The organism is Kribbella sp. NPDC051587, assembly GCF_044453945.1.
GTDB lineage: Bacteria > Actinomycetota > Actinomycetes > Propionibacteriales > Kribbellaceae > Kribbella.
This window is the reverse complement of record NZ_JBITDE010000002.1, coordinates 725,628-950,483: the sequence shown is the minus strand read 5'-3', so window position 1 is coordinate 950,483 and position 224,856 is coordinate 725,628. Positions and strand designations below refer to the sequence as shown.

Here is a 224,856-nt window from a genome sequence, read left to right as displayed (position 1 = left end):
CGACCAGACGCGGTTCCAGGCCGGCCAGGCGGGCGGGTCGATGAGGATCATCCGCGCGAGTCCTGGGCGTCGAGCAGGTTGCGCCAGGAACGGACGAAGCGCGAGTTCACGTAGGCCTTGGTCCACGAGCCGTCCTGGCGGACCGACGAGCCGACGTGGAAACGCCGTACGCCGGACTGGTACAGCCACGGCACGTGTTCGGGCTTGAGCGAGCCGCCGGCCATCATGACGCTGGCCACCGCCGGATCGGCCTTGGCCAGCTTGCAGAGGTCGTCCAACCCATGGCTGACGCCGAGCGACGACCCTGCGGTCAGCACACAGTCCAGACCGGACAGGGACCGCAGTGCACGCCACGCAGCCTCCTGCTCCAGTACGGCGTCGATCGCGCGATGGAACGTCCACGGCGTACCGGCGAACGTGCTGACCAGTGCAGCCACCGACTCGACGTCCACGACGTTGTCCGGCGTCAGGAAGCCCAGCACGAACCCGTCAGCACCAGCGGCGAGGTAGGCCTGCGCCTGCGCGGTCATCCGGTTCAGCTCGGCGCCGTTCGTGGTGAACGAGTCCGAGAGCCGCAGCATCACCCGCAACGGCAGGTCGGTCACCCGGCGGATCGCACTGACCGTCGACACCGACGGCGACAGCCCGTCGGCCTCCATCGACGCACACAGCTCCAGCCGGTCCGCCCCGCCCTCCTGCGCCGCCTCCGCATCCGCCGGATGCAGCGCGATCACCTCCAGCAACGAACCCATGCGGACATCATCCCAGCAAACCCCTGTTGCACTCGCACCAAAGCTTCTGTATCGTTTTTCTAGATCGATTTAGAAGAACGATTCAGAAGAGGGGTGCGGAGATGGCCGGGGTGACCTTGAAGACCGTGGCGAAGGCCGTGGGGGTGTCGCCGTCGACGGTGTCCAACGCCTACAACAAGCCCGACCAGCTGTCCGCCGCCCTGCGCGACCGGATCCTGGCCACCGCCCACGAGCTCGGCTACGCCGGACCGGACGCGTCCGCGCGGGCCCTGCGCAGCGGCAAGGCCGGGGCGATCGGAGTGCTCTTCACCGACAAGCTGTCGTACGCGTTCTCCGACCCGTTCGCGGTCGGCTTCCTGGCCGGACTGGCCGAGGTGGCCGAGGAGTTCCGCACCAGCCTGTTGCTCATGCCACTGGGCGCGGAGGACACCGCCGACAACAGCACTGCGGTCACACAGGCGGCGATCGACGCCGCAGCGATCTTCTGTGTACCCCATGGCCATCCAGCACTGGACATCCTGGCCGCACGCGGTCTGCCCGCAGCATCCACCGACCCTGGCACGTTCACTGACAGCTGGGTCGCCATCGACGAGGTGGCGGCGGCTGCGGGACTGGGTGAGCACCTGACCCGACTCGGGCACCGCGACGTCGTCGTACTGGTTGACAATGCTCAGGCCCCAGGCGGCCAGCCAGTGGAGATCGGGTTCGACGAGGTCTCCAGCGGCAACCCCACACTCCGGCTCGAGGGCCTACGGAAGGCGATGCCGGAGGCGCGCATCCGGGTCGTGTCCGGCGGTTACAACGCCTTCGACTCCGGAGTGGCCGGCGCCGGCTGGGTGCTGGACTCGCAGGACCGACCCACCGCGATCGTCGGACTGAGCGACGTACAGGCGCTTGGTGCGATGGAGGCGACACGGGTGCGCGGACTGGTCCCCGGACGGGACGTGACCATCACTGGCTTCGACGACATCCCAGCCGCCGCGCAGGCCGGGCTGACCACGATTCACCAGCCCATCAAGGACAAAGGGCGGATTCTCGGCCGACTGCTGCTCGACCCGGAGCACACCGAGCACCAGCTCCTGCTACCCACCGAACTCGTGGTCCGCGCAAGCAGCGGACCCGCACCGAAGACGAACTGAGAAAGGCGTCATCATGACTTACTTCATCGCCGGAAACACGGCCGTCGAGAACGCCCGCGCACTGTCGCAGTCCGCACTACCGAATGCCCCACAGGAGCCGTACGACGAGCCGCAGCACCGCACCGCGGCCCTCCGCTCTCGCATCGGCGCCGCTCTCCGATCCGTAGCCGCTCGCGAGCTGCGGCTGGCCGAGCGCCTTGACCCCAGTCCCGCTTGCGGCAGCTAGCTGGGGTTTGTCGGTGGCGTCTGGCACTCTGAAGGGCGATGAGTGAGCCAGGGGTACTACTGACGGCACGAGCCATGGTCCTGCACGACCTGGCCGCGCGAGGCTTCAACGACGCCGTCATGGTGACGGTGGTCGAGGACGCGGTGGCCGAGCGGCAGTGGTGGCTCGACCAGTGGCCGGACGGCGCCGAACACATCGCCGGACTGGTGGCGCAAGACGTCCAGGACCGCCTGGTCGACTCACGTATCCGCTGGCCGCGCTGTACCGCCTGCGACGACCTGAACGACCACGAGCTCCGCATCGAACCGGAGCTCGGCCCCGACCCGCACTGGGTCTGTGAGCGCGCCGGCATCACCGTCGCGCCGCTCGGCCACCTCACGTAACAAACTCCCGACCCCGACTTCCCAGGAGAGCTCTGTCCGGGTAATACCTGATTGCTCTACATGTAGCCAGACTACTATTGTCTGTCTACATGAAGTCGCTTGCCCTCCTCCGCCTGGTCGCGGTCCTGCACGCGGTCGCGATCTGCGTGCAGCCGATCGCGATCGGCATCTACCTGAACGGCTCCACCACCGGACTGCAGATCCATGAGCCGATGGGGCTCGCGCTCACGTCACTGGGGCTCACCCAGCTCGTCGTCGCCGTCATCTACTGGCGGTGCGGCGGGCGGGGCGTCGCACCGGTCGTCGCGCTGCTGATCCTGACCGCAGAGGTCGTGCAGGCCGCCATGGGCTACAGCAAGCAGCTGGCGATCCACATCCCGCTCGGCGTCGCTCTGATCGGCAGCACGATCGGCTTCGCCGTCTGGGCCTGCCGGCGGGCGGTGTCGGCATGAGATCCCTGTGGGCACTGCGGATCGTCCTGCTGCTGCACTGCGCCCTCATCTGCGCCCAGCCGATCCTGGCCGGCTACTTCCTGGCCGGTGAGGTCGACGCGATGAACATCCACGGGCCGATCGGCGGCAGCATCTGGATGCTCGGATTCCTCCAGATGTTCATTGCCGCCGTCTACTGGCTCCGCGGCGGTGGCCGCATCCAGCCAGTGCTGTGGTCGCTGGCACTCGTCGCGGCGGAGTTCGTCCAGCTCATCTTCGGCTACCTGCAGAACTTCGCCGTCCATGTCCCACTCGGTACGGCGATCGTCGGCACCGTCATCTGGATGACCGTCTGGTCATTCCGCCAGGAGGTCAAGCGGTGAAACTGTCACGGCGCACTCTGCTCGCAGCCACCGGAGCTGCCGTCACACTGTCGGGCTGCGGCCTGGACGCCTCCCCCGCCCAGTCCGGCGAACTCCTGCGCAGCAAGGCGAAACTCCCCCAGCCCTTCACCGTGCCGCTTCCGATTTCACCGGTGAAGAAACCCACCACCCCGGGCCGCTACCGCGTCGTACAGCGCAAGGCGAGCCTGGAGATCCTGCCCGGCCTCAAGACCGAGGTCCTCGGGTACGACGGCCTGTTCCCCGGCCCGACGTTTGACGTGCGGAGCGGCCAGACCACTGTGGTCGAGCAGGTGAATGAACTCGACGTACCGACTGCTCTACATCTCCACGGCGGTCACACGCCGGCTGCGAGTGACGGTTGGCCACTGGACCTCCTGATGCCAGCAGGGATGCAGCACGACCACTCCGGTCACCACGACATGAACATGCAGGGCGGTGTCATGACGATGGGGAGCCGCACGTACACGTATCCCAACACGCAGCGCGCGGCCACACTCTGGTACCACGACCACCGGATGGACTACACCGCACCACAGGTCTACCGCGGCCTGTTCGGACTGCATCTGATCCGCGACGAGGAAGAGGACCGGCTACCGCTGCCGCATGGTGATCGGGAGATCCCACTGGTGATTGCGGACCGCGCCTTCGCTGAGGACGGCTCGTTCCTCTACCCGGCAGCCAAGGACGGGCCAGGTGTCGAATCGGCTTATATGGAAGGCGTTGTGGCCGACGTGACGCTGGTGAACGGCGCACCGTGGCCAGTGCACGAGGTGGACGCGGCCCGGTACCGCCTGCGGATTCTGAACGCCGCCAACGCGCGACGCTACGAGCTGGCCTTCGACCGCGGTCCGGCGCAGTTCGTGCAGATCGGGAGTGACGGCGGGCTACTGGGTGCACCGGTCGAGCACGAGACGCTGGTGATCGCACCGGCCGAGCGATTCGACGTGATCGTGGACTTCTCACCGTACAAGCCGGGTGACGAAGTCACTGTGGTCAATCGGCTCGACAACAACGCGCCCGTACTGCGCTTCAAGGTCGCACGGCGGGCGAGTGACGACAGCAGCATCCCGGCGAGGCTGTCGACGTACCAGGCCATCGAGGCACCGACCGGTGTCGTCAGACGCCAGTGGCGCTTCCGCCGCGGCGATGCGGGCTCTCACCAGGGCTGGACGATCAACGGCAAGGCCTTCGACCCGGTGAACATGCAGGCGCAGGTGAAGCTCGGCCAGTACGAGATCTGGTCGTTCGTCACCGACGTGCACCACCCCGTGCACGTCCACCTCGCACCGTTCCAGGTCCTCAGCCGGCGCGGCCGCAACCCCGGCCCGTACGACGGTGGCTGGAAGGACACCGTCGACGTGAAGCCCGCCGAGATCGTGGAGGTGCTGGTCAAGTTCACCGCCCACAAAGGTAAGTACCTGATCCATTGCCACAACCTCGAACACGAGGACATGGCCATGATGGCCGCCTTCGAAACCATCTGAACCCTTGACGCGCGGCATCGCCGTTCCCTATATTCAACACATCGGTTGATCAAGGGAATGGTTGATAAAGATGTCGGTTGATGACGGGCAGCTCGACCGGGCCTTCGCCGCGCTCGGCGATCCGGTCCGGCGGGCGATGATCGCGCGGCTGTCGCGCGGTCCGGCCACGGTCAACGAGCTGGCCGAGCCGTTCCCGATCACCACCCAGGCGGTGTCGCGGCACATCCAGGTGCTCGAGGCCGCCGGCCTGATCACCCGGACGCGGGACGGCCAGCGTCGTCCCTGCCACCTGGTGCCGGCCGCCCTCGAGGCGCTGACCAGCTGGATCGACGAGTACCGGCTGGAGACCGAACGCCGCTTCCGCCGGATGGACGCGGTGCTCACCACGATCAAGGAGCAGGAGAAATGACCACCACCATCAACACCCCCGCCGGTACGCCGTTCGTCGAGGTCACTCGTGAGTTCGACGCCACGCCGGCCCAGCTGTTCAAGGTGATGACCGCCAAGGACCTGATCGGCGAATGGCTCGGCCCGCGCGAGCTCGAGGCCGTCATCGAGGAGTACGACGTCCGCGAGGGCGGCAAGTACCGCTACATCCACCGCAACGCCAACGCGGAGTTCGCGTTCCGCGGTGTCTTCCACAGCGTCGTCCAGGACGAGATGGTCATCCAGACCTTCGAGTGGGAAGGCGCACCGGGCCAGGTGTGCATCGAGAAAGTGACACTGGAGCCCACCGCGACCGGAGTGCTGCTCCGCCAGCAGTCCGTGTTCCCGTCCGTCGAGGCCCGTGACCAGTCCATCGAGTACGGCATGGCCAACGGCATCGAGGACTCGATGAACCGCCTCGCCGAGCTCGTCGCCAAGGAGGCCTGACAAATGGGCAAGGTCATCGCAGCCGCAGCAGTGTCGCTGGACGGGTTCGTCGCGGACACCGACGACGCGGTCGGGCCGCTGTTCGACTGGTACAACAACGGGCCGGTCGAGCTCTACGGCACCGACCAGGGCCGCCCCTTCCACCTCACCCAGGCCAGCGCCGACTACCTGTCAGAGAGCTGGTCCGCCATCCGCTCCTGCGTGATCGGCCGCCGCCTCTTCGACCTCACCAACGGCTGGAGCGGAGTCCCCTCCGTCGGCGACCACGTCTTCGTCGTCACCCACAAGCCCCCGACGGACTGGCCCTTCCCCGACGCCCCCTTCACGTTCGTGAACGGCATCGAAGAAACCATCGCCCAGGCCAAAGCCCACGCCGGCGACCACGACGTCGTCCTCCAAGGCAGCAACATCACCGGCGAAGCCCTCGCCGCCAACCTGGTCGACGAGATCGCCTACAGCCTCGTCCCCGTCGTCTTCGGCACCGGCCGCAAGTTCTTCGGCGACTACGTAGGCCCCCAGGTACTCCTCGACAACCCCCGCGTAGTCCAAGGCGACCGAGTAACCCACCTCCACTACAAGGTCATCAAGTCCTGAGCTGAGGGTGTTCGGCGATTACTGTGCGGGAGCCGGGTTCTATTTCGGTGAAGCCGGCGTCCTGGATGACGGGGAAGTCGGTCTGGAGCAGCTGGGCCCAGTGGGCTGGGGTGGCTTTGCGGACGGCTAGGGGGAAGTTGGCGGCGGCCCACTCTTTGCGGTGGGGTGCGGAGAGGGCCAGCCAGGCCAGGTGGGCGCCGTGGCCTACTTGGGCCATCGTCTTGCCGCTGGACATGCCCAGGGTGGGGTTGATCCAGAGGACCGGGGTGTTGGGGTGTGGGACGCGTGGGGGCTCGGGGTCCTCGAAGTCGGTGCCGGTGACCTGGAGTTTGGCGAGGTCCTTGGGTACGTCGTCCAGGGGGACGGGCGGGAAGACTCTGACCTCGGCGGTGCCGTGGGTGACGGTGATGCCGGGGAGAGCTTCGGCACGACGCCACTCGGCGCCACGGGCGCGGCGGACGACCTTGCGGATGCGGTGGTCCTGCCAGGCGGCCATGGCGGTCGCCCACTCGCCTTCGCCGGTGGATCGGTCGTCGGCGAGGATCGCCAGTACGGCGGTCGCTGCGGCCTCCAGAGCGTCGGTCTGGTGCGGACGGGCGTTCTTCTCGACGCGAATGACCAGAGTCAGTACGTGCTCCACAGACGCGAGTCTGTCAGGGGGTAGGTTGGCCGCATGCAGCAGTACCTCGATCTTCTCAAGCATGTGCTGGACAACGGGGCTGAGAAGGGGGACCGCACGGGAACGGGCACGCTGAGCGTGTTCGGGTACCAGTCGCGGTACGACCTCACCGAAGGCTTCCCGGCCGTCACCACCAAGAAGCTGCACCTGCGGTCGGTGTTCGGGGAGCTGATCTGGTTCCTCAGTGGCTCGACGAACATCAAGTGGCTGCACGAGAACAACATCAAGATCTGGGACGAGTGGGCCGACGCGGACGGCGAACTGGGTCCCGTCTACGGCTACCAGTGGCGCTCCTGGCCGACTCCGGACGGCCGGCAGGTCGACCAGATCGCCGGACTGATCGAGGGCATCAAGAAGAACCCGGACTCGCGTCGGCACATCGTCAACGCGTGGAACGTCGCGGACGTCGACGACATGGCGCTGCCGCCCTGTCACACGATGTTCCAGTTCTACGTGGCGGACGGTCGACTGTCCTGCCAGCTGTACCAGCGCTCGGCCGACATCTTCCTCGGGGTGCCGTTCAACATCGCGTCGTACGCGCTGCTCACCCACATGGTCGCCCAGCAGACCGGACTGGAAGTCGGCGACTTCGTCCACACCCTCGGCGACGCGCACCTGTACCTGAACCACCTCGAACAGGCCCGCCTGCAGCTCACCCGAGAGCCCCGCCCGCTCCCGACCCTCCAGCTCGCCCAGCGCGACTCGATCGACTCCTACGAGATCGCCGACATCGAGCTGATCGGCTACGACCCACACCCGGGCATCAAAGCCCCCATTGCCGTATGACGGTCATCCTCATCGCTGCGGTCGGGGCGAATGGTGTTATCGGGCGTGACAACGACCTGCCGTGGCGTATCCGGGAGGACCTGCAGCACTTCAAGCAGCTGACCCTCGGCCACACCCTGGTGATGGGCCGGAAGACCTATGACTCGATCGGCCGCCCACTCCCCGGCCGTCGTACCGTCGTGGTCACCCGCCAGCCGGACTGGTCGGCCGACGGCGTACAGGTCGTGCACACCCTCGAAGAGGCGCTCAAGCAGGACGGTGACGTCTACGTCGCTGGTGGCGGCGAGATCTACCGCCAAGCCCTCCCGTACGCCGATCGCCTCGAACTGACCGAGGTGGACCAGTCCCCCGCCGGTGACGTCACCTTCCCGGCCTTCGACCGCTCGGACTGGACCGAAACCACCCGCGACCCCCGCGACGGTTTCACCTTCGTCAGCTACCAGCGTCGCTGAGCAGGCAACGACTACACAACGACACCACCAAGTCGACCGGGAACCGCGTAGATTGTGTGCGCGTCACGGAGGTGACAGCACGCGAGCGTGGGGGATGCTCGCGCAGGCCACCGGAGGGGAACGACGATGACCGAAGCCGATAACACCGCCGGAGCAGCAGGAACCGGCCAGAGTGCGGCGGCCGCGCAGCCGGCGATGTCGCCGCTGCAGCCGCCGACCGCGACCGCACCGGGACTGATACTGACCGCGCCAGCGCCATCACAGGCAGTAGCGACCACGGCCGCTCCGAGCCTGGCTCCGGCTGTCGACGCGGCCGCACTGCCTGGGTTGGACGCGAAGGTGGACACCTTCCTCACTGCGCTGATGGTGGCTGAGCCCCGGTCGCCGGAGTTCGCGGCCAAGGCCAGTGACGTGCGCAGCATGGGTGACATCGACATCCGCAACGCTGCCGAGAGTTCGAACCGGTTGCTGCAGCAGCCGGTCAAGGCACTGCAGAGCGGTGGCCTGTCCGAGGGGTCGACGGTCGGCAAGACGCTGCTCGACCTGCGCCGTACCGTCGAGGACCTGGACCCGAAGGGCGCCACCGGGACGCGCAAGCTGCTCGGGATGATCCCGTTCGGCGACAAGATCGAGGACTACTTCCGCAAGTACCAGAGCGCGCAGACGCACCTCGAGGGCATCCTGCACTCGCTGCGGAACGGCCAGGACGAACTCGGCAAGGACAACGCCGCGCTGAACCTGGAGAAGCAGAACCTCTGGGACGCCATGACCCGGCTGAACCAGTACGTGTACGTCGCCGAGCGGCTGGACGCACGGCTGTCCGCTGCGATCGCAGAGCTCGAGGCGACCAACCCGGACAAGGCGAAGGCGTTCCGCGAGGACGTGCTGTTCTACGTGCGGCAGAAGCACCAGGACCTGCTCACCCAGCTCGCCGTGTCGATCCAGAACTACCTGGCCATCGACATCGTGATCAAGAACAACATCGAGCTGATCAAGGGTGTCGACCGGGCCTCCACCACCACCGTCTCGGCTCTCCGTACGGCGGTCATCGTGGCGCAGGCGCTGGGCAACCAGAAGCTCGTGCTGGACCAGATCACCGCGCTGAACACCACCACCAGCGGCATGATCGAGCGCACCTCACAGATGCTGCGGGACAACTCGGTCGCGATCCAGCAGCAGGCCGCGTCGGCCACCATCGGGCTGCCGCAGCTGCAGGCCGCGTTCGCGAACATCTACGCGACCATGGACGCGATCGACACGTTCAAGTCCGAGGCACTCGACAACATGGCGGCCACGATCGGCACGCTGGAGTCCGAGGTGACCAAGTCCCGCAGCTATCTGGACCGGGTCGCCGGACAGAACCAGCAGGTCGTCCAGGGCAGCCTCGACATCAACATCGGTCGCTGACCTACACACTGCTAGCGGGGGACTTGCATGGCTCTGGGTGACTTCTTTGCGCGGCTGACCGGCCGGCAGCAAGAGCCCGAGCCTGCCCCGGGACCCCGTGCACCGACGAACGACGACCTGCTCGCAGCGCTCGTCCGGGTCGAGCAGTTGATCGCGGAGGGCGCCGTACCGGCTGTCGTGGCGTCTCGGGTCAACAGAGTGGTGCGGATCGTCCGGGAGACCATCCCGCGGCTCGGCAACCTGGCGGGCAGTGCGCAGGCGTACTCGGTGATGGCGACGGCGACCGACTACCTGCCGGAGGCCATCGGCGGGTACCTGCGGTTGCCACGCCAGTGGGCCGACACCCGGCCGGTGGACCGCGGCAAGACCTCACTGATGATCCTGATCGACCAGCTGGACCTCTTGGGCGCAACGATGGACAAGGTGTTCGACGCGGTGAACCGGGCGGACGCGGCCGCACTGATCGCGCATGGCCGGTTCCTGCAGGAGAAGTTCGGCACTGGTTCCACCGGTGGAGGCTTGGCCCTTGGTCCGACCACATCGACGCCACCACCCGACACGGGACCACTACAACCACCACCAGGACGAGGGGGAGCATGAGCGGCGAGGGGGGATTGTCACTGCAGCAGGCGTTGGCCGCGCTGCTGGAGGTCGCCGTACGTGCCGGTGTCGACGAGAACCGCGCCCGTACCGAGGCGCTGTCACTCGCGGCAGCCCTGGCGGAGTCAGCCCCGGGTGCACCAGCGGACTGGGCCACGGTCTTTCCCGGTGCGACCACACAGGACTTCTTCGACGCCGCAGTCCGCGGACGACGCTGGCGCGGCGCACCAACCGCCGTACTGACTGAACTGGTCACCGCTGGGTCGCCAGAGAAGATCCCGTACGCCGAGGCGCTGGCTGAGCTCGCTTCTGCCTCCTGCACCCTGGGTGAGCCGACTATGCGCGTTGTCGGCAACGCATCGGTGGCCGCTGCGGCACAGCTGCAGGCAGCCGGCGCGCGACCGCTCCAGGTGGTGTCCACACCTCCTCCCGCGGTTGCACCGGTCGGCAAGGACGAGACGGTCGGAGACAAGCCACTCAAGCCAGAGGCGCCGGCCAAGACCGTCGACGAGTTGCTGGCCGAACTGGACGAGCTCACCGGCCTTGAGCGGGTCAAGCGCGAGGTGCACCGACAGGTCGCCGTACTGCGAGTGGAGAAGCTGCGGACCGAGGCAGGGCTGAAGAGCCCGACCATTACGCGGCACCTGGTCTTCGTGGGCAATCCGGGGACCGGCAAGACCACTGTGGCCCGGCTGGTCAGTGGGATCTACAAAGCGCTCGGACTGCTGTCCAAGGGACAGCTGGTCGAGGTCGACCGCTCTGAGCTCGTCGCCGGGTACCTGGGCCAGACCGCGACCAAGACCGCTGAGGTGGTCGCATCCGCGGCCGGCGGAGTGCTGTTCATCGACGAGGCGTACAGCCTGACCGCAGGTGACCTGGGCGCCGACCAGTACGGGCGTGAGGCCGTGGACACGCTGGTCAAGGAGATGGAGGACCGGCGCGACGACCTGGTCGTCATCGTTGCCGGATACCCCGAACCGATGGCGGTCTTCATCGCTGCCAACCCCGGACTGGCCAGCCGGTTCCGCACCACGATCGCCTTCGACGACTACAGCGACGAAGAGCTCACCGACATCCTCACCGGTCTCACCGAAGGCGCCGACTACGAGCTGGTGCCGGAGGCCCTGGACAGGTTCCGGGAGATCCTCGCCGAGACTCCGCGCGGCCAGTCCTTCGGCAACGGCCGCTTCGCCCGCAACACGCTCGAAGCCGCCATCGGCCGGCACGCCTGGCGACTTCGCGACGTGACGGCACCCACCACCGACCAGCTGCGTCAGATCCTCGCCGAGGACCTCAGCGACGATCCCCCAGCACCGGAAGATCCAGCACCGGAAGATCCAGCGTCCGAAAAACCGGAGACGGGCGTCGGCGAGTCTTCGGACGTTACGGATGTTCACGAGCAAGGAGTTGAGGCGTGACCCAGACCCAGAGTGCGCCACCCGCGACCTGGTCGCCGCCGACGCCACAGCAGCTCGCAGCGCTCCAACAACCCGGTACGCCGGCCCCGCGCGGCGCCGTGGCCCAGTGGTTCGAGGGCACTCCCGGGCGGATGCGTGCCTACCTGGTGCTCGCGGCCGCCATCAGCGTCGTCTTCGGGCTCTGTGCAGCGCAGGGCTTCAACCAGTCCGACGGTGCGTTGCAGCGTGCGGAAGCGAACGCGGCTCAGCTGGTGCGGATCCAGGCGATCCACACCAACCTAGTGAGCGCCAACGCGGACGCGACCAACGCCTTCCTGGTCGGCGGCCTCGAGCCGGCCGACCAGCGCCAGCACTTCACCGACTCAATGGCGTCGGCGGCTCGTCTCGTAGCTGAGGCCGCCAGCGCCCAGCCGGCCGACCGGGACGCACTGGGTCAGCTCAACACGACCCTGGTGACCTACCAAGGTCTGATCGAGCAGGCGCGAGCCAACAACCGGCAGGGACTGCCCATCGGCTCGCAGTACCTGCGCGACGCCAACGCGACGCTGCAGAACGACTCCCTGCCTTTGGTGAAGGCCCTGGTCGCCGCCAACGAGAAGCGCGTCGACACCGAGTTCGGCGGCGTCGGTGACGGCGCCTGGTGGGTCTTCCTCGGCGGACTGGTCGCACTGTTCGTCCTGTTCATCACCCTGCGCTGGCTAGCCCGCCGTACCCACCGCTACATCAACATCCCGATCGTGATCGGCGCAGTCGTCGTACTGCTGACCACCCTGATCGGTGGGTTCGCACTGCTCGCCGCGTCTGGTCACGCGACCGACGCGCGACGCGGCAACTACGACTCGACGCTGGCGCTGTCGCGCGCCCGCATCGCGGCGTACGACGCCCGCTCCAACGAGAGCCTCACGCTGATCGCCCGCGGCTCCGGCGACGCGTACGACACGGCGTACAACGAGTCGGCCGCCACAGTCGACGAGCAGCTACGCAAGGTCTCCGGCGTGGACGCGTCCCTCACCTCGCAATGGGAGAGCTACAAGGAGGTGCACTCCTTGATCCGCGACCAGGACAAGGGCGGTAAGTGGGACACCGCCGTAGGCGTGGCTGTGGGCCGGAGCAGCGGCACCAACTCGGTGACGACGTTCAATGCCTTCGACAACAACTCGGCCGATCACCTGAAGGCGACGAGCGAAGGTGTCAGCACCCAACTGAAGAGTGCCCGTGACGGCCTGCCTCCGATCGGGTGGCTGGGCCTACCGATCGGCATCCTTGCCGCACTGCTGGTTGCCTGGGGGATGTCGCAGCGACTGGGGGAATACCGATGAAGAAGTTGATCGCCGCGTCCGTCGCGGTGCTGATGACAGTCACCGCCTGCAGCTCCGGCGCGTACGACGCGACCGAGCTCCCCCCGAAGGTCCAGCCGAAAGAACAGCCCGCCGCTCCCCCGGCCACGCAGCCGAACTGCGGTAACCCGCTGGCATCCTTCGCGCCTGAGGACATCCGGCCTACCAGTCACATCCTCGACAAGATCAAAGCTCGCGATCGGCTGATCGCCGGGGTTTCCGCGGACAGCCTGCACCTGGGCGCGCGGAACCCGATCTCGGGTGAGATCGAGGGCTTCGACATCGACATGGTGAAGGCAGTCGCCGCCGCGATCTTCGGCACCGACAAGGGACATCTCGAACTGCGGGTGATCTCCAGCCCACAACGGATCCCGGTGCTGCAGAAGGAAGAGGTCGACATCGTCGCGCGCAACATGACGATCAACTGCTCACGCTGGAAGGACATCTCGTTCTCGGCCGAGTACTACCGCTCGGGTCAGAAGACACTGGTCGCGCTGGACGAGAAGGCGACGAGCGTGAAGCAGCTGAACGGGAAGACGATCTGTGCACCGGCCGGATCGACCAGCCTGGACAACCTGAAGAAGGAGAATCCGAACGTCATCCCGGTCACTGCGGACACCGACACGGGCTGCCTCGTGTTGTTCCAGTCGGGCAAGGCGGACGGGATCAGCGGAGACGACACCGTGCTCGCGGGCGACGCGGCCCAGGACCCTTACGCGAAGGTGCTGTCCGAGCGGTTCAGCGACGAGCCGTACGGGCTGGGGATGCCGAAGAGCGATCCCAATTTCGTGCGCTTCGTGAACCAGGCTCTGCAGGAGATGAAGACTGACGGTCGCTGGATGGCGTCGTACAACAAGTGGCTCGGTCCTGACCTCGGGAAGCTGGCGAGTCCCCCGGCTCCGGTGTACGGGCGAACTCCATGACGGTTCGGACGCCTACTGCGGCGGCGCCGGCGCCGCCGGGGCGGATGGGGAGCAGCGTTCCGGCGTCGGAACTGCTGTCGTTCCTTGGTGCGTTGGGGACTTGGCGGGATCGGCGCAAGGCCGAGCTGGAGGAGTTGGACCAGGCCGCCTTGCATGCGCCGGATGCCGATGCGTTGAGTGCGGATGTCGTGCTCAGTATGGCGGTCTGGAAGGCGGTTTCGGATCGCTACGAATTGATCCTCGTCACGTGGGATTCGGGGCGGGTCGGGCAGACCGAGACCGAGCGGATCTCGACGCTGATCTGGGGCGGGCTGGATACCGGCAGTGCCGGTGGGTCGCTCGCGGTTTCGTTGCCTGAGGCATGCAAATTGTCGGACGCGCTGGCGTCGAGTCTGCGCGCCAAGCTCGCGCTCGAGCCCGGCGATGCCGACCGGGCCGCCAAGCTGCGGCAGTTGCGCGCCCAGGTCGAGCGGATCGCTGACCTGGTGAAGCTGGAGCCGGCCGGTGTCCGTAACGCGGCGTTGGCGGAGCACCACGATCTTGACCGCCGGCTGACAGACCTTGCCGACCGCAACAAGCGTGGTGCGGACATCGGCGGCCTGATCGGTCCGTTCGAGATCGACGCCGCTCGTGCCGAGCGCGACCTGATCGTCGGTGCGGCCACCCGCAAGGAGCGCGCGGCCGATGTGGCGCGCGCCCGGACGCTGCGGAGTGACCTGGAGGCTCAGGGCACCGCGGTGCGAGCACTGGCTGACAAGGCGGTTGCTGCGGTGACGCCCGCCCCGCGGCTCGCCGTACCGGATGTGACTGCGCTTGGACCGGTACCGAACACCCCGGCTGAGCTGGAGAAGTACCTGACGCGGCTGGACGCCGTACGGCGGGCGCTCGGGCAGGCGCAGACTGCGTACGCCGCGGCTGTGGCCCGGCGGGACGAGTTGGCGGCGCTGCTTGACGCGTATCAGGTGAAGTCGGGGCGAGTGGCCCCGAACAACGAAGACCTTGCCGAGTTGTACCGGCGTGGCCGTGCAGTGATGGAGTCGGAGCCGGTGGACACAGTCCGGCTCGCTGCGCTCGTCACGGCGTACCAGGCCTACCTGGAGAGCACAGGAGGGACCAGATGACGACCATCGCCTGCCAGGAGCCCGGTTGTACGGGCACCATTGTGGACGGCTACTGCGACGTGTGCGGCACCCCTGCACCGGCTGGCGCGGTGAGCCCGTCGGCGGTCGCCGGAGCCCCTGACGTGGTCGCACCGGACCAGCCGGACCCAGACCCGATCAGTACGCCGTCAACCGTGTCCCGCGCGTCCAACCGGCTCGCGTCCACTCCGCTCGGCTCTGCGCGCGCTGCGCAGGCAGGGTCCAAGCTGACGCGCCGGTTGGGTACGTCGTCCACCCGGCTGCGCGGTGCGCGGCTGGGCGCCGGTCTGACCCACGTACCGACGATTCCGGCGATCGACGCGAGCAAGGCGATCCTGGCGAACCCGATGGTGCCGGAGGACCGCCGGAACTGCCCCAGCTGTGGCAACCCGGTCGGCCGGTCGCGTGACGGTCAGCCGGGCCGCACCGAGGGCTTCTGCCCGAAGTGCCGCAACCCCTTCTCGTTCTCACCGAAGCTGAAGGACGGCAACCTGGTCGGCGGCCAGTACCTGGTCAAGGGCTGTCTGGCGCACGGTGGCTTCGGCTGGATCTACATGGCCCAGGACCAGAACGTCTCGAACCGCTGGGTCGTCCTGAAGGGCCTGCTCAACTCTGAGGACCCGGACGCCGTCGCGGCCGCGATCGCCGAGCAGCAGTTCCTGGCCCGCGTAGAGCACCCACTGATCGTCGAGATCTACAACTTCGTCACCCACGACGGCGCCGGCTACATCGTCATGGAGTACGTCGGTGGCACATCACTGAAGACGCTGCTCAAGCAGCGGATGGCTGCCAACAACAACGTGTACGACGCGCTGCCGATCGACCAGGCGATCGCCTACATGCTGGAGATCCTGCCCGCGTTCTCGTACCTGCACGACCTCGGCCTGGTCTACTGCGACTTCAAGCCGGACAACATCATCCAGGTCGGTGACGCGGTCAAGCTGATCGACCTCGGTGGTGTCCGGCGGATCGACGACATGGACTCGGCCATCTACGGAACGGTCGGTTTCCAGGCACCTGAGGTGGCTGAGGTCGGCCCGTCGATCGCCTCGGACATCTACACGCTCGGCCGGACGCTGTGTGTGCTGGCGATGGAGTTCCGCGGGTACCAGTCCCGCTACGTCACCTCACTGCCGCCGGTCGGCGAGGTGCCGCTGTTCCAGAAGTACGACTCGGTCTATCGCCTGCTGCTCAAGGCCTGCGCCAAGGACCCGGCGGACCGCTTCCAGACCGCTGACGAGTTCCGCGTGCAGCTCCTCGGCGTACTGCGTGAGGTCGTGGCCGACAAGCAGGGCGTCAAGGCTGCACAGCACTCCGCCTCCTCACTGCTCTTCGGTACGCCGGGCGACAAGTCCGTCGGACTGGGTGATGCGGCCGCACCGTGGCAGCGGCTGCCCTCGCTGATCTCGGACGACAGCGACAAGATGGCCAGCTGGCTGAAGACCGTCAGCGTGCCGGATGCGACCAAGCGACTCGAGCTGCTGGTGGACGCCCCCGAGCCGTCGCCGCAGATCCTGCTGGAGATCGCCGAGACGTCTCTCGAGGTGGGTCCCGAGCGCTACGACATGGTCGACACTGCGGTGTCCGATCTGCTCGCCGAGGACCCGTGGGAGTGGCGGGCCGTCTGGATGGCCGGACTGGTCGCGCTGGCCCGGGGTGACGCGGCTGCTGCCCAGTCCGCGTTCAACGCTGTCTACGGCCAGGTGCCGGGTGAGCTGGGACCCAAGCTCGCGCTGGCGATCGCCTGTGAGATGAGCGGCGAGTTCGACGTTGCCGAAGGCCTCTACCAGACCTGCGCGAGTACGGACGCCAACTACATCGCTCCGTCCGCCTTCGGGCTGGCGGACATCCGGACCAAGCGCAACGACCTGGACGGCGCCCTGGCCGCACTGGACCTGGTACCGCGAACCAGCGGCGCGTATGTGCGTGCTCGTCGTCAGCGAGCCGGTCTGCTGGCAGGATCGGGGCGTGGCCTGGATGCGCTCGCTCAGGCGATGGACAGCATCGAGTCGCTGACCATCGACCCGGTCGACCGGGCCAACCTGGCGGCGGACGTGTTCCGGGCCGCACTGGACGAGGTACGGCAGTCCGGTCCGCAGGCAGGTCTGCGGATCGACGGCCGGGAGGCGACCGAGCCGGCCCTGCGGGACGGGCTCGAAGCCACCTACCGGCACCTGGCCGCCCAGGCCGAGAGCCGGCCGGAACGGATCGCCCTGGTCGACCTGGCCAACGAGGTTCGAGGATGGACGTTGCGATGACGAGTACGACCGACACGGTCTGCCCCAGCTGTGGTGGCCATGTGTCCGAGGCCGACCGCTTCTGCGAGGCCTGTGGCACCGAGCTCAACCCCGGCACCGCCAGTACGACGACTCCGAACTCACCGGCGCTGGACACCGACACCGAGCCGACCGTCGAGATCAACGGCCTGCCACCGGTAGGCCCCTGTACGTCGTGCGGTGGCACCGTCGGCGCGGACGGGTACTGCGAGACCTGCGGTACCAAGGCAGCCAAGCCACGTGACCACTACAGCGAGCAGCCGGCGCCGTGGGTGGCTGGTGTATGTGACCGGGGTATCCGCCACAGCCGCAACGAGGACTCGATGGCGATCGCAGCCGACGCCGAGCCGGGCAGTCGGGCACTACTGGTCGTGTGTGACGGCGTCAGCTCGTCACTCGACTCGGACGTGGCCTCACTCGCTGCAGCCCGCGCCGCGCGCGACGTACTGACTGCTGGACATGCACAGGGCATCGGCACCGAGTCGTCGCGCAGCGGTGCGATCGTGGCCCGGCTGAACGCTGCGGCGGATGCCGCGAGTGACGCCGTACTGGAGAGCACTAGCCCTGACAGCCCCAATCCGGCGTCCTGCACGTTCGTGGCCGCCGTACTGGAGAACGGGCTGCTCGTTGCGGGCAACGTCGGTGACAGCCGGGCGTACTGGTTCCCGGACGCGTCAGAGGCCGTCGCACTCACGGTGGACGACTCCTGGGCGGCTGAGCTGATCGCGACCGGCATCTCCCGGCAGGAGGCCGAGTCCGGTCCGCACGCGCATGCGATCACCCGCTGGCTCGGCAAGGACGCTCCCGACCACACACCCCGTACGACGACTGTCCGGGTCAACGAGCCGGGCTGGGTCCTGGTCTGCTCGGACGGATTGTGGAACTACTGCTCCGAGGCGGCACCGTTGGCCGACCTCGTCCGTCAGACCGCTGCGGCCCACGGTGGCGAACCGCTCGCCACGGCATCCGCACTGGTCGACTGGGCGAACGCCCAGGGCGGCCAGGACAACATCACCGTCACGCTCGCGCGTGTTTAAGGGGAGGACCCGAGATGGCAGACTTCACCGCCGCTGTTTACCAGAACGAGTTCCTGCCTGACGGCGGTACCGACGTGCATGCGATCGTCACCGTGACCTGCTCCGGTGCCGGTGTGGCCGGCCAGTCCGGTAGTGGCGACGCGGGCGAGATCATCATCGTCGACACCTCCGGCTCGATGGGCCGCGAAGGCGTCCAGGCCGCGGCGTTCGCCGCACAGACCGCTCTCGACCAGATCCTCGACGGGGTCTGGTTCGCGGTGATCTCCGGTAACGACCGCGCCCAGCTGGCCTTCCCGCCGTCCGCGGAGCCGGTGATGGTCAAGATGGACCCGTACACGCGGCAGGCCGCCAAGGACGCCGTCGCCCGCTTCTACGCCGACGGTGGCACCGCGATGGGCACCTGGCTGCGGCTGGCGGGCCGCGTGTTCGCCACCGTGCCGTCGCTGTCGCAGAAGCACGCCATCCTGCTGACGGACGGCGAGAACCAGCACGAGACGCCGGAGGCACTGACCCAGGCGATCCAGGCCGTCACCGGCCAGTTCCAGTGCGACACCCGTGGTGTCGGCGTGGCCTGGCAGGTCGACGAGGTACGGCGGATCGCCCAGGCGCTGCTCGGCACCGTGGACATCATCCCGGCCCCGAACCAGCTCGCGGCCGAGTTCTCCAAGCTGATCCAGAACGCGATGAGCCGTGGTGTCGCCCAGGCGGACCTGCGGGTGTGGGCGCCGCAGGGTGCCGAGGTGCTGTTCGTCCGCCAGGTCGCCCCGACCGTCGAGGACCTGACCTCCCGCCGTACGGCGATCAACCCTCTGACCGGTTCGTACCCGACTGGCTCGTGGGGTGACGAGTCCCGCGACTACCACGTGTCGATCCGGCTGGCAGCGAAGGGCGTCGGGCAGGAGCAGCTGGCCGCCCGGGTCCAGCTGACCATCGGTGACAACGTGGTGGCACAGGGCCTGGTGAAGGCGCTGTGGTCGTCCGACGAGGCCCTGACCACGCGGATCAGCCCTGAGGTCGCTCACTACACCGGACAGACCGAGCTGGCCGAGGCGATCCAGGACGGCCTCGCTGCGAAGGCTGCCGGTGACACAGCCACTGCGACCACCAAGCTGGGCCGTGCGGTGCAGCTGGCCGCCCAGACCGGCAATGAGGAAGCCACCACGCGCCTGCGCAAGGTGGTCGACATCGATGACCAGGACACGGGTACCGTCCGGTTGAAGCGGACTGTCGAGAAGGCCGACGAGATGGCACTCGATACGGCCTCCACCAAGACCACCCGGGTGAAGAAATGAGCACAGTGAACTGTCCGAGCGGACACCCGTCCGTCTCGACCGACTACTGCGACGTCTGCGGCCTACCGATCGGCGCTGCCGCCACTCCGGTAGCGCCGCCGGCCCCCGCGGTCGCAGCGCCCGGTCCGGCGGTCGCCACGCAGACCTGCCCGAACTGCTCGGAGTCGGCGGCCGCGGACGCACTGTTCTGCGAGAGCTGTGGCTACGACTTCACCACCGGCACCATGCCGCGCGCAGCCTCGTCACTCGACCTCTCCGCCACTCCCCCGACCGCACCGCCAGCACCGTCGCCGGTAGTGGCCGAGTGGGTGGTCGAACGCTGGGTAGACCCCGACTGGTACGCCGTACAGCAGAGTGACGACCCGTGTCCGTCACCCGGCCTGCCTGTGGTGATCCCGGTGACGGAGAAGAGCGCACTGGTCGGACGCCCCTCACGCAGCCGCGGCATCTCCCCCGAGGTCGACTGCGGCGACGACTCCGGTGTGAGCCGCCGCCAAGCACAGCTGACGACAGACGGCCAGCGCTGGTGGGTCGAGGACCTGCAGTCCGCCAACGGCACCTACGTAGCCCCCGCCGCCGGCCCCCTTCCCGAGATCCCCATCCCCCCAGGCCAGCGCCAGGAACTCGACGCCGACGACCGCATCTACGTCGGCGCCTGGACCCGCCTCGTCCTCCGCAAAGCCACCCCCGAAGAACAAGCCGGCCAGGCCTAACGCAGGTACTTGTCGAGCCAGTCGATGACCGTCTGATTCCAGAGCCGGGCATTGGCGGGCTTGGTGATGCCGTGGCCTTCGTCGGGGAAGGACAGGTAGGCGGACTCGACACCGCGGCGTTGAAGGTCGGTGAAGAGGTGAATGCCTTGGCTGGTGGGGACGCGCTCGTCGAGGCCGCCGTGGGTGACCAGGATCGGCGTGGTGATGTTCGCGAGGAACCGGACCGGTGAGCGCTCGGCGTAGCGCTCCGGCCGGTCCTCCGGCGTACCGAACTGGCGAGCGAAGTAGCCGGAGTAGTCCGCCGTGGGCTGGTAGCTGGCGTGGTGCCAGATGCCGGCGTGGCTGATCAGGCAACGGAACCGATCGGTCTGCCCGGCGATCCAGTTGATCATGAGTCCGCCGAACGAGCCTCCGAGCGCAGCTGTCCGAGTGGCGTCGATGTCCGGTCGCTGCTCGACCGCATCGGTGATGGCCATCAGGTCGTCGTACACGGTGGCGCTCCAGCCCTCCCAGCCGCGTTCGATGAACTCCTGGCCGTAGCCGGATGACAGGGCCGGGTCCGGCTGCAGTACGGCGTACCCGGCGGTGACCAGCCACCACGGACTCAAGCTCCAGTTCCAGCCGCGCCCTGACGCGTGCGGACCGCCGTGCACTCTCAATACCAGCGGCGCCGGCTCATCGCTGTCCGGCAGCAAGAGCCAGCCATGAATCGTCGTACCGTCGGGTGCAGTCGCTTCTACGTGCTCGACTCGGCCGGGCAGCTCCACCTCGACCTGCATCAGCTGTACGACGTCGCCCGTGACCAGGTCGACCCGGACCGGTGTGTGCGGCGAGTCCACGTCGTGGTGCAACGCGAACAGCGCACTGCCATCCGGTGCGACCTGCAAGCTCCCGTAGGAACCTGCCTCGGTGATGCGAGTCCATACGCCGCTCTCCAGATCGACGCGCACGACTGGGTGGTCGCCACGGTCGTCGCAGACGAAGTAGACCGCACTGCCGTCCGCCGCGAAGGCGGGGCTGGCCGGCTCGGACGGCCAGACCGCCCGGTCGTTCACGAGGTCCCGGAGCTCACCGGTCTGCAGGTCGATCAGCACCACCGCACCCGACGGCGGGGTGTCCGGCTGAGGGTCCTGCCAGCGGATGGCAACGACGTACCGGCTGTCGGGCGACAGTGTGGGCTCGGTGAAGACTGCCTGCGGGTCGTCGGCGATCACCCGACGCTCACCCGTCGCCACGTCGATCGCGACCAGCTGCGCCTGCGGCCAACCAGCACGGTCGACGGACCACTTGGCGATCACAGTGCTGCCATCGGGCGTGACGACGTACTCGGTGTCGAGCAAGGCACGGCCGGGGGTGGGCGTCAGGTCGATGCCGTCGACCAGGTGCAGCCGGGTCTCGTCCGGACCGAGCTCATGGTTCCAGACACACACCGGCGTACTGGTGTGCAGGATGCCGCTGGACTTGCGCTCCTTGCGCTGAGCCTCGTCGTCGGCCGCGTCCTTGGCGCCCGGAAGCATCGCGGTAGTGACGACAACAGTGGAGCCGCCGATGCGGACAGCGTCGGCCGAGCACACGCGTTCGGCCTCACCGGTTGAAGGAAGTCGCCACAGCGCGGACTTGTCGTCGTCGCGGGTGGAGATGAAGTACAAGGAGCCGTCGGAGTGGAAGGCTGGCTGGCTCTCACCACCTGCTGATCTGGTCAACCGCACCGGCTCGGTAGTGCCGGTCGGGTCCAGCTCCCAGAGGGCACTGATCAGTTTGCCGGACTCATCGTCGTACTGGGCGATGGCCGCGACCAGGCGGGAGCCGTCGGGCGCGAGAGCGAGTGAGGAGAGACGTGGCAGGGCGAGGAAGCGGTCGAAGTCCACGGCCGACCGTAACTCCTGACCAGTCCATCAAAACGTGGCTGTCATGCTGCCGGCGGCCTACAGCTTTTCTTCTGCCCGCTCCGCCAGGACACGACTGGCGGGTCTCAGGCACAGCCATTCGATGAACGCGGATCCGATCACGATCGGGACTAGCCAGGTCCACGGGTGGTCCGGGACGGCGGTGATGACGATCGCCGTCCAGAGGGCGATCCAGGCACCGCCGTACCCGCGCAGGACGCCGCGGTACCAGAGGCCGCCAGGAGACTCGGCGGAGCGCTGGCCCAGGTAGACGAACAGGTAGGTCGCGACGGCGACCGGCCAGAAGAACCAGAGCCGCGTCCAGTCGTAGGGGACCATCACGAGGGCCGCCAGGCAGACCACGGCGATCGCCCAGTGATAGGTCTCGCCGACCCAGTTCAGCCGACGGCGGCGCAGCGTCACCACGATGGCCGGGATCCCGAGCAGGACGCCCAGGACCCCGGCCACCAGGTGCAGAATCAGTGCGATATCACGCACCGGACACTCCCTGACATGTCAGGGAGCATAGGACCGGCTCACGCCTGCGGGAAGGACAGAACCCGGCGTACGGCGAAGTTTCGGTAACCGCCGCGCTCGAAGGCCTTCGCCATCGGCACGTTGCCGAAATCGGTGTCGGCCCGGATCCGCTCGGCCCCGGTCTCGGCCAGTTGATGAGTGATCTCGGCGAGCAGGTCGTCGATGTACCCGTGGCCACGATGCTCGGGCAGGACGCCGAGATACCCGACCACCGGTCCGCCGTTGTTGGCCGACGGGATCCCGAACCCGATCAGCTTGCCCTCGGCGTCGTACCCGAAGCGCCACCAACCGCGATCGCCCTTCAGGATCGTCTGGTAGGCCTCGACCTCCTCCCGAGCGGCCGCCTCGGCACCGAGCCGAGCCACGTCGCGAGCGGTGGCCGCGTCCAGACTGCCTTCACTGATCCTCATGAACATCTTGACGAAGGCCTCGTCGTCCGCCGGCTCGAAGTGCAGCCGCGTCGAGCGCGGCGGCAGCCCGTACGACGGTTCCCACTCGTACCGCAGGCGGTCCGTGACCGCGGTCAGCCCGGCCGCCGCGGCCGCCTGCATGCGCGGTTCGACGGCCGCGACCACGGCCGGATCGGACTCCCAGTCACCGGCCAGGAAGAGGTGGTACTCGGGCTGCTCGGCCTCGGCCGGCCTGGCCTGCAGGACGTGCTTGATCAAGGCCGTCCAGGTCGGGACCGGATCGCCGTCGCCGACGAAGTACAGGCCGTCGATGCTGTACGGCTGGTCCTGGTCAAAGCTTCCCCACCAGATGACCAGCGCCTGGATCGCGCCGTCCTCCTCGACGACCCAGCTCCAGTCGTGCCGGTAGTACCCGATCTCGAGGTACTCGTTGTAGCGCTCGAGCGTGACGGTGTTGACCGTCGGCTGCTGCTCGATCAGCGTGCGGATGGTGCCGAGGTCGGCCTCGACGGTGTTGCGAATACTCACAGGTCCTCCAACAGGAGGCGCGCCGCTCCGCTCAGTGCGAGCTGTGATGGCGGGGAGGTCGCGCCGGAATATCAAACAGGGTGATCATCGGTCGCTCCTTCCGCTCGTGGCATTCTCGCCGCGCCAGACTCTAGGGGGCCGAGGGGGTCATAGTCCAACTGTTATTCATACCTGGGATGTGCGGTGGTCGCTCGAGGCGGGGAACCTCCGGGCATGAGATCCCTCATCACCGCCCTCACCCTCGCCGTCGCGACCACAGTCGCCCCCGCCGCGGCCTACGCCGCCCCGACCGCCATCTCGAACTGCGCGCTGAGTTCGTTGCCGTCGCAGGCCTCGGACACCCTCCGGCTCATCCACTCCGGTGGGCCGTTCCCGTACAGCCAGGACGGCACCGTCTTCCAGAACCGGGAAGGCATCCTGCCGAGCCAGGGAGGAGGCTACTACCACGAGTACACCGTCAAGACGCCGGGCTCGTCCGACCGCGGCGCGCGCCGGCTGATCGGCGGCGGCTCGCCGGTCACCAACCCGCAGTCCGTGTACTACACCGGCGACCACTACGCGTCGTTCTGCAAGGTCATCTCCTAGCCAGCAGAAAGCGGTCCCGGGCTGAGGCCCGGGACCGCCTTGTCCTGCTGGGGTACTGCTGAACTTCAGTGGATCAGAAGTCCATGCCACCCATGTCGGGCGCGCCACCCGGAGCGGCCGCGGCCTTCTCCGGCTTGTCGGCGATGACGGCCTCGGTGGTGAGGAACAGGGCCGCGATCGAGGCTGCGTTCTGCAGCGCCGAGCGCGTCACCTTGGCCGGGTCGATGATGCCGGTGGCGACCAGGTCGACGTACTCACCGGTCGCGGCGTTCAGACCGTGACCCGGCTCGAGGTTGCGAACCTTCTCCACCACGACGCCGCCCTCGAGGCCGGCGTTCACGGAGATCTGCTTCAACGGCGCCTCGACCGCGGACCGCACGATCGCGGCACCGGTGGCCTCGTCACCCTCGAGCTCCAGCTTCTCGAACGCGATCACCGACGCCTGCAGCAGCGCGACGCCACCACCGGCGACAATGCCCTCTTCGACGGCAGCCTTCGCAGCGCGGACGGCGTCCTCGATGCGGTGCTTGCGCTCCTTCAGCTCGACCTCGGTGGCCGCGCCGACCTTGATCACCGCGACGCCACCGGCCAGCTTGGCCAGCCGCTCCTGCAGCTTCTCGCGGTCGTAGTCGGAGTCCGACTTCTCGATCTCGGCGCGGATCTGGTTGACCCGGCCTCCGATCTGGTCCGCGTCGCCCTCGCCCTCGACGATGGTCGTCTCGTCCTTGGTGACGACGATCTTGCGGGCCTGGCCGAGCAGCTCCAGGTCGACGGTGTCGAGCTTGAGGCCGACCTCCTCGGAGATGACCTCACCGCCGGTCAGGACGGCGATGTCGACGAGCATGGCCTTGCGGCGGTCACCGAAGCCCGGCGCCTTGACGGCGACGGCCTTGAAGGTGCCCTTGATCTTGTTGACGACCAGGGTCGCCAGCGCCTCGCCCTCGATGTCCTCGGCGATGATGGCCAGCGGCTTGCCGGTCTGCATGACCTTCTCCAGCACCGGGACCAGGTCCTTGATGCTCGAGATCTTGCTGTTCACGATCAGGATGTAGGGGTCGTCGAGGACCGCTTCCATCCGCTCGGTGTCGGTCACGAAGTACGGCGAGATGTAGCCCTTGTCGAAGCGCATACCCTCGGTGAGCTCGAGCTCCAGGCCGAAGGTGTTGTTCTCCTCGACGGTGATGACACCTTCCTTGCCGACCTTGTCCATCGCCTCGGCGATGGTCTGGCCGACCTGGGTGTCCGCGGCCGAGATCGAGGCGGTGGCCGCGATCTGCTCCCGCGTCTCGACCGGCTTCGCCAGGGCCAGCAGCTGCTCGCTGATGGCCTCGACCGCCTTCTCGATCCCCTTCTTCAGGCCCATCGGGTTGGCGCCGGCGGCCACGTTGCGCAGACCCTCGCGCACGAGCGCCTGGGCCAGCACGGTGGCCGTGGTGGTGCCGTCACCCGCGACGTCGTCGGTCTTCTTGGCGACCTCCTTGACGAGCTCGGCCCCGATCTTCTCGTACGGGTCCTCGAGCTCGATCTCCTTGGCGATCGAGACACCGTCGTTGGTGATCGTGGGGGCGCCCCACTTCTTCTCCAGGACGACGTTGCGGCCCTTCGGGCCGAGCGTGACCTTGACCGCGTCGGCGAGGGTGTTCATTCCCCGCTCCAGGCCGCGGCGCGCCTCTTCATTGAACGAAATCAGCTTGGGCATTCTCCGCGAGTCCTCCCGCGTCGAGACTGTGTGGATCAGCCGGCCAGATGCCCGCGACGGACGGCACCGGAGTCGTGGCGCTCATGTCCCGCCCCGCTCCCGGCACCTCATCGGGCCGTCTTCAGTACGCGTTCCCAGGACGCGAGCATTATCACTCTCGCCCGGGGAGTGCTAACCAAGTATTAGCACTCGACCCAAACGAGTGCAAGCCAGGTCAGTCCCGCGCGGTGAACGCGATCTCGATCAGCAGCTGCGGGAACGCGAGCCGGGTGGTCTCGACGATCGTGCTGGCCACCTGCGGGTCCTCCCGCCCGTACGCCGCCTTGCGGACCGGCCCCGCGACCGGGAACGCCGCGTCCATGTCACGCACGAACAGGGTCTCCTCGACCACGTTCGCCAGCGAGGCGCCGTACCGCTGGAGGAGTTCGGCGGCGTTGGCGTAGGCCTGCCGCATCTGCTCCTCGATGCCCTCGAGGATCTCGGTGCCGCGATTGCCGACCTGGCCGGACAGGTAGATGGTGTCGCCGGACCTGATCGCCTGGACGTAGCCGTAGTCCCGCTCCCACGGCAGGCCGAAGTTCTCGATCATGATGCGCTCCCTGGAGAAAGATTGATTTTCAACTAACCTAGGGAGGGCGGACAGGCCGCGGCCACCGGCCGCAGTGCCAGGAACCGCCGGATTCGTGCCTGCGGAGGTGCAGCCGTGGCTCAACTGGTGGTGGCGCTGCTGAAGCTGCCGCGGGCGATCTCGCTGGACCTGGGGATCGCGGCCCACGTGTTCGGGAACCACGACGGCTACCGGGTGATCGAGGACAGCGACCCCGCGACCGCGGCCGGGGCGGACATCATCGTCGTACCGGGGTTCGACGAGCCCGCGTCGCCGCCGCCGGAGCCGTATCTGGAGCTGCTGCGGGACACTCCGGCGCGACTGCTCGGCATCTGCACCGGCACCTTCGCGCTGGCCGCCGCTGGTGTCCTGGACGGGCGTGAGGCCACCACGCACTGGCACTACAGCGAACAGCTGCGCCGCTTGTACCCGCAGGTCATCGTGCTCGAGAACAGGCTGTACGTCGAAGACGGCAACGTGCTGACGTCCGGAGGTGGGGGCGCGGGCATCGACGCCGGACTGCACGTGATCCGGACGGACTTCGGCGCAGCGGCCGCCAATGAGGTCGGTAAGTGGGTTCTCGCGCCACCCAGGCGAGGCGGCGAGCACAGACAGTACGTCGACGTTCTGACGCCGGTGCGGTCGGACCTGGCGCCGGTCCGGGCCTGGGTACAAGACCATCTGGCGGAGGTGATCACAGTGGATCGGCTGGCCACCCACGCCGCGCTGTCCCGGCGTACCTTCATCCGGCGCTTCCAGAGCGAGACAGGGTTGCCACCGATGCGGTGGGTCGTCCAACAGCGCCTGGTGAGTGCTCGGAGCCTTCTGGAGACCTCCGACTGGACAGTCGACCGGATAGCTGCCGCCACCGGCTTTGGCAGCGCGACGTCACTGAGGGAAGCCTTCCGGCGCGAACTGGGCACCTCACCCAGCTCGTACCGCAAGTCCGCTCAGAACTGAGTCAGCGCTCTGAGCTGGCCCCTGGCTTGTCCCGCTGCTGAGCCTGTACGCCGGGCGCCGGCTGGGCAGGTGCGTTGGCAGCCGGCGGCTGGGCGGTCCCGACAGCGGCCACGCCCGAGGTCGCGGCCCGCTGGGCGTTCCAGGTTGCCTCGTCGATCCCAGCCGGCCGGGTGTGCGCGAGAGTCGTGGCCAGGCGAGCGTCGATGCGTTGGGACGTGTCCTGGCCGCGGGTGCTCGCCTCGGGCGCGGGGCGCTCGTTCTCACGGCTGACAGCGCGTTCGACGGCCTCGCGAACCTTCGGCTCCAGTGGTGGGAGTGACGGGTCGCGGTTGTCGAGCAGCCGGTCGGCCGTCTGGGTCAGGTACTCGTGGGCCGCTGGTGTCGGCGGCCGGTCGCGCTCATCAATGATGGCCTGCTTGACCGCCGGCTCCTGCTCCCAGTTGCCGTCGGCGTCGCGGTGGTTCTCGTAGAGCACGTTGCCGTCGCGGTCCACGACGTAGATATCGTCGACCAGCCCCTCCGACTCCAGCACCTGCGCTGTGTCCGGCAGCTCGTTGTAGAACTCGTCATGCAGGTCAGGGTCGAGCCAGCGCCCGCCGCCTTCGTTGTCCACGCCGTTCTGATAGCGCTCTGCCAGCCCGATGGTGCTGTTGGCGTGGTTGGTCGCCACGTAGGCGACGCTGACCTGGTAGCCCTGCTCCTTGAACCCGTTCACCCAGCCGCGAGCCCACTCCTCCCGCGCCAACGGATGGCTGGCGAGGATGTCGTACTGCGGCTCACCCTCCCGCAGATGCTTCAACGCGGCGAAATGCAGCTCCCAGTTGTCACCGTTGTTGAGCACCTTGCTGGCCATGTCGTGGCCCTCGATACCGTGCTCGCGCCGGAGAGCGTCGTACCGCGGGTGCACCGCCGCGTTGTCGTCACCGTCGTACGACGCGACGTGATCCGGGCCGAGCGCGGCGTGCACCAATCGCTGGGTTGTGGTCTTACCGGCGGCCGGCTGGCCACCGAGCAGCATGGCGCGCGGCTGCACCCCCGGCGCGCGGTTCGGCGGGTTGCGCGGCGTGAGCTGAGCGAGGCGGTCCGCGAACGCACGCTGCTTCTCTTCGGGCGTCAGGTCTGCGCTCACGCTCACGCGTCGAGCTCCGCCCGTAGCGCCTTCAACCGGCCCGGTACCGCATTCAGGATGTCCTGTCGCTCCGCCGCTGACATCACGGCCAGCCGCTGCACCGCGTCATCACACCGATGTGCCTCCGCGCGCAGCTGCTCCCGACGCCGTACGTCGGTGGCTCGCTCGCTCAGCTCGCGGTAACACGACCCGAGCGACTGCAGGTAGCCCTTCACCCGCTCCAGCTCATGCCGCTCGTCGTCCGCCAACGGCCCCACGCGACGTCCCGTCAAAGCCTCGGTCAAATGGTCCCCAGTAGCCACCCGCACAGCATATTCAGTCCTCGAGCTGAGCGATCAGGTATTTCGGCGCCGTCAGCCGCCAGGCCTCGGTCAGCAGCTCACCCACCTCGTCCTCGTCGGCGTTGGCGAGTGTGACGTCCACCCACGCGAACCGGCCGCTCTCCCACGAGGGGGCGTAAACGTCGGGGCTCTCGGCGACCAGAGCCTCCTGCTCTTCGCGGAAGGCCTTCACGATCAGCCGCGTCTCGTCCTCGGACAGATACGCAAAGCCCTTCTTGCGCACCTTGAAAGCAGGCTGCCCGGCCCACCCCTCATGCTCCTCGGCCCCGGGCAGCCCCCGCACCACCTTCAGCACCACCTGCGCATCCATACCCCCACGCTAAGCAGCCCCACCGACAGTTCTCAGCCGGCGACCGTCACGGTCACTGTGGAGCCGTTGGGCACCATCGTCCCGGCCACCGGCGACACCGCAGTCACCGATCCCTTGGGTACACCGGGTGCCGGTTTGCTGACGATCTCCGGCACGAGGCCGTCCGCCTTCAACGCCGCCAGGTACTTCGCTTGTGACGTCTCCAGGTCCAGCGTCTGGAACCCGGGGACGCCGGTCAGGTCCGGCACGACGAACACCCGCTCCAGCATCTGGGTCGGCTCCATCCCTTCGCCCTGGACCGCCGCGGTGATCGTGAGCTTCAACGACGGGATCTGCACAGAGGCGGAACAGAAGTTCACCTTCTGGCCTGTGAGACTGCCGACGAGGGTGCAGGCCTCCGGCTGCTTCGCGACCGGGACACCGTCGATCTCCGCGTTGGGTTCGGCGGGATCTGCGGGCAGCGGGCCGAGCTCGATGCTTTCGACACCGGCGGCACGTGGCACCAGGCAGTACCCCTGGGGGCCAGGGTCCACGATGACGCTGTCAACGGTCGGCGTACCGCAGTGCAACTTGTTGGTGGCCCACGTCTTTGGCACCGCAATCGCTACATGTCCCAGCCCGACCAGGCGCATACCCTCCGGCACCGGGTTTCCCGCAACCGGCGGCTGCGGGACCACAGTGGTTGTGTTGTTCGTCAGTGCGGTCGACCCGCCGATCACAGCGGCCACGGCGAGCGCCGTACCGGCTGCCGACCAGACTGCAGTGCGGCGGCGCCGGATGCGGGCGGCGCCGGAGCGCATGGCGTCGATCGGAGGCGGGTTGACGGCAGTCCGGTCGCCAGCGCGTTCGAGGAGTTCGGTCAGTTTCGCTTCGTTCATAGGATCTCTCGCAGTTCTGCCAGATTCGGGTCCTGAGCCAGGGCCTTCACGGCCCGCGACAGGCGGCTCTTCACGGTGCCGGCGGCGACGCCGAGCACGGAAGCCATCTGCTGTTCGGTCAGGTGTGCGTAGTAGCGCAGTACGACGGCTGTCCGTTGATCAGGCGGCAGCCGGTCGAGGGCACGTGTGATCAGGTCCGCGTCGTCCACACCGGCAGTGCGGTCGTGGTCGGCGTGCTCAGGGAGCACCGCGGACGGCTTTTCGCCGTTCCAGCGCCGCCTGCGTGCCGAGAAGAAGGTGTTGACCAGCATCCGGTGCACGTAGGCGTCCCGGTCGTCCACCGCGCTGACCCGCTTCCACTTCAGCAGGCACCGCTCCAGCACCGTCTGGACCAGGTCCTCCGCTTCGGCATGCGCGCAGCCCAGCAGTACGGCGGACCGCACCAGCACCTGCCAGCGCGCCGCCACGTACTCGGTGAAGTCGTCCATCCGGCACCCTCCCTCACCGTAAAGACAGCCTGGCCCACCCCCGAGGTTCCACGAAAGTAGTCAGGGCTATGGCTGGGGGTACCCGGGGTCGGGTCAGGGCTCAGTCGGTACCGAACCTGATGTGGTGGAGGGGCTCCGAACGGGAGAGTAGAGCCATGACGAACTCCAACGCACCGTTCTCGAACCTGTCCGGCAAGACCCTGCGTCGCTCCAGCTCCCAGCGGATGCTGTCCGGCGTCTCCGGCGGTCTCGCCGAGTACCTCAACATCGACGTCACCCTGGTCCGGCTGGGCATCGTCGGCCTCACCATCATCACCGGTGGCACCGCCATCCTCGGCTACGCCATCGCGTGGATCGTGATGCCCGAGGGCGACGGCAAGGCCGTCTGGCAGACCGTCCAGCAGAACGTCACCAACCACGACAAGACCCCGGAAGGCGACATCGCCTCCCGCATCTACGACGACGCCCCCAAGCCCCCGGCCGCGTGATCGCGTCGCCGTCCACCACCCCGGCGGGGTGAGGCAGTCAGCTCACCCCGCCACTAGCCAGGCAGTGAGGCGGCCTTCAGAGTGGCCGCTGCGATGTCTGGGTGGTCGGCGAAGATGCCCTGGAGTCCCAGGGACGCGAAGCGGGACAGTTCGGTACGGAAGTCTGTGTTGGTCGGGAGGAAGCGGCGCTCGGCGCGGAAGGTCCAGGCCTGGACGCCGAGGCCTGCGCGGTGAGCCTGGTCGACCAGACGCGTGGGCTCGCCGAGTGCACCGGAGGAGGTGCGCGGGATGACCAGGTCCTTGTGCGGGGCCAGGATCTGCGCGTAGGTCGAGATCTCGCGCAGGCCGGCCGGGTCGAGCAGGTCGCTGAAGGTGCGGCCGTCGCCGACCCGGAGGAAGTCGTACGGCGAGCTCTCGGAGTCGACGAGCTGGACCAGCGGTACCCGGGTCATCACGGCCAGCCGGCGCAGACTGGTCGGCTCGAAGGACTGGATCATGATCTCGTCCTCGCGCAGCCCCAGGGCGAGGATGCGCTCGGTCAGCAGCTCCTCCAGCGGCAGCCCGAGGCGGCGGAAGTACGTGGGGTGCTTGATCTCGGGGATGACCCCGATCGGCCGGCCGAAGCGCTGGGACTCCTGCCGGGCCAGTGCGACCACGTCGTCGAACGTGGGGATCGCCTCGGTGCGGTCGTAGGCCGTGTTGGCCGAGCGCAGGGCGGGCATCCGCTCGCGGGCGCGCAGCATCCGCAGCTCGGCGTAGGTGAAGTCCTCGACGAACCAGCCGGTCACGGCCTCGCCGTCGACGATCTTGGTGATCCGCCGGTCCGCGAAGACCGGGTGCTCCGCGACGTCCGTCGTACCGGAGATCTCGTTCTCGTGCCGGCAGACCAGGACGCCGTCGAGCGTGGCGACCAGGTCCGGTTCCAGGTAGTCGGCCCCTTGGGCTGCGGCCAGGCGGTACGCCGCCGGCGTGTGTTCCGGACGGTACCCACTCGCTCCCCGATGCGCGATCACCAGCATGGTTCCAGGACAGGCGGCGCACATGGCTCACTGGGAACTCGTTGCCCAACGCAAGGTGAAGGTCACCGAACCGAACCACGCCTACGCTCTGTGTCATGACCGGCCCGACCGCACTCAAGGACCGCGCCCTCGGACCCGATCTGGCGCGCGGACTTCTGCTGTTGTTCATCGCGCTGGCCAACACGCACGGTTTCCTGCACCCGCCGGGCGTCGGCGACATCCGCTCGATGCCGATCCCCAGTGCACTGCCGGACCGGATCGTCGCGTTCCTGGAGACCACTCTGGTCGACGGACGCTCGTACACGATGTTCGCCACCCTCTTCGGCTACGGCATGGTGCAGCTCGCCCGCCGTCAGTCCAGCGACGAGAAGCTGCTCCGCCGCCGCGCACTGGCCCTGATACTGATCGGTGTCCTGCACGCCGTGCTGCTCTACTACGGCGACATCCTCACCGCCTACGGCCTGGTCGCACTCTTCCTGGCCTCGGCGATCCGGTGGAGTGACCAGCGTCTGCTCGTCACCGGCGCCGTACTGGCTCTGCTCGGTTCCTGGGCCTTCGCATTCCTGGCCACTCCGAACCCGCCGGACACGGAGATGTACCCGTGGTCAGCCGCGCACAACCCGCTCCTGGGCATGGCCGGCCGCGCCTTCTCCATCTCCTTCGGTGCACCGATCCTGGCGGTCAGTGCGGCCGGTGCGTTCCTGTTCGGCATCTGGGCCGCACGCCGCAAGCTGTACGAGCAGCCGGAACAGCATGAGCAGACGCTGCGCCGGATGGTGGCCGTCGGCGTACCGCTGTCGTTCCTCGGTGGCGTTCCGCTCGCTCTCTACACCTCAGGGCTGCTGACAGCGACTGACTCCAACATCGTCCCGGTGGCCGGGCTGCACGCCCTGACCGGCTTCGCGGGCGGTCCGGCGTACGCCGCTCTGATCGCGCTCTGGTCCATTCGGGTACGACGTACTCCGCTCGTCACCGCGATCCAGGCGACCGGTCAGCGCTCGCTGACGTCGTACCTGACGCAGTCCGTTGTCTGGACCATCATGTTCGCGCCGTTCCTGCTCGACCTGGGCCACACGATGACTCTGTGGCAGTCAGTCATCCTCGCCGTCGCCACCTGGTCGCTCACCGTCTTCCTGGCCGACCTGATGCGTCGGCGCGGGCTACGCGGCCCGTTCGAGGTCCTGCTCCGCCGGCTGACCTACCGCCACCAGACTGCTCGCCAGTAGGTACTGCGCGAGGCAGTACGTCGCCATCACCAGATACGGCCGCACTCCGAACTCATGCCCGGCCAGTCCGACCCCGATGAGCGCATCGGAGATCAGGAACACCGCACCGCCGATTCCGGAGCGCCAACCGCTCCAAGCGCTCGTCACTGCAGTCGTCGTCAGCAGCAGTGAGTAGAGCACCACCGGAACGCGCACATCCCCCAGCCCTGGCCACAGCAGTGCCAGGACGACAACCCACACCACCCCGTACGCCGCGACCACCGCCAGCGACCGTCGCGTGGACCGCTGGATGAACAGCCACACGTAACAGACATGTGCGACGCCGAAGGCCGCCATACCCGGGACCAGGTGATCGACCTGCAGCAGAAAGTCGCCGACCAGTGAGGCAGCCAGTCCGATCAGGAGCGCGACCGGTCCGCCGCGCAGCCGCACCCAGACTGCCAGAGCCGGCATCAGCAGGACCTTGGTGATCGCCTCCGACCACGGTTCGCCGACGGCGATCGTGACCAGGTGTACGGCGGCGATCACGGCGTACGCGGCGAGCCAGGCCGAGCCTCGTTTCATGGGCTCGATAGTGCCCGATTAATTCGTATGCGGTTTGTCGGTGGGCCCGCCTAGCCTGAAGCAATCATGCGAAATCTCCCTCTTGCCGATCCCGGCATCGCCGACGACCGTTCGCCGGCCCGCTACCTGTGGTGGGTCGCGCGCGGACAGGCCCGCACGCTCGCCGGCGGGATGACGTTCGGGGTGCTGTGGATGGCGTCCCAGGCGTTCATCCCGGCGATCCTGGGGAAGGCGATCGACGAGGGGATCGCGGCCAAGGACGGCGCGAAGCTGCTGCAGTGGGGCGCCGCGTTGTTCGCGGTCGGCGTCATCCAGGCGCTGGCCGGGATCATGCGGCACCGGTTCGCGGTGACGAACTGGCTGATGGCGGCGTACCGGACGGTCCAGGTGATCACGCGGAAGTCCGCCGATCTCGGCGCGACGCTGCCCAAGCACCTGGCGACCGGCGAGGTGGTCAGCGTCGGTGCGAGCGACCTGGCCTCGATCGGGACCGTGATGGAGGTCGCGGCGCGGTTCGCCGGTGCGATCGTGGCATTCGCCGTGGTCGCGGCGATCCTGCTCTCGACGTCGACCGTGCTCGGACTGGTGGTGCTCATCGGCGTGCCGGTGATGTTGTTCTGCCTCGGCCCGATGCTGCGGCCGCTGCACCGGCGGCAGTCCGCTCAGCGCGAGGCGGTCGGCGAGCTGAACTCGTTGGGTTCGGACATCGTGGCCGGGCTGCGGGTGCTGCGCGGGATCGGTGGCGAGGACTCCTTCTCCCGGCGGTACCGACGGGAGTCGCAGGAGGTCCGCCACGCCGGTGTCCGGGTGGCCCGGATCCAGTCCGTGCTGGACGCGATGCAGGTCCTGCTGCCTGGCACCTTCGTGGTGCTGGTGGTCGGCATCGGCGCCCACTTCGCCCTGAGTGGTGCCCTCAGTCCGGGCTCACTGGTCGCGTTCTACGGCTATGCGACGTTCCTGGTGCTGCCGCTGCGCACGGTGACCGAGTTCGTCAACCAACTGATGCGTGGGCTGGTCGCGGGCGCCCGGGTCATCCGCGTGGTGTCGCTGCGCCCGGAGATCACCGACCCGGCTGACGCCGTGCGGCTGCCCGAGCGAGGCGACTTGGTCGACCCGGTCTCCGGAGTGCGCGCCCGGGACGGCCTGCTGACCGCGATCGTCGCCGCCGAGCCCGACGTGTACGGCGAGCTAGCCGACCGCCTCGGCCGGTACGACGTCGCCAGCGAGGTCCGCTTCGGCGGAGTGACCCTGGCCAGCGCGACCCGGGCCGACGTGCGCGAGCGGATCCTGGTCAGCGACTCCGGCTCCCAGCTGTTCACCGGCATCCTGCGCAGCGAGCTCGACCCGACCGGCCGCCGTACCGAGGCGGAGTTGCTCGCCGCGATCCGCACCGCCTCCGCTGACGATGTCCTGGTGGCCCTCGCGGACGGGCTCGACTCCGAGGTCGAGGAGAAGGGCCGGTCGTTCTCCGGCGGACAGCGGCAGCGGCTGGTGCTGACCCGCGCCCTGCTGATGGACCCGTCCGTGCTGGTGCTCGTCGAGCCGACGTCGGCCGTCGACGCGCACACCGAGGCCCGGATCGCCGACCGGCTCCGCGATCACCGGGCCGGCCGCAGCACCGTCGTACTGACTGCCAGCCCACTGCTGCTCGACCGGGTCGACGAGGTCATCTTCGTCGCCGCCGGCCGAGTGGTTGCCACGGGCAAACATCGTGACCTGCTCGACCAAGAGCCGCAGTACCGCCGGACGGTGACCCGGCAGACCGAGCAGGAAGAGGTGCACAGATGAGGCAGATCCTGCCGGTGGCGGATAGTGCTGAGATCCGTCGGCATGCCCGCCGTCTGGTCCGCCAGCATCCGCGTGCGCTGCTGGTCGCGCTGGTGCTGCACGCGCTTGCCGCGGTGTCCGGGCTCGCTGCGCCGCGCCTGATCGGTGACCTGGTTCAGGACGTCCAGCGCGGGACGACGGCTGCCAACGTCAATCTGGTGATCGGGCTGATCGCGGGGTTCGTCGTCGTGCAGTCGCTGCTCACCCGCTGGGCGCGCTACCGCTCGTTCGCGCTCGGCGAGCAGGTGCTGGCTGAGCTGCGCGAGGACTTCGTCGACAACGCCCTCGCGCTGCCGATCGGCACGGTCGAGCGGGCTGGGACCGGCGACCTGCTGTCCCGCACCTCACGGGACGTCGACACGCTGTCCCGGACGGTGCGCTTCGCCGTACCGGAGACGATCATCGCGATCGTCACCTTGCTGTTCTCGCTGACGGCGACCGTGCTCGTCGGCGTCTGGATCCTGCTCCCGCTGGCCGCGATGGTGCCACTGCTCTGGCTGAGCACCCGGTGGTACCTGCGCCGCGCGAAGGACGGCTACCTGCGCGAGAACGCGGCGTACGCACAGATGACCAGCTCCCTGGCCGAGACGGTCGAGGGCGCGCGCACCATCGAGGCACTCCGCCGGTACGACGACCGCGTGCGCCGCGGCGATGACGATGCCCGCGGCTCGTATCTGGCCGAGCGGTACACGCTGGGTCTGCGGACGCTGTGGTTCCCGGCGGTCGAGGTCGGCTACCTCGTGCCGATCGTGGGCACGCTGCTGTTCGGCGGCTGGCTGCACCTCAACGGACACGTCACGCTCGGCGCAGTGACCGCCGGCGTGCTGTATGTGAACCAGCTGATCGACCCAGTCGACCGGCTGCTGATGTGGGTCGACGAGCTGCAGTCCGGCGGAGCCTCTTTCGCCCGCCTGCTCGGCATCAGCGACGTACCGGATGACCGGACGCCGTCCGGCCGGGTTCCGGACGGCGAGCTGGTCGAGGCGAAGGACGTGCGGTTCTCGTACGTCGACGGTCGCGACGTGCTGCATGGCGTGGAGCTGACTGTGCAGCCGGGTGAGCGGATCGCGATGGTCGGTCCGTCGGGCGCGGGCAAGTCGACGCTGGGTCGCCTCGTGGCCGGAATCCACCCGCCACGGACCGGATCCGTCACGGTCGGCGGTGTCGGGATGACCGAACTACCACTGGACGAACTGCGCCGACAGGTCGCACTGGTCACCCAGGAACACCACGTCTTCGTCGGCACTCTGCGCGACAACCTGTCGATGGCAAGACCAAGTGCAACCGACGACGAACTGTACGACGCGCTCGCGGCTGTCGATGCTCGTGAGTGGGCAGAGGCGTTGCCAGAGGGGCTCGACACTCGAGTCGGCTCCGGTCAGGTCGCGCTCACACCCGCGCAGGCACAGCAGTTGGCGCTGGCCCGACTGGTGCTGGCCGATCCGCACACGCTGGTCCTCGACGAGGCGACCTCGCTGATCGACCCACGCGCGGCCCGGCACCTGGAGAGCTCGCTGGCCGCGGTTCTCGAGGGCCGCACGGTGATCGCGATCGCCCACCGGCTCTATACCGCCCACGACGCCGACCGGGTTGCGGTGGTCGAAGACGGGCGGATCAGCGAGCTCGGCACACACGACGAGCTCGTGGAACGCCAAGGCTCGTACGCCAAGCTCTGGAACTCCTGGCACGGCTGACGAAACGCAGATGCCCCCGCACAGTCACCTCTGACCGTGCGGGGGCATTGTCCATTTCAGCGTTTGCGCAGTACCAGGACTGCGGAGTCGACATGCGGAGGTGGGGTAAAGGCCTTGCGGGGAAGGCGTAGCCCGAGGGACGGCTCGTAGTGGCGATACCAACGCTGTGCGCCCGGTGCCTCGCCGCGGACATAGCGGTTGACCACCTGCCGCTGCAGCACCAGATCCGCCGACACCAGCCGAGAACCCGGTGCCAGCAAGCGCTTCAGCAACGCGGTCGACAGCGTGTACGGCGGACTCGACACCACCCGGAACGGCCGTGCCGGCAACCGCAGGTCAGCGGCATCGGCACGGACGACCGTCACCGGCTCGTCCGCGAACCGCCGGCGCAACCGATCGGCACGCCCCGGATGCAGTTCGACGGCAATCACCCGCGCACCGGCCTGCACCAGCGGCGCAGTCAACGCACCGAGCCCGGCACCGATGTCGAGAACCAGCTCGCCAGGTCTGACCCCGGCAGCGTCCACTACTCGTTGAGCCCACCGGCTATCGAGCGGATGCCATCCCCAGGCACCCCTCGCCTGCCCGGAGGCGGGCACGACGGACCATCACAAAGTACGTAATCATGGACCGACCCTAAGCGGCCGAGCCGTTCGTCCTCAAAGGGTTTTCGGCGATGCACCCAGCGACAGCACGGTCTCGTCGGTACGGCGCTGGGCAAGCTGCAGCCGACTCCGCATGGCCGCGGTCAATCCCGGTTTCGCGAGCTCCCGCCGTACGTCGAGAACCCGGACCGGCAAGACGTCGGTCATCAGCAGCGGCGCGTAGGCCGCCTCTGCGGTGGTCCACTTGTCGCCGGTGCGCTGGAAGGTGAAGCGGGTCAACAGGCCTTCGGCGCGCGTGCTGTTCGGCTGCCGGTGCGCCGCGACCAGGTTGCCGTGCCCGTAAGCCACCCACTTGCCGTCGTGCTGCTCCATCGGCTGCACGACGTGGGCGTGATGCCCGATCACCAGATCAATGTTGCTGTCGGCAAGCAGTTGCGGTGCGAGCTCGCGCTGCTGGTCGTTGATCTTCGCCGAGTACTCGGTCCCCCAGTGGCAACTGACCACGACGATCTCGGCCCCGCGATCACGAGCTTCCTTGGCCATCCGGCTGATCGCCGCCACGTCGAGCTTGCCGGCCCGCCAGGTCTGACCGTTCGGATAAGGCAGACCGTTGAAACCGAACGTGTACGAGAGCGACGCGATCTTCACCCCGCGCACGTCGACGATCGTCGGCGTCTCGGCCTCCTTGCGATCGCGCGCCGTCCCCGCGGTGCGCAATCCGGCCTTCGCCAAGGTGTTCAGCGTGCGGTCGATCCCGGCCGCACCCCCGTCGAAGCTGTGGTTGCTGGCCGTTGTGCACAGGTCGTAGCCGGTCTGCTTCAGCGCGGTCGCGATCTGCGGCGGGCCTTGGAACAGCGGATAGCCCTTGTAGGGACCACCCATCGGCGCGAGCGGCGTCTCGAGATGCGCGATCGCCAGATCGGCCCGCTGCACGTGCGGCTTGACTCCGGCCAGCAACGGCGCGAAGTCCCACGCGCCCCCGCGACCGTCGCGCCGAGCCGTTGTCCACAACCGCTCGTGCAGGAGAACGTCGCCGGTGGCAACGATCGAGATCCGGTCCGGCCGACCTGCGTCACCCGGGCCGGAGCTGGATCCTGGGGCCGACAACGGCGGCTCCCCCGAGCCACCTTCGTTGTTCGGACCGCCGGGCGAGCCCGCGCCGATATCCGCGCAGCCGCCGACCGCCGCCGCCCCCGCGCCGGCCAGCAGTGCGCCCAGCACCGCGCGCCGTCCTACCACCATCACAGCCCCCAAGATTCGGTGTCTATCGCTCATCGGACGGCCCGGCGTGCCTGCGAGTTGGGGCAGTAACCAGATCGTGCCCTTACAGGTACCGTTGCGGGGCCAAGAGATGGAGGACGCGGGCAATGGTTGAGTTGAAGAAGCCGGCAGAGATCGAGGCGATGCGCGCGGCCGGTCGGGTCGTCGGCAGTGCCTTGGCCGCCGTGAAGAAGGAGGCCGCGGTCGGAGTCTCACTGCGCGAACTGGACGAGGTTGCGCGTGAGGTGCTCCGTGCAGCCGGAGCCGTGTCCTTGTTCGAGGGCTACCAGCCCGGGTTCGCGACCAGCCCGTTCTCCGGCGTCATCTGTACGTCGGTCAATGACGCGGTGCTGCATGGACTTCCATCGGACCTCAAGCTCGCGGACGGCGACCTCCTGAACGTCGACTGTGGTGCCTCGATCGACGGCTGGTGCGGTGACGCCGCAACAAGTTTCTGTGTCGGTACGCCGCGACCGGAGGACCTGGAGCTCATCGAGATCACCGAGCGGGCCCTGGCCGCCGGGATCGCCGCCGCCCTCCCCGGCAACCGGCTCGGTGACGTCGGGGCCGCGATCGGCCGGATAGGCAAGGACGCCGGCGTCGGCACGAACCTCGACTTCGGCGGCCACGGCATCGGCCGCCGCATGCACGAGGAACCCCACGTCCCGAACGGCGGCCGCCCCGGCCGTGGCTTCAGACTCCAGGTCGGCCATACCTTCGCGATCGAACCCTGGTTCTGGTCCGGCCCCGGCAACACCTACGTCATCGATCCCGACGGCTGGACCCTCCGCTCCGCCGACGGCACCCGCGGCGTCCACGCCGAACACACCATCGCCATCACCCCCGACGGCCCCGAGATCCTCACCCTCCCGTAGTCAGAACAGGGGGTCCTGTGCCGGGACTTGCTGAGGGCGGGGTGCGTGGGTCCGGGCTGGTCCGCGGAAGCGGGGGTGGCTGGCGGCGGGTTCGCCCCAGCCGGAGTCGGAGGTTGGGCCGGCGGCGTCGACCACGCCGTACGGGCTTGGGGTGGCACGGTGGCGGGAGCGGCGACCGAAGCCGTGTTTGTCGAGGAGCGGGCGCACCTTCTGCTCGAAGGCTGTGCGATAGCTGGGCGCGGCGTTGGAACCACGGGCATAGAGCGACTCGTACCGACCGACCAGCTCGGGGTGATCGTGCGCCAGCCATGACATGAACCAGTCCTTCACACCCGGCCGGAGATGCAGGACCAGGGTGGTCACTCCGGTCGCACCGGCTGCTGCGAGCTCGCCGAAGAGGTGATCGAGTTGCTCGGCCGAGTCGGTCAGCCACGGCAGGACCGGAGCGACCATCACCCCACACGGCAGCCCCGCCTCGCTCACGGCGCGAATCAACTCCAGCCGACCCCGCACAGACGGTACGCCGGGTTCGAGCCGTCGCCGGAGCACTTCATCCCCGAGCGCCAGCGAGACCCCGATCCCGACCGGGACCTCGGTGGCCGCGCTCACCAAGAGGTCGAGATCACGACGCAGCAGCGTCCCCTTGGTGAGCACCGACAACGGCGTACCGGATGAAGCGAGGGCGCTGATGATCCCCGGCATCAGCTGATAGCGACCCTCGGCCCGTTGGTAGGGATCGGTATTGGTGCCTAAGGCAACCTGTTCGCGACCCCAGGACGGTCGCGCCAGCTCGCGCCGCAGGACGTCGGCCACGTTCGTCTTCACGACGATCTGCCGGTCGAAGTCCAGCCCCTGATCGAGTTCGAGGTATTTGTGCGTCGGCCGGGCGAAGCAGTACCGGCAGGCATGGGTGCAGCCGCGATACGGATTGACCGTCCAGTCGAACGGCAGGCCGCCACCAGGCACTGAGTTCAGCGCCGACCGCGCGAGCACCTCATGGAAGGTCACCCCACGGAACTCCGGCGTCGTCACCGACCGCACCAGGCCCGCGATCGACCCCAGCCCCGGCAGCGCACCGGGAGCCTCCGCGTCGAGTTGCTGACCAGCCCATCTCATGCCAGACAGTCGAACACATGTTCGATCCCGAAATCAAGTCAGCGAAACGCCGCCACGTTCCGCTCGGCCCATTCCCGGTACGTCGTCGGCGGCCGGCCGGTCAGTTCGGCGACCGTCGGCTCCGGTGTCATCGGATGCTCGGCCATCATCCGGAACCCGTCCAGCAACCACTGCGCCGTCTCGAGCCCGATCACCGGCGCTAGTTGATCGAGATACTGCTGCGGCGTGAGCTCCTCGAACTTGACCTCCCGCCCCAGCGCCGCCGCGATGTGCGCAACCTCCTGCGGCTGCGTAATCCCCTCCGGCCCACTCATGACGAGCTTCTGCCCGGTATAGGCCTCGTCCAGCAACACCACCCGAGCCACCGCCGCGATGTCGACCAGATCGATCGGCGTCTGGACAGCATCGGCGTACGGCGCTCGCACCACACCCTCAGCCTTGATCGACGGCGCCCAGTCGAGTGTGTTGGTCATGAACTGGCCAGGCCGCAGGAAGGTCCACTCGAACCCCGCCTCCTCGATCGCCTTCTCCAGCCGGTAGTAGTGCCAGCTCGCCGGGTCCCCCTGTGCCTCGTAGTCGGCAGGCTCCCCCGAGAGCACGACAACACGCCGTACGCCGGCCTCACGCGCGCACCGCACGAAGTCGTCCACGTACGCCGGGAGCGGCGCCAGGTAGACCGTGTCGACCCCCTGGAGGGCAGCAGGCAACGACTCCGGTCGCCCCAGATAGCCGACAGCGACCTCAACCTCCGCCGGGAGGGCCGCCCGGGCCGGCTTGTTCGTCAGCGCCCGCACCGGCGCCCCAGCAGCCACCAACTCGTCCACCAGGAGCCGTCCGACGCTCGCCGTCGCACCGGTCACCAAGATCGTCATACCGAATCTCCTCACCTTGGAGCAATTCTCGTAGGGTATACGAGAATTCGAACCAGCGCCTATGGTTGCCCTGTGACGCAGGCCGATCGCAACCTCGCGCTGCTCTGGCGCAACCACCGTCCGCTGGCTGCAGCAGCCAAGGGGGCCGGACGGCGCCCGTCACTGGACGTGAACGAGGTGGTCGCCACCGGGATCCGGCTGGCCGACAGCGACGGCCTGAGCACCGCCTCCATGAGCGGGGTGGCCAAGGAGCTCGGCGTCGGCACCATGACGCTCTACACCTACGTCCCGTCCAAGGACGAGCTCCTGGAGCTCATGGTCGATCAGGTGCTCGGCGAGCGTGCGTTGCCCGGGCCCGGCGAACCCCGCCCCGACGACTGGCGTGCGCAGGTCGGCCTGTACTCCGAGCGGACCCAGCTGATGTTCCGCCAGCACCCCTGGCTGTCGCAGGTCTCCCCCATCCGCCCACCGGCCGGACCAGGCTTGTTGGCCGGCCGCGAGTACCTGCTGGCTGTTGTGAGCACGCTGAACCTCACACCGCATGACACGAACACCGCCGCGCTGGCGATCTCGACGTACGTCGACTCCGCGGCCAGCCTGCAGGCGGAGAGTCTGCTGATCGAGCGGGCCAGCGGCCAGAGCCATGACGCCTGGTGGACCGACCGCTCCGACCTGTGGGAGACCTACTTCGACGTCGAGCGGCACCCCACCATGACAGCGATCTGGAACGCGGGCGGCTTCACCGCGAGCACCAACGATGTCGCTGCGGAGTCGTACGACTACGGCCTCAGCCGCCTCCTCGACGGCATCGCCCTGAAGACCAGGTGAGATCCGAACTGGTGATTGGGTAGGTTGGCGGCGGACAAGGGGGGTTTGGGGTGAGTGAGAACTTCCAGGTCGATCTCCAAGGCATCGTCGACCTGTTGAGCAACCATCTGTACAGCAGTCCGCGGGTGTACCTGCGGGAGCTGCTGCAGAACGCCGTCGACGCGATCACCGCGCGCCAGGCCGTCGATCCGGAGGCGCCGCGGCGCATCGACGTACTGACCTCGGACGGTGCCCTGAGCATCGCCGACACCGGCATCGGTCTGCTGCCGGACCAGGTGCGCGAGCTGCTGGCCACCATCGGCCGTAGCTCGAAGCGGGACGAGATCGGGTTCGCCCGGTCGGAGTTCCTCGGCCAGTTCGGTATCGGCCTCCTGTCGGCCTTCATGGTCGCCGACGAGATCGAGGTCGTCACCCAGCCGGCCGGTGGCCCCGCCACGCACTGGACCGGTACGGCGGACGGCCGCTACGAGCTCGCGGACGCGGCAGACCGCTCCGAGACCGGTACGACGGTGACGCTGAAGGCCCGGCGTGGTGCCGAGCAGTGGTACAAGCCCGCCACTGTTGTCGAGCTGATCCGCCTGTTCGGTGCACTCCTGCCGATCGAGATCCGCGTCAACGGTGAGCAGGTGACCGACGGCAAGGCGCCCTGGGAGAACACCGGAGCGATGCAGCGGGCCGAGCTGGTCGGCTATGCGCAGGACAAGCTCGGGTTCACGCCGTTCGACGTGATCCACCTGAACAATCCGGCCGCTGGACTCACCGGTGTGGCCTTCGTGCTGCCGTTCGCCGCGAACCCGGCCGAGCGCGCGACGCATCGCGTGTACCTGAAGCGAATGCTGCTCGCGGAGAACGTCGAGGGCCTGTTGCCCGATTGGGCCTTCTTCGTCCGGGCAGTCATCGACACCTCGGAGCTGCGCCCTACCGCCAGCCGTGAGGCGCTGTTCGACGACGGCGCTCTGGAGGCCACTCGGGATGCACTGGGCGACCAACTGCGCGGCTGGCTGGTCCGGCTCGGCAACACGGACCCCGGCAAGCTGGACCGGTTCCTCGGGATCCACCAGCTCGGTGTGAAGGCACTGGCGCTGCACGACGACGAGATGCTCCAGCTGGTCCACCGCTGGCTGCGTTTCGAGACCAACCACGGCCGGATGACCACCGCCGAGCTGCAGCAGCGCACCAACCAGATCCGCTACGTCACCACGGTCGAGGAGTTCCGTCAGCTCGCGGCGGTCGCCGCAGCGCAGCAGATCACCGTGGTGAACGGCGGCTACACCTACGACAGCGAGCTACTGGCGAGGCTGCCGGAGGTGGTACCCGGCCTGACGACTAGCCGGTTCGACCCGACCGAGCTCAGCACGAGCTTCGACAGTCTGGACCCCGACACCGAGCTACGGCTGCGGCCGTTCGTCCAGCTGGCCCAGGACGCACTCGACCCGGTCGGCTGCGAGGTCGTCGTCCGGGCCTTCGAGCCGGCCGGTCTGCCCGCGCTCTACCTGATCGACCGGTCCGCCCAGTTCGCGAGCGAGCTCCGCGCCACCAAGGACCGGGCCGACGCCCTGTGGTCCGAGGTGCTCGGTGCGCTCAACACACAGGACGACAGTCGGCCCCAGCTGGTCCTGAACTACCGCAGCCCGCTGGTACGGCGGATGGCGTCGCTCAACGACCCCGAGCTGACCCGACTGGCGGTGGAGGGGTTGTACGGGCACGCGTTGATGCTCGGCTACCACCCGATCACTCCCGCCGACTCCGCTCTTGTGAACCGCTCTTTCCTCGGTCTGCTCGACCAGGCCGTCCCCACGCCGGAGGACCAGACGCCATGAACCCGGAACTCATCGACCTGCTCCAGCGCGCGGAGAATGCGCCGTACGGGAAGGTCCGGTCGGCGCTGCTCGAGGACGTCGTACGGCGAGCCGACGCGGCCAGTGAAGCGGAGCTGGCGTTCTACAGCCGGCTGTCGCTCGTCACCGCCTACGTGATGGGCGGCGAGCCGCGGAAGTCGCTGGTGCCGTTCGCTCGTTGTGTGGCGGCCTGGGACGCGGAGCCGGACAAGTATCGCGAGTACTCGCATCTGTTCCACTGGTGCTACAAGTACGCGCCCAGCACCCTCAGCAAGTTCCCCGAGGTGCCGCTGGACCGCGCGTACGCCGTACTGGACGACATGGAGCAGCGCTGGCGACTCAGCGGCCACAGCATGCACGCCGTGCACCAGCACCGCTGGCTGGTCGCGCATCACATCGGTGACAAAGAGACTGCGGCCGAGCAGTTCCGCCTCTGGTCGACTGCACCACGCGACGACCTCTCCGACTGCGTCGGCTGCGACCCGACGTCCAAGGTGCACCACCTGAATTCAGTCGGCCGTACGGCGGATGCCGTGGCACTGGCCGTGAACGTGCTGGACGGCCAGCTCACCTGCGCCGAGCAGCCGCAGCAGATGCTCACCGCACTCCTCCCGGCGTATGTTGCCGAAGGCATGTACGACGAAGCTGTCGACGCGCACCGCAAGGCCTACCGGCTGCTGCGCAACCGGGTCGGCGAGCTGAGTGAGCACGCGGACCACGTCGAGTTCCTCGCCCGGACTGGTAACGAGCTCAAGGCTGTCGAGCTGATCGAGCGGCACGCCGCAGAGCTGGCCGACCCGCCCTCGCCATACGCGGAGATGGCGTTCTCCGCATCCGCTTCGCTGGCACTGAGCCGGGTGGACAGCGACCTGGAGATCCGGCAGCCGCAGGCTGACGCCGTGCCGGCCGGTCAACTGGCCGAGCGGTACGCAGCGCGTGCACTGGAGCTGGCGGCGCAGTTCGATGCCCGCAACGGCACCACGCATCGCAGCGAGCAGATCCAGCAGCTACTGACAGCTGAGCCGTGGGTCGAGTACCTCCCGCTGTCGGAGACCGCTCGCCGCGCCCAGCTACGTAAGGAAGCGCAGAGCGAGCAGGCTGAGCAGACGGCGGTGGAACAGCCCGTCGAACTGCCGCCGGCATCCGGGCGGGAGTGGCTCGACCGGGCCGAGGAGGCATGGCGGAACTTCCAGGGGGCGGATGCCGCCGCGGCCTGGGAGGCGTTCGAGCGCGAGGTACCGGAGAGCGAGCGGACTCCGCTCGACCGTGCCCGCCTGCTCGACGGTCAGGGCCTGGCCGGTGCAGACGACCCGCAGGTGGCGCTGACTGCCTGGAGCGAGTCGCTGGCGCTCTACGACGAGATCGGCGACGAGGTCCGGAAGCTGCGCGCCCGAGCCCGCATCGGCCGGATGCTGTGCGAGCAGGGCCAGCTCGAAGAGGGCCTGGCCACCGGCGAGGAGCCGCTGCGTTGGCTGATCGCGAACGACGAGCCGGACCGCCGTGCGGCCTGGCGGGACTCGCTGGGCATCGTCTACGCCCAGGCTGGCCGTTTCACTGACGCCATCCAGGTCCTGACCGAGCCCGGGCAGGCTCACACCCGACCGGAGCACGCGGCGAGTACTGCGATCCTCCTGTCCAACCTGCTGATGCAGGAGGAGCGCTTCGAGGAGGCCGACGCCGCACTGGTCGTAGCCTTCGACTCACCGCACGACACCCAGCGCTCGTTCGCTCACCACCTGCGGGGACGCACCCGGCTCGAGCTGGAGCGCCCGGCCGAAGCGGCCGAGGATCTGATCGAGGCGGTCGCCCTCGCCACCGGCGTACCCGGTCTCGAGGCTCACGTCGCCTACTCGCAGCTGATGCTGGCTCGTTCCTACCTGCTGACCGGCCGTCCACTGGAAGCCGCGGAGAGCGCCGAAGAGTCCCTGTCGGTACTGACCGACGACGCTCTGGCGGACGCTCGCGGCGTACTGATCGACTCCTACCGGATGCTCGGTGAGAACGAGTCAGCCCTGACCAAGGTCCGCGAACTGCTGACCGACGTCTCCCCCGACGCGCACCCGGCCTGGCTCGGCACCCTGCGCCAGGACGAGGGCATCCTGCTCGAACAGCTGGACCGCGACGACGAGGCGGTCGACATCTTCCTGGCCGCCGCCGAATACTTCGGTGCGGCCGAGTCACCGCTGCAGCAGGTCCAGGCCGTGCGCCTGGCCGCACAGTCCGCCCGCTACACGGGCGACAGCACCCGTGCGGCCGAGCTGGTCACCTCCGTCGGTCCGATCCTGGAGGCGCTGCCCTCAGCAGACCATGACGTCATCTTCCAGACCGCCGGAGCGCACTGGGACCTGGCGCTGATCCACCTCCAGCAAGGTGACACCGCCAACGCTGTGGCTCAGGCCGACGAGGCCGCTGACCTCTACGAACGCGGCGGCTTCGAGGACCAGTACCTGAACGCCCAGCTCCTGCTGGCCGAACACGGCACCGAGGACGAGAAGGCGCTGGAGGACCTGTTCAACTCCCTGCCCGCCAACTCCGACCTCTGGTACCGCACCGGTTACCTGCTGGTCGACCGTCTCCGCACCACCAGCAAGCAGGACGCTGCAGCCGCGCTGGAGACTCGCCTCAACAGCGAGAGCTGATCACTTCCGCCGGAACCAGCCTCGACGCTTCTTCGGCTCCGCCTGCGGTACCTCCGCAGGCGGATCCACGACATCGCGCGCGAGGTCGGTGACAGCTGGGTTCATGACCGGAGTGGCCAGCGCCAGCCTGGCGAGCGACTCGAGGATCGTCACCGGCCGCTGCTGTGCAGCTCCAACGGCTGCCATGAACCGCCAGCCCACCAGCTCGGCCACGTCCGCCCGAGCAGCCGGATCCACCCAGCTCGTCGTCACCAATCCCAGCAGGGCCGCTTCGTTGACCCAGTCCTCCGGACCGTAGGCCAGGTCGACCAGCACCTTCCGCCGGGTCGAAGACAGCCAGGGCTCGTCGGTCCGGTGGTGCGCGATCCCCAGACAGGCCCAGGTCTGCAACTGCCGGATCCACATCGGCCAGCCAGCCGGATCGTCCGAAGGCAACGGCAGCGGATGCACCAGTACGCCGAGCAGGTCGTCCAGTGGCGTATTGGCCAGCGCTACCGCCAGGTCGTATGCCGCTGGTAGGTGGACCCAGGACTCGGCAGCGAGCCGTGCCACAGCCACCGCACCCGCCTCTGACGGCGGTCCGACTGCCGGCCGGGAATTCGTGCCGTCGTAGGCCCAGACGAAGCGCTGCACCTGCTGGACGGGCTTCCCGTCAATCGTTGCGGGTAGCCGCGGGTCTGGTGTCAGGACCTCGGTGAAGATCACGTCGGAGCCAGGCATGCTCCGGGCAAACGCCAGCAGGGCACTCGGCGGCTCGACAGCGGACAGCGTCAGCGACGCTCCTTCGGCGCCGGCACCTTGCTCGAGCATCTGGTGCAGGACGTTGATCGTCGCCTCGGTCGGCTGAGCGATCCCGCCAAGCCAGTACTGCCGGGTCCGGTCGAACAGCTCGTCGTCCGCGTGCTGTGCCTCGTGGCTGCCGGGCTCCGCCGACCGGCGCAGGTCCGCGATCGCGACGAGGTCGTCCACGTTGCCGTCCCGGCGGTAGCGCAGCCCGTGCCGCTCGACCAGCGAGCAGTCGTGCCCCGGCTCGATCTCCAGCGCCCGGTCTGCCCAGCCGATCGCCTCGTCCAGCCGGCCCGCCGAACCGAGAAGGCCCGCGATATCGGCGTACAGGGAGACGTTCTTCGGGTCGAAGGTCAGTCCGTGCTGCAGCGCGGCCAGAGCGTCATCGGTCCGGCCCTGCGCGCGGAGGGCGTAGCCGAGCGCGATGTCGGCCCGGTCGCTCGGCTCAAGCGAGGCCGAGCGCTCCGCCGCTGTGACCGCCTCGGCGTACTCGCCGCTGCGCCGCAGGTAGACCGAGGCGGCCCACCACAGCCACGACGACTCCGGATGCGCGGCAGTCATGTTCCGAGCCAGAGTCTGGTACGGCGCGAACGCCTGCCGCACGGTGTCCTGCTGCAGGTCTGGCATCACCCGGAACAGCTGTGCAAAGACGCTGACCAGGTCACCTGCTTCGAGCTTCGCCGGCATGGCCGGGTCCAGCACCCAGGGTGCATCCGCCCACGGCATCTCGGGCTCATGACCCTGCGCAGACACGAGGAGCTCGAGCGCCCCGGCGTACTGGCCTTGGTAGGCGAGCGCGTGGGCCCGGGCTACCGCCGTACCGATGTAGAGCTCGCCGTCGAGCGGCCACAGGTCAGGGCCGCCGTCCGGCCGGCTCACCAGCGTGGCCAGCACCTCGTGTGCCTCCGGCAACGCCGGGAAGGAACCCAGTGCGTTCGCGACGTGGTCGGCAGCATGTGCGAGCTCGTTGTCGTCCAGAGCCAGTCTCGCGAGACTGACCTCACCTTCCGCGGTCAGCCGCGGGTCCCCCACCCCTTCGTTCACCGGATCAGTATCCGGCCACTGGGGTCACTCCCACTCGATGGTGCCCGGGGGCTTGCTGGTGATGTCCACGGTGACCCGGTTGATCTCGTCGACCTCGTTGGTGATGCGCGTCGAGATGCGCTCGAGGACGTCGTACGGGAGCCGGGCCCAGTCTGCCGTCATGGCGTCCTCGCTGGTGACCGGACGCAGTACGACGGGGTGGCCGTAGGTGCGGCCGTCGCCTTGGACGCCGACGGAGCGGACGTCGGCGAGCAGGACGACCGGGAACTGCCAGATCTCGCGATCCAGGCCGGCGGCGGTCAGCTCGGTCCGGGCGATCAGGTCGGCGGCGCGGAGGATGTCCAGGCGCTCGCGGGTGACCTCACCGATGATGCGGATGCTCAGACCCGGGCCGGGGAACGGGTGCCGGTAGACCAGGGTCTCGGGCAGACCGAGGGCGATACCGAGCTCACGGACCTCGTCCTTGAACAGGGTGCGCAGCGGCTCGATCAGGCTGAACTGCAGGTCGTCGGGCAGCCCACCGACGTTGTGGTGCGACTTGATGTTCGACGTGCCCGCACCGCCGCCGGACTCGACCACGTCCGGGTAGAGCGTGCCCTGCACCAGGAACTCGATGTGGCGGTCGGCGTCGAGCTTGCAGGCGGTCGCCTCGAAGGTGCGGATGAACTCGCGCCCGACGATCTTGCGCTTCTGCTCCGGGTCGGTCACACCGGCCAGTGCGCCGAGGAACTGGTCCTCCGCGTCCACGACCTCCAGCCGGGTGCCGGTGGCGGCGACGAAGTCCTTCTCGATCTGGTCGGACTCACCAGCGCGCTGCAGCCCGTGGTCGACGTACACACAGGTGAGCTGGTCGCCGATGGCCTTGCTGACCAGCGCTGCGGCCACTGCGGAGTCCACACCGCCGGACAGCGCGCACAGCACCTGCTTGTCGCCGACCTGCTGGCGGATGAGCTCGACCTGCTCGTCGACAACGTTCGTGGTGGTCCAGTCACCGACACAGCCGGCGATGTCGTAGAGGAAGTGCTCCAGCACGGCCTGTCCGGCCTGTGAGTGCAGCACCTCGGGGTGCCACTGCACACCGGCCAGCTGGCGATCCACATCCTCGAATGCCGCCACTGGCGCGCCCTCGGACGCAGCCAGTACGGCGAAGCCGGCCGGCGGCGCGTGCACCGCGTCACCGTGGGACATCCACACGTTCAGGTCCGCGGGGATGCCGGCCAGCAGCGTCCCGGCCTCGCTCACCGTCACCGGCGTCCGGCCGAACTCACGCAGTCCGGTACGGCGAACCTCGCCACCGAGCGTCTGAGCCATCGCCTGGAAGCCGTAGCAGATCCCGAACGCCGCAACGCCCGAGTCGAACAGCGCGGAGTCGACCCGCGGCGCCCCCTCGGCGTACACCGACTGGGGACCGCCGGACAGGATGATCGCCTTCGGCTGCCGCGCCAGCATCTCCTCGACCGGCATCGAGTGCGGCACGATCTCGGAGTACACCTTCGCCTCGCGCACCCGCCGTGCGATCAGCTGCGCGTACTGCGCTCCGAAGTCAACAACCAGGACCAACTCATGCTCAGCCACCGTCAAAGCGTATCGGTGCAGGTCAGCAGGGCTGTAATCAGCAGCCGCTTCGGGGCCCGGAAGGACAGCAGCTCGATCATCGGCGGCTCCTCGACGAGCTGTACGGCACTCAGGAGGACGGCCGCGCATTCCAGCGCCACTCGGGTCTCCAGCCGGGCCAGACCGGCGCCCAGACAGCGGTGGATGCCCACTCCGAAGGCCAAGTCGGCCGGCCCGCCGTGCCCGCTCAGTCCGAGCAACACCTGAGCACCGGCCGGCAGCTCCACGTCACCCACGGAGGCCGCCTCAGCCGTGGTGCGCCTCCAGGTCGGTACCGACGACGCCTCAGCGAGCACGTCGTCTACTGATGCGGGTGCACCCGTTAGTGCCCGGTGGAAGGCTGCGGAGATCAGTTGGGTGGTGGTCTCCTGGCCGGCGATCAACAGGAAGTAGCCGACCGCACACACCTCCTCGACGGTGAGCCCCAGCCCAACCAGTACGCCGAACAGGTCGTCACCAGGGACTGCCCGGGTACGCAGCCAGGCGTAGAACTCGGCAGCGCTGTGTGCCAACTCCAGCTGGCGGTCCTCGTCCGGCCAGCCCCAGAACAGCTCGAGTGAGTCAAGGCTCCAAGCCTTGAGCGCATCCACCGGCACATCACGCAGACCGAGGAGCTGCAACAGCACAAGAGCCGGCGGCTCCGCCGCAACAGCCTGCACCAGATCAACCGCCTCCCCCGTGCTGAGGGCGGAGGCCGTGGTCGGGGTGGTGAGGGCGGGGGTGGCGGCGGGGGTTAGGCGGTCGACTACGGCAGTGACTCGGGTGGTGAAGAGGTCGCGGGTGAGGGGCTCGGCGGCTGCTACTCGGGCGGGGCTGAAGAAGCGGGCTACGGCGGCTCGGATGGCGCGGTGCGACTCTCCGCCGTTGTTGGCGAGAGTGAGCGGCAGGGCGAAGCCGACCGACGACAGCACGCGCAGCGCCTTCACTGACAACGGCGTGTGCGCCAGTACGGCGTTGTCCGGGCGGAACGTGGTCGGATCGAGCATGACCGCGCGGACCTGCGCCGGATCGTCGACTACCCAGTACCCGAGCTCGGCGTCGTACCGGGCCGGGCAACCGGTCACGCGAACCAGCCGGGCACAGCCTTCGTGAACGTCTCTTGGTCGAAGTCACCGGCACCGGCGGGGATCCGGGCTAGCACCTTCAACCCAGTGGTGGCAGGGAGGTCCTCGAGGTTGCACTGCTCGGCCAGGTCTGGCTCAGCCGGCCAGGAGCCGATGATGAGCCCCTCGACCGGCAGTCCGCGCGCTCGCAGCGCTTCGACGGTCAGACCGGTGTGGTTGAGCGTGCCGAGGCCTGCGCGGGTGACGACCACGAAGTTGAACGGCTTGGTCAGCGCCTTCGCCAGATCGATCAGTGTCCCGCCCTCGGCGTCCAGACCGACCAGCAGGCCACCGGCGCCCTCGACGATCACGTTCTCGTGCGTAGCAGACAGGCCGTCGACGGACTTGGCGTGGATCTCGGCTGTCGGCAGCGGGACGCCTTGGCGGCGCGCAGCGGTGGTCGGCGCCAGCGGGTCCCGGAGGCGGACGCCTTCGTAGAGGGTGGTGATGCCGGTGAGGCGGTTGACGTCGTCCAGGTCGGCGGGGTCGTCCGGGCCGACGCCCGTCTGGGCCGGCTTCACGACCGCGACCTTGCCGTGCACGGCGGCGCGGACGGCGAGTGCGGCGGTGACGACGGTCTTGCCGACGCCGGTGTCGGTACCGGTGACGATGGTGATCATGAAACCTCGCTGATGGCTTGACTGATAACGGCGCAGGCCCTGGCCAGCTCGTCGTCGGACAGACCGGCGTGGGCAGTCAGGCGGAGCCGGCTGATGCCGTCCGGGACCGACGGCGGCCGGAAACTGCCGACCAGTACGCCATTGTCCCGGCAAAACTCCGCCGCTCGGACAGTCTCTCGCGGACCGGGCATCGGAACCGAAACGACCGGTCCTGCCGCCACCGGGACCCCACAGGCCGCAGCCAGCCGACCAGCGACGGAGTGAACGGCCGCAGCCCGGTCCGGCTCGGCAACAAGCACGTGCAACGCGGCCAGCGCCGCAGCACAGGACGCGGGCGTCAGAGCCGTGTCGTAGATGAACGTCCGGGACCGGTTGATCAGATGCTCCCGCAAGATCGCCGGACCAAGTACGACGCCACCCTGCGACGCCAGCGCCTTGGACAACGTCATGGTGACGATCACATGGTCCAGTCCCGCCAGCCCAGCCGCATGCACCGAGCCATGCCCACCGCCAGTGACACCGAGCCCATGCGCCTCGTCCACCAGCAGTACGGCGTTCTGTGCCGCCGCGACCTCGGCCAGTGCAGCCAGCGGCGCCTCGTCGCTGAGCACGCTGAAGACCGACTCGGTCGCCACCACTGCCTGCGGTTCGTTGCGCTCGGCAAGCACCTTGGTGACCGCGTCCACGTCGTTGTGCGGCACGACCTCGACCCGCGACCGCGCCAACCGCGCCGCATCGATCAGTGACGCATGCACATGCTCGTCGGTGACCAGCAAGGTCCCCGGACCACCAAGAGCGGTCACAACGCCGAGGTTGGCCAGATACCCCGACGAGAAAACCAGTCCGGCCGCGTGACCGGCGTACGCCGCCAGAGCGGACTCCAGTTCCTCATGCAGCGTCGTCGTACCGGTCACGAGCCGTGAGGCGGTCGCGCCGGTTCCCCAGCGGCAGACTGCTTCGGCGGCGGCCTCGATGACGCGCGAGTCCCGTGACAGACCCAGATAGTCGTTGCCGGCCAGGTCGATGACGGCCTCGTCGGCAGCCCGGGCCCGGAGCCGCCGAGTCAGTCCACGGACCTCAAGCGCCGCTGCCTTGGGTTCAAGCCACTCCGAGAGCATCAGCCGACCTCCCGCACCGCATCAGTGATCGCCGAGGCGATGGTCGCGATCTCTGACTCTGTGCACACGTACGGCGGCATCGTGTAGACGAGATCCCGGAACGGACGCACCCAGACCCCACGCCGCAGTACGGCGTCCGTCATCCGCACCATGTCCACTGGGCCGGCCAACTGGACCACACCGACCGCACCGAGTACGCGAACGTCCTTCACTCCAGGCAACTCGGCCGCCGGAGCCAGTCCGGCTGTCAGACCGGCCGAGATCTCAGCAACCCGAGCAGCCCAGCCCTGAGACAGCAGCAGGTCGATCGACGCGAGTGCCACCGAGCAAGCGAGCGGATTGGCCATGAAGGTCGGCCCGTGCATCAAAGCCCCACCAGGGCCGTTGGAAACCGCGTGCGCGACCTCCGCCGTACACAGCATCGCGGCCAGCGTCAGATAGCCGCCAGTCAACGCCTTGCCTACGCACATGATGTCCGGGTCGACGTCTGCATGCTCCGACGCGAACAGCGTTCCTGTCCGCCCGAAGCCAGTGGCGATCTCGTCCAGAATCAACAGGAAGCCGTGCTGGTCCGCCAGCGCACGCAGGACGCGCAGACAGGCCGGACTGTAGGCATACATGCCACCTGCGCCCTGCAGAATCGGCTCCACCACGATCGCGGCAACCTCACCGGCATGCTCAGCAGCAACCACCGCCATGGCCGCAGCCCAGGCCTGCAGCTCCGGATCGTCAGCAGGGCGGTCGAATCCGGCCGGTGGTTGCGGCCCGAACACCTGCTCCTGCAGAGCTCCGGTGAAGAGCGAGTGCATGCCGTTGACCGGGTCACACACGCTCATCGGTGCAAACGTGTCGCCGTGGTACCCGCCGCGCACAGTCAGCATCCGCGTCCGTCCGACGTGCCCACGGGCCACCTGGTACTGCAGCGCCAGCTTGATCGCTACTTCGACCGACACCGAGCCGGAGTCGCAGAAGAACACGTGCTCCAGCGGGGCCGGCGTGATCTCGACCAACCGCTCCGCCAGGCGGATCGCAGGTTCGTGCGTGAGGCCACCGAACATCACGTGGCTGAAGTCGTCGACCTGGCTCTTCAACGCAGCGTCCAGAACCGGGTGCCGGTAGCCGTGGATGACGCTCCACCAGGAGGACATCGCATCGATCGCCTCAACCCCGTCAGCAAACCGCAGCCGCACACCGGAGGCTCCCCGGACCAGCCGCGCCGGCGAGGGCTCGCTCAGCGACGAGTACGGATGCCAGAGCAGCTGAGCGTCCCGCTCCAGCCACTCGTCGACCGACCGTGTCACCGCGCCTCCAGAATCCGTGATCTCCGAAGCATCGCAGATCACTGCGATCTGATAGTTCTGACGTTGCGCGAATCACTTCCGTGGACGTCTGTGCACCCCTACATTGAGCCCAGCAATCGCTACTGGCCGTAACCCGCCCACGTTGTCAGGCCTTTGTGAGGAGCACTCATGCGCAGATCCCGCCGCTTGATCGCCGCAGCCGCAGTCAGCCTGCTGGCACTGACCATCAGCACTCCGGTCGACGCTCAAGCCCAGAATTCCGCACCAGTACAGGGTTTTCTGAGCCAGCAGCTCAGCAAGCTGCAGCGCACCACAGTCCTTGTCCACGGCACCGATCTGGCCGCCGCCGACGCGGCTGTCGAGGCCACCGGCCTGCACCGGCTCTCGTCGTACGACCGGATCGGTGTGGTGGTTGCCGAGGGCACCCGCTCGCAGATCCTCGCCGCCCGCACCCAGCCGGGTGTCACCTACCTCGAGGGCAACCAGCCGATCGAGGTCAGCACTCAGACATCGCATGTCGCCACTCGCGGTGCGGAGGCCGCGGACACCCGGACCGGGGCCAACGGCCTCGCCCTGGACGGTAGTGGCGTGAGCGTCGCAGTGATCGACAGTGGCGTCGACCCGACGCACCCGTTCTTCAAGAAGGCCGACGGGAGCTCAGCGGTCGTCAAGAACCTCAAGATCGTCTGCGACCCACTGTCCGAGACACTCTGCCTGCCGGTGGATGCCGGCTCACTGGACACCGACCTGCTGTCGCTGGGCGGTCACGGTACGCACGTCAACGGCATCGTGGCCGGCCGCAAGGTGACGCTGGCCGACGGCACCAAGCTGCAAGGAGCCGCACCTGGTGCCTCACTGGTCTCGGTGTCGGTCGGTGCAGCTCTGCTGATCGTCGGCGCGGACGCAGCACTCAACTGGGTGTTGGAGAACCACGCGGCGCCCTGTGGCGCCGGAGTGCCAGCCAGCAAGTGCCCGCCGATCAAGGTCACCAACAACTCCTACGGTCCGACCGGCGGCGGCGCCTTCGACCCGAACTCGGCCACCGTCAAACTCCAGCGTGCACTGGTCTCTGAGGGTGTCGTGACGGTCTGGGCCGCCGGCAACGACGGCGGTGACGGCACCACGTCGCTGACCAACCCGCCCGGTCAGGACCCGACCGGCGGCATCCTGTCGGTCGCGTCGTACTACGACCTCGCGACGGGCACCCGGGACGGACAGGTCTCCAGCTTCTCCTCACGCGGTCTGAACGGCACCCAGTCCACCTACCCGGACCTGTCGGGACCGGGTGAGGACATCACCTCGTCCTGCCGCATCTACCTACCGATCTGCACCACGGGCCTGGCTCCACTGGACGGTGGCAACTACAACACCATCAGCGGTACGTCGATGGCCGCGCCGCACATCGCCGGGATCGTCGCCCAGCTGTTCCAGGCGAACCCGTCGGCCACTCCGGCCCAGATCGAGAGCGCACTGATCTCGACGGCGCACAAGTACACCAACGGCGCGGCCTACGAGCCCGACAGCCGAGGTGGCGGCACAACGTCGTACGACAAGGGCCATGGCCTCGTCGACGTCGTTGCCGCCTCCGACGCGGTTCGTTAACCAGCCAGAGTGCCGTGGACAGAGCAGCGAGCGGTCCAACCCATCGGGTGGACCTGCACGACCATCCGTCGCCGGCACTCGGCGCAGTACCGCGGTGGTTCCATCACCAGCGACCGGCGGCAGTCCTCGTGACTGCCGTCGGTCTCAGCGCGACCACAGTGTCCACAAAACGGGCTGCCGAACGTCATAGCGTCTTCTGAAGCTCCTTGACCGGCATCTTGAGCTCGGCCAGCAGGTCGAGGTCAGCAGTGGCCGGGCGGCCCAGCGTGGTCAGGTAGTTGCCGACGATGACGGCGTTGATCCCACCGAGCAGCCCGTCCCGCGTTCCCAGATCACCAAGGGTCAGCTCGCGGCCCCCGGCGTACCGGAGCACTGTGCGCGGCATGGCGAGCCGGAAGGCGGCGATGGTCCGCAGTGCGTCCTTGCCGTCCATCACCTCCATCTCGCCGAACGGCGTCCCCGGCCGCGGGTTCAGGAAGTTCAACGGGACCTCATGCGGCTCCAGCTCGGCCAGCTGCGCAGCCAGCTCGGCGCGCTGCTCCAGCGTCTCGCCCATGCCGACCAGTCCGCCGCAGCACAGCTCCATGCCGGACTCGCGCACCATCAGGCAGGTGTCCCAGCGCTCTTCGAAGGAGTGCGTGGTGACGACGTCCGGGAAGTACGAGCGCGCCGACTCCAGGTTGTGGTTGTACCGGTGCACCCCCATCGCCTTCAGCTCGTCCACCTGCTCCTGCGTGAGCATGCCCAGCGAGCAGGCGATGTTGATGTCGACCGCAGCGTTGATCGCCTCGATGCCGGCCTTCACCTGCGACATCAGCCGCGCATCCGGACCCCGGACCGCCGCGACGATGCAGAACTCGGTCGCACCGGTCGCCGCCGTCTCCTTGGCGGCCTGGACCAGCTCGGGAATGTTCAGCCAGACCGCACGCACCGGTGAGGTGAACTGACCGGACTGCGAGCAGAAGTGGCAGTCCTCCGGGCACCCGCCGGTCTTCAGCGAGATGATCCCCTCGACCTCGATCTCCTCGCCGCACCACTTCACCCGGACGTCGTGCGCCAGCGCGAGCAGTTCCGGCAGCCGGTCGTCCGGCGTCCGGAGCACCTCGACGAGCTGCTCCTGCCGCAGACCGATGCCCTGCTCCAGCACCTGCTCACGTGCCACGTCCACGATGTCGCCCATGGTTCTCCTGCCTGATCCGGACGGGGGGGTCGGCTCACCCAAGGGAGCACCGGCCACACCTTAGGGCCATCCGGTCCGGTGCGGCTGCGGTCCGCGTCACAGCAACTCTCAGCGACTGCCGCAAGGGCCCGGAGAAAGTTTTTGGATTTTTCTTCGGAACCTCGTAACCCCCTGTAGAGGGGCTCGTTGATGTGAACAGAGGCGGTTACCGCAAGGAAGACCGCCACCCGGTAACAAAGAGCAAAGAGCAACGAGTAGCTGATCATTACGAACAGCACGCAGAGTGATAACAACCACTCCGCAGGGCTCGAAACTCCAGAAATCGGATGTAAGGTAGTGACCAAGAGCTCGGGTCGCCAGCCATGGTTGGTGACCCGATCCCAAGCGCCGGGCGCCTCACCCCGGCTTGAGTGAGCCCCTCGGGAAACGATTTGGGCGGAAACGTTCCCGAGGGGCTCGCTCCCTTTTACGGCACTTTTAGCACCCGGCCTCAACCCTCTCGAAGGGTTGAGGTTCTTTCATTTAGTCGGGGTTCCGGGAATTACCTCGCTGCAATATCAGGAATGCGTTACGGCTTCGTCACAGGTTGCTTTGTCGTGATCTGCACAATCGGTAGCCGCAAGGCCCCGGGGGCATCCGCGGGTACCACCGGGGCCGTCGGCGCCACCGGCTGCAACCGCTGGTACGGCGTTCCGACCGCCGGCCGCGCGTCGTCCGTGCCCTTGTTCGGCCAGAACGACAACGCCCGCTCGGCCTGCGCCGTGATCGTCAGCGACGGGTTCACGCCGAGGTTGGCCGAGATCGCCGATCCGTCCATGATGTGCAGCCCGTCGTACCCGTAGACGCGGTGGTAGGGATCGACCACGCCGGTCGCCGGGGAGTCGCCGATCGCGCAGCCGCCGATGAAGTGCGCGGTCATCGGCACGTTGAACGGCTCGCCGATGGTTCCGCCCGGTGTGCCCTTCATCACGCGCGCCATCCGGCGGACCACCTCGTTGGCGACCGGGATCCAGGACGGGTTCGGGGCGCCGTGGCCCTGCTCCGACGACAGCCGCCAGCGGCCGAGCTTGTCACGCTTGCCGAAGGTGGTGATCGAGTTGTCCGCGGTCTGCATGACGAGCGCGATCACGGTCCGCTCGGACCAGTGCTTCAGGTCGTAGAGCCGCTGGAGGTTCCGCCACTGCACCCGCATCTCGTGCAGCCACGTCCGCCAGCGCGGCCGGTCGCCGTCCCCGTCGGTGAGGACGGTCTGCAGCAGCGACATCGCGTTGCTGCCGCGGCCGTACCGGACCGGCTCGATGTGGGTGATCTCGTCCGGGTGGAACGACGAGGTGATCGCGACCCCGCGGGTGTAGTCGATGTCGCGGCTGATCGCCATCGCGCCGAGCAGCGACTCGGAGTTCGTCCGGGTCAGCACGCCGAGCCGCGTCGACAACCGGGGCAACTTGTTCTCGTCCCGCAGCCGGTGCAGGAGCTTCGCCGTACCGATGGCCGACGCCGCGAAGACGACCTGCTGCGCGGTGAACCGCCGGGTGCTCTTCCGGTCGGCGGTCCCGCGGGTATCCACGGCGTACCCGCCGTCTGCCAGTGGCTCGACCGACGTGACGGTAGTCAGCGGATAGACCTGCGCGCCGGCCTTCTCGGCCAGGTAGAGGTAATTCTTGGTCAGCGTGTTCTTCGCGTTGTGCCGGCAGCCCGTCATGCACTCGCCGCAGTCGATACAGCCGGTACGACGGGGGCCGGCGCCGCCGAAGTAGGGGTCGTCGACCTCGACGCCAGGTGAGCCGAAGAAGACGCCGACCGGGGTCGGGTGGAAGGTCTCCCCCACGCCCATCTCGTCGGCGACCTGCTTCATCACCTCATCGGCGGGTGTGAACCCGGGATAGGTGGCGACGCCGAGCATCCGCTTCGCCTGGTCGTAGTACGGCGCGAGCTCGGACTTCCAGTCGGTGATGTGCGCCCACTGGCGGTCCTTGTAGAACGCGTCCAGCGGCTCGTAGAGCGTGTTGGCGTAGACCAGGCTGCCGCCGCCGACCCCGGCGCCGGACAGGATGATCACGTCCTTGAGCGCGGTGATCCGCTGGATGCCGTACCGCCCGAGCTTGGGAGCGAAGAGAAACCGCTTGGTGTCCCACGAGTTCTTCGCGAACCCGGAGTCCTCGAACCGCGCACCGGCCTCCAGGACGGCGACCTTGTAGCCCTTCTCCGTCAGCCGTAGCGCACTGACGGATCCGCCGAACCCGGACCCGATGACGAGCACGTCATAGTCGAAGCTCATTCACGTCCTCGCTTCGCTCCGGGCGCGAATGAGGCGCATATCCGACTGTGTTGTTCGATTCGTTCGCTGCGCTCTCTCATGTGGCACTCCAAGCTAGAAGATCAAGCGCGGCCCAGCTTCTTCAGGACGCGAAGGGCGCCGGTCATCACCTCGGCGTAGGTCTGGTCGGACAGGCCGTGCGACGCCGCGATCGGCAGTAGCCGCTGAGTGGCGATCGCCTGCGGATCGACGTACCGGCGCAGTCCCTCGACGCCCTGGCGGCGGCCGACCCCGGAGGACCGCATGCCACCCATCGGGGTGTCGATCGAGCCGAACGTCGCCGCATAGCCCTCGTTCACGTTCACGGTGCCGGCCACCAGCTGTGCCGCGACCGCACGGCCCCGGCGGGTGTCCCGCGTGTACACACTGGCGTTCAGCCCGTACTCACCCTCGTTGGCGCGCTGGATCGCCTCGGACTCGTCAGAGAACCGGTAGATCGACACGACCGGCCCGAAGGTCTCGTGGTCGAAGCACTCCATCGCGGGCGTCACTCCGGACAGCACAGTCGGCTCGTAGAACAGCGGGCCGATCTCCGGCCGCGCCTTCCCACCAGCCAGTACGACGGCGCCCTTGGCCCTGGCGTCGTCGACATGCCGGGTGACCGTCTCCAGCTGCGCCTTCGAGATCAGCGAGCCCATGTCGACGTCCCAGCCGGTCCCGGCCGACAGCTTCAGCTTGTTCACCCGAGCGATGAACGCGGTGACGAACGCGTCGTACACCTGGTCTGCGACGTACAGCCGCTCCATAGAGACGCAGAGCTGACCAGCACTCGCAAAACAAGCCCGTACGGCGCCCTCGGCCGCGCGCTGCACATCTGCGTCGCGGAGTACCAGCATCGGGTTCTTGCCGCCCAGCTCCAGGCTGAACCCGATCAGTCGCTCAGCTGCCTGCTGTGCGACCAGCCGCCCAGTCTTGGTGGAGCCGGTGAAGCAGATGTAGTCGGTGTTCTGGATGATCGCGCCGCCAACGGTCGCACCCTCACCGTTGACCGGGAGCCACGCCTCACGCGGCAGACCGGCGTCGTACAGGAGCTCAATGGCGCGCAGTGCGGTCAGCGGGGTCTGGCTGTCCGGCTTGTGTACGACGGTGTTGCCGGCCAGTACGGCGGGCAGGCCGTCGGCCATCGCCATGCTGAGCGGGTAGTTCCACGGCGAGATGATGCCGACGACGCCCTTGGGGACGAACCGCTGCTCCGCACGGGTCAGCACCGGGAACATGCCGAGCTTGCGCTGCGGGTCGAGCAGTTCGTGCGCCTTGCGGCCGTAGTACCGAGCGGTGAGCGCCACGTGCGCCACCTCTTCGAAGGCCTGCTTGCGCGCCTTGCCGGACTCCCGGATCACCAGGTCCACCAGCTCGTGCCGGTGGTCCAGCACCAGGTCGTGGTAGCGCAGGAGGATCGCGGCCCGCTCGTCGAGCGGCACGCGCTTCCAGCTCGCTTGCGTCTTCCGCGCCGTCCGCACCGCGGTGAGCACGTCGTCCGGACTCGACAGCGGCAGGTCCGCGATCGGCTGCCCGGTCGCAGGCGCGTACGTCGTCCGGGTGCCCGCCGTCGCGCGCAGCAGCCCCGACAGTCGCCGGATGACCGACTGATCAGTCGCGTACGACGCAGTCGGGTCCAACTCCGGATCCGCAGGAATCGACGTCTGATCGCTCATTCGTTCAGGCTACCTGTCGGTAATAGAGGATGTCAGTAGGTGAAGTTGCCTTCGTGTCCCACTGCACGTGCAGATGCATTGCCCTAGGCTGGACGGCTGAAGCTTCGAAGGGGTGGAACTGCGAGATGGTGGACAGCGGGGGGCTCTGGACGCCTCCTGAGGACGAGCTCGGTGAGGCGCTGCAGACAGCCCAGGTACTGATCGAGGAAGGCCGGGCCGACGAGGCCGGGCCCTATCAGCAGCGCGTGATCGAGCTGGCCAGGGTGCGGGCCGAAGAGAGCCCGAACCACTACGAGGCCAAGCATCTGATGGCCGCGACGCAGTACGAGCTGGCCGGCTCACTGAACGCCTCCGGACGGCACGAGGAGGCGCTGGCCGCGCTGCACGAGGCTCAGCTGGGCTACACCGAGCTGAGCGACGCAGGTGTGCTCGACGCCACATCGTTCCTGGCTGACGTCCGGGCGCGACGGGCGATGACGCAGGCGCACCGCGGTCGCGGCGCTACCGCCGTACTGGAGATGGACGGCGCAGTGATCTCGTACGGCCAACTGGTGAGTGGTGAGGACGGACTGCGGCACCAGCCGGACTTCGCCCGCGTACTCGCGATGAACGCGCTCATCCTGCGCCGGTACGGCGACCCTGCGCTGGCCGTCGCCTCAGCCGACGCAGCCACCCAGCTCTTCCTGCAGCTCGCCGACCAGATCAACGAGAGCCCACAGTCCCTCTCCTACGCCCGCTACCTCTGTACGGCGACAGCCGTGTCGGCGGATGTGCACGCGGCGGAGGGCCGACTGGACCTGGCGCTCGAGGCGGACGAGATCGGCCTCACCACGGCAGACACCCTCGCCGACTCGGATTCCGCGACCGACATGCGTACTCTGGTCGCCGCACTCACCCGCAAGGGCAAGCACCTCGGAATCGTCGGGCGGATCATGGAGGGCGAGACCTGCCTCCGCACCGCCTTCGACACCGACTCCGAGACAGCCCACCGAGTGACTGAGGAGCTGGAGCGCGGTCTGCCGCTCACACTGGTTACTGCGCTGGAGAACGCGGAGATCAAGCTCGGCCCGTACGAGCAGTACTTCCGGCTACTCGCTCTGGCCGAGCCGGCACCGGGCATGACACTGGCCACTGTCTCCGGTCGCACCGACCCCGAGTCGGCCGCCGTCCGCGCAGCCGAGCTGGCTGAGCTCGTCCCACAGCTACTCGTGAAGGACGTGGACACCGCACTCACGCTCGGCGTGGAGGCGCACTACCTGTTCGCCATCTCGTCAGAGCGTGACTCCCAGCGGATGCGCTACGAGACGGGCACCTACGCACCGATCTGGGCCAGGCTGCTCCGCGATATCTCCGGCGCCTACTACCAGTCCGGACGGCTAGAGCTAGCCCTCGACCTGGCCGGCTGGTGTGCCGAGGTGGCAACCGCCCTGATCCCCTTCGCGGACGAACAGCCCGAGATGAAGGACCTGGCGGCCGAGTGCTACCGGCACCACGGCGACCTACTGGCCGCCACTGGCGACCTCACTGCCTCTCAGCACGCCCACGAGGCGGCCCAGCAACTCCTCATCGGGCCGGAACGCCGCATCGGCGGCTGAGTCCAGAAGTCCTGCTGTGGTCTAGAAGTCCTGCTGGGGCTTGAGGGCGCCGACGAACAGACCGGCCTCGACCTCGGTCATGCCGGTCTCGGAGACGACCAGCGCGGTCGCCTGGTGCAGCTCACCGGCCGCCTTCAACGCACGGGTGCGCTCGGCCAGGTTCGTTCCCGGCGTGCGCATCAGCGGCGTCTTCTTGATCGGCGGCACGTAGGTGCCGTACCGGATCTCCTCGACGATCTGCCGGGACTTCTTGAGGTCCAGGTCGGTCCGGTCCCGCACCACCTTGGTGGCGTGCACCATCAACCTCGACGTGATCAGGAACCGCACCTGGTCCACGTCCTCCGCGGTCAGCTGCGCGCGCGCCGCCGAGAGGGCGGCGTTGTCGGCGTCCTGATCGCGCTTGCTGCGGCTGAACAATCCCATGCGGTAATCCTTCCAGAGTTCACCAAGTCAGGCGTGCCCCCGCACGTCGCTCAGCCCGGCAGGACCTTCAAGATCTCTTGCCACGCTCGCTCACCGAGCTCGCGATCGGCCGCCTCGGTACCACCGCGCGCCATCCGCTGCCCCGCGGTCTTCGGCGTCTCACCGGGCAACACCACCCGATGTCCCGCGTCCGGCCCGACCACCAACCGCGTCGGCAACGCACCGCGCCGCCGGACGATCTCCTCCGCGAAGTCGACCGCGGGCCAGACCTTGTCGTCGCCACCGGCGATCAGCAGCACATCCTTGATCTGCTCGACCGGGATCCGCGCCGCGTCGACATCCGGCGCCGTCAGCAGACTCTGCCGGTACATCGGGGTGTAGCTCGGCGGGTCCTCATCCGGCTGCCACTGCGCGTCGTACCGGACGAATGGCAGCGGCACGCCCTGCCACGTCCACGCCGACCGTTGCGTGCCGTCCTCGCCGACGCGTCCCCACATGAAGGCAGTCGGCGCGAAGGCGACCACGGCGGCCACTCGCTCGTCCAGCGCGCCGAGCAGCAACGCCGCCTCGGCTCCCCACGAACTACCCATGACCACGATCCGGTCGTTGCGGTCCTCGAGGTCGTCCAGAGGGAACGCCTCCAGCGCCAGCTCGGCCCGAACAGGCCAGGCCGGCGCCAGTACGTCGTACCCCTCGGCCTCGAGAAGCCGGCCCCGCTCCAGGTCCGGCACACCGCTGGAGCCGTGCAGAAGCAGGACGCCGGTACTCAACCGACGACGACCTCGACCCGCTGGAACTCCTTCAGCTCGGTGTACCCGGTCGTCGCCATCGCCCGCTTGAGCGCGCCGACCAGGTTCATCGTGCCGTCCGGCACCCACGACGGACCGAACAGGATCTGCTCCATCGTCCCGGTCACGCCGACCTCGACGCGCTCACCGCGCGGCAGGTCCGCGTGCCAGGCCTCGGCACCCCAGTGGTACCCACCGCCCGGCGCATCGCTGGCCCGCGCCAGCGGCGAGCCGACCATCACGGCGTCCGCACCGCAGGCAATCGCCTTCGCCACGTCACCGGACCGGCCGACCGAACCATCCGCGATCACGTGCACGTAGCGACCACCGGACTCGTCCATGTAGTCACGTCGCGCCGCAGCCACGTCAGCCACTGCAGAAGCCATCGGTACGGCGACGCCGAGCACCTTGCGCGTCGTGTGCGCAGCACCGCCACCAAAGCCGACCAGCACGCCGGCCGCTCCCGTCCGCATCAGGTGGAGCGCGGCCTGGTGTGTTGCACACCCACCGACGATCACCGGTACGTCGAGGTCGTAGATGAACTGCTTGAGGTTCAGCGGCTCGGCCTGACCGGACACGTGCTCCGCGGAGACCGTCGTACCGCGGATCACGAACAGGTCCACGCCCGCGTCGACCACGTGCTTCGCGAACTGCTTGGTCCGCTGCGGCGACAGCGCGCCGGCCACCGTGACGCCGGAGGCCCGGATCTCCTGCACGCGCTGGGAGATCAGCTCGGGCTTGATCGGCGCCGAGTAGATCTCCTGCAGCCGGTGCGTCGCCTGCTCACGATCGAGCGAGGTGATCTCCTCGAGCAGCTTGGCCGGGTCCTCGTACCGCGTCCAGAGACCTTCGAGGTTCAGCACCCCGAGGCCGCCGGCCTTCCCGATCGCGATCGCCGTGGCCGGTGACATCACCGAGTCCATCGGCGCGGCCAGGATCGGCAGCTCGAAGCGGTACGCGTCGATCTGCCAGGCGACCGACACCTCTTCGGGATCCCGGGTCCGGCGCGACGGCACGATCGCAATGTCGTCGAAGGCGTACGCCTGCCGCCCGCGCTTGGCCCGGCCGATCTCGATCTCGGTCATCTGGTGTCCTTCGCTTGCGGGCGGATCAGCGGCCGGAGTAGTTCGGCGCTTCGACCGTCATCTGGATGTCGTGCGGGTGCGATTCTTGCAGGCCGGCCGAGGTGATCCGGACGAACCGGCCCTTGTCCTGCAGTTCGGTCACGGTGCGCGAGCCGCAGTAGAACATCGACTGGCGCAGCCCGCCGATCAGCTGGTGCGCCACCGCGGACAGCGGGCCCCGGTACGGAACCTGGCCCTCGATGCCCTCGGCGATCAGCTTCTCGTCGCTGCCGACGTCGCTCTGGAAGTAGCGGTCCTTGGAGTACGACTTGCGCAGCCCGCCGGCCGAGGACATCGCGCCGAGCGAGCCCATGCCGCGGTAGGCCTTGAACTGCTTGCCGTTGATGAAGACCAGGTCACCGGGCGACTCCTCGCAGCCGGCGAGCAGGGAGCCGAGCATCACGGTGTCCGCGCCGGCGACGAGCGCCTTCGCGATGTCGCCCGAGTACTGCAGGCCGCCGTCACCGATGATCGGCACACCGGCCGGCTTGCAGGCCAGCGAGGCCTCGTAGATCGCGGTGATCTGCGGGACACCGACGCCGGACACGACTCGCGTCGTACAGATGGAGCCCGGTCCGACGCCGACCTTGACGCCGTCCGCGCCGGCCTCGACCAGCGCCTGGGCGCCTTCGCGCGTGCCGACGTTGCCGCCGACGACGTCGACGCCGCGGGTGGCCGGGTCGGCCTTGAGCTTACGGATGATCTCCAGCTGGGCCTGCGAGTGACCGTGGGCAGTGTCGACCACCAGGAGATCGACACCGGCCTCGACCAGCGCCATCGCCCGCTTGTACGACTCGCCGTAGAAGCCGATCGCCGCGCCGACCATCAGCCGGCCGGTCGCGTCCTTGGTGGAGAGCGGGAACTTGTCGCGCTTGACGAAGTCCTTCAGCGTGATCAGGCCGGTCAGCTTGCCGGCGTCGTCGACCAGCGGCAGCTTCTCGACCTTGTGCTTGCTGAGCAGCGCCATCGCGTCGTCGGCGGAGATGCCCTGCTTGCCGGTGATCAGCGGCTGCTTGGTCATCACCTCGCGGACCGGCCGCTCCATGTCGCTCTCGAAGCGCATGTCGCGGTTCGTCACGATGCCGACCAGGACGCCGGCGTTGTCGACCACCGGGACGCCGGAGATCCGGTACTGCGCGCAGAGCGCGTCGGCCTCGCCGATGGAGGCGTCCGGGCCGATCGTGATCGGCTGCGCGATCATGCCGGACTCGGACCGCTTGACCAGGTCGACCTGCTGGGCCTGGTCCTCGATCGACAGGTTGCGGTGCAGCACGCCCAGACCGCCCTGGCGGGCCATGGCGATCGCCATCCGGGCCTCGGTGACGGTGTCCATCGCGCTGGACAGCAGCGGGATGTTGACCTCGATGTTGCGGCTCACCCGGGACCGGGTGCTGGCCTCCGACGGGATCACGTCGGACTCGTTCGGCTGCAGCAGAACGTCGTCGAAGGTCAGGCCGAGAGCGGCGAACTTGTCGGGAACTCCAGCGGGTGTGATGTCCATGGGAAAAACGTGCACCTTTGTCCGGCGAGAACGGACCACCATCGTATGCCGCCGCTACCCGGAGTCAGAATCGGTCTCCCGCACACGACCAGGGCCCGGGCGATCGCCCGGGCCCTGAATCGGTGTTCAGCGTCAGCTGGTGCGCTTGTTCAGCACGCCCAGGATGCGCAGCACGGTCTCGTCGTCGAGCGAACCGTGGGTACGCTCGATCGCCGCGTGCTTACCCTCCGGGTATGCCCCGGTCGAGTGCTTGCCCTTGGTGTAGGTGGCGCGGACCGAACCGGTCGACACCTTGCCGTTGGAGTGCTTGCCGTTCAGCTCCAGGCCCTGACCGAAGAACTGCACCGCACTCGGTACGTCGGCCGGTGCTCCGGTCGGCGTCGGCAGGATCGGCGCGATCGCCTTGATCAGCTCGGCGCCCTCGTCGACCGGCTTGCTGTCCCCGGTCTGGTTGTCACCCGTCTGGGTGTCACCGGTCTGGGTGTCACCCGACTGGCCGGTGTCACCCGGCTGCTGGTCGCCCAGCGGCGGCGTGCTCGGCGGCGTACTGGGCTGGACCTCGCCGGTCGGCTTGCCGTCACCGGTCTCACCGGTGTTGTCGCTGCCCGGGTTCTCGCTCGGGTTGCCACTCGGCACCGTCGTCGGGTCACTGCTGCTCGGGTTGCTGCCCGTCCCGGTCTCGCCGTTGTTGGTCGGCGGCGGGCTCGAGGGCGGGTCCGACGGCGTCGTGGACGGCGGGTCGGTCGGGGTGGTCGACGGCGGCGGCGTCTCCGTCGGCGTCGTCGGCTCCGTCGCCGGCGGGTCGGTCGGGGTCGGCTCCGACGGCTTGGTCGTCGGGTCGCCCGGCTCCGGGTCGGTCGGCTGGGTCGGCGTGGTCGGTTCCGTCGGCGTGGTCGGCAGCGGCTGCTCGATCACGGTCGGCTTGGCCGGCAGGTTGACCCGCGCCAGCGGCGGGGTCGGGTCGACGTGCGCCGCCGGCATCTCGCCGTTGGCCAGCGTCTGGTCCTGCTGGGTCTTCGCCTCGGCGGCCTTCTGTTCCTGCTTCTTCTGGAAGTCCTTCGAGACCTTGACGATCTTGGCCTTGTCGACGACCGGCAGCCCGCCGAGCTGTTCCTTCGGGAAGTCGGTGGACGGCGTGACCGCCTCGGTGATCTTCTCGATCACCTTCTCGTACGGCGACAGCGGGTTGCCGTTGACGGCCGCGGCCACCCCGGAGACCGACAGCGCGGCCACCGCGGCGACACCGAGCGCCAGACCACGCGCCGCCATCTTGCGGGCGAACGGGTCCGTCACCGGGTTCAGCGCCGCACAGCGCGCCAGGAAGCTCTCCGGATCGTCAATGGTCTCCACGGGGAGCTCGTCCTCGACCTCCACCGCCAGACGCAGCTCGGCCAGCAACGCTACGGCCGGGTCGTTCGCGCCCGCGAACCGTGCGGACTCCCCTCCAGCGGCCAGCAGGTCGAGCAGTGCGTCATCGGCGTCGATCGCGTCCAGGTCGAATCGGTCAGCCATGATGCCCCTCCCCTGCTCCTCGTCCCTCATGCCCCACATACCCCCTGAGCGTGTTCAACGCCCGATGCTGTGCGACCCTCACCGCCCCCGGTGTCATCCCCAGTGCCCGGCCGGTCTCCTCGGCTGACATCCCCGCCACCACCCGGAGCCGCAGGATCTCCCGCAGCTTTTCAGGCAGCTTCTCCATCAGGTCCGTGATGCGCTGGACCTCCGAGTGCCGGACCGCGTGCTCCTCAGGCGTCGGCGACTCGTCCGCGCCGTCCGGCAGGTCCGGCGTCGTGACGTCGGCGACCGCGAACGCGCGCTGGGCATCGGCGACCTTGCGGGCCGCGATGCCGTAGACGAAGGCCTCGAAGGGCCTTCCCTCGTCACGGTACCGGCTCAACGCGCCGAACACCGCGACACAAACCTCTTGAGCGACGTCATCGACCATGTCGGCGCCGCCGGGATAGGTCCACAACCGGGACCGAACGTAGCGGTGCGCTACGGCGCGCACCCGTGTGAGCAGGTCATTGAGAGCTGTACGGTCCCCGTTGCCGGCAAGTGCGGCTAGATCCCTGAGCTCGACCCGGTCGTGGGTGTGCGGTACTCGGACCTCAGTCACCCCTCGCCCCCTCGTGTCGGACCGGTCAGCGTGAAAGATGGTACGGCTCTCACCTATTCCTTGCCTAGTGGCAATTCGTGGTCAGTACCGGCCACTTCATCACAATCCGTGACTACTGGCCCGTACGGTCGGCCAGCGCCCCGATCTCCTCGGTCACGAGCGCGGCCGGATCGACATCCATCCCCGCGAAATGCCCGGCGAGCTCGAGCGACAGCACACCATGCAGGCGCGTCCAGAAGAGCAACCCCCGATGTACGGCGCTCGCCGAGCCACCAGCCGTTGCGACAACCGTCTGCATCACCTGGTCGGAGATCGCCGTTGTGTCCGCCGGCGCGTGATAGCCCGGTACCGGCGTCCCGTAGATCAGGAGATACCGCTGCGGGTCAGCCAAGGCCCACTCCCGGATCACTCCGGCCAGCCCGAGCACATCGGTCTCACTCGCACTCACCGCGTCGACCAGGCTCTGGTACGCATCCCGGATCAGCGCGGTGATCAGCTCGTCCCGATTGGCGAAGTACCGGTAGAGCGCCGGACCGCTCATCCCCATCTGCTTGGCGATCGCGTTCAGCGAGAGCGCCGGTACGCCGGCCGTGGCGATCTGCTCCCAGGCGTGCTGCTTGACCTCGTCCCGGACCTGCTCGCGGTAGCGCTCCCTCGGACCCATGGTTAGAACCTCTCACTTTTCTTATTGACTCTCAACTCTGCGGTGTTATAGCTTCTAACCAACGCGATAACCACTAAGGAGAGCTGATGAGCATCACCGCCCTGATCACCGCCGCCGCCCTGCTGACCGGACCGGCACCGGCGGCGACCACCCCGCCGCCCCTGAGCTGCCAGGGGCAGACCGTCGACCAGAGTTCGAAGATCAGCTACCGGAGCGAGATCTTCATCAAGGCGCCGGTCAGCAAGGTCTGGAAGGTGCAGACCGACATCGAGAAGTGGACGCGCTGGCAGCAGCCCGTCGCGACCGCCAAGCGCCTCGACCACGGCCCCCTCCGCCCCGGCTCCGCCTTCCGCTGGACCACCCCGGTAGAAGCGACGCCGTACACGCCCAAAACCACCCTGGTGATCACGTCCACGGTTCAGCAGCTCAAGCACAACCAGTGCCTGCGCTGGACCGGCCCCGCGATCGGCGAGGGCCTGACGATCGACCGCGGCGTCCACGTCTGGAACTTCCAGAAGGTCCGCGGCGGCACCATCGTCCGCACCCAAGAGACCTGGACCGGCGCCCAGGTCGAAGCAATGCCCGAGGTCTCACGCCAGTTCCTGGGCATGGGCCTCGACGCCTGGCTCGCCGACCTCAAAACCCAGTCCGAGAAAGGCTGCTGACGATGAGATCCCGCAGCGTACTGACCGCGGTCTGGGCGTTCCCGGTGATGGTGCTGGGCGGATTCGCCTTCCTGGCCGGCATCCCGGTTGCCGTCATCATCACCCACGCGATCCGTCAGCGGGTTCTGCGGTGGTGGACGGTCGCGCTCACCACGGCGTACGTCGTACCGGTCGCTGTCTGGCTGCTTGGTCCGAGCGATGCACCGAGTTTGACCAAGTTCATGAGTCCGGCTTTGACCGCTGTCGTAGCGGCTGTGGGCGTGCTGGTCGCTCTTGCTCAAACGAACACCGCCCGCCAGGTCGCGAGGACCTGACGGGCGGTGCCCGGTGTAACTAGTACGTACTACTTGCCTGAGGTCAGTGACCGTGGCCGTGGCCGTGACCGGCTGCGGCGGGCTCTTCTTCCTCGGGCTTGTCGACGACCAGGGTCTCGGTCGTCAGCAGCAGGGCGGCGATGGAGCCGGCGTTGGCGAGCGCGGAACGCGTCACCTTGACCGGGTCCAGGACACCCTGGGCGAGCAGGTCGCCGTACTCGCCGGTGGCGGCGTTGAAGCCGCTGCCGACCTCGAGCTCCGCAACCTTCGACGTCACGACGTAGCCCTCGTAGCCACCGTTCTCGGCGATCCAGCGCAGCGGCTCGACGACCGACTTGCGAACGATCCGGACACCCGCGAGCTCGTCACCCTCGAGGCCCAGGCCGTCGTCCAGCACCGTGGCGGCGTGCACCAGAGCAGAGCCGCCACCGGCGACGATGCCCTCTTCGATCGCGGCGCGCGTCGCGGAGACGGCGTCCTCGATCCGGTGCTTCTTCTCCTTGAGCTCGACCTCGGTGGCCGCGCCGACCTTGATCACGCAGACGCCGCCGGCGAGCTTCGCCAGCCGCTCCTGCAGCTTCTCGCGGTCCCAGTCGGAGTCGGTCCGCTCGATCTCGGCCTTGATCTGGTTGACCCGGCCCTCGATGTCGTCGGACTTGCCGGCACCCTCGACAACAGTGGTGTTGTCCTTGGTGACGACGATCCGCCGCGACGTACCGAGCACCTCGAGGCCGACCTGGTCGAGCTTCAGCCCGACCTCCGGCGCGATGACCTGGGCGCCGGTGAGGGCGGCGAGGTCCTCGAGCATCGCCTTGCGGCGGTCACCGAAGCCCGGCGCCTTGACGGCGACGGAGGTGAAGTTGCCGCGGATCTTGTTCACCACGAGGGTGGACAGGGCCTCGGCCTCGACGTCCTCGGCGATGATCAGCAGCGTCTTGCCGGACTGCACGACCTTCTCCAGCAGCGGCAGCAGGTCCGCGATCGCGGAGATCTTGCCCTGGTGGATCAGGATGTACGGGTCCTCCAGCACCGCTTCGCCGGCCTCGGCGTCGGTGATGAAGTACGGCGAGATGTAGCCCTTGTCGAACTGCATACCCTCGGTGAACTCGAGCTCGGTCCCGAAGGTGTTCGACTCCTCGACGGTGATCACACCGTCCTTGCCGACCTTGTCGAACGCGTCCGCGATCAGGGTGCCGATCTCGGCGTCCCGGGCGGAGATGGTGGCGACGTGGGCCATGTCGCCCTTGTCGTCCACCGGCCGGGCGGTCTCGACGAGCCGCGCGGAGACGGCCTCGACAGCCGCCTCGATCCCGCGCTTGAGGCCCATCGGGTTGACCCCGGCGGCGACGGCCCGCAGGCCCTCGTGCACCAGCGCCTGCGCCAGCACCGTCGCGGTGGTGGTGCCGTCACCGGCGACATCGTTGGTCTTGGTGGCGACCTCCTTGGCCAGCTGCGCACCAAGGTTCTCGAACGGGTCGTCCAGCTCGACCTCACGGGCGACGGTCACACCGTCGTTGGTGATGGTCGGGGCGCCCCACTTCTTGTCCAGGACGACGTAGCGGCCCTTCGGGCCCAGCGTCACCTTCACCGTGTTCGCGAGCTTGTCGACGCCACGCTCCAGCGCGCGCCGAGCGTTCTCGTCGAACTCGAGGATCTTCGGCATGAAGAAAACCAGTCCTTTTCTGAATGTCTCGTGGCAAGCTTCGAACTCAGTCCCACTGCCCTGACCCACTCCGCCCCGGCGCCAGAGGCAACCGGGGCGGTGTCAGTCAGGAACAGTGGGCGGTCGTCACTTGCTGACGACTGCGAGGATGTCGCGGGCGCCCAGGATCAGGTAGTCCTGGCCGTCGTACTTGACCTCGGTGCCGCCGTACTTGGAGTAGATGACCTTGTCGCCGACGGCGACGTCCAGCGGGACGCGGTTGCCGTTGTCGTCGATCCGGCCCGGACCGACGGCCAGGATCTCGCCCTCCTGGGGCTTCTCCTTGGCGGTGTCCGGGATCACCAGACCGGACTTCGTGGTCTGCTCGGCTTCGAGCGGCGCGACGAGGACGCGGTCCTCGAGCGGCTTGATCGTGACCGACACTTGCTGACCTCCACGGTCGAATTCGCACTTTTGTCTGTGGAACTGCGCGGTCGCGCTCCCCTGCCGTCGCGGGGCTCAGGAGGCCGGACCGTTGGCACACTCACGAGGAGAGTGCCAACACCGAATCTAGGCCGCGATTAGCACTCGGTCAACTCGAGTGCCAAGTCTGTCTCGATACGAGACATCCGGGAGTCGTCACTCCGGGCAACTCCTGGCCGCGCACCGGAGTCTCACCCCGGGCAGGAACCCGATCGGACGGGTTTCCGGACCTTGGAGAGGGTCACCATGTCCATTCGTCTGCTGAAGTCCGCCGTCGCCGTGACCGCACTCGCCGCCACCCCGCTGGTCGCTGCGGCAGCACCTGCGTCCGCCGCAGCACTCAGCCAGTGTGACTCCGCGATGTTCAAGAAGGTCGGCGGTGGCTGGACCGTCTTCGTCCCGAGCGAGTGGGAGAGCACCAGCATCACCTGCAACCTCAAGTACGGCGACAACCCGCACCGCGACCCGAAGAACCCCTTCGGCGATCCGGCGCGGGCGATCCAGGCCCTGCAGAGCAACCTGAACTACTGCTACGGGTACAAGCTCGCCAAGGACGGCCGGTACGGCGCCAAGACGCGTGACGCGGTGAAGGCGGTCCAGAAGAAGCTGAAGCTGACCGCGGACGGCGTGTACGGCCCGCAGACGCGGTCAACGCTCAAGTGGCGGATCTACAACCCCACCACCAAGGTGTGGAGCCAGTCCTGCTACGACAAGCTCTGAGCATTCGGCCGTGCGCAGATAGTGGTCCCACGCTGGCCTAACGCAGGCCGGCGTGGGACCGTCTTCTCATGGCTTTCACGCTCCCCAAGCTGCCGAAACTCTCCGGCCGCACCCTCGTGGTGCTCGCCGCCGTAGGTGCGTTGGCGGTCGGTGCGGTCGCGGCGAACGCCTCCAAACACCAGCAGGCGGCCGCCCCGAAGCCGGCGAGCGACCAGGCCGCGCCGCTCACTGCCAACAAGGCCAGCGACCAGACCTCTCTGGAGGCGGCCGCAGCAGCCGAGGCCAAGCTGGGCCAGTGCCGCTCCGCTCGGCTCATCCCGGTCAACAAGACCTGGGGCATCCCGATGCCGTCGGTCAACGGCAGCTCCAGCACCAACTGCAACCTCAAGTACGGCGACAACCCGTACCGCGACTCCGACCGGACGGGTGACCCCGAGACCTCGATCCAGGTCCTGCAGCGCAACCTGAACTCCTGCTACGGCACCAAGCTCACCGTCGACGGCATCTACGGCAAGAACACCCGCGCCGTCGTCACCATGGTCCAGCGCAAGCACAAGATCATCGCGGACGGCATCTACGGCCCCAAGACCCGCTCAGCGATGAACTGGCGCCTCTACTCCACCAGCACCCGCACCTGGAGCAAGACCTGCTCAAGCCCGCTCTAAAGTGAGCAGGTGACGCTCGCCGCCCTGCTGCACCAGCCGGAAGTCCTGGAGGCTGCCTGCAAGGAGTACCAACCGGGCAGTGAACTCCAACTGGTCGAGAAGCTTCGACGCCGGTACGACGGCGCTCTGGTCAGCGCCGCGGTCACCCAAGCCGCACTGCGCCACCGGGCGGTCGCCAAGTTCGGCGCTGATGCCGCACTGATGTTCTTCACCCCGGACGGCTATGAGCAGGCCACTCGCACCGTTGTTGGCACGCACCGGGCCACACGCATCGCTGCGGCCTTACCTGGCAGCAGTGTGGTCGACCTGGGCTGCGGAATCGGCGGCGACCTGATCAGCGCCGCCCGCGCCGGCCTCCGCGTCACCGGCGTCGAACGCGACCCCGACACCGCAGCCGCCGCACGAGCCAACCTGGCAGCACTCGGCCTGCCAGGCGACGTGCTGATCGGCGACGCCGAGTCCACCGACCTCACGCCGTACGACGTCGTCTTCGCCGACCCGGCCCGACGGGCGGACGGGCGGCGCGTGTTCGACCACAACGCCTACTCACCACCCTGGAGCTTCGTCACCGGCCTGCTGGAGCGCACCGCATGTGTGAAGGTCGCACCCGGGATCCCGCACAACGCCGTACCGGGGGGTGTCGAGGCCGAGTGGATCAGCGACGCCGGTGAGGTGAAAGAGGCCGCCCTGTGGTCAGGCGCCTTGTACTCCGGTACTGCGCGACGGGCGACGTTGCTGCCAAGCGGTGCGACCGTGACTGACGCACCACTGGCCGACAGCGGTCCCGTCGGCCAGTACATCTACGAGCCGGATGGAGCCGTCGTACGGGCCGGTCTGGTCACAGCTGTCGCCGCTGCGGTCGACGGGTGGCTGCTGGACCCGCGGATCGCCTACGTGACGGCGGACAAACTTGTGGAGACCCCACTCGCATCGGCGTACGAGGTGATCGAGGAGCTGCCCTACAAGGAGAAGTCCCTGCGCGCCTGGGTACGCAGCGCCGACATCGGCACGCTCGAGATCAAGAAGCGCGGCATCGACCTCGACCCCGCCACCCTCCGCAAGAAGCTGTCCCCCAAGGGTTCAGTCTCCGCCACCCTCATCATCACCCGCATCGGCCGCGACGCCGTCGCCTACTCCTGCCGCCGCCCCTGAAGGCGTACCGACGAACGGGTAATAGTCGGTGGGATCGGGCAGGATCAACGCTCCGGCACCCCAGCCGGCGAGGACCACTGCCCGCTGGTCGGTACGTTCCCGGAGCGGACTTGCGCTCGGCCCGTATTCGAACATATGATCGAGCCACGAGCGGGCCCCCGGGTGATTAGCCGGCGGACGAGGTGCTGCGTCCAGTTGATGCACTCCCCGGGGGCCCGCCACTAAGACGTCACACGGGCGCAGCAGCGTGTTCATCTGCGTTCGACAAGCTGTGATGCGAACCGGTCGGCCGCTGACCGTTTACCTGGGGCTCCAGCGGCAACTCCGCCCCAGGTTTTTACCCGCCCCTGCCGTGCCCTTCCCCGCACTGCAGCCCGGCGCACGATTCCGCTCGGCGATCCGACCGAGCCGGGGAACGAAACTGACCTGATTCGACAGGCAGAACTCCCCAGCCCCACAACGCGCGCCTGTCCGACGGCGGCACCCGGCCTCAGCCCACGCCAGCTCTGCCCACGGACCGTCATACCGACGGGGACCGGACCACGCCGGAGCCGTGAACAGGTCATAACTTGTCCACGGCCACCACATCCTGTTCACACCCCCGCCTCGCGCACCTCAGCGTCGGCCGAGCGGCCCCCGCCATCCACCTTGAGCACCGATCAACCACCAATCGGCCACGCGCACGACCGAACCATGCTCAAAGTGACCGCGACAGACCGCCTTGAGCACCGGTCAACCATGGATCGGCCGCGTGCATGACTGGGCCGTGCTCAAGGTGGCAGCGACTGACCACATTGGGCACGGGGTAGCTACGGATCGCGACGGAGAGTGGGTGAGGGGTGCTCAAGGGTGGGGGCGATTGGCCTTTGGGGCGGGGTGGGTGATGCGGAAGCGGTGGCGGACTGGCAGGCGGAGGCGGGTTAGTGCTAGGCGGAGCACGGCGCCGATCATGGAGCCGCCTGCGCCGGTTTGGGGCCACTCGCGGTCGCCGTCCGCGAGGTCGCCGCCGGCCAGGGCGTGTTGGGTGAAGGTGGTGACCAGGGTGTTCCAGTCGGCGGGGCGGTGGAGCATGGGGTGGGTTTCGCCGGCCAGGAAGACGAGGCTGACGGGGGTACCGGCGGCGCGGAGGCGGTTGGCGTAGGCGCGCGTCTCTTGCGGTGAGGTGACGGTGTCTTTGTTGCCGTGGGCAAACATCACCGGCGGTCGGAGGGCGATGAGCGGTTCGTCCGAAGGCAGCCACGGCGCGAGACCCAGTACGCCGGTCACGCGCGGGTGATCGCCGGCCGCGACGACTGCGCGCCCGCCCATCGAGTGACCGACCAGGACGACCCGCTCGAAGGGCAGTTCATCCAGGATGGCGCGGAGGTCGAGAGCGGGATCGCCGACATCGTTCCAGCCGCGATAGCGGTAGCGAACGAGACCGACGGCCGCTGACGGGACCGCCGTACGAGCGGCCTCGGCGAACGGCCACATGCGCAGGATGGGACCACGCCACAGACCCGGGTTCTTGTGCGAGTGCTCGTAGCCGCCGTGTGCCAGCAGCACCAGGTCCGTTGCACCGGCCGGGTTGTGCAGCAGGTCGACCCCGGGCTGCATCACTGGCCGGAGTAGAGCTCGGTCGGGTCCCGGCGGATGACCATCATCGTGGTCAGGTCGGGCAGTTCGTTGAAGCCGTACTGGCGGTAGAGCTCATGCGCGTCCTTCGTCGCGAGCATCATCCGCCGCAGCCCCTTCAGTTCGGGATGCTCGACCAGGCACGTCACCACGAACTTCCCGAGCCCGTGCCCGCGATACTCCGGCTGCACGAACACGTCCGCGATCCACGCGAACGTCGCCCGATCCGTCACCGCCCGCGCAAACGCAACCAACTCACCCGCCGGCGCGTACACCGCGACATTCAGCGAGCCGTCGATCGACCGTGCCACCACCTCACGCGGTACGCCGGGCGACCAGTACGCCGTACTGAGGAAGCCGTGCACCGCGTCGACATCGATGCGCGCCGGATCGTCGTCGGCCTCGAACCCGTCCGGGTGGGACCACCTCATTTGTTCAGCACCTCCGTGATCGGCATCGACGAATCGGCCGGGAGCCCCAGCGGCGACGGCGTCTTGCCCGCGCGCACCAGCTCGGATCCGAGGGCCGCGACCATCGCACCGTTGTCGGTACACAGGCCCGGACGCGGCACCCGTACGGCGATCCCGGCCGCGGTGCACCGTTCCTCGGCCATCTGGCGGAGTCGGGAGTTGGCCGCGACGCCACCACCGATCAGCAGGTGCTCGTAACCGCGGTCCTTGCAGGCGTCGATCGCCTTGCGGGTCAGCACATCGCAGACCGCCTCCTGGAAGGCCGCCGCGACGTGGTTGATCGGGACGTCCTCGCCGTCGCGACGCTTCGCCTCGACCCAGCGCGCGACCGCGGTCTTCAAACCGGAGAACGAGAAGTCGAACCGGTGCCGCTCAAGGTCGCGCTGTGAGGTCAGCCCGCGCGGGAACTTCACATAGAGCCGGTCGCCGCCGTCCCGCGCCGCTTTGTCGACATACGGTCCGCCCGGGAACGGCAGGCCGAGCACGCGCGCCACCTTGTCGAACGCCTCACCCGCGGCGTCGTCGATGGTGCTCCCCATCGGTACGACGCCCTCGGTGATGTCCTCGACCGCGAGCAGCGACGAGTGACCACCGGACACGAGCATCGCGATCGCGCCCTTCGGGAGGTCCCCGTGCTCGAGCGTGTCGACGGCGACGTGAGCCGCGAGGTGATTGACGCCGTACAAGGGTTTGTCGAGCGACAGCGCCAGGCCCTTCGCGGCCGCGACGCCGACGAGCAGTGCACCGGCCAGGCCGGGTCCGCTCGTGACGGCGACGGCGTCGACGTCGGTCGGCTTGATGCCAGCGGTCTCGCAGGCGCGCCGGATCGTCGGCACCATCGCTTCGAGGTGCGCGCGACTGGCCACCTCCGGTACGACGCCGCCGAACCGCGCATGCTCCTCGACACTCGACGCGATTGCGTCGGCGAGCAGCGTCTGCCCGCGCACGATGCCGACACCAGTCTCGTCACACGAGGTCTCGATCCCCAGGATCAGAGGTTCTTCCTTGCTCATAACGTCTCCCGCCACCGCATGATCACCGCATCCTCGCCACCGGCGTAGTACCCGCGCCGCCGGCTGATCTCTTCGAACCCGAACCCGCCGTACAGCCCGATCGCCGACTCGTTGCCCGCGGCAACCTCCAGCAGTACCGTCCGTCCGGCGCACCGCGCGAGCGCGGCCGTCATCAACTGCCCACCGATCCCGGTACGGCGCTCCTCCGGCGCCACCGCGATCCGCAACAACTCCACCACGTCCGCCGTCATCGGCGGCACCAGCAGAACCACGTACCCGACAACCGCTCCTTCGTCGGCCACGAGAATCACCCGATCCTCGTTCAACCGATCGAACTCACCCAGCCACGCGGTGTCGCTCCAGGCCTCCTGCCCGAAGCACACCTCGTCGAGCGCAGCGATCCCTTGCAGGTCGTCGACTACGGCCGGCCGAATACCTGGTCTCACTTCGTCAACACGCTCTTGGGCCCACCCGACATGGTGACGTCCGGCCGCCGAAGATAAAGCGGGTCCGGAGCAACAATCTCCAGCGTCCCCGTGGCCACCCCGTACGCAAGCACTTCCGCGGACGGATACTCCACGACCTCATCAACAGACACACCCAGTGCTTCGGCGTAGAGGGTTGCGCCTCGGCCGATGATGGGGAGGCCTTTGAGGACGTGGGCTACGTCGGCTGGTTTGTCTACGGCGGGGCCCTCGAGGCGGCGGCGACTGCCGTCGGCGGCGGGGCCGTCGTACAGGGCCCAGTAGATCTCTTTGCGGCGGGCGTCGGTGGCGACGGCGACCGGCAATGACAGGGAGGACTGGCGGGCGAGGATGTCGAGGCTGCAGACGCCAGCGACCTCGATGCCCAGTACGTCGGCCATGGTGCGCGCGGTGACCAGGCCGACGCGTAGTCCGGTGAAGGGGCCTGGGCCGACGCCGACGGCGATGCGCGTCAGGTCGCGCGGTGTGCAGCCGGCCTGGGTCAGGGCGGCGTCGATGGCGGGAGCGAGCAGTTCGCCATGCCGCAGGGCGTCGACTGTGGTCGACGAGGCGACGATGGCGCCGGTGACCGGGTCGGCGAGGGCTACCGTGACGGCGGCGCTTGAGGTGTCGAAGGCGAGCAGCATGTCAGTTCTTCTCCAGTGCAGAGATCCGTACGCCGGACGCCGCCCAGCGCGGTCCCACCGGGGTGATGCGCAGTTCGCGGGTCTCGTCGGTGTCGTTGTCGCCGCGGGTCACCACGATGTCGAGGCGGTCGGGCGCCAGCGCCTCGGCCAGGCCGTGTCCCCATTCGACCACGGTGACCGCTTCCTCGAGTGAGGCGTCCAGGTCGAGGTCGTCCAGCTCAGCAAACCCGCCGAGCCGGTACGCGTCCACATGCACCAACGCCGGCCCACCACTCAACGACGGATGCACCCGCGAGATCACGAACGTCGGCGACGTGATGTCGCCCCGCACCTTCAGCCCAGCACCCAGTCCCTGCGTGAACGTCGTCTTCCCCGCACCGAGGTCACCAGACAGCACCAGTACGTCGCCCGCCCGCAGCTGCCCAGCGAGCTCCTCAGCGATCGCCCGCATGTCCTCGGCCGTCGGCACGGTCCGCTCGACCGGCATCGCCTTCGCGTAGATCAGGTTGTGGTCCTGCTGTTCCACCACCGAGTACCCCCGCCGGCGCCAGAACTCGACCGTGTCCGGCAACTCGACCCGAGCGATCAACCGCACCCGCGCCAGACCCCGCCGTACGGCGACCTCCTCCGCGCACCCGACCATCGCTGACGCGACCCCACGACCCTGATGCCGCGGGTCGACCGATACCCGCCGCAGCACGAGCACGTCACCCGACACCTCGAACAGCACCGCACCCGCGGGCACTCCGTCGATGCGGACCAGCAGACCGCCGTACTGCGCGATCGCCTCGGCCACCGTGGTCGCGTTCTCGCTCAACGCCGTCGACGGCGGATCGAGGACGCGACGCGAGGAGAAGGCGTGGTGGATCACCGTGACGATCTCGTCCACGTGCTCGGACGTCGCGTCGACGACATGTAGATCGGTCATGCTCACATCATTCCAGGGATTGTTCGGCTCGCTCGATCATCCCAAGGAGCGCCGCCGTGAACTCACGGTGGTGCTCGATGAGCCCGAGATGGCCGCAGTTGCGGACCTCGACCAGCTCCGCGCCGGGCACCCGGCGGACGATCTCCTCGGCGTGCTCGAACGGCGTCAGCGCGTCCTTGTCGCCGCCGATCACGACACACTCGACCTTCTGCAGCGGCTCGAGCGAGTCGTACTTGTCGTGCAGCGCGAAGATCGGATAGAAGTCCGCGATCACCGAGATCGGCGTCGCCGCGATCATCTCGTTGACGAACTCCGTGAACGCCGGCGGTACCTCGGAACCGAACGAGTACTTCCGGGTCAGCAGGTAACTGATGTCCGTCCCCGCCTTGCGGCTGCGCTCCACCACATCCGGGACCCGAGCCAGCGCGGACACGGTCGGCAGGGCAAGCTGCCGCAACCACCGCCCCGGCAACCCCGGCAGGATGATCGGTACTTCGTCCAACTGCCCAGCACTCGTCGAGCACAATCCGACGCCGATGATCCGGTCCCCGAAGAGCTCCGGGTGCTGGTCGGCGAGCGCCATGATCGACATGCCGCCCATCGAGTGCCCGATCAGAATCACCGGTCCGCTCGGCGCGAAGCGCTCGAAGATGCCGTACAGATCCCGGCCGAGCTGGTCGATGCTGATGTTCTCCTTCGGCGACCGCCCGGACCGCCCGTGCGACCGCTGGTCGTAGAACACCATCGTCCCGATCCCGGCGAGGTCGCGGCGCTCGAAATGCCAGGAGTCCATATTCAGCCCGTAGCCGTGCAGGAAGATCACGGTCAGGTCCTCAGGCGGCAACGGCAACTTGCGCCCGAAGCGCTTCTTCGGCGGAGCAGGTCGCCGGGACCGCTTCAGCTCATCGACCTCGACGTACAGCTCGACACCGTCGTCAGCCGTGAAGACATGCGGCGTCCCCCGCAGAGAACCGAAAGGCTCCGCTTCCAACTGCGCACGCTGACCTGACCGGCGTCCGATGACCGTGCGCTCGACCGCGACTCCGGCGGCCGCACCGGCGGCCAGCACCCCGACCGCGGCTCCGATGAGGCCAGCGGTCCGTCCTGCTTTCGACATCGCCTACTCCTCGACCGGGGCAGTGTCGATGTACCGGCGCGGGATCCGCGGTCCGAGCCGGGTGACGATCTCGTAGTTGATCGTCCCGGCGGCATCCGCCCAGTCGTCGACGGACGGCTCGCCCGCCGTACCGGGGCCGAACAGCACGACCTCGTCCCCCGCGGCGACGTCGTCGTCCTCGAGGTTCACCACGCACTGGTCCATGCAGATGCGGCCGACGACGGTACGACGTCCACCGGCTGACTGCACCGGTGCACCGTTCGAGGCGTGCCGCGGCAGCCCATCGCCGTACCCGAGCGGGATCAGCCCGAGCGTCGACGGCCGCGGCGCCGTCCAGGTCAACCCGTACGAAACGCCGACACCGGCCGGCACCCGCTTCACCATCGCGAGCCGCGCCTTCAGCGTCATCGCCGGTCGCAGCCCCAGCTCGCTCGCCGGCCGTGCGTGCCCGAACGGCGAGAGCCCGTACGTCGCCACTCCCGGCCGCACCAGATTGAAGTGGGTCTCGGGCAATGCCAACGTCGCGCCTGAGTTCGCGAGGTGCTTGAACTCGGCCTCGACGCCGAACGACTCCGCCACCGCGATCGCCTCGAGGAACGTCGCGAGCTGCAACTCGTTCACGTCGCTCTTCGGCTCGTCCGACGACGCCAGATGCGACCAGATGCCCTTGATCTCGATCCGGCCGGCAGCCTGCTCCCGCAGCGCGGCCCGGATCAACGCCGGCCACTCCTCCGGTACGGCGCCGCCCCGGCTCATGCCCGTATCGATCTTCAGGTGCACCCGGGCCGGGCGGTCATCCACCGCGGCAGCCAGTTCGTCGATCTCCCAGGGCGCACCCGCGGAGAGGTCGATCCCGGACGAGATCGCCTCGGCCAGCGGCTCACCGGGAGTAGTCAGCCAGCAGAAGATCGGACCGGTATCACCGGCATCGCGAAGCGCTAGCGCCTCCTCCAGCACGGCCGCGCCGATCCAGTCCGCGCCCGCTGCACGAGCGGCCTGGGCGACCGGCACGATGCCGTGTCCGTAGCCGTCTGCCTTGACCACGGTCATCAACTGCGCACCCTCGGCACGGTCACGCAGCGTCGCCACGTTGTGCCGGATCGCAGCCAGGTCAACGATCGCCTCGGCGCGGGTGGGGCGCTCGCGAGGCGGGTGACCTGAGGGTGACTGGAGAGTAGCCATAGCCCTTCCAGTGTGTCAGGCCGCGAAGATCAATCCGGTGAGGGATGTCATCTTGTGAAAAATTTGACGCGCACCGGCAAGCTTCGCGGGGTCGGTCATTCCCGCGTAGCCGAAGACCGTCATACCGGCCGCGTTGGCGGCGGCGACGCCGAGTGGGCTGTCCTCGACCACGACACAATCAGCCGGTCGCACGCCCAGGGTGGCGGCCGCGTGCAGGAAGAGATCGGGCGCGGGTTTGCCGTGCGCGACGTCCTCGGCACTGAAGATTCTGCCCGCGAACCGGTCCAGAAAACCGACCGCGGTCAACGCCGTCCGGATCCGCTGGTGCGTCCCCGACGACGCCAGGCAGTACGGCGTACCGGCCGCCTCCAGGTCGTCGAGCACGCCCTCGACCCCCTCGACGGCCTGCAGGTTCGCGAACCCGTCGAACAACCGCTGGTGATACCGGTCCTCGAGATCAGCCGGCAAGGGCCGGCCCAACTGGGCCTCGGCCTTCTGCCGCATGGACGTCATACTCCCGCCCATGAAGTCCCGTACCGCTTCGTCGAACGTGTACGGCAACCCCGCCTCGGTCAGCAGCTCCGCCAGGATCGTGTTGGCCAGCCGCTCCGAGTCCACCAGTACGCCGTCGTTGTCGAAAATCACCAGACCGGTCACGCCAGCACCCTACGCAGCAGTCGGGTGCCTGATCGCTTGCCCCTGGAGCTCTGCCGCGCGCTCCGCACGTCCGGCAGTCTGAAACCGGAGGTGTGGCCATGGATCGTGAGCGCGAGGACAAGTCCGCCGAGGCCCGACCGGCTCCGGTCCGGCGGCCGCCGGCGGAGCAGTCCGCTCCGGCGGGTATGGGGGACTTCCAGATGCTCCAGAACAAAGCCGGAAACGCCGCACTGGTCGAGGCGATCGGCGAACAGGCGGGTACGCCGGGAAACCGGCCCAACCTCGACCTCGGCGACCGCGGCCCCGGCGTACGGGTTCTGCAGCAGAAGCTGCGCTCCATCAAGGACATCGACTGCCCGGTCGACGGCGTGTTCGGCCAGAGCACGCACGACGCCGTGGTGCAGTTCCAGACCCGTCATCCCGAACTGCATCCCGCCACAGGCGGTGTCGGTGCCGGCACGTGGGCCGCTCTGGACCGGGAGACCGGACAGCTCGCCGAACAGGACCTGCATCCACCGTCCACCGTCAATCCGGTCGGAGTCACTACCTCGGGCGACCCGCTCGTACAGCTGGAGACCTACGTCCTGGCGGACCTCCTGGGCGGGAAGCTGCCGTGGTACGTGTGGAACCCCCTGCGGAAGGTCGTGCGGCTCCTGTACACGGCTGGAACCTCGACGTTCCTGGTCGAGAAGTTGATCTACGACGCCGTCCATTTCGTCGAGTCCGGACGCTGGGAGGCGGAGAAGGCCAAAGGCCACAGCCCGCTGGCCGAGCTGCTGTTCTCCAGTCATCTCACCGACACGCTCCTGTTCACCGATGTGGTGGCCGAGATGCTCAGTGAGGAGATCGCGCTCTTCGCGCTGTACAAGCTGAGCGGGCTTCGGCATGCGGAACCGACCTTCAAGCATTATCTGCACGGCGGTGGCGCCGACTACTTCTACCGAATGCAGGAGTTCGTCGATCAGGACGCCGGCTTCCGCGCGATGGTCGCGGCGGCGACACCCCTGGACGGCAGCACTCAGGTGACCAGCTACGAGACCAGTGACGCGGACTCCAAGGACTGGAACTACACGTTCGGCGGCATCGACTACGTCTCTCTGAAGCTGATCGACGGCTCCGATCGCACGCGAGCGAAGGTGAGGATCGTCCTGGCCGACCCTTACCAGTGGCACCCCGACGAACTCCGCGCGTCGATCTACCTGCACAAGGCGATGGAGATCCTGAAGCAGACCGGCGCGCGGGAATTCATGCAGCGTGACGACGGGTCACCGGTGGTCGTCGATCTCAGCCGCCGGTGACCCGCCGTACCCGTCAGCTCTCAGCGATGGAGCTAGCTTTCTTGGATTTCGAAGGCGTTGAAGCTGAAGCGCTGCTTGGTGTTGTTGGTCGAGACCACCTCGACGCCGTAGTCGACCTGCCAGGTGGTGGAGTTGGCCGGGATCCACTTGCGGGCCTCGAGATCCTTGAAGAAGGCCTGCAGCGGCATCGTGCCGGAGGTCTGCGTGCTGACCGACTTGTAGGTGAAGATGCCGCCGGGCTTGTTCGCGCCGTCGGTCTTCCAGACCTCGTAGGACTGGCCGCCGATGGTCGTCGTCCCGAGCTTGTCGCCGGCCGGGGTCTGGGCCGAGTTCTGGGTCCAGATCATCAGTTCGTTCTCGAAGCCCTCGTTGATCCAGATGTCGAAGGCGACGTTGTAGATGCAGCCGCTGCAGGTCGGCGCGGTCGCGGCGAACTTGGCGGACTGGATCTTGGCCAGCGGGAAGTCGTTGTAGTCCTTGTGGACGTTCGGGTACGCCTGTACGCCGTTGTCACCCGGCCTGGACTGGGTGACGTCCTCGTACCAGCTGTTGTAGTTGCAGACGGCCATCGTGTACGTGCCGTTGTGGTTGTTCCACATGTTGTTGTGGACGTAGTACTGGCCGTAGGTGCGGCCCTCACCGGCGTTGCCGGTCGCCGTGGTGGTCCACGTCGGCTTGGTGCAGCTCTGGCCCGTGCTCGGCGGCGGCGTACTGGTCGGGGTCGCGGTGGGCTTGGGCGTGGCTGTCGGCTTCGGCGTCGGCTTGGGTGTCGGCTTCGGCGTGGCCGTCGGCTTCACAGTGGGCGTGGGCGTGGTGGACGGCTTGGGCGTGGGCGGCTGCGCGGGCGCGGCGACGAAGTCGTAGTGCACGGTGTAGCGGAGCCTGGTGCCTTCGCGGAGGCCCTTGCCGTTCCGACGCAGGGCCTGCAGCCGGTAGCTCTTGTCGGTGGTCCGGGTCGGGTCGATCGACAGCAGCGCCGGCCCGGAGGAGGTCGCGGTGATCGCGACCGGCTTCTTGCCGAAGCCGTGCAGGACGGTGCAGCCGGAGCTCTTGTCGAGGACACAGCTCTCGACGCGGCCGACGCTCGGGAGGTTGATGACCGTGCTGTCCGCAACGCTCGCGGCGACCGGGTTCTCCTTGGATGCGGCCTGGACGACGATCGGGACGGCGATCAGTGCGCCAAGCGCGAGGAGGACCGCCGGGACGACCATGCGGCGTCGGGCAGTTCGGGTGGGGGGCATGCGTAACGATCCTTCGTCTGTTCGACGGGCCCGCCGCTGTGTTGCCCCAGCGCTACAGCGGCCGGCCCTCACCTGTTCGGTTGGATCCCCAGTGGGACCGGGCGAGGCCGGCCATGGTCTGTCAGCGCGCTGACGTTATCCAACCGTGATCTGTTCCGCTACCCCCAGGACCGGGGTTCTGCCGACTTTACGCGCCCTTCACTTTTCGACGCGCTGCAACGCCCTGCTCACCTTCCGCGTCCTTGAGATGTGATGAAGCGGATGATTGCCCTCGCCGGAGCCGGACTTCTCCTGCTCGGACTCGCCGCGTGCGGGGACGAGTCGACCGCCGGTGGGACGCTGACCGGCAAGACCTACCTGTCGACCTCGATCACCGAAGACGGCAAGCCCAAACAGCTCGCCGCGCAGACCCGCGTACAGCTGCAGTTCACCGACGACGGCAGGCTGATCGCCAGCGCCGGCTGCAACACCATGCAGGCCTCGGTATCGACGGGCGACGGCAAGCTGACGCTCAAGGACCCACTGGCCATGACTGCCATGGGCTGCCCGGGCAGCCGCGGTGAGCAAGACAGTTGGCTGAGCAACCTGCTGCAGAGCAAGCCGAGCTGGAAGCTCGCCAACGACACGCTCACCGTTGTGGCCGGCAGTACGACGATCGCGCTCACCGACCAGTCGACGCTCACACCGGATCTGAAGCTCGACGGCACCAAGTGGACGCTCGACAGCGTCATCTCCCAGGACACGGTGGGCAAGATCGTGGGCTCGGAAAAGGCCTGGATCACCTTCAACGGCGAACGCGTCACCGGCTTCACCGGCTGCAACGAGCTGAACGGAGTGGTGGCCCGCGCCGCGACAACCGTGACCTTCGGCGAGTTGGCCACCACTCGCCGGGCGTGCGCCGGGGACGAAGGGACCGTCGAGAAGGCCCTCACCAAGGGCCTCCACGGCGAGATGAGCTACGAGATCACCGGAGACCGCCTGCGGTTTCAGGCCGGTGACGCAGGACTGTCCTTCATCGCCGCCCGCTGAGCCGCACGTCGAACGCTTGAACCTGGTCGGTTGCTGTCTCGTAGGAGACCAGCAGCCGACCGTCCTTGGCCAACTGCTGACGCTGAGCCTTGGTGAGCGGGATCGACCACACCTGTACGCCGCGGGTGATCTGCTGCGTGGCCTGCTTGACCAAGTGACCGCTCATGTCGGGCGCCCACGGCGGGATGCCGCCATCCGTCACCGCACAAGGCGTGAATGCGTCTCCTGCGCAGCTTGTGGTCCACACCGGGATCGCACCGAGCTCACCAGTCGTCAGGAACGCGCGGGCGGTTCCTTTCGTCTTGGCGGTGGTCAGAATGTCCACAGCGTTGCCACGCAGCCCGGCGTACCGGATCTGTAGGTCCGTGGTCGGGACGCGCCCAGAGATCGGTACGCCGTTCCGTGCGGACTGGGCGATGGTCTGTGGGGACAGGGCGCCGTTGAGGTTCGGGCTGGAGACATCTGGTGGTCCAGGGACGGTGGGGCGGTCGGCCGGCGGGGTGTAACCGGGGAGGGTGGCCAGGCCCCAGCGGTACGGATCCGACTGCACCGAACCGAGTGCGGACCATCCGAGCCGAGTGCTCTGGTCGATGTGCCGCAGCGTCGTCGTACCGGCGGCTGAGGTGTCGTCGTTGTCGTACGGCGTGATGTTCAGACCGAGCCGAGCCGGGTCGACCGCAGCCGGCAGTAGCGACAGCGGGATCTTCACCTCGAGGTCGTAGCCACCGCCTGTGTAAGCATGCGGCACGGTGGTCTCGTTGCTGCCCACCCACTGCGCCGTCGACGCCACCTCGACCCCTGGTGCGGGGCCCTGGTGGTTGTCGGCGTCGCGGGACCAGCAGGGCTTGCCGGTCTGGCTGAACGGGAAGATGCCGAGCTTGAACGTGTTGGCGGTGTCCATCAACGACTGCGACGCCGTACCGCGGGGGTCGAGCAGGATCTCGACTGAGTCCGCTTGCCAGTGACCGACGCATTCCGCCGGTGTGACGGCGTACGACTGGTAGTCGTCGTTCACGTGGATGAAGAAGTACAGCGCGTCGTCCGACCAGCTGACCTTGGCCGTGCTGCCGCAGTCGGCCGGTCCGGTACAGCCGTCAGCCCCTTGCCAGATGCGGTTCACATCGAGCGTCGGTCCGGGGTACTCACCCGGTTCGGCCTTCCCGTCCACGATTGGGGCTGCCTGTGGGATCACTGTGGTCGGCACGAGCGACAGCGTCAGTGTTTCGCTACTTGACGCCGTTCTGATCGGTATCGACACGTTCTGCTGCGCAGGCAGGGTGGTGTCGGTGTTGGTGAGCCGGAAGGTCACGGTGGTGTCCGCACCGGGCTGGAGCTCATACGGCTTGGAGGCGGCGTCCAGGGTGAAGTTCGACGGCACCTCCAGGGACACCGCACCGCTCTGCGGCTGAGCCGACCAGTTGTGCACCACGACCGGTACGTCGATGCTCCGGCCGATGCCCATCGACTGGATCGCCTGAGACCGGCCGAGCCGATTCGCCTGTGGTGCAACGGTTTCCAGCCACTCGTCGTACTCCTTCCAGTTCCCCCACCGCTGGAAGCGACCCTCGGCCGCAGCAACGATCCGTACGACGTTGTCCGTGTACCCGGATGCGTGCGCCGTCGTGTACCGCGCCGCGATCCGAGCGTTCTGATCGACGGTCGCCGTGGCTGACGGGGTGACCGTGAAGGTCAGGTCGGCGCGTGAACCGGCCCGGACCTGCTTCGGCCCGTCGGTCACCCACCCGGCCGGCACCGTGAGCTGAACGTTGCCGCGGGCAAGCTTTCCGCGAAGGTGCACGGTCGCCTGGAACGGCTCACCGGCCACGTTGTAGAACCGCGAGAACGTCAAGTACTGCAGCGTCCCCAACGGCAGCCCACCCGGATCCGGCCTGGTCGCGCCGAACAGGATCGCGTCGTCCAACCCAGCCGCCGGACTGCTGTTCGGCTGGAACGGTACGAACGACTGCGTCATCGCGAACCGCGGGCACGCGGCTGCGGACGTCCCTTTGAACATCACCCGGCTCTGGGTCGGATACGCCGCCCGCCCCTCGTCCGCCACCTGCTGCCAGATCTTCGCCGTACCGGCTGGTTGTCCTTGCAGGTTGCCGGCCGGCCACGTGTAGGGCGACGCGTAGCCCGTCCACACCCCAGCCACGGTGTCGAGTCCACTCGGGGTGAAGCCGGTGGTGCAGTTCGCGGCGGACGTCGTACCGCCTGTCCCTGCTGTGCTTCCGCCGGAGAACACCTTCTTCACCTGCCACGTGCTGAGCGCATGCGATCCGCGCAACTGCTCCGGGAACCGCGTCGGATCGGCCGCCGCCAGCACGCCCTCCCAGATCAGCCGCCCAGCCTGCTGGTGATTGCCATGCCCCGCCGCCAACGTCGGAGTGAACCCGATGTAGATCTCCGGCTGCGTCTCTCGAATCACCCGCGTGACCCGCCGCAGCGTCTCCTCCTCATCCCAGAAGTACTGCGTCAACGGCGCACTCTGGTTGTAGAAGAAGTCGATCCGGTCCAGGTTGAAGATGTCCACAGTCCCGGACCGGTAGTGCGCCACCCGGTCCTCGTTCTCCCGTCGCAGCCCGAGGTCAGGCCCCAACTCGGTTCCGACGGCGTTCCCGCCGCCCTCACCCCGGGTCACCATGATCACGCCGCATTTGACGCCGTACCGCTGATGCCAAACCCCACAAGGACCGATGATGCTCGTGTCGTCATCCGGATGGGCCCACTCCCCCATCACATGGATCTTCGTCGCCGCATCAGCCACATAGGGCCTGGGCGCGGCCGATGCCGGCAGCGGAGCGGCGATCAGCAGGGCGGCAACCAGCAGCACGAAACGTTTCATTCGAGCACCTCCGGGGCGGTAGGTGCACTCCTACCCACTTCCCCCGAAGGTCAAAGCAGAATCTGGCGGGTGACCTCGGGGAGGGCTGCCGCGACCTTCATTGCGGTGACCGGTCCATCCGTGGCGGCGAGCTGACCGGCGGCTGCGTGCAGGTACGCCGCCAGAGCGGCCGCCTCGAACTCCGGTACGCCGCTCGCGAGCAGCGACCCGAGTAGTCCCGCCAGCACGTCTCCCGAGCCCGCCGTGGCCAGCCATGGCGTGGCGATCGGGTTCACGAACGCCGAACCGTCCGGCGCAGCCACGACGGTGGTCGCACCCTTCAGCAGCAAGACGACTTGCCGATCCTCCGCGACCTCTCGGGCGTAGTGCAGACGCCGCGCCTCGATCTCGTCGCGCGGCACCTTGATCAGCGTGCTCAGCTCACCGGCGTGGGGAGTGATCACGACGTACCCGGCGCGGTCCGTGTCGAGGGCTCCGATGCCGCCGGCGTCCACCACGACCGGAAGGTCCTGTTGCTGCGTCACGCGGTCGAACAGCTCGCGGTCGAGCGTTTCGTCGCTCAGCCCGGACCCGACGGCCCACGCCTGCACGCGGCCTTCGCCGACCACCACCTCGGGGTGGACCGCCAACACAGCAGCCGCGACCGCGTCAGGGCCGACGTACCGGAGCATCCCGAGCGGACCGGCCAGGGCGCCGGTGGTGGCGATCACGGCAGCACCTGGGTACTGCGTGGAGCCGGCGATCAGGCCGAGTACACCGCGTGAGTACTTGTCGGAGTGAGCGTTCGGGACTGGATAGAGCGCCCGTACGTCGGCCGGTTGCAGCGACTGGACCGGAGCTTCGGGGAGGTCGAGACCGATGTCGACCAGGTGGACCGGCCCGCAGGCGGAGGCGGCTGGGTCGACGAGGTGGCAGATCTTGTGGGTGCCAAAGGTGACCGTGAGGGCGGCATGGACGTGGGGTTCTGGGGTTTCACCGCTATCCACGTCGACGCCGGAGGGGGTGTCGACGGCGACGATCGGTACGCCGTGGTCGGCTGCCAGGGTGACGGCGTCGAGGGCATCCGGGCGGAGGCCGGGGCGGCCGCCGATTCCGACGATGCCGTCGACGACCACGTCGGCGGTGGGAATGTCATCGGGTGAACCGACTCGACCACCGGCGGCTCGGAGAGCGGCGAGGCCATCCGCGTGGGCGTGGTCGGAGAGCAGGACCGCGATCACCTGGGCACCACGCCGGGCGAGGCGCGCACCGGCGTACAGGGCGTCGCCGCCGTTGTCGCCGGAGCCGATCAGGAGGACGACGCGAGCGCCGTACGTGCGGCCGATGAAGTTGCTGATGGCAACGGCGAGACCGGTGGCCGCGCGCTGCATCAGGGTGCCTTCGGGCAGCTTCGCCATCAGGTCGGCCTCGGCGGCGCGGACCTGCTCGACGGTGTGTGCGCGGCGCATGCTCAGCCCTCCAGGACAACCACGGCGGAAGCGATTCCGGCGTCATGACTCAGCGACAGATGCATGCTCTGCACCCCGAGCCGGGCCGCCTGCGCGGCCACCGTCCCGGTGATCTCCAGCCACGGCCGGCCGGTCTCGTCGGTCCGCACCTCGGCATCGTGCCAATGCATTCCCGCCGGTGCGCCCAGCGCCTTGGCCAACGCCTCCTTGGCCGCGAACCGGGCCGCCAGCGACGCCGGCGGCTTCACCGCCTCGAGCGGCGTGAACACCCGGTCCCGCAGTCCCGGCGTCCGCTCCAGCGTCTTCATGAACCGCTCCACGTCGACCACATCGATACCCACGCCGACGATCATGCTCGCCAGACTAACTCGGGGCGGACCGCCCACACTCACCAACCTCGGACCAACCGGACCGCCCACGCTCACGTCGGGCGCCATGAACCACCTCGCGGCTACTTGATGAGTGGTGGCGGTCCGCTCGAAGCCCGGACTCGCATCTCCACGGCCAGATCCAGGCGGGTGGCGGCGGGCGTGATCCCGCGGGCGAGGTCCAGGACGAGGCGGGTGGCGAGCTCGGCCATCCGGCGCAACGGTTGATGGACGGTCGTCAGGGTCGGACCGACCCATTGCGCCACCGGCAGGTCGTCGTACCCGACCACCGACAGATCGCGCGGAATCTCCAGCCCGAGCTCCCGGGCCGCCTGGTACACCCCGATCGCCTGCATGTCGCTTCCCGCGAAGATCGCCGTCGGCCGGTCCCTCAGCCGCAGCAACGCCACCGCCTCCCGATAACCACCGGACACCCCGAAGTCCCCGACCCGGATCAACTCCGGATCAACCGCGAGCCCGCTCGACCGCAGCGCATCCGTGTACCCGTCCACCCGCTGCCGCGAGCACAGCACGTCGGCCGGCCCACCGATCACCGCGATCCGCCGATGCCCCAGCCCGGTCAGATGCTGCGTCGCCATCCGTCCGCCGTTCCAGTTCGCCGAACCGATCGCCGGTACGTCGTCGGCCACGTCCCCCACCGGATCGACCACCACGAACGGAATCTGCCGCGCCTCCAACTGCGCCCGCTGATCCGCATCCAGGTCCGAGAACACCAGGATCGCGCCCAGCGGCCGCCGGTTCAGCACCGACTCGATCCACTCCTGCCGCGGCCGCCACCCACCCCCACACTCCGACAGCACGAGCTCGACCCCCTCGGCCCGAGCCACCTGCTCCACCCCATGGATCAGTTCGAGCGCCCACTCACCCCCGAACTGGCTGAACACCAGATCGATCATCGGACTGCTCGTCGTTCCCGCCGACCGCCTGCGGTACCCGTGCTCCTGGATCAACTGCTCCACCCGGGCCCGCGTCCCCTCGGCCACATCCGACCGCCCGTTCAGCACCTTCGACACCGTCGGCACCGAAACCCCGGCCATCCCCGCGATCTCCGCGATCGTCACGCGCTGCGCCATACCCGCACCTTATCGCCCACCAACCCGAAACTTTCGGAGTGAACGTGGCGCGGTTGAGACGAAGCCCACGCCGGTGTGGTGTGGTGCGGGCGGCGGGTGTGGGAAGAATGGGGGCCATGCTGCAGCCGTCGCGGGAGGTGACTCCCTATACCGAGCTGGACCGGGCCGCTTGGGCGAAGCTGGCCGAGAGCACAGTCTCGCCGCTGACGGCCGACGAGATCGAGCGGCTGCGGGGTCTTGGGGACGAGATCGATCTGGACGAGGTCCGCGAGGTCTACCTGCCGCTGTCCCGGATCCTGTCGTTGTACGTCCGGCACGCCCGCGCGCTGCACGAGGACACCGAGAGCTTCCTCGGCAAGCCGGCCGCGACCCGGACGCCGTTCGTGATCGGGATCGGCGGGTCGGTTGCCGTCGGCAAGTCGACGACCGCCCGGTTGCTGCGCGAACTGCTGGCGCGCTGGCCCGAGCACCCCCGCGTCGCGCTCGTCACCACCGACGGGTTCCTCTGGCCGAACGCCGAGCTCGAGAAGCGCGGGTTGATGCTGCGCAAGGGCTTCCCGGAGTCGTACGACCGCAAGTCGCTGCTGCGTTTCGTGGTCGAGGTGAAGTCCGGCATGGACGCGGTCGAGGCGCCGGTCTACTCGCACCTGCACTACGACCGGATGAACGGCGTCCGGACCACCGTCGAGCAGCCCGACATCCTGCTGCTCGAAGGCCTGAACGTCCTGCAGCCCGCGCCCCGGCACGCCGACGGCAAGAGCGGACTCGCGGTCAGCGACTTCTTCGACTTCTCCGTGTACGTCGACGCGGCCGCCGCCGACATCCGTTCCTGGTACGTGCACCGGTTCCTCAAACTCTGGGAGACCGCGTTCCGCAACCCCGAGTCCTACTTCGTCCGGTACGGCGAACTCAGCCGCGAGGAGGCCGTGAACAAGGCCGAATCGCTCTGGGACGGCATCAACGGCCCCAACCTGCGCGAGAACATCCTCCCCACCCGCTCCCGCGCCACCCTCGTCCTCCGCAAAGGCCAGGACCACGCCGTCCGCTGGGTCCGCCTCCGCAAGCTCTAACTGCTGGTGCCGTCGCGGCCGGTCTGCGCCTGGAGCTCGTCGATCAGCCGCGACGCATCAGCCTTGGTGAGTTCGTCGGGTACGTCGACGCCCGCCTCCTGGGCGAGGGTCGACAGGTACGACGCCTGCGGACCGGTCATCGGCTCGTCACCGGTGGTCCACTCCTCGGGGTCCTTGTCGGGCACCGGGTGCACAGTCATGACTTCCTCCGCTCGAACGAGTGATCGATTACGAGCGACCCGGTACCCCGCGGATCAGGAACGCATGCAACCTGCGCAAAGTTTCGGTGGTGGCGACGGCGTCGCTGCGGGCGTTGCCGTGGCGGCCGTCGGAGCTGTAGAGGGTGGGATCGGTGGAGAGAGGGTGGTCGGTGAGGTTGATGTGAATCGTGCCGAACTTCTCCGCGAGGGCGGCCGTGCGGTCCGACAACACCCGCATTCGTTGCCGGAGGCCCGGACGCAGCCATTCCATCACCGCCGGGCTGTAGGAGACGTCGAACATTCCGAGGGTCATCACCGTTGCTCCGGCATCCTGCAGCGTGGTGATCATGTGCGTCAGCTCGCGGTCGACCCGCTCCGGGTCGTACGTCGCCGGGAACGCATCGTTGCCGCCGCCAACCACCAGCGCCAGATCGGGGCCGAAGGCAACCGCCGGTTCCAGCTGGGTGGCGAGGATCTCCCGCGTCCGCAGCCCACTCACCCCGAGGTTGAGATACGCGATCGGCCCGAGTTCGTGCGCGATCCGATCCGCCCACTGCAGATCGCTATAGCCGTCGACCGGTTCACACAACCCCTCGGCCACGCTGTCACCCAGTACGACGAAGCGCCGCCACGGGTGACCGGCGAGCAGTTCCGCACTCTCGCCCACCGCCAGACAGTACGGATCGGTCGCCTCGTTCACACCGCCTCCGCAGGTGTCGGCGCATCGAGGATCCGGCCCGGCCCCCGTCGTACCAGCGGATAGACGCTCACCACCAGGCAGACGATCCCGGAGCCGATCAAGGCCGGGAACAGGCCGAACCCGCTGACCAACTCCCCGGCCAGCAACGCGCCCAGCGGCAGACCCGCGAACGACGAGGCTGCGACCAGCCCGATCACGCGGGCCTGCAAGTCCTTCGGTACGTGCTCGTACAGCACCGCGCCGAAGACCGGGTTGATCGCCGCGATCCCGATCCCGGACAGGAAGGTGATCGCCGCCACCAGCACCAGGTTGTCGCTCAGCCCGAGCACCAGCAACCGCGGGCTGCCCCCGATGAACGCACCCAAGGCAAACGTCAAGTACCGCGGCAACTTCGTCGCCCACACGGTGAACGCGATGCTCCCGAGCAACGCCCCACCGGCGAACGCACCCAGGGTCAGACCGAGTCCAGCCGGTGAGCCCAGCTCATCCGCGACCCAGACCGGGATGAAGACCGCCGTACTCGCACTGGCGAAGATGTTCACCGTGAACGTCGTGATCAGCATCGTCGCCAGCAACGCGTCCCGCCGTACATAAGAGAACCCGACGGCCAGCGAGCGGAAGTACTTGTCCGGCCGCGACGCCGACACCACCTCCGGCGGCCGCACGAACCCCGCGATCAGCGACCCACAGACGAGAAACGTGACCGCGTCGATCCACAACACCGACGAGGCATCCGTCCAGTAGATCAACAGCCCACCTAATGGTGCCCCGAGCAACGTTGCACCCCGGGCGAACGTCTCGTGCAACGACGTGATCCGGATCAATGGAACCTCCGCCGCCTCGGCCATGGGCCGAACCAGCAGGTCCTTCGACCGATCCGCAGCACCCCGCAGACCACCGGCGAGCGCCACCAGCACCAGCAGTACGGCGAACCCGATCGTCGCCGTACCGGCAATCGCCGCCACCGCGACTGCACTCGCCAGGTTCGCCAAGATCGCCGTACGACGGGGGCCGAGCCGATCGATCACCGGTCCGGCCATGATGCTCACCACGATGTACGGCACCAACTCGACCGCGGCCACCAACCCCATCCGCGCCGCACTGCCGGTCGTCACCAGCACCAGCCACGGAATCGCCACCATCGTGATCCGGCTGCCCACCGCCGACAACACGTCCGCGACGAACAGGATCACCAACCCACGTCGTGCGCTCATGCCGGATGCAATTCGGCGTAGAGCTTGCGCAGGGCAACCTTGTCGACCTTGGCAATCTTCGTCAACGGCAACGAGGGCACGAAGTCGATCGCCGCCGGAGCCCACATCTCGTTCAGCTCCGACGCCACCCAGTCACGCAGATCCTCAACAGTCACTGGCGATCGAGTGACCACGAAGGCATGAACGGCCTCCCCCACCACCGGATCCGGTACGCCGATCACGGCCGCCGTCCGCACCGCCGGATGACTACCGAGCGCGTCCTCGATCGGCCGGCAGAAGATCGCCCAGTTCCGCCGCGTCGTCACGATCATGTCGTGCACCCGGTCGACGAGAAACAGATAACCGTCCGAGTCCAGATGACCGAGATCCCGGGTCCGCAGCCAGCCGTCGACCAGCGTCTCCGCGGTCAGCTCCGGCTTCCCGAGGTACCCGGCGAACGTGAGCTTGCTGCGCACCCACACCTCACCGTCCTGCCCCGGTTCGAGCACCTTCCCGTCGTCGTCCCGAATCTCCAGCTCCACATCCCCGTACGCCGTCCCCGCCGCAGCGAGCCGCTCCGGATGTGCCGGATCCTCGGTCAGCCCCGGTTGCGCCGTCACGACCACGGCTTCACTCAGCCCGTAGACGATCCGCAACACCGGCCCAAAGCGCGCAATCCCCTGCCGCAACCGCGCCGGTGTCGCCGGCCCGGCGCCGACGTTCAGCATGAACAAACTGCTGCAGTCGAAGTCCGCGCCGCCCGGGTGATCGAGCACCTCATACAGCATCGGCGGCGTCACATAAGTCGACGTGATCCGCTCAGCCGAAACCGTCTCGTAGAACTCTGAAGGCGACCAGGTGTCGGTCAGGAACAGCACCCCGCCGGTGAACAGGTTGAAGAAGCTCGTGATCTGTCCACTCGCCAACCACAACGGCGATCCCGAGTAGTGCCGTAGCAGCGGAAACCCGTTGTCCACAAAGGCTGCGGCCAACTCGAGGATCTGCGCGTAGAACGCCTGCGTGTGCTGAACGAGCTTCGGATCCCCCGTCGTACCGCTCGTCTGCAACACCGAATCCGGCGCCGGCACCTCGCCGATCACGTAAGGATCGGCCGTCCGCGCGACCAGTTCATTCAGCTCGTACGACGGCATCGGCGCGAGCGCGGTCGCCAACTCGGCCCCCAGCTCACCCGCCGCGTCGTACACGAACGCATCCGCGTCGGCGAGCACCGCGAACCGATCGATCTCCCGGCGCGACGTGATCGGCGCGCACCACAGCACCCGGCAACCGTGCAGGTGCAGCGCGAGCTGCAGTGCCGGGGCGTCGAAGCAGTTCGCCGCCATCACCAGCACCTTGCCGCCGGGCCGGACCCCGGCATCCCGCAGCACGGCGGCGATCCGCAGCACGTCCGCGGCCAGTTCCCCGTACGTCGCCCGCCGGGGCCCGCGCACCAGCGCGGTGCGCGCGGCGAATTGCGCGAACAACGCCAGGACCCGGTGCACGTAATTGTTCGGCCGCGAAATCGACTCCGGGCCGGGCATGACCAATTCAGGCGGCATTTACGTCTTTCCCCTCAACCCTTCGGCCACCCCCAGCCGGTGCCGCGACTCTACTGGACGTCCCAGCAGCTGACCAGCTCCGGAAACCGCCTGCTGCACAAGGTTTCGTCGCTCTCCGGAGCCACCCGGTCACCGGCCCTCCCGAACGAAGGTATACCCCTGCGAACCGGGGGTGCGAACCCCTCGCTAACCACCCGCCGAACCATTCGAAACAAGCATTTGCCGATGCATTGACCGGCTCGAAGAATGCGTATTACGTTCCGTCCGATTCCATTCCGCCGGGAGGTCCGTCCATGCAGGTTCCGAAGCAATGGCGCGCGGTCGCGCTGACTGCCGCACTGACTCTGGCCGGGTCCACCCTGGCCGGCGCAAGCTACGGCGGAGGTGGTCATCACGCGAACGCCTGGGTCGGTACCTGGGCCACCGCCGTCACGCACGGAAACGCCACCGGGTCGACCAACCTCGGCCTGACCGACCAGAGCGTGCGGCTCGTCGTCCGCCCGACCGTCGGCGGCAACAAGATTCGCATCCGGCTGTCGAACATCTATGGCGAGAAGACCGTCACCGTCGGCGCGGCCACCGTTGCCAAGCCCAACAAGGCGACGCCGGAGTTGTCCGACATCGATCCGGCCACCCTGCGCACGCTGACCTTCAACGGCTCCGGTACGGCCTCGATGGTCAAGGGCAGTGAGCTGCTCAGCGACCCGATCAACTTCAAACTCGGCAACCTCGACGACCTCGTGGTCAGCCTGTACTTCCCGGAGAACACCGGGCCGACGACCTTCCACGGCTCGTCGCTCCAGGACAACTTCGTCGGCCCGACGAACCTGGTCACGCAGGCGGGCGGAGCGGCGTACACGCTGACCCGGCGCTGCTGCTACTTCTTCCTGTCCGGTGTCGACGTCCAGACCGACGACTCGGCCGGCTCGATCGTCGTCCTCGGCGACTCGATCACCGACGGGACGAACAGCACCTTCAACGCGAACAACCGCTGGCCGGACCAGCTCGCCGAACGCCTGGCCGCATCCGCCGGCCACAAGCCGTTCCCGAGTGTGCTGAACGCGGGACTCGCGGGCAGCCGGCTCAACCACGACGGCACCGAGCCCTCCGACAACGGCGCGTTCCCCGGCTTCAACGAGGTCGGCGTCAACTCGCTCGCGCGACTGAACGAAGACGTGTTCGCACAGACCGGCGTACGGACTGTCATCACTGAGCTCGGCGTCAACGACATCTGGATGTCCGACGACTCCGCGGCCGAGATCATCGGTGCGCTGCGGCAGGTGAACGCGCAGGTCAAGGAACGCGGACTGCGCAGCCTCGTCAGCACGATCACGCCCTTCGAAGGCATCGGCGGCACTGACAGCTGGACGCCGGCCAAGGAGGCCACCCGCCAGGCGGTGAACAGCTACCTGCGGTCGAGCCGTGAGTTCGACGGCGTACTCGACTTCGACAAGGTGCTGCGCGACCCGGCCGCACCGAGCAAGCTGAACGCGCTCTACGACTCCGGTGACCACATCCACCCGAACGACACCGGCTACCAGGCCATGGCAGCGTCCGTCCCCTTGAAGCTGGTGCAGTAGCCAATGCCCAATCGGAGCGCGAACAACGGTGCTGGTCTCCCTCGGCCCGCCTCGTCAATTGTCGCCGCCCTCGGCTCCGAACAAGGCCGCCGTGACCCGATGCCGCTCTTCGCGGAGCTGCATCGGCTCGGCCCGGTCTGCCCGCTCACCCCCGGCTCCTCGCCGTACGGGTTCGTGATCAATGGGTACGACGCCGCCCAGGAAGCGCTGAAGGACATCCGGTTCCATCGCCTGCTGACGGCGGATCCGGACCCGCAGGACGCCGTACTGCGCAGGCTCGGCGGATCGATGATGTTCCGGAACGAGCCGGATCATCTGCGGATGCGCAAGGTCTTCCAGGCCGTGCTGACCCCGCGGCGCCTGACCGGCTTCGAACCGATGGTCGAGGCGCTCACCGCGGAACTACTGGATGACCTGGCGAAGGCCGGCGACAACGGACAGGTCGTCGAGTTCACCGACTTCGCCTACCGGCTGCCGATCACGGTGATCGCCACGTTCCTCGGCATCCCGCGCTCGGACGTCGACTGGTTCAAGGACCGCACCCAACGCATCGACGAGTACCTCGATCTCGGTGGCAAGGAACCGGCCAAACTGGCTGCCGCGAACCAGGCCGCCGACGAGCTCAACGACTACTACGCCCGGATGATCGCCGACCGTCGACTCCGGCCGCGCGACGACCTGGTCGGTTCGCTGGTGCACGCATTGGATTCCGGTACGTCGGGCATCGACGAGCAGGAGTTGATCGACAACCTGCTCGTGCTGGTCAACGCCAGCTTCGTCACCACGATGAACCTGCTCACCAACGGTCTCGAGCTGCTGCTCGCGGACCCCACGCTGATCGAGGACCTCCGCGATGATCCGGCGCTGGCGGCCAACTCTGTCGAAGAGGTCCTGCGCCACCAGAGTTCCGTCCAGCTGATCAGCCGCAAGGCGTCGACGGAGATCGAGCTGGCCGGCCAGACCATCCCCGAAGGCAGTCTGGTGCTGATCCTGCCGGGCGCCGCGAACCGCGACCCGGCCAAGCATCCGGACGCCGACACGTTCGATCCGCACCGCGACGACCTGCAGCACCTGTCGTTCGGCGCCGGCCCGTTCTTCTGCGTCGGTGCGGCGCTGGCGCGGATGGAAGGCCGGGCGGCGTTCGGGCAGCTCTTCGCGCGATTCCCCGGGATAGAGCTGGCGGGGCCGGCCGAACGCAGTCCTAGTTTGCTGTTGCGTGGACACCGATCCATGCCGATCCGATTGGGGTGAGCTGATGCCGCTGGACCCGCAGGTGGAGGCGATGCGCGCCGAACGCCAGGCGTGTGACGTGCCGCAGCTCTACACCCAGTCGCTGGCTGAAGCCCGCGCGGCCGACCTGGCCTCGATCCAGGCGGCCGGCGGTCAGGCCGAACCCGTTCATCATGTCGAGGACCTCAGCACCGACGCTGGCCTGCCGCTCCGGCTCTACCGGCCGGACCTGGCCGGTCCGCTGCCGACGCTGATCTACTTCTTCGGTGGCGGCTGGACCCTCGGTAGCATCGACACCGCCGACGGCATCACGCGCCGCCTGGCGAACGCCGTACCGTGCCAGGTCATCACTGTCGGGTACCGCCTCGCACCGGAACATCCGTTTCCGGCAGCTGTGCACGACTGTCACGACGCCACCCAATGGATCGCGGCGAACGCCGAGAAGCTGCAGGCCGATCCGGAACGACTGGTCGTCGGTGGCGACAGCGCCGGTGGAAACTTGGCGGCGGCAACGACATTGCTTGCCCGCGACAAGGGTCCGGCGCTCGCGGGACAACTACTGGTCTACCCCAACACCCGGTACGGCGCGGACACCGTGTCGATGGCGACGGGCGACGATCCGTACCTGTTCAACAGGACGTCGGTCAGTTGGTACTGGAACCACTACCTGACCGATCCTCGCGACGGACTCGATCCGCTCGCGTCACCGCTGCTCGCCTCATCCCACGCAGACCTCCCGCAGGCGCTGGTGATCACGGCGGAGTACGACCCCCTGCGTGACGAAGGCGAGTACTACGCGGAGAAGCTGCACGCCGCCGGAGTCCCGACCACTCTCAGCCGGTACGACGGGATGGTGCACGGCTTCTTCGCCATGCCGGGGATTCTGGACGGCGGACGACGAGCCACCGCCGAGGCCGCGGCCTGGCTCAGCCGGACCTTCACCCATGGCTGAGGCCTTCGCCGACTACGAGCACCAATCAGCTCTCCCCGCTGTCGTCCACGATTTCGTTGCCGGCGGCAGCGGTGCCGAGCTCACTCTGCGCCGCAACCGCGCTGCGTTGGACGCGATCACCGTGAGCCCGCGCGTCCTCGGCGGCGTCGAATCGCCCGACACGTCAACCACGATCCTTGGCACCCCGGCCGCTCTCCCGATCGCCGTGGCGCCGATGGCGTACCAGCGGCTGTTTCATCCCGAGGGCGAACTCCTGCTGGCTGCGGCTGCAGCCAAGGCCGGCATTCCCTATGCCATCAGCACGTTGAGCAGCGTCCCCTTGGAAAAGATCGCGGCCGTCGCGCCTTCATGGTTCCAGCTGTATTGGTTGCGCGATCGGACTGCGGTTCGCGCGCTGATCGACCGAGCTACCGAGGCCGGCTGTGGTGCGCTGATGGTCACGGTCGATGTCCCCGTCATGGGTCGCCGGCTGCGCGACGTGCGCAACTCCTTCGCACTGCCGTCCGAGGTCATCGCAGCCAATCTTGTCGACAAATACACAGAGGCACATAGTGTGCTGAATGGCTCTTCCGCCGTCGCCACGCATACGGCGACCGCCTTCAACCCGACCTTCTCCTGGCAGGATCTCGCCTGGATTCGCTCCGTCACCGAGATTCCCCTGCTGGTGAAGGGGGTTCTCGACCCCCGGGATGCGTTGGCCGCGGTCGACGCCGGGGCCGACAGCGTCGTGGTCTCCAACCACGGAGGCCGCCAGTTCGACGGTGCACCGGCTTCGATCGATGCCCTCGGCTCCGTCATCGATGCAGTCGGCAACGACTTCCCGGTACTCCTCGACAGCGGGATCCGCGGTGGCACCGACGTACTGAAAGCGCTCGCGATCGGAGCGGACGCCGTACTGGTCGGGCGTCCGTTGCTGTGGGCACTTGCCGCGGGGGCCGTGGATGAGGCGCTGGCGCTGCTCGGTGGTGAACTGCGAGATGCGATGTTGCTGGCGGGCTGCGCGGACCTGGCCGCGGTCACCGACCTGGTGACGGGAAGGAACTGATGGCTGACCTCGACGTGACCTCACTGCATGCGTCGCTCACCGATCGCGCGCTGAACTCGATGAACTTCCTGAACGAGATCTCGCACCACTACCCGGAGGCGATCTCGCTCGCCGCGGGCCGGCCGACCGAGGAGTTCTTCGACCTCGACGACGTACCGCGGTACCTCGCGCTGTTCGCGTCGTACCTCAGTCATCAGGGCCTCGACGAACAAGCCGTCCGGCGAAGGATCCTGCAGTACGGCCGGACCAAGGGGATCATCCACGAACTCGTCGCCCGCAACCTCGCCGTCGAGGAGGACATCCACGTCGACCCCGAAGCGATCGTCGTGACGGCCGGTTGCCAGGAGGCAATGCTGCTCACGCTGCGCGCGCTCCGGGCCGACGCATCCGATGTGCTGCTGGCGATCTCCCCGGCGTACGTCGGTATCACTGGCGCAGCGCGCATCGTCGACCTGCCGGTGTTGCCGGTACCCGATGTCGACGATCTCCTGGCCGTGGTCAAGGCTGCTCGCGCCGACGGCCTACGCCCGCGCGGCTTCTACGTCATGCCCGACTTCGCCAACCCATCAGGTCTCAGCATGGATCTGCCCACGCGGCGTCGGTTGCTGGAGCTCGCCGCGGCCGAGGACTTGTTGCTGCTCGAGGACAATCCGTACGGCCTGTTCCCCGCCGCCGGCATCGATCGGCTGCCGACCTTGAAGGCTCTCGACACCGAACGGCGCGTGGTCTATCTCGGGTCCTTCGCCAAGACCGGCCTGCCTGGTGCTCGCGTCGGGTATGTCGTCGCCGATCAGACCGTCAGCACCGGCGGACTGTTCGCCGACGAGCTGTCGAAGCTGAAGAGCATGGTCACCGTGAACACGTCGCCGATCGCCCAAGCGGTGATCGGCGGCAAACTCCTGGACTGCGATTTCAGCCTCACCGCCGCCAACCAGCGCGAACGCGAGATCTACGCGACCAACCTGCAGCTCATCACCGACCACCTCGCGGCGCACTTCCCGAACGGCGAGCTGACCTGGACCGTTCCCTCCGGCGGCTTCTTCGTCGTGATCACCGTCCCCTTCACCGTCGACGACGAACTCCTCACCAAGTCCGCTCAGGAGTACGGCGTGCTGTGGACACCGATGGCGCATTTCTACGACACGGGGGCGCCGGTCAACGCACTCCGGCTCTCCTGCAGCGCCGTCACTCCTGCGCAACTGAACACGGGCCTCGACCGCCTGAGCGCCTTCATCAGCGATCAATTGGTTCTCTCTACGCGCTCAGAACTGGACCTGTAGGAAAGACCGGTTCGGACCTAGCGTTGCAGGTATGACGACCTGCGAAGTCCCCGTCGAGCGATCCGCACCACTGCTGGGCGGGCAGTTCTTCCGCCTGCTGGTGATCGTTCTCGGGTCCGGGCTGAGCATGTATCTGCTGACTTCGGTCGTCCCGCTCTACCTCGCGGCGAACAGCTCGGCCGGGCTCGGCCCCGGCCTCTCGACCGGCGCGATGATGCTCTCGGCCGTCGCGATGGAACTCGTCGTCCCGCGGCTGCTGGCCCGCTGGGGCTACCGCGTCGTACTCGGCCTCGGCCTCATCCTGATGGGTCTTCCCGCGGTGGCCTTGATGTTCACCACGTCGCTGCCGGTCGTCGTACTGATCAGCATGATCCGCGGCGCCGGCCTGGCCATCAACGTGGTCGGTGCGGTCGCCCTGATCGCCGACCTGGCGCCGCCGAGCCGGCGCGGTGAAGCTCTCGGCGTGTACGGCGTCGTCGTCGGCGTACCCGCGGTCGTCGGCCTGCCACTCGGCGTCTACCTGATCAACGTGATCGGCTACGACGCCTTGTTCGCCATCGCCGCGGTGCTGGCACTCGCGGTCCTCGGTCTGACGGTCGGCATCCCCACCCGGACCACCACCGAGAAGTCCCACGTCAAGGTCCTGCACGACCTCCGCGGCAACGGCCTACTGATGCCCGCCTTCGTCTTCGCCGGCGTCACCCTCGCCGCCGGCATCAGCATCACGTTCCTCCCCCTTGCCGCCGGCAACCATTCCCTGGCCGCCACCGCCCTCTTCCTCCAGGCCGCCACCGCCCCCGGCGCCCGCTGGCTGGCCGGCCGCTACGGCGACCGCCTCGGCCACGCCCGTCTGCTCCCCCTCGCCCTGCTCCTCGCCACCCTGGGCGCCGCCGGCCTCATCTTCATCACCACCCCCGCCGCCGTGATCGCCGGCGCAACCCTCTTCGGCATCGGCTTCGGCGCCGCCCAGAACCTCACCCTCACGATGATGTACGACCGCGCCCCCACCTCCCGCTACGGCCAGGTCAGCGCCCTCTGGAACCTCGCCTACGACGGCGGCTGGGGCATCGGCGCCATCGCCTTCGGCACCGTAGTCGCCACCACCGGCTACCCCCTCGCCTTCGCCCTCACCGCCGCCACCATCGCCCTAGGCCTCCTCCCCGCCCTGAGGGCCGCCACCCGTTCCCCATCTCATCGGTGAACCCACGAGATCTCATGGGCTCCCCCGCCACCTGGTGGGCCCCCCATGGGTGAACCCACCAGCCACCCTTCCCCTCTGATGGGTCAACCAGCCTCGTGGTCCCCTCCTCCCCCGGCAATTTCACCGGAGATCCCCTCAAGTGGCTGGTTCTCCCCTCAAAATTCGAGCAGAGAAGGGTCCATTTGCGGGGAGATCCGTCCAAATGCGCGCGGACACGGCTTTGCGTGGAGCTACTGCCGCTGAGCGGCAGTAATCATCCGCTAATCGGCTGACGCCCGCGCTCGCCGGACCGTCGCTGCGCGACTCGGCCGCCTTCGGCGGTCGACTGAAACCTTCGGGTGATCGTCCGCGGTGGCTGAGGTGGATGGTGCGGCCGGCGACCACGTTCACGCCGCCTGGGTCTGACGGGCTGTGGCTGGGCTAGTGATTGAGGTCATCTGCGAGTGCACGTCGCGCGGGGCTGGGGACACCTACCTGCCGATGCCGGTACGTTCCACTAACCGGACTCCGCCACCCCGAAGACGGGAGCTGGGGACACTTACCTGTCGATCCAGGTGCATTCCGCTCCCCAGCGATGGAGTGAAACCACTGCGAGGGTTAGCCAGCAAGCCTCCTCGCTGCCGGCGGCAGCCACAGCCCGTCAGCCCCAAGCAACGTGCACACGATCGCCGGCCGCACCATCCCCCTCAACCCCGCGCCCACCTCAGCCACCCGCCACTGTCAATCGGCCGCACCGGCGACCAGCCACCGCCGTACCCCGTCGGCCGCAGCCGAGCGAGCGCACGGGGTTGCCCCCTGAACTGGAGGGTCGCCCCCAGCAAATGTGAGCGGGCAACCCACCAACTCAAGGGTCATCCACCGACCTGAAGGGTTGCCCACCGGGAGGCGGGGTTGCCCACTCGGATGGAGGGTTGCCCTGTGCAAATGTGAGGGGGCAAGCCACCAAGTCAGGGGTTATCCACTGGGGTGGGGGGTTGCCCGCTGGGCTGGGGGTTAGGGGGTTAGGAGGAGGCCGCTGGTGAGGGCGCCTTGGGCTACGTTGACGACTGGGCCGGCGCCGGGGACGGCGAAGCGGAGGTAGGCGCCTGCGGGGACGCCGCCGAAGAGGTACGGGGCGAGGCAGAACGGTACGTCGGCTTCCTTGACCGCGCCGGTGTCCATCTCGACGAACTGCATGGTCAGCCGGTCCACCGGCACGTACTTCTGCAGGATGTACCCGCTCTCCTCGAGCGCTTGGTCCACTGCGTCAACCCACTCGGCGGCCGACACCTCGGGCCCCACCACGACGCCGACGCCGCCATAGGAACCGGACGGTTTCAGCACGAGTGACTGCTGGTCCGCGAGAGCACGGGACCGCAGTGATGCCGTCAACACCTCGGTGCGCGGGACGTGCCGCCGTACGACGTCGGCGTCGGCTGGAGCGAGCGTGTCGAGGTCATCCCACAGCCACGCGAAGATCGCCTTGCTCGCCAGCAACCAACTCGCAGTCGGCGTGAAGATCCGCACGGCCCCCGACTGAACCGCCGTACCGAGTGCATCCAGGCCGGCACTCGGCATGGTGCCTTGCGGGACGAACATCCGCAGTACGGCGTCAATCGGGCCATCGTCCACACACAACCGTCCGTCGTCATCGAGCGTCAACCACTCGACCGGGTAGACCCGCATGTCCAGGCCTAGCTCCCGGCCGCGCTCGCTGAACGGCTCCAGCAGTTTGATCATCGCCAGCCCGTCTTGCGACCCCGGATAACTCCCACCGGTCGTGAAGACCATCGCCAGCCGATCGCGCCCATCAAGCGAGAGCGCTGAACGCACCGCCTCATACCGGGCATCCACCGCAGACGGCGGCGCGCTCAGCCCCACACCATCAAGTGCCGGATCACCGACGTACGCCGCAAGGAAGCGCGCGGCGATCCCGTCCGAGTCGTGTGCACCGCCGAGGGCGCTGTCGATGTTCGCTTCGACCATGTACGGCGTTCCGTCCGCGAGCAGGATGTCTGCCCGGACACCGCCGAGCAGGTCCTCGGTCAGCGGTAGGTCTTCGTCGAGCAGGTCGATCGCCCCGACCGGCATCCCGAGCGCCTCGCGCAGTTCGCCTGCGGTCGTTGCGCGTTGCTGGCACGCGGTCAGGATCAGCCTCGCCACGGTAGCCGAGATCGCGGTGAACTCGTCGTACACCGAAGCCGCCATGATCGGGGGCCGGAGCGGTCGCCACTGCTTGTTGTGCGTGGCAACTCCGTCGTACACCGACGGCCACGCGTCGACGCCGACCGCGAGCAACGCCGTACGGGTTGCTTCGGGCAACTGGTTCCACAAGTCGGTCACGACATCTCCAGGAGGGCGGTGAGGAGTTCGTCCCGGCCGGGCTGAACGGCGCGGTCGAGGGCAAGGGCAAACGGGAGTACGGCGCCGTTCGGGCGGGTGATGCGTCGCGGCGGCGCCTTCAGCACGCACTGTTCGGCGACGACCGCGAGGACCTCGGCGGCGAATCCGCTGGTCCGGTTGGAGTCGTCGATGACGACGAGGTGGCCGGTCTTCTGCACCGACGCGACCAGACCAGCCTCATCGAGCGGATAGACCGTGCGCGGGTCGAAGACCTCGACCGAGACCCGTCCGGTCAGCTCGTCAGCGACCGCCAGCGCGTCGTGTACCAAGTGGCCGAGGGCAACCACCGTCACATCATCGCCTGCCCGTGCCACGCGGCCAACGCCCAATGGTACCGGCGCGAGGGCGGCGAAGTCGAGATCCTCACGCACTCCCAAGGCAGCCGAGGGAGCGAAGAAGACCACCGGGTCGTCATCGCGAATCGCGGTGACCAACAGGCCGTAAGCATCGGCAGGCGTCGCCGGCACCACGGTCTTCACGCCGACATGAGCGAACAGCGAGTACGGGTGATCTGAATGCTGACCGGCCCACCCGGTCCGCGAACCCGACCCCGGTACGACGTACGTGACCGGCACCGCGCATTGACCGCCCGTCATCAGCGAGAACTTGTGTGCCTGGTTGGCGATCTGCTCGAAGACGAGGAACAGCAATGACGGGATCTGGAACTCGATCACCGGCCGCATCCCGGCCAGCGCCGCACCGGTCGCGAAGTTCGTGAACGCCTGCTCGGACAACGGTGTGTCCAGCACGCGGTCGTCACCGAACCGGGCATGCAGACCGGCCGTCACGTTGGACGCCGCCGCACGGATGTCCTCACCGAGCACGAAGACGGCCGGATCGCGTTCCAGCTCGTCCCCCAGGGCCCGGTTCAGTGCCTTCAGATAGGAGAGTTTCGGCATCAGATCTTCCCGGCATAGAGGTACGAGAGTGCGGCAGCGGGATCTGGGTGGGCGCTGCCCAGTGCGATGCCCGCCGCCGCCTCCAGTAGCGACTCGACCTCGGCATCGACGGCCGCCCGATCCGCGGCCGTCAGCCGTGCGCCCTGGATCTCCACTGGACACCGCGAACGCCCAGTCGTGATCTCTTCGGTCGAGCGATAGGTGAGCCGGCTCCGGTGCTCGAACGTGTGGTGTGCGTCGAACCGATAGGTCAGGCACTCCAGGAACGTCGGCCCCTTCCCGGCCCGGGCCCGGGCGACCGCCGTACTGGTTGCCTCCAGCACCTTCTCCGGGTCCTGGCCGTCGACGGTGAAGGCGGGGATGCCGAAGGCGCGGGCCCGTGCGGTGATGCTGCCGGCAACGGCGGAGGCGACCGGCATGGTGGTCGCGTAGCCGTTGTTCTCGCAGACGAAGATCACCGGGACCTGCCAGAGCGCAGCCAGATTGAAGGCCTCCAGCAACATTCCCTCGTTCATCGCGCCATCACCGAAGAACGTCGCGGCCACCGTGTCGCGGCCCAACTGGCGAGCGGCCCACGCGGCACCGGTCGCGATCGAACCGGCCGCGCCGACGATCGCGTTCGCGCCGAGAATCCCGAGGCTGAAGTCGGCCGCGTGCATCGAGCCACCGCGGCCCTTGTTCAGACCGGATTCGCGCCCCATCAGTTCGGCCAGCATGCGGGCCGGGTTCGCACCGCGGGCGAGCACGTGCCCGTGACCGCGGTGCGTACTGGTGATCACGTCGTCCGGGCCGAGCGCCGCGCAGACACCGGCCGCGATCCCCTCCTGGCCGATGTACGGGTGGATCCCGCCGACGATCTCTCCGGACCGCACGTACTCGATCGCCCGTTCCTCGAACCGGCGGATCAGCCGGACGGTCCGGTAGAGATCGGCTGCGCTCATGGGTCAGACCGTCGCCGGGGCGGTCGTGACGACGGCGGCGGCGATCGCGTCCCAGAGCCGGGCGCGCGCCGCGAGCGCGGTGTTGATCGTGTCCGCGCAGGCGTCCCACTTGGCCTGGTCGTCACCGCACAGGTCGGCGACCATCTGCATCGCCATCGGGGTGTGGAACTCCCCGTCCACCTCGATGTGCCGCTCGAGGTAGTCGACGAAGGTGTTCAGCTTGTTGGAGCGCTCGTTCACCGCGACGACCTGGGTGAACATGTCCGGGATCAGGTCCTCCCGGCCGAACGCGAACGCGGCCGCCTGGCAGTGCACCGGCGCGTTCTCGATGATGCCCCAGGTGGTCCCGGCGAAGTCGATCGAAGCCTGCGGTACGCCGGCCGCCGCCAGCGACTCGACCACCGGAGCGCCACCGCGGAGCAGGTCGATCAGCTTGTCGATCGCGCCGGTGTCCGCGCCGGCCTCGTGCATGCCGTCGACGTACAGCTCGAAGTGGCTGATGAACGCCGGCCTGCCGTCGTCGCCGCCGAGTTCGTCGCTCTCCTCGACCATCACGATGTCGTTGATCAGCCGGCGGCTGCTGCGGTGCTCGGTCGGGATCCACGGCACCGTGACGCAGGTCAGCTCGCGCTGCAGGGACTTCAGCAGGGACATGAAGTCCCAGACCGCGAAGACGTGGTGCTCCATGAAGGTCACCAGTGCTTCGTGCGTGTCCAGGAGGGCGTAGAGCGGGTGCTGGACGACCTTGTCGCGGGCCTCCGAAACGGCCTTCTCCAGCTGCTCGATCCCGGGGTGCGTCTGACCCCAGTCGTAACGTGACATAGCGGTGTTCCTCTCAGCGATCGGCCCAGAGCGTCGGGCAGTACTCGGGATCGGCGTAGTCCGGCCGCCCGTCGGAGGTCCGCCGTACCAGGACGTCGTGGTTGTACGCCGCCGTGGTGCCGTCGGTCAGCGGGAACTCGCGATAGCGGTTGTCCCCGTCCTGCAGGTGCAGCGAGATCGCCCGGCGCGGGCGGTCGCTGACGTTCGCACCGCTGCCGTGATAGGTCCGGCAGTGGTGGAAGTTCATGTGGCCGCGCGGGATGGTGATCGGGAGCTTGACGACCTCGGCCCCGTTGTACGACGCGTTCTCGGCCAGCATCTGGTCGAGTTGCGACCGGTCCCGCTCGGCGAAGTGCCGCACGACGGTGTCGTCGGAGCCGATCTCACGCCAGCGGTGACTGCCGTCGACCATCGTGATCGTGCCCATCTCGGGCGGGCAGTCGTGGAACGGGATGAACGCGGTCAGCATCTTGTCCGAGGCCGACGACGACCAGTAGTGCTTGTCGAAGTGCCAGGGCACGATGTTCGACGGTTCGCCCTCGACCGGCGGCTTGTAGATCAACGTGGACTGGAAGATCCGGATCTCGTCGGTCTGCGCGAGCCGGGCCGCGACCGCACCGATCAACGGCTTGCGGAGGATCTTCGCCAGCCCGTCGTGCTCGTAGTGCACGTAGTCGTTGTGCCGCTGCACGTTCCCCTTGGAGGGATCCCAGTACGCGAGCTTGGGCGGGGCCGTCGGGAGGGTCCGGTCCCGCTCACCGGCGTAGTACCGCTCGCTCGCGTTGACGAGTTCGTCGGTCTCGTCGTCGGTGAGCAGCTTCTTCGAGAGGTACCAGCCGTGCTCGTTGTAGAAGGCAACGTCTTCGTCGGTGGGGAGGAGCTCGATCTCCTCCTCGGAGAGCTTGAACTCAAGCGTCATGAGCGAGCTCCCGCTCCTTGGCTTCGTACAGGGCCTTGATGTTGCCGCTGCCGAACGTCATCGCCCCGCGCCGCTCGATGATCTCCAGGAACAGCGTCCGCCGGACGTGCATGGACTCGGTGAAGATCTGCAGCAGCTGACCCCAGTGGTCGCGGTCGACGAGGATGCCGCGTTGCTGCAGGTCCTCGACCGGTGTCTCCACCTCCCCGACGCGTTCGGCGAGAGCGTCGTAGTACGTCGAAGGTGTACCGAGGAAGTTGACGCCCCGGTCGGAGAGCGTGCTCACCGCTTCGACGATGTTGCTGGTGCGCAAGGCGATGTGCTGGACGCCGGCGCCCGCGTGCCAGGTGAGGAAGTCGTTGATCTGTCCCGGCCGGCGGCTCAGGTCCGGCTCGATCAGCGTGAACGTGACGTGCTTCGACGGGCTCTGGACAACCTTCGACTCCATCCCCTGTCCTGCTACCTCGATGTACTCCTCGAAGATCCGCGGGAAGCCGAACACCTCCTCGTAGAACTTCGCGGTCGGCTCGAGCTCGCCGGACGGCACACAGATCGCCAGGTGGTCGATCTCGCTGAACAGCTTCTCGTCCGGTACGCCGCCCGGCGCGGTCAGCTGGATCGGCCCCGGGAGGAACTCGTGTCGCGGCCCGTGCCGTTCGACCAGCCGATGGATCACGTCACCGAAGCCGGCCACCTCGGCGACCACCACGACCGCTTGCCCGGCCTCGAAACGTTCAGGCTCCTTGAGACCAACAGCCCCGCGGCCGGTCAGTTCGTCGTACGCCGCCGTCGCGTCGTCGACCTCCATCGCGACGATCGCCACGCCGTCACCGTGCCGCTGGACATACTCCGCGGCCGGGTGGTCAGCGACCAGGCCCGTCGTCAGCACGATCTGTACGGCGTCCTGTCGCAGCAGCAACGACCGCTGATCCGGCAGCCCCGTGTCGGGCCCACCCTGACCATGTACCTGCAGCCCGAACGCGTGCCCCAGGTAGAACGCCGCCTGCCGAGCGTCGCCCACGTACATCTCCACGTGGTCGATCCCGTAAATCTCCATCTACGCCTTCTCCTCACTTGATAGTTGCCGGGTCTTCGGCGTACTGGCGGTGCCGACGAGCAGGCTGACGTTCTGGCCGCCGAACCCGAACGAGTTCGAGACGGCGTACTCGAGCTGGACCGCGCGCGGTTCCTTGCGGACGTGGTCCAGCGGGCAGGCCGGATCCGGGTCGTCCAGGTGGTACGTCGGTGGCACCAGGCCGGTGTTGATCGCGAGCGCAGCCGCGGCCGCCTCGACCACCCCGGAGGTGCCGAGCATGTGACCGGTCAGCGCCTTGGTGGAGCTGACCGCTGGTGTGTGGTTGCCGAAGGCAAGGCCGATCGCGACGGACTCGGCAACATCACCGAGCTTCGTGCTGGTGCCGTGCGCGTTGACGTAACCGACCTGCTCGGGCTGGATGCTCTTGAGCGCCATCCGCATACAGGCCGCGGCTCCCGTGCCGTCCGGTCGCGGTGCGGTCGGGTGATGCGCATCCGAGTTGACGCCGTATCCGACCACGTCGGCGTACCCACTCGCGCCGCGCGCGGCCGCATGCTGGGTGCTCTCGAGAACCAGGAGAGCCGCACCTTCGCTCAGCACGAACCCGTTACGCCGAAGGTCAAACGGCCGACTGGCCTCCGTCGGGTCGTCCCATCCGCGGGCGAGGGCTCGTGCATTGGCAAACGTCTCCGCAAACGTGGGGAACAGCGGCGCCTCACTAGCCCCGCACAGTACGACGTCCGCCTCGCCCGCCCGGATGATCCGCACAGCATCCGCGATCGCCTGAGCCCCCGAAGCACAAGCCGTCCCCACGGCCGACGTGTACCCCCGCATCCCGAACCGGATCGCCACTCGCGCGGCCGGCATGTTCGGCAGAATCCCGGTCAGCAGATAGGGGCTAACAGCAACCTTCCCCCGAGCGGCCCGGTCCAGCACCTGCCGCTCCAGCGTCGCCATCCCCCCAACCCCACCAACGATCACGCCAATGCGCTCAGCATCAACGTTCTCCCCCACCGTCAGCCCCGCATCCGCCAATGCCTCCTCGGCAACCAGCTGAGCGAGGATGACGGTCCGATCCATCACCTTCCCGTCCGGCCCAGCCGCAATCCGCCCCGCATCAAACTCCGGCAAGAACCCACCCAACTCAACCGACCCCGCCACCGGATGTCCTTCCGGCGGCCGGCTGATCCCGGAGCGCCCGTGCAGCAGCGAGGAGAAGACCTCCGCAGCGCCCCGCCCCACGGGAGTCAGCATCCCGATCCCCGTGATGGTGACTCCGGCCGGAGCGGTCTCGGCCTCTGCGGCGTGATCGGCCGCATTCGAGCGGCCTCCCGTCGTACTCATGAGCGGGCCTCGCGGAGAGCGACCTTGCGGACTTTGCCGGTGACGGTGACGGGCACGTCGTCGGCGCCCACCACCGTCACCTTCCGGAGGATGGCGGCGACCTCCTCGCCGACGGCGGCGCGGACGGCCGCCGTGCGGTCCACCTCGGGGGCATCCGGGGTGAGCTCGAGGAGTACGTCGGCGGCGTACCGACCGCCCTCCGCCACAATCACGACCGTGCAGTCGGCAACATCCGGAAGCGCGGCAAGGATGCGTTCTTCGGACAGGGACGTGTACAGCTGCGGTCCCTCGAAGCCGGCGACAGCATCCGGAATGCGATCCAGATGGAAGTAGTGCCCGCCCTCATCGCGATAGACGAGGTCGCCGGTCACGAACCAACCGTTCAGACGGAAGCGATACGTGTTCACCGAGTCGTTCCAGTACCCCGGCGACACCGTCGGCGAGCGGAACCCGAGGATCCCCGCCTTCCCCGCCGGCAACTCCTCACCGGTCGAGCTCAGCACCGTCGCCGACGCGAACTCGTACGGCTTCCCGATGCACCGACCATAGTGCTCGGACTCCAACGTGTGCGTGATGTGGAACCCGTTGTGCCCCATCTCGCTGGACCCCAGCCCATCAATGAAATGCGACCCCGGCACCATCACCCGCCCGGCCCGCGTAACCGTCTCGCGGGACCCAACAGCAACCAACTTCCGAATATGCGGCTCATGCGCGCAGTCCCCCGTGTTGAACCACATCCGCACCGAGTCCAGATCACGCTGGCTCAAATCCTCCCGCGCCAGACCAGCCCACGTGACCGCGAACCCATACACCGCGTGCGGCTTCCACCGCTCGATCTGCCGCAGTACGCCGTTCGCGTCCTGGCTGGACAGCAGCAACATCTCGGCACGATTCCCCACCACCTGGTTAACCATGAGAATCGTTGCCGTATGCGGAATCGGCAGCGCATTCAGAATGCGATCCGTCCCCTGGGCCTGCGGCATCGTGAGCAGATGCTTCAACGCGGCATACAACGTCGTCTGCGTATGCAGAACAGCCTTCGGTACGCCGGTAGTCCCGCTCGTGTGCGTGATCACCACCGGATCGTCCCGATGATGCCGATAGTGGACAGGCGCCTTGGCCGGATCACCAGTCCCCAGCTCCCGCGGCTCAGCCAGTACGTCGGCCTCCAGCAGCTCGCGGTGCCCCGCATCAGCCAGTACGGCGGTCACCCGCAACCGCCGGATGTACTCATCCGCGATCGCCGGCGCCATCTTCCCGTTCAGCAAGGCCGGAATCGCGCCGACCCGGGTCAGCGCGAGGAAGCTCAGCACGACGTCCTGCGCTTCAGTAGCCCAGATCGCGACCACATCCCGTCGCCCGATCCCGTGCTCGTGCAGCCACGCCGTACGGGCCTGAACCCGCTCGTCCAACTCACCCAGCGTCAACGGATACTCGGCCGGAAACCCGTCCACGGCCGTGTCGAAGGTCAGCCCCGGACCACCGAGATCGGCGCCCTGGGCAATCACCGTCGCCAAGACGTTGCCGGTACCGATCCCCGGATCCGCCGCCAACTGCGCTCGCCAGCCCCGCACGTTCTTCATCCCGGGTCTCCCTCACTCACAATCCGCGCGAACGCCTGGTCCGCCTCCACCTGCACGATCAGCATGTGATCGGCGTCGCCGTCCCCGATCAGCAGCGCGGCCTCGTCGAAGCCACCGTCCGTCACGCAGACCACCGGCCCGCGCAGCTCCCAGCGCGCCGCGATCCAGCCCGCGATGCTGTTCGGCACCGACTGGAAGAAGTGCAGCGGACCCACTCGTTTGCCCTCAGCAACCAATCTCCGGACGGTCTCCGCACTCACGCGATCCCCCGGCGTCACCATCACGATCCCGGTCGTCTCACCGAGCACTCCGCCACGCTCCAGGCACCGCCCAGCCGCGGCCGCGGCCAACGGACTGAACGCCGACTCGACAAACCCCGGCACCCCCGGTGGACCCGCTGCCAGGTCATCGCCCGGCTCCGGCCAACTCCCCTCGGCCAGCACCACCAAGTCGTGGACCTCGATCATCCGGCCCTCACCACCAGCGCGGTGTTGGCGCCGCCGAACGCCGAGTTCACCGTCAGCCCGTACGCCGATCCGGCCCGCCGCGGCGCATCGAGAATCAGATCCAGCCCGCAGGACGGATCCGCCTCCAGGAATCCCCCGTTCACCGGCAGCTTCCCCTCCAGCAGCGCCTGCACAGTCACCACGAACTCGACGACTCCCGACCCCTCCAACGCATGACCGTGCAGACTCTTCGTCGAGCTCACCGGCGGGCTGCTCTCGAAAACGGCGCCCAGCGCAGCGGCCTCCGCGGCATCACTGAACGCAGTCCCAGTGGCGTTCGCGTTCACATAGCCGATCGCTTCCGCAGGGACGCCGGCTTTCGCCAGTGCGCGCTCGATCGCACTCGCCAGCCCGCGACCATCCGGTGCCGGCTGACACGGGTGGTACGCATCCCCGGTCCGAGACCAGCCCATCAACTGCGCCTGCCCCGCCCCGGCTTCCAGCACGACCGCAGCCACACCGTCACCGAGCAGCGTCCCGCGCCGATGCAGACTGAACGGCCGCACCACGTTGTCGTCCGCCAACGCCCGTCCGGCGTCGAACAGTGCGAACTGGTACGGCTCCACCAGATAGCCACCGGCCACGACAATCCGCTCAGCCCGGCCGCTACTGATCAACGCGGCCGCGTCGGCGAGCGCCGTACTGCCTGACACACAAGCGCTCGTGTAGACGCGCGCCTGCCCAAAGTCGAAGGCTGGTGCGCTGTGCAGGGCCAGCAGGAGCGGCGTCGCGTTGCGGTCGACACCTGCCTGCGCGCACGCCGTAGCGATCGCCAGATCGAGCTCCTCGTCCAGAGTCCCGACCTCGGCGGCCAGAGCGGCGTACCGGACTCGCAGTGCGTTGGTGTCAAAGCGCCGTACCTCACTGAAGGCGGGCACACCGCTGAGCTGCGCCTCGGGACCACGCCCAAGGGCAGTCAGCACGGAGAGCCCGGTCACGGCGACCGGACGGCGCTGTTGGGGCTCAGACATGGCTGGGCAGCACCTCAGCCAGTACGGCGACCGCCGCGTCGATGGTGGTCATCCGCTCGAGCTGCTCATCCGGCAGCTCCACGCCGTACCGCTGCTCGACCTGGTGAACCAGCCACGCCAGCTCCATCGAGTCGATCCGCTCGGTACCAGCTGGACGCTGCCCAAGTCCGGACAGCCAATCGATGACTTCAGCCCTCCCGGGCGGGGGAAGGTTCGACATCAGACCTGCTGTGCGACCCGGCCGGCCACCTCAGTGGTGAACTCGCCGACCGTCATCAACGCCAACTGCTCGGACTCGTCGTCGGAGAACCGGACGCCGTACTTGTCCTCGACCCGCACCGACAGGTCGGCCAGGGCGAGTGACTCCAGGTCCACTCCGGCCGGGCCGAGGGTCGTCTCGTCGTCGATCCCCTCGACGTCGTAGTTCATGTCCTGCAGTTGCGCGATGACGAAAGCGCGAACCTCGTCCTTCATCGGGTTACCTTCCCTCTGTGAATGTTGCTGTTGTTGATGTCTGGACGGCGCCGGGTGGTGACGACTCGCGCGCCACCGCCCATGCCTTGCTGCTCTCGCTCGCCGGAACCCTCGTGGACGACCCCGTGCTGACGCACGCTGCCGACGGGCGGCCGGAGATCGCCGGGCTGGCGGTGAGCATCAGCCACAGCCGCTCGCTCGTCGCCGTGGCGGCCCGCCGTACCGGCGTCATCGGAGTCGACCTCGAGGACGTCTATCCGCGTGAGGTGAGCGGACTGGCGCGTCGCTGGTTCGACCCCGCCGAGCTGGACTGGATGGCCGGCGACCTGCTCGCGTTCCTGCAGCTGTGGACCGCGAAGGAAGCCGTCGGCAAAGCGCTCGGCCTCGGCCTGCGCAACTCGGGGCTCCGCCGGCGCGTCCCGTTCGAGGACGGTCCCGTCGAGTCGGTGCCCGGCCTGTACGTCGTCCGCCTGCCGCTCGCCGGCGCCGTACTGGCTGTCGCGTTCGACGAACCGCCGCACGAGATCGTTCTGACCGAGCATCACGACACCGCCTTGCGCAGTACGGTGAGGTCGCGGACCAGCTTCCCGGTCGTTGTCCGCGGCAACTGATCGAGCACGTGCAGCGTCCGCGGCCGCTTGTACGACGCCAGCCGCTGCGACAGCTCGGCCTCCAGCCGGGCGGTCTCGCGCCGCTCCTTCAGCTGCAGGTAGGCGGTGATCGAGCCGTCGTAGACGACCACCGCGGCCTCGACGCCGTTGAGAGTTCCGAGCGTGTACTCGACCTCGGTCAGGTCGACCTTCAACCCACCGACCGAAACCTGCGAGTCCAGTCGGCCCTTGATGCTGACCAGACCGGTCTCCGCGTCGATGACGCCCGCATCGCGCGTCCGCAACCAGCCGTCGGACCAGCGCGACGGATCGGACAGACCGAGGTACGGCGATTCCTTCCGCGCGATCTGCAGTTCGCCGTCAACGGTCCGGACGTCGATTCCCGGAGCCGGCTGGATCGCCGGGCGGTGGCGTCCGTACAGATCGGTGCCGATGACACCGACCTCGGTCATCCCGTACATGTTTCCGAGCGGAACGCCGTACTTGTGCTCGAACGCATCCGACACCGCCTTGGGAACCAGTTCGCCGCCGGTCGTCATGCGCTTGAACTGCGGCAACCACGGCGGCTGCTGAACCGAAGCCAGCAAGCCGATATGGAACGGCACACCCAGCACGGTCGCCGGCGTGGTCTCGGCCGCGATCGCCTGAACGATCGCGTCACCCGTGAGCCGCGCCGGCGGTACGAGCTCAACACCGGCGTGCAATCCGTAGAGCAGACCGCCGACCAGGCCGAGCACGTGCACCATCGACGGCAGCAGAATCAGTCGCTCGTTCTTGACCGGTACGCCGTCGATCCGCGTGTACCGCATGATCTCCTCGACCAGGTCCTCCGCGGTCCGGCCGATCACCTTGGAAGGGCCGGTCGACCCCGAACTGAGCTGGACGACGGCATGCGTCGTACTGGCTGGATGTCCTGAATAGCTGGCGATACTCGCGTCGACGTCGACGAACGTGCGCAGTCCCGCCTGCACCGGGCGATCCGGCGACACCACCACCTGCGGCACCAGCCGCTCGATCGCCCGCCGCACCTCGTAGTCGGTCAGCCGGTGATCCAGCAGGATCGCCTGCCCGCCACTGCGCCACACCGCCAGCAAATGCGTCACGAATGCCAGCGACGGCGGTAAACGCAAAGCCACTGCCCCACCCGGACGCATTCCGGACTGGGCCAATTCAATTTGCCGGTCCCGTACTAATCGACGCAGTTTTGCCCGGTCGATCACTTCCGGCAGGCGCAAACACACCTGCCCGTCCGGGCCGCACAGCAGCACGTCGTCGACCCACTCCGCACCGGGCGCGACAACAGACCCGTCCATGGCCATCCGAGCTCCAAAGGCTTTGTACACAAAGGATTCGAAGGCCAGCACCCCCACCAAGGCCTGGCGATGACTGGACGATACGACACGATCACACGGGTGCGCTATGGACCAGAAGTAATGATCCCATTACGCGAAGCAACCCCTCAAAACAAACGCTCCACCCGACCAAAAACAAACCGATGCTAATTTCTCCAACGGTTAGAAATGGCCTACCTTCGGCACGTACCGAAGGGTTCCCCGCACCCTTTCACGAACGGCATCCCAGCACCCGCGAAACATTTTTCGATACACCTTCGGCGCCGGGTTCAGCTCCCGAGCAGCAGCGCGCGATTCGCCAGGATGTACGCGACCGCGGCCCGGTACCCACCGGCGTGATCCTCATCGCGATGGACGTCGAAAGCGGGGTTGCTGGCCTTCACCTGCTGCTCGATGTTGGCGGCGTGCCCCAGCAACCGAAGACCGATCAGGTCCACCAGTTCGGCCGGCTCGACGCCCAGCCCGTAGGCATCACAGAACAAGCGCAACCGCTTGGCGCGATCCGGCTCCTCATCCCATCCGAACGGCTCCAACCAGGCCGGCGGGTGAAACGGCACGAACTGATGAGCGGCGTACGCGAGGTCCCACCGCCGATTGGACGGCCGGATGGTGTCCCAGTCGATGATCCCCACCACCTCGGACCCGTCGAACACGAGGTTCCACGGCGCCAGGTCGTGGTGGCCGATGCAGTCCACCTCTACCGGCGCCGCCACCTCCAGGTCATGCCACATTCCGTCGACCGGCACGAAGCCTGCCGTCGCATCATGCAGTCGCCGGATCGCTCGCGCGACACTCACCAACGCCTCGTCGGATCGAATCGCCGCAGTCAACGGCGGATAGCCGGCCGCGCCCTCGACGTACGTCAAAGTCTCCGTCTCGGCGTCCACCTCGACGATCCGCGGCGCGAGGTCGAACCCCGCCCGCTCGAGATGCCGCAACAGCGCCTGTGCATTCGCCGACCCCCGCCGCCGTACGACAGTGTCGCCACGCCGTACCGGCTTCGAGAACCGCCCACCGCTCAGTTCCTCATCCACCTCGGCAGCCTAAACAGTCGCCACTACCAAGCCCGTCCCTACCGACCGCACGTCAGCGAACCCGGCCTCCCGCAGGACCGTGGCGAGTTCACCCACACTGATCACCCGTCGACGCAGTACGTCGACATCCGTGGTGCCGTCGTCATGCCACCAGGTCCGATGCGTCACCTGCAGCCGCCGTACCGAATCCCACGCCGACATGACCTCAACCGTCGCCGCGACCGTCGCCGCCTCAACGCGAACCGTCTGCCGCACCGACTCAACCCTCGGAGTCGTGAGGGTCGAGAGCACCACAATCCCTTGGTCCGCAACGTGCACCCGCAACGTCTCCGCTGCCGCTTGCAGATCCTCATCACTTCGCAGGTACGACAGGCTGTTGCCGAGACAAGTCACGAGCTCGAATCGCCGGCCAAGCCGCACCGCCGTCAGATCGCCGTACCGAAGATCCACTCCATGGCGGCGTCGGCCGTACCCAACCATCTGGCCCTGTAGATCGACCCCGACCGCCTCGGCCCCGAACTCATCCCGCAACGCCGCCAGATGCCGCCCAGTCCCACACCCAAGATCCAACACGCTGCTCGGCAGCACGGCGTACTCACCCACCAACCGCACAACCTCAGCGACAACCCCGTCATCACCCATCATCGCGTCGTACAACTCAGGCCGCCGGTACGAAAGGTTCGCCTCCGCCAGCAACCGCCCATCCCGCTCATCCACCAACCCACCCAGCCCTCTCCCCGCCAGCGTGTCACCCCCCTGGGCATTTGAGCGGATCTCCCCTCAAGTTGTCCCTTCTCCGCCCAAATTTCGGCTCTTGTGAGGTATGTGTGGGTGGTTCGCGTGTTGTCGGGGCGGCGGGTTGCCTTCCGATCGCAGGATCGCGGCGATGTGATCGGCGAGTGCGAGGGAGTGCGTCGTCGACTGGACGCACCGTGCTGCTGGACATCGATTTCTGGCGGCATTTTCCTTCCACTCGACGTCGGACCATCGTTTCTGTACGGCGACTGAACCCACCCTGCACGCCCGGGGGAAGAGGATGCGGCGGGAGAACGTGGGGTGGCGAGGGCGGACCGCCGTCACCGTCTAACAGTGCGCGGCTCGGACGGTTCACGCCCAGCATCGCTCGCACGAGTCGCCGCACGAGGGATTGGACGGTGGCACAGGTCCGGTACCGGGGGCGCGGGATACAGCACGGGGGTGAGTACACCCTGCGGGGGCCTTGAACACGCTATGCCTTGTCCACAGTCCCCGTTTCCTGTCCCCACCCCGGCAACTTCACCTACTGCCGACGGTGGAACCGCGCCCAGCCAGTCCCATCAGCACGCCGGTCAACTGACCCCACACGGGGCAGAGACCGGTACGCCGGACCACCCACGAATGGGTCAGGAGAGCCCAAATTTCGAGGGGAGAAGGGACAACCTGCAGGGATATCCGCTCAAATTGCGTGGGGTCGGCGGAGGTGCCGCACCCACTCCCGCGCCGGCTCCTCAAGCGCCGTCACCCCCTCGCTCCGGGCACGCGCGCTCCCACGTCGCGCATTCCCGCCCGACCCGCCCCCTTCACGTGGCTACCGCCACTTCCTTCAACAACAATCCCGCCAACCGTCAATCACCTCGCCGCCGCCAAGCCCGCTCCTACGTCGCGTGCACGCGGAACCCGATTGACCGGGACGGGCGCGCGCCGCGAGTTGCACCCACGCTGGGGTGGGCGTGGCGCTGGGGGCGGAGGCGTGGTGACCCTCAGATTCGGATGAAAGCGTGGCGGGCGGTCGCGGAGTGCCCTACGTCAGCGCACGCCGGACGAGCCGCTCAGTCGCGTACAACCGTTGCCCGACAACCCCGCTGCGTATCCGCGCCGGAGGCGCCAAAAGACGGCCGCCGCCGAAGGCGGTGTCCTTTCAGCGGGCGTCCACTCGCTCGCCGCGCCCACTACGATCCGCGATCAACCCCACGCGCATCCGCGCCGGAGGCGCCAAAAGACAGCCGCCGCCGAAGGCGGTGTCCTTTGCGCCCGAAGGTGGTGGGGGTTAGGCGTGGGCGTTGAGGGTGGTTAGGGCGGTGGCTACTCGGCCGTGGGCGGCGTCCAGGGCGGCTCTGGCGGCGGGGATGGGGGCGCCGGTGAGGAGGTGGACGAGGGCCGGTTTGAGTTCGCCGTCGGCTGCGGCCAGGGCGGACTCGCAGGAGGCGTGGTCGGCGCCGGTGGCTTCGGCCAGGATGCGGAGCATGCGGTTGCGGAGCTTCTGATTCGTCGCCACCAGGTCGACCATCAGGTTCGACCAGGTGCGGCCGAGTTTGATCATCAGCGTGGTCGAGAACGCGTTCAGGATCATTTTCTGCGCCGTACCGGCCTTCAACCGCGTGGATCCCGCGATCACCTCGGGTCCGGTATCAGCGGCGATCACGATGTCGGCCAGCGGCGCCAGCGGCGCATCCGGGTTCGACGTCACCAGCACAGTCGCCGCGCCGGCAGCCCGCGCGGCCTTCAAAGCACCAGCCACGTACGGCGTACTGCCCGAAGCCGCGAGGCCGATCGCAATGTCCCGAGCCGTGACGGCGGCCGCATCATCGGCCCCACCCTGCTCGGAGTCCTCGACGTTTTCGACGGCGCGCAGCAGCGCTTCCATTCCGCCCGCGTGGTGGGCGACCACCAAGCCGTCAGGAACGTGGAACGTCGGGAGCAGTTCGGCGGCGTCGAGCACTGCCAGGCGTCCGGACGTACCGGCGCCGAAGTAGTGGACGCGGCCGCCGCTGCGGACGGCCTCGACCGCGCGGTCGACTGCTTCGGCGAGCTGCGGGACGACCGCGGCGACGGCGCCGGCGACCGAGGCGTCCTCGGCGTTCACCATCCGCAGGATCTCGGTCGTACCCACCGCGTCGATGGCGAGCGTGCGGGGGTTGCGCTGCTCCGTCGGTGTGGTCACGGTATCGATGTTAGTTTTCTACTGAAGGATTTTCAATTCTGTTCATCGTTGACAGAAACGGTTGACGTAACGATCCGTACCCACTCGACTCCTAATCCGAACCCTTGAGCCGGTGGCCGCGGACCGAGGTCGCGGTCTCCTCCAGCGCCTTCACCGCGTCCGGCAGCACCTGCTGGGCCACGCCGATGAACAGGCAGTCGATCACCGTCAGCTGCGCGATCCGGGACGACATCGCGCCCGACCGGTACGTCGTCTCGCGGGCGGCCGTGGTGAGCATCAGATCGGCGGTCCGGGCCAGCGGGGAGCGCGGGAAGTTGGTCACGGCAACCGTAGTGGCGCCGTGCTTGGCGGCCTCCTCGAGCGCCTCGACGACCTCGACGGTCACACCGGTGTGCGAGATGCCGATCGCGACATCGCCCTCGCCGAGCAGCGCGGCCGAGGGCAGCGCCATGTGCACGTCGGACCAGGCGAAGGCGACCCGGCGGATCCGGTGCAGCTTCTGCTGCAGGTCGAGCGCGACGAACGCGCTCGCGCCGAAGCCGTAGATGTCGACGCGCGGCGCGTTCACGACCGCGGTCACCACCTTGGCCAGGGCGTCGACGTCGACCTGCTGCGCGGTCTCGCGGACCGCGCGCTCGTCGGCGAACGCGACCTTGCGGACGACGTCGTCGAGCGAGTCCCCCGGCTCGATGTCGCCGCCGACCTCCGGCCGGATGTTCTCCGTCGCCGACTGGGCCGCCAACTGCAGGCGGAGCTGCGGGTAGCCGGGGACGCCGATCTGCTTGCAGAACCGGATGACCGTGGTCTCCGAGGTGGAGGCCACCTCGGCCAGTTCGGAGATCGTCATCGCAGCCACTCCGCCCGGGTCCGCGAGGACCGCGTTCGCCACCCGCTGCTCGGCCGGCGCCAGCGCGGGCATCACCGCGCGGACTCGGACCAGCAGCGGCCCCGTGGGTTCTGGAGAGGTTGTTGAACTCATGACAGCCACGGTACGGCGATCATGTCCCGAACGGGATCACCGACGCGAAAGTCTCCAACCTGTTGCGGTAAATGACTCAGGCGTTCGTTCGCCGTCGAGAAGAACATCACGCCCGCTCGTGATCTTCACACCATCGACGTAGATCCCGCGGCCCTGGTACAGCGGATCGGTCGTGTACCGCCATCGCACCGACCGCTGCCCGGCGGCCAGTTCGGCCGTGACCTGATGCCAGTGCCGGTCACCGGACCCACTGATCGTCCCGTCGGTATCGATCACCGTGCCCCGGTCCCGGACCGTGAACGGCACCTTGGCCCAGGTCTGCCCGTCGGCCGACGTCTCCAGATACAGCAGATCCGAGTCCTCGGTGTCCACGAACAGGTCGAACGCCAGCTTCGCCCCGGCAGCCGGTACGGCGACCGACGTGGCGAGCGTGGTCGTCGTGGCATCCGTCGTCCCGGAGAACCACGCATCCTTGCCGTGCCGCGGGCCGACCCCGAGCGCCAGCGCGAGTCCCTGCGCCACCGCCCGCCGGGCCGGGTTGTTCGAACCCCAGTTGCGACTCGGGTGCACCCGGTTGGTGAGCAGGATCGCGAACGACCGCGAGTCGAAGTCGATCACGAGCGACGTACCGGTGTAGCCGGTGTGCCCGGCGGCGCGTGGTCCGGACAGACCGCTCATGTACCAGCGCTGGTTCAGCTCGAAGCCGAGGCCGTGGTCGTTCCCCGGGAAGCCCTGGTTGAAGTTGGTGATCATCGCGGTCACCGAGGATTCCTTGAGGATCCGCGCGCCGCGGTAGCTGCCGCCGTTCAGGAACGTCTGCGCCAGCACAGCCATGTCGTCCGCCGTACTGAAGACGCCGGCGTGCCCGGCAACGCCACCCAGGGACCACGCGTTCTCGTCGTGCACCGAACCCCAGACCATGCCGCGGTCGGGCGCGGTCTGGTACTCGGTCGCGGCGATCCGCGGCTTCTTCTTGGGGTCCGGGTTGTAACCGGTGTCGCGCATCTGCAGCGGCTTCGTGATGCCGTCGGCAACCAATCGGTCGAGCGGCTTGCCGCTCACCCGGTGCGCGACCTCGCCGAGCGAGATCAGGTTCAGGTCGCTGTAGAGGTACGTCGTCCCGGCCGGGCTGGTCGGCTTCGCGGTCAGCGCCATCTGCAGCCGCGAGGCCGGATCGGGCCGCGAACTCCACAACGGCAGCCACGACGGCAGCCCCGTGGTGTGCGTGAGCGCCTGCCGGACCGTGATCGCGGCCTTGCCGTTCTCGGCGAACTCCGGGACGTAGGTCGCGATCGGCTCGTCGAGCCCGACCTTCCCCTTCTCGACCAGCTGCAGCACCACGATCGAGGTGAACAGCTTCGAGACCGAGGCCATGTCGAAGATGGTGTCGGGGCGCATCGGGATCTGCTGGTCGGCCGGCAGCTCCGTCCCGTTCCCGTCGGCGTACTTGAGGGCCAGCCCCGTCGCCTGACGAGCGACCACGTGCCCGTCGTGCCCGAGCAGCGTCACCGCCCCGGCGTACAGAGGTTTCGCCGTACCGGCCGGCCGCGTCCAGCCGTCGACCTGGGCCAGTGCGGCATCGATCGGCGCCGGATCCAGTCCCACCTGAGCCGGCGAGGCGTCGCGCAACAGCGTCGTCTTCGGCGCGTACCCGTCATAAGGCTGGTCGAACCGGCCGGATTTGTTGCCGTGGGCAACCGCAGGGGAAGTCATCGTCAGCATCACCGCAGAGGCTATCGTGAGCGCAACGGTTCTTTTCACCGATGCGCTCCCTTGTAGAGCAGGTATTTTGCCCGCCGCGCGGTCCACGCGTCGGTCTCGGACTTCCAGGCTGCCACGATCTCCTCGGCCGTCGCATCCGCCGAAAGCATGGTCCGGAAGCGGTCGGACCCGCTGAGCAGGTCGATCCAGCGACCGGGCGGGTTCTCGGCCCGCCAGGCGAAGCCCGGGTAGAGCTTGCGCGCCTCCACGATCATGTGGGTCGCGGCCGTGATCGCCTCGACCTTCGAGGGGTCGGTGATCTGCACCTGCACACCGCCGCACAGCACGTTCGCGTTCTTGCTGATCGTCGGCGTGAAGTAGGCCTCCCGGAAGGCGACGCCCGGAATCTTCTTCGCCTGCAACGCCTGCGCCCAGCGATAGTCGATGTACGGCGCTCCGATCAGCTCGAACGGCCGGGTCGTGCCGCGCCCCTCGGACAGGTTCGTCGCCTCGAACAGGCACAGGCCGGGATAGAGCAGCGCGGTATCCGGAGTCGGCATGTTCGGACTCGGCATCACCCACGTGAGCCCGGTGTCGTCGTACAGCTGGTCGCGCGTCCAACCGCGCACCTGGATCACCTGGAGCTCCTTCAGCCGCGCACCGTTGGTGTCGAGCGGCAGGTACTCAGCGTTGAAGATCCGGGCCAGCTCGCCCACCGTCATCCCGTGCTGCTGGATGATCTCCCGCTTGCCGACCCCCGACGTGTACCCGGGCTTCAGCATCGGTCCGCGCGCAGAACCACCAGTGGGGTTCGGCCGATCCAGTACGACGAAGCGCGCGCCGGTGCGGACCGCCGCCAGCATCGCCTCGTACATGGTCCAGATGTAGGTGTAGAACCGCGCACCGACATCCTGGATGTCGAAGACGACGGTCTCTACCCCGGACTTCGTGTAGAGGTTCACCAGCTTGTCGGCGGTCGCGCCGTACGCGTCGTAGACCATGATCCCGGTCCGCGGATCGACGTGGTCACCCTCTGACCCGCCTGCCTGCGCCGAACCGCGGAAGCCGTGCTCGGGCCCGAAGACCGCGACCACATTCACCTTGCCGGACGCATGCATGACGTCGACGACATGGTTGAGGTCGGACAGAATGCCGGTCGGGTTGCTGATCACTCCGACCTTCTGCCCGGCCAGCGCCTTCCAGTTGTCCTTGGCCAGCACCTCGGCCCCGGTCATCAACCCACGCCCACCTCCTCCGGAGCCGTGGCCGTGCGCAGCCGCGGTCGGTACGTCGAGCAGTGGCGCGGCGGCGATCACGCCGGCACCGGTAAACAGAGTGCGTCGTTTCATCGTCACCAGCTCATTCCGTGGCCGAAGGTGTACAGGGGTGTCTGCGGCTGCCCGGCGACCGGGATGTCGACGGGCAGTTTGCCGGTCGGCCGGATCTCGCCGTACAGGGTCTTGGCCAGCGACTCCATCGAGACGGCCGCATAGCCGTAGGTGGCCAAGTACGTCGGCGCAGCGTCGAAGTACGCGATGTCGTAGGGGTCCTGGACCGCGACAACGATCACCGGCTTGCCTGTCGCGAGGAGGTCGTTGACCAGCTTGCGTTGCTTGCCCAGCTTGTCGGTGACCTTCGAGTCCCACGCCTTGCGCGTCAGGACGACAGTGACGTCGTTGGCGGCAGCCTTCGCCACTGAGTCCGCTATGGCCGCATCACTCGGCGCTGCGCCGGTCTGAGCGACAGTGGTGATCGCACCGCGTTTGCTGAGGCTGTTGGCCAGGCTCTGCGTTGTCGAGACGCCCCACCCGGTCACCAGGATGGTCCGCGGGGTGTTGCTCAACGGCAGCGTCTTCACGTTGTCCTTGACCAGCGTGATGCTCTTGTCCACGATCTTCTGGGCTGTGGCCAGACTGTCCGCCGGTCCGATCGCAGCGGCCTTGGCGACGTCGACGTACGGCTGGAAGAACACACCGTTCTTCAGCTTGAGCAGCAGGATCCGCAGCAGGCTCTCGTCGATCCGCCGCTCACTGATCCGCCCGGAGCGCACCGCGTCCAGCACCGCGTTGAACTGCACGTCCGGAGCCGGCGGCAGCAGCAGTTGGTCAACCCCCGCCTCGATCGCGCGGACCGCAGCCTCGGCATCGCCGTACTGCTTGCGAACCGCCGCCATCTCCAGCCCGTCGGTCACGATCACACCCTGGAACCCGAGCTGTTTCCGCAGTACGCCGGTCAGAATCGGCTTGCTCAGCGTCGCCGGATCACCGGACGGATCAAGCGCCGGTACGACGATGTGTGCGGTCATGATCGAGTCGATGCCGGCCTTGATCGCGGCCTTGAACGGCGGCGCGTCGATCGTGTTCCACTGCTCCAGCGTGTGGTTGATCGTCGGCAGCGCGGTGTGGCTGTCGTCGACCGTGTCACCGTGGCCCGGGAAGTGCTTCGCGGTCGCGGTGATCCCGGCGTCCCGCTGGAAGCCCTGGACCTGTGCGGCGGTCATGTCGGAGACCAGCTTCGGGTCACTCGAGAAGGAGCGGACGCCGATCACCGGGTTGAGCGCGTTGATGTTCACGTCGGCGTCCGGCGCGTAGTCCTGCCGGATCCCCAGCGCCTTCAGCTCGCGGCCGGTGATCGCGGCGGCCGTCCGGGCATCCGCCGTACTGCGGGAGGCGCCGAGCGCCATCCCGCCACCGAACTGGGTGGCCGGCGGCCCGATCCGGGTCACCACGCCCTGCTCCTGATCGGTCGAGATCAGCAGCGGCACGTGCAGCCCGGTGCCGATCGCGGCCTGCTGCAGCTCGTTCGACATCGTCGCGACCTGGGTCGGGTTCTGCACATTGCCGCGGCCGTCGAAGTAGATCCAGCCACCCGGTTTGTACTTCGCGACCACCTCGGCCGGCGTGGCGACGCCGTACAGGCTGGTGTTGCGCGCGTCCGGCTGCTGCGCGCCGGGACCGTAGGCGAACAGCACGAACAACTGCCCGACCTTCTCCTCCAGTGACATCCCCTGGATCGCCCGACTGGCTTGCGCCAGCGGCGTGTCCGGGGACGGAGGTTTGGCAGCGGCCGTCATCGACACTCCCGCAACGGTGGTGACAAGGACCAGTCCGGCAAGACTGAGGCGGCGTAGGGCGGGCATGGCGGACCCCCAACAGTAAGTGACTTACAGGCGCATCCCCCAGTAGCGAAAGTTAACCACAACATCGCCACAGTGGGTCAAGGGGAAACTACTGCTCGCCACCGACAGTTCTTGGCGGCCTGATCACCAGCACCGCCACGATCGCCACCATCAAGACCGCTGTGATCACGAACGGCACCGGGATCACCGGGTCGAGGAGCACGAGAAGTGCACCTACCGGTACGACGAGGTTCACCACCCGATCGGCGTTCGACCGCAGCGCGATCCACCAGATCCCGAACACGAAGATCGCGATCGGCACGGTCACCGTGAACGACGCGGCGAACTCGCTGAGCTCGCTGTGCTGCGTGATGACGTCGATCTGCACCTCGACCCCCGCCGAGAACGCCCCGGCCGCGGCGAACACGAAGTAGTGCACGTAGCCGTAGCGCAGCGAGTTGGTGAACGACGTGATCGCAGCGTGGTGCGGCGGCCAGAAGTAGATCCACCACAGTGCCGCAGTGACGATCAGCGTGAGCACGGAGATCGAGATCAGCGGTCCCAGCGCCTCATGCTCGTGCACTGCCTCGATGATCGCGTTCGCCGAGGCCAGCAGGCTCTCACCGAGCAGGATGAGCGTGAACAGCCCGTACCGCTCGGTGATGTGGTGCGGGTGCCAGGGCGTCGGCCGGCTGCCCTGCCGCTCCGCCACCACCGGTACGGCGACCTCGATCAGCACGAAGACCACGAACGCGACCTGGGCGATGTCATGGGGCAGCACCAGCATGCTGAGCCACAGCACCTGGGCGACCGCGATGCCGCCGGCGTAGAAGCCGGTGACCCGGCGCATCTCCGGCGAGGCCTTCCGGGCGCGCAGCCACTGCGCGATCATCGCCACCCGCATCACGACGTACCCGATGATCGAGATCGTGAAGTCCTGGTCGGTGAAGACCGGCTCGATCCCGGCCGCGACGACCAGGACACCGCCCATCTGGAAGATCGTCAGCACCCGGTAGAGCCAGTCGTCGGTAGCGAACGACGTGGCGAACCAGGTGAAGTTCATCCACGCCCACCAGATCGCGAAGAACACCATCAGGTACGCGACGATGCCGTGCGCGATGTGCTTCTCGGTGAGCGCGTGGTGCAGCTGGGCGGCCGCGATACTCACCCCGACCACGAACACCAGGTCGAAGAACAGCTCCAGCGTGGACGCCACGCGCCCGGGCTCGTGCGGGTCCCGCGGTCGCATCGGAACCAACCGTGACCGCGAAAGGGTCGTCATACCTCCAGAGTCTTCAGTACGTCCGGCCATGACTCCAAGCAGGCACGCACAGCGGGGTCGGTCGCAGTAGCGATCGCGTCGGCGTGCGCAGTCGTCAGTACGTCGGCAATCCGCACCGCCGCGCCAGTAGCGGCGGACTGTACGGCGGCCTCCACCATGGCCACGCTGATCACGTTGGAGTGCACCTCCGACTGCGGCACAGTGCCGGAGCGAACCGCCGCGACGAACTCCGCCAGTGAGCCAGCGATCTGCTCCGGCTCATCGCCCAGCTCCGCCACTACCGCCGTACCGTCAGCCAGCTCTGCGGTCGGTGCGTTGTCACCGTCCCAGTACGCCGTCCCCTCAGCCGCACTGGCCCGCCACGCGCCGTTCCACGAGGTCTCGAGGCCGGGAGCGCACCAACTGCCGTTGAAAGCGAACCGAGTGCCGTTGGCGAAGGTGAACACGGCGTTGGCGGCCGCATGACCCTCGAACCAGCTCCACTCCGGGTTGTAGGAGTCGCAGTACACCGAGACTGGCGCCGTACCGATCAGCTTGCGCGCCAGGTCGAACTGGTGGATCGCCATGTCCACCAGCAACGGCTCAGCCATCTGCTCACGGAACCCACCGAACCGCGGTGCCTTGTAGAACTCACACGACAGCGACCCGACCACACCGAGCTGAGCGATCTGCCGAGCGAACGCGTTGCCGGCCCGGAAGTACCGCCGGGACTGCGACACCATCAGCAGCTTCCCACTGACCTCCGCAGCAGCCACCATCTGCAGCCCCTCGCGAACAGTCGAGGCCAGCGGCTTCTCGGACAGCACCGGCAGCCCATGCCGGAGCGCAGTCGCACTGATCACTGGATGCGCGGCCGGCACCGTCACGTCGACCACGGCATCAGCCAGCGACGCCAGCTCGTCGATCGACGCAGCCACCGGTACGTCGCCGTACCCGTGCTCGTCGGCCGCGCTGCGAGCCAGTCCGGTGTCGAGATCGACCAGACCGACCAGTCTGGCGCCGGGACTCTCGGCAAGCGTGCGGAGCCACGCACGGCCCATGCCGCCGGCTCCCACCTGGAGGACGCGGAGAGGCTCAGCCATTCGTGTATCCGTGCCCATGGAAGAAGTCTCCGCTGTCGTAGCGCAACAGCGTCGGTACGGCGCGCTCCGGGCGATCCGACTTCGCCCACGCGACGCCGTTCGCGATCACCCGGCGGATGTCCTGGTGGTGATAGACCGGGTAGTCCTGGTCACCAGGCGAGAAGTAGAAGATCTTCCCGTGCCCCCGCCGGAACGTGCAGCCGGACCGGAAGGCCTCGCCACCACTGAACGTCGAGATGAAGATCAGCTCGTCCGGGACCGGGATGTCGAAGAACTCGCCGTACATCTCCTGCTGCTCGATCTCGATCGGATGCGGTACGCCCTGCGCGATCGGATGGGTCGGACTCACCGTCCAGACCAGCTCCCGGTCACGCTCACTGCGCCAGCGCAACGTGCACGACGTACCCATCAGCTTGCCGAAGATCTTCGACCAGTGACCCGAGTGCAGGACGACAAGGCCCATCCCGGCCAGCACGTGCTGGTAGACCCGCTCGACCACCTTGTCCTCGACCTCACCGTGCGCCGCGTGTCCCCACCAGACGAGGACATCGGTCGCTGCCAGTACCTCCTCGGTCAGACCGTGCTCCGGCTCGTCCAAAGTCGTGGTGGAAACGTCGGCGTCGAGGTTTTCGCGGATACCGGCGGCGATGGTGCCGTGCATTCCGTCGGGGTAGATCTCCGCGACGTGTGGCTCGGTCTGCTCGTGCCGGTTCTCGCCCCAGACGAGTACGCGTAACGTCATCTGCAACTCCTCATTTGACCGCTCCGCCGACGGCGCCGGCGGCGATGTACTTCTGGGCGGCGATCAGCAGCACCACGGCCGGGATCGCCGACAGGACCGCGGTGGCCATCACCGCGTTCCAGTTCTGCACCTGGGTCCCCAGGTACTGGTAGATGCCGAGCGTGACCGGACGCACGCCGCCCTTGGTGGTCAGCGTCAGCGCGAACAGGAAGTCGCTCCAGGAGAACAGGAAACTGAACAGTCCCGCGGTGATCAGCGAGTTCCGGCTGATCGGCAGCACGATCGCGACGAACGCCCGGAACAGGCCGGCGCCGTCGACCCGCGCGGCCTCCACCAGCGACGGGGGCAGCGAGAGCATGAACGACCGCAGGATCAGGATCGCGAACGGTACGCCGCTGCTGCAGTTGGCCACGATCAGCCCCGGGACCGAGTTCAGCAGGCCGATCCGTTCGTAGGCCGTGTAGAGCGCGTTGGCGATCACGATCCCCGGGATCATCTGTGAGATCAGGATCGCCAGCAGGCCGATCGACACCCAACGGGACCGGAACTGGGACAGCGCGTAGGCGCACGGCGCCGCGATGGCCAGGCTCAGCACGACCGTCCCGGTCGCGATGATCAGGCTGGTGACCAGGTTGCCGCCTTGCTCGCTGAGCGCCCGCCGGTACCCGGCGAAGCTCGGGTCGAGCGGCAGCAGCCCGGCCGTCAGAGTGTTCCCGGACGGTTGCAGCGACGCGTTCACCATCCAGTAGACCGGGAACAGCATCACGCCAAGGATCAGCACGCCGAGCACCGTGTACGCCGCTCGCCGGGTGGCCGAATCCGTCATCGCCGGCTCCTCACTCGTCCACCGCACGGCGGGTGCCGCGCAGGTAGAAGATCGCGAACACGAACGAGATCGCGATCAGTAGATTGCTCAGCGCGGCTCCCTCGCCGAACTTGAAGTCGACGAAGGACCGCTCGTACGACTGCGTCGCGAGCGTCTGCGTCGCGTTGGCCGGCCCGCCGCCGGTCAGGCCGAGAATGATGTCCAGCACCTTGATCGTGTAGACGACCCCGAGCATCAGCAGCACGCTCGCCACCGGCCGCAGGTTCGGCCAGGTGATGTGCACGAAGGCACGCCGGCCGGTAGCCCCGTCCAGCTGCCCGGCCTCGTACAACTCGTCGGGGATGTCGGCCAGACCGGAGTACAGCAGGGTGACGTTGAACGGGATCCCGATCCAGATGTTCACCCCGATCACCGCGATCAGTGCGACCGACGGCGAGTTCAGCCACGGCACCGGCGCCTCGATCAGGTGCAGCCCCGTGAGTGTGCGGTTCAGAATGCCGTTGTCCTGCTCGAGAATCGAGCGCCAGGTCGCGCTCGACACGATCAGCGGCAGCAGCCAAGGCAGCAACAACAACGACCGCAGCAGGCCGCCGAGCGGAAAACGCCGCCGGAAGAACAGCGCGAGCGCCAGGCCGATGCCGAACTGGAAGGCGATCGAGCCGATGGTGAACAACGCGGTGTTCACCATCGCCTGCGAGAACAACTGATCGCTCACCATCGCCGAGTAGTTCCGGAGCCCGACGAACGGCGCCTGACCGGTGAAGAACGTGCGCAGGGTGTAGTCCTGCAGGCTCATCACCAGGTTCTTCAGCACGGGATACCCGAACAACGCTCCCATCGCGATGACCGCCGGCAGGACGAACAGGACCTTGGTCAGGCTCTCGCTCCGCCGGCCACGCCCCCGCCGTACGGCGACTGTCCGGGTCAGTGTCGCCTGCGCCATGTCAGCCGCCCGAGGCCTGCTTGAAGGCGTCTTGTGCCGAGGCCTTGCCGGTCAGCGCCAACTGGATCGCCTGGTAGATCACCTTGGCGGCGTCCGGCCACTTGTCGCCGAGCTTGCCGGTCCGGGCGCGCGCGGTCTTGACCTGCTCGGCGAACGCCTTCATCGACGGCACCTCTTTGGCGTACTGGTCGAGCAGCGCGGTCTTGGTCGGAAGGGTGAAACGGGCCTTCGCCCAGGCCAGCTCGTTCTCGTCGGAGTTCAGGCACTTCACGAAGTCGGCGGCCTTCTGCTGCTTGGCCTGGTCCTTGTTCAGCGGGACCGTCCAGGCCTCACCGCCGAGTGGCGCGACCGGTGTCTGATCCGGCTTGTTCAGCGGGAAGGTGACGACATCCCACTTGACGTTCGGGGTCGCTTCCAGGCTCGGGATCTGCCAGGGGCCGTTCACCATCATCGCGGCCTTGCCGGCCACGAACTGGTCCTTGGCGTCGCCCTGGGTCCAGTTGATCACGCTCTTCGACGCCGAGCCGGACTGGACGAGATCGACCCACAGTTGCAGGGCTTCGGCCACCTGCGGGCTCTTCAGGTCGGTCTCGTCGCCGCCATTGGTCCACATGGCCGGCAGGAACTGCCACGAACCTTCGTACGTCGCGTTGGCGTTGAACGCGATGCCGTAGCGGCCGGGCTTGGTCAGCTTCTTCGCAGCGGCCTTCAGTTCGTCCCAGGTCTTCGGCGGCTGCACGCCGGCTGCCGCCAGCATGTCCTTGTTGTAGAACAGCGCGATCGTGTTCGTCACCGGCGCCAGTCCGTAGAGCTTGCCCTGGTACGACGTCGCGTCGACCATGCCCTGAATGACTCCGTCCGCGTTCAGACCCAGGTCGTTCAGGGACGCCAGCGCGCCGGTGGCGGCGATCTGCTGGACGTCGGGATTGTCGAGCATCAGCACGTCGGGCAGGGTCTTCGACGACGCCTGCTGGAGCACCTTCTGGATCAAGGTGTCACCAGGCACCGTCTCCCGCTGGATGCTGACGCCGAGCTTGGTCCCGCAGGCGTCCAGGCCCTTCTGGACCAGCGCCTTGTCGGGGTCGTTGTTGTAGTAGTCGAGGACGGTCAGGCTGCTGACCGCTGCACCGGACGACGTACCGCCGCCGCTTCCACCGCAGGCCGCCGCGGCGAGCGCGAGGGCGATCGCACCCGCCAGGACGGCGATGGGCCGCTTGCTGCTGATCACATCGGACTCCTTGCACAGTTGCCGGTAAAGCGCTTAACTCCGAAGTGAAAGGACTATGTTCCTTGGGTCACAGTGCTGTCAAGAGTTCACAAGGGGGCGACTTCGGTGGTGACGATGCGCGATGTCGCGGAGCGCGCGGGAGTGTCGATCGCGACGGTGTCGTTCCTGCTCAACGACACCAAGCCGGTGACACCGGCGACCCGGGCCCGGATCGAGCAGGCGATGACCGAGCTGGGGTACCGGCGCAACGTGGTCGCCCGCGCGCTGGCCAGCCGGCGGACCCACATCATCGCGATGGCCTATCCCGCGCTCGAGCACCGCTTCGGGATGTCGACCGCCGAGTTCTTCACCGCCGCGGCCGAGCGGGCCCGCGCGATGGAGTACCACCTGGTGCTGTGGCCGGTCGGCAACGACGGCGTCGAACTGCGCGAACTCCTCGGCCAGGGACTGGTCGACGGCGTCGTCCTGATGGAGGTCCAGCTCGCCGATCCGCGCGTCGAGGTGCTGCGCGACACCGGGACGCCGTTCGCGCTGATCGGCCGGACGACGGAGCTCGACGGCCTGGCCCATGTGGACATCGACTTCGACGCCACCGTCGAGGCCGCGGTCGGCCACCTGTACGAGCTCGGCCACCGTGAGCTCGCGCTGATCTCGGGCGACCTGGCCGACCCCCGCTTCCACGAATACGGCCCATGGGTCCGGTCAGAGGCGGCGTACCGGCGGGTGGTGGCGGAGTACGGCCTGCGAACCGTCGTCGAGCCCTGCGCGGACACCACCCGCGCGGGACGGGAGACAGCCGAACGCCTGTTGCGCGACCACCCGGACACCACCGCGATCGTGGTGGCCAACGAGTACGCGAGTCTGGGCGCGGTCTCGGCCCTGAAACGAGAGGGACGCGAGGTGCCGGGGGACGTGTCGGTGCTCTCGCTGTTCATGGTCCCGGAGGTCGCCGCCCTCGGTGATCCCGAGCTCACCTTCATGCGCACCCCGGGCTCCGAACTGGGCCGGCTGGGCATCGAAGCTCTCATCCGTCAGCTGGAAGGCGCACCGCCCCTGCCACCCCAACTGGTCCCCGCCACTCTCCACCCCGGCCGAACCGTAGCCCCGCCGCATTCCTGATCGGCCAGCATTCGCGTCGCTCGTGGAGATTCACCATGACTTGGCAAATCATGGCCGGGTAATCCACGACATTCTCCCTTCCACTCCTCGATCGACCGCCGCGGGCCGGCTGACCTCGCCGATCGGTTAATGTTCGCGGGTGGCAGATCTCGGCACGATCAATGTGCTGGCCAACCTGAACACAGCAAGGTGGTCGGCATCGCAGGCAATGGCCTACGAGGTTGCGCAGGAAGGTGTTCGGCAGGCCATCGGCTATTACGCACAGCTGATCGCGACCGCGGAAGCGAACGCCGATCCCGACCTCGCCGCGATCGCCGGGTGGCGCGCTGAGCAGGAGGCCTGGGCGCAGCGTGGCCAGAAGCTGACGCCACTGGACACCCGCCTGATCGAGCGGATCTCCAGCGACGCCGACGAGCTCCTCACCGACCTCGACGACGAGGACGAGGAGGACGAGGAGTCCGACGACGAACCCTCGGACGCCGTCGATGCGGACGAGGAGGACGGTGAGGCGTGAGTCCGACAGAGAGCGGACTGCCGGCGATCGGGCCGGCCGACGACGACCGGTACCTGCTGGACGAGGCGGAGAGCGCGCGAATCTTTCGCGACCGGATCATCCCCGACCAGCTGACCGGCGACGCCCAGGAACAGCCCGTCGTGGTTCTCGTCGGAGGTCAGCCGGGTGACGGCAAGGCCACGATCACCGCGCTGGCCAAGGCAGTCCTGGTCGCCCGGGGCCGTCCGGTCGTCCTCAGCGCGGCCGCCTATGAGGCGTACCATCCCCGTTTCCACGAGCCGATCAGCGAGGACCCGCCGACAGCAGGCAGGTACGTCGCGGCCGACGGCCGGCGCTGGCTCCGCGCGGCCGAGGAGTGGGTGATCCGGCACCGGTACGACGCGATCGTCGAGAACGAACTCGTGGACCCGGAAGGGTTCGCCGCCTCGGCCCGGGCCTTCAAGGACGCCGGCTTCCAGGTCGACATCGCGCTCCTGGCGGTGAACGAGGTCCTCAGCTGGTTCGGCGTCCTCGAGCGGCACCTGCGCGCCCTGGAGAACTACGGGTTCGGGCGGCTGACCGGACAGCACGTCCACGATGCCGGAGCTGCGGGGGTGCTGCGGGCCGCTGAGCTGATCGACGCGGGTGAGTGGGCCGACCGGATCGCTGTGGTGCGCCCGGATGGGCGACTGGTCTACGGGAACGAGCGCGACCCCGCCGGTGCGTGGCGGCAACCCGCCCGGACCGCGAGCACGATCTCCGCGGAGCGCGACCGGCCGTGGACCGCGGTGGAGTCGCGGAACTTCCTCCAGACCACTTCGCAGGTCGGCCGGATCGGACTCGCGGCGCCGGTGCGATGGATCCGGGACGAATCGCTCGACGGCGCCAGGACGGTGACCGCGATGGCGCGGAAGCTCCTGCACGCCGATGCGGTGACGCTGCACCTGGCCACGGCCGGCACCGCCGCGCCGGGTTCGTGACCCTGCACCGTTGTACTTTCGGGACATGGGCGTATTTGGAAAATCTGTCGACAATGCCGCCATCAAGGCGCAGGAGAAGAACAATGCCCGAAAGGAGAAGAAGGCCGAAAAGAAGGAAGACCGGATCGTGAAGCAAGTTGACACCATGATGAACGTCCCGCAAACGATGTCCGGACGCAAGGCCGCGAAACTCGCAAAGCAGGCAAACCAAAGACTGCGCTAGCCGGGCCCCGACTCGTTCAGTTCATTGGCGCATTCCAGAGCGCCGTGACGAGCGGGCGGTGCAGGTCGGTACGGCGGACGCACAGCCCGATCGGCAACTGGTCCAGGGGCGGATCGGCGCGGCGCTCGACCAGGCGACCGGAGAAGGTCGAGGTGTCGAGCACCAACCGCGGGACGATGCCGATGCCGTAGCCGAGATCCACCAACGCCAACAACGCCTCATGACCGTCGGGCTCGGCTGCGATCACCGGCCGCACACCTATCTGCCGGAACCACCGGAACGCTGCCTCACGGACGAGTCCCCGCGCCGGAACGACGTACGGGCTGTCTGCTGGCACACCTGGTGCGCTGACCAGGATGAGGTCGGTGGTGGCGATGGTGCGGCTGATCAGGGTGTCTGGGAGGCGCTTGGGGATGCCGGCCACGGCGGCGTCCACCTCACCCTCGTCCAAGTGAGCTAGAGCGACCGCTGCGTCGCCAGCGCGGATGTCGAGGCGGATCTGCGGGTGGGCGTCGCGGAGTGGGGCGAGCAGGTCAGGGAGCAGCGCCTCGCAGGCGGTGACGGTGGCGAAGATGCGCAGCTCACCAGTCAGGTCCGGCGGTAGCTCGACCCCGGCGCGGTAGTCACCCCAGAGCGTCAGAACCTGTTCCGCGTACGTCGCGAACCGGCGTCCGTCGGCGGTGAGCACCACTCCGCGCGGGCCGCGGTCGAAGAGCCGGCTGCCGGTGCGGGCTTCCAGGCGCTGGATGGTCCGGGTGAGGGTTGCTGCGCTGACGTGGCTCTCCAGGCTGGTGCGGCCGTAGTTGAGCGTGCGGGCGAGGTGCAGGAACAGTTCGAGCTCGCGATGGTCCATGTTTCACCTTTTGCAACGCAGCGATGCAGATCTTGCGCTTGCTGCAACAGTAACTCCGGTCTTCACTGAAGGACATGACCACCATCGACTCGACGGTCTTCCGGACCGAGACCATGACGGTGCCCGGGGGTACCGAGACCATCCTCCGCGGCGGCCGCGACCTGTTCCCGCTGCTGCCCGAGGCCTTCCACGGCATCAGCAAGATCGGCGTCCTCGGCTGGGGACCGCAGGGCCGCGCCCAGGCGCTGAACCTGCGCGACTCGCTGGCCGGCACCGGCATCACGGTCTCCGTCGGCCTCCGGCCGGGCTCGACCTCGGCGGACGACGCCCGCGCCAACGGGTTCACCGAGGAGAACGGCACCCTCGGCGACCTGCTCAGCGTCGCGGCCGAATCCGACCTGCTCATCCTGCTGATCGCCGACGCGGCCCTGGCCGCCCAGCACGAGACGATCTTCCAGGTCCTGAAGCCCGGCGCGACGATCGGCCTGTCGCACGGCTTCCTGCTCGGCCACCTGCAGGCGAGCGGCCGCGACTTCCCGCCCGGCCACCCGGTGATCGCCGTCTGCCCGAAGGGCATGGGCGATTCGGTACGGCGGCTCTACCAGCAGGGCGCGACGGTCAACGGTGCCGGGATCAACGCGAGCATCGCCGTCCATGCCGACCCGGATGGCCACGCGACCGATCGGGCACTGGCCTGGTCTGTCGCGCTGGGTTCGCCGTACACGTTCGCGACCACGCTGTCGGCCGAGTACCGCTCGGACATCGTCGGCGAGCGGGCGATCCTGCTCGGCGCGGTACACGGTCTGGTCGAGGCGCTCTACCGGTACTTCCGGCTCGAGGGGGCCGACCCGGTGACGGCGTACGAGCGTTCGACCGAGGCTGTGACCGGGCCGATCGCGCGGACGATCTCGGCCGCCGGACTCCCCGCCGTACGGGCTGCTCTGGCTGGCGCGGACCAGGATCTCTTCGACCGCGCGTACAGCGCGACCTACCTGCCGGCGCGCGACCTGGTCGCCGAGATCTACGATGAAGTTGCCGAAGGCACCGAACTCCGCAGTGTGATCCTGGCCGAGAGCCGGCTCGCCACCCGGCCGATGACGGCGATCGCGGGCAGCGAGATGTGGTCGCACAGCACCGAGGCGCACGCTCGCCGCAGCTCGGAAACAGCCATTGATCCAGTGACAGCAGGGCTCTTCGTCGCCACGATGACCGCACAGGTGGACGAGTTCGCGGCGCGCGGGCACGCCTGGTCGGAGATCGTGAACGAGTCGATCATCGAGGCCGTCGACTCGCTGCTGCCCTACATGCACGCCCGCGACGTCGCCTTCATGGTCGACAACTGCTCCCGGACCGCCCGGCTCGGTACCCGACGCTGGGGCCCGCGATTCCAGGCGGCGTACGAACAGCTCGCGCTGCCCGCGCTGGCCAACCCGGCGGACCCGAAGGCCATCGAGGCCTTCCTGCAGAACCCGGTCCACGAGGCCCTGGCCGTCGCTGCCGAGCTCCGTCCGTCGGTCGACATCTCCGTGTCCTAGAACGTGGAAAGGCCCCGGACCTCAACGAGGTCCGGGGCCGATCAAACTGTCAGAGCTTCAGCGAGGTTGCCACGACATCGGCGAGCGAGTGGGCGATCTCGTCGGCCAGGTCGGACGACTCGGCCTCCACCATCACCCGAACCAGCGGCTCCGTGCCCGAAGGACGAAGCAGCACCCGCCCGGTGTCGCCGAGCCGCGCGGTGGCCTCGGCAACAGCAGCCTGTACGGCGGAATCCGTGCCGGCGCGAGCCTTGTCCACGTTCTTGACGTTGACCAGGACCTGCGGCAGGCGGGTCATCACCCCGGCCAGATCGGCCAGCGACTTGCCCGTCTGAGCGATCCGGGCCAGCAGCATGACCGCGGTCAGCGTGCCGTCGCCGGTGGTGGCGTGGTCGGACAGGATCACGTGCCCGGACTGCTCACCGCCGAGCTTGTGGCCGCCGGCCTTCATCGCCTCCAGCACATACCGGTCGCCGACCTTGGTCTGCTCGACCGCGATCCGCTCCCGGACCATCGCCTGGACGAAGCCGAGGTTGCTCATCACGGTCGCGACCACGGTGTCGTTGGACAACCGGCCGCTGTCGCGCATCGCCAGCGCCAGGATCGCGAGGATCTGGTCACCGTCCACCAGGTCGCCGTTGGCGTCGACCGCCAGGCAGCGGTCGGCGTCGCCGTCCAGGGCGATGCCCAGGTCGGCGCGGTGCCCGATCACCTCACGCTGCAGACCCTCCAGGTGGGTGGATCCGCAGTTCAGGTTGATGTTCAGGCCGTCCGGTGCCGCGGCGTACGTGATCACCTCGGCGCCGAGCCGGCGCAGTGCCTCCGGAGCCGTCCCGGAGGCGGCACCGTTGGCGCAGTCGATGACGACCTTGACCCCGTCGAACCGGTTCGGTGCCGAGCGGACCAGGTGCGAGACATACGTCTCGAACCCCTGCCCGTCGTCGAGCACGCGGCCGACAGCGGCACCGGTCGGGCGCTGCCACTCCTCGCCGACCCGGACCTCGATCGCGTCCTCGATCTTGTCGTCGAGCTTGATCCCGCCGCGAGCCAGGAACTTGATGCCGTTGTCCGGCATCGCGTTGTGGCTGGCGGACAGCATCACGCCGAGATCGGCTCCGGTCGAGCCGGTCAGATAGGCGACGGCCGGGGTCGGCAGCACACCCAGCTTGAAAACGTCGACGCCGGCGCTGGCCAGTCCGGCCACCACAGCGGCTTCCAGGAACTCTCCACTGGCGCGTGGATCCCGCCCCACAACGGCGCGTGGCCGGTGCCCTTCGAAGGCACCGGCCTCGCCGAGTACGTGAGCCGCAGCGACCGAAAGGTCGAGTGCGAGCTCCGCGGTCAGGTCCACGTTTGCCAGGCCACGGACTCCGTCCGTGCCGAACAAACGCCCCATCAGGTGATCAGCGCTTGCTGTACTGAGGAGCCTTGCGGGCCTTCTTGAGACCGGCCTTCTTACGCTCCTTGATGCGCGCGTCGCGGCTCAGCAGACCGGCCTTCTTGAGGCCAGGACGGTTCGCCTCCTCGTCGGCGGCGTTCAGGCACCGGGCGATCCCGAGCTGCAGCGCACCGGCCTGGCCGGTGATGCCGCCGCCGTTGATCCGCGCGATCACGTCGTACGAGCCCTCGAGGCCCGCGACGACGAACGGCTCGTTCACGTGCTGCTGGTGAACCTTGTTCGGGAAGTACACGTCGATCGGCTTGCCGTTGACGGTGATGTTGCCGGTGCCGGGCACGAGGCGGACGCGAGCGACGGCCTCCTTGCGGCGGCCGGTGGCGCCGGCCGGGTTGATCACCGCGACGCGACCCGTCTCGGCGCGCTGCTCCGGGCTCGGGTTCGTCTCGGAGGTGTAGGCGACCGGGCCCTCGCTGTCGATGGGGACCTCGGGGTCGAACTCTGCAGTCTCGGTGGTGATGTCGCTCACGCTGAAAATCCTCGTTTACCTGGCTCGTCGATCGCTTACTGGGCGATCTGGGTGATCTCGAACGGCTTCGGCTGCTGGGCGGTGTGCGGGTGCTCCGGACCGGCGTAGACCTTCAGCTTGGTGAGAAGCTTCCGGCTCAGACGGTTCTTCGGGAGCATGCCCCAGACAGCCTTCTCGACGGCCTTGCGGGGATCCTTGTCCAGGATCTCGCCGATCGGCGTGGCCGTCAGACCACCCGGGTGACCCGAGTGGCGGTAGGCCAGCTTGTCCGTGCGCTTGTTACCGGACAAGGAGACCTTGGAGGCGTTGATGACGACGACGAAGTCGCCGCCGTCGACGTGGGGAGCGTACGTCGGCTTGTGCTTGCCGCGCAGAAGAGTGGCGATCTGAACGGCGAGCCGACCGAGCGTCACATCGGTAGCGTCGATCACGTGCCACTCGCGAGTGACGTCCGCAGGCTTCGGGCTGTACGTGCGCACGGTCGTTGACCTTCGTTTCTCAGAGGTTGACAAATCAAGTACGTCGGCGAGCGGTCCGCCGACAGGATTGAACCTCTTCGGGACCTGAAACGCACAACAGCAGCCCAGAATACCGGCGTACGCCACCTGGGGTCAAAGTGAGACCCGACGGCTTGGGCACCCCGGCTTGGAAGGAGCTGCGGACCGCACTAGTTTAGCGGTGAAGATTGCAGTCCGAATCGCGTCCCGCCGGCTGATATACACCCTCACTCACCCGGGCGATGACGCCAGCTTCCGAAGAGGGCATCGTGACCGAACAGTCGCTCACCGTCCGGGACAACCGGACCGGCAAGGACTACGACCTTGCCATCACCGATGGCACCATCCGTGCCGCAGATCTCAAGCAGATCAGCGCAACCGACGGAGACGGTGGCCTGGCCACCTATGACCCCGGCTTCGTCAACACCGCCTCCACCCGGTCCTCGGTCACCTTCATCGACGGTGACAAGGGCATCCTGGAGTACCGGGGCTACCCGATCGAGCAGCTCGCCGAGCAGTCGAACTACCTCGAGGTGGCGTACCTGCTGGTGAACGGTGCACTGCCGAACAAGGCGGAGTACGAAGCCTGGGTGCACGACGTGACATATCACACCTTCGTGCACGAGAACCTGAAGACCTTCATGCAGGGCTTCCGGTACGACGCGCACCCGATGGGCATGCTGCTGGCCTCGGTCGGCGCGCTGTCCACGTTCTACCCGGAGTCGCGGGAGATCTTCGACGAGGAGTCCCGCGCACTGCAGATCCGCCGGCTGATCGCGAAGATGCCGACGCTGGGCGCGTTCTCCTTCCGGCACGCGCAGGGCAAGCCGTACGTCTACCCGGACAACGAGCTGAGCTACGCGGCCAACTTCCTCTCGATGCTGTTCAAGATGAGCGAGCCCAAGTACGCCGCCGACGACCGGCTGGTGCGCGCGCTGGAGATCCTGTTCATCCTGCACGCCGACCACGAGCAGAACGCGTCCACCAACGCGGTCCGTGCGATCGGCTCCACCCAGGTCGACCCGTACTCCGCGGTCACCGGTGGCATCGCCGCCCTCTACGGCCCGCTGCACGGTGGCGCCAACGAGGCGGTGCTGAAGATGCTGCGCCGGATCGGCACCGTCGACAACGTGCCGTCGTTCATCGAGGGCGTCAAGAACGGCGAAGAGCGGCTGATGGGCTTCGGTCACCGGGTCTACAAGAACTACGACCCGCGCGCCAAGATCATCAAGAAGGCCGCCGACGACGTCTTCGAGGTGACCGGGATCAACCCGCTGCTGAAGATCGCCGTCGAGCTGGAGAAGATCGCGCTGGAGGACGAGTACTTCGTCTCCCGCAAGCTCTACCCGAACGTCGACTTCTACTCCGGCCTGATCTACGAGGCCCTGCAGTTCCCGCCGGAGATGTTCACCGTGCTGTTCGCCATCCCGCGCACCTCGGGCTGGCTGGCGCAGTGGTCGGAGTCGCTCGGCGACACCGACCAGAAGATCGCGCGTCCGAAGCAGATCTACACCGGCTCCCGGGGCGTCCAGTACGTGCCGATGGGCGACCGCTGATCCAGGTAGTCACTTGGGAACGGCCCCGGTCCGGCTTCATCGCCAGGGACCGGGGCCGTTTCTGCGCTTCTGGGGCTACGACGCACCATCCGTGGCGTCCGGTTCCGCGAGCCGTTCCCGAACCTGCGCCATCGCCGCGTGGTCGACGTAGTCCCGCGACTCCACGATCTCCCCGTCCCGCACCCGCAGCACGAACACACACGGCACGTGGAACGTCTCCCCGGTCGCCGTGGCGGTTCCGGCGTACGCGAACTCCCCGACGATCACCTCGGGATCCGCGGTCCGGTGCACGACGATGTCCACCGCCTCGAAGCTGACGGCGGGATCCGGCCCGCCGTCGCCGAAATGCGCGCGCAGCTCCGCCCGGGACCGCAGCGGCTCGGGACGGGCGGGATGCATCGGATGCCGTACGTCGGTCTGTTCGGCGTACAGGTCCGGAAGTCCGGCGTACCGGCCGGCGGCGACGCCGTGGACCAGCGTCCGGAAGACCTCTTCAGGAGTCATGGGCGGAGCCTAGATCGCGACCGGGTTCCGGAGAATCGACTTCGGTTACAACCAAACAGGTCCGGTGGAGCGTCTCTGTATCTGAGGCACGGGGGTTGCCACGAGGAGAGGGGTCTGGGGTGCGAGCTGATGCGAGGGACAATCGGGCGCGAATTCTGACGGCGGCTGACGAGGTGTTCGGGCAGTCGCCAAACGCTTCGACGGATGCGGTCGCCAAGCTGGCGGGGGTCGGGATCGCGACCGTTTTCCGGCACTTCCCGACCAAGACGGACCTGCTGGAGGCGGTCCTCACCCAGCGGCTGGAGCGGTTGCGGAACCAGGCTCTGACCCTGGCGTCCGGCGAGAACGCCGGGCGGGCCTTCTACGCGTTCTTCAGCCAGGTGGTGGCGGAGTCCGCGGTCAAGCTCGCGATCGGCGAGGCACTGACCACTGCTGGGATCGCCGCCGGCGACGACGCTCGTAAGGCGGCCGCCGGACTGCGGGAGGCGTTCGGCTCGCTGCTGGCCGAGGCACAACGCGTCGGTGCGGTACGGCGTGACGCCGGCCTGCCGGAGGTCTACGCACTCCTGATCGGTGCGTCCCGGGGCGCGACTGCCCGCAACCTCGACCCCGAGGTCCGGACCCGGATGCTGGGCCTCGTGTACGCCGGCCTGCGCCCAGCTGCGTGAGACGCCGCCTTTTCCTGCTCCTGGTCTTCCTGATCCCACTAGGGATCTACCCGTTGTCGCTTCGCATCCAGTACGACGGTGAGCCGTCCGCCCGCACGCGGAACCACGACGCGTTCTGGCTCGGCCATGCGTGGGTAGACGGCCGCAAGACCCAGGCCGACATCACCGCACTGGCCAAACAACTGCAGGGCACCGGCATCCGCGACCTGTATGTGCACACCGGTCCCCTCGAGCACGACGGCACACTGGCACTGGCGCAAACCGCACCGGCCGCCAGCTGGTTCATCACCGCGATGCGGGCGGCAGCACCCGACGTACGGGTGCAGGCTTGGCTTGGCGACGTCGTACAGCCGGGGAAGAACCCGGGCATGGACCTTGCGGACGCGGCTGTCCGCAAGCAGGTGGTCGCCTCTGCGAAAGCCGTTCTGGCACAGGGGTTTCAGGGCATCCACTACGACTTCGAGCCGGTACGGTCCGGGTCACGCGGCTACCTCGCCGTACTGGATGAGACGCGCGCTCTGGGTGCACCGCTGTCCGTAGCGGCTCACCAGATCGATCCGCTCTGGCAGTTGCACCGGATCCCGATCGACAAGTGGTGGTCCCAGGACTACTTCCGCCAGGTCGCCGAACGGGTCAACCAGATCGCAGTGATGTCCTACGACACCGCCATGCCCCTGGAGTCCTTGTACGGCGGTTATGTCGCCAAGCAGACCAAGCTGGCGCTAGAGGTCACCCCACCCGGCACGGACCTCCTGATGGGCCTTCCTGCCTACTGGGAAAGCAATCCGTCGCACTGGGGACATGCGGAGACCGTCGCAGCAGCAGTCCGCGGCGCTCGGCTCGGACTGGCCGATTCACCTCGCCAGAACTTCGGACTGGCCTTGTACGTCGACTTCACCGCAACCGACGAGCACTGGGCCGCGTACCGCGCTGGCTGGCTAGGTCAGTAACAGCACTGCCACACAGACGACCACCAGCACAGCGTCGACCACCGCGAGCGGCGAGAGCCGTCTGCTGGCCAGTCCGGTCTCGGAGCGCTGCCGCAGGGCCTGGAAGACGCCAGCCACCTGCTGCACCCGGTCAGCGGCCACGCCGCCTACGACGACCCACTCATCGCCGGCCGTCTCCAGATCGAGCCGGTCCTTGGTGATGTCGATCGAGCGGACCGCCCGCCACGGCGTGCTGCGCTCGAACCACCCGCTCCTGACCCGCACCTCGGAGGCCGTGGCGATGACCCGGAAGAACACCTGGCTGCCGGCGAAATGCACCAGGTTGATGCCCAGCACAGCCGCCATGACGCCGGGGACCTTGTCGTCGAGCAACAGCGGCAGTAGCCAGGCAGCAACCGGCGTCAGCACCAGCGCCGCGACCCACGCAGGACGTTCCCACCACTGCTCAGGCTCCAGCGGAACCGCCCATGGCAACCCCGGCAGCTCCTGAGCCGCGTCGATCTCATCGCGCTCGTCGGCACTGTCCTCGTCGTCGTCCAGGTCGTCCCAGCTGTCCGGTAGGCCGTTCAGTGATTCCTTGCTCCACGGGCTTCGGCGTGGCGGCGCAAACGGACTCACCGGCCGCATCACCTGCTCTCCGAGCACGATCGTCGGCCAACTGCCCGCTGCGAGGTCTCCGACCAGCAGCGCCTCGCTCCGGTACAGCTGGAGCGTCCGTTCCCACTCCCGCCGAAGCCGGCCGGGCGCTTCGTCCTCCTCCTCGTCCAGTGCGTCGAAGGCGTCGTACAGCTCCGCATCGCGGTCCTCGTCGTCCAGCTCGAGGCTGAGAAACCCCAGCAGGACGGTGCCATCGGCGGACATCACCCCGAAGGTTCCCGAGGCGTCCGGCTCGATCCGGACCGGCAACCCCTGCCCGGTCCACAGGCGGCGCGGCCGAGCCCGACGGAGCTGCAGGTCGCGCACAACGAGCAGGAGCGCCAGCACCCAGGCACCACCCGCGGCGGTGGACCAGGGGGTGTTGTCGGCCAGTTCGGCCCGCGCCCGGATCCAGTCGGTATCCATGGGGTCAACGAGGACTGGGATCTCCGCACCAATGGCGTAGTCGTCGGCCATGGTGATCGTGCGCTTGCTGTCGTCCGGCAGTTGGAGGACGAGGTCCCCGTCCTTGGTCTGGCTCTCCACGACCGCGGTCTGCGCGACAGCACGCCGTACATGCACGTCCTCGCGGTGGTCCTGCCAACGCATCACGAACAGCGCAGCGACACCGACCACGATCAGTACGCCGGCCGCCACCAGCCTGATGGACAGGCCGACCCGCTCCGCCGCCGGAATGCTCACCGCGCGCCGCGGCAGCCCCGAGACCAGGCTGCGTTGCCGCATGCGACTGATGACGAGCCAGCCGAACATGAGGGCACAGAGAACGCCGTAGATGGTCCAGGCGGTCTGTGCCCCCGCAGCATCACCCAGCTCGTGGTCGCAAACGGCGAACAGCATGCCTGCGGCTGCAGCCAGGATCGGCTGCCACCACCACAGGACGAGGGAAGCGAAGCAGAGAACCATCGCCAGCGAGAACGCCTGGTCCGGTCCACACACCGTGGGGTCCGTGACCGAGCAGCGGCCGGTGGCAGCCACCGACGCCACTACCGCGCCGAGCCAGCCCACCGGCATCAGCCACCGGTAGATCCAGCTCGGCACAACCATCCGGACCCACTGAGCAGCGAGCTCGCCTGTCATCCCAAGACTGTAAGGCTCAGCGGGCGCGCTGCACGCGACCTTCGTCCCAGACCGGCTCGTCGGACTCGTAGACGGTGCCGTCGGCGCCGAAGACGAGGTGACGGTCGAAACCGCGGGCGAACCAGCGGTCGTGGGTGACGGCCAGAACCGTTCCGTCGAAGGAGTCCAGGCCCTCTTCGAGAGCCTCGGCTGATTCGACGTCCAGGTTGTCGGTGGGCTCGTCGAGCAGTAGCAGGGTCGCTCCGGACAGCTCCAGCAGGAGGATCTGGAAGCGCGCCTGCTGACCGCCGGAGAGGCTGTCGAAGGTCTGCTCGGCGGCGTGCGCCAGCTCGTAGCGGTCCAGCTTGCGCGAGGCAAGCTCACGCCCCATGCCGTCCCGGTGCTCGTCCCCGCGGTGCAGGATCTCCAGCAGCGTCTTGCCGACCAGCTCCGGGTGCTCGTGGGTCTGGGCGAACCAGCCCGGCCGCACGCGCGCACCGAGCTTCACAACACCGGTGTGTGCGACCGGAGCGATCGGGACCTCACCGATCGGCTGGTGCTCGATGTCCGGGTCGGTGCCGCCATTCGCCAGCAGGCGCAGGAAGTGCGACTTCCCCGAGCCGTTGGACCCCAGTACAGCGACACGTTCGCCGTACCAGACCTCTACGTCGAAGGGCTTCATCAGACCGGTCAGCTCCAGCCCGGTGGCGACCACTGCCCGCTTGCCGGTGCGGCCGCCGGTCAGCCGCATGCTGACCTTCTGCTCGCGCGGTAGCTCCTGTGGCGGGCCGATCTCCTCGAACTTGCGCAGCCGGGTCTGGGCGGCCTTGTAGCGCGAGGCGAGGCCGTCGTTGTACGCCGCCTTCGTCTTGTACATCTGCACCAGAGCCTTGAGCTTCGCGTGCTCCTCGTCCCAGCGCCGACGCAGCTCCTCGAACCGCTCGAAGCGATGCTGCCGGGCCTCGTGGTACGTGCGGAAACCACCGCCGTGCGTCCACGCGGTGTTGCCGGCCGCACCGAGCTCGACCGTGATGATCCGAGTCGCGGTGTTGGCCAGCAGCTCACGGTCGTGGCTGATGTAGAGCACCGTCTTGTCGCTGGTGCGCAGCTGCTCCTCGAGCCAGCGCTTCGCCGGTACGTCGAGGTAGTTGTCCGGCTCGTCCAGCATCAGCACCTGGTCCGGGCCGCGCAGCAGCGCCTCGAGGACCAGGCGTTTCTGCTCACCACCCGACAGCGTCTTCACCTCACGCCAACGGCAGTTGTCGAACGGCACTCCGAGCGCAGACATCGTGCAGACGTCCCAGAGCACCTCAGCGTCGTAGCCGCCGACCTCACCCCAGTCGGAGATGGCCTGCGCGTACCTGAGCTGGGTCTTCTCGTCCTCGGACTCCATCATCGCCAGCTCGGCCTTCTCCAGCGTCTCGGCCGCCTGCTGGATCGCCTCCGGGGCGACGCTGAGCAATAGGTCCCGCACGGTGGACGAGTCCCGGACCGAGCCGACGAACTGCCGCATCACCCCGAGACCGCCGGAGCGCGCGACGCTGCCGCTGTGTGGCTTCAGGTCGCCCGCGATGATCTTGGTCAGCGTGGTCTTGCCCGAACCGTTCGCGCCGACCAGTGCGACCTTCGCACCGTCCGCCACCCGGAACGTGACGTCGTCCAGCAGCACCCGCCCGTCAGGCAGCTCGAACCCGATGCCGGCGACTTCTACGTGACCCATTCCCCCAGTCTGACCGGCGGACCCGCCAGCAGGCGAACGGATATCGCGTCACCAGCCCTTGAGGGCATCCAGATACGTGCTGCCGGACGGGCGGACCGGACCAGTCATGAACAGCTTCAGGGGTGCCGCGAACAGACCGTAGGTGTGCGATCCGGTGAAGAAGCCCGGTGTGTTGCAGCCGGTGTACTCGACCCAGATCTCCCGGATGCCGGCCGCCGTAGTGAACCGCAGCACGATCGCCTCACTCGGCTGAGCAGCCTGCGGTGCGCACTTGAACACCGGCAGCGCGGAGTTCATCTCCGGGAGCGGCTTGATCGCATCGACCACCTGCTGCGCAACCGCTGCACTGAACTGCTGCTGGCCGAGCAGTGAGCTTCCCTTGAGGTCGTACCGGCAAGCCAGCAGACCTGACACTGGCGTAGCGACATCCAGACCAGTCCCAGCCGGTACGGCGTTGGTGGCCGGCGCCTTCAGGATCGGATGAGCAGCCGGGCACCCCGTGGGCGCGAACGGCGGTTGGGTCGGAACCGCCTCCTGGGTCCGGACCGCGCCGCCCGACGTGACCTTCCCACCGCTGTCTCCCGCACTCGATGCGGTCTCTGAGTTCGAGCCCGAGGAGCCCGGCAGCACGTTCCAGACGCCTCCGATCGCTACGACGACCAGCACTGCCGCAGCACCTGACATCACCGCCTGCCGACGGCGCCGGACGCGCCGACGGGCCTCAGCCACCAACCCGAGCGCCCGTGGGCTCTCGGTCGAGTCCGCGTGGCTCTGGAACGCCGAGGTGAACTTGGGGCCGAGCTCCTGCTCAGGATCGTGCTCAGGCATTCTCGGCTCCTCCCTTGCTCAGTGTGGTCTTCAGTGCGGCCAGTGCGCGGTGCACATGCGATCTGGCCGTCGCCTCCGCGCAGTGCAGCAGCACACCGATCTCGGCGTACGAGAGCTCTTCGTAGAAGCGCAGGACGACGGCTGCGCGCTGTTTGTCCGGCAGCGTCGAGCACAACGCCCAGACGGCCTCGGACTCGGCTCTGGCCGCAGTACCGTCCGGTGCGGCGGGCGCCGTACGGACAGGGTCCTCGACCGGTGCCTCGCGGCGACGGAAGCGCCGCCACCAGGAGATGTGTGCGTTCACCACCATCCGCTTCACGTAGGCCTCCGGGTCGTCAGCCTTGCTGACCCGGGCCCAGCGGGCACAGGCGGTCGTCAGGGCGTCCTGGACGGCATCCTCGGCCAGCGCCTTGTCCCCGGTCAGGACGTAGGCGAAGCGCAGCAGAGCATCGGCCTTCTGAGTGACCCACTGCTCGAAGTCGATCGACTCCGACGACGGTGCCGCTGCTGCCGCCAACGCTGCCTCCATACCCTCAGGACGGCGCCGGACCCGCGTTCGTTGCACGCAGTACCCGGAACCCCTTGGCGCTGCCGACCCGCTCACAGGGATAGCCCTGCTCGGTCATCCAGCGCTGCAGCGAGTCGCCGCCGAGGTTCTTGCCGACCACGAACCATGCCACGCCGTCGGGCGCAAGGCGAGCAAGCCAACGCAACAACATCTTGTGCAGCTCGGGCTTGCCGATGTGGATCGCCGGATTCGACCAGATCTGGTCGAAGAGCAGCCCCTCCGGTACGTCGTCCGGCAGCGCCGCGTGCACGCGGTCCGCGACCCCTGCGGTCTTGGCGTTCTCCGCGGTCAGCTCCAGCGCCCTGGTGTTCACATCGACGGCCCACACCACTGCACTCGACTCAACCGCCAGTGCACACGCGATCGGGCCGTAGCCGGTCCCCAGGTCGAGGAACGTCCCCTCGCCGGTCGGCGGCTCCACCTCACGCAGCAGGATCGACGTACCGAGGTCCAGGCGGTCCCGGGAGAACACACCGCTCGCCGTGGTGAACGAGTACTCCCGGCCCCAGATGCGGCCCGTGACAGTACGGCGTACGTCGGCGGAACCGGGCTCCGCCGCGAAGTAGTGGTCAGCCACGCTGGTGTACCTCTCCCCTGACCTGCCTGGCCTCCAGGGCCCGGGCGGCCAGCTCGTTGTCCGCCGGATACCGCACTTCTTCCAGTGTGAGCCCATGAGCAGGCACCACTGCCACCGCCGAGTCACGCACCTTCGCGGAGAGCACGGCGCCCGGCCAGTCCACCTCTCGACGCCCATCACCCACAGGGATCATCGACCCCACCAGCGCCCGCACCATCGAGTGACAGAAGGCATCTGCGATCACAGTGCCCTCCAACAGCCCAGGGGCTGTGCGCTGCCACGAGAAGTCCAGCAGGGCGCGCACTGTGCTGGCGCCCTCCCGCTTCTTGCAGAACGCCGCGAAGTCGTGCTCGCCCAGCAGCTGAGCCGCAGCCGCGTTCATCCGCTCCACGTCCAGCGGACGAGGCACCCGCAGTACATGCCCGCGAGTCAGCGGATCCCACGCGGCCGCCTCATCACACAACCGGTAGACGTACCGGCGGGCGAGAGCAGAGAACCGTGCGTCAAATCCCTCTGGAGCCGCCGTCACGCTCGTAACGACCACATCCGCAGGCAGGACGCCGTTCAGCGCTCTCAAGAGCCTGTGCGGCTCCACAGCGGCTTCCAGGTCGAAGTGCGTTACCTGCCCACGAGCGTGTACGCCGGTATCCGTCCGGCCGGCGCACGTCACCGCCAGCCGCTCGGGCAGCCGCAGTACGGTCTGGAGCGCGTCCTCCAACGAGCCCTGCACGGTCCGGAGACCATCCTGACGAGCCCAGCCATGGAAAGCCGTCCCGTCGTACCTGAGGTCAATCCGCCAACGCACACGTCAATCTAACGCAACAGCGCCCCGACACCGTGAAGTGTCGGGGCGCTGTCAGAACAGCTGAGACCTACTTGTCGTCGTCGGTCTCGCCGGCCTTGGCGAAGCCCGCGGCGGCAGCGTCCTCTTCGGTCTTGAACCAGACCTCGGCGACCGTCTGCGCGTACCAGGGCGACTCGGTGGTGTGGTACTTCATCGAGTTCTCGTTGCCCTTGATGGTGTAGCCCTCCGGCGCCGAGTCGTCGGCCAGCGGAGCGGCCGAGTTCTCGAACTTGCCGGCGACGACGTCCTGGACCGATTCGTCCTTGACCTCGGCGGCGGGGGTCTCGTCCGCCTTCGGGGCGGCGGCCTTCTTGGCCGTCGCCTTCTTGGCGGGCTTCTTCGCGTCGCTCAGTGCCTCGACCAGCTCGATCTTCACCATCGGCGCGTTGTCACCCTTGCGCGGGCCGAGCTTGATGATGCGGGTGTAGCCACCCGGACGGTCGGCGTAGCGCTCGCCGATCTCGGTGAAGAGCACGTGCACGACGCTCTTGTCCCGGATCCGCTTCATCACCTGGCGGCGCGAGTTCAGGTCGCCGCGCTTGGCCTTGGTGATCATCGACTCCGCCAGCGGCTGCAGGCGCTTGGCCTTGGCCGCGGTGGTGGTGATGGCGCCGTGCTCGAACAGCGACGTCGCGAGGTTGCTGAGGATCAGCTTCTCGTGCGCCGGGCTGCCGCCCAGCCGGGCACCCTTGGTGGGGGTAGGCATCTCTTACTCCAGAAGGATTCAGGCCCCGAAAACACAGAGCCCGGGGTCGGTTTCAGAACAGCTCGGAACAGCTCAGTACTGCTCGGTCTCGGCGAAGCTCTCGTCGTCGTCCTCGGACTCCGTGCCGTAGGCCTCGGCGGCCGCACGCAGGTCGAAGCCGGGAGGCGAGTCCTTCAGCGACAGGCCCATCTCGGCCAGCTTCAGCTTGACCTCGTCGATCGACTTGGAGCCGAAGTTGCGGATGTCCAGCAGGTCCTGCTCGCTGCGCGAGATCAGTTCACCCACGGTGTGGATGCCCTCACGCTTGAGGCAGTTGTACGACCGGACGGTCAGCTGCAGGTCCTCGACCGGCAGCGCCAGGTCGGCGGCCATCTGCTCGTCCACCGGCGACGGGCCGATGTCGATGCCCTCGGCCTCGACGTTCAGCTCGCGGGCCAGGCCGAACAGCTCGACCAGCGTCTTACCGGCCGACGCGACGGCGTCGCGGGGCAGCATCGACGGCTTGGTCTCGACGTCGACCACGAGGCGGTCGAAGTCGGTGCGCTGCTCGACGCGGGTCGCCTCGACCTTGTAGGTGACCTTGAGGACCGGGGAGTAGATCGAGTCGACCGGCATCCGGCCGATCTCGGCGTCCGCGGACTTGTTCTGGATCGCGGACACGTAACCGCGGCCACGCTCCACGACCAGCTCCATCTCGAGCCGGCCCTTCTCGTTCAGGGTGGCGATCTTCAGGTCCGGGTTGTGCACCTCGACACCGGCCGGCGGCGCGATGTCCGCGGCGGTGACGTCACCGGGGCCCTGCTTGCGCAGGTACATGGTGACCGGCTCGTCGTGCTCGGAGGAGACGACCAGGTCCTTGAGGTTCAGGATCAGCTGGGTGGCGTCTTCCTTCACCCCGGCGACGGTCGAGAACTCGTGCAGGACACCGTCGACCTTGATGCTGGTGACGGCCGCGCCCGGGATGGACGACAGCAGGGTCCGGCGGATCGAGTTACCGAGGGTGTAGCCGAAACCCGGCTCCAACGGCTCGATGACGAACCGCGAACGGTGCTCGTCGACGACCTCTTCGGTCAGGGTGGGACGCTGTGCGATAAGCAACTTCGTGTTCCTTCACTGTTTCGCGACGACCACTATTTGAGGCCGCGAGGGGGGCGAAGAACACCGATCCGGCCGGCGGCCGAAGCCACCGGCCGGAACCGGATCAGTTCTTCGAGTAGAGCTCGACGATCAGGTGCTCGGAGACCTGGGTGTCGATCTGCTGCCGGGTCGGCAGCTGGTGGACGAGGATGCGCAACCGCTCCGGCATGACCTCGAGCCAGGCCGGGACCACGCGCTCGGCGTGGGTCTCCCGGGCGATGATGAACGGCGTCGTCTCGACCGACTTCGCCTTGACATCGATGATGTCGTGGGCGGAGACGCGGTACGACGGGATGTTCACCTTGATGCCGTTCACCGTGAAGTGTCCGTGCGTCACGAGCTGACGGGCCTGCCGACGCGTCCGGGCCAGGCCCGAGCGGTAGACCACGTTGTCGAGACGGGACTCCAGGATGATCAGCAGGTTGTCACCGGTCTTGCCGGAGCGCCGCGAGGCCTCCTCGTAGTACCGGCGGAACTGCTTCTCCAGCACGCCGTACGAGAAGCGGGCCTTCTGCTTCTCGCGCAGCTGGAGCAGGTACTCGCTCTCCTTCGGACGGCCTCGGCCGTGCATACCCGGGGGGTACGGACGACGCTCGAACGCCTTGTCGCCACCGACGAGGTCGACCCCGAGACGGCGCGACTTCTTGGTCATGGGTCCGGTGTAACGGGCCATTGTTGGTTACCTGCCTCTCTCTGGGTCAGACCCGGCGCCGCTTGGGGGGGCGGCAGCCGTTGTGTGCGGTCGGGGTGACGTCCTGGATGGTGCCGACCTCGAGGCCGACGGCACCCAGCGAACGGATCGCGGTCTCACGGCCGGAGCCGGGACCCTTCACGAACACGTCGATCTTGCGCATGCCGTGCTCCATCGCGCGGCGTCCGGCGGCCTCGGCGGCCATCTGCGCGGCGAACGGGGTGGACTTGCGCGAACCCTTGAAGCCGACGGTGCCCGCGGAAGCCCACGAGATGACCGCGCCGGTCGGGTCGGTGATCGTCACGATCGTGTTGTTGAACGTGCTCTTGATGTGCGCGTGGCCGGCGGCCACGTTCTTCTTCTCCTTGCGGCGCACCTTCTTCGCGCCGGCCGCGGTGCGGCTCTTGGGAGGCATAAGTCAGTTGCTCCTGGAAAGATCGAGGGTCATCCGGGTCACTTCTTCTTCTTGCCGGCGATTGCCTTCTTGCGACCCTTGCGGGTGCGGGCATTCGTCTTGGTGCGCTGACCGCGCACCGGCAGACCGCTGCGGTGCCGGCGGCCCTGGTACGACCCGATCTCGATCTTGCGGCGGATGTCCGCGGTGATCTCCCGGCGGAGGTCACCTTCGATCTGGTAGTTGCCTTCGATCCAGTCGCGAAGCTTGACCAGCTCGTCGTCGCCCAGCTCGTGGACGCGCTTGTCACCGGAGATCCCGGTGGCTTCGAGCGTCTTGAGGGCGCGGGTGCGGCCTACTCCGAAGATGTAGGTGAGTGCGACCTCGATGCGCTTGTCGCGCGGCAGGTCGACTCCTACGAGGCGTGCCATGTGGCGGTGATCCTTTCGTCGGCAGAGGTGTGGTGGCGCGCTGCGTCCTTGCCCGCCTCGGTGTCTGTGGTGCTCACCGGCAAGGCCCCGGCCTCTGTTCCGGGGGCAGCGTCCAGCGTGTTACCGGTGCTGGACGAGCATGCGCGCTGTGGTGCGAAAGTGCCGTGCCTGCTGAGAGGAGCTGTTCAGCCCTGCCGCTGCTTGTGCCGCGGGTTCTCGCAGATCACCATGACCCGACCGTGACGGCGGATCACCTTGCACTTGTCGCAGATCTTCTTGACGCTCGGATTGACCTTCATCGAGCTTCTTTCTTCGACAGGTGTTGGTGGTCGTGTTACTTGTACCGATAGACGATGCGACCCCGGGTGAGGTCGTACGGCGACAGCTCCACGACGACCCGGTCCTCGGGGAGGATCCGGATGTAGTGCTGCCTCATCTTGCCGCTGATGTGCGCGAGCACCTTGTGCCCATTGGACAGTTCAACACGGAACATCGCGTTCGGCAGGGCCTCGACGATGGTGCCCTCGAGTTCGATAACTCCCTCTTTTTTGGGCATGTCCTCGCACTTCTGTAGACGTGACTGACTATGGCTCCAAAAGAGCCAACAACCGAGTGTACGTCACTACCACACCCGAAACCCAATCGGCCCGAAGAAGCCATACTTACCACTTGGGCAGTACCCCACTATTTAGTGTGTACTTGTCCGCCCTACAGCCCCTCGCCCAGGGTGGCAGACATGAAGACACCAGTCACCGTTCTCGGCCTGGGCGCGATGGGAACAGCCCTCGCCCGGACCTTTCTGGCCGCCGGCCACCCGACCACCGTCTGGAACCGCACCCCCGGCCGCTCCCCCGAACTCGAAGGCGTCACCCGCGCCACCACCGCGGCCGAGGCGGTCGCCGCCAGCCCGCTGGTTGTCGTCTGCCTGCTCGACGACACCACGGTCCGCGACACCCTCGGGGGCGTCGACCTCACCGGCACGGTGGTCGTCAACCTGACCAACAGCACGCCGGACCAGGCTCGCGCCCTCGATGCGCTGCTCGGAGCATCGTCGTACCTGGACGGCGGGATCATGGCCGTCCCCGCGCTGATCGGCGGTCCGAACGCGTTCATCCTCTACAGCGGTGACAACGCGGCGTTCAAGCAGTACGAGGCCGACCTCGCCGTACTGGCTCGTCCCGTGTACGTCGGTGCTGATGCCGGCCTGGCCGCCCTGTACGACATCGCTTTACTGAGTGGGATGTACGGCATGTTCGGCGGTGTTGAGCACGCGCTGGCCCTGATGCAGAGCGCTGATGTGCCGGCGGTCGAGTTCACCCGGCAACTGCTGATCCCCTGGCTGACCGCGATGCTGGGCTCGGTGCCGCGGATCGCGGCCGACCTCGACAATCCGCCGGAGCCCGGTACCGCCGGATCCAACCTCGCCATGCAGGCAACGGCGTACCACCACCTGATCGACACGTCCGTCGCACAAGGGGTCGACCCCATGTTGATGACGCCGATGGGTGCTCTGCTCCAGAAGGCTGTCGCCACCGGTCACGGCGATGAGGACTCGGCCGCCCTGATCAGGTTGCTCAGGACGACTTCGTAGCGGCCCACTGCTCGCCCTCGCGCCACAATTGTTCGGGCATCAGGTCGAGCAGATCGCAGGCGGCATCAAGCTGGGCAAGCGCTGTGGTGGTGTCCCGGTACGCCGGGAAGATCGCCACGAACCGGCGTCCCTCGCAGCTGAAGCCGAAGGGCGCGACGGCGGTGAGCACCTCGACCGCACCGGGGTGCAGCAACGCCTGAGCGTGGTCCTCACGGCCGTTGAAGAGGTCGTAGCGACCGGGCAGCCCGTCGACCTCCAGACGCAGTGGCAGCAGACTGGCGGCCGCGACCGATCCCAGCCCGGCCGGCAGCACCTGCAGCGGCGGGAGCGGCCGGTCGATCTGCAGATCAAGGAAGTCGAAGCCAAGGTTGCGGCGCCGGACGCGGTGCCGGAACTCGCCGGTGACGAACTCACGGCCGCGGTGCCGGCCGGTGGTCACCTCGGCCACCTCGGCCTGCGGATCCGCATCGAACGGCGGGAACGGCCAGCGCTCCATCACCTCCGGCCCGGCCGCGGAGATCCGCCAGCCGAGCTCCCGGGCGGCCCGTGCCCACGCCTTCTGTAGCCGTCCGTCGGCCCGCCGCATCGCGAGCGTGAACACCAGCAGGACCGCGAACCAGGCAAGCATGATCCAGCCCACCCAGCGCGGTTCGACCAGCAGCCCGACGATCACCAGCGGTACGGCGACCGCGAACCAGATCACGTAGACGAGCACGGATCCCTGCCGCAGCTGCCAGGCCAGGGCCGGCCGGAGCGGCCGGGTCAACGGCGCTTTCCGAGGTTGCCCAACGCGATGATCCCCCACGGGATCAGCAGCCATACCGGCCAGAAGTTCGGCCAGTTCCCATTGTGGGCAAGGCCAATCACGAACCAGATGACCACGTTGATCGCCACGATGCCGGTGAAGCCACCACCCAGGGCCAGCAGTCCGCCGTTACGCCGCCGCTGTACCTCCTTCGTCGGGAACTCCCCCGGCGCAGGGGCCGGCTTCTGATCCTGAACGACGGCAGGCGTCTGGTACGTCTTCATCGGCGGCAGGTCACGCACCAGCGGCTCCAGCTCGCCGTACGTCTGCACGGCGTAGAGCTTGTCGAGCCGCGACGAGAACTCGGTCTGATCCAGCCGGCCGTCGGCGAAGGCGTCCCGCAACCGCCCGGCGATCTTCTCGCGGTCGGCCTCGGTGAATCGCTGGTACGGCTGGTACTGGGACATGCCTCAAGTGTGCCTCAGGCCCAGGGCCGCCGCGTCCCCCGATGGACGGACGCGGCGCTTCGTCGTACCGGCTGACGGCCTCAGTCCGCGAGCGCGCCGCAGGTGACGCCGAGCTCGGCCAGCTTGGCCGCACCGCCGTCCAGCGACGTCAGCACCCAGGGACCTTGCGGAGTGAGAGTGAACGTGTGCTCGGTGTGAGCGGCCGCGCGACCGTCATCGGTCACCACGGTCCAGTCGTCGTCGAGCGTGTGGTTGTCCTGCCTGCCCAGCGTCAGCATCGGCTCGACCGCCAGGGCCAGACCCTCGACCAGCTTCGGGCCGCGCCCGGCCTTGCCGAAGTTCGGCACGTTCGGCGGCTGGTGCATCGCCGAACCGATCCCGTGCCCGACGAAGTCCTCGACGATCCCGTACGACGAGTTGGCGCGCACGTGGGCCTCGACCGCGGCCGAGATGTCGGTCAGCCGACCACCGAGCTTCGCCGCGGCGAAGCCCTGCCACATCGACTCCTCGCAGATCCGGGCCAGCTCGAGCAGGTCGTCGCCGACCGTGCCGACCGGCACCGTGATCGCGGCGTCGCCGTGCCACCCGTTCACGATCGCACCGCAGTCGATCGAGATCAGGTCGCCCTCGGCGAGCACCCGCTCGCCCGGGATGCCGTGCACGATCTCGTCGTTCACCGAGGCGCAGATCGAGCCGGTGAAGCCGTGGTAGCCCTTGAACGACGGGGTGGCGCCGGAGGAGCGGATATTGTCCTCGGCGATCGCGTCGAGCTCGCCGGTGCTGATCCCGGGCTTGACCGCCTCCCGGAGCAGCTCCAGCGTGCGGCCGACCACCAGGCCGGCCGCTCGCATGGCGAGGATCTGTTCGCGGGTCTTGATCTCGATCCCGCGGTCCTTAAAAATCATCTGTCCTTCAGTCGGTCAGGGACTTGAGCGCGGCGATGACGCGCTCGCTGACCTCGTCGATCTCGCCGACGCCGTCCACCTCGACCAGCAGGTCGCGCTGGCCGTAGACGGCCAGCAGCGGCTTGGTCTCCGCGGCGTACACGTCCTGCCGGTGCCGGATGACCTCTTCGGAGTCGTCCGTGCGGCCGTCGGTGTGAGCGCGCTTCGACATCCGGTCCACCAGCACCTCGATGTCGGCGACCAGCGCCACCACCGCGTCCAGCTTGTGGCCGTGCTCGGCCAGGATGTCGTCCAGCGTGCCCACCTGGGCGAGGGTGCGCGGGTACCCGTCGAGCAGGAACCCGTCACCGGCGTCGGCCTCCGACAACCGGTCCCGCACCATCGCGTTGGTGACCTCGTCGGGGACGTAGTCCCCGGCATCCATGAAGCGCTTGGCTTCGAGCCCGAGCGGCGTCTCGTCCTTCACGTTCGCTCGGAAGATGTCGCCGGTGGACACGGCCGGGATATTCAGGCGTTCCGCAAGCACCTTTGCCTGCGTGCCCTTGCCCGCCCCGGGCGGACCCATCAGCAACAGTCTCATCAGCGCAAGAACCCTTCGTAGTTGCGTTGCTGCAGCTGAGACTCGATCTGCTTCACCGTGTCCAGGCCCACGCCGACCATGATCAGGATCGACGTACCACCGAACGGGAAGTTCTGGTTCGCACCGGCCAGGACCAGCGCGATCAGCGGAATCAGCGACAGCACGGCCAGGTAGATGGCACCCGGCAATGTGATGCGGTTCAGCACGTACGCCAGGTATTCCTCGGTCGGCCGGCCGGCCCGGATCCCCGGGATGAAGCCGCCGTACTTCTTCATGTTGTCCGCGACTTCCTTCGGGTTGAAGGTGATCGAGACGTAGAAGTAGGTGAAGAACAGGATCAAGGCGACGTACGTAGCCATGTAAATGGGGTGGTCGCCCTTGACCAGGTTCCCTTGGATCCAGATCGCCCAGGGTTTGTCGGCCTGGAACTGGCTGACAAGCACCGGGAGGTACAGCAGGCTGGAGGCGAAGATGACCGGGATGACACCGGCCTGGTTCACCTTCAGGGGAATGTAGGTGGAGGTGCCGCCGAACATCTTGCGGCCGACCATCCGTTTGGCGTACTGCACCGGGATCCGGCGCTGCGCCTGTTCGATGAAGATGACCGCGGCCATGATCACCAGACCGACGGCGATCACGATGAAGAAGGTCGCGAAACCCTTCGTCTTGCGGATGCTCCACAGGTTGGTCGGGAAGGTGGCGACGATCTGGGTGAAGATCAGGATCGACATACCGTTACCGACACCACGGTCGGTGATCAGCTCACCCAGCCACATGATCACGCCGGTACCGGCGGTCATGGTCAGCACCATCACGGTGACGTGGAACCAGTCGTCCTTGTACAGCAGGGGCTCGGTGCAGCCCTGGAACAGCCGGCCGGGGGTCCGGGCGAGCGCCACGAAGGCCGTCGACTGCAGGATCGCCAGTCCGACGGTCAGGAACCGGGTGTACTGGGTGATCTTCGACTGCCCCGCCTGGCCCTCCTTCTTCAGCGACTCCAGCCGCGGGATCACCACGGTGAGCAGCTGCAGGATGATGCTGGCGGTGATGTACGGCATGATGCCCAGCGCGAAGATCGCGAGCTGGAGCAGGGCGCCGCCGGAGAACAGGTTGATCAAGTTGTACAGATTGGCGTTCGCGCCGTTCTGCGATCCCTTGATACACGCGTGCAGCGACTGGACGTTGACGCCGGGGGCCGGCACGACGGAGCCGATCCGGAAGATCACGACGATGAAGAGCACGAACAAGATCTTCCGGCGCAGGTCCGGAGTCTTGAACGCGTTGGCAAAGGCGCCTAACACCCTGTCCTCCCACATGTTTGCTCTGCCCCGGGCAGGGCAGGGGTCTGGCATAGCAGCCGGGCAAGAGACGAACCAGGGCCCGTCCGACCGGTGCAGAGTATCAAGCACCGGGCGTTACGAGCCCTGGACCGCATGTCACACCTCGGTGGTGGTCCCCCCGGCGGCCTGGATCTTGTCCAGAGCCGACTTGGAGAACTTGTGCGCCGAGACCTGCAGAGCGACGGTCAGTTCCCCGTCACCCAGCACCTTCACCGGCTGACCACGACGGACCGCGCCCTTGGCGACGAGCTCGGCTACGCCGACCTCGCCACCTTCGGGGAACAGTTGTCCGAGCTTGTCCAGGTTAACGACCTGGAACTCCACTCGGTTCCTGCTCTTGAAGCCCTTCAGCTTCGGGAGCCGCATGTGCTGCGGCATCTGGCCACCCTCGAAGTACTCGGGGATGTTGTTACGGGCCTTGCTGCCCTTGGTACCGCGACCGGCGGTCTTGCCCTTGCTGCCCTCACCACGACCCACACGGGTCTTGGCGGTCTTGGCACCGGGCGCCGGACGCAGGTGATGAACCTTCAGCGCCATGTCAGTCGACCTCCTCGACGGTGATGAGGTGGCGAACCGCGCGGACCATGCCGCGAACCTCGGGACGGTCCTCGTGGACGGCGCTGTCGCCGATCCGCTTGACGCCCAGGGTGCGCAGGGTGTCGCGCTGGTTCTGCTTGCCACCGATGCCCGAACGGGTCTGGGTCACCTTCAAGCGTGCCATCAGGAAGCCACCTCCGCCCGCGCCTTCAGCAGCGCTGCCGGAGCGACGTCCTCGACCGGCAGGCCACGACGCGCAGCCACGGCCTCCGGAGTCTCCAGGGCCTGCAGCGCGGCCACCGTGGCGTGCACCACGTTGATCGCGTTGGAGGAACCCAGCGACTTGCTGAGGATGTCGTGGATCCCGGCGCACTCCAGTACGGCGCGCGCCGAGCCGCCCGCGATCACACCGGTACCGGGAGCGGCCGGACGCAGCATGACAACGCCTGCGGCCTTCTCGCCCTGGACCGGGTGCGGGATGGTGCCCTGGATCCGCGGCACCTTGAAGAACGACTTCTTGGCCTCCTCGACACCCTTGGCGATCGCCGCGGGCACCTCCTTGGCCTTGCCGTAACCCACACCGACGGTGCCTTCGCCGTCGCCGACGACCACGAGGGCGGTGAAGCTGAAGCGACGACCACCCTTCACGACCTTGGCCACACGGTTGATGGCTACCACGCGCTCGATGTAGGCGGTCTTGTCAGCTGCCTGACCGCGACCACCGTCGCGGCCGCGGCGCTCACCACCGGCGCCGCCTCCGCGACGCTGCTGGCCTCCGCTCATTTCGAACTACCTTCTTCCTTGTGTGTCGCCATCAGAAACCGAGCCCGTTCTCACGAGCGGCGTCGGCCAGGGCCGCGATCCGTCCGTGGTACTTGTTCCCGGCGCGGTCGAAGACGACCGCCTCGATGCCCGCGGCCTTCGCCCGGTCGGCGATCAGGCCGCCGACGGTCTTGGCCTTGTCGGTCTTGTTGTCCGACGCACCGCGCAGGTCGGCCTCCATCGTGGAGGCGGAGACCAGGGTCTTGCCGGCCACATCGTCGATGACCTGAACGAACAGGTGCTTCGCCGACTTGGTGACCACGAGGCGCGGCCGGTCCGGCGTACCGTTGATCTTCTTCCGCACGCGGATCTGGCGGCGCAGACGCGACGCCGTCTTCTTGGCGGAGTGCTTGTTGTGACGCAGTCCGATCGCCATGGTTACTTACCAGCCTTTCCGACCTTGCGGCGGACCTGCTCGCCGGCGTACCGCACACCCTTGCCCTTGTACGGCTCGGGCTTGCGCAGCTTGCGGATGTTGGCAGCGACCTCGCCGACCGACTGCTTGTCGATCCCGATGACCGAGAACCGGGTCGGGGCCTCGACGTTGAACGTGATGCCCTCGGGAGCGTCCACGGTGATCGTGTGGCTGTACCCGAGCGAGAACTCCAGCTGGGTCGGTCCCTTGGACAGGACGCGGTACCCGACGCCGACGATCTCGAGCTTCTTCTCGTAGCCGTCCGTCACGCCGGTCACCAGGTTGGCGATCAGAGTGCGGGACAGGCCGTGCAGTTCCTTGCTCTTGCGCTGGTCGTCCGGACGGCTGACGGCGATGGTGCCGTCCTCGTCCTTGCCGACCACGATGGGCTCAGCGACGACGTGCGTGAGCTGACCCTTGGGACCCTTGACGGTGACCGTCTGGCCGTCGATCGTGACGTCGACGCCGGACGGGACCGAGATCGGGAGCTTACCGATGCGAGACATGAGAGTGGTCCTCCTTCCGGTTCTTCGTCACCAGACGTAGGCGAGGACTTCCCCGCCAACGCCCTTGTTCTTGGCCTGACGGTCGGTCAGCAGTCCCTGGGAGGTCGAGATGATCGCGACACCCAGGCCACCGAGGACCTTCGGCAGGTTGGTCGACTTCGCGTAGACCCGCAGGCCCGGCTTCGAGATCCGCCGAACGCCCGCAAGGGAGCGCTCCCGGGTCGGGCCGAACTTCAGGTCCACGATCAGGGTCTTGCCGACGGCGCCCTCTTTGGGCTCCTCGACCTTGTAGGAGGAGATGTAACCCTCCTGCTGGAGGATGTCGGCGATGCCCTGCTTGATCTTGCTGTACGGCATCGAGGTCGACTCGTGGTACGCCTGGTTGGCGTTGCGCAGACGCGTCAGCATGTCTGCGATCGGGTCGGTCATTGTCATGGCCTGGGGCCTCTTTCCCGCCGTGGTTTCGCCGGCCGGCGACCTACGGTGACTAGATGATGAAGGGAGAAACGTTCCGGGGTGGAGACGGTCACCAGCTGGACTTGGTCACACCAGGCAGCTCGCCCCGGTGCGCCATCTCCCGCAGGCAGATCCGGCACAGGCCGAACTTGCGGAAGACCGCCTTCGGCCGGCCGCAGCGCTGGCAGCGGGTGTAACCGCGCACCGCGAACTTCGGCGTCCGGGCCTGCTTGACCTTCAGTGCTGTCTTCGCCACGTCAGTTCTCCTTGAACGGGAAGCCGAGTGCCCGCAGCAGGGCCCGGCCCTCGTCGTCGTTCTTGGCGGTGGTCACCACGGTGATGTCCATGCCGCGGACCCGGTCGATGCGGTCCTGGTTGATCTCGTGGAACATCACCTGCTCGGTCAGACCGAAGGTGTAGTTCCCGGTGCCGTCGAACTGCTTCGGCGACAGACCGCGGAAGTCGCGGATCCGGGGCAGGGCCAGCGAGAGCAGCCGGTCCAGGAACTCCCACATCCGGTCGCCGCGCAGCGTGACGTGGGCGCCGATCGGCATCCCCTCACGCAGCTTGAACTGGGCGATCGACTTGCGGGCCTTGGTCACCTGCGGCGCCTGGCCGGTGATCGCGGCCAGGTCCTTGACGGCACCCTCGATCAGCTTGGAGTCACGGGCCGCCTCGCCGACGCCCATGTTCACCACGATCTTGGTCAGACCGGGCACCTGCATGGCGTTGGCGTAGCTGAACTCCTCGTTCAGCTTGGCCACGATCTCCTCGCGGTACTTGGTCTTCAACCGGGGCAGAACCCGCTCGGTCACTGTCTCGGTCATCAGATCTCCTCGCCGGTACGCCGCGCGATCCGGACGCTCCGGAAACCGGCGTACGTCGAACCGTCGGGGCGCCGCTTCTGCACCTCGACGCGGTTGTAGCCGACGCGGGTGGTCACCTTCTGCTTCTTGCCGTCCTTCTCGACCTCGACCAGAAGCATCACGTTGGAGACGTGGATCGGGGCTTCCTGGGTGACGATGCCACCCGTGGTGCCGCCGCGCTGGGCCTGCTGCACCTTGGTGTGCTTCTTGACCCGGTTCACGCCCTCGACGATGACCTTCTCGGCATCCGGCAGGACCTGAATGATCTTGCCTTCGAGACCCTTGGACTTACCGGCGATCACGCGGACCTGATCGCCCTTCTTCACGTGCAGTTTGCGCTGGGCAGCCATCTCAGAGCACCTCCGGTGCGAGCGAGATGATCTTCATGAAGCGCTTCTCGCGCAGCTCCCGGCCGACCGGCCCGAAGATACGGGTACCGCGGGGCTCACCGTCGGCCTTGAGGATCACCGCGGCGTTCTCGTCGAACCGGATGTAGGAGCCGTCCGGACGCCGGCGCTCCTTCACGGTGCGAACGATGACGGCCTTGACGACGTCGCCCTTCTTGACGCCGCCACCCGGGATCGCGTCCTTGACGGTGGCGACGATCGTGTCACCGACACCGGCGTAGCGCCGACCGGAGCCACCGAGAACCCGGATGCAAAGAATTTCCTTCGCACCCGTGTTGTCGGCGACCTTCAGTCGCGACTCCTGCTGGATCATCTGTTGATCTCCTGGTTGTCTCGCTGGTTCTCACGTCCGTGAGCCTTGCGGAACGAATAATTTCGATTGGTTTCCGAGCCGGTACCCGCGGTGCTGAACACCGCGGGGCCGGCCGGACCGCTTACTTGGCCTTCTCGAGGATCTCGACGACGCGCCAGCGCTTGGTCGCCGACAGCGGCCGGGTCTCCATCAGGAGGACGCGGTCGCCGATACCGGCGGCGTTCTGCTCGTCGTGTGCCTTGAGCTTGCTCGTGCGGCGGAGGACCTTGCCGTAGAGCTTGTGCTTGACCCGGTCCTCGACCTCGACGGTGACGGTCTTGTCCATCTTGTCGCTCAGCACCAGACCCTCACGGGTCTTGCGGGTGGCTCGCGCCTCGGGGGTCGTGCTCACGCTCTCGTCCTTCACGTTCTCGGTCATGCCTTCGCCTCGGCCTTCTCGCTGTCGTCCGCGGTCTCAGTGACCTCGGTGTCGGCCTCGGCGGCAACCGGGGCGTCGACCTCTTCGGTGATGCCGAGCGCACGCTCGGTCAGCACCGTGTAGATGCGGGCGATGTCCTTACGGACGGCGCGCAGCCGGCCGTGTGACTCCAGCTGTCCGGTGGCAGCCTGGAACCGGAGGTTGAACAGCTCCTCCTTGGCTTCACCGAGCTTGCTCAGCAGCTCGTCCCGGCCCAGGTTCCGCAGCTCGGCGGCGGTCAGGATAGCCATCAGTTCTCACCTGCCTCTCGGGTGATGAAGCGGCACTTCATCGGCAACTTGTGAATCGCGCGGCGCATGGCCTCGCGGGCGACGTCCTCGGTGACTCCGGAGAGCTCGAACATCACGCGCCCGGACTTCACGTTGGCGATCCACCACTCCGGCGAACCCTTACCGGAACCCATCCGGGTCTCGGCCGGCTTCTTGGTCAGCGGGCGGTCCGGGTAGATGTTGATCCAGACCTTTCCGCCACGCTTGATGTGCCGGGTCATCGCGATACGCGCCGACTCGATCTGCCGGTTGGTGACGTAGTGGCTCTCCAGGGCCTGGATGCCGAACTCACCGAACGCCAGCGTGGTACCGCCCTTGGCAGCGCCGGAGCGCTTCGGGTGGTGCTGCTTGCGGTGCTTGACCTTGCGGGGGATGAGCATGGTTCAGCTCTCCGTTCCGGTCGTCGCGGCGGGCTTGTCGGCAGCCGGGGCGGTCGCCTCGGCGGCCGGGGCCGCGTTCCGTGCGTTGTCGCGGCCACCGCCGCTGTTGCGGCCACCACGGTCGCCGCCACGGTCGCGGTCGCCACCACGGCCACCACGGTCGTCGCGACGGGCCGGCCGGCGCTGCTGGGTGGCGGCGCGGGCCGCGGCCTGCGCCTCGCGCTCGGCCCGGGAGCCGGCGACGTCACCCTTGTAGATCCAGACCTTCACGCCGATCCGGCCGAACGTCGTACGGGCCTCGTAGAAGCCGTAGTCGATGTCGGCACGCAGCGTGTGCAGCGGCACCCGACCCTCGCGGTAGAACTCCGACCGCGACATCTCGGCGCCACCGAGACGGCCCGAGCACTGGATCCGGATCCCCAGGGCGCCGCCACGCATGGTGGTCTGCATCGCCTTGCGCATCGCGCGGCGGAACGCCACGCGGCCGGACAGCTGCTCGGCCACGCCCTGGGCGACCAGCTGAGCGTCGACCTCGGCGTTCTTGACCTCGAGGATGTTCAGCTGCACCTGCTTGCCGGTGAGCTCCTCCAGGCTGCCCCGGATCCGGTCCGCCTCGGCGCCACGGCGACCGATGACGATGCCCGGACGGGCGGTGTGGATGTCGACCCGAACCCGGTCACGGGTGCGCTCGATCTCCACGCGGGAGATGCCGGCGCGCTCCATGCCCTTGCTCAGCAGCTTGCGGATCTTGACGTCCTCGCCGACGTAGTCCTTGTACAGCTTCTCGGCGTACCAACGGCTCTTGTGATCAGTGCTGATGCCGAGACGGAACCCGTGCGGGTTAACCTTCTGTCCCACGTCAGGACTCCTTCTTCTCAGCGGTGGCCTTCTTGGCTGCCGCCTTCTTGGCGGTGGCCTTCTTGGCCGGCTTCTCGGCTGCGTCCGACTTCTCGGCCGCCGCCTTCTTCGCCGTCTTCTTGGCCGGGGCCTTCTTGGCAGTCGCTGCCTTGGCCTCGTCCGCCTTGGCGGTCTTCTTGGCCGGCGCCTTGGCGGCGGGCTCCTCGATGACGCGCGGCTGCACCACAACGGTGATGTGGCTGGTCCGCTTGTCGATCCGGGTGGCCCGACCCTGGGCGCGGGGGCGGTGACGCTTCAGCGTCGGTCCCTCGTCGACCAGGATCTTCGAGACGATCAGCTCGTCCCGGCTCAGGTGCTCGGTGCCCTCGGCGTTCGCCGCGGCGCTGTCGACGACCTTGTACACGGTCGCGGCAGCGGCCTGCGGGGCGAACTTCAGAGTGGCGAGTGCGTCGTCGACGCCCACACCGCGCACCAGATCGGCCACGCGACGCGCCTTCATCGGCGTCACGCGGACGAAGCGCGCGACCGCGAAGGCCCCGGGCTGCTCGCCCAACAGGCTCTCGCGACGGGCACTGACGGCCCTACGCTCTTGAACGCTCATGATGTTCGAATCTCTCCGTAGGTTGCTTTCGCGTCGTCAACTGACCAGCGGTCAGCGACGCCGTGACTTCCGGTCGTCCTTCTCGTGACCCTTGAACGTCCGGGTCGGGGCGAATTCGCCGAGCTTGTGCCCGACCATCGCGTCCGTCACGAACACCGGCACGTGCTTGCGGCCGTCGTGCACCGCAATCGTGTGGCCGATCATGTCCGGCACGATCATCGATCGGCGGGACCAGGTCTTGATGACATTCTTGGTGCCCTTCTCGTTCTGCACCTCCACCTTCTTTGCCAGGTGGTGGTCGACGAACGGGCCCTTCTTCAAGCTGCGTGGCATTCTGGCCGGCTCCTATCAGCGCTTCTTGCCGGCCTTGCGGCGCCGGACGATCATGCGGTCGCTTTCCTTGCGGGTACGGGTACGGCCCTCGGGCTTGCCCCACGGGGACACCGGGTGGCGTCCACCCGAGGTCTTACCCTCACCACCACCGTGCGGGTGGTCGACCGGGTTCATCGCGACACCGCGGACGGTCGGGCGCTTGCCCTTCCAGCGCATCCGGCCCGCCTTGCCCCAGTTGATGTTCGACTGCTCGCCGTTGCCGACCTCACCGAGGGTGGCGCGGCAGCGTACGTCGACCATCCGGACCTCGCCGGAGGGCATCCGCAGGGTTGCCATCCGACCCTCCTTCGCGACCAGCTGAATGCTGGTACCGGCGGAGCGGCCCATCTTGGCGCCACCACCCGGACGCAGCTCGACAGCGTGGATCGTGGAGCCGACCGGGATGTTGCGCAGCGGCAGGTTGTTGCCGATCTTGATGTCGGCGGCCGGACCGTTCTCGACGATCGTGCCCTGCTTCAGGTTGGTCGGGGCGAGGATGTAGCGCTTCTCGCCGTCGACGTAGTGCAGCAGTGCGATCCGCGCGGTGCGGTTCGGGTCGTACTCGATCTCGGCAACCTTCGCCGGGACGCCGTCCTTGTCGTACCGCTTGAAGTCGATCAGGCGGTAGGCGCGCTTGTGGCCGCCACCCTGGTGCCGAGTGGTGATCTTGCCGCTGTTGTTGCGGCCACCCTTCTTCGGCAGCGGGCGCAGCAGCGACTTCTCAGGCGTCGATCGGGTGAGCTCGACGAAGTCGGCCACGCTCGAGCCACGACGGCCCGGCGTTGTCGGCTTGTATTTGCGGATACCCATTACGACTGGCCTCCGAAGATATCGATGCGGTCGTCACCCTTGAGGGTCACGATCGCGCGCTTGGTGTCGGGACGCTTGCCCCAACCCGCGCGGGTCCGGCGACGCTTGCCCTTGCGGTTCAGCGTGTTGACGTCGTTGACCTTGACCTTGAACACCTTCTCGACCGCGAGCTTGATCTCGGTCTTGTTGGCGTCCGGGGCGACCTCGAACGTGTACTTCTGCTCGTCCAGCAGGCCGTAGCTCTTCTCGCTCACGACCGGCCGCAGCAGCACGTCCCGCGGGTCCTTGTTGACTCCGTGGCTCATGCTTCAACCTCCTGCTCGGCCTCGGTCGACGTCGCGACGGCCTTCACGGACTTACCTTTCGGGGCGCCGGCGACAAAGCTGTCGAGCGCGCCCTTGGTGAACACGACCGCGTCGCTGCAGAGAACGTCGTAGGCGTTCAGCTGGTCGGCGGCGATCAGGTGCACGTGCTGCACGTTGCGCAGGCTCAGCCAGGTGAGCTCGTCGGCCCGGTCGACCACGACCAGGGCCTTGCCCGGGTCCGTCACGGCCGACAGAACCGTCAGCGCGCTCTTGGTCGACGGGGTGTCGCCCTCGACGAAGCTCTCGACCACGTAGACGTGGCCGTCGCGGGCCCGGTCGGACAACGCACCGCGAAGCGCGGCGGCGATCATCTTCTTCGGGGTCCGCTGGCTGTAGTCACGCGGCGTGGGGCCGTGGACGACGCCACCACCGGTGAACTGCGGCGCACGGGTCGAGCCCTGACGGGCGCGGCCGGTGCCCTTCTGGCGGTACGGCTTGGCGCCACCGCCGGACACCTCGGCCCGGGTCTTGACCTTGTGCGTGCCCTGACGGGCCGCGGCCAGCTGGGCCACCACGACCTGGTGGATCAGCGGGATGTTGACCTGGACGTCGAACAGCTCGGCCGGAAGCTCGGCGGAACCCTTCTTGCTGACCTTGTCGCCCTTCACGGCGACGACGTCGACGGTGCTCACTTGGCAGCCCCCTTCGCGGCGTTGCGGATCAGCACCAGACCGCCCTTGGGGCCGGGGACGGCACCCTTGAGCAGGATGAGGCCGCGGTCCGCGTCGATGGCGTGCACGGTGATGTTCTGCGTGGTGACCTTCTCGTGGCCCATCCGGCCGGCCATCTTCAGACCCTTGAAAACCCGGCCCGGGGTGGCGCAGCCACCGATGGAACCCGGCGAGCGGTGCTTCTTGTGCACACCGTGGGTCGAGCTCAGACCGTGGAAGCCGTGCCGCTTCATCACACCGGCGAAACCCTTGCCCTTGCTGGTGGCGGAGACGTCGACCAGCTCGCCGGCCTCGAAGGCCTCGGCCTTGATCTCCTGGCCCAGCGTGTACTCGCTGGCGTCGGCGGTGCGCAGCTCCAGCAGGTGGCGCCGCGGCGTCACGCCGGCCTTGTCGAAGTGGCCGCGCATGGGCTTGGTCACCTTGCGCGGGTCGATGTCGCCGAACGCGATCTGGACGCCGTCGTACCCGGCGTCGGCAGCGGTGCGGACACCGGTGACGACACAGGGGCCGGCCTGGATCACGGTGACGGGGACGACTCGGTTGTTCTCGTCCCAGGTCTGGGTCATGCCGAGCTTGGTGCCCAGCAGCCCTCGCGTGTTCTTTGTCTTAGTGCTCATTGGCTGTTCGCGTCCCTCAGAGCTTGATCTCGATGTCGACGCCGGCCGGCAGGTCGAGCCGCATCAGCGAGTCGACGGTCTTCGGCGTGGGGTCGATGATGTCGATGAGCCGCTTGTGGGTGCGCATCTCGAAGTGCTCGCGGCTGTCCTTGTACTTGTGCGGCGAGCGGATGACGCAGAACACGTTCTTTTCCGTCGGCAACGGCACCGGGCCAGCAACCTTCGCACCAGTACGCGTCACCGTGTCGACAATCTTGCGCGCCGAGCTGTCGATGACCTCGTGGTCGTAGGCCTTCAGCCGGATGCGGATCTTCTGTCCCGCCATCGCTTCGCTTCGTCCTTCTCTATCGTCTTCGTTGCGTTGCTCCGACCCCCGCGGTCGGGTGTGTCGCGTTGTGCCTGAAAATCTGCGCGGCACGCGCGTGACTCACCGCTTCTTCGACCGGGTTTGGTGATCGGGGACCGGTCTCGGACCGGCCCTCGGCATGGTCTCCGGTCCGGCGCACCAGCCAGATGAGAACATCTGGGGCGCACCCCGGCAACCTCGCCTGAGCAACCTGAATATTGTGCCAGAGATCGGCGCCGAAACGCCAATCGGGTGGCTCCACGCCCGATCCCCAGCCCACCTGAGCGGGGATCGGGCGCAAAGCAGAGGTCCGCGGGGCTCAGACTGCGAGCCCTCGCGGACCTCGTGAGATCACTTGATGATCTTGGTGACCCGGCCGGCGCCGACGGTGCGGCCACCTTCACGGATCGCGAACTTCAGGTTCTCTTCCATGGCGATCGGCTGGATCAGCTCGACGTTCATGTCGGTGTTGTCGCCCGGCATGACCATCTCGGTGCCCTCGGGGAGGGTGACGACGCCGGTCACGTCCGTGGTGCGGAAGTAGAACTGCGGGCGGTAGTTCTGGAAGAACGGCGTGTGCCGGCCGCCCTCCTCCTTCGAGAGGATGTAGACCGAGGCCTCGAAGGCGGTGTGCGGGGTCGTGGTGCCCGGCTTGATGACAACCATGCCGCGCTCGACGTCCTCGCGCTTGGTGCCACGAAGCAGCAGACCGACGTTCTCACCGGCCTGGCCCTCGTCGAGCAGCTTGCGGAACATCTCGATACCGGTGACGGTGGTCGTCTGCTTGGTCTCACGGATGCCGACGATGTCGACGGTCTCGTTGACCTTGACGATGCCGCGCTCGATACGACCGGTGATAACGGTTCCACGACCGGTGATCGTGAAGACGTCCTCGACCGGCATCAGGAACGGCTTGTCGACCTCGCGCTCCGGCTGCGGGATGTAGGAGTCCACCGCGTCCATCAGCTCGAGGATCGACTCGCCCCACTTGGCGTCGCCCTGCAGCGCCGGGTGAGCGGCGACGCGGACGATCGGCGCGTTGTCGCCGTCGAACTCCTGCTCGGAGAGCAGCTCACGGACCTCGAGCTCGACGAGCTCCAGGATCTCCTCGTCGTCGACCATGTCGCACTTGTTCAGCGCGACGACCATCGCCGGCACGCCGACCTGACGGGCGAGCAGCACGTGCTCACGCGTCTGCGGCATCGGGCCGTCGGTGGCGGCGACGACCAGGATCGCACCATCCATCTGGGCCGCACCGGTGATCATGTTCTTGATGTAGTCCGCGTGACCCGGGCAGTCGACGTGGGCGTAGTGCCGGGCCTCGGTCTGGTACTCGACGTGCGCGATCGAGATCGTGATACCGCGCTGACGCTCTTCCGGCGCCTTGTCGATCTGATCGAAGGCCGACGCCTCGTTCAGGGTCGGGTACTTGTCGTGCAGCACCTTGGTGATCGCCGCGGTAAGAGTGGTCTTACCGTGGTCGATGTGACCGATGGTGCCGATGTTGACGTGCGGCTTAGTCCGCTCGAACTTCGCCTTAGCCACTGGGGCCCTCCTGAAAAGTGTTGACTTACGCCGTACGCCGACGCGCTGTGGGTTGGTTGGACCGGAGCGAGACTACTCGCCGCGGGCCTTCTTGATGATCTCTTCCGCCACGTTCTTCGGAACCTCGGCGTAGGAATCGAACTGCATCGAGTACGACGCACGGCCCTGGGTCTTCGACCGCAGGTCACCGACATACCCGAACATCTCGGACAGCGGCACAGAGGCCTTGATCGCCCGGCTGCCACCGGGGCCCTCGTCCATCGACTGGATCTGGCCACGACGGGAGTTGAGGTCGCCGATCACTTCACCCATGTAGTCCTCGGGGGTGATCACCTCGACCGCGAACATCGGCTCGAGGATGACCGGATTCGCCCGGCGGGCGGCATCCTTGAAGGCCATCGAACCGGCGATCTTGAACGCGAGCTCGGAGGAGTCGACGTCGTGGTAGGCGCCGTCGGTCAGCGTGACCTTGACGTCCACCATCGGGTAGCCGGCGAGCACGCCGAACTCCATCGCTTCCTGCGCACCCTCGTCCACCGACGGGATGTACTCGCGCGGGATACGGCCACCGGTGACGGCGTTGACGAACTCGTAGCCGCCCTCGCCACCGGCCTCGACCGAAGTCGGCTCGATGTTGATGATCACACGCGCGAACTGACCCGAACCACCGGTCTGCTTCTTGTGCGTGTAGTCGACCTTCTCGACCTTCTTCTTGATGGTCTCGCGGTAGGCCACCTGCGGCTTGCCGACGTTGGCCTCGACGCGGAACTCGCGCTTCATCCGGTCGACCAGCACCTCGAGGTGCAGCTCGCCCATGCCGGCGATGATCGTCTGGCCGGTGTCGTCGTCGGTCCGGACCTGGAAGGTCGGGTCCTCCTCCGCCAGCCGCTGGATCGCGACGCCCAGCTTCTCCTGGTCGCCCTTCGACTTGGGCTCGATGGCGACCGAGATGACCGGTGCCGGGAACTGCATCGACTCCAGCACGACGGGCTTGGCCGGGTCGGCCAGCGTCTCACCGGTGGTGGTGTCCTTCAGACCCATCACGGCGACGATGTGACCGGCGCCGATCGACGCGATCTCTTCGCGCTTGTTCGCGTGCATCCGGTAGATCTTGCCGATCCGCTCCTTGCGCCCCTTGGTGGGGTTCAGGACCTGCGTGCCGGTCTCGAGCTTGCCGGAGTACACCCGGATGAAGGTCAGCTTGCCCAGGTGCGGGTCGGCCGCGATCTTGAACGCCAGCGCCGAGAACGGCTCGCTGTCGTCCGGCTTGCGCAGCACGACCTGCTCGCTGTCCTTGACGTCGTGGCCCTCGATGGCCGGGACGTCGAGCGGGCTGGGCAGGTACGCGTTGATCGCGTCGAGCAGGGGCTGGACGCCCTTGTTCTTGAACGCGGTACCGGTCAGCACCGGGGTCAGCTTGGAGGCGATCGTCGCGCGGCGGATGCCGGCCACGACCTGCTCCTGGGTGGGCTCGGTGCCCTCCAGGTACAGCTCCATGATCTCGTCGTCGGCCTCGGCCAGCGTCTCGATCAGCTTGTCGCGCCACTCGGCCGCGATCTCGGTGTGACTGGCCGGGATCTCCTCGACCGTGTAGTCCTCACCCATCGTCGTCTCGCCGCGCCAGGTGAGCGCGCGCATGCCGACCAGGTCGACGACGCCGATGAAGTCGGACTCCGCACCGATCGGCAGCTGCAGCACCAGCGGTGTCGCGGCCAGCCGGTCGACGATCATGTCGACGCAGCGCATGAACTCGGCGCCGGTGCGGTCCAGCTTGTTGACGAAGCAGATCCGCGGTACGCCGTACCGGTCCGCCTGGCGCCACACGGTCTCGGACTGCGGCTCGACACCGGCGACACCGTCGAACACGGCGACGGCGCCGTCGAGGACGCGCAGCGAGCGCTCCACCTCGACGGTGAAGTCGACGTGACCCGGGGTGTCGATGATGTTGATGGTGTGGTCTTTCCAGGTGCAGGTCGTCGCGGCGGACGTGATCGTGATGCCGCGCTCCTGCTCCTGCTCCATCCAGTCCATCGTGGCAGCGCCGTCATGGACCTCACCGATCTTGTACGTGATACCGGTGTAGAAGAGGATCCGCTCCGTCGTCGTCGTCTTACCGGCGTCGATGTGAGCCATGATTCCGATGTTGCGGACCTTGGCCAGGTCGGTGGTGATTTGTACGGCCACCTCGGTGGTCTACCTCTCGATTCTGTGCTGCGTAAAAAGTGTGCGTGCGGAGGTCCGGAGCGGACCCCGGATCACCAGCGGTAGTGGGCGAAGGCCTTGTTGGCCTCGGCCATCTTGTGCGTGTCCTCGCGGCGCTTGACCGAGGCACCCAGACCGTTCGACGCGTCCAGGATCTCGTTCATCAGGCGCTCCGACATCGTCTTCTCGCGGCGGGCGCGGGAGTACGTCGTCAGCCAGCGCAGGGCCAGCGTGTTCGAACGGCCCGGCTTGACCTCGATCGGCACCTGGTAGGTGGCGCCACCGACGCGGCGGCTCTTCACCTCGATGCTCGGCTTGACGTTGTCGAGCGCGCGCTTGAGCGTGATGACCGGGTCGGTGCCCGTCTTCGTCCGCGTGCCCTCGAGGGCCGTGTAGACGATGCTCTGCGCGATCTGCTTCTTGCCGTCCACCAGGATCTTCGAGATCAACTGGGTGACGAGCGGCGAACTGTAGACCGGGTCGATGATGACCGGCCGCTTCGGGGCGGGACCCTTGCGCGGCATTAGCTCTTCTCCTTCTTCGCGCCGTAACGGCTACGAGCCTGCTTCCGGTTCTTCACACCCTGGGTGTCGAGCGAACCGCGGATGATCTTGTACCGGACACCGGGCAGGTCCTTCACACGACCGCCACGCACGAGCACGATCGAGTGCTCCTGCAGGTTGTGGCCGACGCCGGGGATGTACGCGGTGACCTCGATGCCGCTGGTCAGGCGGACACGCGCGACCTTGCGAAGGGCCGAGTTCGGCTTCTTCGGCGTGGTGGTGTAGACGCGCGTGCACACACCGCGACGCTGAGGGGAACCCTTCAGGGCGGGCGTCTTGTTCTTGGACACCTTGTCCTGGCGGCCCTTGCGGACCAGCTGCTGAATGGTGGGCACCGCGTAGGTCTCTTTCTGTCGTCCGGCTTTCTGCTCATGCTCTTGCACCTGACCCCCGCGGTCGGGTGTGTCGCGTGCACACGGGCGTACCGGAGCCGTAATCTTTCTATCGGCAGGAGTCCCGTGTCACGCGCGCAGACCCGAAATACTGCGAGGGGCACGCATGACGGCCCAGGATGACCCGGGCACGATCGTTAAGACTAGCGGCTGCCTCCAGCACGGTCAAAATGAGTCACTGCACCGCGTAGAGGCTGATCCGCTGTTCCAGTCTACAGGCTCCGCGGAGTGCCTCTCACCGCCCCCGGATCAGGTATCCCCGCAAGACCAGTGGGCACCTGGATCGGCGCCGCTCGCGCGGCGCCGCAGAACGTCCAGCAGGCGGATCGGCGTCTCAGCAGGAGCCGTCAGGAGCGGAACTCGACGTCGGTGATCAGCCCTTCGGAGACGCGGTACAACGCGATCCGCGCCACCGGCTCACCGCTGTCGTGGGCCACCTGGTGCTCAACCACCCACTCGCCGAGCATCAGCTTCTGCACCACCTCGGTCTTGCAGCGGCCGGCGTCGAACAGCGGCCGGTAGAGCTCGCGGAGGAACCGGCGGCCCTTCATCTCGGAGCCGTCGGCGAACGAGATCCGGGCCGTCGGCGAGTACATCGCCAGGAACGCCTCCAGATCGTGCGCTGCGTACGCCGAGTGCTCCCGCCCGACGACCCGGGCAGCCGGAGTGTCCACGGGCCCGAACGAGCTTGTGATCGAGCTCAGCAGGTCGGTGGTCTCCGGGAGCTGCGCACTGGCGGGCGCGGCAGCTACCGGCGCTGCCGGAGCGGTCTCAGCCGGTACGACGGGCGCCTCGGCGAGGGGCAGTTCTTCCTTCACCGGCTCGGGTTTCGGCTTGGTGGCGGCCGGTGCCCGGCGGGTGGTTGTAGCGGTGGCTGTCGTGGTGGTCTTGGCCTTCGGCGGCGGGACAAGCAGGCCGTCCTGGGTCCCCGGCTCTTCGCCCAGGTGGGCGATCGCCCAGTCCAGAGCCTTGGTGACGGCGGCGCGTGATTCTTCGGTGTGGTCGAGCATGTCGAACCCGTGGTGCCCTTTCGGTACGTCGATGATGTCCAGCGCGGTGCCACCCGCGGAGACGAACTCCGCAACGGGGCCGGCGAGCTCTGCGCGCTCCAGCCCGGCCCTGGTGAGCAGCACCGGCAGGTTGGTGTTTTTGCCGATCACTTCGGCGGCGTTGACCAGATCGTCGACACCGGGCGGGGTGGCGAGCAGTGGATAGGTGAGGGCGACGCCGCGCAGCCAGTCGGGGCGGCTGTCCAGCCACTCCCCCGCCAGCAGACCGGCACCGGAGAAGAACCACAGCACGACCCGGTCCGGGTCGACGCGCGGATCAGAACGCAGTACGCCGATCGCTGCCTCCACCTCGTCCGCGGCGGTGGACAGCTTGTCCAGGCCACTGATGAGGCTGTGATCGACGACGGCGGCCACCGCTCCACGGCGAGCGGCAGCGGTCGCATATCCCTTGTACACCGGCCAGTCCCGAGGCGTTGCCTGGAGATCGGGCGGTGCGGGACCACCGTGCACAAAGAGAATCGCGCCGGTCCGGGCACTGCCCGCCGGGCGGTACAAGTCGATCTCTCCGAGCCTGTCGACACGCACCTCGGGCCCGTCCAGCACGCCGAGGACGAAGGGCCGCAGATAGCCCGGAAGATCCGTCATGCACCAATCTTGGACCATGCCCCGGACACTTCGGGCCACCACCCCGAGTGTCACCCCGATCACGATCCGAAACGCCGGATTTCCCTTACCCGTAAAGGCGTTGGAAACGCCGCAACGGCGGCACCCCCGAAGGGATACCGCCGTCGCGGGTGACTCTGATCAGTTCTGGTACGAACCGAGGTCGAAGTCGTCGAGCGGGACCGACTGCCCGGCGGACGGGCCGAAGTCGTAGTCGTACGACTCGTAGCCGACCATCGAGTACATCGCGGCCTTCGCCTCCTCGGTGGGCTCCACCCGGATGTTGCGGTAACGGTCCATGCCGGTACCGGCCGGGATCAGCTTTCCGATGATGACGTTCTCCTTCAGACCGACCAGGGAGTCGGACTTGCCGTGGATCGCGGCCTCGGTGAGGACGCGGGTCGTCTCCTGGAAGGAGGCGGCCGACAGCCACGACTCGGTGGCCAGCGAGGCCTTGGTGATACCCATCAGCACCGGACGTCCGGAGGCCGGCGTACCGCCCTCGGAGACCACCCGGCGGTTCTCACCCTCGAAGAGGATGCGATCCGCCAGCTCGCCCGGCAGCAGGTTCGCGTCGCCGGACTCGATCACCGTGACCCGGCGCAGCATCTGCCGGACGATGATCTCGATGTGCTTGTCGTGGATGGCCACACCCTGCGACCGGTACACCTCCTGGACCTCGTCCACCAGGTGCTCCTGCGCCTTGCGGACACCCAGGATCCGCAGAACCTCCTGCGGGTCCGGCGTACCCTGCATCAGCTGCTGACCGACCTCGACGTGCTGACCCTCTTCGATCAGCAGGCGGCCACGCTTCGACACCGGGTAGGCGACCTCCTCGGAACCGTCGTCCGGGGTGAGCACCAGCTTCCGGGTCTTGTCGGTGTCCTCGATCGAGATCCGGCCGGCCGCCTCGGAGATCGGCGCCTTGCCCTTCGGCTGACGCGCCTCGAACAGCTCGACGACACGCGGCAGACCGTGGGTGATGTCATCACCCGCGACACCACCGGTGTGGAAGGTACGCATCGTCAGCTGCGTGCCCGGCTCACCGATGGACTGGGCCGCGATGATGCCGACGGCCTCACCGATGTCGACCGGCTTGCCGGTCGCCAGCGAACGGCCGTAGCACTTGGCGCAGGTACCGGTCTTGGCGTCACAGGTCAGCACGGAGCGGACCTTGACCTCCTTGACCCCGGCCTCGATCAGCTTCGCGATCGAGACGTCGCCCAGGTCGCTACCGGCGGTCAGCACGATGCTGCCGTCGGCACCGGCGGTGTCGGTGGCCAGCGTCCGTGCGTAGGCGCTGGTCTCGACGTTCTCCGCGTGGACGACGACGCCGTTCGGGCCGTCCTCACCGATCTGCTTGGGCAGACCGCGCTCGGTGCCGCAGTCCTCCTCGCGGATGATGACGTCCTGCGAGACGTCCACCAGACGACGGGTCAGGTACCCCGAGTCGGCGGTCCGCAGCGCGGTGTCGGCCAGACCCTTACGAGCACCGTGCGTCGCGATGAAGTACTCGACGACGGACAGACCCTCGCGGAAGTTGGCCTTGATCGGCCGCGCGATGATCTCGCCCTTCGGGTTGGCCACCAGGCCACGCATACCGGCGATCTGCCGGATCTGCATCATGTTGCCTCGGGCACCCGAGTGGACCATCATCCAGATCGGGTTGTGCTTCTCGAAGTTCTCCTCCATCGCCTTGCCGACCTCGGCGTTGGCTCCGGTCCAGATCTCGATCAGCTCCTGACGCCGCTCGGACGAGGTGATCAGACCCCGCTCGAACTGCTTCTGGACCTTCTCGGCCTGCGCCTCGTACCGCGCCATGATCTCCGGCTTGGACGGCGGCGTGGAGAAGTCGTCGATGGACACGGTGACACCGGACCGGGTGGCCCAGCGGAAACCGAGGTCCTTCAACGCGTCGAGGGCGTTGGCGACCTCGACCTTCGTGTAGCGCTCGGCCAGATCGTTGACGATCCCGCCCAGCTGCTTCTTGCCGACCTCGAGGTTCACGAACGGGTAGTCGCCCGGCAGCGTCTCGTTGAACAGCGCGCGGCCCAGCGTGGTCTCCAGCGAGAACCCGCCGTTCGCGAGGGGCTCCGAACCCTCCGGAGCGCCCGAACCGGACAGCCGCAGCGTGACCTTGGCCTGCAGCGACAGCTCGTTGCGGTCGAAGGCCATGATGGCCTCGGCCACGGAGCTGAACGCCCGGCCCTCGCCCAGCGCACCGTCCTTGAGCATCGTCAGGAAGTAGATGCCGATGATCATGTCCTGCGTCGGCATCGTGACCGGACGGCCGTCGGCCGGCTTGAGGATGTTGTTCGTCGACAGCATCAGGATCCGCGCCTCGGCCTGGGCCTCGGCCGACAGCGGCAGGTGCACCGCCATCTGGTCACCGTCGAAGTCGGCGTTGAACGCCGAGCAGACGAGCGGGTGGATCTGGATCGCCTTGCCCTCGATGAGCTGCGGCTCGAACGCCTGGATACCCAGCCGGTGCAGGGTAGGCGCGCGGTTCAGCAGCACGGGGTGCTCGGTGATGACCTCTTCCAGCACGTCCCAGACCTGGGCGCGCTGACGCTCGACCATCCGCTTGGCGGACTTGATGTTCTGCGCGTGGTTGAGGTCGACCAGCCGCTTCATCACGAACGGCTTGAACAGCTCCAGCGCCATCGCCTTCGGCAGACCGCACTGGTGCAGCTTCAGCTGCGGGCCGACCACGATGACCGAACGGCCCGAGTAGTCGACGCGCTTGCCCAGCAGGTTCTGACGGAAACGACCCTGCTTGCCCTTGAGCATGTCGGACAGCGACTTCAGCGGCCGGTTGCCCGGGCCGGTGACCGGACGGCCACGGCGGCCGTTGTCGAACAGCGCGTCGACGGCCTCCTGCAGCATCCGCTTCTCGTTGTTGACGATGATCTCGGGCGCGCCGAGGTCGAGCAGCCGCTTGAGGCGGTTGTTCCGGTTGATCACCCGGCGGTACAGGTCGTTCAGGTCGGAGGTGGCGAACCGGCCACCGTCGAGCTGGACCATCGGCCGCAGGTCCGGCGGGATGACCGGGACGCAGTCCAGGACCATACCCATCGGGCTGTTGTTGGTGGCCAGGAACGCGGTGACGACCTTGAGCCGCTTCAGGGCGCGGGTCTTGCGCTGGCCCTTACCGGTCTTGATCGTCTCGCGCAGGTTGTCGGCCTCGGCCTTCAGGTCGAAGGTCTCCAGCCGGCGCTGGATCGCGGCCGCGCCCATCGCCCCGGCGAAGTACTTGCCGAAGCGCTCCTTCATGGCGCGGTAGAGGATCTCGTCACCCTCGAGGTCCTGGACCTTCAGGTTCTTGAACCGGGTCCAGACCTCGTCGAGGCGGTCGATCTCGCGCTGCGCACGGTCACGCAGCTGCTTGACCTCACGCTCGGCGCCTTCCTTCACCTTGCGGCGGACGTCGGCCTTCGCGCCCTCGGCCTCGAGCTGGGCGAGGTCCTCCTCGAGCTTCTTCATCCGCGTCTCGATGTCGTTGTCGCGCCGGTTCTCGAGCTGCTTGCGCTCGACGTCGGTCCGGCCCTCCAGCGACGCGAGGTCACGGTGCCGTGCCTCGTCGTCGACGTCGGTGATCATGTACGCCGCGAAGTAGATGACCTTCTCGAGGTCCTTCGGGGCGAGGTCGAGCAGGTAGCCCAGTCGCGACGGGACACCCTTGAAGTACCAGATGTGGGTGACCGGCGCGGCCAGCTCGATGTGGCCCATCCGCTCGCGGCGCACCTTGGAGCGGGTGACCTCGACGCCACACCGCTCGCAGATGATGCCCTTGAAGCGAACGCGCTTGTACTTACCGCAGTAGCACTCCCAGTCCCGGGTGGGACCGAAGATCTTCTCGCAGAACAGACCGTCACGCTCAGGCTTGAGCGTCCGGTAGTTGATCGTCTCGGGCTTCTTGACCTCGCCGTGCGACCACTGGCGGATTTCATCCGCGGTCGCCAGGCCGATCCGAAGCTCGTCGAAGAAGTTCACGTCGAGCACGATGTGTTATCTCCCGATTGCTGTAGTGATCTGGGGAGCGACCCCCAGGCCCCCGAAGGGGATGGTCTGAGTGAGTTGGCTGTTGATCTCAAGCGGCAACCCGCTCAGACCTCCTCGACGCTGTTCGGCTCACGCCGGGACAGGTCGATTCCCAGTTCTTCCGCTGCGCGGAAGACGTCCTCTTCGCTGTCGCGCATCTCGACCCGGCTTCCGTCGGACGAGAGGACCTCGACATTCAGACACAGGGACTGCATTTCCTTGACCAGAACCTTGAAGGACTCCGGGATACCCGGCTCCGGGATGTTCTCGCCCTTGACGATCGCTTCGTAGACCTTGACCCGGCCGACCACGTCGTCCGACTTGATCGTCAGCAGCTCCTGCAGCGCGAAGGCGGCACCGTAGGCCTCGAGGGCCCACACCTCCATCTCGCCGAACCGCTGACCACCGAACTGCGCCTTACCACCCAGCGGCTGCTGCGTGATCATCGAGTACGGACCGGTCGAACGCGCGTGGATCTTGTCGTCCACCAGGTGGTGCAGCTTCAGCATGTACATGTAGCCGACGCCGACCGGCTCCGGGAACGGCTCGCCGGAGCGGCCGTCGAAGAGCCGGGCCTTACCGGTGCTGTTGACCATCCGGTCGCCGTCGCGGTTCGGGAGGGTCGAGCCGAGCAGGCCGGTGACCTCTTCCTCGAGCGCGCCGTCGAAGACCGGGGTGGCGACGTTCGTCATCGGCTCGGCTTCGCCGGCGCCGATCTTGATCAGTCGCTGCGCCCACTCTTCGGGACTGTCCGGGTCGACCTTCCAGCCGCGGCTGGCGACCCAGCCGAGGTGCGTCTCGAGGACCTGCCCGACGTTCATCCGGCCGGGCACGCCCAGCGGGTTCAGGATGATGTCGACCTGGGTGCCGTCCTCCATGAACGGCATGTCCTCGACCGGCAGGATCTTCGAGATGACGCCCTTGTTGCCGTGACGTCCGGCGAGCTTGTCACCGACGGAGATCTTGCGCTTCTGGGCCACGTAGACGCGGACCAGCTGGTTCACACCCGGCGGCAGTTCGTCGCCGTTGTCGCGGTCGAAGACGCGGACACCGATGACGGTGCCGTTCTCGCCGTGCGGAACCTTCAGCGAGGTGTCGCGGACCTCCCGCGCCTTCTCACCGAAGATGGCCCGGAGCAGCCGCTCCTCCGGGGTCAGCTCGGTCTCACCCTTGGGCGTGACCTTGCCGACCAGGATGTCACCGGTGGTGACCTCCGCGCCGATCCGGATGATGCCGCGCTCGTCCAGGTCGGCCAGCATCTCGTCGGAGACGTTCGGGATGTCCCGGGTGATCTCCTCCGGACCCAGCTTGGTGTCGCGGGCGTCGACCTCGTGCTCCTCGATGTGGATCGAGGTCAGCAGGTCCTGCTGCACGACCCGCTGGGAGAGGATGATCGCGTCCTCGTAGTTGTTGCCTTCCCACGACATGAACGCCACGAGCAGGTTCCGGCCGAGGGCCATCTCGCCCTCGTCGGTGCACGGACCGTCGGCCAGCGGCGAACCGATCTCGACCCGCTGCCCGGCGTCGACCAGCGGACGCTGGTTGATGCAGGTGCCCTGGTTCGAGCGGCGGAACTTCTGCAGCCGGTAGGTCTGGTACGTGCCGTCGTCGGCGGCGATCTCGATCAGGTCGGCCGAGACCTCCTTGACCACACCCGCCTTCTCCGACACGACCACGTCGCCGGCGTCGACCGCACCGCGGAACTCCATCCCGGTGCCGACCAGCGGCGCGTCCGAGGTGATCAGCGGCACCGCCTGGCGCTGCATGTTCGAACCCATCAGCGCGCGGTTGGCGTCGTCGTGCTCGAGGAACGGGATCAGGGCCGTCGCGACCGACACCATCTGGCGCGGGGAGACGTCCATGTAGTCCACGTCCGCGACGAGCGCGAGCTCGACCTCACCGTGGCGACGACGGACCAGCACGCGGTCCTCGGCGAGCCGGCTGTCCTCGGTCAGGGCCGCGTTGGCCTGCGCGATGACGAACCGGTCCTCCTCGTCGGCGGTCAGGTAGTCCACCTGATCGGTGACGAGGCCCTCGACGACCTTGCGGTACGGCGTCTCGACGAACCCGAACGGGTTCACCCGGCCGTACGACGCGAGCGAGCCGATCAGACCGATGTTCGGGCCTTCCGGGGTCTCGATCGGGCACATCCGGCCGTAGTGGGACGGGTGCACGTCGCGGACCTCGAAGCCGGCCCGCTCACGGCTCAGACCACCCGGGCCGAGCGCGTTCAGGCGACGCTTGTGGGTCAGACCGGCGACCGGGTTGGTCTGGTCCATGAACTGCGACAGCTGCGACGTACCGAAGAACTCCTTCAGCGCCGCCACCACCGGACGGATGTTGATCAGGGTCTGCGGCGTGATCGCCTCGACGTCCTGGGTCGTCATCCGCTCCCGGACCACGCGCTCCATCCGGGCCAGGCCGGTGCGCAGCTGGTTCTGGATCAGCTCGCCGACGGTCCGCAGCCGCCGGTTGCCGAAGTGGTCGATGTCGTCTTCCTCGACGACGATCTCACCGGTCGGCGCGGGCAGCTCGGTCTTGCCCTCGTGCAGGGCGACCAGGTACTTGATCGTGGCGACGATGTCGTTGATCGTCAGCACGGCCGTGTCGTGGGTCTCGTCGCGACCCAGCTTCTTGTTGATCTTGTAGCGGCCGACCTTGGCCAGGTCGTAGCGCTTGCCGTTGAAGTAGTAGTTCTCCAGCAGCGCCTGCGCGGCCTCGCGCGTCGGCGGCTCGCCCGGACGCAGCTTGCGGTAGATGTCCAGCAGCGCGTCGTCCTGCCCGGAGGTGTGGTCCTTCTCCAGGGTGAGGCGGATCGACTCGTACTCGCCGAACTCCTCGAGGATCTGCGCGTCGGTCCAGCCCAGGGCCTTCAGCAGCACGGTGACGTTCTGCTTGCGCTTGCGGTCCAGCCGGACACCGACCATGTCCCGCTTGTCGACCTCGAACTCCAGCCACGCACCGCGCGACGGGATCACCTTGGCCGTGAAGATGTCCTTGTCGGACGTCTTGTCCGGCGTGCGCTCGAAGTACACACCGGGCGAACGGACCAGCTGCGAGACCACGACACGCTCGGTGCCGTTGATCACGAAGGTGCCCTTGCGCGTCATCAGCGGGAAGTCGCCCATGAAGACGGTCTGGCTCTTGATCTCGCCGGTCTCGTTGTTCATGAACTCGGCGGTGACGAACAGCGGCGCCGAGTAGGTGACGTCGCGCTCCTTGCACTCGTCGACCGTGTTCTTCGGCGGCTCGAATCGGTGGTCGCGGAACGACAGCGACATGGTGCCGCTGAAGTCCTCGATCGGGGAGATCTCCTCGAAGATCTCTTCCAGGCCGGAGGGGCCGGACAGTTCGGTCCGCCCTTCGGCCTCGGCGGCGGCCACGCGGGCCTGCCAGAGTTCGTTACCGACCAGCCAGTCGAAACTGTCCACCTGCAGCGCGAGCAGATCGGGAACCTCGAGAGGCTGCGCGATCTTCGCGAAGGAGATACGGCGGGGAGAGCCGGAAACGTCGGAAATGCTGTCGGACTGGGGGTTGCGCGAGGCGACCAAGGGGCGTCCTTCCACGGGCTCGCAAAGTAACTTCTGTGTGGCACTTGCGGTGCTGATGCTGAGCTTTCGAGCGCAGGCCAAACCACCCCAGTCAAGTCGAGACCCGAGCCGAGGTGGGAGAAAGGCAGCGCAAAGCAATAGGCTACCCGATAGAGGCAAGCCTGTCCAATGGGGTCCGATAGTTTGCCTTCGGACCACCCTTTCCGTCAAGGACCGACCCGGTGTCTCCAGTGGGTAGATCACCCACGAGCCTGCCGGCGTCCTCTTGGTGCGGAGTCACAAAGAGACTACAGTCCGGCGATCTCCTGGACCAGCCATCGGCCGTCTTTTCGGACCATCGTGAACCGGGTCCGGTTCAGATCGACCCGGGGCTTACCCTGCGTGATCGTGCTGGTGGTGGTCTGGTTCACGAAGATGATCAGCGTGACCCGGTCGGCGTCGCCGTCGCGGACCCCGACCTCGCGGACCTCGGCCTTGACGGTCGCCTTGGACTTGGTCGCCAGCTCGCCGGCCACCTTGGCGGTCTCGTCGAACTTCCCCGCGAACTCCGGGGTCATCGTCGCCCGCGCCGCGGCGAAGCTCTTGTCCAGGTCGCGGTAGTCGTAGCTGAGCGCCGTCTCGGCAGCCTTCCGCCCGGCCGCGGCCGCCTGGTTGCGGGCGTCCTCGGCCTGTTTGCCCTGCCAGGCCTTCACCCCGAGTACGGCGGCAACGGTCAGCACCAGGACGATCAGGACACCGAGCAGCGCGAACAGCACGCCGCCGACAGGGCCTTTTTCACTACGGTCAGTAGCCGAAGAGGGTGTCTCGGACTCGTCAGCAGGGGTGTCTTCAGCACCTGCTGTGTCCTGAGTCACAGCCTCAAGCGGTTCATCGACCCCTTCATCGACGCTCTCCTCGATCACCGCGTCGAGCGGCTCGTCGAGCAGGTCCTCGGTGGTTTCCTCGGTCGCGGGCCCGACCCCGGTACGGCGTTGGCCGGCGATCCGGGGGCGGTGACGGGGACGGTCCGGCATCAGCCCACCACCTGCAGGTCGGCGGTCAGCCAGCGACCCTTCTCGCGGACCATGTCCAGCTTGATCCGGTACCGGCGCTCGACCCCGTCGGCCGACGCGGTGTTCGTGACGACCGCGTTGACGATCACCAGCACCTCCGCCGAGTCCTTGTCCCCGGACACCACCGCGGCCTCCTTCACATCGCCCTTGGAGGTCGCCTTGTTGGTCCCCACGTCCGCCTTCACCGCCGCGATCCCGGCCTCGAACTCCTGTCGGAACTGTCCGGTGGAGTCGTCCAGCACGCGCTTCGAGTCCGCGTCCCAGGTCTGGTAGTCGTAGGTGGTGAAGTCCAGCGCGAGCTGCCGCGCGGACTTCATCGCACCCTCGCGCAGGCTCTTGTCCTGGCGCTGCTTGTGCAGTGCGATCACCGAGAGAGTTGCGGCGGCCAGCGCGATCACCAGCAGGACGCTCAGCGCCCATGCCACGATCAGCCTGCCCCGCCGGGAGTTGCCCGAAGTCACTTGCCGGTCACCGGTCCGAGAATCAGAGCCTTCCAGGAGTCGCTGCCGAGCAGCTCCTGCTGTCCACCGGTCGAGCCGAGAATCATCTCGGGCATCCCGCCGGAGCCACCGGCCGCGCCGGTCGCCGGGTCGTAGCCGATGCCGTAGCCGACGCGGTTGCGGTCCGCGCGCGACGACGGCGCCGGCGCGTTCTGCGCGCCCCGGACGTTGACCCCGGACGACGGCGACGCCGTACAGCTGGCGGTCTTGGCCTTGGTGTTCGAGGTCTCCTGCGGCACTCGCCAGTCCTTCGGGTAGCCCGCGCGGCAGGCCGGCGGCGAGAAGCCGAGCACGAGCCCGAAGTGCGCGTCGTAGTGCCCGGTCCCCGGGTCCTTGGCCGGTACGACGTACCCACCCATCGACACCGCCGGATACACGACGAGCAACTGCTCGACGGCATCCAGCCGGACCGCGGTCAATTGGCTCACCGTCAGCAGGTTACCCAGCAGCACCGCGATGTCGGCGCGGTTGTCCTGGATCAGGCCGGTGAGCTGGGTCGAGGCGGCCGAGCCCTGGTCGATCACCTGGCGCAGGTTCGCGTCCGAGCTGACCAGGGTGTCGGACAGCAGTGCGAGGTTCTTCGCCCAGGTCTTGATCGCGTCGCCGCTGGCCACCTGGGTGGCCAGCACGGTGTCGCCGTCGTTGATCAGCTTGATGGTCTGCAGGATGTTCGCGTCCGCGTCGTCGATCAGCGTGCCGGAGCTGTCGATGATCTTCTGCAGGTCGGTGCCCTTGCCCTTCAGCGCGGTGCCGAGCTCCTTGACCGTGGTCCGCAGGCTGTCCTGGTCGACCGAGTTGACCAGCTGGTCGAGGTTCAGCAGCAGCTCGGTGGTGTCGATCGGGATCGCGGTGTTCTCCCGGTCGATCCGCGAGTTGTCCTTCAGGTACGGCGCTCCGTCGCGGCGCGGCTGCAGATCGACGTACTGCTCGCCGATCGCGGACCGGTTCGCCACCACGGCCAGCAGGTCGTTCGGGATCTTGTTCTTCTTGTCGATGTCCAGGTCGACCAGTACGCCGTCGGGCAGCAGCTTCAGCTCGCCGACCCGGCCGACCGGCTGGCCGCGGTACGTCACCTCGGCGCCCTCGAAGATGCCGCCGGACTCGGCGAAGCTGGCGCTGACCGTGTAGTCCTGGTCGTAGAGCAGCTTGTCGACCTGCGCGTACCGGGCGCCGACGAAGGCGATCCCGACGACGGTGATCAGCAGGAACACCATCAGCTGGATGCGGACTCCCTTGGTGATCACTTGACCATCCCCGGCATCAGGGCTCGCGCCAGGTCGGGATCGAACCCGGCCCGGTTGAGCTTCGGGCCGCAGACCGGCAGCAGGAGCACGGTCACACAGGTCGTGGCCACTCCGGTCGGTTTGGTGCCCGGCTTCGTCGTGGTCGGGTTGTGCAAGGGAAGACTCACCCCGAGGGTCGGCAGTGCGGTCGGGCCGACCGTGGGCAGGTCGAGCCCGAGCAGACCCTTGAGCAGCTTCTGGGTGTTGATGTCCAGCGTGATGCCCAGGTTGGTGAAGTCACCCTGGACCCCGCGCGCCGCGTCGTCCGGGAACGGGTAGGTGAACAGCAACTGCAGCGACTTCGGCAGGTTGTCCCCCGCCTCGGCCAGCTTGGTCAGGATCGGGTACAGCGATTGCAGGTTGGCGACCAGATCCTTCTGCGCGGAGGTGATCACGCGGGTCGCGGTGCTGCCGAGCGTCGACAGCGCCTGCAGCGTCTTGACCAGCGCGGCCCGCTGCTTATCCAGGGTCGCGATCGACTTCGGCAGCGAATCGATCGCCGTCGCCAACGTCTCCTTCTGGGCGTTCAGCTTCTTCGCCAGCGCGTCGACCGCGGTGATCGCGGTGACGATCTTCTGCTTGTTCTGGTCCAGGGTGCCGACGAAGGTGTTGAGCTGGGTGAGCACGTCCTTGATGGCCGGCTCGTTGCCCGTCAGCGCCTTGTTCAACTCCTGCGTGATGATCTGGAGCTGGGCGACACCGCCGCCGTTCAGCAGCAGCGACAGCGCGGACAGCACTTCCTCGACCTCGACGTTGCTGGTCGTCCGCGACAGCGGGATGACCTCGCCGTTCTCGAGCCGGCCGCGCGGTGCCTCCGCGCCGGTCGGCTGGGCCAGCGAGACGAACTTCTCGCCGAGCAGGCTGGTCTGGCGGATCGTGGCGCGCTCGTTGTCCGGGAGCTCCAGGCTCTTCGGCAGCTTGATGCGGACCTTGGCGACGTACCCCTCGAGCCAGACCTTCTCGACCGTCCCGACGGTCACGTCGTCGACCTTCACGGTCGACTTCGGCACCAGGTCCAGGACGTCGGAGAACTCGACAGTGACCGTGTACGACGGTCCCTTGATCTTCGCGCCGCCGGGCAGCGGCAACGAGTACACACTGAAGTCACACCCGGTCAGCGTCATGGCCAGGGCCAGCGCTCCCGCGACAAACGCAGTACGGCGTCTCATTTCACCAACCCCCCGAGCGTCGGGTCGACCGGGTCCGGGCTGACTCGCTTGAGCGGCGCACTCGGTACCCCGGCCCACGGCGTACCGGCTGGTCCTCCGCTGGCAGGTGCGCCACCGGTCAGCTGGCTGAGCAGCGGGAGCTTGGGCAGCGCGTCCAGCACCGGCTTGAGCAGCGAGCAGGTCGACAGCGGCTGGTTGACCTGCAGCAGCAGCGAGCAGATGAACGACGACGGGTTGTCGAGCTGGGCCAGGTTGAGCCGCTGGTCCAGCGTGCCGTACTGCGGGTTGTAGATCCGGGCCAGGTTGCCCAGACCGAGCGGTGCGGTGTCGAGGATCTGAGCCAAGGCCGCCTTCTCCTTGACCAGGATCTGCGAGAGCTCGGTGGCCCCGGAGACGGTGCTCTTCACCAGCGTCCGGTTGTCCTTGACGAACGTCGCGACCTCGCCGAGCGCGGTCGCGAGCAACGACAGCGCCGAGGACAGGTCCTTGCGCTCCCCGGCCAGCGTCGTCGACGTCGCGGCGAAGTTGGTGTTGAACTGCTTCACCAGCGCGTCGTTCGCGGCGAGCGCGGAGACGAAGGTCTGCAGCTGCCGGATCGTCGAGAACAGGCTCTGCGAGTTGCCCGCGAGCGTCCCGGTCAGCTTGGAGACGTCGGTGATGGTCTGGTTGAGCTTCGCGCCCTGGCCATTCAGGTTCTTCGCCGAGACGTCCAGCAGCCGCGACAGCGCGCCCTGGTCGTTGGCGCCCTTGGGGCCCAGCGCGACGGACAGGTCGTTCAGGCTCTGGTAGATCTGGTCGAGCTCCAGCGGTACGGCGGTCCGCTCGAGCGGGATCTGCGCCCCGTCGGCCATCACGTCGCCCTTGGAGTACACCGGGGTGAGCTGCACGTACCGGTCGGCGACGATCGACGGCGCCGCGATGACAGCCTTCGCGGTGGCCGGCACCTTGTGCTTGGCCTCCCACCAGAACTTCACCCGGACCGTGCGGCCGGCCGGGGTGACGCTCTCCACCTCGCCGACCTTGATGCCGAGGATCCGGACATCGGAGCCCGGATAGACCGAGACCGCGCGCGGGAAGTACGCCGTCGCCGTCACCCGCTTGGGGTTCGGCCACAGCGAGACCAGACTGATCGCGACGATCACCAGGACGACCGCGATCGCGATCCACCGGGACAGCGACGACACCTTGGTCATCGGCCACCTCCCAGCAGCGGCGGCAGACCGAGGTCGATCTTCGGCAGCGGCACCTCGGGAACCGGCGCCAGGTTCTGCAGGTAGACGTCGAACCAGGGCCCGGTACCGAGCGTGTTGGTAAACAGCTTCACGAACGGCGCCAGCCCCTTGATGCTCGCGTCCAGGTCGTTCTGGTTCTTCAGCAGGACGCCGAGGACCGCGTTCACCTTCTGCAGCGTCGGACCGAGATCCTTGCGGTTCTCGCGAACCAGCGCGGTGATCTGCGCGGACAGCTTCTGCGTCGAGACCAGCAACTGGTGGATCAGCGCGCGCCGCGCCTGCACGGCCTGGAAGACGGTGTTGCCGTCCTTCATCAGCTTGATCAGCTGCTGGTTGCGGTCGGCGAGCACCTTGGTGACCGTGTTCGAGTGCTGCAGCAGGAGCTTCAGCTGCTCATCTCGCTTGGCCACGTTCCGCGAGAGGCGCGACAGTCCGGTCAGCGAGGCCTGCACCTCGTCCGGCGTGTTCTTGAAGGTCGCCGACAACGTGTCCAGGGCCTTGGCCAGCTGAGCGGTGTCGATGCGCTCGGTCGTGTTCGCGAGATCCGAGAACGCGTCCACGACGTCGTACGCCGAAACTGTGCGCGCGAGCGGGATCTCCGAGCCGGCCTTCAGCTCGCCGCCGCCGGCCGGGTTCAGCTTCAGGTACTTCTGGCCGAGCAGCGTCTTGATCTTCATCTCGGCGCCGGTCTGGTCACCCAGCTTCACGCCCTTGTCGACCACGAAGTCGACCCGGACGTGGGTGCCGTCGAGCTCGACCTTGCGCACCTGCCCGACGCGAACCCCGGCGACCCGGATCTCGTCGTTCGGCTTCAGGCCGCCGGCCTCCGAGAACTGCGCGGAGTACTTGGTCCCGCCACCGATCAACGGCAGGTCCTGCGCCTTGAACGCGGCCAGCATGATCAGCCCGATCACGGTCAGGCCGATGACGCCGATCGTCACCTGGTTCTGTTCGCGGAAAGGCTTCACGGCTTTTTGCACCTCGCCGAGTTCAGGTCGTAGCTCACCGGGATGCGGGTGCCGGTCGGGAGCGTGACGTTGCCGTCGAAGTTGCACAGGTAGAAGTTGAACCAAGACCCGTACGACGCCGTCCGGGTCATCGTGTTCAGCTTCTCCGGCATGAACTGCAGCGTCTTCACCCAGATGCCCTGGGTGTCGTCGAGGGTGGTCGCGACCGTGCGCAACCGGTCCAGGTCCGCCTTGATCGGGACCCGGGTCTGCTGCAGCAGGCCGGCCGTCTTGGTGTTCAGCGAGTTGATCGAGCCGAGCGAGTTCAGGATCGGGTTGACGTCCTGGCTCAGGCCGGTGATGAACTGCTGCAGGTTGACCAGCAACTGGGAGAAGTTCTGCTGCCGCTGCGACACGATCTGCAGGGTCGAGGTCAGGTTCGTGATCAGGCTGCCGATCACCTCGTCCGCGTCGGCCAGCGTGGTGGTCAGCGACGCGGTCTTGGCCAGCAGCGACTCGATCGTGCCGCCCTCGCCCTGCAGCACCTTGATCACCTCGAACGCGAACTGGTTCACGTCCGCCGGGGTGAGCGCGGTGAACAGCGGCTTGAAGCCGTTGAACAGCACCGACAGGTCGAGCGCCGGCGCGGTCCGCTCCTTCGGGATCAGCCCGTTCGCCTTCAGCCGCTCGCCACCGCCGACACCGTCGGTCAGCGCGATGTACCGGTTGCCGACCAGGTTGCGGTAGCGCAGCGTCGCCTTGGTGGAGGTGTCGACGACCTGGTCGGAGTCGACGCTGAAGGTCACCAGCGCCAGCGTGTTCTGGTAGAGCGCGATCTTGTCGACCTGCCCGACCTTCACCCCGGCGATCCGGATGTCGTCACCCTGGTTCAGCCCGACCGCGTCGGTGAAGACGGCCCGGTACTTCGTCGTCGCGTTGAAGGTGATGTTCCCGATCGTCACCGCCAGCAGGGCGGTCGCGATCGTGGTCACCACCACGAAGATCGACAGCCGGACGATGTCGAACGAGGTCTTCTTGTCGAGCAACTTGGTCATTTGAGATTCACCTGCCCGCCCCTCAGCAGCGGTCCGACCAGCAGTGTCGTCAGATCCGGTACGTCGCTCGCGGGGATGCCCATCCGCGGGGCGACGACCGCGTCGACGACCTTCTGCTCGGCCGGCGTACCGACGCCCTGGGTGTCCATCGCGAACCCGGGCATCGCGCGGTTCAGCGTCAGGTTCAACGGGAACCGCTGGTTCTTGTTGTGGTCGCCGACCACGCCGTCCTCACCGGTGATGTACGGCGCGGGGTTCTCCTGCGTGTACGGGCCCGGCTTCGAGCCCGGGTGGCTGTAGTTCTTGCCGACACAGGTCGGGCCGCGATGGTCCTTGTACACCGGGAGTTCGTTCGGCTCGTACGGCGTCGGCTGGTTGGTGATCAGCTCGAGGTTGATGTTCAGCCGCCCGTCGCGGAACGTGTCGTTCAGGATCGGGGTGGTGTCGGTCATCACCTTGAGGAAGCACGGCACCTCGGGCGAGTAGCGCTCCAGCAGGTCCAGCACCGGCTTGCTCACCTCGCCGAGGCGGATCACCCGGTCCTCGTTCTGCTTCAGGAACGTGTCCGTCGTCGAGGAGAGCGTCTGGACGTCGACGAAGAACTTCTGCAGCTGCTGTTCCTTCTCCACCACCGTGTTCCCGGTGATGGTCAGATTGCGCAACGCGCGGACCAGATCGGGCGTCGCGTCGCCGTACAGCTGGGAGACCTGGGTGAGCTTGGTCAGCGCGTCCATCAGCTTCGGGACGTTCGGGTTCAGCTTCTTCAGGTAGGCGTCGAGCTGGGTCAGCGTCCCGGCGATCTCGGTGCCGCGGCCTTCGAGCGCGGTGGCCAGCGTGTTCAGCGTCGCGTTCAGGTCGGCCGGGTCGACCGCCTGCAGCAACGGCAGGGCGTCGTTCAGCACCTTCTCGATCTCGATGCCGACCGCGGTCTTGTCCCGGGCGATCACGTCACCGGCCCGGATGTGCCGGCCCTCGGCGCCACTCGGCGGGACCAGCGCGACGTACTTCTCACCGAACAAGGTCTTCGGCAGGATCCGCGCGCTGACCGCACTGGAGATCTCGTCCACCTGGTCGGGCTTGAGCGACAGCCTGATCGTCGCGTCGGAGCCGTCGGTGGAGACACCGCTGACCTCCCCGACGATGATGCCGCGCAGCTTCACATCGGCGTGCTCGTTGAGCTGCAGGCCGATGTGGCTGGTCTTGAGCTCCACGTCGACGGTCTTGGTGAAGACCTTCGCGTAGAACGCGTACGTCAGCCAGAGCAGGAAGCACAGCACACCGATGAACACGACGCCGTAGACCTTGTGCGGGAGCTTGTCGATCATTGCTCACCCCGCCAATCTGACTGTGGTCGTCGTGCCCCAGATGGCCATCGACAGCAGCAGGTCGACGACGTTGATGACGACGATCGACGTCCGCACCGCGCGACCGACCGAGACGCCCACACCCGCCGGACCGCCGCTGGCATGGTAGCCGTGGTAGCAGTGCACGAGGATCACCAGCACCGCGAAGACGAGCACCTTGCCGAACGACCACAACACGTCACCTGGTGGTAAGAACAGGTGGAAGTAGTGGTCGTACGTGCCGGTGCTCTGACCGTAGAACGTGGTCACGGTCAGCCGGGTCGCGAAGTACGACGCGAGCAGGCCGACGACGTACAGCGGGATCACGGCGATCAAGCCGGCGATGATCCGGGTGGTGACCAGGTACGGCAGCGACGGGATCGCCATCGTCTCGAGGGCGTCGATCTCCTCGCTGATCCGCATCGCGCCGAGCTGCGCGGTGAAACCACAGCCGACGGTCGCGGCCAGCGCGATGCCGGCGATCAGCGGGCCGATCTCGCGGGTGTTGATGTAGGCACTGACGAAGCCTGCGAAGGCCGACGTACCGATCTGGTTCAGCGCCGAGTAGCCCTGCAGGCCGACCTCGGTGCCGGTGAAGAACGCCAGGAACGTGATGACGCCGACGGTGCCACCGATCACCGCGAGAGCGCCGGTGCCCAGCGTCACCTCGGCCAGCAGCCGCATGATCTCTTTGCGGTAGCGGGTGACGGATTTGCCGGACCAGGCCAGCGCCTTGACGTAGAAGGCGAGCTGCTCACCGAGCTTGTCGAGCGAGTTCAGCGGCTTCTTGACGAGGGTGTCCACCAGGGCTGACATGTCAGGCCCCCTTCGGCGGAACGAGCTGGAAGTAGATCGCGGTCATCGAGAAGTTCGCGACGAACAGCAGCATGAACGTGATGACGACCGACTGGTTCACCGCGTCGCCGACACCCTTCGGTCCGCCGCCGGCGTTCACACCCTTGTACGACGCCACGATGGCCGCGATGAACCCGAAGACGAGCGCCTTGGCCTGGCCCTGCCACAGGTCGGGCAGGTGCGCGAGCGCGGTGAACGACGCGATATAGGCACCCGGGGTGCCGTCCTGCAGGACGACGTTGAAGACGTAACCGCCCATCACGCCGACCACACTGACGAAGCCGTTCAGGAAGAAGGCGACCAGCATCGTCGCCAGCACCCGCGGCACCACCAGCCGCTGGATCGGGTCGATCCCGAGCACCATCATCGCGTCGAGCTCTTCGCGGATCTTCCGCGCACCGAGGTCCGCACAGATCGCCGAGCCACCAGCTCCGGCGATCAGCAGCGCGGTCGCGATCGGCGATGCCTCCCGAACCACAGCCAGTACGGCGGCCGACCCGGTGAAGGACTGTGCGCCGAACTGCTCGATCAGTCCGCCGACCTGCAACGCGATCACGGCACCGAACGGGATCGCGACCAGCGCGGTCGGGATGATCGTCACGCTCGCCACGAACCAGGCCTGCTGGAGGAACTCCTTCAGCTGGAACGGACTGCGGACCGACGCCCGCATCGTGTCGAGAGCGAAAGCGAACAGGGAGCCGGCTTGCTTCAGCGGGGCGGTGGCACTCAGAGTCACGTAGCCCCCACCGTCGAGGACTCGAACGAGCCGGGGGGCGGGGTGACACCGTGCTCACGGCACCACTCGCCCGGCGGGCGCTGGGTCGGCCGGAGCATGCCGCTGCTGGGCAGCTGCTGGATCGGGATCGGCGGCAGCGGGGGAAGCTCCTGACCGGCCTCGGCGGCCAGCTCGTCGGCGTCCTTCTCCTCGGACATGCCGATCGGGCCGACCATCTGGGCGTTCAGGAACTGCCGGATCACCGGCTCCTCGCTGGACAGCAGCATCTCGCGCGGACCGAACATCGCCAGGTGCCGGTGGTAGAGCATGCCGATGTTGTCCGGCACCTTGCGCGCGGTGTTCACGTCGTGGGTGACGATCAGGAACGTCGGGCTGAACGCCTCGTTCAGGTCGATCATCACCTGGTTCAGGAACGAGGTCCGGACCGGGTCGAGCCCGGAGTCGGGCTCGTCGACCAGCAGGATCTCGGGGTCCAGCACCAGCGCGCGGGCCAGGCCGGCCCGCTTGCGCATGCCGCCGGAGATCTCGGCCGGGAGCTTGCGCTCGGCACCGACCAGACCGACCATCTCCATCTTCTCCATCACGATGGATCGGATGTCGGACTCGGACTTCTTGGTGTGCTCGCGGAGCGGGAAGGCGACGTTGTCGTAGAGATCCATCGAGCCGAACATCGCGCCGTCCTGGAACAGCACCCCGAACATCCGGCGCACCTCGTACAGCTCGCGCTCGCTGCAGGTGGCGATGTCGGTGCCCTCGATGAAGACGTGCCCGCGGTCCGGCTTGAGCAGACCGATCAGGGTCTTCAGGAAGACGGACTTCCCGGTACCGGAAGGGCCCAGCATCACGCAGATCTCACCGGCCGGCAGGGTCAGGGACACATCGCCCCAGATCAGCTGGCTACCAAAGGATTTGGTGAGACCTTCGACGCGGACTTCTACGCCCACCGGTCCTCCTCACGGGATCTGTCACGTCATGCCCCGAACCGACGGTTACGTGGTCCAACGAGGGAGCAGTGGCCTAGGTTACGCACGAGTACGGTTTTGCGTAACCCCTCAAAGTCAAGCGATTGCGATCCTAGCCAGACCGAAATGCGGGAAGGGCGGCCTCCGTGAGGAGACCGCCCTTCTCTACGCATTCGTTACGTTCGCTAGCGGAACGTAACTGAGGTCACTTGAGCGTGACGGTGGCCCCGGCGCCCTCGAGGGCCTCCTTGGCCTTCTCCGCGGCAGCCTTGTCGACCTTCTCCAGGATCGCCTTCGGGGCGGACTCAACCAGGTCCTTGGCCTCCTTCAGACCAAGGCTGGTGAGACCGCGCACCTCCTTGATGACCTGGATCTTCTTGTCGCCGGCGCTCTCGAGGACGACGTCGAACTCGTCCTGGACCTCGGCCTCTTCGGCCGGGGCGCCGCCGCCGACGGCAGCGGCAACGGCAACCGGAGCGGCGGCGGTGACGCCGAACTCCTCTTCGAATGCCTTAACGAACTCCGACAGCTCCAGCAGGGTCAGTTCCTTGAACTGGCCGAGGAGCTCTTCGGTGCTGAGCTTCGCCATGATGGCGGTCCTTCCTTGTAACTGTCGATCACTGAATGGGGTGGTGCAGTGAGATCGGCCTCAGCTGTCAGCTGCGGCGGTCTCCTCGGTGCTCGCCTCGGCAGGTGCGTCGACCGTGTCCTGCACGGTCTCCTCGGCCGCCGCCTCGGGAGCCGCAGCCCCGTCCGCCGGAAGCTTGTCCTGCAGCGCCGCGAACAGGCGCGCGGCCTGCGACAGCGGAGCAGCGAACAGCGACACCGCTTGCTGCGGAGCCGCCTTCATCGCACCTGCGAGCTTCGCGAGGAGAACCTCACGCGACTCCAGGTCAGCGAGCTTGGTGATCTCGTCAGTGCTGAGTGCCTTACCGTCGAGCACTCCGCCCTTGATGACGAGAAGGGGATTCGCCTTGGCGAAGTCACGCAGCCCCTTGGCCGCAACCACCGCGTCGCCCTTGATGAAGGCGATGGCCGACGGACCCTCGAGCAGGGAGTCGAACGACTCCACACCCGCATCCTTGGCCGCGATCTTGGTCAGCGTGTTCTTCACCACGGCGTAGTTCACGTCGTCACCGAGCGCAGTCCGCAAGTTCTTCAGCTGCGCCACGGTAAGTCCGCGGTACTCGGTCAGCACGGCGCCGTTCGAGCTACGGAACTCGTCCGTCAGCTCCGCGACAGCGGCTGCCTTGTCCGGCCTCGCCATGGGGTCTCCTTCGTTTGGCTTTCTCGCCGCGGACCCCTGGACAAAGAAAAACGCCCCTGCACAGGCGGCAAGGGCGTGAACATACGAACTACACTCACACTTCTCATCACCTGCGCGGGCCGCCCACCTGAGTGGGACTTTCAGCTGCTAGGCAGCCACCAGCGGTCTTCGGCAGTGTTCAGAGTAATTGATGGAGTCAGCTGGACCAAATCGGTGGCCGGCTGAGCTCCGTGACCACCGGCCGGCCGGCGACGAGTTCGCCGTCCGCGACGAAGCCTTCCTCGCGATCGCTCAGGTCCTGGACGAGCTTCTGCCGCCACCACTGCACCTCGTCGGCCCGGGCGGGGTCGTGCACCAAGTTGCGGGTTTCCTGCGGATCCACCTCGAGGTCGAAGAACTGTTCGTCGCCCCGGCCGGACATCCAGACGTACTTGCGCTTGCCGTCGGTGACCCACTGCAGCGACTGGCCAAGCAGCACGTGCTCACCATGCAGGTGCTCTCGCCAGTGCGTGACGTCCTCACCGCGCAGATGAGCAGCCAGACTGCGCCCGTCGACCGTCTCGGGGATCGCCACGCCGGCCAGGTCGAGCAGGGTCGGCATGATGTCGCGCAGCTCGACGACGTCGTCGATCACCTGTCCTCGTGGGGCTCCGGGTGCCGAGATCATCAGTGGCACATGCGTAGATCCCTCGTAGGGCTGGCCTTTGCGGTACATGTCGTGGTCGCCCAGCATGTCGCCGTGGTCGGAGGTGAACATCACCACGGTGTCCTCGCGCAGCCCGAACTCCGCCAACGTGTCCAGGAACCGGTTGATCTGGTGGTCGATGTGCGACAGATGACCGTAGTACCCGGCCTTGGCCCGGTGGTGCGTCTCGGCGTCGAGTCGCCCGATGACTGTGTCGTGCGCCCCGTCATTGCGGTGTTCGTCGTACGCCGCCGTCCAGTCCCCGACCACGGGATCGGTCCGGGGCATACCGACGTACTGGTCGAAGGCCCACTGTGGCGGGTCGAGTGGTGCGTGCGGCCGGTGGAAGGACAGGTAGAGGAAGAACGGCGTCGTGGGGTCGCGGCGGTAGAGCCAGGAGATGGCCTCGGTGACGACCCAGTTGGTGGGGTGCAGTGCCTCTGGTTTGTCCCACGGTCTGGCGACCACGCTGTTGCAGTTCAGTCCGTTGTCGGTGTAGTCGGCCACTGGTGAGCTACCGGCTTGGGCCTGCAGCCAGGGCAGGTAGTCGTCCACCTCGCGCAGGTCCTTCTGGTGACGCCGACGAGCGAAGTGCAGGTAGCCGTCGTGCAGCCGGACGTCATCGAACCCGATCCGCGACCGTTCCGGGTACACGTGCAGCTTCCCGATCGCCTGCGTCTGGTAGCCCGCATCCCGCAGCGTGCCGGGCAGTGTCACCGGGTGCGTCTCATGGAAGGTCACACCGTCGCGGTAGCCGACCCGACCGTGCCGCTCCTGCGACTGGCCGGTCATCAGGGCGACCCGCGCAGGCACACAGGTAGGCGTCGCCGAGTACGCCCGCGAGAAGCGGGTGCCCTGGGAGGCCAGTTGGTCCAGGTACGGCGTCCGGACGATTGGATGGCCTGCTGCGGACAGGGCATCACCGCGCCACTGGTCGACGCAGATCATCACCACGTTGCGTGCGGTCACTTGTTCTCCTTACCAGGCACAGCGGAAGCCGTGATTGCCGGAGCTGCTCGACGCCTCGTTGGAGCTCCGGGCGCCGACTCGGTAGCGGTTGCAGTACGACGCGTGGCACAGGTACGAACCACCGCGCATGACTTTGTTCTCGCCCCACGCATCGCCGGTCCACTCCCAGACGTTGCCGACCATCTCGTAGAGGCCGAAACCGTTCGGCGGATAGCTGCGGACCGGCGCGGTGCCACGGTAGCCGTCGGCCTCGGTGTTCTTCGTGGGGAAGGTGCCCTGCCAGATGTTGCAGCGATGCTCGCCGTCCGGTGTGAGCTCGTCGCCCCACGGATAGCGCCGCTGGTCGAGGCCACCGCGGGCCGCACGCTCCCACTCGGCCTCACTCGGCAGCCGGCCACCGGCCCACTCACAGAACGCCACCGCATCCGTCCAGGACACGTGGACCACCGGATGGTCAGCACGGTCGCTCAGCCCTGAGCCCGGCCCCTCCGGACGGTCCCACGTCGCGCCGTGGACACCACACCACCATGGCGTCGCCTGCGGGCGCTCACTGATCTTGCGTAGCGCCGCTGGCAGGAACCCAGCGAACACATAGCTCCACCCAAACCGCTCGGCCTCGGTCACGTAGCCAGTGCTCGCTATGAAGGCCGCGAACTGTTCGTTGGTCACCGCAGTCGCGCCAATCTCGTACGACGCCAGCGACACCTCCCGAACCGGTCCCTCCAGGTCACCCGGGAAGCCGTCGGCGTCCTCAGCTCCCATCCGGAAGGCACCGGCCTCGATCAGCACCCGCTCGATCGCTCCGGCCGGCTCACCGCTCGCTGCCCGGGACTCCGGTACGACGCTCTGAGCCGCCCCGGCCCTCGCAGGCGCACAGCATCCGTCTTCGCTCACGTAGTGATCTTTTCAGGAAGCGAGCTTCTAGGGACCTTTGACCGGGTGTGGTGGGATCCACCGTTGCATCGCAGCGGCCGCTGCCAACCCGGTGCCCGCCATCACCACCACCGCAGGTCCCAGTCCGAGTACGGCGGTCGCGCCGGCCAGCAGCAAGGGACCACTGCCGTTACCGGTGTCAGCGAACAGGCGGAACGCACCGAGGAACTGGGCTCGCCCAACCGGCGGCGACGCATCAGCCCCGAGCGTCATGATGACGCCGGCGCCGAGGCCGTTGCCGACTCCCATCAGCAGGGCGACCGCGGTCAGGGTTGCTGTGGTGTGAGTGAGTGGCAGGAGGAGGTGGGCCAGGCCGAGGACCAGCATGCTCGGTACGGCGACCCACTTGCGGCCCATGCGGTCCATCACCGAGCCAGCGGGGTAGAAGAGCAGCATGTCGACCGCACCGGAGAGTCCGAAGATGATGCTGGTGGTTTGAGCATCCAGACCGATGTGCAGAGCCCAGAGCGGTACGACGACCTGTCGTGATGCACGGACTGCGCCGACTAGTAGTGCACCCGTGCCGAGAGTTCGCAGTACAGGCAGGTGCTCGCGGATGACCGTCACCGTCGACTGCGTCGCGCCCGCTCTCCGGCCGCGCACATGCTCGATGTCGGGCAGGCTCACCAACACAACACATGCAAGCACTGCGCCGACCAAGTGGACCCAGTACGCGCCATCGGTGCCGAGGAAACGCATGGCGAGTGCACCGAGGAACGGGCCGATGAAAGAGCCGATGCGTTGCACACCACCGAGAGTGGAGAGGGCTCTGGCCCGTAGCTCGATGGGCACTGCCTCACTCAGGTAGGCCTGCCGGGCCAGGCCCCAGACCGAGCCGGCCAGCCCGGTGACCCCGATGGCAATGGCCAGCCCCCACACGGTCGGAGCGAGCAGGCACGCCACCAGCGCCAGTGAGACCAGCACCGTCGCGCCGAGCATCGCGCGACGCTCACCGATCCTCATGACGAGTGCCCCCGCCGGGATGTCGCCGATGACCTGCCCCAGTCCCGCCGCGGCCACCACCACACCGGCAACCGCAGGCGAAGCTCCCAGATGGGTCGCCGACACTGCGATCACTGGGGCGATGGCGCCTTGGCCGATGCCGTAGAGCAGTGCGGGGAGGTAGACGGATGGTGCGATCTTGAGCAATGCGGCCGGACTGGCCATCAGCTCGCCTCTGCTTGTGCTTTGGCCTGCTCTCTGCCGGCTGGGGTCGCGCCCAAGAGCTCGGAGACTTCCCAAGCTGCTGGGACCAGGAGGGCTCCGAACTCGAGGAGCGTGTCGAGCGGCAGCCGTAGCTCTGGGCCAGAGATCGAGAGGCATCCGACGGCCTGACCGGAGTAGTCGAAGACAGGTGCCGCTACCGAGCAGATGCCTGGCGTCCGCTCGATCAAGGAGGTGGCGAACCCGCGCTGGCGGATCTCGGCGAGCTGCGCGGCCACGACGTCAGGATCAGTGATGGTGTCCGGCAGCACCTGCTCAAGTGGCTCGGCGAGCACGTCCACCTGGCGCTGCCAGGGCGCGAACGCCAACAGCACCTTGCCCGGAGCCCCCTGTGGTAGCGGGAGCGGTACGCCGAACTCGGTGTAGGTACGGCGGAGCTGGTGCCGGCTCTCCACCTGATCGAGCACCACGCGGTGTCCGCTCGGCAGTAACTCGTGGACGGCCGCCGTCTCCCCCGTCGCGTCGCGCAGCGCCCGCAGGACTGGCTGGGCGGCGTCGCGCAGGGTCGCGGGGATCCCACTGGTGTGGGCGAGCTGGACGACCAGCGGACCGATCGCGTAGCGCCGCTGAGCGGTCTGGCGGATCAGTCCGTTCTCCAGCATCGCCAGCAGCAACCTGTGCACGGTGCTGGTCGACAGGCCGGTCGCGCGGGACAGGTCGCTGATGCCGAGGTCCGGCGTACGGGCGTCGAAGCAGCGCAGGATCGCGACCGCGCGGTCTATCGACTGGACAGACCCTCGGGGTATCGTTTCCTGCATTGCAGGATCATATCCCGCATTGCGGGATATCTGCTGCACAGGGGTGTGCCCGGCGCCCAGCCTTCTGTGGGCGCCGGACGCAGCAGGCTCAGCTCAGGACGGCGAGGGCGTCGATCTCGACGAGCATGTCCGGGAGCGGCAGGCCGGTGAAGACGGTGGTGCGCGACGGCAGGACGCCGCTCGGAGTCCGGGTCGACACGAAGTCGGCGTACGCCTCGTTCATCGCGCCGAAGTCGTCACGGGTGGTCAGGTAGACGCGCAGCATCACCACGTCGTCCAGGCTGCCGCCACCAGCCTTGAGGATCGCCTCGATGTTCTGCAGCACCCGGGTGGTCTGGGCCTTCACATCGCCGACGAACACGAACTCGCCGGTCGCCGGGTCGACGGACCCCTGGCCGGAGACCTGCAGGATGTTGCCCTTGCGGACACCCTGCGAGAACACCGGCATCGGGGCAGGCGCGTCAGTGGTGGAGACGGCGGTCTTGTCGGACATCAGGTCGGACCTCTCAGTTGTAGTCGGCACTGATCGCCTGGGTCGTGGCGAGCAGATCAGGCAGGAGTTCGAGCACCTGCTCATAGTTCAGCAGTACATCCGGTACGGACACCGACACGGCCCCGACCACCCGGCCGGCGTGGTCCGTGACCGGCGCACCGACGCAGTTCATGAAGGTCTCGTGTTCAGCCTTGTCCTGCGCCCAGCCGCGCGCCCGGACCGTGTCCAGCTCGTCTCGCAGCGCTTCCGCATCAGTGATCGTGTGCGGCGTGTAGGCGTGATAGTCCAGCGACGCCAACACCGCCTCACGCTGCCGCTTCGGCTGCGCCGCCAGCAGGATCTTCCCGACCGCTGTGCAATGCAGAGCCGCCGGTACGCCGACCTGCGAGTACATGCGGATATTGCGCACGCTGTCGAGCTTGTCGATGTAGATGACCTCACCGTTCTCCCAGGCCGCGAGATGAACGGTCTGGCCGGTCTTCTGGTTCAGCTCCCGCAGATGCGGTGCAGCAACTTCCCGTACGACGTGTTGCTCGCGGGCCGCATCCGCCAACGCGAACAGGCGTGAGCCCAACCGATAACGGTGCGCCTCGTCACGCCGTACAAATCGGTCTGCCTCCATCGTGCGCAGCAGCCGGAGCACAGTGGTCTTGTGGACGCCCAGCTCGGTCGCGAGCTGGTCCAGCGACCGCTCCCCCTCGCCCAGGCTGGCCAGGATCTGCAGGGCTCTCGCGAGGCTCTGACTCATAGCTTTGTCGCCGCCCACTCGTCATCAGTGGCTGCGAGCAGTCTGTCTCGTTGAGCTGCGCTCGGCGGTACGGCGTGGTCCTCCGGCACGGCGAGCACTGCTGCGGCATTCAGATGGCCGAGGCGCAGCCGCTGCTTCATCGGCAGGTCTTGCAACGTCCCAGCCAGGAAGCCGGCCGCAAACGCGTCCCCGGCTCCCACTGGTTCGACAACTTGGACGGTGAGGGCAGCGACCTCGGTACGGCGACCATCCGGCTCCAGCGCGACCGCCGTGTGCGCATCGTTCTTCACGACCAACGTGCAGCGCCCACCGAGCCGTTCATGCAGCTCAGCCGGGTCATCAGTGCCTGCGAACACCAGAGCCTCATCAGCACCGATCAGTACGACGTCGGCCGCGCGGAGCAACCGCCAGAGCGGCTCCGGGTCCTTGTCGCGCCACAGCACCGGCCGCCAGTTCAGATCGACGCTCAGCATGAAGTCGCCGCGCAGTTCGTCCAGCATCTGCGCAGTGTCGTTGGACAACGCGGCAGTGATCCCGGTGGTGTGCACGATGCGTGCATTGCTGAGCCGCTCGGACACCTCGGGCCGCTGCAGGAACGCCGGGCTCATCGCCGAGGCCGCCGAACCGGTGCGGTAGTAGTGCATCCGGGGGCGACCGTCGATCGACTCCTTCACGTACAAGGCAGTCGGCCGGTTGGCGTCGATCTCCACACCGCCGACCTCGACCCTTCGGCCGCGCAGGTCGCGCAGTACTTGGCGGCCGAATCCGTCGTCGCCCAGCCGGGACACCCAGCTGGTCGGGACGCCCAGACCGGCCAGGCCGCCAGCCACATTGCACTCCGCGCCACCCACCGACCGGCGGAACGTCTCCACGTCCTCCAGCGGCCCGGCGGCACCCGCGAGCATGATCATCGCCTCGCCGAGGCAGACCACCGCGGCAGGATCCGTCTCAGTGCGCGGGTCGGACATCTGCGCTCCTGGGGGCCGGGGTGATGGGATAGGTGTGAAACAGCGGTCGTTGACGCAACTTCGAGCGCGATGCTACAACCGTTAGGTCAGAATGTGCAATGAACGTTGCGTATTCTGCAACTACTCCCAGGGGACTCGATGTCTGCTTACGATGCCGCCGCCGTCGCCGCACTCGCCGATGAGCGGGTCAGCCGCCGCGACCGAGTGTTGCCGCCTGCCTTCTGGGGCCGGACGATCGCCGAGGTGCTGGCCGATCGCCCGCGGTTGTCCCAGTTGCCGACGCCGCTGATGACGCTGTCCGCGCCCGGGGTGCGGCACAACATCGAGACGCTGGCCGGCTGGTGCGCGCACCACGGGGTCGAGCACGCACCGCACGGCAAGACCACGATGGCTCCCGCGCTCTGGGCGCAGCAGCTGGATGCCGGCGCCTGGGCGCTCACGCTGGCCAACGTCTACCACCTCGCGGTCGCCCGGCAGTTCGGCGTCCAGCGGGTGCTGATCGCGAACTCGGTCGTCTCGCCGCTGCAGTTGCGCTGGGTCGCCGATGAACTGGCCCGTGATCCCGAGTTCGAGGTGTCGGTCTGGGCCGACTCGGTCCGCACGGTCGAGATCATGGAGGCGGCCCGGTCGGCGTACGTCGGTCCGGATGCGCGGCCGCTCGATGTCATGGTGGAGCTGGGCGCACCAGGTGGCCGGACTGGCGCCCGGGACTTCGAGACTGCCGAGGCTGTCGCCGCCGCGGTGGCTGAGGCGTCGACGTTGCGGCTGGTCGGTGTGGCCGGCTACGAGGGCGCGGTCAGCGACAGCGTCGACGAGCCGGGACTGGCCGCCGTACGGGCGTTCCTTCGAGACATGGCTGAGCTGCACTCGCGACTGGGCAAGCTGTACGACGAGGGCGTCGTACCGATCGTCACCGCGGGTGGCAGTGAGTTCTTCGAGCTGGTCGCGGAGGTGCTCGGCCCGCTGACCGATGCGCGCGTCGTGGTGCGCTCGGGCGCGTACATCTCCCACGACGACGGGCTCTACCGACGGGTGTCACCGCTCGGCCAATCACCGCGCACCGACGGCGAGCAGCTCGTCGCGGCGATGCACGGGTGGATGCGGATCACCTCGCAACCCGAGCCCGGGTTGGCGATCTTCGACGCCGGGCGCCGGGACTTCCCGGTCGATCAGGACATGCCCGAGCCGCAGTTGATCCGGCCGCGCTCGACCGGCGAACCGGTCCTGCCTGCCACGGGGATGACGGTGACCAAGCTGAACGACCAGCACGGCTATCTGCGGTTCGGCGACGAACCGGTGGTGATCGGTGACGAGCTCCGCGTCGGCCTGTCACACCCCTGTACGGCGTTCGACAAGTGGGGGCTGATCCCGGTCGTCGACGACCCGGATGCCGCCGATCCTGTCGTCGTTGACCTGATCCGGACGTACTTCTGATGGCCGTCGTGGATGCCGCGGCACCGGCCTTCGGCAGCTCAGAACGGACAGCGCCGTGACAGACCTGCTGATTACCGGCGCGACCGTCGTGGACGGCACCGGCGCGCCTGGCTTCCACGCCGACGTCGCCGTCGACGACGGGCGGGTCGTAGCCATAGGCAACGACCTGCCGGCCGCCCGGCGAACGATCGACGCCACGGGGCTGACCCTGTCCCCCGGCTTCATCGACATGCATGCGCACTCCGACCTGCAGATCCTGGCGAACCCGGATCACACCGCGAAGGTCAGCCAGGGCGTCACGCTGGAGGTCCTCGGTCAGGACGGTCTCTCGTTCGCTCCGATCGACGATCCGACCCGGGCCGCGATCCGCCGCCAGATCGCCGGCTGGAACGGCGAACCGGACGATTTCGACTTCTCCTGGTCCACGGTGGCCGGCTACCTCGACCGGCTCGACCAGGGCATCGCCTGCAACGCGGCGTACCTGGTCCCGCAGGGCACGTTGCGGATGATGGTCGTCGGCACCGAGAACCGCCCGGCCACCCCGGCGGAGCTGGCGCAGATGGTCGACCTGCTCGCCCAGGCCCTGCGCGACGGGGCGGTCGGAATGAGCAGCGGCCTCACCTACACCCCGGGGATGTTCGCGACCACCGACGAACTCGTCGAGCTGTGCCGTGTCGTCGCCCAGCACGACGGCTACTACGCCCCGCACCAGCGGTCCTACGGACAGGGCGCCCTGAGTGCGTACGGCGAGATGGTCGAGGTCGCCCGCCAGTCCGGGTGTGCACTGCACCTGACCCACGCGGTGATGAACTTCGCACCGAACCAAGGCCGGGGCGCCGACCTGATCGCGATGATCGACAAGGCCCTCGGCGACGGCCTCGACGTCACCACCGACACCTATCCTTATTTGCCTGGGGCAACCACTCTCGCGGCGACGCTGCCGAGCTGGACCGCCGAGGGCGGACCGGACGCGCAGCTGGACCGGCTGCGTGATCCGGCGACCCGCGCCCGGATCGCGCACGAGATGGAGCAGGTCGGCTCCGACGGCTGCCACGGCTGCGTGATCGAGTGGGAGACGATCGAGATCGGCGGCGTTCGCAACCCCGCGCTCGGTGACGCGGTCGGCCGGACGGTGGCCGCGATGGCCGCCGACAGCGGGAAGCGGGCGACCGACGTCTTCTTCGACCTGCTGATCGCGGACGACCTGGGCACCTCGATCCTGCAGCACGTCGGGCACGAGGAGAACGTGCGGGCGATCATGCAGCACCAGAGCCACACCGGCGGCTCCGACGCGATCCTCGTCGGCGGCAAACCGCACCCCCGCTCGTGGGGCACCTTCCCGCGCTACCTGGGCCGGTACGTCCGGGAGCTCGGCGTCCTCGAGCTGGCCGACTGCATCCACCACCTCACGGGTCGCGCGGCCCGGCGGCTGCGGCTGACCGACCGCGGGCTGGTCCGGGTCGGCTACCACGCTGACCTGGTGCTCTTCGACGCGGCGACCGTCCACGACACCGCGACCTTCGACAACCCCCGGCAGCAGGCCGAAGGCATCCCCTACGTCTTCGTCAACGGTGTTCCCGTCATCGACGACGGCCATCGGACCGATGACCTGCCCGGCCGGGCCATTCGCCGTACTGATGTGTGAAAGGACCTCGATATGACCACCCTGGACCTGCTGCGAGCCGACCGCGTGCTGACTGTCGTCAGGGCGCCGGAGATCGCCGATGCCCGGGACCTCTGCGCTGCCCTGGTGGCCGGTGGTATCCACGTCGTGGAGCTCACCTACACCACCCCGGACCTGCCCCGGCACTTGGAGCGCGCAGCGTCGACCGCTAGCGAGACCGGTGCCGTAGTCGGTGCCGGGACGGTGCAGACGGGACAGCAGGCGCAGCAGGCGATTGACGCGGGAGCGCAGTTCCTGGTGACACCTGGTCAAGGCCTGGAGGCAGCCGCGATCGCCGAGGCTGCGCGGGCGGCCGGCGTACCGGTGGTGCTCGGCGCGTTCACTCCGTCCGAGGTGATGACGGCGCTGGCGCTGGGGTCGGCCGCGGTCAAGATCTTCCCGGCCCACCAGCTCGGGCCGAAGTACTTCAAGGATCTGAACGGACCATTCCCCGGCGTCCCGCTGATCCCGTCCGGTGGCATCAATGCCGGGAACGCCCGCGACTACCTGGACGCCGGTGCGCTGGCCGTCAGCGCCGGCACCGATGTGGTCTCCCCCGCCGATGTCGCCGCCTCCGCCTGGAGCGTCATCACCGGCAAGGCGAAGGCCTTCGTGGCCGCGATCAGTTGACGTTGATGCTGCCATAGCTGGTCCGCAGGAAGAGGTGGTGCGTCGCGGCCGGATCATTGACGGGAAGGATGTCCGTCGACCCCTGCGCCGAGACCGCATCGATGGTGTACGTCGTGGTCTGCGGAACCCGGAGGTCGATCGACCCGTCACTGGCGATCGCCGTCACCTGCTCGGGTGGGTCGTCGAACTGCATCGTCACCGAACCTCGGCGGCCGTCGACCGAGACCTGTTGACTGCGGATGCGGTTCATCGTCACCGATCCGCCGTCGGTGTCGGCCTTCAGCTTCCCCGCGAGACCGGAGAGGTCGAGTGAGGCTCCCTGAGTCTTGGCCTGCACGGCGGTGGCAGCCGGGACCTCAACCGTGAGCTCGAGCTCGCAATGCGCACCCGGACAGGCGATCCGGATGTCCAGTACGCCGTCGACAGTCCGGGTCTCGATCTCCGGTCGCTTTGCCGCGTAGGTCCCACTGACGGCGATGCGGACCTGACTGTTCGCGCTGCCGATCACCTGGGTCGGGATGGTCGAGAAGATCCGCACTCCTTGCGGGCCGGCCGCCGAGGTCGCCGCGTAGTCGAACGGCAGCTTGCCGCGAATCGTCGCGACCGTGACCGCCGCGCCTCCGATCACCAGCAGGAGGAGCGGCACCACGCCGATCAGCAGCATCCGTCGCTGCGCAGTCGTCAGTGTCATCAGCTGCCCAGGAACCTCAGGACGGCCAGCACCCTGCGGTGCTCGCCCTCGGTGGTCGGCAACCGCAGCTTCTGGAAGATGCTGCTGATGTGTTTCTCCACGGCGCCCTCACCGACCACGAGCGCCTGGGCGATCCCGGTGTTCGACTTGCCCTCGGCCATCACCCGCAGCACCTCTTGCTCCCGCGGGCTCAACGCGGCCAGCGGATCCGCCTTCCGAGTCCGCACCAAGAGCTGCGAGATCACCTCCGGGTCCAAAGCCGCACCACCAGCCGCCACGCGACGCAGGCCGTCGAGGAACTGGTCCACATCCGCCACCCGGTCCTTGAGTAGGTAGCCGACGCCGCCCGGGTTCCCGCCGATCAACTCGCTCGCATACCGCTCCTCGACGTACTGAGACAGGACCAGCACGCCGGTCTGCGGATACTGCTCGCGCAGCACCAAGGCAGCCCGCAGTCCCTCGTCGGTGAAGGTCGGTGGCATCCGCACGTCGACCACGCAGACATCCGGACGGTGCTGAGCAACAGCCTTCAGCAGCTCGTCCCCATCACCGACGGCCGCCACCACCGTGCACTCCTGCTCTTCCAGCAGCCGCACGATGCCCTCACGCAGCAGCACCGAGTCCTCGGCAATGACCACCCGCAAGCTGTTCCCCTCCGATGCCACCACAGTTGGTTCACTCATGTGCACGGCACCTCCGCGGTGAGGACAGTGGGACCGCCCACTGGGCTGGTCAGGCTGAGCCTGCCGTCCACACCGGCCACCCGGTCCGCCAGGCCCTGCAGTCCGGTACCGCCGTCCGGCTGGGCGCCGCCGCGACCGTCGTCGGTCACCTCGACCCGGAGCACGTCGCCGACGCGGGTGATCCTGACCTCGGCCTGCGCCGCAGCGGCATGCTTGGCAACGTTCGTCAGCGCCTCGGTGACGACGAAGTAGGCAATCGACTCGATGGTGAGCGACGGACGTGGATCGACCTCCACCGACACCCGGACCGGCACCGGCGAGCGCGCCGCAACCGCTGAGATCGCCGCGTCCAGCCCACGGTCGGTCAGGATCGGCGGATGCAGACCGCGGGTCAGATCCCGGATCTCCGCGATCGCCTGCAACGCCTCGGAGTGCGCGTCCTCGATCAGTGCTCGCACCCCGGGATCCGTATCCCCCAGCCGGTTCTTCGCCCGCCCCAAAGTCATCGCCAGCGAGACCAGCCGTTGCTGGGCGCCGTCGTGCAGGTCACGCTCCATGCGCCGCCGCTCGGCCTCGGCCGAATCGACGACCTGTTGCCGGCTCGTCACCAGCCGGCTGACGCGCTCGGTCAGGGCGCCGGTCTCGTCGCCGCCCAGATAGATCCGCGCCAGGTGCCCGTCCAGCATCGATGCGGTCCGCATCAGCACCGGCGACACGAAGACCAGCAACAGCAGCCCTATCAGCGCCGCGGCCATCGCCTCGTGACCGGTGCTGACCACGAACGGACCGAACTGGGCCTGTCGCGCGGCGAACTTCGAGAAGAAGAACGGCAAGGTGATCAGCACCGGCGGGACCGACCAGGCGAAGACGATCAGCAGCAACCAGAAGGTTGCTGCTGGCAACAGCAGGACGTAGTACAGGAACTGTCGCCACAGGCCCGGATCGGTGATGGCCCGGCGGGCGTCGGCGATCCGGCTGCCGGACGGCTCGGGTCGCACCAGCGGCAGCACCTCCTGACCACGGGTGATCCGCGCCCGGGCCCGCTCCCACTTCGCCAGCGCATAGACCACCTTGGAAGCAGCACGCGTCAACGGGATCCCGAGGTAGGCCAGCGGCCACCCGAGCAGGGCGACGCAGACCGCGACCAGCGCGAGCACGCCGGAGGTGAGCACCACAACGCTGTCACCGAGCAGGTGGATCGTCGCCAGCCACAGATACGGCGAGCGCCACAGCCGCCACGGCCGCCCGGGAACCGGACTCGCGATCGTCGTCACCGAACCACCTCCCGTGTCTGTGCGGATCCGTTGCGAGCACCAACCTACGTGCCTGCCGAGGGCATCGATATGAGGACAACCCCCGGATCGACTTCGGGTTAACCCCACCTCCGATTCGTGGGTTGTCCTCAATGTGCGGGCGGCGCCACCACGGAACGCTGGAAGCCATGACGACGACACTCCCGCAGGCTCCCTTGACACAGCCCGGCCGGCACCCGCTGAGCGTGCAACTCGGCGATGCCATCGACGATCGCGTCGCCGAGGCGCTGGACGACTACATCGCCGAAGGCCGCCTCGACGGCCGGATCCGCGCGCGGCGCTCCCCCGGCGGTCTGGCCGCGACGGTAGCCGCCGGGGTCGCGGCCGTGCTGCTGCCCTGGTGCCTGATCCTCGCGGCCACCCTGCCGAGCACCTACCAGGCCAGCAACTGGAAGCTCACCTGGATCGGCCTCGACGCGGCGACCGCGATCACCGCCGGTCTGACGGCGTACCTACTGCACACCCGCAATAGATACGCCGTCCTGACCGCGATGGCTGCCGGGACGCTCCTGCTGGCCGATGCCTGGTTCGACATCAGCACCGCCGGGGCCGGTTTCGATCGCACGCTCTCACTGGCCGAGGGGATCCTCCTGGAGATCCCGCTGGCCGTGTGCGCCTTCGTGGTCGCCGCCCGTCAGCTACGGCGCTAGCCGATCAACTCGAGGACGGGTCCCTCATGAAGCGCTCGGTAGACCTTGTCGCGCAACAGGTTCGCCTCGGCATCGGTCAGCGTCCGGTCGACCGGACGAAGGACCAGCCTGACCAGGAGGTTCCGTTGTCCAGGAGTGAGCTGCAGCCGCTCGCGCGCCGCCGGAGGCAGCTCGTCGTACGTCGTCTCTCCCAGGACATCCAGCGACTCGGCCGCATCCGCGTCCGGGCCGAGCGCATCGCGCACCTTGTCGCCGAGAACCTCGGGCGACACCTCCGCCTCCGCGCTCACCACGACCGACAGGTCCCGGCGGACCGGTGGCATCGTCGACACCGATCGGTAGGGCGACAGATCGAGCATCTGGCCGGCCACCCGTGGATCCGTCGACCGGAGCAACCGGATGTCATGGATGCCCTTGCGCAGCATCAGGAGCCGGTCGAGTCCCGGTCCCATCGCGAGGCCGGTCCAGCCGTCGTCCAGGCCGGCCTTGCGCAGGACCTCCGGCGCGGCCACCCCACATTCACCGATCTCGATCCACTGATCGTCGAGCAGGACATCGATCTGCCGCCCATGGGTCGTGTAGGGATGCACGGCAGGCACCGCGCGGTAGGTCTGGCCAGGCAGCACGGTCTCGACCAGCCGGGCGATCATGTCCTCGAGTTCGGGTTCGCCGAGGCTGACGTTGCGGCTGATCCGCCAGAGGTCGAGCTGATGTGGTGTGCCGGTGTGCTGCCAGTCCACCGAATCCCGGCGGTAGCAGATGCCGGCACAGACCATCAGCACATCGGAGGCGTCCGAGCCGGCGAGCTCACGCAGCGCCGGCGGGATCATCGCCGAGGTGTGGCTGCGCAGCACCTCGGTCTCCGAGGCATAGCGGGTGTAGCGAGCCTCGCGGGTCACCGCACCAGCGGCGTACCCGAGGTTGTCGTAGTTGTCGGCCAGGCTGACCACCGGATGGTCGCGCCGGGTCCAGATCTCCGTGTAGGGCCAGGCAGCGCCCAGCGCCGTGCGGATCGAGTCGACGATCAGCTGGACGGCATGAGGTCCCTGGGCGGGATCGGTGAGATCGCGCAGGGACAGGGCAGAGTGCAGTTCCTCGAGGGTGAGGACGGGCATGAGGTCTCTCCAAAGGGTGACGTCTCGACAGGGGGTCTTCACACACCCCGGTCGGCCACGGTCACCTCAGGAGAGAGCGCAGCAGCAGCTCACCCCGTCGGCACCGTTGTGCCGGCCGGGGCGCAGAAATCGCCGCCCGTACTGCGTCATGCCGCCAGTCTACAGACCCGCGGACCACCACGCCCGGAATTGCCCTCGCCCTTGCCTAACGAGTCAAAGTCTTTTAGGTTGTTAGGTGAGAGGTGATACCGATGGCCTATCAGCCGGAACTGATCGGCGGCCACCTAGCTCTGGACCTGCTAAACACCGTCTCTTGGCGGCTCGACCCCACCCGCATCGTCGACCGGATCGCGACCCCCGAGGCGCTGACGATCTGGACCGCGGCGGTCGGCCTCGGCGGAGAACCCGCGTCGTACGAGCGGGTCGCCGCTGTGCGAGAGGTTGTGTACGACGTCGTTCTGCCGATCGCGCGCGGGCTGGCCCCCGGAGATCTGCACGAGCTGCAGAGGCTGATGGTGGTCGCGTTGGAGAGGGCGACACCCGCTGGACTGCGGCCTTTGGACTGGCCGGGCGTTGATGCCGTGGACGAGTTGGTGTTGGCGGCCGGGCGACTGCTGGAGCGCGAGGACCTGAGCAGGCTGCGCGAATGCCAGGACGGTGACTGTGGCTGGTTGTTCCTCGACCGGAGCAAGAACGCGTCCCGGCGGTGGTGCAGTTCGGGCGATTGCGGGAACCGGGCCAGGGCCAAGCGGCACTATCAGCGGACTCGGATCGGGAGCGAAGCATGAGAGCCCCCGCTGCATTACGGGACCGGCGACAGGAGTTCTTCGAGGGCATGCGCCTGGGCATCGGGCCCGGTGCCGCGACGTTCGTGCTGGCGTTGAGCTTCGGCGCCGAAGCCGTCGCGCGGGACTGGGGATTCGGGCTGCCGATTCTGTTCTCGATGTTCGCGTGGTCAGGGTCGGCGCAGTTCGCGTTGCTGACCTCGTTCGCCAGTGGATCGGCAGTCGTCGCGGTGACGTCGGCCGTGCTGATCAATGCCCGGTACCTGATGATGAGCCTCGCGCTCAACGACAGCCTGCGCGGCGGCAGGTTCTCCCGCGCACTGCAGGCCCAAGCGCTCTGTGACGCCTCGTTTGTCGTTGCCCATGGCACCAAAGGCGGCTACGACATCGTCCGGCTCGTCGGAGCGAGCGTCCCGCAATGGTTCCTCTGGGCCGCCGGTACGGCGGTCGGCGCGCTGACCGCGCCTTCGCCCGACCTGATGCATCACCTGGGTCTGGATGTCGCGTTCCCGGCGTTCTTCGTGATCCTCGCGCTCGACGAATTGCGTCGCTCGAAGCGCGCCTTGGCGGCCGGTCTCCTCGGGGCCACGATCGCCGCTGGGCTGCTGTTCATCACCACCCCCAGCTACGCGTTGCTGGGAGCGATCGCCGGGGCTCTCCTCGGCGTACTCCCCGACAGCGCAGTCCCCGAAGAGGAGGGTGAGCAGGCATGAAGCTCTGGTTGTCCGCACTCGTCGTCACTGTGATCAGTTGGCTGATGAAGGCGAGCGCACCGCTCGCCATCGGCGGTCGCAAACTGCCACCGACCGTGCTCAGGCTGACTGCCCTCACCGCCCCGGTCCTGCTGGCCGGCCTGATCATCACCGAGTTGGGCGGCGAACACTGGCAGGAGTTCGACTGGACGAAGGTGCTCGGTGTCGGCGTTGCCGGCGGGCTGTGCTTGGCCAAGGTGCCGATGCTGCTGGCCGTCGGTGGCGGCATCGTCGTCACTGCCCTGATCCGGCTCGCCGTGCAGTAGCGATCAGCTCCGCAGCGATCAGTCAGTAGCGGCCAGACGACGGAAAACGCGACTGTTGCTCCCGCAGTGCGGATGCGACGATGGGCCGCATGCGATGGATCGACTCGTTGGAAGCCGCGGCCGCCGAGAAGCTGCCTGAGGCCGTGCACCGCTACTACCGGCAGGGCTCGGCCGGCGGGATCAGCGTCGGGGAGGCGGTCGCGGCCTGGTCGGCGTACCGGTTCCGGCCGCGGGTCCTGCAGGACGTGTCGGCGGTCCAGCTCGGTACGACGGTGCTCGGGTCGCCGGTCAGCTCGCCGGTGCTCGTCGCGCCGTCGACCCTGCAGCGGCTGGCCGATCCCGACGGCGAGATCGCGATGGCGAACGGCGTCCGCGAAGCCGGCTCGTTGCTGGGTGTCTCCAGCAACGCCGGGACACGGTTCGCCGACATCGGAGCCACGGGGGTCCCGTGGTGGCTGCAGATCTACATCGTGCGGAACCGCAGCATCACCGAGCAGATGCTGGACGCCGCCGTCGCTGGTGGCGCCAAGGCGATCGTGCTCACCGTCGACACCCCGGTGGTCGGCCGCAAGGAGGACGACGGCCCGGTGGTCTGGTCGTACGTGCAGCCCGGTCAGCTGCGTATCAACGTACCCGAAGGCGACTGGACCGACGCCGACCTCGACAAGGCCGACGACCTGACGCCCGACGTGATCGGCTGGCTGACCGAGCGGACCGGCCTCCCGGTGGTCGTGAAGGGCGTCCTGCGCGGCGACGACGCCAAGCGGATCTCCGACGCAGGGGCGGCGGGCATCATCGTCTCCAACCACGGCGGCCGCCAGCTCGACGGCTCGATCCCCACCGCCCAGGCACTCCCCGAGGTCGCCGAAGCCCTGGCCGGCACCAGCACCGAGCTGTACGTCGACGGCGGCATCCGCCGCGGTGAACACATCCTCGCCGCGCTCGCTCTCGGCGCCCGCGCCGTCTTCGTCGGCCGCCCCGCACTCTGGGCTCTCTCCGTGGACGGCCAAGCCGGAGTCACTCGCCTCCTCACCGACCTCACCACAGAGCTCGAGCACTGCCTCCAACTCGTCGGCGTCCCCAACCCCGCCGCCCTGACCCCCGACCTACTGGCACCTCGCCACTAGCATCGATCAGGCGAAGTGACTCGTCAGCGCCGGTACGAGCTCTGCTGCATGGGACGCCGGAAGCGAATGGTGAGTCGCCTCCTCAATGTGTACGACGTGACCTCCGGCCGCAGCCGCTCGGGTGGCAAGCGCCCGTGGATCATGAGCCTTGCTGCGGTCGGCGACGATCACCAGTAGCTCCGCTTGCAGGCCGGCGAGATCCGCGACGGACGGGCGGCGCGGACGTACGGGAGAGGCAGCCGGCTGTACGGCGGCCAATCCGGCGAGGTGAAGCCATGCCGGGTCAACGTCGACGCCCTGGATCTCCCAGCGCAGAAAGGCCTCCGACCGAGCCTCGGACGGTCGAAGCAGCAGCGGCAGCGCCTTGGCGACATAGCGAACGCTCGGCCGGGTGAAGCAGTCCGTGGGATCGATCAGCGCAAGCCGGTCGACCCGATCCGGAGCCGCCAGTGCATACGTGAGGGCGAGCCAAGCGCCGTACGAATGTCCGATGAAGCTCGCCCGCTCAGCTCCGAGCCCGGTCAGGACGTCGGACAGCCAGCCGACGAGATCCGCCGTCGTCTTCGGGCGCGGACCGCTGAGCGTGCTGCGTCCGGCGTCGCCGATCAGGTCGATCGCGTAGACCCGATGGGTCCGCGCCAGCGCGGTCGCGACCGTCCGCCAGACTGCGGAGGTCGCCCCATGCCCCGCCAGTAGAACCAGCGGCGCGGCGTCCGGCGATCCGCAGGCATTGACCGCGGTGATGCCGAACTTCCCCGCCAGCTCGAGCCGCTCCACCGGGACTCCCCAGCGGGCGAACAGTTCGTCGTACGCGCGATCGAAAGCGCTCATCGCCGCAGAGTAGCCCAAACGCAGCAAGGCCCCGGGAGACCCCGGGGCCTTGCTGTTCGTTGGCTACCTGAAGATCAGGCGTCCGCGGTCTCACCGAGGAGGTTGCGGGTGGCGTTCGGGTCCACCGGGACACCGGGGCCCATGGTGGTCGAGAACACCGTCTTGCGGATGTAGCGGCCCTTGGAGCTGGCCGGCTTCAGCCGCAGGATCTCCTCGAGCGCGGCGCTGTAGTTCTCCACCAGCTGGGCCTCGTCGAACGACGCCTTGCCGATGATGAAGTGCAGGTTCGCGTGCCGGTCGACCCGGAACTCGATCTTGCCGCCCTTGATGTCCGTGACGGCCTTGGTGACGTCCGGGGTGACCGTGCCGGTCTTCGGGTTCGGCATCAGGCCACGCGGGCCGAGGACGCGACCGAGGCGGCCGACCTTGCCCATCAGGTCAGGGGTGGCGACGACGGCGTCGAAGTCCAGCCAGCCGTCGGTCACCTTCTTGATCAGGTCGTCGTCACCGACGTAGTCGGCGCCGGCGGCCTTCGCGGCCTCGGCCTTGTCACCGGTGGCGAAGACGAGGACCCGTGCCGTCTTGCCGGTACCGTGCGGAAGGTTGACGGTGCCGCGCACCATCTGGTCGGCCTTACGGGGGTCGACCCCGAGGCGCATCGCGACGTCCACGGTCGAGTTCAGCTTCTTGCCCGCGCCGGCCTCCTTGGCCAGCCGGACCGCCTCGAGCGGGGAGTACAGGTGATCCTGATCGATCTTGTCCGCGATCGCGCGGTATGCCTTGCTGCGCACTGCCATTGCTGTTTCCTCTCTGGGATGTGGTCTCCGGGCGGCGCTACGCCCTGCCACAACTACTCGTCGTGCTGGTGGTGCCGGGGCGCTCAGGCCTCGACGGTCACACCCATGGAACGGGCGGTGCCCTCGATGATCTTCATCGCGGCGTCGATGTCACGGGCGTTCAGGTCCGGCATCTTGGTGGTGGCGATCTCGCGGACCTGGTCCTTGGTGATCTTGCCGACCTTGTCCTTGTGCGGGACGGCCGAGCCCTTCTGCAGACCGGCGGCCTTCTTGATCATCTCCGGCGCCGGCGGCGTCTTGGTGACGAACGTGAAGGAACGGTCTTCGTAGATGGTGATCTCGACCGGGACCACGTTGCCACGCATGGATTCCGTCTGGGCGTTGTACGCCTTGCAGAACTCCATGATGTTGACACCGTGCGGGCCGAGCGCCGTACCGACCGGCGGGGCGGGCGTCGCTGCGCCGGCCTGGAGCTGCACCTTGACCAGGGCAGCGATCTTCTTCTTGGGAGGCATTCTGTCGGGTCCTTAGACTTTCTGGATCTGGTTGAAGCTGAGTTCCACCGGGGTCTCCCGGCCGAAGATCTCCACCAGCGCCTTGATCCGCTGTGCGTCGGCATTGATCTCCGTGATCGTGGCGTGCAGGGTCGCGAACGGCCCGTCCACCACCATGACCGAGTCGCCGACCCCGAAGTCGGCCACCTCGACCTTCTTCTTGGCCGCCGTCTTGGCGGGTGCGGCACCTGCTTCGGCTGCCGCCGCCTCGGCCGCCGCAACGACGGCCGGAGCGAGCATCTTCTCGACCTCTTCGAGGCTGAGCGGGACCGGCTTCTGGCTGTTGCCGACGAAACCGGTGACCGACGGCGTGTGCCGCACGGTCGACCAGGACTCGTCGGTCAGATCCATCCGGACCAGGACATAACCAGGGAGGACGGTGCGCTTGACCATCTTGCGCTGACCGTTCTTGATCTCGGCGACCTCTTCGGTCGGCACGACGATCTCGAAGATGTAGTCCTCCATGTTCAGGGAGTTGATCCGGTTCTCAAGGTTGCCCTTGACCCGGTTCTCCATCCCTGAATACGTGTGTACGACGTACCAGTCGCCGATCTGCGAGCGCAGCCGGCCGCGCAGCTCCTCGAGCGGGTCGCCCGGCTCCGCCGGCTCCTCGTCCTCGTCGTCGGCCACTGCCGCGGCAGCTGCCGCCAGGGCGTCGTCGTCGGCGTCGTCGTCAGCGCTCGAGAAGACCACCGCGTCGACGGCCGGCTCGGCCTCGGTGCTGTCGTCGAGGGTGGTCTCCGCAGTCTCGTCGGCCAGCTCCTCGGCGGCGTCCTCGACATCGGTCTGGGTCACGACCTCGGCGTCCTCGGACTCGTCCGCGGCGGCGACCACCACGACCGGCTCCTCGTCGGAGTCGTCGGTCTCGGCGGGGCCGTCCTCGGCCTCGTCGTCGGCGGAGTACTCCGGCACCTCGGCGACGACCTCGTCGGTCTCGTCGTCGGAGTCCTCGTCGTCGATACCGGCGAACGGGTCGTCGTCATCGTCGGCGAACAGGTCGTCGTCGTCCTCGACGACGGCCGCCTCGTCGAAGTCGAGATCGAGGTCGTCGTCGGAGTCGGATACGTCGAACTCGTCCTCGAGCTCAAGGACCTCGTCGTCGCGCTCTGACACGTCGTACTCCGTCATCTGTGGATCGGTTCTGGATCTGGCGTCGGGAACGGGCCGTGACCCGGCTCCCCGGCCTTGCGTGGGCGGTGTCGGCCTCAGCCGAAGATCTTGAGTACTGCCCAGCCGAAGGCGAGGTCGAGGACCGAGACGATCGCGATGACGAACACCACGAAGGTCAGCACCACCACGAAGTAGGTGGACAGCTGCTTGCGGGTGGGCCAGACGACCTTGCGGAGCTCGGCGACCACCTGGCGGTAGAAACGCAGCAGGCCTCTGCCTTGCTTGCCTTCCGCAGGCTTACCGGCGCCGGACGGTGCCGGGGTGCGCGTCTCCGTCACGACCTACCTCTTTCGCTAGCGGCGGCCTGACCGGCCCTGCGCCGGTCAGGATGTGCAGGGCACGAGGGACTTGAACCCCCAACCTTCGGTTTTGGAGACCGATGCTCTGCCAGTTGAGCTAGTGCCCTCTGCAATCCATCCGGACGCCGCACAGGACCTGAACTCGGGCATGCCGAGTCAGGGCCATCAACGCCCGGACTAGAAGAGTGTACGGGTTCGGAGCCACCTGGTCGAACTCGGCCTGTCGGCGTCGCTCTGCCCTGCTCCTTGCCCGCACAGCCCCCGAACCGGGCGCCGTACCGCGACCAGAACCATACAGCCTGCACTCGGGCACAACGGACCGCACCCCCTGTGTGTTCCCCGGATCACACCCGTCCGGGTCCCGATATTTCCGGCGACCGCCGCGCGGGGTCCTGCCAGGATGGCGCCATGAGTTCCAGGATCTCGGCGCGGATCGGCGCCATCAGCGAATCGGCAACCCTGGCGGTGGACAGCAAGGCCAAGGCGCTCAAGGCCGCCGGCCGCCCCGTGATCGGCTTCGGCGCGGGCGAGCCGGACTTCCCCACGCCGGACTACATCGTCGAGGCCGCTGTCGAGGCCGCCCGGGATCCGAAGAACCACCGCTACAGCCCGGCCGGCGGCCTGCCGGAGCTCAAGCAGGCGATCGTCGACAAGACCAAGCGCGACTCCGGGTACGAGATCGAGGCCGCGCAGGTCCTGGTGACCAACGGTGGCAAGCACGCGGTCTACAACACGTTCGCGACGCTGCTCGACCCCGGTGACGAGGTGCTGCTGCCGGCGCCGTACTGGACGACGTACCCGGAGGCGATCCTGCTGGCCGGCGGTGTGCCGGTGGAGGTGCTCGCCGACGAGTCACAGGACTATCTGGTCACCGTCGAGCAGTTGGAGGCGGCCAGGACCGAGAAGACCAAGGCGCTGCTGTTCTGCTCACCGTCCAACCCGACCGGCGCGGTCGACAGCCGGGAGTCGATCGAGGCGATCGGCCGCTGGGCGCTCGAGCACGACATCTGGGTGATCACCGACGAGATCTACGAGCACCTGACGTACGACGGCGTGGAGTCGACGTCGATCCCGGTCGTCGTACCGGAGCTGGCCGACCGGACCGTCGTACTGAACGGGGTCGCCAAGACCTATGCGATGACCGGCTGGCGGGTCGGCTGGATGATCGGCCCCAAGGACGTCATCAAGGCCGCCACCAACCTCCAGTCGCACCAGACGTCGAACGTCGGGAACATCGCTCAGCGGGCCGCCATCGCCGCGCTCACCAACGACCTGAGCGCGGTCGAGGAGATGAAGGTCGCCTTCGACCGCCGTCGCCGCACCATGGTCCGGCTGCTGAACGAGATCCCCGGTGTCGAGTGCCCGACCCCGACCGGCGCGTTCTACGCCTACCCGTCGGTCAAAGGCCTGCTGGGCAAGGAGATCGGCGACCGTACGGCGACCACGTCCGCGGAACTGGCCGAGATCATCCTGGACGAGGCGGAGGTGGCCGTCGTACCGGGTGAGGCTTTCGGTGCGCCCGGCTACCTGCGGTTGTCCTATGCGCTCAGCGACGAGGACCTGGCCGAGGGCATCAGCCGCATGACGAAGCTGCTGAGCTGATTCGCCCGGGTTCCTGCCCGCCTGGATTTCACCGGGCGGGTAGGGACTCTGTAACCTTCGGTAATGACGCAGCGTGACCTGCGGGTGCTGCCCAAGGCGCATCTGCATCTCCACTTCTCCGGCTCGATGCGGCATCTGACGCTGGTCGAGCTCGCGGACAAGCACGGGGTCCGGCTGCCGGACGCGTTGCGCACCGAATGGCCGCCGGATCTGTCCGCGGCCGACGAGCGGGGCTGGTTCCGGTTCCAGCGGCTCTACGACATCGCACGGTCGGTGCTGCGCACAGAGGACGATGTACGGCGTCTGGTCCGCGAAGCGGCCGAGGACGACCGCGCGGACGGTTCCCGCTGGCTGGAGATCCAGGTCGACCCGTCGGGGTATGCGGGCCGCTTCCACGGCATCACCGAGTTCACCGACCTCGTGCTCGACGCGGCCCGCGACGCAGCGGCGTCCACCGGCATCTCGGTGCAGGTGATCATCGCCGCCAACCGCACCCGGCACCCACTGGACGCCCGCATCCTGGCCCGCCTCGCCGCGCAGTACGTGGGACGCGGCGTGGTCGGCTTCGGCCTCTCGAACGATGAGCGCCGCGGTACGACGTCGGAGTTCGCCCCTGCCTTCCGCATCGCCCGCAACGCCGGTCTGCTCGCAGCGCCGCACGGCGGCGAGCTGTGCGGCCCGGCCACAGTTCGCACCTGCCTCGACGAGCTCGGCGCCGGCCGCATCGGCCACGGCGTGCGCTCTGTCGAGGACCCAGAGCTCCTCAAGCGCGTTGTGGATGCTCAGGTAGCCCTTGAGGTCTGTCCGGCCTCCAACGTCTCCCTGGGTGTCTACCGGCACCCCGAGGACGTTCCCCTCCGCCGCCTCTACGAGGCCGGCGCTCGCATCGCCCTCGGCGCCGACGACCCGCTGCTCTTCGGCTCGCGCCTCGCCGAGCAGTACGAGACCGCCCGCACCGTGCACGCCTTCACCGACGAGGAACTGGCCGACCTCGCCCGCTCCTCGATCCTCGCCGCCACCGCTCCCCCAGACGTCCAGAAGACCCTGCTCGCCGACATCGACGACTGGCTAACCACCCCCGCCACAGTCCCGTCGTACTAGTGGTGACCTACCTGGCCCGCCACGGCCAGACCGAGTGGAACCTCGCCGGCCGCCGCCAAGGCCGGCTGGACTCACCGCTGACCGCATTGGGCGTCCACCAAGCACAGCGCAATGCCGAACTGCTGAAGCACGAACACATCGACGCGATCTACAGCAGCCCGCTCGGCCGCGCGCAGCGAACCGCCGGCATCATCGGCGATGTGCTCGGCGTTCCCGCGCAGGTGCTGCCGGATCTCGCGGAGCTCGACCACGGCGACTGGTCCGGTCTGACCTCGGCGGAGCTCGACGCCGACTGGCCTGAGGAACGTGCCGCCCGGGCGCTGTCGAAGTACACCTATCCGTTTCCCGGTGGCGAGAGCTACGCCGATGCCGACGTACGGATCGCCCGGGCACTGGGTGCGATCGACTCTTCGCGACCGTTGATCGTCTCCCACGAGATGGTCGGACGGCTGCTGGTACGGCGATTGGCGGGGCTGACCGTGGACGCGGCGATGCGGCGCGATCACCCGTCGGACGTGGTGTTCCGGGTAGCCGACGACGGCCGGATCGATCGCTTGGAAAGTGCCGGAAAAATGCTTCGTGGGTTCGGGTTCAGGGCATTGTGAGGGGTGCAGGCGGCGGCCAAGATTGCCGCATGACGGCTACCAAGATCTTGCTTCCCGAGGACGAGCTGCCGACGCGGTGGTACAACGTGTTGCACGACCTGCCGACGCCACCACCTGCGGTGCTGCATCCGGGGACGGGGCAGCCGGTCGGGCCGGAGGATCTGGCGCCGTTGTTCCCGATGGACCTGATCATGCAAGAGGTGTCCCAGGAGCAGTACGTCGACATCCCCGGTGAGGTGCTCGATGTGTACCGGTTGTGGCGGCCGAGTCCGCTGTACCGGGCGCACCGGTTGGAGAAGGCGCTCGATACGCCGGCCCGGATCTACTACAAGTACGAGGGCGTTTCGCCGGCCGGGTCGCACAAGCCGAACACCGCGGTGCCGCAGGCGTACTACAACGCCAAGTCCGGCGTCCGGAAGCTGACCACCGAGACCGGGGCCGGTCAGTGGGGGACGGCGTTGGCCTTTGCCTGCGCGCAGTTCGGGCTCGAGTGCGAGGTCTGGCAGGTGCGGGCGTCGTACGACCAGAAGCCGTACCGGCGGGCGATGATGGAGGTGTTCGGGGCGACCGTGCACCCGAGTCCGTCCGACCTGACCGAGGCCGGCCGGAAGATCCTCGCCGAGCATCCGGACTCGACGGGTTCGCTCGGGATCGCGATCAGCGAGGCGGTCGAGGCCGCTGTGCAGTCACCCGACATCCATTACGCGCTCGGCTCGGTGCTCAACCACGTGCTGCTGCACCAGACGATCATCGGCGAGGAGGCGCTGATCCAGCTCGCGATGGTCGGCGAGACTCCGGACCTGCTGGTCGGCTGCACCGGTGGCGGGTCGAACTTCGGCGGCCTGGCCTTCCCGTTCCTCCGGGAGAAATGGGCCGGCCGGATGTCACCGGTGGTCCGCGCGGTCGAGCCGGCCGCCTGCCCGTCACTGACCCAGGGCACCTACGCCTACGACTTCGGTGACACGATCGGCATGACCCCGCTGATGAAGATGCACACGCTCGGCCATGACTTCGTCCCGGACCCGATCCACGCCGGCGGCCTGCGGTACCACGGGATGAGCCCGCTGGTCAGCCACCTCTACGAGACCGGCGAGATCGAAGCCGTCGCCAAACCCCAGTCGGAGTGCTTCGCAGCCGGCATCCAGTTCGCCCGCACCGAAGGCATCGTCCCCGCCCCTGAGCCCACCCACGCCCTCGCGGCCGCCATCGAGGAAGCCCTGCTCTGCAAGGAGTCCGGCGAGGAGAAGGTCATCCTCACCGCACTCTGCGGCCACGGCCACCTCGACCTCGCCGCGTACGACGCCTATCTCAGCGGCGCCATGACGGATCGCAGCTGGGGCGACGCGGACACCCAGGCGGCCGTCGCCCAAGCACTCAGCCGCCTCCCCGCCATCAGCTAGCTGCCGCGCTTCCACCAAGGCTTGGGCTGCTTGCCCACCGCCGTCAGCCAGTCAGCCGGCACAGCCCAGCCCTTGGCCTGGATCGCATCGAAGTACGCCACCTTCAAGCTCTCCGGCAACCAGTAGGTCGCCCGGACCCGACCCGACACCTCGAAGTACGTCGTTCGCCGCCCCTCGCCCCAGACCGTGGCCAGGTTCGCGCAGTGCGCCAGCCGGACGTAGTCCCACCGCGCCTGCGGATCCGCCATGTCGTACTCGCGCTCCGTCGACCGGAAGAGCCCCTTCGCCACGGGCTCCGCCTCGATCTCCTCGATCAGTCCCTGCACCAGGGCCCGGTCGTCGGTCATGTCGTCCGGCAGCCGCAACCCCACCGGATCCAGCACCACCGGCCCCAACCACGGCCGGCCCACCTCCAGGAAGACCTCCAGCAGGGCGAACCCTTCCTCACCCCGCCCGAACCGTCCCAGTTCAGCCCGCAACGTCGTCACAGCTTCTTCGGCCACCCCACGAGCCTATTTCACGCAGGGAAGCCCTCATCTGCCCCGGGATGCCCCGCGGGTTCACGCTCAGCAGCCGGCCGGGCTGCCCCGAAATGCCCCGACACCTCGACGGAGCGTCCGCTTTTTCGGCCAGGACCGCATTTCTATCGATGCAGATCGGGGCATCCCGGGGCATTCCGGGGCATCGCGGGGCAGATCGTCTCCAGCCGTCCTTTCCGTCGTTGCAGAGAGTGTTCGCAGACCTACA

230 protein-coding genes, 1 tRNA gene and 1 pseudogene (1 of these 232 cut by a window edge) are annotated in these 224,856 nt (G+C 67.7%); 69 read left to right on the top strand and 163 right to left on the bottom strand.

The window, feature by feature from the left end:
- On the bottom strand, positions 1–51 hold the start of the coding sequence (locus ACIA49_RS10960; RefSeq protein ID WP_396376926.1) for a DUF4031 domain-containing protein. The gene continues 222 nt to the left of window position 1, outside the view; only the first 51 of its 273 coding nucleotides appear in the window; its start codon is at positions 49–51; its stop codon lies off the left edge, out of view.
- Positions 48–752, bottom strand: a complete 705-nt coding sequence (locus ACIA49_RS10955; RefSeq protein ID WP_396376925.1) for a copper homeostasis protein CutC — start codon at positions 750–752, stop codon at positions 48–50. Before ACIA49_RS10955 ends, ACIA49_RS10960 begins: the two co-directional genes overlap by 4 nt.
- Before the next feature lie 101 nt (positions 753–853).
- Between ACIA49_RS10955 and ACIA49_RS10950 the strand changes: the two genes are divergently transcribed.
- From ACIA49_RS10950 to ACIA49_RS10910, 9 genes are all read left to right on the top strand, one after another.
- The gene (locus ACIA49_RS10950) at positions 854–1,891 is read left to right on the top strand and encodes a LacI family DNA-binding transcriptional regulator (protein WP_396376924.1); all 1,038 of its coding nucleotides are present in this window, start codon (positions 854–856) and stop codon (positions 1,889–1,891) included.
- Positions 1,892–1,904: 13 nt separating this feature from the next.
- A complete protein-coding gene (locus ACIA49_RS10945; RefSeq protein WP_396376923.1) occupies positions 1,905–2,117 on the top strand; it encodes a hypothetical protein in 213 nt (70 codons plus the stop codon).
- Positions 2,118–2,155: 38 nt separating this feature from the next.
- Positions 2,156–2,500, top strand: coding sequence for a hypothetical protein (locus tag ACIA49_RS10940; RefSeq protein WP_132404359.1), 345 nt, complete (start codon positions 2,156–2,158; stop codon positions 2,498–2,500).
- An 89-nt stretch (positions 2,501–2,589) separates the two neighbouring features.
- Positions 2,590–2,952 carry a hypothetical protein gene (locus ACIA49_RS10935; RefSeq protein ID WP_396376922.1) on the top strand — a complete coding sequence of 121 codons (363 nt, stop codon included), beginning with the start codon at positions 2,590–2,592 and terminating at the stop codon, positions 2,950–2,952.
- On the top strand, positions 2,949–3,314 hold the full coding sequence (locus tag ACIA49_RS10930; protein WP_396376921.1) for a hypothetical protein: 366 nt from the start codon (positions 2,949–2,951) through the stop codon (positions 3,312–3,314). Before ACIA49_RS10935 ends, ACIA49_RS10930 begins: the two co-directional genes overlap by 4 nt.
- The gene (locus ACIA49_RS10925; protein WP_396376920.1) at positions 3,311–4,819 is read left to right on the top strand and encodes a multicopper oxidase family protein; all 1,509 of its coding nucleotides are present in this window, start codon (positions 3,311–3,313) and stop codon (positions 4,817–4,819) included. Before ACIA49_RS10930 ends, ACIA49_RS10925 begins: the two co-directional genes overlap by 4 nt.
- Before the next feature lie 70 nt (positions 4,820–4,889).
- Positions 4,890–5,228: an ArsR/SmtB family transcription factor gene (locus tag ACIA49_RS10920; RefSeq protein ID WP_391547032.1), complete on the top strand. Its 339-nt coding sequence runs from the start codon at positions 4,890–4,892 to the stop codon at positions 5,226–5,228.
- Positions 5,225–5,692: an SRPBCC domain-containing protein gene (locus ACIA49_RS10915; RefSeq protein WP_396376919.1), complete on the top strand. Its 468-nt coding sequence runs from the start codon at positions 5,225–5,227 to the stop codon at positions 5,690–5,692. The genes ACIA49_RS10920 and ACIA49_RS10915 overlap by 4 nt, the downstream gene beginning before the upstream one ends.
- A gap of 3 nt (positions 5,693–5,695) precedes the next feature.
- Positions 5,696–6,286, top strand: a complete 591-nt coding sequence (locus ACIA49_RS10910) for a dihydrofolate reductase family protein (RefSeq protein WP_396376918.1) — start codon at positions 5,696–5,698, stop codon at positions 6,284–6,286.
- On the opposite strand, the gene ACIA49_RS10905 is transcribed toward ACIA49_RS10910, so the two are convergent.
- Positions 6,276–6,926, bottom strand: coding sequence for a peptidyl-tRNA hydrolase (locus tag ACIA49_RS10905; RefSeq protein ID WP_396376917.1), 651 nt, complete (start codon positions 6,924–6,926; stop codon positions 6,276–6,278). The two genes, ACIA49_RS10910 and ACIA49_RS10905, sit on opposite strands and share 11 nt — an antisense overlap.
- Positions 6,927–6,959: 33 nt before the next feature.
- Here ACIA49_RS10905 and ACIA49_RS10900 point away from each other — a divergent pair, with 33 nt between their 5' ends.
- From ACIA49_RS10900 to ACIA49_RS10845, 12 genes are all read left to right on the top strand, one after another.
- Positions 6,960–7,751 carry a thymidylate synthase gene (locus ACIA49_RS10900; RefSeq protein WP_396376916.1) on the top strand — a complete coding sequence of 264 codons (792 nt, stop codon included), beginning with the start codon at positions 6,960–6,962 and terminating at the stop codon, positions 7,749–7,751.
- A complete protein-coding gene (locus ACIA49_RS10895; RefSeq protein WP_396376915.1) occupies positions 7,748–8,203 on the top strand; it encodes a dihydrofolate reductase in 456 nt (151 codons plus the stop codon). The genes ACIA49_RS10900 and ACIA49_RS10895 overlap by 4 nt, the downstream gene beginning before the upstream one ends.
- A gap of 126 nt (positions 8,204–8,329) precedes the next feature.
- Positions 8,330–9,610 carry a toxic anion resistance protein gene (locus ACIA49_RS10890; RefSeq protein WP_396376914.1) on the top strand — a complete coding sequence of 427 codons (1,281 nt, stop codon included), beginning with the start codon at positions 8,330–8,332 and terminating at the stop codon, positions 9,608–9,610.
- Positions 9,611–9,637: 27 nt separating this feature from the next.
- Positions 9,638–10,210, top strand: coding sequence for a hypothetical protein (locus tag ACIA49_RS10885; protein ID WP_396376913.1), 573 nt, complete (start codon positions 9,638–9,640; stop codon positions 10,208–10,210).
- On the top strand, positions 10,207–11,628 hold the full coding sequence (locus tag ACIA49_RS10880) for an AAA family ATPase (RefSeq protein WP_396376912.1): 1,422 nt from the start codon (positions 10,207–10,209) through the stop codon (positions 11,626–11,628). The genes ACIA49_RS10885 and ACIA49_RS10880 overlap by 4 nt, the downstream gene beginning before the upstream one ends.
- On the top strand, positions 11,625–12,947 hold the full coding sequence (locus ACIA49_RS10875) for a hypothetical protein (RefSeq protein ID WP_396376911.1): 1,323 nt from the start codon (positions 11,625–11,627) through the stop codon (positions 12,945–12,947). Before ACIA49_RS10880 ends, ACIA49_RS10875 begins: the two co-directional genes overlap by 4 nt.
- Positions 12,944–13,888: a glutamate ABC transporter substrate-binding protein gene (locus ACIA49_RS10870; RefSeq protein ID WP_396376910.1), complete on the top strand. Its 945-nt coding sequence runs from the start codon at positions 12,944–12,946 to the stop codon at positions 13,886–13,888. The genes ACIA49_RS10875 and ACIA49_RS10870 overlap by 4 nt, the downstream gene beginning before the upstream one ends.
- Positions 13,885–15,009: a hypothetical protein gene (locus ACIA49_RS10865; RefSeq protein WP_396376909.1), complete on the top strand. Its 1,125-nt coding sequence runs from the start codon at positions 13,885–13,887 to the stop codon at positions 15,007–15,009. The genes ACIA49_RS10870 and ACIA49_RS10865 overlap by 4 nt, the downstream gene beginning before the upstream one ends.
- Positions 15,006–17,285: a tetratricopeptide repeat protein gene (locus tag ACIA49_RS10860; RefSeq protein ID WP_396376908.1), complete on the top strand. Its 2,280-nt coding sequence runs from the start codon at positions 15,006–15,008 to the stop codon at positions 17,283–17,285. The genes ACIA49_RS10865 and ACIA49_RS10860 overlap by 4 nt, the downstream gene beginning before the upstream one ends.
- Entirely contained in the window at positions 17,270–18,340 is a 1,071-nt protein-coding gene (locus tag ACIA49_RS10855; protein ID WP_396376907.1) for a PP2C family protein-serine/threonine phosphatase, read from the top strand. The genes ACIA49_RS10860 and ACIA49_RS10855 overlap by 16 nt, the downstream gene beginning before the upstream one ends.
- Before the next feature lie 14 nt (positions 18,341–18,354).
- The gene (locus ACIA49_RS10850) at positions 18,355–19,632 is read left to right on the top strand and encodes a VWA domain-containing protein (RefSeq protein WP_396376906.1); all 1,278 of its coding nucleotides are present in this window, start codon (positions 18,355–18,357) and stop codon (positions 19,630–19,632) included.
- On the top strand, positions 19,629–20,345 hold the full coding sequence (locus ACIA49_RS10845; protein ID WP_396376905.1) for an FHA domain-containing protein: 717 nt from the start codon (positions 19,629–19,631) through the stop codon (positions 20,343–20,345). Before ACIA49_RS10850 ends, ACIA49_RS10845 begins: the two co-directional genes overlap by 4 nt.
- Here ACIA49_RS10845 and ACIA49_RS10840 read toward each other — a convergent pair.
- Genes ACIA49_RS10840 through ACIA49_RS10830 form a run of 3 tightly spaced genes read right to left on the bottom strand, consistent with a single transcriptional unit; the run spans position 20,342 to position 23,706 of the window.
- Positions 20,342–22,213, bottom strand: a complete 1,872-nt coding sequence (locus tag ACIA49_RS10840; protein WP_396376904.1) for a prolyl oligopeptidase family serine peptidase — start codon at positions 22,211–22,213, stop codon at positions 20,342–20,344. The two genes, ACIA49_RS10845 and ACIA49_RS10840, sit on opposite strands and share 4 nt — an antisense overlap.
- Positions 22,214–22,270: 57 nt before the next feature.
- Positions 22,271–22,729, bottom strand: coding sequence for a hypothetical protein (locus ACIA49_RS10835; protein ID WP_396376903.1), 459 nt, complete (start codon positions 22,727–22,729; stop codon positions 22,271–22,273).
- Positions 22,730–22,767: 38 nt separating this feature from the next.
- Positions 22,768–23,706, bottom strand: a complete 939-nt coding sequence (locus ACIA49_RS10830; RefSeq protein WP_396376902.1) for a GNAT family N-acetyltransferase — start codon at positions 23,704–23,706, stop codon at positions 22,768–22,770.
- 213 nt (positions 23,707–23,919) lie between these two features.
- Between ACIA49_RS10830 and ACIA49_RS10825 the strand changes: the two genes are divergently transcribed.
- A complete protein-coding gene (locus ACIA49_RS10825; RefSeq protein WP_396376901.1) occupies positions 23,920–24,291 on the top strand; it encodes a ribonuclease domain-containing protein in 372 nt (123 codons plus the stop codon).
- 73 nt (positions 24,292–24,364) lie between these two features.
- Here the strand turns inward: ACIA49_RS10825 and groL (ACIA49_RS10820) are convergent, their stop codons facing one another.
- Positions 24,365–25,990: a chaperonin GroEL gene (gene groL / locus ACIA49_RS10820; protein WP_396376900.1), complete on the bottom strand. Its 1,626-nt coding sequence runs from the start codon at positions 25,988–25,990 to the stop codon at positions 24,365–24,367.
- 214 nt (positions 25,991–26,204) lie between these two features.
- Positions 26,205–26,579, bottom strand: a complete 375-nt coding sequence (locus tag ACIA49_RS10815) for a RidA family protein (RefSeq protein WP_396376899.1) — start codon at positions 26,577–26,579, stop codon at positions 26,205–26,207.
- 114 nt (positions 26,580–26,693) lie between these two features.
- On the opposite strand from ACIA49_RS10815, the gene ACIA49_RS10810 reads away from it, so the two are divergent.
- Complete coding sequence (locus ACIA49_RS10810) at positions 26,694–27,557, top strand: GlxA family transcriptional regulator (RefSeq protein ID WP_396376898.1); 864 nt, start codon at positions 26,694–26,696, stop codon at positions 27,555–27,557.
- 1 nt (position 27,558) lies between these two features.
- On the opposite strand, the gene ACIA49_RS10805 is transcribed toward ACIA49_RS10810, so the two are convergent.
- Genes ACIA49_RS10805 through ACIA49_RS10785 form a run of 5 tightly spaced genes read right to left on the bottom strand, consistent with a single transcriptional unit; the run spans position 27,559 to position 30,703 of the window.
- A complete protein-coding gene (locus tag ACIA49_RS10805; RefSeq protein WP_396376897.1) occupies positions 27,559–28,692 on the bottom strand; it encodes a zeta toxin family protein in 1,134 nt (377 codons plus the stop codon).
- The gene (locus tag ACIA49_RS10800; protein ID WP_396376896.1) at positions 28,689–28,988 is read right to left on the bottom strand and encodes a hypothetical protein; all 300 of its coding nucleotides are present in this window, start codon (positions 28,986–28,988) and stop codon (positions 28,689–28,691) included. Before ACIA49_RS10800 ends, ACIA49_RS10805 begins: the two co-directional genes overlap by 4 nt.
- Before the next feature lie 13 nt (positions 28,989–29,001).
- Positions 29,002–29,337 (bottom strand): MmcQ/YjbR family DNA-binding protein, encoded by a 336-nt coding sequence (locus tag ACIA49_RS10795; protein ID WP_396376895.1) that lies wholly within the window; start codon positions 29,335–29,337, stop codon positions 29,002–29,004.
- Positions 29,338–29,369: 32 nt separating this feature from the next.
- Entirely contained in the window at positions 29,370–30,215 is an 846-nt protein-coding gene (locus tag ACIA49_RS10790) for a PASTA domain-containing protein (RefSeq protein ID WP_396376894.1), read from the bottom strand.
- The gene (locus ACIA49_RS10785; RefSeq protein WP_396376893.1) at positions 30,212–30,703 is read right to left on the bottom strand and encodes a SigE family RNA polymerase sigma factor; all 492 of its coding nucleotides are present in this window, start codon (positions 30,701–30,703) and stop codon (positions 30,212–30,214) included. The genes ACIA49_RS10790 and ACIA49_RS10785 overlap by 4 nt, the downstream gene beginning before the upstream one ends.
- A gap of 155 nt (positions 30,704–30,858) precedes the next feature.
- Here ACIA49_RS10785 and ACIA49_RS10780 point away from each other — a divergent pair, with 155 nt between their 5' ends.
- On the top strand, positions 30,859–31,191 hold the full coding sequence (locus ACIA49_RS10780; RefSeq protein WP_396376892.1) for a PspC domain-containing protein: 333 nt from the start codon (positions 30,859–30,861) through the stop codon (positions 31,189–31,191).
- A 53-nt stretch (positions 31,192–31,244) separates the two neighbouring features.
- Here ACIA49_RS10780 and ACIA49_RS10775 read toward each other — a convergent pair whose 3' ends face one another.
- Complete coding sequence (locus ACIA49_RS10775; RefSeq protein WP_396376891.1) at positions 31,245–32,210, bottom strand: glycerophosphodiester phosphodiesterase family protein; 966 nt, start codon at positions 32,208–32,210, stop codon at positions 31,245–31,247.
- A 95-nt stretch (positions 32,211–32,305) separates the two neighbouring features.
- Between ACIA49_RS10775 and ACIA49_RS10770 the strand changes: the two genes are divergently transcribed.
- Complete coding sequence (locus ACIA49_RS10770; RefSeq protein WP_396376890.1) at positions 32,306–33,436, top strand: DUF418 domain-containing protein; 1,131 nt, start codon at positions 32,306–32,308, stop codon at positions 33,434–33,436.
- On the opposite strand, the gene ACIA49_RS10765 is transcribed toward ACIA49_RS10770, so the two are convergent.
- On the bottom strand, positions 33,371–34,000 hold the full coding sequence (locus tag ACIA49_RS10765; RefSeq protein ID WP_396376889.1) for a lysoplasmalogenase: 630 nt from the start codon (positions 33,998–34,000) through the stop codon (positions 33,371–33,373). The two genes, ACIA49_RS10770 and ACIA49_RS10765, sit on opposite strands and share 66 nt — an antisense overlap.
- 66 nt (positions 34,001–34,066) lie before the next feature.
- Here ACIA49_RS10765 and ACIA49_RS10760 point away from each other — a divergent pair, with 66 nt between their 5' ends.
- Both ACIA49_RS10760 and ACIA49_RS10755 read left to right on the top strand, forming a co-directional pair.
- Positions 34,067–35,788, top strand: coding sequence for an ABC transporter ATP-binding protein (locus ACIA49_RS10760; protein ID WP_396376888.1), 1,722 nt, complete (start codon positions 34,067–34,069; stop codon positions 35,786–35,788).
- Positions 35,785–37,521 carry an ABC transporter ATP-binding protein gene (locus ACIA49_RS10755; RefSeq protein ID WP_396376887.1) on the top strand — a complete coding sequence of 579 codons (1,737 nt, stop codon included), beginning with the start codon at positions 35,785–35,787 and terminating at the stop codon, positions 37,519–37,521. The genes ACIA49_RS10760 and ACIA49_RS10755 overlap by 4 nt, the downstream gene beginning before the upstream one ends.
- A gap of 56 nt (positions 37,522–37,577) precedes the next feature.
- On the opposite strand, the gene ACIA49_RS10750 is transcribed toward ACIA49_RS10755, so the two are convergent.
- On the bottom strand, positions 37,578–38,120 hold the full coding sequence (locus ACIA49_RS10750) for an rRNA adenine N-6-methyltransferase family protein (protein WP_396376886.1): 543 nt from the start codon (positions 38,118–38,120) through the stop codon (positions 37,578–37,580).
- A gap of 60 nt (positions 38,121–38,180) precedes the next feature.
- Positions 38,181–39,368, bottom strand: a complete 1,188-nt coding sequence (locus ACIA49_RS10745; RefSeq protein ID WP_396376885.1) for a CapA family protein — start codon at positions 39,366–39,368, stop codon at positions 38,181–38,183.
- A 125-nt stretch (positions 39,369–39,493) separates the two neighbouring features.
- Between ACIA49_RS10745 and map (ACIA49_RS10740) the strand changes: the two genes are divergently transcribed.
- Positions 39,494–40,261 carry a type I methionyl aminopeptidase gene (map, locus tag ACIA49_RS10740; RefSeq protein WP_396376884.1) on the top strand — a complete coding sequence of 256 codons (768 nt, stop codon included), beginning with the start codon at positions 39,494–39,496 and terminating at the stop codon, positions 40,259–40,261.
- Here map (ACIA49_RS10740) and ACIA49_RS10735 read toward each other — a convergent pair whose 3' ends face one another.
- Positions 40,262–41,377 carry an Rv2578c family radical SAM protein gene (locus tag ACIA49_RS10735; protein ID WP_396376883.1) on the bottom strand — a complete coding sequence of 372 codons (1,116 nt, stop codon included), beginning with the start codon at positions 41,375–41,377 and terminating at the stop codon, positions 40,262–40,264. It lies immediately after the preceding gene.
- 38 nt (positions 41,378–41,415) lie between these two features.
- Positions 41,416–42,249 carry an NAD(P)H-binding protein gene (locus ACIA49_RS10730; RefSeq protein ID WP_396376882.1) on the bottom strand — a complete coding sequence of 278 codons (834 nt, stop codon included), beginning with the start codon at positions 42,247–42,249 and terminating at the stop codon, positions 41,416–41,418.
- A gap of 72 nt (positions 42,250–42,321) precedes the next feature.
- Here ACIA49_RS10730 and ACIA49_RS10725 point away from each other — a divergent pair, with 72 nt between their 5' ends.
- From ACIA49_RS10725 to ACIA49_RS10715, 3 genes are read left to right on the top strand one after another with little or no spacing between them, the layout of a single operon-like run.
- Positions 42,322–43,077, top strand: coding sequence for a TetR/AcrR family transcriptional regulator (locus tag ACIA49_RS10725; protein ID WP_396376881.1), 756 nt, complete (start codon positions 42,322–42,324; stop codon positions 43,075–43,077).
- A 50-nt stretch (positions 43,078–43,127) separates the two neighbouring features.
- Positions 43,128–44,897: an HSP90 family protein gene (locus ACIA49_RS10720; RefSeq protein ID WP_396376880.1), complete on the top strand. Its 1,770-nt coding sequence runs from the start codon at positions 43,128–43,130 to the stop codon at positions 44,895–44,897.
- Positions 44,894–47,554, top strand: a complete 2,661-nt coding sequence (locus ACIA49_RS10715; RefSeq protein ID WP_396376879.1) for a hypothetical protein — start codon at positions 44,894–44,896, stop codon at positions 47,552–47,554. The genes ACIA49_RS10720 and ACIA49_RS10715 overlap by 4 nt, the downstream gene beginning before the upstream one ends.
- Here the strand turns inward: ACIA49_RS10715 and ACIA49_RS10710 are convergent, their stop codons facing one another.
- The 6 genes from ACIA49_RS10710 to ACIA49_RS10685 are packed head-to-tail and all read right to left on the bottom strand — an operon-like array spanning position 47,555 to position 55,140.
- Complete coding sequence (locus ACIA49_RS10710) at positions 47,555–49,384, bottom strand: tetratricopeptide repeat protein (RefSeq protein WP_396376878.1); 1,830 nt, start codon at positions 49,382–49,384, stop codon at positions 47,555–47,557.
- 24 nt (positions 49,385–49,408) lie between these two features.
- Positions 49,409–50,959, bottom strand: coding sequence for a glutamine-hydrolyzing GMP synthase (guaA, locus tag ACIA49_RS10705; protein WP_396376877.1), 1,551 nt, complete (start codon positions 50,957–50,959; stop codon positions 49,409–49,411).
- A 2-nt stretch (positions 50,960–50,961) separates the two neighbouring features.
- Positions 50,962–52,062, bottom strand: a complete 1,101-nt coding sequence (locus ACIA49_RS10700) for a hypothetical protein (RefSeq protein ID WP_396376876.1) — start codon at positions 52,060–52,062, stop codon at positions 50,962–50,964.
- Positions 52,059–52,721 carry a dethiobiotin synthase gene (bioD, locus tag ACIA49_RS10695; protein WP_396376875.1) on the bottom strand — a complete coding sequence of 221 codons (663 nt, stop codon included), beginning with the start codon at positions 52,719–52,721 and terminating at the stop codon, positions 52,059–52,061. Before bioD ends, ACIA49_RS10700 begins: the two co-directional genes overlap by 4 nt.
- Positions 52,718–53,839 carry an 8-amino-7-oxononanoate synthase gene (locus ACIA49_RS10690; RefSeq protein ID WP_396376874.1) on the bottom strand — a complete coding sequence of 374 codons (1,122 nt, stop codon included), beginning with the start codon at positions 53,837–53,839 and terminating at the stop codon, positions 52,718–52,720. The genes bioD and ACIA49_RS10690 overlap by 4 nt, the downstream gene beginning before the upstream one ends.
- Complete coding sequence (locus ACIA49_RS10685) at positions 53,839–55,140, bottom strand: adenosylmethionine--8-amino-7-oxononanoate transaminase (protein WP_396376873.1); 1,302 nt, start codon at positions 55,138–55,140, stop codon at positions 53,839–53,841. The genes ACIA49_RS10690 and ACIA49_RS10685 overlap by 1 nt, the downstream gene beginning before the upstream one ends.
- Before the next feature lie 168 nt (positions 55,141–55,308).
- Here ACIA49_RS10685 and ACIA49_RS10680 point away from each other — a divergent pair, with 168 nt between their 5' ends.
- Positions 55,309–56,742, top strand: a complete 1,434-nt coding sequence (locus tag ACIA49_RS10680) for a S8 family peptidase (protein WP_396376872.1) — start codon at positions 55,309–55,311, stop codon at positions 56,740–56,742.
- A 184-nt stretch (positions 56,743–56,926) separates the two neighbouring features.
- Here the strand turns inward: ACIA49_RS10680 and bioB are convergent, their stop codons facing one another.
- The 3 genes from bioB to ACIA49_RS10665 all read right to left on the bottom strand — a co-directional run bounded on the left by bioB (position 56,927) and on the right by ACIA49_RS10665 (position 61,894).
- A complete protein-coding gene (gene bioB, locus ACIA49_RS10675) occupies positions 56,927–57,922 on the bottom strand; it encodes a biotin synthase BioB (RefSeq protein ID WP_396376871.1) in 996 nt (331 codons plus the stop codon).
- A 568-nt stretch (positions 57,923–58,490) separates the two neighbouring features.
- Positions 58,491–60,200, bottom strand: coding sequence for a GMC oxidoreductase (locus ACIA49_RS10670; RefSeq protein ID WP_396376870.1), 1,710 nt, complete (start codon positions 60,198–60,200; stop codon positions 58,491–58,493).
- Positions 60,201–60,301: 101 nt separating this feature from the next.
- Complete coding sequence (locus ACIA49_RS10665) at positions 60,302–61,894, bottom strand: succinic semialdehyde dehydrogenase (protein ID WP_396376869.1); 1,593 nt, start codon at positions 61,892–61,894, stop codon at positions 60,302–60,304.
- 125 nt (positions 61,895–62,019) lie between these two features.
- On the opposite strand from ACIA49_RS10665, the gene ACIA49_RS10660 reads away from it, so the two are divergent.
- Positions 62,020–63,489 carry a hypothetical protein gene (locus tag ACIA49_RS10660; protein ID WP_396376868.1) on the top strand — a complete coding sequence of 490 codons (1,470 nt, stop codon included), beginning with the start codon at positions 62,020–62,022 and terminating at the stop codon, positions 63,487–63,489.
- A gap of 21 nt (positions 63,490–63,510) precedes the next feature.
- Here the strand turns inward: ACIA49_RS10660 and ACIA49_RS10655 are convergent, their stop codons facing one another.
- The 7 genes from ACIA49_RS10655 to ACIA49_RS10625 all read right to left on the bottom strand — a co-directional run bounded on the left by ACIA49_RS10655 (position 63,511) and on the right by ACIA49_RS10625 (position 70,105).
- Positions 63,511–63,912: a hypothetical protein gene (locus ACIA49_RS10655; RefSeq protein ID WP_391541509.1), complete on the bottom strand. Its 402-nt coding sequence runs from the start codon at positions 63,910–63,912 to the stop codon at positions 63,511–63,513.
- A gap of 50 nt (positions 63,913–63,962) precedes the next feature.
- Complete coding sequence (locus tag ACIA49_RS10650) at positions 63,963–64,682, bottom strand: alpha/beta fold hydrolase (protein ID WP_396376867.1); 720 nt, start codon at positions 64,680–64,682, stop codon at positions 63,963–63,965.
- On the bottom strand, positions 64,679–65,785 hold the full coding sequence (locus tag ACIA49_RS10645) for a GuaB3 family IMP dehydrogenase-related protein (protein WP_396376866.1): 1,107 nt from the start codon (positions 65,783–65,785) through the stop codon (positions 64,679–64,681). Before ACIA49_RS10645 ends, ACIA49_RS10650 begins: the two co-directional genes overlap by 4 nt.
- Positions 65,786–65,810: 25 nt before the next feature.
- Complete coding sequence (gene guaB, locus ACIA49_RS10640; RefSeq protein ID WP_396376865.1) at positions 65,811–67,325, bottom strand: IMP dehydrogenase; 1,515 nt, start codon at positions 67,323–67,325, stop codon at positions 65,811–65,813.
- Between the two features lie 132 nt (positions 67,326–67,457).
- Positions 67,458–68,837: a hypothetical protein gene (locus ACIA49_RS10635; protein ID WP_396376864.1), complete on the bottom strand. Its 1,380-nt coding sequence runs from the start codon at positions 68,835–68,837 to the stop codon at positions 67,458–67,460.
- On the bottom strand, positions 68,830–69,441 hold the full coding sequence (shbA, locus tag ACIA49_RS10630) for an RNA polymerase sigma factor ShbA (protein ID WP_344144776.1): 612 nt from the start codon (positions 69,439–69,441) through the stop codon (positions 68,830–68,832). The genes ACIA49_RS10635 and shbA overlap by 8 nt, the downstream gene beginning before the upstream one ends.
- A gap of 112 nt (positions 69,442–69,553) precedes the next feature.
- The gene (locus tag ACIA49_RS10625) at positions 69,554–70,105 is read right to left on the bottom strand and encodes a TetR/AcrR family transcriptional regulator (RefSeq protein WP_396376863.1); all 552 of its coding nucleotides are present in this window, start codon (positions 70,103–70,105) and stop codon (positions 69,554–69,556) included.
- An 86-nt stretch (positions 70,106–70,191) separates the two neighbouring features.
- Between ACIA49_RS10625 and ACIA49_RS10620 the strand changes: the two genes are divergently transcribed.
- Together ACIA49_RS10620 and ACIA49_RS10615 are read left to right on the top strand one after the other, a co-directional pair.
- Positions 70,192–70,770 carry an SRPBCC family protein gene (locus ACIA49_RS10620; protein ID WP_396376862.1) on the top strand — a complete coding sequence of 193 codons (579 nt, stop codon included), beginning with the start codon at positions 70,192–70,194 and terminating at the stop codon, positions 70,768–70,770.
- Between the two features lie 2 nt (positions 70,771–70,772).
- A complete protein-coding gene (locus ACIA49_RS10615; RefSeq protein WP_396376861.1) occupies positions 70,773–71,084 on the top strand; it encodes a hypothetical protein in 312 nt (103 codons plus the stop codon).
- A 43-nt stretch (positions 71,085–71,127) separates the two neighbouring features.
- Here the strand turns inward: ACIA49_RS10615 and groL (ACIA49_RS10610) are convergent, their stop codons facing one another.
- Together groL (ACIA49_RS10610) and groES are read right to left on the bottom strand one after the other, a co-directional pair.
- Positions 71,128–72,747: a chaperonin GroEL gene (groL, locus tag ACIA49_RS10610; RefSeq protein ID WP_396376860.1), complete on the bottom strand. Its 1,620-nt coding sequence runs from the start codon at positions 72,745–72,747 to the stop codon at positions 71,128–71,130.
- A 126-nt stretch (positions 72,748–72,873) separates the two neighbouring features.
- A complete protein-coding gene (gene groES / locus ACIA49_RS10605; RefSeq protein WP_130384566.1) occupies positions 72,874–73,170 on the bottom strand; it encodes a co-chaperone GroES in 297 nt (98 codons plus the stop codon).
- Positions 73,171–73,455: 285 nt separating this feature from the next.
- On the opposite strand from groES, the gene ACIA49_RS10600 reads away from it, so the two are divergent.
- The 3 genes from ACIA49_RS10600 (at position 73,456) to ACIA49_RS10590 (ending at position 75,746) form a co-directional block, all read left to right on the top strand.
- Positions 73,456–73,929 (top strand): peptidoglycan-binding protein, encoded by a 474-nt coding sequence (locus ACIA49_RS10600; RefSeq protein ID WP_396376859.1) that lies wholly within the window; start codon positions 73,456–73,458, stop codon positions 73,927–73,929.
- Between the two features lie 68 nt (positions 73,930–73,997).
- Positions 73,998–74,594, top strand: a complete 597-nt coding sequence (locus ACIA49_RS10595; RefSeq protein ID WP_396376858.1) for a peptidoglycan-binding protein — start codon at positions 73,998–74,000, stop codon at positions 74,592–74,594.
- Between the two features lie 9 nt (positions 74,595–74,603).
- A complete protein-coding gene (locus ACIA49_RS10590; RefSeq protein WP_396376857.1) occupies positions 74,604–75,746 on the top strand; it encodes a methyltransferase domain-containing protein in 1,143 nt (380 codons plus the stop codon).
- A gap of 843 nt (positions 75,747–76,589) precedes the next feature.
- Here ACIA49_RS10590 and ACIA49_RS10585 read toward each other — a convergent pair.
- The 9 genes from ACIA49_RS10585 to ACIA49_RS10545 are packed head-to-tail and all read right to left on the bottom strand — an operon-like array spanning position 76,590 to position 83,838.
- Positions 76,590–77,342 (bottom strand): alpha/beta hydrolase, encoded by a 753-nt coding sequence (locus ACIA49_RS10585; protein WP_396377184.1) that lies wholly within the window; start codon positions 77,340–77,342, stop codon positions 76,590–76,592.
- Complete coding sequence (locus ACIA49_RS10580; RefSeq protein WP_396376856.1) at positions 77,342–77,791, bottom strand: GNAT family N-acetyltransferase; 450 nt, start codon at positions 77,789–77,791, stop codon at positions 77,342–77,344. The genes ACIA49_RS10585 and ACIA49_RS10580 overlap by 1 nt, the downstream gene beginning before the upstream one ends.
- On the bottom strand, positions 77,788–78,843 hold the full coding sequence (tsaD, locus tag ACIA49_RS10575; RefSeq protein WP_396376855.1) for a tRNA (adenosine(37)-N6)-threonylcarbamoyltransferase complex transferase subunit TsaD: 1,056 nt from the start codon (positions 78,841–78,843) through the stop codon (positions 77,788–77,790). Before tsaD ends, ACIA49_RS10580 begins: the two co-directional genes overlap by 4 nt.
- Positions 78,840–79,289, bottom strand: coding sequence for a GNAT family N-acetyltransferase (locus tag ACIA49_RS10570; RefSeq protein WP_396376854.1), 450 nt, complete (start codon positions 79,287–79,289; stop codon positions 78,840–78,842). The genes tsaD and ACIA49_RS10570 overlap by 4 nt, the downstream gene beginning before the upstream one ends.
- Positions 79,286–79,954 (bottom strand): tRNA (adenosine(37)-N6)-threonylcarbamoyltransferase complex dimerization subunit type 1 TsaB, encoded by a 669-nt coding sequence (tsaB, locus tag ACIA49_RS10565; protein ID WP_396376853.1) that lies wholly within the window; start codon positions 79,952–79,954, stop codon positions 79,286–79,288. The genes ACIA49_RS10570 and tsaB overlap by 4 nt, the downstream gene beginning before the upstream one ends.
- Position 79,955: 1 nt before the next feature.
- Positions 79,956–80,882, bottom strand: a complete 927-nt coding sequence (gene tsaE, locus ACIA49_RS10560; protein ID WP_396376852.1) for a tRNA (adenosine(37)-N6)-threonylcarbamoyltransferase complex ATPase subunit type 1 TsaE — start codon at positions 80,880–80,882, stop codon at positions 79,956–79,958.
- Between the two features lie 7 nt (positions 80,883–80,889).
- Positions 80,890–81,999 (bottom strand): alpha/beta fold hydrolase, encoded by a 1,110-nt coding sequence (locus tag ACIA49_RS10555; protein WP_396376851.1) that lies wholly within the window; start codon positions 81,997–81,999, stop codon positions 80,890–80,892.
- Between the two features lie 3 nt (positions 82,000–82,002).
- Complete coding sequence (gene alr / locus ACIA49_RS10550; protein ID WP_396376850.1) at positions 82,003–83,181, bottom strand: alanine racemase; 1,179 nt, start codon at positions 83,179–83,181, stop codon at positions 82,003–82,005.
- 15 nt (positions 83,182–83,196) lie between these two features.
- On the bottom strand, positions 83,197–83,838 hold the full coding sequence (locus ACIA49_RS10545) for an HAD family hydrolase (RefSeq protein ID WP_396376849.1): 642 nt from the start codon (positions 83,836–83,838) through the stop codon (positions 83,197–83,199).
- Between the two features lie 98 nt (positions 83,839–83,936).
- On the opposite strand from ACIA49_RS10545, the gene ACIA49_RS10540 reads away from it, so the two are divergent.
- On the top strand, positions 83,937–85,136 hold the full coding sequence (locus tag ACIA49_RS10540; RefSeq protein WP_396376848.1) for a peptidoglycan-binding protein: 1,200 nt from the start codon (positions 83,937–83,939) through the stop codon (positions 85,134–85,136).
- 32 nt (positions 85,137–85,168) lie between these two features.
- Here the strand turns inward: ACIA49_RS10540 and ACIA49_RS10535 are convergent, their stop codons facing one another.
- Positions 85,169–86,377 (bottom strand): hypothetical protein, encoded by a 1,209-nt coding sequence (locus tag ACIA49_RS10535; RefSeq protein WP_396376847.1) that lies wholly within the window; start codon positions 86,375–86,377, stop codon positions 85,169–85,171.
- 252 nt (positions 86,378–86,629) lie between these two features.
- Between ACIA49_RS10535 and ACIA49_RS10530 the strand changes: the two genes are divergently transcribed.
- Entirely contained in the window at positions 86,630–87,406 is a 777-nt protein-coding gene (locus ACIA49_RS10530; protein WP_396376846.1) for an META domain-containing protein, read from the top strand.
- Here the strand turns inward: ACIA49_RS10530 and ACIA49_RS10525 are convergent.
- The 4 genes from ACIA49_RS10525 to ACIA49_RS10510 all read right to left on the bottom strand — a co-directional run bounded on the left by ACIA49_RS10525 (position 87,390) and on the right by ACIA49_RS10510 (position 93,161).
- Positions 87,390–90,251 (bottom strand): sugar-binding protein, encoded by a 2,862-nt coding sequence (locus ACIA49_RS10525; protein WP_396376845.1) that lies wholly within the window; start codon positions 90,249–90,251, stop codon positions 87,390–87,392. The two genes, ACIA49_RS10530 and ACIA49_RS10525, sit on opposite strands and share 17 nt — an antisense overlap.
- Positions 90,252–90,301: 50 nt before the next feature.
- Positions 90,302–91,699 carry an NAD(P)H-hydrate dehydratase gene (locus tag ACIA49_RS10520; RefSeq protein ID WP_396376844.1) on the bottom strand — a complete coding sequence of 466 codons (1,398 nt, stop codon included), beginning with the start codon at positions 91,697–91,699 and terminating at the stop codon, positions 90,302–90,304.
- Positions 91,700–91,701: 2 nt separating this feature from the next.
- A complete protein-coding gene (locus ACIA49_RS10515; RefSeq protein WP_396376843.1) occupies positions 91,702–92,052 on the bottom strand; it encodes a holo-ACP synthase in 351 nt (116 codons plus the stop codon).
- 98 nt (positions 92,053–92,150) lie between these two features.
- Positions 92,151–93,161: a LacI family DNA-binding transcriptional regulator gene (locus ACIA49_RS10510; RefSeq protein WP_396376842.1), complete on the bottom strand. Its 1,011-nt coding sequence runs from the start codon at positions 93,159–93,161 to the stop codon at positions 92,151–92,153.
- 116 nt (positions 93,162–93,277) lie between these two features.
- On the opposite strand from ACIA49_RS10510, the gene coaA reads away from it, so the two are divergent.
- Positions 93,278–94,231 (top strand): type I pantothenate kinase, encoded by a 954-nt coding sequence (gene coaA / locus ACIA49_RS10505; protein ID WP_396376841.1) that lies wholly within the window; start codon positions 93,278–93,280, stop codon positions 94,229–94,231.
- Here coaA and ACIA49_RS10500 read toward each other — a convergent pair.
- Genes ACIA49_RS10500 through ACIA49_RS10485 form a run of 4 tightly spaced genes read right to left on the bottom strand, consistent with a single transcriptional unit; the run spans position 94,228 to position 97,883 of the window.
- Complete coding sequence (locus ACIA49_RS10500; protein ID WP_396376840.1) at positions 94,228–94,431, bottom strand: DUF3072 domain-containing protein; 204 nt, start codon at positions 94,429–94,431, stop codon at positions 94,228–94,230. The genes coaA and ACIA49_RS10500 overlap by 4 nt on opposite strands.
- A gap of 28 nt (positions 94,432–94,459) precedes the next feature.
- A complete protein-coding gene (locus tag ACIA49_RS10495) occupies positions 94,460–95,098 on the bottom strand; it encodes an SGNH/GDSL hydrolase family protein (RefSeq protein WP_396376839.1) in 639 nt (212 codons plus the stop codon).
- A 29-nt stretch (positions 95,099–95,127) separates the two neighbouring features.
- Positions 95,128–96,345, bottom strand: coding sequence for an MFS transporter (locus ACIA49_RS10490; RefSeq protein WP_396376838.1), 1,218 nt, complete (start codon positions 96,343–96,345; stop codon positions 95,128–95,130).
- Positions 96,342–97,883 carry a class I adenylate-forming enzyme family protein gene (locus tag ACIA49_RS10485; protein ID WP_396376837.1) on the bottom strand — a complete coding sequence of 514 codons (1,542 nt, stop codon included), beginning with the start codon at positions 97,881–97,883 and terminating at the stop codon, positions 96,342–96,344. Before ACIA49_RS10485 ends, ACIA49_RS10490 begins: the two co-directional genes overlap by 4 nt.
- Before the next feature lie 293 nt (positions 97,884–98,176).
- On the opposite strand from ACIA49_RS10485, the gene ACIA49_RS10480 reads away from it, so the two are divergent.
- Genes ACIA49_RS10480 through ACIA49_RS10455 form a run of 6 tightly spaced genes read left to right on the top strand, consistent with a single transcriptional unit; the run spans position 98,177 to position 105,171 of the window.
- On the top strand, positions 98,177–99,463 hold the full coding sequence (locus tag ACIA49_RS10480) for an SGNH/GDSL hydrolase family protein (RefSeq protein ID WP_396376836.1): 1,287 nt from the start codon (positions 98,177–98,179) through the stop codon (positions 99,461–99,463).
- 3 nt (positions 99,464–99,466) lie between these two features.
- Positions 99,467–100,714: a cytochrome P450 gene (locus tag ACIA49_RS10475; RefSeq protein WP_396376835.1), complete on the top strand. Its 1,248-nt coding sequence runs from the start codon at positions 99,467–99,469 to the stop codon at positions 100,712–100,714.
- A 4-nt stretch (positions 100,715–100,718) separates the two neighbouring features.
- Positions 100,719–101,645, top strand: a complete 927-nt coding sequence (locus ACIA49_RS10470) for an alpha/beta hydrolase (RefSeq protein WP_396376834.1) — start codon at positions 100,719–100,721, stop codon at positions 101,643–101,645.
- A complete protein-coding gene (locus ACIA49_RS10465) occupies positions 101,638–102,690 on the top strand; it encodes an alpha-hydroxy acid oxidase (protein WP_396376833.1) in 1,053 nt (350 codons plus the stop codon). The genes ACIA49_RS10470 and ACIA49_RS10465 overlap by 8 nt, the downstream gene beginning before the upstream one ends.
- Positions 102,690–103,970: an aminotransferase class I/II-fold pyridoxal phosphate-dependent enzyme gene (locus ACIA49_RS10460; RefSeq protein ID WP_396376832.1), complete on the top strand. Its 1,281-nt coding sequence runs from the start codon at positions 102,690–102,692 to the stop codon at positions 103,968–103,970. Before ACIA49_RS10465 ends, ACIA49_RS10460 begins: the two co-directional genes overlap by 1 nt.
- Positions 103,971–104,001: 31 nt before the next feature.
- Positions 104,002–105,171 (top strand): MFS transporter, encoded by a 1,170-nt coding sequence (locus ACIA49_RS10455; protein ID WP_396376831.1) that lies wholly within the window; start codon positions 104,002–104,004, stop codon positions 105,169–105,171.
- 993 nt (positions 105,172–106,164) lie between these two features.
- On the opposite strand, the gene ACIA49_RS10450 is transcribed toward ACIA49_RS10455, so the two are convergent.
- The 12 genes from ACIA49_RS10450 to ACIA49_RS10395 are packed head-to-tail and all read right to left on the bottom strand — an operon-like array spanning position 106,165 to position 117,048.
- Positions 106,165–107,493, bottom strand: a complete 1,329-nt coding sequence (locus ACIA49_RS10450; protein WP_396376830.1) for a hypothetical protein — start codon at positions 107,491–107,493, stop codon at positions 106,165–106,167.
- Positions 107,490–108,452, bottom strand: a complete 963-nt coding sequence (locus ACIA49_RS10445; RefSeq protein ID WP_396376829.1) for an alpha-ketoacid dehydrogenase subunit beta — start codon at positions 108,450–108,452, stop codon at positions 107,490–107,492. The genes ACIA49_RS10450 and ACIA49_RS10445 overlap by 4 nt, the downstream gene beginning before the upstream one ends.
- Positions 108,452–109,393: a thiamine pyrophosphate-dependent dehydrogenase E1 component subunit alpha gene (locus tag ACIA49_RS10440; protein WP_396376828.1), complete on the bottom strand. Its 942-nt coding sequence runs from the start codon at positions 109,391–109,393 to the stop codon at positions 108,452–108,454. The genes ACIA49_RS10445 and ACIA49_RS10440 overlap by 1 nt, the downstream gene beginning before the upstream one ends.
- Before the next feature lie 3 nt (positions 109,394–109,396).
- Positions 109,397–110,215 (bottom strand): DUF3050 domain-containing protein, encoded by an 819-nt coding sequence (locus ACIA49_RS10435; RefSeq protein ID WP_396376827.1) that lies wholly within the window; start codon positions 110,213–110,215, stop codon positions 109,397–109,399.
- 13 nt (positions 110,216–110,228) lie between these two features.
- Positions 110,229–111,134 carry a phytanoyl-CoA dioxygenase family protein gene (locus ACIA49_RS10430; protein ID WP_396376826.1) on the bottom strand — a complete coding sequence of 302 codons (906 nt, stop codon included), beginning with the start codon at positions 111,132–111,134 and terminating at the stop codon, positions 110,229–110,231.
- Positions 111,124–112,191 (bottom strand): 4-hydroxyphenylpyruvate dioxygenase, encoded by a 1,068-nt coding sequence (hppD, locus tag ACIA49_RS10425; RefSeq protein WP_396376825.1) that lies wholly within the window; start codon positions 112,189–112,191, stop codon positions 111,124–111,126. The genes ACIA49_RS10430 and hppD overlap by 11 nt, the downstream gene beginning before the upstream one ends.
- The gene (locus ACIA49_RS10420; RefSeq protein ID WP_396376824.1) at positions 112,192–113,514 is read right to left on the bottom strand and encodes a beta-ketoacyl-[acyl-carrier-protein] synthase family protein; all 1,323 of its coding nucleotides are present in this window, start codon (positions 113,512–113,514) and stop codon (positions 112,192–112,194) included.
- Positions 113,511–115,097 (bottom strand): class I adenylate-forming enzyme family protein, encoded by a 1,587-nt coding sequence (locus ACIA49_RS10415; RefSeq protein WP_396376823.1) that lies wholly within the window; start codon positions 115,095–115,097, stop codon positions 113,511–113,513. Before ACIA49_RS10415 ends, ACIA49_RS10420 begins: the two co-directional genes overlap by 4 nt.
- Positions 115,094–115,564, bottom strand: coding sequence for a hypothetical protein (locus tag ACIA49_RS10410; RefSeq protein WP_391541462.1), 471 nt, complete (start codon positions 115,562–115,564; stop codon positions 115,094–115,096). The genes ACIA49_RS10415 and ACIA49_RS10410 overlap by 4 nt, the downstream gene beginning before the upstream one ends.
- Positions 115,561–116,574, bottom strand: coding sequence for a beta-ketoacyl synthase N-terminal-like domain-containing protein (locus ACIA49_RS10405; RefSeq protein WP_396376822.1), 1,014 nt, complete (start codon positions 116,572–116,574; stop codon positions 115,561–115,563). The genes ACIA49_RS10410 and ACIA49_RS10405 overlap by 4 nt, the downstream gene beginning before the upstream one ends.
- Entirely contained in the window at positions 116,567–116,794 is a 228-nt protein-coding gene (locus tag ACIA49_RS10400; protein ID WP_396376821.1) for an acyl carrier protein, read from the bottom strand. The genes ACIA49_RS10405 and ACIA49_RS10400 overlap by 8 nt, the downstream gene beginning before the upstream one ends.
- Positions 116,794–117,048: an acyl carrier protein gene (locus ACIA49_RS10395; RefSeq protein WP_391541459.1), complete on the bottom strand. Its 255-nt coding sequence runs from the start codon at positions 117,046–117,048 to the stop codon at positions 116,794–116,796. Before ACIA49_RS10395 ends, ACIA49_RS10400 begins: the two co-directional genes overlap by 1 nt.
- Before the next feature lie 17 nt (positions 117,049–117,065).
- On the opposite strand from ACIA49_RS10395, the gene ACIA49_RS10390 reads away from it, so the two are divergent.
- Complete coding sequence (locus ACIA49_RS10390; RefSeq protein WP_396376820.1) at positions 117,066–117,659, top strand: 4'-phosphopantetheinyl transferase family protein; 594 nt, start codon at positions 117,066–117,068, stop codon at positions 117,657–117,659.
- On the opposite strand, the gene ACIA49_RS10385 is transcribed toward ACIA49_RS10390, so the two are convergent.
- From ACIA49_RS10385 to ACIA49_RS10320, 14 genes are all read right to left on the bottom strand, one after another.
- On the bottom strand, positions 117,590–118,972 hold the full coding sequence (locus ACIA49_RS10385; RefSeq protein ID WP_396376819.1) for a class I adenylate-forming enzyme family protein: 1,383 nt from the start codon (positions 118,970–118,972) through the stop codon (positions 117,590–117,592). The genes ACIA49_RS10390 and ACIA49_RS10385 overlap by 70 nt on opposite strands.
- A 308-nt stretch (positions 118,973–119,280) precedes the next feature.
- Entirely contained in the window at positions 119,281–120,045 is a 765-nt protein-coding gene (locus ACIA49_RS10380) for a phosphotransferase (RefSeq protein ID WP_396376818.1), read from the bottom strand.
- Positions 120,046–120,054: 9 nt separating this feature from the next.
- Entirely contained in the window at positions 120,055–120,762 is a 708-nt protein-coding gene (locus ACIA49_RS10375; RefSeq protein WP_396376817.1) for a class I SAM-dependent methyltransferase, read from the bottom strand.
- A gap of 1,309 nt (positions 120,763–122,071) precedes the next feature.
- Positions 122,072–122,965, bottom strand: coding sequence for an N-acetylmuramic acid 6-phosphate etherase (gene murQ / locus ACIA49_RS10370; RefSeq protein ID WP_396376816.1), 894 nt, complete (start codon positions 122,963–122,965; stop codon positions 122,072–122,074).
- 91 nt (positions 122,966–123,056) lie between these two features.
- On the bottom strand, positions 123,057–123,944 hold the full coding sequence (locus tag ACIA49_RS10365; protein ID WP_391541453.1) for a MurR/RpiR family transcriptional regulator: 888 nt from the start codon (positions 123,942–123,944) through the stop codon (positions 123,057–123,059).
- Positions 123,945–123,980: 36 nt separating this feature from the next.
- Positions 123,981–125,657 carry a serine hydrolase gene (locus tag ACIA49_RS10360; protein ID WP_396376815.1) on the bottom strand — a complete coding sequence of 559 codons (1,677 nt, stop codon included), beginning with the start codon at positions 125,655–125,657 and terminating at the stop codon, positions 123,981–123,983.
- Between the two features lie 44 nt (positions 125,658–125,701).
- Positions 125,702–126,994: an exo-beta-N-acetylmuramidase NamZ domain-containing protein gene (locus ACIA49_RS10355; RefSeq protein WP_396376814.1), complete on the bottom strand. Its 1,293-nt coding sequence runs from the start codon at positions 126,992–126,994 to the stop codon at positions 125,702–125,704.
- 2 nt (positions 126,995–126,996) lie between these two features.
- A complete protein-coding gene (locus ACIA49_RS10350; RefSeq protein ID WP_396376813.1) occupies positions 126,997–128,784 on the bottom strand; it encodes a glycoside hydrolase family 3 protein in 1,788 nt (595 codons plus the stop codon).
- 88 nt (positions 128,785–128,872) lie between these two features.
- Complete coding sequence (locus ACIA49_RS10345) at positions 128,873–130,045, bottom strand: low temperature requirement protein A (protein ID WP_396376812.1); 1,173 nt, start codon at positions 130,043–130,045, stop codon at positions 128,873–128,875.
- Positions 130,042–131,127: a Gfo/Idh/MocA family protein gene (locus ACIA49_RS10340; RefSeq protein WP_396376811.1), complete on the bottom strand. Its 1,086-nt coding sequence runs from the start codon at positions 131,125–131,127 to the stop codon at positions 130,042–130,044. The genes ACIA49_RS10345 and ACIA49_RS10340 overlap by 4 nt, the downstream gene beginning before the upstream one ends.
- Positions 131,120–131,869 carry a ThuA domain-containing protein gene (locus tag ACIA49_RS10335; RefSeq protein ID WP_396376810.1) on the bottom strand — a complete coding sequence of 250 codons (750 nt, stop codon included), beginning with the start codon at positions 131,867–131,869 and terminating at the stop codon, positions 131,120–131,122. The genes ACIA49_RS10340 and ACIA49_RS10335 overlap by 8 nt, the downstream gene beginning before the upstream one ends.
- 10 nt (positions 131,870–131,879) lie before the next feature.
- A complete protein-coding gene (locus ACIA49_RS10330) occupies positions 131,880–132,695 on the bottom strand; it encodes a carbohydrate ABC transporter permease (protein ID WP_396376809.1) in 816 nt (271 codons plus the stop codon).
- A 10-nt stretch (positions 132,696–132,705) separates the two neighbouring features.
- Positions 132,706–133,638, bottom strand: a complete 933-nt coding sequence (locus ACIA49_RS10325) for a carbohydrate ABC transporter permease (protein WP_396376808.1) — start codon at positions 133,636–133,638, stop codon at positions 132,706–132,708.
- A gap of 1 nt (position 133,639) precedes the next feature.
- Complete coding sequence (locus tag ACIA49_RS10320) at positions 133,640–134,866, bottom strand: ABC transporter substrate-binding protein (RefSeq protein ID WP_396376807.1); 1,227 nt, start codon at positions 134,864–134,866, stop codon at positions 133,640–133,642.
- 114 nt (positions 134,867–134,980) lie between these two features.
- On the opposite strand from ACIA49_RS10320, the gene ACIA49_RS10315 reads away from it, so the two are divergent.
- From ACIA49_RS10315 to ACIA49_RS10300, 4 genes are all read left to right on the top strand, one after another.
- Complete coding sequence (locus ACIA49_RS10315; protein WP_396376806.1) at positions 134,981–135,985, top strand: LacI family DNA-binding transcriptional regulator; 1,005 nt, start codon at positions 134,981–134,983, stop codon at positions 135,983–135,985.
- 139 nt (positions 135,986–136,124) lie between these two features.
- Positions 136,125–136,499 (top strand): hypothetical protein, encoded by a 375-nt coding sequence (locus ACIA49_RS10310; protein ID WP_396376805.1) that lies wholly within the window; start codon positions 136,125–136,127, stop codon positions 136,497–136,499.
- A complete protein-coding gene (locus tag ACIA49_RS10305; RefSeq protein WP_396376804.1) occupies positions 136,496–137,458 on the top strand; it encodes a zeta toxin family protein in 963 nt (320 codons plus the stop codon). Before ACIA49_RS10310 ends, ACIA49_RS10305 begins: the two co-directional genes overlap by 4 nt.
- A gap of 25 nt (positions 137,459–137,483) precedes the next feature.
- Entirely contained in the window at positions 137,484–137,681 is a 198-nt protein-coding gene (locus ACIA49_RS10300) for a hypothetical protein (protein WP_396376803.1), read from the top strand.
- Between the two features lie 16 nt (positions 137,682–137,697).
- Here the strand turns inward: ACIA49_RS10300 and ACIA49_RS10295 are convergent, their stop codons facing one another.
- Positions 137,698–138,534, bottom strand: coding sequence for a LysR substrate-binding domain-containing protein (locus tag ACIA49_RS10295; protein WP_396376802.1), 837 nt, complete (start codon positions 138,532–138,534; stop codon positions 137,698–137,700).
- 74 nt (positions 138,535–138,608) lie between these two features.
- Here ACIA49_RS10295 and ACIA49_RS10290 point away from each other — a divergent pair, with 74 nt between their 5' ends.
- Complete coding sequence (locus ACIA49_RS10290) at positions 138,609–140,069, top strand: ketol-acid reductoisomerase (RefSeq protein WP_396376801.1); 1,461 nt, start codon at positions 138,609–138,611, stop codon at positions 140,067–140,069.
- 49 nt (positions 140,070–140,118) lie between these two features.
- On the opposite strand, the gene glmM is transcribed toward ACIA49_RS10290, so the two are convergent.
- From glmM to rplM, 3 genes are read right to left on the bottom strand one after another with little or no spacing between them, the layout of a single operon-like run.
- Positions 140,119–141,465 (bottom strand): phosphoglucosamine mutase, encoded by a 1,347-nt coding sequence (gene glmM, locus ACIA49_RS10285; protein WP_396376800.1) that lies wholly within the window; start codon positions 141,463–141,465, stop codon positions 140,119–140,121.
- Between the two features lie 7 nt (positions 141,466–141,472).
- Entirely contained in the window at positions 141,473–141,994 is a 522-nt protein-coding gene (gene rpsI / locus ACIA49_RS10280; RefSeq protein ID WP_396376799.1) for a 30S ribosomal protein S9, read from the bottom strand.
- A gap of 35 nt (positions 141,995–142,029) precedes the next feature.
- On the bottom strand, positions 142,030–142,473 hold the full coding sequence (rplM, locus tag ACIA49_RS10275) for a 50S ribosomal protein L13 (RefSeq protein WP_396376798.1): 444 nt from the start codon (positions 142,471–142,473) through the stop codon (positions 142,030–142,032).
- Between the two features lie 287 nt (positions 142,474–142,760).
- Between rplM and ACIA49_RS10270 the strand changes: the two genes are divergently transcribed.
- A complete protein-coding gene (locus ACIA49_RS10270) occupies positions 142,761–144,047 on the top strand; it encodes a citrate synthase (protein WP_396376797.1) in 1,287 nt (428 codons plus the stop codon).
- Between the two features lie 75 nt (positions 144,048–144,122).
- Here ACIA49_RS10270 and ACIA49_RS10265 read toward each other — a convergent pair whose 3' ends face one another.
- Positions 144,123–144,551, bottom strand: coding sequence for a nuclear transport factor 2 family protein (locus tag ACIA49_RS10265; protein ID WP_396376796.1), 429 nt, complete (start codon positions 144,549–144,551; stop codon positions 144,123–144,125).
- 119 nt (positions 144,552–144,670) lie between these two features.
- On the opposite strand from ACIA49_RS10265, the gene ACIA49_RS10260 reads away from it, so the two are divergent.
- Together ACIA49_RS10260 and ACIA49_RS10255 are read left to right on the top strand one after the other, a co-directional pair.
- Positions 144,671–145,219: a TetR/AcrR family transcriptional regulator gene (locus ACIA49_RS10260; RefSeq protein WP_391541435.1), complete on the top strand. Its 549-nt coding sequence runs from the start codon at positions 144,671–144,673 to the stop codon at positions 145,217–145,219.
- A complete protein-coding gene (locus ACIA49_RS10255) occupies positions 145,216–146,169 on the top strand; it encodes a hypothetical protein (protein ID WP_396376795.1) in 954 nt (317 codons plus the stop codon). The genes ACIA49_RS10260 and ACIA49_RS10255 overlap by 4 nt, the downstream gene beginning before the upstream one ends.
- Here ACIA49_RS10255 and ACIA49_RS10250 read toward each other — a convergent pair.
- The 13 genes from ACIA49_RS10250 to infA form a co-directional block, all read right to left on the bottom strand.
- A complete protein-coding gene (locus ACIA49_RS10250; RefSeq protein ID WP_396376794.1) occupies positions 146,158–147,903 on the bottom strand; it encodes a hypothetical protein in 1,746 nt (581 codons plus the stop codon). The genes ACIA49_RS10255 and ACIA49_RS10250 overlap by 12 nt on opposite strands.
- A gap of 16 nt (positions 147,904–147,919) precedes the next feature.
- Complete coding sequence (locus tag ACIA49_RS10245; protein ID WP_396376793.1) at positions 147,920–149,602, bottom strand: ABC-F family ATP-binding cassette domain-containing protein; 1,683 nt, start codon at positions 149,600–149,602, stop codon at positions 147,920–147,922.
- Between the two features lie 48 nt (positions 149,603–149,650).
- Positions 149,651–150,430: a hypothetical protein gene (locus ACIA49_RS10240; protein WP_396376792.1), complete on the bottom strand. Its 780-nt coding sequence runs from the start codon at positions 150,428–150,430 to the stop codon at positions 149,651–149,653.
- On the bottom strand, positions 150,423–150,959 hold the full coding sequence (locus ACIA49_RS10235; RefSeq protein ID WP_391541430.1) for a SigE family RNA polymerase sigma factor: 537 nt from the start codon (positions 150,957–150,959) through the stop codon (positions 150,423–150,425). The genes ACIA49_RS10240 and ACIA49_RS10235 overlap by 8 nt, the downstream gene beginning before the upstream one ends.
- Before the next feature lie 4 nt (positions 150,960–150,963).
- Positions 150,964–151,575, bottom strand: a complete 612-nt coding sequence (locus ACIA49_RS10230; protein WP_396376791.1) for a class I SAM-dependent methyltransferase — start codon at positions 151,573–151,575, stop codon at positions 150,964–150,966.
- The gene (truA, locus tag ACIA49_RS10225; protein WP_396376790.1) at positions 151,568–152,380 is read right to left on the bottom strand and encodes a tRNA pseudouridine(38-40) synthase TruA; all 813 of its coding nucleotides are present in this window, start codon (positions 152,378–152,380) and stop codon (positions 151,568–151,570) included. Before truA ends, ACIA49_RS10230 begins: the two co-directional genes overlap by 8 nt.
- Before the next feature lie 67 nt (positions 152,381–152,447).
- Positions 152,448–153,125, bottom strand: coding sequence for a 50S ribosomal protein L17 (gene rplQ, locus ACIA49_RS10220; protein ID WP_396376789.1), 678 nt, complete (start codon positions 153,123–153,125; stop codon positions 152,448–152,450).
- 72 nt (positions 153,126–153,197) lie between these two features.
- Entirely contained in the window at positions 153,198–154,223 is a 1,026-nt protein-coding gene (locus ACIA49_RS10215; RefSeq protein ID WP_132402598.1) for a DNA-directed RNA polymerase subunit alpha, read from the bottom strand.
- Positions 154,224–154,326: 103 nt separating this feature from the next.
- On the bottom strand, positions 154,327–154,935 hold the full coding sequence (gene rpsD / locus ACIA49_RS10210) for a 30S ribosomal protein S4 (RefSeq protein ID WP_132402601.1): 609 nt from the start codon (positions 154,933–154,935) through the stop codon (positions 154,327–154,329).
- A 25-nt stretch (positions 154,936–154,960) separates the two neighbouring features.
- Complete coding sequence (gene rpsK, locus ACIA49_RS10205; protein ID WP_012923659.1) at positions 154,961–155,368, bottom strand: 30S ribosomal protein S11; 408 nt, start codon at positions 155,366–155,368, stop codon at positions 154,961–154,963.
- Between the two features lie 38 nt (positions 155,369–155,406).
- Entirely contained in the window at positions 155,407–155,778 is a 372-nt protein-coding gene (rpsM, locus tag ACIA49_RS10200) for a 30S ribosomal protein S13 (protein WP_396376788.1), read from the bottom strand.
- Between the two features lie 185 nt (positions 155,779–155,963).
- On the bottom strand, positions 155,964–156,077 hold the full coding sequence (rpmJ, locus tag ACIA49_RS10195) for a 50S ribosomal protein L36 (RefSeq protein WP_008361054.1): 114 nt from the start codon (positions 156,075–156,077) through the stop codon (positions 155,964–155,966).
- Between the two features lie 35 nt (positions 156,078–156,112).
- On the bottom strand, positions 156,113–156,334 hold the full coding sequence (gene infA, locus ACIA49_RS10190) for a translation initiation factor IF-1 (protein ID WP_012923661.1): 222 nt from the start codon (positions 156,332–156,334) through the stop codon (positions 156,113–156,115).
- A gap of 180 nt (positions 156,335–156,514) precedes the next feature.
- Here infA and ACIA49_RS10185 point away from each other — a divergent pair, with 180 nt between their 5' ends.
- On the top strand, positions 156,515–157,369 hold the full coding sequence (locus ACIA49_RS10185; protein ID WP_396376787.1) for an NAD(P)-dependent oxidoreductase: 855 nt from the start codon (positions 156,515–156,517) through the stop codon (positions 157,367–157,369).
- Here the strand turns inward: ACIA49_RS10185 and ACIA49_RS10180 are convergent.
- The 53 genes and pseudogenes from ACIA49_RS10180 to ACIA49_RS09920 all read right to left on the bottom strand — a co-directional run bounded on the left by ACIA49_RS10180 (position 157,353) and on the right by ACIA49_RS09920 (position 204,641).
- Entirely contained in the window at positions 157,353–158,135 is a 783-nt protein-coding gene (locus ACIA49_RS10180; RefSeq protein WP_396376786.1) for a hypothetical protein, read from the bottom strand. The two genes, ACIA49_RS10185 and ACIA49_RS10180, sit on opposite strands and share 17 nt — an antisense overlap.
- Positions 158,132–158,581 (bottom strand): DUF1707 domain-containing protein, encoded by a 450-nt coding sequence (locus ACIA49_RS10175; RefSeq protein ID WP_396376785.1) that lies wholly within the window; start codon positions 158,579–158,581, stop codon positions 158,132–158,134. The genes ACIA49_RS10180 and ACIA49_RS10175 overlap by 4 nt, the downstream gene beginning before the upstream one ends.
- A gap of 80 nt (positions 158,582–158,661) precedes the next feature.
- Complete coding sequence (gene map / locus ACIA49_RS10170) at positions 158,662–159,486, bottom strand: type I methionyl aminopeptidase (protein WP_396376784.1); 825 nt, start codon at positions 159,484–159,486, stop codon at positions 158,662–158,664.
- 7 nt (positions 159,487–159,493) lie between these two features.
- Positions 159,494–160,066, bottom strand: coding sequence for an adenylate kinase (locus ACIA49_RS10165; protein ID WP_396376783.1), 573 nt, complete (start codon positions 160,064–160,066; stop codon positions 159,494–159,496).
- Positions 160,066–161,367 (bottom strand): preprotein translocase subunit SecY, encoded by a 1,302-nt coding sequence (secY, locus tag ACIA49_RS10160; protein WP_396376782.1) that lies wholly within the window; start codon positions 161,365–161,367, stop codon positions 160,066–160,068. The genes ACIA49_RS10165 and secY overlap by 1 nt, the downstream gene beginning before the upstream one ends.
- A gap of 135 nt (positions 161,368–161,502) precedes the next feature.
- On the bottom strand, positions 161,503–161,943 hold the full coding sequence (gene rplO, locus ACIA49_RS10155; RefSeq protein WP_344144621.1) for a 50S ribosomal protein L15: 441 nt from the start codon (positions 161,941–161,943) through the stop codon (positions 161,503–161,505).
- A gap of 1 nt (position 161,944) precedes the next feature.
- On the bottom strand, positions 161,945–162,127 hold the full coding sequence (gene rpmD, locus ACIA49_RS10150) for a 50S ribosomal protein L30 (protein ID WP_132167341.1): 183 nt from the start codon (positions 162,125–162,127) through the stop codon (positions 161,945–161,947).
- Positions 162,127–162,726 (bottom strand): 30S ribosomal protein S5, encoded by a 600-nt coding sequence (rpsE, locus tag ACIA49_RS10145; protein WP_396376781.1) that lies wholly within the window; start codon positions 162,724–162,726, stop codon positions 162,127–162,129. The genes rpmD and rpsE overlap by 1 nt, the downstream gene beginning before the upstream one ends.
- Positions 162,727–162,757: 31 nt before the next feature.
- Positions 162,758–163,141 (bottom strand): 50S ribosomal protein L18, encoded by a 384-nt coding sequence (gene rplR, locus ACIA49_RS10140; RefSeq protein ID WP_391541419.1) that lies wholly within the window; start codon positions 163,139–163,141, stop codon positions 162,758–162,760.
- A 2-nt stretch (positions 163,142–163,143) separates the two neighbouring features.
- Entirely contained in the window at positions 163,144–163,686 is a 543-nt protein-coding gene (rplF, locus tag ACIA49_RS10135) for a 50S ribosomal protein L6 (protein WP_391541418.1), read from the bottom strand.
- 27 nt (positions 163,687–163,713) lie between these two features.
- Complete coding sequence (gene rpsH / locus ACIA49_RS10130) at positions 163,714–164,121, bottom strand: 30S ribosomal protein S8 (protein ID WP_391541417.1); 408 nt, start codon at positions 164,119–164,121, stop codon at positions 163,714–163,716.
- Positions 164,122–164,212: 91 nt separating this feature from the next.
- On the bottom strand, positions 164,213–164,398 hold the full coding sequence (locus tag ACIA49_RS10125) for a type Z 30S ribosomal protein S14 (RefSeq protein ID WP_132167346.1): 186 nt from the start codon (positions 164,396–164,398) through the stop codon (positions 164,213–164,215).
- 1 nt (position 164,399) lies between these two features.
- Positions 164,400–164,969, bottom strand: a complete 570-nt coding sequence (gene rplE, locus ACIA49_RS10120) for a 50S ribosomal protein L5 (protein ID WP_396376780.1) — start codon at positions 164,967–164,969, stop codon at positions 164,400–164,402.
- Positions 164,969–165,358 carry a 50S ribosomal protein L24 gene (gene rplX, locus ACIA49_RS10115; protein ID WP_132402636.1) on the bottom strand — a complete coding sequence of 130 codons (390 nt, stop codon included), beginning with the start codon at positions 165,356–165,358 and terminating at the stop codon, positions 164,969–164,971. The genes rplE and rplX overlap by 1 nt, the downstream gene beginning before the upstream one ends.
- Position 165,359: 1 nt before the next feature.
- Positions 165,360–165,728: a 50S ribosomal protein L14 gene (gene rplN, locus ACIA49_RS10110; RefSeq protein ID WP_077019238.1), complete on the bottom strand. Its 369-nt coding sequence runs from the start codon at positions 165,726–165,728 to the stop codon at positions 165,360–165,362.
- A 121-nt stretch (positions 165,729–165,849) separates the two neighbouring features.
- Positions 165,850–166,146: a 30S ribosomal protein S17 gene (rpsQ, locus tag ACIA49_RS10105; RefSeq protein ID WP_396376779.1), complete on the bottom strand. Its 297-nt coding sequence runs from the start codon at positions 166,144–166,146 to the stop codon at positions 165,850–165,852.
- Positions 166,143–166,436 carry a 50S ribosomal protein L29 gene (gene rpmC / locus ACIA49_RS10100; protein WP_396376778.1) on the bottom strand — a complete coding sequence of 98 codons (294 nt, stop codon included), beginning with the start codon at positions 166,434–166,436 and terminating at the stop codon, positions 166,143–166,145. Before rpmC ends, rpsQ begins: the two co-directional genes overlap by 4 nt.
- A complete protein-coding gene (gene rplP, locus ACIA49_RS10095; protein WP_391541413.1) occupies positions 166,436–166,855 on the bottom strand; it encodes a 50S ribosomal protein L16 in 420 nt (139 codons plus the stop codon). Before rplP ends, rpmC begins: the two co-directional genes overlap by 1 nt.
- 3 nt (positions 166,856–166,858) lie before the next feature.
- Positions 166,859–167,713, bottom strand: a complete 855-nt coding sequence (gene rpsC, locus ACIA49_RS10090; RefSeq protein WP_396376777.1) for a 30S ribosomal protein S3 — start codon at positions 167,711–167,713, stop codon at positions 166,859–166,861.
- Positions 167,714–167,840: 127 nt separating this feature from the next.
- Positions 167,841–168,314: pseudogene (rplV, locus tag ACIA49_RS10085) on the bottom strand (50S ribosomal protein L22); the annotation flags it as partial.
- 51 nt (positions 168,315–168,365) lie between these two features.
- Complete coding sequence (gene rpsS / locus ACIA49_RS10080) at positions 168,366–168,647, bottom strand: 30S ribosomal protein S19 (protein ID WP_130441496.1); 282 nt, start codon at positions 168,645–168,647, stop codon at positions 168,366–168,368.
- A gap of 15 nt (positions 168,648–168,662) precedes the next feature.
- Positions 168,663–169,496: a 50S ribosomal protein L2 gene (gene rplB / locus ACIA49_RS10075; protein ID WP_132402654.1), complete on the bottom strand. Its 834-nt coding sequence runs from the start codon at positions 169,494–169,496 to the stop codon at positions 168,663–168,665.
- On the bottom strand, positions 169,496–169,801 hold the full coding sequence (gene rplW / locus ACIA49_RS10070; protein WP_329003464.1) for a 50S ribosomal protein L23: 306 nt from the start codon (positions 169,799–169,801) through the stop codon (positions 169,496–169,498). Before rplW ends, rplB begins: the two co-directional genes overlap by 1 nt.
- A complete protein-coding gene (gene rplD / locus ACIA49_RS10065) occupies positions 169,798–170,493 on the bottom strand; it encodes a 50S ribosomal protein L4 (RefSeq protein WP_396376776.1) in 696 nt (231 codons plus the stop codon). Before rplD ends, rplW begins: the two co-directional genes overlap by 4 nt.
- Complete coding sequence (gene rplC, locus ACIA49_RS10060; RefSeq protein WP_396376775.1) at positions 170,490–171,149, bottom strand: 50S ribosomal protein L3; 660 nt, start codon at positions 171,147–171,149, stop codon at positions 170,490–170,492. Before rplC ends, rplD begins: the two co-directional genes overlap by 4 nt.
- 16 nt (positions 171,150–171,165) lie before the next feature.
- Positions 171,166–171,474 carry a 30S ribosomal protein S10 gene (gene rpsJ / locus ACIA49_RS10055; RefSeq protein ID WP_012923688.1) on the bottom strand — a complete coding sequence of 103 codons (309 nt, stop codon included), beginning with the start codon at positions 171,472–171,474 and terminating at the stop codon, positions 171,166–171,168.
- A 372-nt stretch (positions 171,475–171,846) separates the two neighbouring features.
- Positions 171,847–173,040: an elongation factor Tu gene (tuf, locus tag ACIA49_RS10050; protein WP_396376774.1), complete on the bottom strand. Its 1,194-nt coding sequence runs from the start codon at positions 173,038–173,040 to the stop codon at positions 171,847–171,849.
- A 72-nt stretch (positions 173,041–173,112) separates the two neighbouring features.
- Positions 173,113–175,173, bottom strand: coding sequence for an elongation factor G (gene fusA / locus ACIA49_RS10045; RefSeq protein WP_396377183.1), 2,061 nt, complete (start codon positions 175,171–175,173; stop codon positions 173,113–173,115).
- A 122-nt stretch (positions 175,174–175,295) separates the two neighbouring features.
- Entirely contained in the window at positions 175,296–175,766 is a 471-nt protein-coding gene (gene rpsG / locus ACIA49_RS10040; RefSeq protein ID WP_344144583.1) for a 30S ribosomal protein S7, read from the bottom strand.
- Positions 175,766–176,140 (bottom strand): 30S ribosomal protein S12, encoded by a 375-nt coding sequence (gene rpsL / locus ACIA49_RS10035; protein WP_012923692.1) that lies wholly within the window; start codon positions 176,138–176,140, stop codon positions 175,766–175,768. The genes rpsG and rpsL overlap by 1 nt, the downstream gene beginning before the upstream one ends.
- A gap of 404 nt (positions 176,141–176,544) precedes the next feature.
- A complete protein-coding gene (locus tag ACIA49_RS10030) occupies positions 176,545–177,852 on the bottom strand; it encodes a nuclear transport factor 2 family protein (protein WP_396376773.1) in 1,308 nt (435 codons plus the stop codon).
- A gap of 159 nt (positions 177,853–178,011) precedes the next feature.
- Complete coding sequence (locus tag ACIA49_RS10025) at positions 178,012–181,872, bottom strand: DNA-directed RNA polymerase subunit beta' (protein ID WP_396376772.1); 3,861 nt, start codon at positions 181,870–181,872, stop codon at positions 178,012–178,014.
- Between the two features lie 104 nt (positions 181,873–181,976).
- Positions 181,977–185,462, bottom strand: coding sequence for a DNA-directed RNA polymerase subunit beta (gene rpoB / locus ACIA49_RS10020; protein ID WP_396377182.1), 3,486 nt, complete (start codon positions 185,460–185,462; stop codon positions 181,977–181,979).
- 287 nt (positions 185,463–185,749) lie between these two features.
- Positions 185,750–186,475 carry a hypothetical protein gene (locus tag ACIA49_RS10015; protein WP_396376771.1) on the bottom strand — a complete coding sequence of 242 codons (726 nt, stop codon included), beginning with the start codon at positions 186,473–186,475 and terminating at the stop codon, positions 185,750–185,752.
- The gene (locus tag ACIA49_RS10010) at positions 186,475–186,939 is read right to left on the bottom strand and encodes a hypothetical protein (protein ID WP_396376770.1); all 465 of its coding nucleotides are present in this window, start codon (positions 186,937–186,939) and stop codon (positions 186,475–186,477) included. The genes ACIA49_RS10015 and ACIA49_RS10010 overlap by 1 nt, the downstream gene beginning before the upstream one ends.
- Before the next feature lie 32 nt (positions 186,940–186,971).
- Complete coding sequence (locus ACIA49_RS10005) at positions 186,972–188,258, bottom strand: MCE family protein (RefSeq protein WP_396376769.1); 1,287 nt, start codon at positions 188,256–188,258, stop codon at positions 186,972–186,974.
- Positions 188,255–189,466 carry an MCE family protein gene (locus ACIA49_RS10000; protein WP_396376768.1) on the bottom strand — a complete coding sequence of 404 codons (1,212 nt, stop codon included), beginning with the start codon at positions 189,464–189,466 and terminating at the stop codon, positions 188,255–188,257. Before ACIA49_RS10000 ends, ACIA49_RS10005 begins: the two co-directional genes overlap by 4 nt.
- Positions 189,463–190,659 carry an MCE family protein gene (locus ACIA49_RS09995; protein WP_396376767.1) on the bottom strand — a complete coding sequence of 399 codons (1,197 nt, stop codon included), beginning with the start codon at positions 190,657–190,659 and terminating at the stop codon, positions 189,463–189,465. Before ACIA49_RS09995 ends, ACIA49_RS10000 begins: the two co-directional genes overlap by 4 nt.
- Positions 190,656–191,666 (bottom strand): MCE family protein, encoded by a 1,011-nt coding sequence (locus tag ACIA49_RS09990; protein WP_396376766.1) that lies wholly within the window; start codon positions 191,664–191,666, stop codon positions 190,656–190,658. Before ACIA49_RS09990 ends, ACIA49_RS09995 begins: the two co-directional genes overlap by 4 nt.
- Positions 191,663–192,700 (bottom strand): MCE family protein, encoded by a 1,038-nt coding sequence (locus ACIA49_RS09985; protein ID WP_396376765.1) that lies wholly within the window; start codon positions 192,698–192,700, stop codon positions 191,663–191,665. The genes ACIA49_RS09990 and ACIA49_RS09985 overlap by 4 nt, the downstream gene beginning before the upstream one ends.
- Positions 192,697–194,025, bottom strand: coding sequence for an MCE family protein (locus ACIA49_RS09980; protein ID WP_396376764.1), 1,329 nt, complete (start codon positions 194,023–194,025; stop codon positions 192,697–192,699). The genes ACIA49_RS09985 and ACIA49_RS09980 overlap by 4 nt, the downstream gene beginning before the upstream one ends.
- A gap of 3 nt (positions 194,026–194,028) precedes the next feature.
- Positions 194,029–194,859 carry an MlaE family ABC transporter permease gene (locus tag ACIA49_RS09975; RefSeq protein WP_396376763.1) on the bottom strand — a complete coding sequence of 277 codons (831 nt, stop codon included), beginning with the start codon at positions 194,857–194,859 and terminating at the stop codon, positions 194,029–194,031.
- A 1-nt stretch (position 194,860) separates the two neighbouring features.
- Positions 194,861–195,568, bottom strand: coding sequence for an MlaE family ABC transporter permease (locus tag ACIA49_RS09970; RefSeq protein ID WP_396377181.1), 708 nt, complete (start codon positions 195,566–195,568; stop codon positions 194,861–194,863).
- 62 nt (positions 195,569–195,630) lie between these two features.
- On the bottom strand, positions 195,631–196,578 hold the full coding sequence (locus ACIA49_RS09965; RefSeq protein ID WP_396376762.1) for an ABC transporter ATP-binding protein: 948 nt from the start codon (positions 196,576–196,578) through the stop codon (positions 195,631–195,633).
- Positions 196,579–196,801: 223 nt separating this feature from the next.
- Entirely contained in the window at positions 196,802–197,185 is a 384-nt protein-coding gene (gene rplL / locus ACIA49_RS09960; RefSeq protein ID WP_396376761.1) for a 50S ribosomal protein L7/L12, read from the bottom strand.
- Positions 197,186–197,245: 60 nt separating this feature from the next.
- Positions 197,246–197,863, bottom strand: a complete 618-nt coding sequence (gene rplJ, locus ACIA49_RS09955; RefSeq protein WP_396376760.1) for a 50S ribosomal protein L10 — start codon at positions 197,861–197,863, stop codon at positions 197,246–197,248.
- A gap of 196 nt (positions 197,864–198,059) precedes the next feature.
- A complete protein-coding gene (locus ACIA49_RS09950) occupies positions 198,060–199,517 on the bottom strand; it encodes an arylsulfatase (RefSeq protein WP_396376759.1) in 1,458 nt (485 codons plus the stop codon).
- Positions 199,518–199,526: 9 nt separating this feature from the next.
- Complete coding sequence (locus ACIA49_RS09945; RefSeq protein WP_396376758.1) at positions 199,527–200,411, bottom strand: formylglycine-generating enzyme family protein; 885 nt, start codon at positions 200,409–200,411, stop codon at positions 199,527–199,529.
- Between the two features lie 27 nt (positions 200,412–200,438).
- Entirely contained in the window at positions 200,439–201,617 is a 1,179-nt protein-coding gene (locus ACIA49_RS09940) for an MFS transporter (protein WP_396376757.1), read from the bottom strand.
- Entirely contained in the window at positions 201,617–202,432 is an 816-nt protein-coding gene (locus tag ACIA49_RS09935) for an IclR family transcriptional regulator (protein WP_396376756.1), read from the bottom strand. The genes ACIA49_RS09940 and ACIA49_RS09935 overlap by 1 nt, the downstream gene beginning before the upstream one ends.
- Positions 202,433–202,520: 88 nt before the next feature.
- Positions 202,521–202,925, bottom strand: a complete 405-nt coding sequence (locus tag ACIA49_RS09930) for a RidA family protein (RefSeq protein ID WP_396376755.1) — start codon at positions 202,923–202,925, stop codon at positions 202,521–202,523.
- A gap of 13 nt (positions 202,926–202,938) precedes the next feature.
- The gene (locus ACIA49_RS09925) at positions 202,939–203,673 is read right to left on the bottom strand and encodes an IclR family transcriptional regulator (protein WP_396376754.1); all 735 of its coding nucleotides are present in this window, start codon (positions 203,671–203,673) and stop codon (positions 202,939–202,941) included.
- Positions 203,670–204,641, bottom strand: a complete 972-nt coding sequence (locus tag ACIA49_RS09920) for a sugar kinase (protein WP_396376753.1) — start codon at positions 204,639–204,641, stop codon at positions 203,670–203,672. The genes ACIA49_RS09925 and ACIA49_RS09920 overlap by 4 nt, the downstream gene beginning before the upstream one ends.
- Positions 204,642–204,779: 138 nt before the next feature.
- Here ACIA49_RS09920 and ACIA49_RS09915 point away from each other — a divergent pair, with 138 nt between their 5' ends.
- Genes ACIA49_RS09915 through ACIA49_RS09905 form a run of 3 tightly spaced genes read left to right on the top strand, consistent with a single transcriptional unit; the run spans position 204,780 to position 208,368 of the window.
- Entirely contained in the window at positions 204,780–206,075 is a 1,296-nt protein-coding gene (locus ACIA49_RS09915) for an alanine racemase (protein WP_396376752.1), read from the top strand.
- 55 nt (positions 206,076–206,130) lie between these two features.
- On the top strand, positions 206,131–207,720 hold the full coding sequence (locus ACIA49_RS09910; RefSeq protein WP_396376751.1) for an amidohydrolase family protein: 1,590 nt from the start codon (positions 206,131–206,133) through the stop codon (positions 207,718–207,720).
- Between the two features lie 12 nt (positions 207,721–207,732).
- Entirely contained in the window at positions 207,733–208,368 is a 636-nt protein-coding gene (locus ACIA49_RS09905; protein WP_396376750.1) for a bifunctional 4-hydroxy-2-oxoglutarate aldolase/2-dehydro-3-deoxy-phosphogluconate aldolase, read from the top strand.
- On the opposite strand, the gene ACIA49_RS09900 is transcribed toward ACIA49_RS09905, so the two are convergent.
- Genes ACIA49_RS09900 through ACIA49_RS09890 form a run of 3 tightly spaced genes read right to left on the bottom strand, consistent with a single transcriptional unit; the run spans position 208,361 to position 211,016 of the window.
- On the bottom strand, positions 208,361–209,059 hold the full coding sequence (locus ACIA49_RS09900) for a DUF4097 family beta strand repeat-containing protein (protein WP_396376749.1): 699 nt from the start codon (positions 209,057–209,059) through the stop codon (positions 208,361–208,363). The two genes, ACIA49_RS09905 and ACIA49_RS09900, sit on opposite strands and share 8 nt — an antisense overlap.
- Positions 209,059–209,703 carry a response regulator gene (locus ACIA49_RS09895; protein WP_391541536.1) on the bottom strand — a complete coding sequence of 215 codons (645 nt, stop codon included), beginning with the start codon at positions 209,701–209,703 and terminating at the stop codon, positions 209,059–209,061. The genes ACIA49_RS09900 and ACIA49_RS09895 overlap by 1 nt, the downstream gene beginning before the upstream one ends.
- Positions 209,704–209,738: 35 nt before the next feature.
- Positions 209,739–211,016 (bottom strand): sensor domain-containing protein, encoded by a 1,278-nt coding sequence (locus tag ACIA49_RS09890; protein WP_396376748.1) that lies wholly within the window; start codon positions 211,014–211,016, stop codon positions 209,739–209,741.
- Between the two features lie 167 nt (positions 211,017–211,183).
- Here ACIA49_RS09890 and ACIA49_RS09885 point away from each other — a divergent pair, with 167 nt between their 5' ends.
- Positions 211,184–211,705, top strand: a complete 522-nt coding sequence (locus ACIA49_RS09885; RefSeq protein WP_396376747.1) for a hypothetical protein — start codon at positions 211,184–211,186, stop codon at positions 211,703–211,705.
- On the opposite strand, the gene ACIA49_RS09880 is transcribed toward ACIA49_RS09885, so the two are convergent.
- On the bottom strand, positions 211,702–212,820 hold the full coding sequence (locus tag ACIA49_RS09880; RefSeq protein WP_396376746.1) for a hypothetical protein: 1,119 nt from the start codon (positions 212,818–212,820) through the stop codon (positions 211,702–211,704). The genes ACIA49_RS09885 and ACIA49_RS09880 overlap by 4 nt on opposite strands.
- Before the next feature lie 251 nt (positions 212,821–213,071).
- Between ACIA49_RS09880 and ACIA49_RS09875 the strand changes: the two genes are divergently transcribed.
- From ACIA49_RS09875 to ACIA49_RS09860, 4 genes are all read left to right on the top strand, one after another.
- A complete protein-coding gene (locus tag ACIA49_RS09875; protein ID WP_396376745.1) occupies positions 213,072–213,608 on the top strand; it encodes a CGNR zinc finger domain-containing protein in 537 nt (178 codons plus the stop codon).
- Positions 213,605–214,318 carry an AzlC family ABC transporter permease gene (locus ACIA49_RS09870; RefSeq protein WP_396376744.1) on the top strand — a complete coding sequence of 238 codons (714 nt, stop codon included), beginning with the start codon at positions 213,605–213,607 and terminating at the stop codon, positions 214,316–214,318. The genes ACIA49_RS09875 and ACIA49_RS09870 overlap by 4 nt, the downstream gene beginning before the upstream one ends.
- A complete protein-coding gene (locus tag ACIA49_RS09865) occupies positions 214,315–214,623 on the top strand; it encodes an AzlD domain-containing protein (RefSeq protein WP_391541354.1) in 309 nt (102 codons plus the stop codon). Before ACIA49_RS09870 ends, ACIA49_RS09865 begins: the two co-directional genes overlap by 4 nt.
- Before the next feature lie 89 nt (positions 214,624–214,712).
- A complete protein-coding gene (locus ACIA49_RS09860) occupies positions 214,713–215,750 on the top strand; it encodes an alpha-hydroxy acid oxidase (protein WP_396376743.1) in 1,038 nt (345 codons plus the stop codon).
- Positions 215,751–215,756: 6 nt separating this feature from the next.
- On the opposite strand, the gene ACIA49_RS09855 is transcribed toward ACIA49_RS09860, so the two are convergent.
- From ACIA49_RS09855 to ACIA49_RS09830, 6 genes are all read right to left on the bottom strand, one after another.
- A complete protein-coding gene (locus ACIA49_RS09855) occupies positions 215,757–216,581 on the bottom strand; it encodes an alpha/beta fold hydrolase (RefSeq protein WP_396376742.1) in 825 nt (274 codons plus the stop codon).
- A 74-nt stretch (positions 216,582–216,655) separates the two neighbouring features.
- Positions 216,656–217,378, bottom strand: coding sequence for a 50S ribosomal protein L1 (gene rplA / locus ACIA49_RS09850; protein WP_396376741.1), 723 nt, complete (start codon positions 217,376–217,378; stop codon positions 216,656–216,658).
- Positions 217,379–217,461: 83 nt separating this feature from the next.
- Positions 217,462–217,893, bottom strand: a complete 432-nt coding sequence (gene rplK / locus ACIA49_RS09845) for a 50S ribosomal protein L11 (RefSeq protein WP_132411459.1) — start codon at positions 217,891–217,893, stop codon at positions 217,462–217,464.
- A 12-nt stretch (positions 217,894–217,905) separates the two neighbouring features.
- On the bottom strand, positions 217,906–218,769 hold the full coding sequence (gene nusG / locus ACIA49_RS09840; protein ID WP_396377180.1) for a transcription termination/antitermination protein NusG: 864 nt from the start codon (positions 218,767–218,769) through the stop codon (positions 217,906–217,908).
- Positions 218,770–219,137: 368 nt separating this feature from the next.
- The gene (gene secE, locus ACIA49_RS09835; RefSeq protein ID WP_132175403.1) at positions 219,138–219,380 is read right to left on the bottom strand and encodes a preprotein translocase subunit SecE; all 243 of its coding nucleotides are present in this window, start codon (positions 219,378–219,380) and stop codon (positions 219,138–219,140) included.
- A gap of 55 nt (positions 219,381–219,435) precedes the next feature.
- A tRNA-Trp gene (locus tag ACIA49_RS09830) sits at positions 219,436–219,508 on the bottom strand.
- A gap of 301 nt (positions 219,509–219,809) precedes the next feature.
- Between ACIA49_RS09830 and ACIA49_RS09825 the strand changes: the two genes are divergently transcribed.
- The 4 genes from ACIA49_RS09825 (at position 219,810) to ACIA49_RS09810 (ending at position 224,109) form a co-directional block, all read left to right on the top strand.
- Positions 219,810–221,003 (top strand): pyridoxal phosphate-dependent aminotransferase, encoded by a 1,194-nt coding sequence (locus ACIA49_RS09825; protein WP_396376740.1) that lies wholly within the window; start codon positions 219,810–219,812, stop codon positions 221,001–221,003.
- Between the two features lie 63 nt (positions 221,004–221,066).
- The gene (locus tag ACIA49_RS09820) at positions 221,067–222,104 is read left to right on the top strand and encodes an adenosine deaminase (RefSeq protein WP_396376739.1); all 1,038 of its coding nucleotides are present in this window, start codon (positions 221,067–221,069) and stop codon (positions 222,102–222,104) included.
- The gene (locus ACIA49_RS09815) at positions 222,104–222,709 is read left to right on the top strand and encodes a histidine phosphatase family protein (RefSeq protein WP_396376738.1); all 606 of its coding nucleotides are present in this window, start codon (positions 222,104–222,106) and stop codon (positions 222,707–222,709) included. Before ACIA49_RS09820 ends, ACIA49_RS09815 begins: the two co-directional genes overlap by 1 nt.
- Positions 222,710–222,738: 29 nt before the next feature.
- On the top strand, positions 222,739–224,109 hold the full coding sequence (locus ACIA49_RS09810) for a TrpB-like pyridoxal phosphate-dependent enzyme (RefSeq protein ID WP_396376737.1): 1,371 nt from the start codon (positions 222,739–222,741) through the stop codon (positions 224,107–224,109).
- Here the strand turns inward: ACIA49_RS09810 and ACIA49_RS09805 are convergent.
- Positions 224,106–224,612: a hypothetical protein gene (locus tag ACIA49_RS09805; RefSeq protein WP_396376736.1), complete on the bottom strand. Its 507-nt coding sequence runs from the start codon at positions 224,610–224,612 to the stop codon at positions 224,106–224,108. The genes ACIA49_RS09810 and ACIA49_RS09805 overlap by 4 nt on opposite strands.
- Positions 224,613–224,856: the final 244 nt, after the last annotated feature.

Excerpts from the sequence above, each read along its gene's own strand:
- ACIA49_RS10955 (WP_396376925.1), bottom strand. The coding sequence starts at position 752 with ATGGGTTCGTTGCTGGAGGTGATCGCGCTGCATCCGGCGGATGCGGAG.
- ACIA49_RS10950 (WP_396376924.1), top strand. The coding sequence starts at position 854 with ATGGCCGGGGTGACCTTGAAGACCGTGGCGAAGGCCGTGGGGGTGTCG.
- ACIA49_RS10945 (WP_396376923.1), top strand. The coding sequence starts at position 1,905 with ATGACTTACTTCATCGCCGGAAACACGGCCGTCGAGAACGCCCGCGCA.
- ACIA49_RS10940 (WP_132404359.1), top strand. The coding sequence starts at position 2,156 with ATGAGTGAGCCAGGGGTACTACTGACGGCACGAGCCATGGTCCTGCAC.
- ACIA49_RS10935 (WP_396376922.1), top strand. The coding sequence starts at position 2,590 with ATGAAGTCGCTTGCCCTCCTCCGCCTGGTCGCGGTCCTGCACGCGGTC.
- ACIA49_RS10930 (WP_396376921.1), top strand. The coding sequence starts at position 2,949 with ATGAGATCCCTGTGGGCACTGCGGATCGTCCTGCTGCTGCACTGCGCC.
- ACIA49_RS10920 (WP_391547032.1), top strand. The coding sequence starts at position 4,890 with ATGTCGGTTGATGACGGGCAGCTCGACCGGGCCTTCGCCGCGCTCGGC.
- ACIA49_RS10915 (WP_396376919.1), top strand. The coding sequence starts at position 5,225 with ATGACCACCACCATCAACACCCCCGCCGGTACGCCGTTCGTCGAGGTC.
- ACIA49_RS10910 (WP_396376918.1), top strand. The coding sequence starts at position 5,696 with ATGGGCAAGGTCATCGCAGCCGCAGCAGTGTCGCTGGACGGGTTCGTC.
- ACIA49_RS10900 (WP_396376916.1), top strand. The coding sequence starts at position 6,960 with ATGCAGCAGTACCTCGATCTTCTCAAGCATGTGCTGGACAACGGGGCT.
- ACIA49_RS10895 (WP_396376915.1), top strand. The coding sequence starts at position 7,748 with ATGACGGTCATCCTCATCGCTGCGGTCGGGGCGAATGGTGTTATCGGG.
- ACIA49_RS10890 (WP_396376914.1), top strand. The coding sequence starts at position 8,330 with ATGACCGAAGCCGATAACACCGCCGGAGCAGCAGGAACCGGCCAGAGT.
- ACIA49_RS10885 (WP_396376913.1), top strand. The coding sequence starts at position 9,638 with ATGGCTCTGGGTGACTTCTTTGCGCGGCTGACCGGCCGGCAGCAAGAG.
- ACIA49_RS10880 (WP_396376912.1), top strand. The coding sequence starts at position 10,207 with ATGAGCGGCGAGGGGGGATTGTCACTGCAGCAGGCGTTGGCCGCGCTG.
- ACIA49_RS10870 (WP_396376910.1), top strand. The coding sequence starts at position 12,944 with ATGAAGAAGTTGATCGCCGCGTCCGTCGCGGTGCTGATGACAGTCACC.
- ACIA49_RS10865 (WP_396376909.1), top strand. The coding sequence starts at position 13,885 with ATGACGGTTCGGACGCCTACTGCGGCGGCGCCGGCGCCGCCGGGGCGG.
- ACIA49_RS10860 (WP_396376908.1), top strand. The coding sequence starts at position 15,006 with ATGACGACCATCGCCTGCCAGGAGCCCGGTTGTACGGGCACCATTGTG.
- ACIA49_RS10855 (WP_396376907.1), top strand. The coding sequence starts at position 17,270 with ATGGACGTTGCGATGACGAGTACGACCGACACGGTCTGCCCCAGCTGT.
- ACIA49_RS10850 (WP_396376906.1), top strand. The coding sequence starts at position 18,355 with ATGGCAGACTTCACCGCCGCTGTTTACCAGAACGAGTTCCTGCCTGAC.
- ACIA49_RS10845 (WP_396376905.1), top strand. The coding sequence starts at position 19,629 with ATGAGCACAGTGAACTGTCCGAGCGGACACCCGTCCGTCTCGACCGAC.
- ACIA49_RS10825 (WP_396376901.1), top strand. The coding sequence starts at position 23,920 with ATGAGATCCCTCATCACCGCCCTCACCCTCGCCGTCGCGACCACAGTC.
- groL (WP_396376900.1), bottom strand. The coding sequence starts at position 25,990 with ATGCCCAAGCTGATTTCGTTCAATGAAGAGGCGCGCCGCGGCCTGGAG.
- ACIA49_RS10815 (WP_396376899.1), bottom strand. The coding sequence starts at position 26,579 with ATGATCGAGAACTTCGGCCTGCCGTGGGAGCGGGACTACGGCTACGTC.
- ACIA49_RS10795 (WP_396376895.1), bottom strand. The coding sequence starts at position 29,337 with ATGGATGCGCAGGTGGTGCTGAAGGTGGTGCGGGGGCTGCCCGGGGCC.
- ACIA49_RS10790 (WP_396376894.1), bottom strand. The coding sequence starts at position 30,215 with ATGAACGAAGCGAAACTGACCGAACTCCTCGAACGCGCTGGCGACCGG.
- ACIA49_RS10785 (WP_396376893.1), bottom strand. The coding sequence starts at position 30,703 with ATGGACGACTTCACCGAGTACGTGGCGGCGCGCTGGCAGGTGCTGGTG.
- ACIA49_RS10780 (WP_396376892.1), top strand. The coding sequence starts at position 30,859 with ATGACGAACTCCAACGCACCGTTCTCGAACCTGTCCGGCAAGACCCTG.
- ACIA49_RS10775 (WP_396376891.1), bottom strand. The coding sequence starts at position 32,210 with ATGCTGGTGATCGCGCATCGGGGAGCGAGTGGGTACCGTCCGGAACAC.
- ACIA49_RS10770 (WP_396376890.1), top strand. The coding sequence starts at position 32,306 with ATGACCGGCCCGACCGCACTCAAGGACCGCGCCCTCGGACCCGATCTG.
- ACIA49_RS10765 (WP_396376889.1), bottom strand. The coding sequence starts at position 34,000 with ATGAAACGAGGCTCGGCCTGGCTCGCCGCGTACGCCGTGATCGCCGCC.
- ACIA49_RS10760 (WP_396376888.1), top strand. The coding sequence starts at position 34,067 with ATGCGAAATCTCCCTCTTGCCGATCCCGGCATCGCCGACGACCGTTCG.
- ACIA49_RS10755 (WP_396376887.1), top strand. The coding sequence starts at position 35,785 with ATGAGGCAGATCCTGCCGGTGGCGGATAGTGCTGAGATCCGTCGGCAT.
- ACIA49_RS10745 (WP_396376885.1), bottom strand. The coding sequence starts at position 39,368 with ATGGTGGTAGGACGGCGCGCGGTGCTGGGCGCACTGCTGGCCGGCGCG.
- map (WP_396376884.1), top strand. The coding sequence starts at position 39,494 with ATGGTTGAGTTGAAGAAGCCGGCAGAGATCGAGGCGATGCGCGCGGCC.
- ACIA49_RS10735 (WP_396376883.1), bottom strand. The coding sequence starts at position 41,377 with ATGAGATGGGCTGGTCAGCAACTCGACGCGGAGGCTCCCGGTGCGCTG.
- ACIA49_RS10730 (WP_396376882.1), bottom strand. The coding sequence starts at position 42,249 with ATGACGATCTTGGTGACCGGTGCGACGGCGAGCGTCGGACGGCTCCTG.
- ACIA49_RS10715 (WP_396376879.1), top strand. The coding sequence starts at position 44,894 with ATGAACCCGGAACTCATCGACCTGCTCCAGCGCGCGGAGAATGCGCCG.
- bioD (WP_396376875.1), bottom strand. The coding sequence starts at position 52,721 with ATGATCACCATCGTCACCGGTACCGACACCGGCGTCGGCAAGACCGTC.
- ACIA49_RS10690 (WP_396376874.1), bottom strand. The coding sequence starts at position 53,839 with ATGCTCTCGGAGTGGCTTGAACCCAAGGCAGCGGCGCTTGAGGTCCGT.
- ACIA49_RS10680 (WP_396376872.1), top strand. The coding sequence starts at position 55,309 with ATGCGCAGATCCCGCCGCTTGATCGCCGCAGCCGCAGTCAGCCTGCTG.
- bioB (WP_396376871.1), bottom strand. The coding sequence starts at position 57,922 with ATGGGCGACATCGTGGACGTGGCACGTGAGCAGGTGCTGGAGCAGGGC.
- ACIA49_RS10670 (WP_396376870.1), bottom strand. The coding sequence starts at position 60,200 with ATGAGCTTCGACTATGACGTGCTCGTCATCGGGTCCGGGTTCGGCGGA.
- ACIA49_RS10665 (WP_396376869.1), bottom strand. The coding sequence starts at position 61,894 with ATGAGCGATCAGACGTCGATTCCTGCGGATCCGGAGTTGGACCCGACT.
- ACIA49_RS10660 (WP_396376868.1), top strand. The coding sequence starts at position 62,020 with ATGGTGGACAGCGGGGGGCTCTGGACGCCTCCTGAGGACGAGCTCGGT.
- ACIA49_RS10655 (WP_391541509.1), bottom strand. The coding sequence starts at position 63,912 with ATGGGATTGTTCAGCCGCAGCAAGCGCGATCAGGACGCCGACAACGCC.
- ACIA49_RS10645 (WP_396376866.1), bottom strand. The coding sequence starts at position 65,785 with ATGACCGAGATCGAGATCGGCCGGGCCAAGCGCGGGCGGCAGGCGTAC.
- guaB (WP_396376865.1), bottom strand. The coding sequence starts at position 67,325 with ATGGACATCACACCCGCTGGAGTTCCCGACAAGTTCGCCGCTCTCGGC.
- ACIA49_RS10635 (WP_396376864.1), bottom strand. The coding sequence starts at position 68,837 with ATGGCTGACCGATTCGACCTGGACGCGATCGACGCCGATGACGCACTG.
- ACIA49_RS10625 (WP_396376863.1), bottom strand. The coding sequence starts at position 70,105 with ATGGGTCCGAGGGAGCGCTACCGCGAGCAGGTCCGGGACGAGGTCAAG.
- ACIA49_RS10620 (WP_396376862.1), top strand. The coding sequence starts at position 70,192 with ATGAGCATCACCGCCCTGATCACCGCCGCCGCCCTGCTGACCGGACCG.
- ACIA49_RS10615 (WP_396376861.1), top strand. The coding sequence starts at position 70,773 with ATGAGATCCCGCAGCGTACTGACCGCGGTCTGGGCGTTCCCGGTGATG.
- groL (WP_396376860.1), bottom strand. The coding sequence starts at position 72,747 with ATGCCGAAGATCCTCGAGTTCGACGAGAACGCTCGGCGCGCGCTGGAG.
- ACIA49_RS10600 (WP_396376859.1), top strand. The coding sequence starts at position 73,456 with ATGTCCATTCGTCTGCTGAAGTCCGCCGTCGCCGTGACCGCACTCGCC.
- ACIA49_RS10595 (WP_396376858.1), top strand. The coding sequence starts at position 73,998 with ATGGCTTTCACGCTCCCCAAGCTGCCGAAACTCTCCGGCCGCACCCTC.
- ACIA49_RS10585 (WP_396377184.1), bottom strand. The coding sequence starts at position 77,342 with ATGCAGCCCGGGGTCGACCTGCTGCACAACCCGGCCGGTGCAACGGAC.
- ACIA49_RS10580 (WP_396376856.1), bottom strand. The coding sequence starts at position 77,791 with ATGAGGTGGTCCCACCCGGACGGGTTCGAGGCCGACGACGATCCGGCG.
- tsaD (WP_396376855.1), bottom strand. The coding sequence starts at position 78,843 with ATGAGCAAGGAAGAACCTCTGATCCTGGGGATCGAGACCTCGTGTGAC.
- tsaB (WP_396376853.1), bottom strand. The coding sequence starts at position 79,954 with ATGCTGCTCGCCTTCGACACCTCAAGCGCCGCCGTCACGGTAGCCCTC.
- tsaE (WP_396376852.1), bottom strand. The coding sequence starts at position 80,882 with ATGACCGATCTACATGTCGTCGACGCGACGTCCGAGCACGTGGACGAG.
- ACIA49_RS10555 (WP_396376851.1), bottom strand. The coding sequence starts at position 81,999 with ATGTCGAAAGCAGGACGGACCGCTGGCCTCATCGGAGCCGCGGTCGGG.
- alr (WP_396376850.1), bottom strand. The coding sequence starts at position 83,181 with ATGGCTACTCTCCAGTCACCCTCAGGTCACCCGCCTCGCGAGCGCCCC.
- ACIA49_RS10540 (WP_396376848.1), top strand. The coding sequence starts at position 83,937 with ATGGATCGTGAGCGCGAGGACAAGTCCGCCGAGGCCCGACCGGCTCCG.
- ACIA49_RS10535 (WP_396376847.1), bottom strand. The coding sequence starts at position 86,377 with ATGCCCCCCACCCGAACTGCCCGACGCCGCATGGTCGTCCCGGCGGTC.
- ACIA49_RS10530 (WP_396376846.1), top strand. The coding sequence starts at position 86,630 with ATGAAGCGGATGATTGCCCTCGCCGGAGCCGGACTTCTCCTGCTCGGA.
- ACIA49_RS10525 (WP_396376845.1), bottom strand. The coding sequence starts at position 90,251 with ATGAAACGTTTCGTGCTGCTGGTTGCCGCCCTGCTGATCGCCGCTCCG.
- ACIA49_RS10520 (WP_396376844.1), bottom strand. The coding sequence starts at position 91,699 with ATGCGCCGCGCACACACCGTCGAGCAGGTCCGCGCCGCCGAGGCCGAC.
- ACIA49_RS10515 (WP_396376843.1), bottom strand. The coding sequence starts at position 92,052 with ATGATCGTCGGCGTGGGTATCGATGTGGTCGACGTGGAGCGGTTCATG.
- ACIA49_RS10510 (WP_396376842.1), bottom strand. The coding sequence starts at position 93,161 with ATGGCGCAGCGCGTGACGATCGCGGAGATCGCGGGGATGGCCGGGGTT.
- coaA (WP_396376841.1), top strand. The coding sequence starts at position 93,278 with ATGCTGCAGCCGTCGCGGGAGGTGACTCCCTATACCGAGCTGGACCGG.
- ACIA49_RS10500 (WP_396376840.1), bottom strand. The coding sequence starts at position 94,431 with ATGACTGTGCACCCGGTGCCCGACAAGGACCCCGAGGAGTGGACCACC.
- ACIA49_RS10490 (WP_396376838.1), bottom strand. The coding sequence starts at position 96,345 with ATGAGCGCACGACGTGGGTTGGTGATCCTGTTCGTCGCGGACGTGTTG.
- ACIA49_RS10485 (WP_396376837.1), bottom strand. The coding sequence starts at position 97,883 with ATGCCGCCTGAATTGGTCATGCCCGGCCCGGAGTCGATTTCGCGGCCG.
- ACIA49_RS10480 (WP_396376836.1), top strand. The coding sequence starts at position 98,177 with ATGCAGGTTCCGAAGCAATGGCGCGCGGTCGCGCTGACTGCCGCACTG.
- ACIA49_RS10475 (WP_396376835.1), top strand. The coding sequence starts at position 99,467 with ATGCCCAATCGGAGCGCGAACAACGGTGCTGGTCTCCCTCGGCCCGCC.
- ACIA49_RS10470 (WP_396376834.1), top strand. The coding sequence starts at position 100,719 with ATGCCGCTGGACCCGCAGGTGGAGGCGATGCGCGCCGAACGCCAGGCG.
- ACIA49_RS10465 (WP_396376833.1), top strand. The coding sequence starts at position 101,638 with ATGGCTGAGGCCTTCGCCGACTACGAGCACCAATCAGCTCTCCCCGCT.
- ACIA49_RS10460 (WP_396376832.1), top strand. The coding sequence starts at position 102,690 with ATGGCTGACCTCGACGTGACCTCACTGCATGCGTCGCTCACCGATCGC.
- ACIA49_RS10455 (WP_396376831.1), top strand. The coding sequence starts at position 104,002 with ATGACGACCTGCGAAGTCCCCGTCGAGCGATCCGCACCACTGCTGGGC.
- ACIA49_RS10445 (WP_396376829.1), bottom strand. The coding sequence starts at position 108,452 with ATGCCGAAACTCTCCTATCTGAAGGCACTGAACCGGGCCCTGGGGGAC.
- ACIA49_RS10440 (WP_396376828.1), bottom strand. The coding sequence starts at position 109,393 with ATGAGCGCAGCCGATCTCTACCGGACCGTCCGGCTGATCCGCCGGTTC.
- ACIA49_RS10435 (WP_396376827.1), bottom strand. The coding sequence starts at position 110,215 with ATGTCACGTTACGACTGGGGTCAGACGCACCCCGGGATCGAGCAGCTG.
- ACIA49_RS10430 (WP_396376826.1), bottom strand. The coding sequence starts at position 111,134 with ATGACGCTTGAGTTCAAGCTCTCCGAGGAGGAGATCGAGCTCCTCCCC.
- hppD (WP_396376825.1), bottom strand. The coding sequence starts at position 112,191 with ATGGAGATTTACGGGATCGACCACGTGGAGATGTACGTGGGCGACGCT.
- ACIA49_RS10420 (WP_396376824.1), bottom strand. The coding sequence starts at position 113,514 with ATGAGTACGACGGGAGGCCGCTCGAATGCGGCCGATCACGCCGCAGAG.
- ACIA49_RS10415 (WP_396376823.1), bottom strand. The coding sequence starts at position 115,097 with ATGAAGAACGTGCGGGGCTGGCGAGCGCAGTTGGCGGCGGATCCGGGG.
- ACIA49_RS10410 (WP_391541462.1), bottom strand. The coding sequence starts at position 115,564 with ATGATCGAGGTCCACGACTTGGTGGTGCTGGCCGAGGGGAGTTGGCCG.
- ACIA49_RS10405 (WP_396376822.1), bottom strand. The coding sequence starts at position 116,574 with ATGTCTGAGCCCCAACAGCGCCGTCCGGTCGCCGTGACCGGGCTCTCC.
- ACIA49_RS10400 (WP_396376821.1), bottom strand. The coding sequence starts at position 116,794 with ATGTCGAACCTTCCCCCGCCCGGGAGGGCTGAAGTCATCGATTGGCTG.
- ACIA49_RS10395 (WP_391541459.1), bottom strand. The coding sequence starts at position 117,048 with ATGAAGGACGAGGTTCGCGCTTTCGTCATCGCGCAACTGCAGGACATG.
- ACIA49_RS10385 (WP_396376819.1), bottom strand. The coding sequence starts at position 118,972 with ATGGACGGGTCTGTTGTCGCGCCCGGTGCGGAGTGGGTCGACGACGTG.
- ACIA49_RS10365 (WP_391541453.1), bottom strand. The coding sequence starts at position 123,944 with ATGAGTTCAACAACCTCTCCAGAACCCACGGGGCCGCTGCTGGTCCGA.
- ACIA49_RS10360 (WP_396376815.1), bottom strand. The coding sequence starts at position 125,657 with ATGACTTCCCCTGCGGTTGCCCACGGCAACAAATCCGGCCGGTTCGAC.
- ACIA49_RS10355 (WP_396376814.1), bottom strand. The coding sequence starts at position 126,994 with ATGAAACGACGCACTCTGTTTACCGGTGCCGGCGTGATCGCCGCCGCG.
- ACIA49_RS10350 (WP_396376813.1), bottom strand. The coding sequence starts at position 128,784 with ATGCCCGCCCTACGCCGCCTCAGTCTTGCCGGACTGGTCCTTGTCACC.
- ACIA49_RS10345 (WP_396376812.1), bottom strand. The coding sequence starts at position 130,045 with ATGACGACCCTTTCGCGGTCACGGTTGGTTCCGATGCGACCGCGGGAC.
- ACIA49_RS10340 (WP_396376811.1), bottom strand. The coding sequence starts at position 131,127 with ATGGCTGAGCCTCTCCGCGTCCTCCAGGTGGGAGCCGGCGGCATGGGC.
- ACIA49_RS10335 (WP_396376810.1), bottom strand. The coding sequence starts at position 131,869 with ATGACGTTACGCGTACTCGTCTGGGGCGAGAACCGGCACGAGCAGACC.
- ACIA49_RS10330 (WP_396376809.1), bottom strand. The coding sequence starts at position 132,695 with ATGACGGATTCGGCCACCCGGCGAGCGGCGTACACGGTGCTCGGCGTG.
- ACIA49_RS10325 (WP_396376808.1), bottom strand. The coding sequence starts at position 133,638 with ATGGCGCAGGCGACACTGACCCGGACAGTCGCCGTACGGCGGGGGCGT.
- ACIA49_RS10315 (WP_396376806.1), top strand. The coding sequence starts at position 134,981 with ATGCGCGATGTCGCGGAGCGCGCGGGAGTGTCGATCGCGACGGTGTCG.
- ACIA49_RS10300 (WP_396376803.1), top strand. The coding sequence starts at position 137,484 with ATGGGCGTATTTGGAAAATCTGTCGACAATGCCGCCATCAAGGCGCAG.
- ACIA49_RS10295 (WP_396376802.1), bottom strand. The coding sequence starts at position 138,534 with ATGGACCATCGCGAGCTCGAACTGTTCCTGCACCTCGCCCGCACGCTC.
- ACIA49_RS10290 (WP_396376801.1), top strand. The coding sequence starts at position 138,609 with ATGACCACCATCGACTCGACGGTCTTCCGGACCGAGACCATGACGGTG.
- glmM (WP_396376800.1), bottom strand. The coding sequence starts at position 141,465 with ATGGGGCGTTTGTTCGGCACGGACGGAGTCCGTGGCCTGGCAAACGTG.
- ACIA49_RS10265 (WP_396376796.1), bottom strand. The coding sequence starts at position 144,551 with ATGACTCCTGAAGAGGTCTTCCGGACGCTGGTCCACGGCGTCGCCGCC.
- ACIA49_RS10250 (WP_396376794.1), bottom strand. The coding sequence starts at position 147,903 with ATGACAGGCGAGCTCGCTGCTCAGTGGGTCCGGATGGTTGTGCCGAGC.
- ACIA49_RS10245 (WP_396376793.1), bottom strand. The coding sequence starts at position 149,602 with ATGGGTCACGTAGAAGTCGCCGGCATCGGGTTCGAGCTGCCTGACGGG.
- ACIA49_RS10240 (WP_396376792.1), bottom strand. The coding sequence starts at position 150,430 with ATGCCTGAGCACGATCCTGAGCAGGAGCTCGGCCCCAAGTTCACCTCG.
- ACIA49_RS10235 (WP_391541430.1), bottom strand. The coding sequence starts at position 150,959 with ATGGAGGCAGCGTTGGCGGCAGCAGCGGCACCGTCGTCGGAGTCGATC.
- rplQ (WP_396376789.1), bottom strand. The coding sequence starts at position 153,125 with ATGCCTACCCCCACCAAGGGTGCCCGGCTGGGCGGCAGCCCGGCGCAC.
- rpsD (WP_132402601.1), bottom strand. The coding sequence starts at position 154,935 with ATGGCCCGTTACACCGGACCCATGACCAAGAAGTCGCGCCGTCTCGGG.
- rpsK (WP_012923659.1), bottom strand. The coding sequence starts at position 155,368 with ATGCCTCCCAAGAGCCGCACCGCGGCCGGCGCGAAGAAGGTGCGCCGC.
- rpsM (WP_396376788.1), bottom strand. The coding sequence starts at position 155,778 with ATGGCACGCCTCGTAGGAGTCGACCTGCCGCGCGACAAGCGCATCGAG.
- rpmJ (WP_008361054.1), bottom strand. The coding sequence starts at position 156,077 with ATGAAGGTCAATCCGAGCGTCAAGAAGATCTGCGACAAGTGCAAGGTG.
- infA (WP_012923661.1), bottom strand. The coding sequence starts at position 156,334 with ATGCCCAAAAAAGAGGGAGTTATCGAACTCGAGGGCACCATCGTCGAG.
- ACIA49_RS10185 (WP_396376787.1), top strand. The coding sequence starts at position 156,515 with ATGAAGACACCAGTCACCGTTCTCGGCCTGGGCGCGATGGGAACAGCC.
- ACIA49_RS10175 (WP_396376785.1), bottom strand. The coding sequence starts at position 158,581 with ATGTCCCAGTACCAGCCGTACCAGCGATTCACCGAGGCCGACCGCGAG.
- map (WP_396376784.1), bottom strand. The coding sequence starts at position 159,486 with ATGATTTTTAAGGACCGCGGGATCGAGATCAAGACCCGCGAACAGATC.
- ACIA49_RS10165 (WP_396376783.1), bottom strand. The coding sequence starts at position 160,066 with ATGAGACTGTTGCTGATGGGTCCGCCCGGGGCGGGCAAGGGCACGCAG.
- rplO (WP_344144621.1), bottom strand. The coding sequence starts at position 161,943 with ATGGCGCTGAAGGTTCATCACCTGCGTCCGGCGCCCGGTGCCAAGACC.
- rpmD (WP_132167341.1), bottom strand. The coding sequence starts at position 162,127 with ATGGCACGCTTGAAGGTGACCCAGACCCGTTCGGGCATCGGTGGCAAG.
- rpsE (WP_396376781.1), bottom strand. The coding sequence starts at position 162,726 with ATGAGCGGAGGCCAGCAGCGTCGCGGAGGCGGCGCCGGTGGTGAGCGC.
- rplR (WP_391541419.1), bottom strand. The coding sequence starts at position 163,141 with ATGGCGATCGGACTGCGTCACAACAAGCACTCCGCCAAGAAGACGGCG.
- rplF (WP_391541418.1), bottom strand. The coding sequence starts at position 163,686 with ATGTCTCGCATCGGTAAGCTCCCGATCTCGGTCCCGTCCGGCGTCGAC.
- rpsH (WP_391541417.1), bottom strand. The coding sequence starts at position 164,121 with ATGACAATGACCGACCCGATCGCAGACATGCTGACGCGTCTGCGCAAC.
- rplE (WP_396376780.1), bottom strand. The coding sequence starts at position 164,969 with ATGACCGAGACAGTGACCGAGCGGGTTCTGCCCCGGTTGAAGACCAAG.
- rplX (WP_132402636.1), bottom strand. The coding sequence starts at position 165,358 with ATGGCTGCCCAGCGCAAACTGCACGTGAAGAAGGGCGATCAGGTCCGC.
- rplN (WP_077019238.1), bottom strand. The coding sequence starts at position 165,728 with ATGATCCAGCAGGAGTCGCGACTGAAGGTCGCCGACAACACGGGTGCG.
- rpsQ (WP_396376779.1), bottom strand. The coding sequence starts at position 166,146 with ATGACCGAGAACGTGAAGGACGAGAGCGTGAGCACGACCCCCGAGGCG.
- rpmC (WP_396376778.1), bottom strand. The coding sequence starts at position 166,436 with ATGGCTATCCTGACCGCCGCCGAGCTGCGGAACCTGGGCCGGGACGAG.
- rplP (WP_391541413.1), bottom strand. The coding sequence starts at position 166,855 with ATGCTCATCCCCCGCAAGGTCAAGCACCGCAAGCAGCACCACCCGAAG.
- rpsS (WP_130441496.1), bottom strand. The coding sequence starts at position 168,647 with ATGCCACGCAGCTTGAAGAAGGGCCCGTTCGTCGACCACCACCTGGCA.
- rplB (WP_132402654.1), bottom strand. The coding sequence starts at position 169,496 with ATGGGTATCCGCAAATACAAGCCGACAACGCCGGGCCGTCGTGGCTCG.
- rplW (WP_329003464.1), bottom strand. The coding sequence starts at position 169,801 with ATGAGCCACGGAGTCAACAAGGACCCGCGGGACGTGCTGCTGCGGCCG.
- rplC (WP_396376775.1), bottom strand. The coding sequence starts at position 171,149 with ATGAGCACTAAGACAAAGAACACGCGAGGGCTGCTGGGCACCAAGCTC.
- rpsJ (WP_012923688.1), bottom strand. The coding sequence starts at position 171,474 with ATGGCGGGACAGAAGATCCGCATCCGGCTGAAGGCCTACGACCACGAG.
- fusA (WP_396377183.1), bottom strand. The coding sequence starts at position 175,173 with ATGGCTCACATCGACGCCGGTAAGACGACGACGACGGAGCGGATCCTC.
- rpsG (WP_344144583.1), bottom strand. The coding sequence starts at position 175,766 with ATGCCGCGCAAGGGTCCCGCCCCGAAGCGGCCGGTCATCATCGACCCG.
- ACIA49_RS10030 (WP_396376773.1), bottom strand. The coding sequence starts at position 177,852 with ATGACGGATCTTCCGGGCTATCTGCGGCCCTTCGTCCTCGGCGTGCTG.
- ACIA49_RS10015 (WP_396376771.1), bottom strand. The coding sequence starts at position 186,475 with ATGCCGGACCGTCCCCGTCACCGCCCCCGGATCGCCGGCCAACGCCGT.
- ACIA49_RS10000 (WP_396376768.1), bottom strand. The coding sequence starts at position 189,466 with ATGAGACGCCGTACTGCGTTTGTCGCGGGAGCGCTGGCCCTGGCCATG.
- ACIA49_RS09995 (WP_396376767.1), bottom strand. The coding sequence starts at position 190,659 with ATGACCAAGGTGTCGTCGCTGTCCCGGTGGATCGCGATCGCGGTCGTC.
- ACIA49_RS09985 (WP_396376765.1), bottom strand. The coding sequence starts at position 192,700 with ATGACCAAGTTGCTCGACAAGAAGACCTCGTTCGACATCGTCCGGCTG.
- ACIA49_RS09980 (WP_396376764.1), bottom strand. The coding sequence starts at position 194,025 with ATGATCGACAAGCTCCCGCACAAGGTCTACGGCGTCGTGTTCATCGGT.
- ACIA49_RS09975 (WP_396376763.1), bottom strand. The coding sequence starts at position 194,859 with ATGTCAGCCCTGGTGGACACCCTCGTCAAGAAGCCGCTGAACTCGCTC.
- ACIA49_RS09970 (WP_396377181.1), bottom strand. The coding sequence starts at position 195,568 with ATGCGGGCGTCGGTCCGCAGTCCGTTCCAGCTGAAGGAGTTCCTCCAG.
- rplL (WP_396376761.1), bottom strand. The coding sequence starts at position 197,185 with ATGGCGAAGCTCAGCACCGAAGAGCTCCTCGGCCAGTTCAAGGAACTG.
- rplJ (WP_396376760.1), bottom strand. The coding sequence starts at position 197,863 with ATGGCGAGGCCGGACAAGGCAGCCGCTGTCGCGGAGCTGACGGACGAG.
- ACIA49_RS09940 (WP_396376757.1), bottom strand. The coding sequence starts at position 201,617 with ATGGCCAGTCCGGCCGCATTGCTCAAGATCGCACCATCCGTCTACCTC.
- ACIA49_RS09935 (WP_396376756.1), bottom strand. The coding sequence starts at position 202,432 with ATGCAGGAAACGATACCCCGAGGGTCTGTCCAGTCGATAGACCGCGCG.
- ACIA49_RS09930 (WP_396376755.1), bottom strand. The coding sequence starts at position 202,925 with ATGTCCGACAAGACCGCCGTCTCCACCACTGACGCGCCTGCCCCGATG.
- ACIA49_RS09925 (WP_396376754.1), bottom strand. The coding sequence starts at position 203,673 with ATGAGTCAGAGCCTCGCGAGAGCCCTGCAGATCCTGGCCAGCCTGGGC.
- ACIA49_RS09920 (WP_396376753.1), bottom strand. The coding sequence starts at position 204,641 with ATGTCCGACCCGCGCACTGAGACGGATCCTGCCGCGGTGGTCTGCCTC.
- ACIA49_RS09915 (WP_396376752.1), top strand. The coding sequence starts at position 204,780 with ATGTCTGCTTACGATGCCGCCGCCGTCGCCGCACTCGCCGATGAGCGG.
- ACIA49_RS09905 (WP_396376750.1), top strand. The coding sequence starts at position 207,733 with ATGACCACCCTGGACCTGCTGCGAGCCGACCGCGTGCTGACTGTCGTC.
- ACIA49_RS09900 (WP_396376749.1), bottom strand. The coding sequence starts at position 209,059 with ATGACACTGACGACTGCGCAGCGACGGATGCTGCTGATCGGCGTGGTG.
- ACIA49_RS09885 (WP_396376747.1), top strand. The coding sequence starts at position 211,184 with ATGACGACGACACTCCCGCAGGCTCCCTTGACACAGCCCGGCCGGCAC.
- ACIA49_RS09880 (WP_396376746.1), bottom strand. The coding sequence starts at position 212,820 with ATGCCCGTCCTCACCCTCGAGGAACTGCACTCTGCCCTGTCCCTGCGC.
- ACIA49_RS09875 (WP_396376745.1), top strand. The coding sequence starts at position 213,072 with ATGGCCTATCAGCCGGAACTGATCGGCGGCCACCTAGCTCTGGACCTG.
- ACIA49_RS09870 (WP_396376744.1), top strand. The coding sequence starts at position 213,605 with ATGAGAGCCCCCGCTGCATTACGGGACCGGCGACAGGAGTTCTTCGAG.
- ACIA49_RS09865 (WP_391541354.1), top strand. The coding sequence starts at position 214,315 with ATGAAGCTCTGGTTGTCCGCACTCGTCGTCACTGTGATCAGTTGGCTG.
- ACIA49_RS09860 (WP_396376743.1), top strand. The coding sequence starts at position 214,713 with ATGCGATGGATCGACTCGTTGGAAGCCGCGGCCGCCGAGAAGCTGCCT.
- ACIA49_RS09855 (WP_396376742.1), bottom strand. The coding sequence starts at position 216,581 with ATGAGCGCTTTCGATCGCGCGTACGACGAACTGTTCGCCCGCTGGGGA.
- rplA (WP_396376741.1), bottom strand. The coding sequence starts at position 217,378 with ATGGCAGTGCGCAGCAAGGCATACCGCGCGATCGCGGACAAGATCGAT.
- rplK (WP_132411459.1), bottom strand. The coding sequence starts at position 217,893 with ATGCCTCCCAAGAAGAAGATCGCTGCCCTGGTCAAGGTGCAGCTCCAG.
- ACIA49_RS09825 (WP_396376740.1), top strand. The coding sequence starts at position 219,810 with ATGAGTTCCAGGATCTCGGCGCGGATCGGCGCCATCAGCGAATCGGCA.
- ACIA49_RS09820 (WP_396376739.1), top strand. The coding sequence starts at position 221,067 with ATGACGCAGCGTGACCTGCGGGTGCTGCCCAAGGCGCATCTGCATCTC.
- ACIA49_RS09810 (WP_396376737.1), top strand. The coding sequence starts at position 222,739 with ATGACGGCTACCAAGATCTTGCTTCCCGAGGACGAGCTGCCGACGCGG.